This is a genomic window from Sphingomonas sp. Leaf343 (assembly GCF_001423765.1).
Classification (GTDB): Bacteria; Pseudomonadota; Alphaproteobacteria; order Sphingomonadales; family Sphingomonadaceae; genus Sphingomonas.
The window spans coordinates 57,672-227,852 of sequence record NZ_LMPG01000015.1 but is presented as its reverse complement, the minus strand read 5'-3'; the positions used below and the strand labels follow the sequence as shown (position 1 = coordinate 227,852).

The following is a 170,181-nucleotide window of genomic DNA, read 5'->3' as shown; positions in this document are numbered from 1 at the left end:
TGATCTGCTCCTCGCTGAACCTCGTCTTCTTCACTTCCGTCTCCTCGCGAAGGCGGACTCTAGCTCAAATTGGCAGAGTTTCTGGGGAGCACGTCAAAACATATACAATCCGTTGCTTGTGCGACGCGCCTCGGACGTCGTCTCAATGTCCGGGGACCATTTCGCTCGGGACACCGACGTTCTATGATCGCGCGGGATGACCCGCTTCACCGTCAACAACCAGGCCGTCGAATACCGCCTCGATCCGGCGACGCCGTTGCTCTGGGCGTTGCGCGACGCGTCCAATCTGACGGGGACGAAATATGGCTGCGGCAGCGGCCATTGCGGAGCCTGCACCGTCGATGTCGACGGCCGTGCGGTGCGCTCCTGCCGCATGACGATCGCCGAGGCGGAGGGCACCTACGTCACCACGATCGAGGGGCTGTCGCGAGAGCGTAGCCATCCGCTGCAACTCGCATTTCTGGCGGACAATGTTGTGCAATGCGGCTTTTGCGTACCCGGCATCGTCATGGCAGCATCGATATTGCTCCGGCGCAATCCCGATCCGGACGAGGCTGCGATCCGTGGCGCGATCACCAATCTCTGCCGCTGCGGTATCTATCCGCGCCTGATCGAGGCGATCGGCCGCGCGGCAAGGGCGGCTCGCGGCGAAGAAGTGATCTCGGCCGGCGCGCGGCCCGGCATCGATCCCGCCGATGCCGCGCGTGTGGTTCCAGCCCTGGTGCCGCCGAAGCTGTCGGATCGCTGACGATCGGGTTCAGCTTCCATTCGCCGTGCGAATGGCACATCCCGTCCATCATAGGGACCGGCTCGTGCGCCGGTGGTTCGGGACGAACGACATGAGGAACTGGATCTCGGCACTGCTGATGGCGACCACGCTGATCCCCGTCGCCGCTGCCGCGCAGGAAGGTCAGCTCGACGGCAATGTCGGTCGCCAGAGTCGCGGCGACGTCGCCCGGATACGCGCCGACATGGGTGCCCGGATGGTTCGGGACCAGACGGATCGGAGCCAGATGGATAGGGGGCGTCGCGAGGACGCACCCCGTGACGAAGCGCGCCCGCAGCCGCGCCCGGCACCGCAACTTCGGGAGGCGGGTCCCGACCAGCCCCGCCCCGAGCGGCGCGCTGATCGTGGCAACCGCGGGGGCAACCGCGACGGCATGGACCAGCGCTATCCGCGTCGCGATGACGACCGCAATGGGTGGCAGGGCCGGCAGGGGCAGGATCGGCAGGGGCCGGATCGGCCACGCCGCGACCGGCTGGAGGCCGCTCAGGCTCGCCCCGATCAGCCCCGGCGGGATTGGCGGGAGGACGAACGCCGCGATGATGCCCGTGACAATGATCGCCGCAATGACGATCGCCGCAACTGGGATCGCGACGACCGACGGCGCGATCAGCAGCGCCGGACCTATGGCTACGGCTATGGCGACAACAATGGCTGGCGCGGCCAGTCCTATGATCGCAGCCGGTTCGAGGACCGCCGGGCCTGGAATCGTGGTTGGCGGTCGGAGAACCGGTACGACTGGACCCGCTATCGCAGCGTGAACCGCAACGCGTACCGCCTGCCCCGTTATTACGCACCATATGGGTGGAACAGCTATCGCCGGCTGTCGATTGGCCTCAGCCTCGCTCCGCAGCTTTGGGGACAGAATTACTGGATCGCCGATCCGTGGAGCTATCGCCTGCCCGACGCCTATGGCCAGTATCGGTGGGTACGATATTATGACGATGCGCTCCTCGTCGATCTCGACTCCGGCCAGGTCGTCGATGCGGTGTACGGCATCTTCTGGTAATCGACACGACAGGCCCGGCGGGACGTCCGCCGGGTCTTGCCTTTGCCCGCCGGATCGGCGGAAAAGCGCGCATGAGTTTCTTCGCCCGCAAGACTGCTTCGAAGCCTTCTCCCGCCGCGCTCGGCCGTCGTCAGGTGGGCATCCAGGTCGGTCGCCGCCTCGATGCCGATCCCGCGCTGGTGCGCGCGCCGGTCGACGCCGCCCAGGTGTATTTCCATCATGACTTCCTGGATGCGGCTACCTGCGCGCGGATGGTCGCGATGATCGATGCCAATCGCCGGCCGTCCACCCTGTTGTCCGATCGCAACGATCAGGGTTTCCGCACCTCCGACAGTTGTGACATGGACCGCTGGTCACCGGACGTGCAGCCGATCGACGAGGCGATCGCCGCGTTACTCGGGATCGATCCAGACCATGGCGAGACGATGCAGGGGCAGCGTTACGCCCCCGGCCAGCAATTCCGTGCGCATCATGATTATTTCCACGAAAGCGAAAGCTATTGGGAGCGAATGCAGCGTGAGGGCGGGCAGCGAACCTGGACGGCGATGATCTATCTCAACGATGTCGAGGATGGCGGCGCGACGTGGTTTCCGCAGGCCGGGATAAAGGTCGCGCCGAAACGCGGCATGTTGTTGACGTGGAACAACATGAACGCGGAGGGCATGCCGAACGAGGCGACCATCCACGAAGGCATGCCGGTCGTCGCCGGCGTGAAGTACATCATCACCAAATGGTTCAGGGAACATCGCTGGGTGCGCTGATCGCGCCGGACGTCAGGCCGCCTTGGGCAGCGGACATTCGGGATGCAGCAGGCCGGCGGCGATCAGGTCCTGCCAGAACTCCGCCGGGATCGGCGCGGCGAGCAGCGTCATCGTCGCCGCGACCTCCCGGCAATCGCCCAGCCCGGGGATGACGCTCGCCACCTGCGGATGAGCCAGCGGCAACTGCAATGCCGCGGCGGCGAGCGGCACCCGATGGTCGCCGGCGATCGCCTCGATCCGCGCCACGCGCTCCACGATCGCGGTCGGGGCAGGCGCATAATCATAGGTCACCGGCGCGGTCGACAACGTCCCTTGCGCCAATATCCCGGAATTGTACGGGCCGCCGATCACGACGGGTGTGCCGGTCTTCCCACAAGCCGGGAAGAGCGCGTCGAGCGCGTCCTGTTCCAGCAGGGTATAGCGGCCCGCCAGCAGGATCACGTCGAGCTGTGTTTCCGCCAGCAATCGCAGGCAGGACGGGATTTCGTTGACGCCCAGGCCATAGCCCTTGATTTCGCCGGCGGCGCGCAATTCCTCCAGAGCGGTCAAGCCGCCGCCGCGGGTCAGTTGCCGCCAGATCCGCTCGTGATCGTCGCCATGCTGACGCTCGCCGATGTCGTGAATATAAAGGAGGTCGACCCGTGCGACGCCAAGCCGTTGCAGGCTCTGCTCCCACGATCGCAGCACGCCGTCGCGGCTGTAGTCATAGATACCCCGGAACGGCATCGGCGAATGGAAGCCATCGGTCACGCCGCCATTTTCGCGCGGGATCGCGATGTCGGACACCAATAGTCGACCGACCTTGGTCGACAGGACCACGTCCGGCCGGTCGCGAACGACATCCCCGATCCGTTTCTCGCTGAGACCGCGACCATAATGCGGTGCGGTGTCGATGTAACGGATACCGGCATCCAGCGCGGTCGTCAGCGTGCGGGTGGCGATTTCCTCGGGGATGCTGCGATACAGATTGCCCATGACGGCACCGCCCAGTCCGATGCTGCTGACCGATAGACCGGTGGCACCGAGGGCCCGTTTTACAATCATCCCCGCCCAACGATCATCGCCGTCCCGAACCCCGATATGGATCGGTATCGATTACCGTCCCGGACCAAGTTCGTGCAAACGATTTTGTCGGAATATGAGGCGCTTGCAGCGATACGGTTGAACAGGCCCGATCGTCACCCGCCAAGGGCGTAGAATCGCCGCGCACAGCCGGCGAGAAGCTGGTCCAGCGCAGCGCCGGATAGGCCCGACATTCGGATCGCGCTGTCCAGCCAGCCGCCCTGGTCCTCCCCCACCAGGGTCAGGACCGGCCAGTCACTGGCCCACATGAGGCGATCGGAAAACTGTTCGACCAGATGCAGGACGGTGGGCCGGAGCGCCGCATCCGGCTGTCCCGCCACCCGCAGCGCCGATAATTTGCAGTGTACCCCCTGCCGCGCCAGCACCGCGATATCGGCCTTCCATGCGCCCCATCGCTCGGGCGCGGTGAAGGGCTTGGCACCGTGGTCGATCACCACCCGCAAATCGGGCCAGCGGTCGACGAAGCGGGCGAGCATCGGCAGATGCCGTGGCCCCACCAGCACGTCGAGGCTGAGATCATGCGACACGATCGCCTGCAGTGCCGGCGTCAATGCCTCTTCCATCAGCCAGTCGACCTCGGGAATACATTCCAGCATAGCGCGCAGGCCCCGAAGCCGGGGCTGACCCGCCAGTGCGGCGATGCGATCCGGCGCCGAGGCCGATGCGAGATCGACCCAGCCGACGACGCCGAGCACCATCGGTTCGGCGTTCGCAATGCTCAGCAACCAGTCCGTATCGCCGTCGTTCGCCTGAGACTGCACCAGCACCGTCCCGGCTACGCGCGGATCGATGATCGCCCGGAATTCCTCCGGCAGAACGTCGCGATAGATCGGCGGCAGGTCGGGACCGGGCCAGTGATGATCGGGAAGGCCAAGCGACCAGAAATGCTGATGCGCGTCGATCACCGTCATCGAACCGTATCTCCACGCAGATCCGGCTGGCTGCTCCCCGTCATCGATCCTAGGGTTTCCGCATGACGCCCGGGGACGTGCCATACTGCGCCATGTTCGACTCGCCGGTCGGAACGCTGACGCTGGTGGCGGCCGGAGATTGGCTGCGGGCGATCACGTGGCCCGACGACCCCCCGGCCCGCGTCCGGCTGCCGCCCATGGTTGCGCGGGACGACCATCCCGTACTGAAGCAGGCGATGGCACAGTTGACCGAATATTTCGGCGGTCGACGTCGTGTCTTCGATTTGCCCGTGCGCCCGACGGGAACCACATTCCAGCAGCGCGTCTGGCAGGAATTGCTGGCCATCCCGTTCGGCGAGACGAGAAGCTATGTCGAGATCGCCGGGCGGATCGGCAGCCCCATGGCCGCGCGCGCCGTGGGCGCGGCGAACGGCCGCAATCCGATCTCGATCGTCATACCATGCCACCGGGTCGTTGGCGCAAATGGCGGACTGACCGGATTCGCTGGCGGGATAGAGGTCAAACGGCGCCTGCTCGCGCTGGAGTGGCCATCGCTGCTCTGACGTCGGCAAATTCCGTTCGTTGACCGCCGGGCGAGCGTCAGCAGACCAATGTCCGAGACGGCGTTTCACCCTGTCGGCAGGACCGGGCATGACCCGTCGCCGTCGCCGGACGGAATGGTGCGGACGGCGGGAATCGAACCCGCACTCCATCAGGAAACCGATTTTAAGTCGGCAGCGTCTACCGATTCCGCCACGCCCGCATGACCCGCCACGAAGCGCAGTCGTGGCAGCCAGTCAAGCGCAACGGGCGCGATCATCCAGCGAGCCACTGACACGTTCCTGTTTTACGCACGGCCGGACCGGCACGTCGCTTGGTCGGCAATATGTCTGAGCAGACATCGATTGCAATCCGGCCGAAAGAAAAATGCTGGCGCTCACACGTTGAGGCGTGCGCGCATTTCCTTGCCCGGTTTGAAATATGGAACGCGCTTTGCGTCGACATCCACCGATTCACCGGTTCTGGGATTACGCCCCGTCCGGGCATCACGCGAACGCGTTGAAAAAGCGCCGAAACCACGGATCTCCACGCGTCCGCCCGCGGCGAGACGATCGGTAATCTCGTTGAAGAACGTCGACACGATGAGTTCGACCTCACGGGGCGTCAAATCCCTGTGAGCGTCAGTAAGTCTTTGAACTAGTTCGGAACGAATCACGGTGCTTCCACCCCCCGGCGGCTGAGTTGAAGATGTTGATACAAGTCAACTTGCGCGGGGAAAAGAGCGTTTTACAAAAATTTACCACAAAAAAAGGCCGGGATCGCTCCCGGCCTAATTGTCTTACATATTGCGGAATGCTTACTTCTTTTCGTTCTGCGCCTTCAGGGCCGCACCCAGAATGTCGCCGAGCGAAGCGCCGGAATCCGAAGAGCCGTACTGTGCAACCGCCTGCTTTTCCTCGGCAATCTGCATCGCCTTGACGGAGAAGGTGGGCTTCTTCGAACGATCGAAGCCGGTGACCATCGCGTCGAACTTCTGACCGACCTGGAAGCGCTCCGGGCGCTGCTCGTCGCGGTCGCGTCCCAGATCGGTACGCTTGATGAAGCCGGTCGCCCCGTCGTCGCCCTGCTGCACTTCGAGACCCGCATCGCGAACCTCCAGCACGGTCACGGTGACAACCGCGTTCTTGTTCAGGCGATCGCCCGCTGCGGTGGTGCCGCCGGCGGCCGGGCCACCACGCTCCAGCTGCTTCATGCCGAGCGAGATACGCTCCTTCTCGGGATCGATGTCGAGCACGACCGCCTGAACGGTTTCGCCCTTGCGATGCAGCGCCAGTGCATCCTCACCCGACACGCCCCATGCGATATCCGACATGTGGACCATGCCGTCGACATCGTTGTCCAGACCGATGAACAGGCCGAACTCGGTGGCGTTCTTGACTTCGCCCTCGACGGTCGAACCGATCGGATGGGCCGACGCGAACGCCTCCCACGGATTGTTCTGCGCCTGCTTCAGGCCCAGCGAGATGCGGCGCTTGTCCTGATCGACCTCGAGCACGACGACTTCGACTTCCTGCGAGGTCGAGACAATCTTGCCCGGATGGACGTTCTTCTTGGTCCAGGACATTTCGGACACGTGGACCAGACCCTCGATGCCAGGCTCCAGCTCGACGAAGGCACCATATTCGGTGATGTTCGTGACGCGGCCGGACAGCTTGGCACCGATCGGATACTTCGCCGATGCGCCGTCCCACGGATCGCTCTCGAGCTGCTTCATCCCGAGCGAGATGCGTTGCGTGTCCTTGTTGATGCGGATGATCTGCACCTTCACCGTGTCGCCGATGTTGATCATCTCGGACGGGTGATTGACGCGCTTGTAGCTGAGATCGGTGACGTGCAGCAGGCCGTCGATGCCGCCCAGGTCGACGAACGCACCGTAATCGGTGATGTTCTTGACGACGCCGTCGATGATCTGACCCTCGGCCAGGCTCTGGATCAGGCCCGAACGCTGCTCGGCGCGGGTCTCTTCGAGCACGGCGCGACGCGACACGACGATGTTGCCGCGCTTGCGGTCCATCTTCAGGATCTGGAACGGCTGGGGGATGTCCATCAGCGGCGTGACGTCACGAACGGGGCGGATATCGACCTGCGAACCCGGCAAGAACGCGACGGCACCCGACAGGTCGACGGTGAAGCCGCCCTTGACGCGGCCGAATATCGTGCCCTCGACCCGCGCCGACTTGGCGAACTCGACTTCCAGCTTGTCCCAGGCGGCTTCGCGACGGGCGCGGTCGCGCGACAGCATCGCCTCGCCGTGCATGTTCTCGACGCGGTCGACGTAAACCTCGACTTCGTCACCGACCTTCAGCTCGGCCTTCTGGCCGGGGGCGGGCGCGAATTCGCGAAGCGGCACGCGGCCTTCCGACTTCAGACCGACGTCGATGACGGCCATGTCGTTTTCGATCGCGGTGACGGTGCCGTGGACGACGCGACCCTCGAAACTGTCGGCGCCGCCGAACATGTCATCGAGCATCGCCGCGAAATCGTCGCGTGTGGGCTGAACCTGGGTTGCCATGAAAAAGCGTATTCCTCGGTCTGTTTCCGGCCAAGCGGTTGGTTCCGCTGGTCTTGGCCTGAACGCCGCGACGACCCCATGCCGCCACGGCATCCGCGCGAACCGATGCAGGCGGAGGAGATTCGCGGCTATGCGAAAAGGGCGCAGGAGGACATGCCTCCGCGCCGACCTCCGCGAGCACAGCCCGCCGGACAGGGCCGGATAGCGCAAAAACGGCTTGCCGGCAAGGTCGCGCGGCCTTGCCCGCTACTCTGTTGCGCGCGCCTTCGCGGCGAACGCGGCATCGACCAGCACGGTCGCGCGACGGATCGACTCCTCGATCGACAGGAAGGTGGTGTCGAGCAGCGCGGCATCGCTCGCCATGATGAGCGGCGCGGCGTCGCGACCGCTGTCCCGCGCGTCGCGCACGCGGATGTCGGCGAGCACCCGGTCGAAACTGGTGGTATCCCCGCGCGACTGGAGTTCGGTGTGGCGGCGACGCGCGCGGATTTGCGGGGTCGCCTTCACGAACAGCTTGGCGTCCGCATCCGGCGCGATCACGGTGCCGATGTCGCGCCCGTCCAGCACCGCACCGCCGTCCTGATTGGCGAAGCGCCGCTGCCGCTGGAGCAACGATGCGCGAACCAGCGGATGCGCCGACACGATCGAGGCGAGTTGCCCGACATCGTCGTCGCGCAACGCCGGGTCGGCCAGCGTCAGGTCGTCGAAATCGCAGGCCGCGACCGCATCCGCCTCCCGCGTCGGGTCCAGTTCCAGCCGGCGGACGGTGAACGCCACCGCGCGATACAGCAGCCCGGTGTCGAGATGCGGCAGGCCGTAATGCCGGGCCAATGCCCTGGCGATGGTGCCCTTGCCCGAAGCGGCGGGGCCGTCGACCGCGATGATCATGTGTCGTGCCTTTGCATCCAGCCGCGCAACAACGCGACCGATTCGTCCGGGCGATCGGTGAAGATGCCGTGGGCGGCACCCGGTACCACCGCCCACTCCGCGCCCGGTACGCGCGCGGCGAACCCCGCCAGCGTGCCCGGCCGCGCCTCGTCATACTGGCCGCCGACGAACAGCGTTCGTGCGCCGTCCAGCTTCGCGAGCAACGGCTCGCCATCGTAGTTCTTCAGGCTGCCGGTCGAAACGAATTCGCTACGGCCCCACATCGCTTCGTACAGCTTCAGATTGAAGCCGCGGCCCGACTGCGAACGATACGCCTTGTGTCCCTCGCCGGCCGGCTCGCGGCCGTTATAAGCCGCGTAGAACGCCCCCGTTGCCGTTTCGCAACTCACCGGCTGCGGCGCGGGCAGCGCGTCGCACCGGATCAGTTCTTCCCGGACATCGGCAGGCAGTTCGCGCCGCAACATATCGGCATCCGCGATCCAGCTGCGCGTGGAAATCAGCGGGCTGGCGAGGATCAGGCTGGACAACACATCAGGACGGCGGGCCCCATATTCCAGCGCGACCGTCCCGCCCCAGCTATGTCCGACGACATGCCAGCGCCCAACACCCAGCGTCCGCGCCATCGTATCGAGTTCATCGACGAACCGCGACACCCGCCAGTTCCCTGGATCATCCGGTCGGTCCGACCGGCCCGAATCGAGCTGGTCGTACAGGATCACCGCGCGCTCGTCCGCCAGCGCCAGCGCATCCAGATACGCGCCGTGCGTCCCCCCCGGCCCGCCGTGCAGGAAGACGACCGGCGGCTTCGGCCCCCGAAGATCGCCGTTGACGCGGACGTAGATGCGGCCACCCTCGACCGCCACCATCGCCTCGCGATCCGGCTTGGGATAGCGCGCAGGCCCCCGCGCCCGGCCCGGTGCCGCGGCGAGCGCGGCAAGGCCGGCAACGAACTGGCGCCGATCCACTCTCAACCGATCACCTCGGCCCCTAGCGCAGTGGCGATGCCCACGAACCCGGGATAGCTGGTCGCGATCGGGCTGGCGTCGCCGATCGTCACCGCCTTGCGCGCATGCAGTCCCGCCACCGCCATGCTCATCGCGATGCGATGGTCGAGATGGGTCTCGATCGTCGCATCGCCGGCGATCGGTTCGCCACCGGAACCCTGCACCGCCAGCCCGTCCTCGAACTCGTCGCAGACCACGCCACACGCTTCCAGCGCCGCTTTCATCGCCGCGATCCGATCCGATTCCTTGACGCGCAACTCGTGCGCGCCTCGCGCCACCGTTCGCCCGGAAGCGAAGGCCGCCGCGACGAACAGCGCAGGATATTCGTCGATCATGCTGGGCGCGAGGTCGGGCGGCACCTCGATCGCCGAAAGGGCCGCGTGGCGCACGCGCAGGTCGGCGACCGGCTCGCCGCCGACGGTGCGCGCGTCCAGTTCCTCGATATCGGCGCCCATCAGCCGCAACGCCGCGATCAGGCCGGTGCGCGTCGGGTTCAGCCCGACATTGGCGACGGTGACGTCCGATCCCGGCACGATGCTCGCCGCGACCAGCCAGAACGCCGCCGACGAAGGATCGCCGGGGACGACGATCTGCTGCGGCGTCAATTCCGCCTCGCCGTGGAGGGAGATGACGCGCCCCGCCGGCGACGGCTCGACCGTCAGCCTCGCGCCGAACCCGGCCAGCATCCGCTCCGAATGGTCGCGCGTCGCGATCGGCTCGATCACGCGCGTTATGCCGGGCGTGTTGAGGCCGGCGAGCAGGATCGCGGACTTCACCTGCGCCGATGCAACCGGCAGCGTGTAGGTGATCGGCACCGCCGGGCAGATCCCGCGCAGCATGAGCGGCAACCGCCCGCCGGGCGACGCCGTCACCGCCGCACCCATGCTCATCAGCGGCTCGATCACGCGCCCCATCGGTCGCTTCGACAGCGATGCGTCGCCGACGAACGTAGCGGTGATCGGATGGCTCGCGACCAGTCCCATCAACAACCGCGTCGACGTGCCCGAGTTGCCCATGTCGAGCACGTTCGCCGGTTGCAGCAGCCCGCCGACGCCGACGCCGTGGATCGTCCAGACGCCGTCCTCGCCCCGCGCGATGTCCGCACCCATCGCCCGCATCGCAGCAGCGGTGGCGAGGACGTCCTCACCCTCCAGCAATCCCTCGACCCGGCTTTCGCCCACCGCCAGCGCCGACAGCATCAGAGACCGATGACTGATCGACTTGTCCCCCGGCACCGTCACGCGCCCGGTCAAGGGACCTGTGGCGACGAGTGTCAGCGGCTGGGATGGTGAGTGCGACATAGGCGCGGCGCTTTGACAGTCGGGCCACGCTATGGCAAGGCGCGCCCCACTTCGCGGGGGGAACCCTGTCGAACTCCCAATCCGAAAGGCACGGTACGGCATGATTAAGCCGGAATGGGGCACGAAGCGCACGTGCCCGAAATGCGCGACGCGTTTCTACGACCTCACCAAGGACGACCCCGTCACCTGCATCAACTGCGGGTATGGCTGGGAACCCGAACCCATCCTGAAATCCAAGCAGCCGCTCGCATTCGAAGTGGCCAAGCCCGACGCTGCCAAGCCCGATGCGGACCTGGAAGGCGACGAGGAGGATATCGAGGCGATCACCGGCGAGGACGAAGAGCCCTCCGCCGATGACGAAGTCGATCTGGGTGGCGACGACGATCTGGGCGTCGAAGCCCCGACGAACGACGACGAGCACTGATTTCGAGGTGATTTGGCAAGTGGCGGAAACGCCGCTTGCCAAGCCTTCGGCGGCCCGCTAGTGGGCTGCCTCCCGCACGGAAATGGGGCCGTAGCTCAGCTGGGAGAGCGCTGCAATGGCATTGCAGAGGTCAGGGGTTCGATCCCCCTCGGCTCCACCATTCCCGATGCGACGACATTCCGGAACGATCGGGTTCATTCCGGACAGTTTCAATCCGGACAGGGTAGTCAGGCTTGCGGGTCCGCAGGCGTATGCCCGCGGGCTGCCTCGATGCGTCCGCCGCGCACCGGGTTGAAGCCCGGGGCCGCCTGCCGTCGTGGTAGACGCGATAGCAGGGAGCACGGGTCGGATCGGCGGTGGCTTCAGGCCGATCGACCATCGAGGATTCCGGCATTCGCGCTGCCGTTTGGCACACGCGCCGCGGGCGTCGCCGGTCCCTTCGGCTCGGCATGGGCGGACGTGACCTGCACGCCGCTGCCCGAGAGCATTCCGTTCAGCGAACCACCGGACATGCCGAGTTCGGCCAACAACCCATCGATGAGCGGTCCTCCGACGCGGTAGCGCATCGCCGCGGCGACGGCAGCGTCGGCGAGGTTGCCCTGCCCCGCACCCGCCGCCGCATCCTGACCCCCGTCGCCGTGCAGACCCCGTGCGTCGAGGATACTGATCTTGTCGATATTCTCGATCGGCTTGGATGCCGCGGCGATAATCGCCGGCAGGGCCTCCAGCATCGCCTTGCGCACCAGCAACGCGGTCTGGGCGTCGTTGAGCAGGTTGGTGGCCTCATTGAGCGACGCCTGACCCGCCGCATCGACCTTGAACGCGGCTTCGCGCCCCTCGGCGCGCGCCTTCTCCGCGTCGGCTTCGGCCGTCGCTTCGGTCCTCAACGCGACTGCGCGCGCTTCCGCGGCTTCCTTCTCCGCAGAGGCGGCGACGGTGATGCCGACCGCTTCTTCCTGCGCGCGCTGCGTGGCGGCGATGACGGCGACGTTCTTGTTGCGATTGGCGATCTCCGTCGCCTTGGCGGTGGCGACGCTCTCTTCCGCACGAACGGCCAGCGCGCGGGCTTCGTTGGCGGCGGCCGTGGCAGTCGATTCCTCTTCAGACTTCTGCGCGGTCTGGACCGCCGTCGTGATGCGGGCGATCTCGATCGTCCGGTCACGCTCGATCGTCGCGGTCTGGATCGCGCCGTCACGGGCGATCGTCGCGGTCTTGATGACCTTGTCGGCCTCGGTCTGCGCGACCGTCTGCGCCTGCATCGCGGTGATCCGGGCGATCTCGGCGAGGCGGGTCTGTTCGGCCTCGGCCGTCGCGATCGCGGTCGCCTGTTCGGCGCGGCGGGCGGACAGCGTCTGCTCCTGCGTCAGCCGCGCCTGCTCGGCGGCCTGAGCGATCTCCAGCGACTGGTTGTTCGCCTCCAGATTGCGCTGTTCGATCTCCACCCGATTGGTGGCGACGATGTCGTTACGGATCTTCTTCCGCTCCTCGATCGTGCGGGTCAGCACCGTCAGCCCCTCGGCATCGAAGGCGTTGTTCTCGTTGAAATGCTCGAACGCGGTCTGGTCGAAATGGGTGATGCTGACCGATTCGAGCTGGAAGCCGTTCATGTCCAGATCGGTCATCAGCGCTTCCTGAACCTTCTGGATAAAGTCGGCGCGGTTGGCGTGCAGATGCTCCATCGTCATCGTCGCGGCGACCGATCGCAGCGCCGAGACGAGCTTGCCGTCCAGCAGCGACTTCACCGCGTCGGGGCTGTTCACCGAATCGCCCAGCGTCTGCGCCGCGGCGGCGATCGACCCGGCATCGGGTTTTACCTTGATATGGAACAGGCCGACGACGTCGACACGCAGCTTGTCGAGCGTGATGAGCGCATCCTTGTTGAGGCGCGACACTTCCAGCTTCACGGTCGTCAGGCGGACCTGCATCAACTCGTGCAGCACCGGGATCACCATGATGCCCCCGTTCAGCACCACCTTTTCGCCACCGAATCCGGTCCGGATCAGTGCGACGTCCTTGGTCGCGCGGCGGTAGAGGCGCGTCAGGATGATGCCGATCACGACCAGCGCGAACAGGATGATCCCGGCGTAGATCAGGATATTGAGCAACGATGCAGGCATGTTGAGGTCCCCCCGGGCCTATGGTTTGATGTCAGTCAGATCGATCGAAGAAGGCTTTTCGTATCCGGCACGCCGAAGAACAACGCCCGTTCGCGGCGAACCAGCAGGATGGATTCGCCCGCCGCGATCGCGTCGGCGTCGTCATGGGGTTCGACGAGAATGAAGTGCGCCTGCCCGTGCCCGTCGACCACTTTCGCCCGCGCCGGCATGCCTCGCCGCGCGACCCCTTCCGTCACCGTACCGCGGCGGCGCAGCAGGTCGTCGGTCGAGATCACCGTCGTCTCGAACCCCGGCATGATCCGCGCGAGTCCATTGGCGGCCAGCGTGTTCATCAGCACGCCCGCCACTGCCGCGCCACCGCAGGCCAGCGGCCATGCCAGCGGCGCGCCGGTCACGCCGCTCGCACCCTGCTGGATGACGAGGCCCGCCAGCGTGAAACAGCCGAGCAGTGAGGTCAGCCAGATCAGGATCGGCAATTCTCCGCCGAGCCCGAGCCAGTCGAGAACGCCCCCCTGCACATCCGCCCCGATATCGGCGTCAACGTGTCCCAGCCCCAGCCCGATCGCTTCGATCAGGCCGATACCGATCATCACGACGAAGGCGATCGCGAACGGCAGATAGGCCGGTGTGAGGAACTGCGCGAACATGCCCGGTGGCTATCACGCCGATGCGGCCCTGTCAGGTCGAACCGGAGGGGAGCCACGAGCCGCCGATCAGGGCAGACGGTCGCATTCCGGAACGGGCGAGATCGGGCGACCCGTGTCGAACCATGCGACGAGATTGTCGACGACGAGCGCCCCCATCGCGGCGCGCGTCCGTTCAGATGCGGAGCCGATATGCGGCAGCAGCACGACCCGGGGCATCACGCGAAGCTCGGACGGGACATGCGGCTCGTCGGCGAAGACATCGAGTCCCGCAGCCAGGATCGTCCCCTCCTTCAGCGCCGCGATCAGCGCCGGCTGATCGACCACGGACCCGCGCGCGACGTTGATGAGGACACCTTGTGGCCCCAGCGCGGCCAGCACGTCGCGGTCGATCAGATGCCGTGTCGCGTCGCCGCCCGGAACGATCGCGATCAGCACGTCGACCGCCGCCGCCAGCGCGACCGGGGTCGGGTGATAGGTATAGGGGATGTCGGGCTGCCGGCTGCGACCGTGATAGGCGACCGGCACGTCGAATCCCTCCAGCCGCCGCGCCACTGCCTTGCCGATCGCACCGAGACCGATGATGCCGACCGTGCGTCCGCGCAGCGTCGGCGACAGCGGGAACGGCCCCTCCGGCCAGCGTCCCTCCCGAACGAAGCGATCCGCTTGAGGGATGCCGCGAAGCGTCGCCAGCAAGAGTCCGATCGTCAGATCGGCGACCTCGTCGTCGAGCACGCCGGGCGTGTTGGTGACGACGATACCGCGCGCCGCCGCCGCCCTGGCATCGACATTGTCGTAGCCGACACCGAAACTGGCGACGATTTCCAGCGCGGGCAGACGGTCGAACCAATTCGTGTCGATCCGGCCGGCAAGCGTGTTCGCTGCAACGCCCCGGATGTGCGGGGCCGCTCCGGCGAGAAAGGCGTCGGGATCAGGCTGCTCCCACAGGCGATGGAGCGTGAAACGCGCCTCCAGCGCGTCGACGATACTGCCGGGCATCAGGGCCGGCATCAGGATTTCGGGCTGCGTCATCGGTGCTGGATAACGCGTATAGCCGGCGAAGGCACCGGTGCGCCTTGCGCTGGCCGCCGACTGCGGTACCGTGCCTGCATGTTTACACGGCGACAGGTCATCGGCTCCACCCTCTCCCTCGCCGCTACGGCCGCGGTCGCTCCGTCCGCGGGGTGCGCCGCCGCACCCCCTGCGGGTCGGCTGAAGCAATCGGTCAGCCGCTGGTGCTACGAGAAGATCCCGCTCGACGATCTCTGCGCTTTTGCCGCCAAGATCGGTCTGCAGGGTATCGATCTGCTACAACCCGCCGACTATGCCGTGCCGCGCAAGCACGGCCTGCGCTGTACGATGGGCTATGCGGCGGAAAACATGACGATCGCCGATGGCCTGAACCGGCGTGAGAATCACGCCGCGATCGAGGCGGCCTTCCGCATCGGCATCCCCCAGGCGGCGAAAGCCGACGTGCCCAACGTCATCGCTTTTTCCGGCAATCGCCGCGGCATGTCGGACGAAGAGGGTGCGGCCAATACCGTCGCCGGCCTGAACCGGGTGAAGCGCATCGCCGAAGACAACAACGTCACGATCTGCGTCGAACTGTTGAACAGCAAGGTCAACCACGCCGACTACATGGCCGATCACACCGAATGGGGCGCGCGCGTGATGGAGCAGGTGAACTCACCCCGCGTGAAGCTGCTCTACGATATCTACCATATGCAGATCATGGAGGGCGATCTGATCGACACGATCCGCAAGAACCTGAAGTGGATCGGGCATTTCCATACCGGCGGCGTTCCCGGCCGGCACGAGCTGAACGATACGCAGGAGGTCAACTGGCACGGGGTCGCGCGCGGTATCGCCGATCTGAGCTTCCAGGGCTATTTCGCACACGAGTTCGTACCCACAGGCGACCCGCTGCCCGCCCTCCGGGAGGCAGTGCGCATCTGCACGGTGTGATCGGAACATTGAAAAGCCGGACCATGTAAGGTCTGGTGCACCCGACTGGATTCGAACCAGTGGCCTCTGCCTTCGGAGGGCAGCGCTCTATCCAGCTGAGCTACGGGTGCCTGGAAGCGATGCGCCTAGCAAAGCGCGTTCGGCTCCGCCAGCCCCTTCGCGCATGTCACGGCGTCTTCGGCGGCGGCGTCTTGGGTTTGAAGGGGCACAGGTCGATCACCGGACAGCGCCAGCATTCGGGTTTGCGCGCCTTGCAGATGTAGCGACCGTGCAGGATCAGCCAGTGATGCGCGTGCAGGCGGAACGGCTGTGGCGTCGCCTTGTCCAGCTTCAGCTCGACCGCCAGGGGGGTTTTGCCGGGGGCCAGGCGGGTGCGGTTGCTGACCCGGAAGATATGGGTGTCGACGGCGAAGGTTTCCGCGCCAAAGGCGACGTTCATCACCACGTTGGCGGTCTTGCGCCCGACGCCGGGCAGCCGTTCCAGCGCGTCGCGATCCGCCGGCACCTCGCCCCCGAAATCGTCGATCAACATCCGCGACAGCGCGATGACGTTCTTCGCCTTGGTATTGAACAGCCCGATCGTGCGGATATGCCGCTTCAGCCCCTCCTCGCCGAGCGCGAGCATCTTCGCCGGCGTGTCGACCTCCGCAAACAGCGCGCGCGTCGCCCTGTTCACCGACGCATCGGTCGCCTGCGCCGACAGCGCCACCGCGACCACCAGCGTGAAGGGATTACGGAATTCGAGCTCCGTCTCGGGATGCGGATCGGCCTCCGCCAGCCGGCGGTAGAATTCGACGACGTCGGCGCGCTTCATCGCGGCTACAGCCCCAGCACGTCGCCCATCCGATACCGCCCGGCGGGCTGGCCGGCGAGCCACACGGCCGCCCGCACCGCGCCGCGCGCGAAGATCGAGCGATCCTGCGCGAAATGCGACAATTCGACCCGCTCGCCCTCGGTCGCCAGGATCACGCTGTGGTCGCCGACCACCGACCCGCCGCGCAGCGCCGCCAGCCCGATCGTTCCTTCGGATCGCGCCCCGGTCAGTCCGACGCGGTCGTCGACCCGCAGTTCGGACAGGCTGCTCCCCCGCCCCGCCGCCGCCGCCTCGCCCAGCAACAGCGCGGTGCCGGATGGGGCATCGACCTTGTGACGGTGGTGCATCTCGACGATCTCGATATCCCAGTCGGGACCCAGCCGCGCCGCCGCATCCCGCACCAGCATCGCCAGCAGCGTGACGCCGAGCGAGGTATTCCCCGTCTGGAGCACGGCGATGGTCTGCGCCGCCGCATCGATCGCCATGTGCTGCGCGCCCGACAGCCCGGTGGTGCCGATCACGATCGGCGTCCCCGCCGCCACCGCCGCGTCGAGATGCGCATCGAGCGCCGATGCGGTCGAAAAGTCGACCAGCACATCGGCCGTGCGCGCCAGCGGCGCCGGATCGTCCCGCGCATCCGCCCCGCCGGCCAGCACCGCGCCCGCCTCCGTCAGCGCATCCGCGATCGCCCGGCCCATTCGCCCCGAACTGCCATAGATGCCCACCCCGGTCATCGATGCGGGACGCGAAGCGGCGGAGTGAGCGGGGTCATGGCGCGGCCATGCCACGGATCGTGGCCGGCCGCCACGCCTCGATCGCGGCGCCTGTCACCCGTCGGCCAATCGAGAGCCGATGTATCGAGCCCCGGGAAAATCCGCCAATGGAATCAGGGGTTGCCTCTACGGCGACAGCGGTTACCCATCGTCGGTACACCACGCGGCCATCACGGCCGCCACGGTAGGAAGTGGACGACAAAGGGCCGATCCAACGGCCGGCAACAGGGGAAATGTCTTGGGGAAACTGGACGAGCTCGATCCGCCGCGCTGGAGCACGGATGCGATACTGGCCCGTGGCGACCTCATCGCCGTCGCACGCAGGATCATCGGCGCGCGTCGCGCCTTGCAACAGGCCCTGTCGGTCGATCTGACGCACGAACCCACGCTGGATATCCTGCTCGCGCTGTTCGTGGCGCACGACACGGGTCCGGTCGGCTTCCGCAGCCTGGCCGCATCGACCACCATCCCGCTTACGGGGGTCGAGCGGTGGCTGCGTGCGCTGGAGGCGGAGGGGCTGGTTACACGCGCCGGCACCGCCGCCGCCCTGACGCCGCCGGGTCACGAACGCGTCACCGCTGCCCTGAAGGGGGTGATCCGGTCGCAGATGAACGAACAGTGGGATTGACGCGGTGAAGGCGTTGGCATCGATCGTCCTCACGGCGGCCGCGGTGCTCGGCAGCACCGACGGGCCGGCGGCGCAGCCCGCCACACGGTCCGTGCGACCCGCCCCGGCTGTCAAAGCGCCGCTGCGCCTGCCGGCGATGCCGCTGCACGACCCATGGATCGTCGCCGACCGCGCCAGCGGCACCTATCATCTGTTCACCCGCAACGAACGGCGCATGACCGGTGACGCGCGGCTGGGCATCATGGCCTATACCAGCCGTGACCTGAAGCACTGGAGCCGGCCGCACATGGTCTTCGCGCTGCCGCCGGGCGGCTGGGCGAACGACGGCGCGTGGGCGCCGGAGGTGCACCGCTGGCAAGGTCGCTGGTATCTGTTCGCGACCTTCTACAACGATGCCATGCCGCTACCGGTGGCGGGCGCGCGAAAGCCGGTGCGGCGCAGCACGATCCTGGCGGTGGCCGATCGGCCGGGCGGCCCGTTCGCGCTGGTGCGAAACGGCGAGCCGATCGTCAACCGGTCGATCATGACGCTGGACGGCACGCTGTTCGTCGACGCGAAGGGCAAGCCGTGGCTCGTCTATGCGCACGAATGGGTGCAGGTCGGCGACGGCACGATCGAGGCGATGCCGCTGAAGGACGATCTGTCCGCGGCCGGCCCGCCGCGCCTGTTGTTCCGCGCCTCCGACGCGCCGTGGGCGAAGGGCGACAAACAGCCCGACGGCACGAGCAACTACGTCACCGATGGACCGGAGCTGTTCCGGACGCGGACCGGCACATTGCTGATGCTGTGGTCCAGCTACGACCAGAACGGCTATGTCCAGAGCCTCGCCCGGTCGAAATCCGGCGGGATCGAGGGACCGTGGGAGCAATTGCCGCCGCTGGTCCGCGCCGACAGCGGCCACGGGATGCTCTTCCGGCGGTTCGACGGAACGCTGATGATGGTCCTGCACCGCCCGTTCAACAACGCGCGCGGCAAACTGTACGAGATGCGCGACACCGGCGACTCGATCGAGGTCGTGCGGGAAGCGACCGAGCTGGACGGCGAGCGGACGACGGTGCGTTGAGGCGGGACAGCCGTCGGCGGCTGACCGGTCTGCTTTGCGGGGCACTGGTCGTCGCGACCACCGCCGTGACGGCATCGGCCGGTGGGGCGGCGACGCGCTCGCCGATCCTGCTGTCCGAGTTCATCGATACCGCGCCGCCCTATCCGCAGGCGCACGCCTCCACGATCGTGGAACTGCCGGATGGCGCGTTGGCCGCGGCGTGGTTCGGCGGGTCCGGGGAAAGCCGACCGGACGTCCGCATCTGGTTCGCGCGGCGGGGGGCGGGGACCTGGGACCGGCCCGTCGCGGTAGCGGACGGGATGATGCCGGATGGGCGGCGATATCCGACCTGGAACCCGGTGCTGTTCCAGCCGTCCGGCGGCGAACTGCACCTGTTCTACAAGGCCGGACCCGATCCGCGCGACTGGTGGGGCATGGTCATCACCTCCGTCGACGGCGGGCGGCACTGGAGCCGGCCACGCCGACTGGCCGACGGTGTGCTGGGGCCGATCAAGAACAAGCCGGTCGAATTGCCGGACGGCAGATGGCTGTCGCCGTCGAGCCGCGAAGAGGGCAGCGCCGCCGACAATCGCTGGTCGCTGCGCATCGAACGCAGCACCGATCGCGGGCGAAGCTGGCAGGTGGGCGACGCCATCGCATCGCCGATGCACATCGAGGCGATCCAGCCGAGCATCCTGTCGTATCCCGACGGTCGCCTGGAACTGGTCGCCCGCACGCGGCAGGGGGCGCTGGCGATGAGCTGGTCACGCGATGCGGGGCGTAGCTGGTCGCCACTGGCCGCAATCGATCTGCCCAATCCCAATGCCGGCACCGATGCGGTTACGCTGCGCGATGGCCGGCACCTGATCGTCTACAACCATGCCGCCCATGCACCCGACCGCCCCGGCGACGGGCCGCGATGGCCGCTCAATATCGGCCTGTCCAACGACGGTGTGCGCTGGCGCAACGTACTGACGCTGGAGGACAAACCCTTGCCGGACGGCTATGCCTATCCGGCGGTGATCCAGACGCGCGACGGGCTGGTCCATGTCACCTACACCCACAACCGGACCCGTATCCGCCACGTCGTGATCGACCCCCGCCGGCTGGAGAGAACCGCGCGGTAACGATGCCTACACCCGGACGCGACCCGCGTCCCGACCTACAAATAATTGGGGGTGGCTGCGTCGATCGCCCCGCCATACCGACGGCATGATATGGACATGAAGGTGAGAGACGGTGCCGCGGCGCTGACCGAAAAGGAAAAGCAGACGCTTCGTCTGATCGTCCGCGGCCACGACGCCAAGTCGGTCGCACGCAGCCTCGACCTGTCCGTACATACGATCAACGAACGCCTGCGGGAGGCACGGCGCAAGATGTCGGTATCGAGCAGCCGCGAAGCCGCGCGCCTGCTGCTGGACATCGAGGGGCAACCAACGCCCGATTTATCGACGGACACGGAAATCGGGGACGACGCGGACCGGCATCGGGCGGATCGGAGTACCGCGCCGATCGTCGGCGCGGGGCGGATACCTCTCCGATCCCGGATCATCATCGGAGTCCTTGTCATGACGCTCTTTCTCGGCCTGCTGGCCATGACCGCCCTGCCCCATGCCGCCGTCGTCGCGCCGCAGACACCCACCGCATCGAGCGACGCTGTCGATGCCGAGGTCGTGGACTCGGCACGGCGCTGGCTGGTGCTGGTCGACCAGGGGAAATGGGACGAGAGCTACAAGGCCACGGGCGCGGCGTTTCGCGATCTGAACACCGCCGACGTTTGGGCGACGGTATCGCGTAAGGTCCGCGTGCCGCTCGGCGCACTGGTGTCGCGCACCTTCGTCAGTCAAGAGAATCTGCCCGCGCCGCCCTCCGGCTACGAAGTGGTGAAGTTCCGCACCAGCTTCGCCAACAAGGCCGACGCGCTGGAAACCGTGTCCCTCGTCCACGAAGGCGGCATGTGGCGCGTCGTCGGTATCACCGTAGGCTGAACGACGGACGGCGCGGCGGCTTTCGCCCGCCGCGCCGCTGGCCTATTCGAAGGGAATGACCGCCACACCCGCCATCGTCGTCCTTACCGGCGCCGGCATCTCCGCCGAATCCGGGCTCGCCACCTTTCGCGGTCCCGGCGGGCTGTGGGAGGGGCACCGGGTCGAGGATGTCTGCACGCCACAGGCGCTGGCGCGGGACCCCGAACTCGTCCACCGCTTCTACGATGCGCGTCGGGCGGCGCTGGCGACGGTGGAGCCGAACGCCGCCCATCTCGCGCTCGCCCGGCTGGATGCGGCATGGCCGGGCGACCTGCTGATCGTCACGCAGAATGTCGACGATCTGCACGAACGCGCGGGAGCGCGGCGACTGTTGCACATCCACGGCGAATTGCGGTCGGCGCTCTGCGCCCGGTGCGAGGCCCGTAGCGAGCATGACGGCGACCTGCCGCCGGGCAGCGTCTGCGTCGCCTGCGGCGCGCCGGCGCTACGGCCCGACATCGTGTTCTTCGGGGAGATGCCCTATCATATGGAGGCGATCGAGGCGGCGCTGGCGGCGTGCGACCTGTTCGTGTCGATCGGCACGTCCGGTGCGGTCTATCCGGCGGCGGGGTTCGTCCAGCTGGCCGACCATTATGGCGCGGATACGCTGGAGTTGAACCTGGAACCGTCCGCCGGCTCCGCGTCCTTCGCGCAGAGCCGGCATGGTCCGGCGAGCCTCCTCGTGCCCGCCTGGATCGACAGCCTGCTGAACTAGAGGCGGGTGGTGCCCGGGTAGGCGAACAGGACATCCGCGCCGTCCGCCAGCGCGATCGTCTCCGCGCCCGTCACGGTCGCGCACTCGCCCGCCTTGAACGCGACGCCCGCAACCGATCCGGTGCCCGCAATCGGGACGATCCATGCGGTGTGGCCGCCCAGATCAACCGCATGCTCGCCGCCGCTCCAGCGTTCCAGCACGAACTTCGGCCCTTCGACGAGGAGCGTGCGGTCGCCCGCGACCTTCCCCGGCGAGGTGATCGCCCGGTACGGCGTCAGGTGCGCGACCGCGACGCCGTCGTCCAGATGCAGTTCCCGGTCGCTGCCGTAATCGTACAGGCGATAGGTCGTCTCCGAATTCTGCTGCACCTCGATCAGGGTCAGGCCGCCACCGATCGCGTGGATCGTACCCGACGGCGCATAATAAAAATCGCCTGCCTTCACCGGCACCCAGTCGAGATCGGCCTCGATCGATCCGTCCTGCGCGTCGGCGCGGAGCTGGTCCGCGGTCATCGCCTGCTTCGGCCCCAGCGCGATCGTCGAATCGGGTTCGGCCTTCAGGATCGTCCAGCATTCGTCCTTGCCACGCGGCAGGCCGCGCTTGTGCGCCTCCTCGTCGTCGGGATGCACCTGCACCGACAGCTTCTGGCTGGTGAACAGGTATTTGATGAGCAGGTCCGGGCTGGTGTCGCCCGGCTGCTGGAACCAGACCTCGCCGATCGGGTCGCCGCCGGGCGCGGCATCCTCGAAACCGGGGAACAGCGTGTGACGGCCCCAGGGCTTCTCGACGCGGTGGGTGTGGAGCAGGGTGGCGGGCATGAACTATCCTTTCGCGGGTCCGAACGTGTCGCGCGGGGACCGGATGCGCGGTAAAGCAAAAACACTGTTGCAGCGCCAGCGGCTGCGCTACAGCGCGCTTCGATGCGTACCCCCTCCTTTGTATCCGGGCCTCGCGCCCCGCTTACCCTCGCGCTGATCTGCGCCGCCGCGCTGCCGATCGGCGGTTGCGCCCGCACCACGGCCAAGGCGGACGTGCCCTATGTCGCGCGCGACGTGGGTACGCTGTACTCGACGGCGCGGAACCGGCTCGACCAGAGCCGCTACAAGGAGGCGGCGATCCTGTTCGACGAGGTCGAGCGGCAGCACCCCTATTCGATCTGGGCCCGCCGCGCGCAGTTGATGAGCGCGTTCAGCTATTATCTCGACAAGAACTACACGCAGTCGATCCAGTCGGCGCAGCGCTTCCTGTCGGTCCACCCCGGCAACCGCGACGCGCCCTACGCCTATTACCTGATCGCGCTCGGCTATTACGAGCAGATCCAGGACGTGACGCGCGACCAGAAGATCACGCGACAGGCGCTCGATGCGCTGGGCGAACTGGTCCGCCGCTATCCGAACACGCGCTATGCGTCGGATGCGCGGCTGAAGATCGACCTCGTCAACGACCATCTCGCGGGCAAGGAGATGGAGGTCGGCCGCTTCTACGAAGTGCGTGGCCAGTGGCTTGGCGCGTCGATGCGTTTCCGCACCGTCGTCGATCAGTATCAGCAGACGACCCACACGCCCGAGGCGCTGATGCGCCTGACCGAAGCCTATCTCGCGCTCGGCGTCCCGGAAGAGGCGCAAAAGGCCGCCGCCGTGCTCGGCCGCAACTATCCGGGCAGCGACTGGTACCAGCGCGCGTTCAAGCTGATGCAGGACAATCCGGTGAAGCAGGTCGCCGCGATCCCGGTCGGCCAGCCGATCGTCCCCGTCGGCACGCCCGGCGCGCAACCCGGCTCGCTGCCGGGCGACGCCGGCACAGGCACCGCTCCGAACGCCGCTCCGCCGGCGACGACGACGGGCGCGAACCCGACGCGGAGCACGCAGCCGACGAACTGAGGTCGACTCTGGACTGGTCCAGCTCTCGCCGCTGCAGATCGGCCGAGGCCGGCACGTTGAACGATTCAGACCGAAGCGGCATCGGTTCGATTCGGCAACGTCGCAGTTCGACAGGCGCGGGATCAGCCGGATAGCGCCGGGAATACTCACGGACAGTGTCAGGCAGGCGGCGGGATGTCGCGCCTGATCGAAATCCGGTTTGCCCGGCTCGTGCTATAGCTTACCGCGATGCGAAGCTGGTCCCGCGCGCCAAGCCAGAGCGTGATGACGTCCGCTACCTGCGTCACAGCCGACGGCGTATATTCCTCCAGTGACGCCTGTATCGTTCGACTGTTGCGGCACATCCCGGAACCCGTCGTATCCCGGCACGACAATTTCACCTTCACGCGCCTTGAGCGGACATCATTCAGGTAACCAAGAGCTGCAAATGCCCGGTCGATACCCAGGCCGCGGATGGCCACGTACCTGTCGCTGGGACAGGTGCCACCGTCGACAGGCGCGATCTCGGTTACGGCGAAAGCCCCATCAGCAAGCGGCGCTGTCTCACCGACCTGCCGGCGAAACTTGACGAGCCAGCGTTTGCGGGAGCAGCCGAGCGCCCCCGCGACGGGAACCTCCACCAACTCGCGTTCAGCGATATCGGGGATAGCCAGCCCCTGCAGCGGCGGCACTTCGACAGACGCTATGGGCGCGTGACCATGTCCCTTCAGCGCATCATTGCCCGCTACGACCGGCGGCAGGTGGTCGAAAGTCGCCATCACTGGGCCCTGCGGAACAATCGACAGGAACATCATCAGCAGGATTGCGGCCATGCTTTACCTTCCGTTACACACCTAGCTGATGTTCGATCTTCTGAATTTCGCTTGTCTCGAACTTTTTAAGCAGACCTGTCACCCTGTTATTCACTTCATTGCTTATTATCGGGTTTATCCAGAATGGCATACCGCCATGGTCTTGCTTTCTATAATAGACTGACCTTTTACTGGCATCAACCAAAGCACGAATCATGTAGCACGCCGAGACCAACGCCCCTATCGGATCATCGGCCGTTGCAATCGAGTAATGGGTGTTACTCTGCCACGATATTTGGATCAAACAGGACCAATAGCCCGCCTTCTCATGATAGGGCATCCATAGCCGTATTTCCCCGGTGTCCGGGCCAAGGGCGGAGTCCAGAAAAACATGCCTTATGTAGTCAGGCTTGCTGATCTGCCGACCAAGAAACTGCTCCATCGAATATTCCATTACCCATTCATATCCGTGCTTTGGCTGTGATGCACTTCCAGTAATGACATCGCAACGTGTAATCAGGAGGCATGATCGGCTTTTACCAATACAAATGCTACTGATCCACCGTAGATCGTTAAGCGATCAAGCGTAGGCCGACGCTTGAATAACATTTAACATCCGTCGTTCTGACCACATAGCTGCTCAGCCTACCATGGAATATAGATATCTTGTCTGCTGCGTCGCCGATACGCACGACTCACTCGTCGTAACAGTTGGATTTTGCGGGAACTTGCTGGATCAAGCCGTCAATATCACGTTGGTGCGCCGCGGACTGGGCCGCTCCCCTCATATCCCCCCTTCGTCCAGCGACAGCAGCGTCGCATTCCCCCCGGCGCTGGTCGTGTCGACCGACACCGCCCGCTCCGCGCAGAAGCGGTAGAGGTAGTGCGGACCGCCCGCCTTCGGCCCGGTGCCCGACAGCCCCTCGCCGCCGAACGGCTGCGAGCCGACGACCGCGCCGATCATCGAGCGGTTGACGTAGAGGTTGCCGACCGCAGCCTCCGCCTCCGCGACTTCGGCGGCGCGGGCGATGCGGCTGTGGAGGCCCATCGTCAGGCCGTAGCCCTTGGCGTTGACGCGGGCGATCGTCTCCGACAGCGTGCCCGCCTCCCACGTCGCGACGTGCAGGATCGGGCCGAACCATTCCTGCGTCAGGTCCTCGATCCGATCGAGGCGGATCAGCGTCGGCGGCACGAACAGACCGTCTGCGGGCGCATCCACCGTCTTCACCCAGCGATCGCGAACGCTGTCGCGGTAGCCCATCAGCCGGTCATAGGCCGACCGGTCGATCACCGGCCCGACATCGGTCGCCGGATCGCCCGGCGCGCCGAGCCGCAGCGTGTCCATCGCGCCCTTCAGCATTGCGATGACGGTATCGGCGACATCCGCCTGCACTAGCAGCAGCCGGAGCGCCGAACATCGCTGCCCGGCCGAGCGGAACGAGGACGCGACCACGTCGGCGACCACCTGCTCCGGCAAAGCGGTCGAATCGACGATCATCGCGTTGATGCCGCCCGTCTCGGCGATCAGCGGCACGATCGGGCGGTCGTCGTCCTGCACCAGCGCCCGCGCGATGCGCTTGGCGGTGGCGGTCGATCCGGTGAAGGCGACGCCCATCACCCGCGCATCCTCGGTCAGCGCCGCGCCGACCTCCGGCCCGCCCGGCGTCAGGATCAGCGCGTCGACGGGAATGCCGGCCCGGTGCGCCAGTTCGACCGCCTTCATCGCGATCAGCGGCGTCTGCGGTGCGGGCTTGGCGACCACGGTATTGCCAGCGACGAGCGCCGCCGCGGTCTGGCCGAGGAAGATCGCCAGCGGGAAATTCCACGGCGCGATCGTCGCCCACACGCCACGCCCCTCGATATGCAGCGTATTGCGCTCGCCGGTCGGCCCCGGCAACTCTACCGCCCGCAGCCGCGCGCGCGCCTCGCCGGCATAATAGCGGCAGAAGTCGGCGGCCTCGCGGACTTCGCCGATCGCGTCGGGGATGGTCTTGAACGCCTCCTGCACGCAAATCGCCATCAGCTCGTCGCGATGCTCCTCCAGCAGGTCGGCGAGCCGTTCGAGGCAGGCGGCGCGGTCGTCCACCGGCGTGGCCTGCCATGCGGGAAAGGCGGCGTGGGCGCGGGTGATCGCGGCATGGACCTGCCCCTTCCCCTCGCTCCGGGCACCTCCCCCGCCTTGACTGGATTGAACACCCGATACCAAGGGCTTGCCCACCGCCGCCACCGTGGCCTCCAGCGTCGGCCGGTCGCTGAGATCGATGCCCATGGAATTGCGATGTCCGGGCGCGAACAGGTCCTTCGGCAGCGGGATCGACGGATGCCGCGCGCCGCCCACCGCCGCGATCTTCGCGACCGGATCGGCGAGGATCTCCGCCTCGGTCAGCCGCGCGTCCGCCAACTGGTGCACGAACGACGAGTTCGCGCCATTCTCCAGCAATCGCCGGACCAGATACGCCAGCAGGTCGCGGTGCCCGCCGACCGGTGCGTAGATGCGGCAATGATAGCCGTTCTCGCGCACCAGCCGCTCGTACAGCCCGTCGCCCATCCCGTGCAGCCGCTGGAATTCGAAGTCGCGGCTGTTGCCCGCCCATTCCAGGATCGTCGCCACGGTCAGCGCATTATGGCTGGCGAAGGCCGGGCGGATATTCTCCGCCGCCAGCATGTCCTTCGCCACCGCCAGATACGACACGTCGGTCGCCGCCTTGCGCGTGAACAGCGGATAGTCGTTCAGCCCCTCGACCTGCGTGCGCTTGATCTCGCTATCCCAATACGCGCCCTTCACCAGCCGCACGTTCATGATGCGATCGAGCCCGTTCGCCCACGCCACCACCGGCCGCGCACGCTTCCCGTACGCCTGCACCGCCATGCCGAAGCCTTCCCAGCCCTTCAACGAGGGCAACGCCGCGACCGCGCCGATGATGTCGAGGCTCATCTCCAGCCGCTCGGACTCCTCGGCGTCGACGGTCAGTGCGATGCCCTTGCGCGCGGCCTGCACCGCCAGCGCCTCGACCATGTCGGTCAGCGCCGGTACGCACTCGTCCCAGCGCGCGACCTCGTAGCGGGGGTGAAGCGCCGACAGCTTCACCGACACCGAATGACCGGCCTTCGGGTCGTTGCCGACCGCGTCGATCGCGCCAACATAGGCCTGGAAATAGCGCTCGGCGTCGTCGAACGTCCGCGCCGCCTCTCCCAGCATGTCGAAGCTGGCGGTGAAGCCCTTGTTCTCGGGCTTGCGCATCCGCCGCATCGCCTCGTCGATGGTGCGGCCCATCACGAAGATCTCGCCCATCATCTTCATCGCGGCGCCGACCGCCTGCCGCACGAACGGCTCGCCCGCGCGGGCCATGAGACGCTTGAGCGGTCCCGCGGGCCCCTCGCCGACCAGCGCGCGGCCGACGACCAGCCCCCAGGTCGCCGAGTTGACCAGCTTGGACGACGATCGCCCGGCATGCGCGCGCCAGTCGGCGTCGCCCAGCTTGTCGGCGATCAGCAGGTCCGCCGTTTCCGGATCGGGCACGCGCAGGAACGCCTCCGCCAGCGACAGCAGCGCGACGCCCTCCGACGAATTGAGCCGGTACTCCTGCAGGAACTGGTTCACCCAGCCCCGGCTCTGCGCCGCGCGCAGGTCGGCGAGCAGCCCCGCGGCATGCCCCATGATCCGCTCACGCGACTCGGGGGTGGTCGCGGCGCGGTCCAGCAGCGGTTTTAGAACATCGGGTTCGGCGGCGCGGTAGAGCCGGACCATGGATTTGCGCGCTTCGGACGTTACGGCGGTCGTCATATTCGTGGTTCCGGTCTTGAAGGCTTGCAGTCGGCAGGCGCCCGCGACTACAGGATGCCAAGCGCTTAGCGTCAAAAGCATGTCGAGGGGAAATCGCGTGGCGACTGTCACCGTCGAGGAGATGAAGGCGCGGGTGGGCACGACCACCGTCAGCGACTGGATCACCGTCACGCAAGGAATGATCGACGCATTCGCGGAGGCCACCGGGGATCGTCAGTTCATCCATGTCGATCCCGTCGCGGCCGCCGCGACGCCGTTCGGCGGGACGATCGCGCACGGTTTCCTGACATTGTCGCTGATGCCCGCCCTCGCCGCCAGCGTGCCGGACGCGCCGATGCTGGCGGACGTGCGGATGGGCGTGAACTATGGCGGCGACCGCGCCCGCTTCCTGACCCCCGTCCGCTCCGGCAGCCGCGTCCGCGGCCACTTCAAGCTCCTGTCGTTCGCCGAGAAGCAGCCGGGACGTTTCCAGCAGACCACCGAATTCACCGTCGAGATCGAGGGGCAGGAGAAGCCCGCCCTGATCGCCGAATGGATCAGCCAGATCTTCGTTTAACATTGTGTCGAGGACCCTTCCTATGCGCTCCGCCGTCATCGTCTCCACTGCCCGCACTCCGATCGGCCGCGCCTATCGCGGCGCGTTCAACAACCTGCCCTCCCCCACGCTCGCCAGCCACGCGATCAAGGCGGCGGTCGAGCGGGCGAAGCTCGACGGTGGCGATGTCGACGACGTGGTGTGGGGCGCGGCGCTCCAGCAGGGGCATCAGGCGGGTAACATCGCCCGCAACGCGCTGCTCCGCGCCGGTCTGCCGACGACGGTCGCGGGCATGTCGCTCGATCGCCAGTGCGCGTCGGGCCTGATGGCGATCGCGACCGCTGCGAAGGAGATCGTGGTCGACCATGTCGCCGTCGCGATCGGTGGCGGCGTCGAGAGCATCAGCCTCGTCCAGACGCCCAAGATGAATATCGCGCCCGATCCGCAGCTCGTGGCGATGCACAAGGACATCTATATGCCGATGCTCCAGACCGCGGAGGTGGTCGCGAAGCGCTATGGCATCAGTCGCGAGGCGATGGACGAATACAGCCTCCAGTCGCAGCAGCGGACCGCCGCCGCGCAGGCCGCGGGCAGGTTCGACGACGAGATCGTGCCGGTGTCGGCGACGATGGCGATCGTCGACAAGGTGACGAAAGAGGTCAGCCACAAGGACGTGACCCTGTCCAGGGACGAGGGTAACCGCGCGGACACCACGCTGGAGGGGCTGTCGTCGCTGAAGCCCGTCCTCGGCCCGGATTACACGATCACCGCCGGCAATGCCTCGCAACTGTCGGACGGCGCATCGGCGTCGGTGCTGATGGAGGAGAAGGAGGCGGAGCGTCGCGGGTTGCAGCCGCTCGGCCGCTACGTCGGCATGGCGGTGGCGGGCACCGAACCGGACGAGATGGGTATCGGCCCGGTCTTCGCCATCCCCAAGCTGCTGGAACGCAACGGCCTGAAAATGGACGATATCGGCCTGTGGGAACTGAACGAGGCGTTCGCGGTGCAGGTGCTGTATTGCCGCGACACATTGGGCATCCCCAACGAACTGCTGAACGTCAACGGCGGCGCGATCTCGATCGGGCATCCTTACGGCATGTCGGGCGCGCGCATGACGGGCCATGCGCTGATCGAGGGCAAGCGTCGCGGCGCGAAATACGTCGTGGTGACGATGTGCATCGGCGGCGGCATGGGCGGCGCAGGGCTGTTCGAGGTGCTGTGAGGTTGAAACGGTAACGTCCGACGCGTATGTATGGCATCGGCGTTTTGCATACGCGCCTTTCGGTATGGGCTCCGGTTGTGTCAGCAGCCGGAGCCCAATTCATTTCGGCCCCATGCGTTCGGGGCTTGAGTGTCAGCCCAAGCCCCTCCCGGCGCCTTACCTGTTACGCGACACTTCGATGATCTTCACGACCAGGGTCGCAAAGGCGAAAAGCACGCCCAGGATCAGGCACAAATCGGAGAGTTGCATACTCGACCTTTCTGCGGTGGCGGCGGAACGGCCGCCGCTTGTCGTCATGGCCCCACGCCTGCCTCGCGCAACCAACCCCCGCGCCCCTCGTTCTCAGGCCTGACCCCATCAAGGAGAAAGCGTCATGGCCGATCACGACAACCCGCAGGAGATCGCGGAGAAGTTCATCGCGAAGGTGAAGGCGAGTCCGTACATCATGCTGGGTCTGGAAAACGGTCAGCATTCGGAGCCGATGTACGTCCGCCTCGACGACGATCAGCCCAACACGTTGTTCGTGTTCGCGGGCAAGGACAACCGCGCGGCCGGCGGTGGCAAGGGGATGGTGCAGTTCGTTGGTAAGGGCCACGACTTCTTCGCCTGCCTCGCGGGTACGGTTTCGCAGGACAACGACCGCGCGCAGATCGACAAGCTCTGGGATAACAACGTCGAAGCATGGTTCCCGGGCGGCAAGGAAGACTCCAATCTGGCGCTGTTGCGGTTCGATGTGGAATCAGCCGAACTGTGGGAAACCGACGTCGCGATCTCCGGAAGGCTGAAGATGCTGTTCGGCGGCACGATCGACCCCAGCGAGTCGTCCAGCCATGCGAAGGTCGGCTCGATCGCCTGATCGAACGGCCCGGACATAAAAAAGCCCCGATCCTCCACGGATCGGGGCTTTTTTATGTCTATCGAACCGAAGTTCAGGCGGCGTTGGCGGCCCAAAACTCCTCGACCACCGGCGCGATGCGGGTGCGCCATTTGGAGCCGTTGAAGATGCCGTAATGGCCGACGCTCTCGGCCATCAGATACCGCTTCTTCCCCTCCGGCAATGCCGTCGCCAGCGTCAGCGACGCCTTGGTCTGGCCGATTCCGGAAATATCGTCGCGCTCACCCTCGATCGCCAGCAGTCCGACATCGGTGATCGCCGCCGGATCGACGCGGCGACCGCGATGGATATATTCGCCCTTCGGCAAGGCGTGCGTCTGGAACACGACGTCGATCGTCTGGAGGTAGAACTCCGCCGTCATGTCGCAGACCGAGCGATATTCCTCGTAGAAGCCCTTGGTCGCGTCGGCACTTTCGCCGTCGCCGCGGACCAGATGCTTGAACAGCTCGAAATGGCTGGTCATGTGATTGCCGAGGTTCATCGACATGAAGCCCGCGAGCTGGAGGAAGCCGGGATAGACCCGCCGACCCGCGCCCGGATACGTCATCGGGACGCTGACGATCACGTTCTGCTGGAACCACGCATGCGGCCGCTCGGTGGCGAGCGTGTTGACCGAAGTCGGTGCCTCGCGCGTGTCGACCGGGCCACCCATCAGCGTCAGCGTCAGCGGACGCAGCGGGTGTTTGTCCGCGCTCATCAACGCGACCGCGGCGTAGGCGGGCACCGAGGGCTGGCACACCGCCAGCATATGCGCCCGGCCGGAGCCATCCTCGCCCATCGCCTCCAGAAACTCGATCAGGTAATCGACATAATCGTCCAGATCGAACTTGCCCGCCGAGGTCGGCACCAGCTTGGCGTCGCGCCAGTCGGTAATGTGGACGTCCGCGGACGGCAGCAGCCGCTCGACCGTGCCCCGCAGCAGCGTGGCGTAGTGACCGGACATCGGCGCGACGATCAGCAGCTTGGGGCCGCCCTCGAAGCCCTCGCGCCGGAAGCGCTTAAGCTGGCCGAACGGCTTCCGCAGCACGATCTCCTCGTGCACCTTGACCTCACGGCCGTCGACGGTCGTCGAGTCGAGGCCGAATTCGGGCTTCCCGCGCGGGGCAGAGGCGTGCGCGAACACTTCGAGCGCGGAGGCGACGATGGAGCCGCCGCCCATATAGGAGAAGGGGTTGGCGGGGTTCTGGAGCAGCCCGGCACCGAAATTCGCCATCGCACTGGCGCCGGCGAGCATCGAGCGCTGCATCTCATAGGCATCGTAGAGCATCGGATATCCTTTAACCCCACATAGGTTACGCGACTGGTAACGCAACCGTTCGCCACCGCAACGATCTTGTCGGCGGACGGTCTCGGCGCGGCACAGCTGCCACCCTTCGACCTCCACCGCGATTGAGCCGCCGCCGCCACGCTGCTAGGCGCGCGGCATGGCCAGAGACGAACGCGGATCGCAGCCCCCTACCCCGTCCGACGCGCCGGCTCGCGGGCAATTGAGCGACCTGTCGATGGTCTGGAGCCGCGCCGCGGCCTATCCGGGTCATATCGCCATCGCAGCAATGGCGCTGCTGACCACGTCGGCGGCGACGATCGCGATCCCGTACGGCTTCAAGCGCGTGGTCGACCGCGGCTTCGGCGGCGTCGCGACCGGGGCGGGGGGCGGCAACGTCTCGTCGTCGTTCCATTACCTGCTGATGATCGTCGTCGTGCTGGCGATCGGCACCGCGATCCGCTTCTATTTCGTGTCGTGGCTGGGCGAGCGGGTGATCGCCGACATCCGCACCGCGGTCCACGCCAACCTGCTCCGCCTCGCGCCCCGCTTCTACGAAGTGAACCGTCCATCCGAGATCGCGTCCCGGATGACGTCGGATACGACGATCATCGAGTTCATCGTGTCGAGCACCGTATCGATCGCGCTGCGCAACACGCTGACCGGGATCGGCGGGCTGATCTACCTGTTCGTCATCTCGCCCAAGCTGGCGGGGATGCTGATGATCGCGATCCCGCTGATGATCGGGCCGATGGTGGTGCTGGGCCGCCGTCTTCGCACGCTGTCGCGCACGTCGCAGGACCGGGTGGCGGAGGTCGGCGCGGTGGTGACCGAGACGCTGGGTGCGATGAAGGTCGTGCAGGCGTTCGGACAGGAGGCGCGCGAGCATGGCCGGTTCGGCACGGCGGTGTCGGAGACGTTCGAGACGGCGAAGCAGCGCATCCTGCTGCGCGCCGGCATGACGGCAGTGCTGATCGCGCTGGTCTTCGGATCGATCACGCTGGTGCTGTGGGAAGGCGCGATCGACGTTGCGGCCGGTCGGCTGAGCGGAGGATCGATCGCCGCGTTTGTGCTGACCGGCGGCATCGTCGCGGGCGCGGCCAGTGCCCTGACCGAAGTCTACGGCGACCTGCTCCGTGGTGCCGGCGCGGCGTCGCGGCTGGCGCAACTGCTGCGCGAGCCGGCGGAGATCGCGGCTCCCGCCCGACCGACGCCGCTGCCGCAGCCGGCGCTGGGCGCGCTGGCGTTCGAGCAGGTCGCGTTCCGCTATCCGACGCGGCTGGAGGTCGCGGCACTGGACGATTTCTCGCTGTCGATCGCGCCGGGCGAGACGGTCGCGGTGGTCGGCCCGTCCGGTGCGGGCAAGTCGACGCTGTTCCAGCTTGCCGAGCGCTTCTACGATCCGCAGGGCGGCCGCATCACGATCGACGGCGTCGCGCTGCCCGATGCCGATCCCGCCGCGGTGCGTGCGCGCATCGCCATGGTCCCGCAGGAGACGGTGATCTTCGGCGCATCGGCGCGCGACAACCTCCGCTACGGCCATTGGGAGGCGGGCGACGACGCGCTGTGGGCGGCGGCGGAGGCGGCGAACGCGGCTGATTTCCTGCGCCGGCTGCCCGAGGGGCTGGACACGTTTCTGGGCGAGGGCGGCGCGCGCCTGTCGGGCGGTCAGCGGCAGCGGATCGCGATCGCCCGCGCGCTGCTCCGCGATGCGCCGATCCTGCTGCTGGACGAGGCGACGAGCGCGCTCGATGCCGAAAGCGAGCGGCTGGTGCAGGAGGCGCTGGAACGGCTGATGGCGACGCGCACGACGCTGGTCATCGCGCACCGGCTGGCGACCGTGCGCGCCGCCGACCGGATCGTGGTGATGGATGAGGGCCGGATCGTCGAGCAGGGCAACCACGCCGCGCTGATCGCCCGTGGCGGCCTCTATGCCCGGCTGGCGAGCCTGCAGTTCAACGAGGCGGCGTAGGTCGGATCGTCAATCGGGCTGTTGGAGACGAGACATTCCAGTCTCCGTCATCCCGGACGTGTTCCGGGTTGCACAGTGCAGGAAGCGCAGTGCCTGAAGCCGCTTGCCGATGCGCGTGCCGCGAGGTGGACCCCGCAACACGTCCGTGACGACGTCGGGGTTAAAGGCAGCGGAGCGAGAGAGCGTCATCACATAGGTCTGAACCGTTCGTGCTGAGCCTGTCGAAGTACAGGTGGGACTCGTGCCCTTCGACACGCTCAGGGCGAACGGGTTGGGTGGAACGTCTTGTCCTCCTGCTCCAACTCGCATCGGTCCCCTATGAGAGGAGGGTCGGGTGGGGCTTCCTCACCCAGCCTTGCGTTTGCGCGGCTTGGGCAGCGGCAGTTCGGCGGCGGTGACGCGGATGAGGTCGGTCAGCCAGTCGCGATCGTCCCAGCGGTCCTGATCGATCGACAGGCACGGCTTCGCACCCGGATAGGGTGCGGCTTCCTCGACATCGCCGGCGACCGCGCGGCCACCTTCGGTCGGCTTGACGAACAGCCGGTCGTCGCAGACCAAAGCGACCATCCTGCCGTCGCAATAGAGGCCGTATTCGCCGAACATCGGTTTCGCCGCGACATCGCCCGCGGCAGCGATCTGGTCGACGATGAAGTCGACAATTCTGCGATCGGAGGCCATCGATACAGTCTGGCAGATCGCAGCCGGCATGACGATGCGTTTCGCTTGCCGCGCGTCGGCGAACGCGGCATTTTCGCAATCCTGAGGAGAGATGACGATGCGCGATTTCGACCTGATCGTGTACGGCGCGACCGGTTTCACAGGGCGACTGGTGGCGGAATATCTGGCCGCGACCTATCCGGGGCATGGCCGCTGGGCGATGGCCGGGCGCAGCCTGTCGAAGCTGGAGGAGGTACGCGACCTGATCGGCGTCCCCGCCGACGTGCCGCTGATCGTCGCCGATGCGGACGATCCCGCCAGCCTCACCGCTCTCGCGGCGCGAACCGAAGTCGTGGTGACGACGGTCGGCCCCTATCAACTCTACGGATCGGCGCTGGTCGCGGCGTGCGCGGCGGGCGGTACTGCCTATGTCGACCTGTGCGGCGAGCCGGCGTGGATGCGCCAGATGATCGACGCGCATCAGGACGCCGCCAAGGCATCCGGTGCGCGCATCCTCTTCTCGTGCGGGTTCGATTCGATCCCGTTCGATCTCGGCGTGCTGACCGCGCAGGAAGCGGCGGTCACGCGCTTCGGCCGGGTCGCGCCGCGCGTGAAGGGGCGCGTGCGGCGGATGCAGGGCGGCTTTTCCGGGGGCACGGCGGCCAGCCTGAAGGCGACGCTGGCGGCGGCGGCGCGCGATCCGTCGCTGGTCATGCTGCTGACCAATCCCTTCGCGCTGACGCCGGGCTTCACCGGGCCGCACCAGCCGACCGGCCTGCTCCCGGAATTCGACACCACGCTGAACGCGTGGGTCGCGCCGTTCGTGATGGCCCCGATCAACACCAAGAACGTGCACCGCACCAATTTCCTGCTCGGCCACCCGTACGGCACCGACTTCGTCTATGACGAGATGATGGTCGCCGGGCTGGGCGATCTGGGCAAGGCGGCGGCGGAGGCGCTGGGCAAGCTCAACCCGTTCGCAGGCGACAAGGGGCCAAAGCCGGGCGAGGGACCGTCGAAGGAAGAGCGCGACGCCGGGCATTACGACATCCTGTTCGCGGCGCTGACCCTCGATGGCGGCCGCGCCGACGCGGTCGTCACCGGCGACCGCGATCCGGGTTACGGGTCGACGTGCAAGATGCTGGCGGAAACGGCCCTGTGCCTGGTCGGCGGCGAGGCGAAGGGCGGCGTGTGGACGCCGGGGGCGTTGCTCGGCGCGACGTTGCGCGATCGGTTGCAGGAGAAGGCGGGGCTGACCTTTACCGCCTGTTGAGCAACTATTCGGCGATCGAGAAGGCAGCGGCGGCAGCAAGTGCGGTCGCGACGACACCCGTGGCGGCGACCAGCGCCGCGGCACGGCGGCGAACGGTCGTGCGGAAACGGGCCAGCCGCGATGAGTCGAGATAATAACGGCCGGGCGCAGCGGCGACGATCGCGCCGTGGCGTGCGAGTTGTGCGAACATGCGGGCAAGTGCCGGATCTTCGCCCGGATCGAACGCCATCGCCGTATCGGGCGTGGTCGCACGGGCCGCGGCGAAGCGGCTGACGATGGTCTTGCGGGCGGCGGATCGGCGAAGCATGCCGGCCTCTTTAGCGGACGGACATTGATGAAGGTTTAGACGGGATCGAAACGGGGGGACGATCGCCTCCCCCCTGCCCGACGATCAGGCGAGTTTCGGCGGCTCGATCCCCTCGTTACGATAGAATTGATCGATCTCCAGCTTGGCGGCGGCGATCTTCGGGTCCGCTTTCAGGAGGATGTTGAGATCGTTGAGGCTGGCGCGCCGCTGCTGGACATAGGTCACGGCGTTGCGGTGAGCGGTGTCCGGGCCGCCGCTGATCTTCGCGTTGAATTTCTCGCGAAGCTCCGCGGCTTCGTCGAGCTTCTTGATCGCGGTGGCGAGATCGCCCTTGCCGGCCGCGGTTCGGGATGCGTCCTCGGCGACGTGATAGGCACGGACGAGCGGGCTCGGGCTATCCGACGGCACGATCGGGGCATTGGTGTGTGCGCGTCCGGCCGACGACCGGTGCGTCGCGAACTTCGCGCCGCCCGAGGCCACCTCGCCATACACGCCGGTCTCCGCATTCGAGAGATATTCCAGCGGCGTAGCGTTGTACTTGACCTTGAACGCCGCATCTACCGTCGCACGCTTTTGCTGCGCGGCCTGCAAGCCGCCGAGACTCCAGGGGTTTGTCGCCATGATAGGTTCCCGTCTGTTCCGGCCCACGGGCCGTCTCGTCGAAGACAAACGCTTACCGAATAGCGGGTTTCGACTCGCCGCTATTGCTGAACAGAGAGCCTATCATCTGCAACTGTGCGGGGGCCAGTCCAACTTCTCCTACCGGCGCTTCTTGCCGTCGTGGCGGATATTGGCGGGGCGTCCACGCTTGACGATGCGGCGGGGGCCACCGTTCTTGCCGCCGCCACCACGATGCCCGCGCGGCGATGGAGCCGCGCCGAGGCCGCCCGGTGGTTCGAAGCGCAATGCGCCCGATACCGGGTTCGCCTCCGCCAGCCGCAGGCGCAATCGCTGGCCGAGTGCATATTGGTCGCCGCTGTCCTCGCCGGTCAGCGTCCGGCCCGCCTCGTCGAAGCGGAAATATTCGCCACCGAGATCGCGGACCGGCATCAGGCCGTCGCCACCGATCCCCTCCACCGTCGCGAAGAAGCCGTAATTCTGGACGCCGGTGATCCGCACCTCGACCTCGTCGCCGACGCGCTCGGACAGGAAGGCGGCGACATAGCGGTCGATCGTATCGCGCTCCGCCTCCATCGCGCGGCGTTCGAGCTGGCTGATATTCTCGCCGATCCGCTCCATCTCGTCGTCGGCGGGCGCTAAGCCGCCGGGGCCGAGCGCATAGGCGGCGACCAGCACGCGGTGCACGACGAGGTCGGCATACCGGCGGATCGGCGACGTGAAGTGCGCGTAGCTGCCCAGCGACAGGCCGAAATGGCCGTGATTGGCCGGCGCGTAATAGGCCTGGGTCTGCGTGCGCAGCACCTGCTCCATCACCTGCGGACGGAAATCGGCATCGCCGATCCGGTCGAGGATGCGATTGAACGTCGCCGGCTTCACGACCTGTCCGAGCGCGAAGGGCACGTCGAACGTGTCGAGATAATCCTTCAGCGCAACCAGCTTCTCGCGGCTGGGGGCCTGATGGACGCGGTACATGACGGGGGCCTTCTTTGCCTCCAGCGCCTTTGCCGCGGCGACGTTGGCGGCGATCATGTAATCCTCGATCAGGCGATGCGCGTCGAGCCGCTCGCGCGGGGCGACCGACAGGATTCGGCCCTTCTCGTCGAGCACGACGCGCCGTTCGGGCAGATCGAGATCGAGCGGCTCGCGCGCATCTCGCGCCTTGGCGAGCGCGCGCCAGCACGACCAGAGGTTCTGGAGGCCGTGCCCCAATCCGAGGTCCTGCTTCTGGTCGATCGCCGCCTGCGCGTCTTCGTACGCCAGATTGGCGGCGATCCGCACGACCGCGCGCGAGAACCGCCACGAGAGCAAGACGCCCGCCGGACTGATCCGCAGATGGCAGGCAAGCGCGGCGCGGTCCTCGCCTTCCTTCAGGGAGCAGACGTCGGCGGAGAGGATCTCCGGCAGCATCGGCACGACGCGGTCGGGGAAATACACCGAATTGCCCCGCCGTCGCGCCTCGCGATCGAGGTCCGAGCCGGGGCGGACATAGAAGCTGACATCGGCGATCGCGACCACCGCCTGCCATCCGCCCTCGTTCGCCGGATCGTCGTCCGGCGCGGCCCAGACCGCGTCGTCGTGATCGCGCGCATCGGCGGGATCGATCGCCACGATCGGCAGGTGGCGCAGATCCTCGCGGTCCTCGCCCAGCGCCTGCGCCGCCGAACGACGCGCCTCGTCCAGCGTATCCTCCGAAAATACGTCCGGAATGCCGAGCTTGTGGATCGCGATCAGCGAGAAGCTGCGCGGGGCGAACGGATCGCCCAGCCGCTGGACGACGCGGACCGTGATGCGCGGCGGTCGCCCCGCGATCTCGCACAGGACGAGGTCGCCCGCCTGCGCGTCGCCGGTGTCGGACACGGGAAACTCGCGCCGTTCCTTCTTCTCGACGCCGGTCAGCCAGTATCGCTTCAGCGGCCCGCTGCCCTCTTCGCGGAGGACGCCGAGGATCTGTTCGGAGGCCGGGGCCAGCACCTTCATCGAGTGCGCGGTCCAGCCGTTGCCGGTCTCCTCCGTGCGGGCGAGGACGCGCTGACCGATGCCGAGCGCGCCGCGCTTGCGCTCTCGCACGCGAATGCGCGGGATCGGCACGCCGTCCGCCTCCCACCGTTCCGGCTGCGCCCACACATTGCCGCCGTCGTCGACGTCGACGATCTTCAGCACGGTGACCTTGGGCAGACCGCCCATCTTGTGAAAGGCGCGGCCGGGAGCGCTGTCGATCAGCCCCTCGTCCGCCATGTCCTTCAGCAGCGCCTTGAGCGCGATCTTCTGCTGCGCGGTCAGACCGAAGGCGCGCGCGATCTCCCGCTTGCCGGCGGGGGTGTCGGACGCGGCGATGAAATCGAGGATCTGGTCGCGCGTGGGAAGGCCGGGAACGGGTTTTGCCATCGACGGGAGATAGGGGTTCCCGCGGCCGGCGTCATGCCCTGAAAACGCGAACGGCCGCCGAACCCCTGGGGTCCGGCGGCCGCGAACGCACTATCGTCTGGGTCGGATCAGCCGAAGCTGACCGTCGTCTTCACCGCACGGCGACGGCGCAGCGCACCACCGGCCATGCCGACGCCCAGGATCATCATCGCCCACGTCGCCGGCTCCGGCACGGGTGCGATGGCGAGACCGAACAAAGCCTCCTGCGTCATCCCGACCTGAGTCAGCGCGCCGGTGTTCAGATCGATCGTATAGAGGCGACGGCCGTTTGACACGAAGGCATCGGTGCCCAGGATATCGAAGCTGGTGCGCGAACCGAGCTCATCGCCCAGCGTGCCGACCGTCGTCAGCGTACCCATGCTGTTGGCCTGACGCGTGAGGACACCGGTCGTCGAGTCGATGCTGTACAATTGCGTCGTGGTCGTTGGGCCGCTCAACGACTGCGTGTAGGCCCCGGCGGTGACGCCCGGCGTCTTGCCCGCGTTGACGTCACCGGCGGCGTAGAACACCGACGTCGCCATCGTCAGCGAACCGTCATTCGGGTTGAAGACGTAGTTCTGGGTGGAATTGCTGACGATCCGCAGGCGATCGATCGTCGGGTTGAAGTCGAACGCGAACTCCGTGCCCGTCAGCGCCAGAACGCCGCTGGCCGCCGTGGCGACACCGGTGCTGCGATTGACGGTGTAGACGATATTGTCCGAACCCAGCGCGTAGAGCTGACCGGTGAGCGGGCGGAAATCGATCGCCTTGATGCTGTCGCCGATCCCGGTGATCTTTACCGATCCGGTCTGCACGCCGGGGGCCGCGGTGTTGTAGGAGATCAGTCGGTTGAGTTCGTTCACACCGTAGATCGTCGCCGCGTTGGCGGTGGTCGCCGTACCGGCCATCAGCAGACCGGCCAAAATCACCATCTTCATCGAAGCACTCCCCTTTACAGACATCCAGACCGATCTCCGGCGGCGTCGCGCGAGCGGACTGCCGATGAAATATCGTTCATCAACAGTTAACGCATTTCGCCCCGGATCGATACCGCTTCGGCCTAAATTTATTTTAATTTTCGACGCTGCGATGCTGCATCCGGGCCGGATCTTCCATCGTATCTGGCACCTGTCCAAAACGCGATTCAGCGATGTGTTCCGCTGCCGGCCTGGATCACCTCGATCACGGTGTCGCCGTTCTCCAGGCGGACACCCTCGGTTTCCCAGAATCCGATCACCCGATCACCGCGATAGATGCGCAGGATGCGGGTATCGCCGCTATCCCGCGGACCCTGGCCGATCTCGTCCGGTCGCACCGAGCGCTCGCGAAGCTCCGCCTTGCCGCCGCGGGTGACGAGATCGGCGACGTAATCGGCGACATGCGGTCCGTTGGTGCACTGCGCCAGCAACTGGCCGCCGAAGCTGACGGGATTGACGATGATCGTCGCGCCGGCATCCCGCGCCAGCAGTTCGTTCTCGATCGCCGCTATCGACACCGCCACGCCCGCCTGCGGGGCGAGGCGACGGACGGTCAGGACGATCAGCACCGCCGTATCGTCCCGTCCGGGCGCGACGATGACGGACGAGGCGACCTCGACCCGGGCGATCGACAGCACCGCGTTATGCGTCGCATCGCCCTCGACGGTCGCGACGCCCAGCTCCTCCGCCTCACGCAGGGCGTCCGCATCCTCGTCCACGACGACGATCGTGTCGGGCGGATGACCCCGTTCCAGCAGTTCCGCGACCGCCGCCGCTCCGGCCCGGCCATAGCCGCAGACGATGACGTGATCCTTCAGTTCGCGTCGTATCAGGCCCATGCGCCACCGCTCCCATCCCTGTCGCAGCATGAAGCTGTACGCGCTGCCGAGGAAGATTAGGAAGACGAAGATGCGGATCGGCGTGACGACGAACGTATCGAACATCCGCGCGGAGGTGGAGACGGGGACGATGTCGCCATACCCCACCGTCGTGACGGTGATGACGGTGAAGTAGACGACATCGAGGAAGGACACCGCCCCGTCGGTGTTGTCGCGCAGCCCGGTGCGATCGAACCAGTGCCCGCCCAGCGCGATGCCGACGAGGATCAGCACCGCCCCGGCCCGGATGCCGAGCGTCGTCAGCGGACTGAGCCGCCCCGCCCGGAAGAACCGGGGCCGCACGGCGGTGACGGCGGCACGCGCCGCCACCCGGCCCGGCGGCTGGGCACGGTGGCGAGGCTGGCGGCGCGGCGACGTCATGCGGGAGAGTGTATGAGCGCGCGGCGGCGGGGTCGACCTGCGATTAGGGCGTGCTCCTCTTTGCGCTCCCGACGTCTTCTACTCCCCTCCCCGACACCGAGGGGAGTGGACGATCAGTATGCGCGACCGATCAGCACTCGCTCCACCGCCGGTTCGCCCGTGAACACGCACGGTCCGCTGTCGCCGTGCGCCTGCCCCATCGGAGCATTACGGATCGTCAGCTTCAGGGACTTCAGCCGCTCCACGACCTTGTCCAGCGCCGCACCCGTGGGCTTCGACCAGCGGACGTCGACCCAGCCGGGGTTCTTCACCCCGTCCGCGAAATGCGCCTCGACGCCGGCCCAGTCGTCGACCGGTGTGACGCGGGCGCGCAACGCCTCGGTCGACCCGGTTAGCAGGCCCGCCTGCGCATCCTCCAGCGTCTGCGACAGCGTGTCGACCAGTTCGCCGCGCGGCATGACGGTCGACTTCAGCTTGCCGCCGTCCTGATACAGGTCCGTGCGCAGGATGACGGAGACGTTACCGCCCGCAACGTCGCGGCCGCCGACCTCGATCACGACCGGCGCACCCTTCTTCACCCAGCCCCAGCGCTTCGTCGCCGCCTTGGCAGGCTTCAGGTCGAGCAGCGCGCGCACCGGTTCGCCCAGCGCGGACAGGCCGGCGAGATCCTTCTGGAGCGACCGGCAATAGTCCACGATCGCCGCATCCTCCGGCTGGTCGCGCAGCATCGGCACGATCACCACCTGCCACGGCGCGATCGCGGGCGGCACGCGCAGGCCGTCGTCGTCGCCGTGGACCATGATGACCGCGCCGACCATCCGCGTCGACACACCCCAGCTCGTCGTATTGGCGAACTCCAGCTCGCCCGCCGCATTCTGGAACCGGATGTTCTGCGCGTGCGCGAAGTTGGTGCCCAGAAAATGCGACGTGCCCGCCTGCAGCGCCTTGCCGTCCTGCATCATCGCTTCGATCGAATAGGTCGCGACCGCGCCGGGAAACCGCTCGTTCTCGGGCTTCTCGCCGGTCAGAACGTGCACCGCGAGGCAGGTTTCGGAAAACTCGCGATACACCTCCAGCATGCGCAGCGTCTCCTCGCGCGCCTCGTCGGCGGTGGCGTGGGCGGTGTGGCCCTCCTGCCAGAGGAATTCGCTGGTGCGCAGGAACATGCGCGTCCGCATCTCCCACCGGACGACGTTGGCCCACTGGTTGATGAGCACCGGCAGGTCGCGCCACGACTGCACCCAGCGCGAGAAGGCGGTGCCGATCACCGTTTCCGACGTCGGCCGCACGACCAGCGGTTCTTCCAGCTTAGCGGTCGGATCGGGGGTCAGCCTGCCCTTCCCGTCAGACACCAGCCGATGGTGCGTGACGACCGCCATTTCCTTGGCGAACCCCTCGACATGCTCCGCTTCCTTTTCGAAATAGGAGAGCGGGATGAAGAGCGGGAAATAGCAATTCTCATGTCCAGTCGCCTTGATGCGATCGTCGAGCAGCCGCTGGATGCGCTCCCAGATCCCGTAACCCCACGGCCGGATGACCATGCAGCCCCGCACGCCGGACTCCTCGGCGAGATCGGCCTCCGTGATGACGGACTGGTACCAGGCGGCGAAGTCGGCTTCGCGCGTGACGGGGAGTGCATGCTTCATGGCGGGATCGCCTAGCGGTTCGCAGGGGTCAGCGGAAGTGGTGGTCCGCTCGCGGTCGTGCTGCCCCCAACGAAACGCGCAAGAAACCACGCCAAGCCGCTGAAAACCCGCTAACGCCGCTCGCGTGACCCAATCCGTCGACCGTCTCGCGCCTGCCATCCTGTTCCGGCTGCTGTCGGTCGTCCTGTTCGCCGGCATGAACGCTTGCATCAAGCTGGGCGAGGTGCACGGCGCTTCGCTGGGCGAGCTTTTGTTCTTTCGTCAGGCGGGCGCGGCGGTGCTGGTGACGGCGGTGATCGCCGCCGGGCCGGGGCTGGCGACGATCCGGACGCAGCGGATCGGGGCGCATATCCGGCGCGCCGTCGTCGGGCTGACGGGGATGATGTTCGTGTTCTCGGCGATCATCACCCTGCCGCTCGCGGAGGCGACGGCGCTCAGCTTCTCGACACCGATCTTCGCGACGATCCTGGGCGCGATCGTACTGGGGGAGCCGACCGGGTGGCGGCGGTGGGCGGCGGTGCTGACCGGGTTCGTCGGCGTCGTCATCGTCGCGCGGCCCGGCGGTCACGACCTGCCGCCGATCGGCATCGCCTATGGACTGGTGGCGGCGGTGACGACGGCGACGGTGTTCATCCTGTTGCGCCAGATCGGCCGGACGGAGCGGGCGCAGACGACCGTCTGGTGGTTCTCCGTCCTGTCGCTGATCCCGCTCAGCGTCGTCTATGCGGTGACGGCGCAGACGCATGACGCGACCGGCTGGGCGATCCTCGCGGCGACGGGGCTGTTCGGCGGCGCGGCGCAGCTCGCGATGACGGCGTCGCTGCGCTACGGATCGGTGTCGCTGGTCGTGCCGATGGATTATTCGTCGCTGTTGTGGGCGACGTTGCTCGGCTGGTGGCTGTTCGGGACGCTGCCGGGCGATACGACGTGGATCGGGGCGCCGATCATCGTCGCATCCGGGCTCTACATCGTCTGGCGCGAGCAGGTCCGCCGCCGCGAGACGACGGAGACGGCGATCAGCGTCGAATAGTCATCGCGGAATGACCGGCCCGCGCGCGGTCGTCAGCATCCGGCGCGCGCGCAGGAACATCTCCAGCCGCTGCGCCGCGAACAGGCCGAGCGCCAGCGACATCAGCATGTCGGTCATTGCCAGCGTATCGAGGTGCAGCCATCCCGCGCCGCCCGCCCGCGCGCCCTGTCGCACGGCGACGATCGCGAGGATGAACAGCATCGCGGCGGGCGACGAACTCTGGCTGAGCGCGTGCGTATCTGGATCGACGGTGATCCGCATCAGCTTCCCCCGCGTCCAGCCCAGCGCCCCGCCGAGCAGCAGCGCGGCGACGCAAAACGCCCAGCCCCAGCCGACCGGCGGCGCGTTGGCGAAGGTAACCCCTACGACGACCGCGAACAGCGCCGGCAAAATCCACAGCCGCTCGATCTTCAATGGGCGCAGGCGGCTCATCCGCCGCCATCGCACCGCGAATATGACAAGGATAACAATCGTTGTTACGACATAGGTCAGGAGACTCGACTGTCCGTCCGCGTGCATGCAAGTGTCCCCGGGCACCCGTGCCCGCGCCTTCATGCGCAAGCGGGGACGCGGCGTCCAGCGGTGGATGGCGGCGTTGGCCGAACAATGGAGACGTGGATTGCGACAGCCCGACACCCGTCCGTTCCTGACGGAGCGGACCGTGATGACGCTGGGGTGGATCGCGACCGCGGCACCGGTGACGATGTACGTGTCCTATGTCGACCAGATCCGGCTGAACCTGTCGGGCGAAAAGGGGTCGATGATCCAGCCGCTGGCGACCGTCGTGAACTGTTCGCTCTGGGCAGCCTATGGCTTCCTGCGGCATCCGAAGCGGGACTGGCCCATCGTGCTGGCGAACGCGCCGGGCATCGTACTGGGCGCGCTGTCGCTGGCGACCGCGTTCTGATCCCGGCTATCGTGCGCCCGCCGCAAGGCGCAGGGATGCCGGCGCGTCCGCCGCGACGACCATCTCCGCCCGGTCGGCGATCGCCGCCGTCCCCCGCTTGATCCGCTTGGCCCGGTACAGCGCCTGATCGGCCGCCTCCAGCAGGGCGGATCGGGTCACGTGCCGCGCATCCAGCCCGCAGACGCCGATCGTCGCCGACACCATGATCCGGTCCTCGCCGTGGCCGATACCGTAGCGCAGATCGAACAACAGCCGGCTCAGCAGCCCGACCATATTGGCACGGGCATCGTCACCGCGCAGCAGCAGCACGAACTCGTCGCCACCCAGCCGCGCGACGAAGCAATCCTCCAGATAGGTCGCCGACCGCAGTCGGCCAGCGACAACCCGCAGCACCTCGTCGCCACGCGCGTGGCCAAAGCGATCGTTGACGTCCTTGAACCGGTCGAGATCGAGCAGCGCCACGGCGAGTGGCGTATCGTCGCGTCGCGCCTGTTCGATCGCCGCATCGAGATGCCGGTTGAGGCCGCGCCGGCTGGCAACCTGCGTCAGTTCGTCGGTCTGCGCGGTTGCCAGCAGGCTCTGTTCGAGGCGATATCGCTCGGTGACGTCCTGGATCACGCCGACGACAGCGATACGCTCGCCGCCGGGGGCATGTTCCGCCTCGCCCATCGCGCGCACGCGGCGCTGTTCGCCCCGCGCGGTGACGAATTCCAGCTCCAGATCATAGGCTTCGCCGGTGGCGATACAATTCGCCAGCGCCGCCTCCAACAGCGCGCGATCGTGCGGCGGATAAAAGTCGAGCGCGGTCGCCAGCGCCTCTCCATCCGCCGGCGTCAGGCCGTGGATCGCGTAGGTCTGGTCCGACCATTCGACGGCGTCTCCGCGCAGGTCGAGCCGCCACGAGCCGATGTTCGCCATCCGCTCCGCCTGCTGCAACTGGCGCTGCATCCGGTCGATGCCGATCAGCGCCTCCTGCCGTTCCAGGGCCGCCGTCACCGCCTCCCGCGTGGCGACGCGCAGTTCGAACAGCGTCTCGACCAAGGTCGCCATCTGGCGCAGCATGGCGATCTGGTCGGGCGTCGGATTGCGCGGGCTGTCGTCGATGACGCACAGCGTCCCCAGCGGCAGCTTCGGTTCGCCCGGCCGCTTCGCGGCGCGGACCGGCATGCCCATATACGCCCGGACGAACGGCGGACCGAGTACCAGCGGGTTGGCCGCGAAGCGCGGATCGAGCATCGTATCGCAAACGATCAGGAGGTCGTTGGCGGCGACCGCGTGCGAACAGAAAGCGATATCGCGGTTCGTCTGCGTTTCGCACAGGCCCTGTCGCGCCATGAACCACTGGCGGTCGGCATCGACCAGCGACACCAGCACGATCTTCCACCCGAACATGCGCCGCGTCGCCTCGACGATGGCGTCGAACTCCGCCTCCGCGGGGCGGTCGAGAATGTCGAGGGTGCGCAGCACCTCGAGGCGCTGACGCTCGAAGCGATCGGGCATGCGCTTCCCTCGCACGGCGAACCTTGCTGCCACGCTAACGAAGCGCGCGGCTGACAAGGTTTGCGACGAGCGGTGGGGTCGTTACGCCGCATTCGCGACGACAGGACCGGTTAACGCCCCGGTATCATTCCGCGGCGGCCGCGACCGGCGTGGGATTCTTCCACGTCAGCACGGGCTTACGCGCGGCCAGCGTCTCGTCGAGGCGGGCGCGCGGCGCGAAGTGCGGCGCGGACTTCAGCGCCGTATCGCCCGCCTTGGCCCGTTCCGCCACCGACCGCAGCGCGCCGATGAACTGGTCGAGCGCCGCCTTCGATTCGGTTTCGGTCGGCTCGACCAGCATCGCACCGTGGACGACGAGCGGGAAATACACCGTCATCGGGTGGTACCCCTCGTCGATCAGGCCCTTCGCCACGTCCAGCGTCGAGAAACCGTCCGCCAGATTGGCGTCGCTGAACAACGCCTCGTGCATGCACGGCCCCGATCCGCCGAACGGCGCATCCAGCGTGTCCTCCAGCGAGCGCAGCACGTAGTTCGCGTTCAGCACTGCATCCTCAGCGACCTGACGCAGGCCGTCCGCGCCGTGGCTGAGGATATAGGTCAGCGCGCGGGTGAACATGCCCATCTGACCATGGAACGCAACCATGCGGCCGAACGAATCCGGATTCCGATCGTCGACGCTTTCCTCTTCGACCAACGTGATGTGACCGTCGCCATGGCGTTCGGTGAAGGGCAGCGGCCCGAATGGAGACAGCGCTTCCGACAGCACCACCGGCCCCGACCCCGGCCCGCCGCCACCGTGCGGCGTCGAGAAGGTCTTGTGCAGGTTGATGTGCATCGCGTCGACGCCCAGATCGCCCGGCCGCACGCGACCGACGATGGCGTTGAAGTTCGCGCCGTCGCAATAGACGTAGCCGCCGGCGGCGTGCACCGCGTCCGAAATCTCCTTCAGGTCGCGCTCGAACAGGCCGCAGGTGTTGGGGTTGGTAATCATCACCGCCGCCACGTCCGGCCCGAGCCGCGCCTTCAGCGCCGCGGTATCGACGCGGCCCTCGGCGGTCGCGGGAATGTCCTCGACCTGGAAACCCGCGAAGGCGGCGGTCGCGGGATTGGTGCCGTGCGCGCTTTCGGGGACGAGGACGACCTTGCGATGCCCCTCGCCGCGCTTCTCCAGCGCCGCCTTGATGCACAGGATGCCGCACAGCTCGCCATGCGCGCCCGCCTTCGGGCTCATCGCGACGCCGTGCATGCCCGTCAGCTTGATGAGCCACACCGCCAGTTCGTTGATGACGGCGAGCGCCCCCTGCACCGTGTCGACCGGCTGCAAGGGATGGACGTCGGCAAAGCCGGGCAGCCGCGCCATCTTCTCGTTCAGGCGGGGGTTGTGCTTCATCGTGCACGATCCTAGCGGGAACAGCCCGAGATCGATCGCGTAATTCTGCCGCGACAGGCGCGTATAGTGGCGCACCGTCTCCGGTTCCGACAGACCCGGCAAGCCGATCGGTGCGGTCCGCGCGAGCGAGCCCAGCTTCGACGCGGTCGTGACCGGGGCCGCGACCTCGACGCCGGTCGTCTCGGTGGAGCCGATCTCGAAGATCAGCGCCTCTTCCAGCATCAGCGCCTTATTGCCGGTGGAGGTCTGCGGCGCGCCGCCCGATCCGGCCACCATCCCAGGGCGCCAGCCGCTCTGGTTGATGCTCATGCCAGGATCTCCTGAAGCGCGGCGGCAAGGGTTTCGACATCCTCCGCCGTCGTGGTTTCGGTCACCGCGACGACGAGGCCGTTCGCCAGATCGCCTTCGGCCGGATACAGCCGCCCGAGCGATACGCCCGCAAGGATGCCGCGATCCGCCAGCGTGCGGACGACGGGCCGCGCCTCGACCGGCAGCTTCAGCGTGAATTCGTTGAAGAAGCTGTCGTTGACCAGTTCGACGCCGGGCACCTTGGCCAGCCGCTCCGCCGCCGCAACCGCGCCGGCATGGTTCGTCGCCGCGAGTGCGCGGAGGCCCGCCTCGCCCAGCAACGTCATGTGGATCGAGAACGCCAGCGCGCAAAGGCCGGAATTGGTGCAGATGTTCGAAGTCGCCTTCTCGCGCCGGATATGCTGCTCGCGCGTCGACAGCGTCAGCACGAAGCCGCGCTTGCCGTTCGCGTCCACCGTCTCGCCGCACAGGCGGCCGGGCATCTGGCGGACATATTTGTCCTTGCACCCGAACAGCCCGACATACGGCCCGCCGAACTGAAGTCCCACCCCCAGCGACTGCCCCTCGCCGACGACGATGTCGGCATCCATCTCGCCCGGCGACCGGATCGCGCCCAGCGCCACCGGCTCCGTCACGACCGCGATCAGCAGCGCCTTCTTCGCGTGGCAGGCATCCGCCAGTGGCGTTAGGTCGGCGATACGGCCGAGAATGTCGGGATACTGGACGACGACGCAGGACGTATCGTCGTCGATCGCGGCGATCAGGCGATCGATGTCCATCTCCGGCACCAGCCACGGCGATGTCGTGTCGAGCACGTCGCCGGTATACTTCGCCATCGTCTTCGCGACCGACACGTAATGCGGGTGCAGCCCGGACGACAGGATCGCCTTGCCCCGCTTGGTGATGCGTCGCGCCATGCCGATCGCTTCCCAGCACGCGGTCGAGCCGTCGTACATCGACGCATTCGCCACGTCGGTGCCGAGCAGCCGTGCGACCTGCGTCTGGAATTCGAACAGCATCTGGAGCGTGCCCTGCGCGATCTCCGGCTGATACGGCGTGTAGGCGGTCAGGAACTCGCCGCGCTGGATCAGATGATCGACCGACGCCGGCACATGATGCCGGTACGCGCCGCAGCCCAGAAAGAACGGCACTTCGCCCGCGACCGTGTTCTGGCGGGCGAGCGCGGTCATGTGGCGTTCTACCGACAGTTCCGACGCATGGTTCGGCAGGCCGTGGACCGGCCCGTCGAGCCGCGCCGCCTCCGGCACGTCGACGAACAGATCGTCGATCGACGACACGCCGATGACCGACAGCATGGCATCACGATCGGACTGGGTAAGGGGCAGGTAGCGCATGTTTTACTCCATCCCTCCCGAAAGAGGGTCCTCCTCCCCTCCCGGCACGGGAAGGGAGGTCGGAAAATCAAAGCTTGGCGACGAACGCTTCGTACGCGGCTTCGTCCATCAGCTCGTCCAGTTCCGCTTCGTCCGACAGGGTGATGCGGAAGAACCAGCCTTCGCCCTCGGCATCCGAGTTCACCAGATCGGGCGAGTCGGACACCGCGGGATTGCCCTCCAGCACGCTCCCCGACACGGGCGAATAGACGTCGGACGCGGCCTTGACCGACTCGACGACCGCCGCCTCGTCGCCCTTCGACAACTGCCGGCCATCGGCGGGGACGTCGACGAACACGATGTCGCCGAGCTGGCTCTGCGCATATTCGGAAATACCGACGGTGCCGATCGCGCCGTCGACTTCGATCCACTCATGATCCTCGGTGAAGTAACGCATCTCAGGCTCCCGTCGTCTTGGATTGGCGGACGTAATTGTGCGGCACGAACGGCATCGCCGCGACCGTGGCCTCGTGGAACTTGCCGCGCTGCGACAGGCGCACCGCCGTGCCGGGCGTCGCGAGCGCGGTGGGGACGAACGCCATGCCGATCGGCGCGCCCAGCGTCGGGGCGAAGCCGCCGCTGGTGACGCGACCGATCGTCGCGCCGTCCACATTGACCACCGTCGCGCCCTCGCGCACCGGCTGGCGACCGGCGATGATCAGGCCGACGCGCTTCGTCGCCGGCCCGGTTTCGCGCTCCGCCAGAATGCGTTCGGCGCCCGCGAAATCGGCGGCCTCGCGGCGGCGCTTCGACAGCGCGAAACCGAGATCGGCCATCACCGGCGTCGTCTCCGGATCGAGATCGTGGCCATAGAGCGGCAACCCGGCCTCCAGCCGCAGCGAGTCGCGTGCGCCCAGACCGATCGGCTTCACCTCCGGCTCCGCGCAGATCGCGTCGGCGAACGCCGCGGCGGCTTCTGCCGGGATCGAGATTTCGAAACCGTCCTCCCCGGTATAGCCCGACCGGCTGATCCACAGCGGCGTGCCATTCCAGTCGAACGCACCCGCGGTCATGAACACCAGCGCCTCCACGCCGGGCACCAGCCGCTGGAGGGCGTCGACCGCCTTCGGCCCCTGCACCGCGAGCAAAGCCTGCTCGTCCTGCAGATTGATCGTTACGTCGTCGGACAGGACTTCGAGCAGATAGCCGATATCGTCATATTTTGTCGCGCCGTTGACGACCATGTAGATCTCGTCGGTGCCGTCGACGGTGCGGCGCGTGACCATCAGGTCGTCGAGGATGCCGCCATCCTCCGCCAGCAACAGCGAATAGCGCATCCGCCCCCGCCCGAGCCCGGTCACGTCGCCGGGCAGCACCGCCTCCAGCGCCTTCGCGACCGAATCGGTGTTGCCGCCCTCGTCGTCGCCGTAGGTGAAGACGAGCTGGCCCATGTGGCTGACATCGAACAGCCCTGCGGACTGACGGGTCCACAGATGCTCGGCCATGATGCCTTCGTACTGGACGGGCATCTCATAGCCCGCGAACGGGACCATCCGGCCCCCGCGGGCACGGTGCCACGCGTCGAGCGGCAGCAACTGGATGACGTCCTCGCCCTCGGGCGCGTCCTCGATCGCGACAACCTGTTCGCCGATTTGCAGATCGCTCATCGCACCGTACTCCATCAAGGCCGATCGACGGCGGGACGCCCGCTGCCGATCCGAACCCCCTCTGTCACGGTACCTGAGAGCTTTCGCAGGCGCACCTGCTTACCCCTTCGGTGGCCCCTGTTACGGGACGCTTTCCAGAGTGTCGTATAGCCTCGCGCGGTCCCTGGTGCCTGAGAGATTCCGGGGCGGTTGCTCCTTCGGCGGCCCCTGAAAGAGGCACTCTCCCGCGCATGGCATCGACATCGCAGCTGTGGCTAGGCGGGTGCCCCGAGTCAATCGGGAATGGCCGGCCGTATCCGTGTTTCCACCGCGGGCCGTATGCTCCCCCGCCATGCCGCGCTCGTGCCGGCATCGCGAACGGCGTTCGCCGCTTATCGTGTCGCGTTGTATCGCAACTGCGCGTCGTTGAGCTGGAACCCGACCAGCGCCTCGAAACTGGCCGCCAGCACCGCCTGCCGCACCTCGGGCTGGGTTAGCGGATCGACCGCGGCATCCTCGTCGCCGGCCTTGCGACGGCGGGTCAGGCGCTCGCGGATCGCGGGCGGCAACGTCGCGGCGGCGCGGCTGACGCTGGCGCCCGCCGTGCCGCTGACCTGCGCGCGGTCCTGACCGGCGGCGAACTGGAGCGTGATCGTGCCGACGCGCTTGGCGACGACGTTGCTGCCGCCGCGCAGGACGGTGATGAAATACGGCAGTGCCACCGTGCGCGCGACATCCGTCTTCACGCGGCGCGCCTGCACGTCGAACGTCACGTTCGTCGCGATGTCCGCGCCCGAATCGTCGCAGGTGGAGCGGACGTTGGTGATCGCCGCGGTCAGGTCGATCGCACTCTGCGCCTGGCTGGTCGGCGGGTCGAACAGCGTCACGTCACCCGTTCCCGCCGGCACGCCGACGATCGGGCATGCCGAGCGCACCGCGCTGACGCCGCCGGTCGAATCGAGTTCGCCCTTGCCCGCACAACCTCCGATCAGGCCGGCCGCACCGAGGACGAGAATGGCTGCAATCTTCACGGGCACACCTTGCTGACGACCCCGACCGGGGCACCGAGCGCCTGCCATAGGAACCGGGTTGGAGCCGCGCAAGCAATCCGGTAGAGCGCCGGGCATGTCGAAGCTGCCGCTGGAACTCCTCATCGCCGCCCCGCGCGGTTTCTGCGCGGGCGTGGACCGCGCCATCCGTATCGTCGAACTGGCGATCGAGAAGCACGGTGCACCCGTCTATGTCCGGCACGAGATCGTCCACAACAAGTTCGTGGTCGACAGCCTGAAGGCGATGGGCGCGGTCTTCGTGGAGGAACTGGACGAGGTGCCGGACGGCGCGCCGGTCGTCTTCTCCGCGCATGGCGTGCCGAAATCGGTACCCGCCGCGGCGCAGGATCGCGGCCTCGCCTATCTCGACGCGACCTGCCCGCTGGTGTCGAAGGTCCACCGCGAGGCGGAGCGTCAGGTCGCCGCCGGCCGCCATATCGTCTTCATCGGCCATGCCGGCCATCCGGAGGTAATCGGTACCTTCGGTCAGGTGCCCGTCGGCGACATGACGCTGATCGAGACGGTGGCCGATGTCGACGCGTTCCGACCGGCCAATCCGGACAACCTCGCCTTCCTGACGCAGACGACCCTGTCGGTGGACGACACGTCGGCGGTCGTCGCGGCACTGAAGGCGCGCTTTCCCGACATCCAGGGGCCGAAGGGCGAGGATATCTGCTACGCCACATCGAACCGCCAGGCGGCGGTGAAGGCGATCGCCTCCGCCTGCGACGCGATGCTGGTGATCGGTGCGCCCAATTCCTCCAACTCGTTGCGGCTCGTCGAGGTCGCGGAACGCGAAGGCGTGCCGGCGATGCTGATCCAGCGCGCCGCCGATCTCGACTGGGACTTTCTGGAAGGGGTCGGCACGCTCGGCCTGACCGCAGGCGCGTCCGCCCCCGAATTGCTGGTCCGCGAACTGGTCGACCGGCTCTCCACCCGCTTCGACGTGACCGAGCGCGAGGAAGAAACCACGCGTGAGACGATCGCGTTCAAGCTGCCACGCGGACTGGAAGCGGCGGCCTGAGCCCGCCGCAGGAGAGACGCGCATGGCCGTTTACACGCAAGTCTCCGCCGAGGCGCTGACACGCTTTCTCGCGCGGTTCGACGCGGGCGAACTCGTCTCGGCGAAGGGCATCGCCGAGGGGGTGGAGAACTCCAACTATCTCGTCGACACGACCGAGGCGCGGTTCATCCTGACGCTCTATGAAAAGCGCGTCGCAGCGGGCGACCTTCCCTTCTTCCTCGACCTGCTGGAGCATCTGGCGCAGCGCGGCAGCCCCGTGCCGCCCGCCGTCCCCGACCGCGACGGCACGACAATCCACGAGCTGGAGGGTCGCCCCGCCTGCCTGATCCGCTTCCTGAACGGCGTTTCCGTCACCGCGCCGACACCGGAGCAGGCACGTGCGGCGGGTGCGGCGATGGGGCAGATGCACCGCGCGCTGGAGGATTTCACCGGCCGCCGCGCCAACACGCTGGGTGTCGACGCGTGGCAGCCCTTGCTGGCGAAGTGCGGCCGCGACCTCGATACGATCGCGCCGGGCCTGTACGACGATCTTGCCGCGGGCCTACGGGCCGTGACCGCCGCATGGCCGCAGGGCGGCGACGTTCGCGTCATCCACGCCGACCTGTTTCCGGACAATGTGCTGATGCTGGGCGACCGGGTGACGGGGCTGATCGACTTCTACTTCGCGTGCACGGACCTGCGCCTCTACGACCTCGCAATCATGCACACCGCGTGGAGCTTCGATGCGCGCGGCGAAGCCTATGACGGCGACGTGGGGCATGCCCTGTTGGAGGGCTATGCTGCCACGTTCGGCCTCGCCGATGCGGAGCGTGCGCAGTTGCCGGTGTTGTGCATGGGTGCCTGCATCCGCTTCGCGCTGACGAGGGGCTGGGACTGGCTGAACACGCCGGCCGATGCGCTGGTGACGCGCAAGGATCCGGTCGCCTATACGCGCCGGCTCGCCTTCTACCGGGCGAACGGAACAGAGGTTTTCGCGTGACAGAAGTCGAGATCGCCACGGACGGCGCGTGCAAGGGAAATCCCGGACCGGGCGGCTGGGGCGCGCTGATCCGCAGCGGCACCACCGAGAAGGAACTGTCCGGCGGCGAAAAGCTGACGACCAACAACCGCATGGAATTGATGGCCGCGATCGAGGCGCTGAACGCGCTGACGCGGCCCTGCGCGGTGACCCTGTCGACCGACAGCCGCTACGTCATGGACGGGCTGACCAAGTGGATCCACGGCTGGCAGAAGAACGGCTGGAAGACCGCCGATCGCAAGCCGGTGAAGAACGCCGAACTGTGGCAGGCGCTGCTTGCGGCGGCAAAACCGCACAAGATCGACTGGAAATGGGTCAAGGGCCATGCCGGCCATCCCGACAACGAACGCGCCGACAGGCTGGCGAGCGACGCGGCGGTGGTGGCGGGACGGACGTAGCCCGAACTTCTCCTTCTCAAGGGGAAGAGGGAGCGGACGATCAGGCCGCTTTGGCCAGCACGCCCGCCGCATCCAGCGTCAGCACCGCCTCCGCCCCGCGCCCTCGCCCGGCCGAGCGCAGGTCCAGCCGGCCGCCCATCGCGGTCATCGCGTTGGCGCACCAGTGCAGACCCAGCCCGCCCGACTTGCCCGCGCGCGTCGAAAAGCCGCGCTGGAACACCATCATGCCCTGCGCCATGTCGAACCCCTCGCCATCGTCGCGTAACGACAGGCGGACGCGGCCGTCGCTGCGCGTCACCGACACCGCGATCGTGCCGCTGCCCCGCCCCGTCGCGACGATCGCCTCCGCCGCATTGCCCAGCAGGTTGCCGATCACCTGGCTCAGGATCACGCGATTCGCCATCGCCGGTACGACGCCCGCCGGCACCTCCACCGCGATCGTCGCATCGGCGGCATAGCGGGCGATGGCCGCGTTTCGGGCGACCAGATCGACCACGTCGCACGGGTCCAGCGGCGGGCGTTCGTGTGCGCGGCGCTGCTGGTCGCCGATGATCTCCAGCACATGCGCCATCGCCTCGCGGCCCACCGTCAGTTCGCCGCGAACCTGATCGCGCGCCAGCGCCTCCGCCTCCAGCGCCGCCGCCACGAACGCCGCCAGCTTCGCCCGCCGATCGACCGTCACGTCGCCGCGCGCCAGTTCGGCCAGCGCCCGGTCGAGCATCGCGCGATCGACCGGCGCGGGTTGCACCAGTCCCTGCGTCAGGATCGTGCTGATCGGGTTCAGCGCGTTGCGGACGTTATGCATCACCGCGACCGCGCTTTCGGAGCGGCCGAGTGCGAAGCTCTGCGCCTCGATCTGCCCGCGCAGGTCCGCCAGTTGACTCAGCATCGCGTTGAAGCTGCGGCCGAGCGAGCCGATCTCGTCGGGCCGCCCCTCATCCTCCAGCGGCGACAGCGCGCCGGAGCCGCTGACCCGCTGCATATGCGCCTCGACCCGCGCGAGCGGGGCCAGCACCAGCCGCGCGATCATCCGCCGCAGAACCATCAGCACCAGCAGCAGCAGCAGCGTCGATCCGGCGATGGCGAGCAGCAGCATGCGCCGGCCGAGCGCCTCCACGTCCTCCGCTACCGCCGCCCGCGCCGCAGCGGCCGCCTGCCTGGCGCCGATTAGCGTGGGGGGCAGCGCCGGTGCCAGCGCGCGTTCCACATACGCCTCCGCCACCCGCGTCTCCAGATGCGCGAAGCTGGGCGTGATGACGATCGCGAGCAGCACGGTGATCGCCAGCGCCCCGCCCGCGCCGACCGCGGTCAGGATCAGCACGAGCTTGCCGCCGAGCGAGGTCCGGCGGAGCAGCAGGCGAGCCAGCGGTCTCATGCGAAGGTCCGGCTGACCTCGCTGCGAAGGCTGCCGCCGATGAAGCGTTCGGCGGCCAGATCGCGCGCCTGCGCCGCCGAGACCGGCCGCGACAGCCAGTGACCCTGCAGGTGGCTCGCCCCCGCCAGTCGCAGCGCCTGCGCCTGCGCTTCGGTTTCGACCCCCTCGGCGATGATGCCCAGCCCCAGCGCGCGGCCGAGATGGATGATCGACTGCACGATCGCCGCCGACTCGCGTTCGCGGCCCATGCCGTCGATGAAACTCCTGTCGATCTTCAGGCAATCGAGCGCGAAGGTGCGGATGTTGTAGAGCGACGAATAGCCGGTGCCGAAATCGTCCAGCGCGATGCGGAATCCCAATGCCCGAAGCTGCGTCAGCGTCTCCGCCGCGCGACCGGCATCGTCGAAGATCGCGGTTTCGGTGATCTCGATCTGGATGCGCGCTGGCTCGATGCCCGCCGCTGCGACCTTGCCCGCGATATGGCCGACGAAGTCGTCACGGCGGAACTGGCGCGGCGAGACGTTGATCGAGGCGTATTGGCCGGGCCAGCGCCGCGCCTCCGCCAGCGCCTGTTCCAGCACCCAGTCGCCGAGGTCGTGGATCAGGTTCGATTCCTCGGCGATCGGGACGAACGTCTCGGGGCTCATCGGTCCATATTGCTCGGTGTTCCAGCGCAGCAGCGCCTCGAATCCCACCACCTCGATCCGGTCCCGCGACACGATCGGCTGATATTCCAGCGCCAGTTCGCCGCGCGAGATGGCGCTGCCCAGCCCGGTTTCAACGCGTCGGCGGAAGCGGATCGATTCGTCCATGCTCTCGTCGAACAGCCGCACGGTGCCGCGACCGTCGCGCTTGGCTTCGTTGAGGGCGAGGTCGGCGTGGCGCAGGACGTTGCCGGGCTCGCGATCCGTTCCGCCGTCCGTGACGATCAGGCCGCCCGACGCCCCGCCGCGCACCGAATGACCGAAGACGCGGATGGTGACCGAACACGCCGCGATGATGCGGTCGCACGCCAGCAGCGCCGCGCCGTCGTCGGATGTGTCGAACAGGATGCCGAATTCGTCGCCGCCCAGCCGCGCGACGAGCGCACCTTCAGGTGCCGCCCCCGCCAGTATCGCGCAGATTTCCTGGATCAGCCGGTCGCCCGCCATATGACCGAGCGTGTCGTTGACCAGCTTGAACCGGTCGAGATCGATCATCGCCGTCGCGAACCGGCCCGGCCGGCGGACGCGATCGGTCAGCGCGCGCTGGAAGGCCAGCCGGTTGGGCGCATCGGTCAGCGAGTCGTGCGTGGCGGTATGGATCGCACGGCTTTCGTTCGCCGCGAGTTCCAGCTTCTGCTCTTCGAGCTGAGCGACCTGCGCCGTCAACAGGTCCCGCGCCGCCGCCAGCTCGCGGTCGACATGCCAGCGCGCGGTGAGCGCAGTCGCGGTCTGGACGACCTCCGCGACCTCGAAAGGCTTGGCGACGTAGAAGATCTTGTCCGGCGGCCCTGCGACGCGGCCGATCTCCAGCGGTGAAAAATCCGAAAAGCCGGTGACGATGACGAGGTTGATGGCGGGGTCCAGCGCGCGGATGCGTCGCGCCGTCTCGCGGCCGTCGATCCCTGGCGGCATCCGCACGTCGATGAACGCAACCGGATAGGACGTGCCGGCGGCGAGCGCGTGCTCGACCTCCGCCACGGCGTCGAAACCCTGGTGACAGTGCGTCAGCGTGAAGGCGGGCGCGGCGGCAGGCGCGGCCTGATCGGTGCCGAACAGTTCAGCCGCCATCGCGCCCAGCGCCGCGCCGTCGCTGGCGACGGCGAAGCTGCGGCGATAACAGTCGTGCATGGCCGGTTCGTCATCGACGACCAGCAGTCGCTTGCCGCCTCCGTCCGAACCTTCCATCCCCGCAAGCTCCTTGCATATCGGTTGCCGAGGGGTAAGCGGAGACGGTTAAGAGGACGTAAACGCCGTCGACAGTTCCGCGCCGAGCGCCTGTGCGCCCAGTACGATCGCCCCGAGCGGTCCGGCATTGCCGCCGAGCGCGGGCGGAACCACGAAGGTTTCCGCATCGCCGACCTCCGCCAGCGCGACATACCCCGCCAGGCTGCGCGTCATCGCCGCGCGAACCTTGGGGAACAGGTGGTCGGTGCCGACCATCACGCCGCCGCCCATCACGATCCGCCGCGGTACACCGGTCAGGACCAGCGTGTGCAGCAACTGGCCCAGCGCATCGGCGACCAGATCCCAGGCGGGATGATCGGCGGGCAGGTCCGGTCCCGGAATGCCCGTCCGCGCCTGGATCGCCGGCCCCGCCGCCAATCCTTCCAAACACGCACCGTGATAGGGGCAGACGCCGATCCAGTCGTCGCCGGACGCGCGCACCGGACGGATATGGCCGAATTCCGAATGGGTCAGCCCATCGACCGGCAGCCCGCCCGCGATCAGGCCGACGCCGATGCCGGTGCCGACCGTGGCATAGGCGATGTCGGCCAGCCCCTTCGCCGCGCCCCACCGCGCCTCCGCCAGCGCCGCGCCGACGACGTCGGTGTGGAATCCCGTCGGCACGCCGACATGGCGCGCCAGCCTCCGCGCGACATCCTGATTAGCCCAGCCCGGCTTGGGCGTGGAGGTGATATGGCCGTAATCGGCGGCATGCCGGTCGATCGACACCGGCCCAAAGCTGGCGATGCCGAGCGCGGAGAAGCCGCTCCATCTGTCGAGCACCGCCTCGACCGCGCCCAGCGTCTCCTCCGGGCGGGTCGTCGGGATCGTCACGCGGTCCTCGATCTCGTCCGGCCCGCGCGCCAAAATGGCGATGCACTTGGTGCCACCCAGTTCCAGGCCGGCGATCAGCGGACGTCCCTGCGACATTGTTCTTCCTCTTCCCACCAGTCGATGCGCGGCCCCTATGTGACAGGCGACCACGCTTGCCCAGCCTCCATGCTATCGATTGCCGGATGCCGCCATCGCTGCCGCGACCTCCTGCTGCAACTGCGCCATTCCGGCATCGGGCACGCTTTCGTGCGTGCGATCGGACACCGCGTCCCACCGCTCGATCAGCCGTTCGCCGGCATCCTCGCCGCCGCCGATATGGTCGCCCGCGGTCAGCGTGACATAGGCGCGCTCGAAGTGACCCGCGCCGGCGCACAGGATCGCCCGCGTCGGTGCATCGTCGCCGACCAGCTTCAACAGCGCGGGACTGACCATCTCGGGTTGCATCAGCGCCTTGACCGTTTCGGGCAGCAGATTCTCGGTCATCGCGGTGGCGGCGGTCGGGGCGAGGCAGTTGACGCGAATGTCGTTCTTCGCGCCCTCGATCGCCAGCGTCTGCATCAGGCCGACCAGCGCCATCTTCGCCGCACCATAATTCGCCTGACCGAAATTGCCGTACAGGCCGGACGAGGAGGTGGTCATCACGATGCGCCCGTGGTTCTGCGCCTTCATCACGTCCCACACCGCCTTCGAACAGATCACAGCGCCCATCAGGTGGACGTCAACGACCAGCCGGAAATCGGCGATGCTCATCTTGCCGAACGACACGTCGCGCAGGATGCCGGCATTGTTGACGAGGATGTCGATCCGGCCCCAGCGTTCCTGCGCCGCCGCGACCATCGCTGCCACCGCCGCCTCGTCGGTCACCGATCCGGTCGCCGCCAACGCCTCGCCGCCCGCCGCGACGATCTCCGCCGCGACCGCTGTGGCGCCGTCGCCCAGATCGTTGACCACGACCTTGGCCCCGTAGCGCGCGAGCAGCAGCGCATGCGAACGTCCGAGACCCGCCCCTGCCCCGGTCACGATCGCGACCCGATCCTTCAGCATCACGACGTGATCTCCTCCCCGGTTATGAGCAGCTTGGTTATTCCACGGTCACCGACTTCGCCAGATTGCGCGGCTGGTCGACGTCCGTGCCCTTGATGACGGCGACATGATACGCCAGCAACTGCACGGGCACGGCATAGACGATCGGCGCGATCAGCGGGTGCACCTTGGGCATCGTGATCGTCGCGACGCAGCCTTCGCCCGCCGCCTGGATACCGTCATAATCGCTGATGAGCACGACCTTGCCCCCACGCGCCATCACCTCCTGCATATTGCTGATTGTCTTGTCGAACAACGGACCGGAGGGGGCGATGACGATGACCGGCACGTTCTCGTCGATCAGCGCGATCGGGCCGTGCTTCATCTCGCCGGCGGCGTAACCCTCGGCGTGGATGTAGCTGATCTCCTTCAGCTTCAACGCACCTTCCAGCGCCAGCGGGTAATCGGTGCCGCGGCCCAGATACAGCACGTCGCGCGCGCTCGCGATCGTTCCCGCCATCGCCTCGATCGCCTCGTCATAGGCCAGCGCGGCGTTGATCGCGGCGGGGGCCTCCGCCAGATGCTTCACGATCGACCGCTCTTCCAGATGCGACAGCCGCCCCTTCGCCCGCGCCAGATTGGCGGCGAGCGCTGCCAGCACCGCGAGTTGACAGGTGAACGCCTTGGTCGACGCGACACCGATCTCCGGTCCGGCGTGCGTCGGCAGCAACAGGTCCGCCTCCCGCGCCATGCTGCTGGTCGGCACGTTGCAGACGACAGCGATCGTCTGCCCTTCCTTTTTGGCGTGGCGCAGCGCGGCGAGCGTATCCGCCGTCTCGCCCGACTGGCTGATGAACAGCGCCAGCCCGCCCGGCTCCATCACCGGTGCGCGGTAGCGGAACTCGGATGCGACATCGAGGTCGACGGGCACGCGCGCGAACTGCTCGAACCAGTAGCGCGCGACCATGCCCGCATAGAAGCTGGTGCCGCACGCGACGATCGTCACGCGCTTGATCGCCGACAGGTCGCCCTCCGGGATCGGCAGCGTCACCTTCTCGTCGAGGCGTTGCAGGTAGGAACGCAGCGTCTGCGCGACCACGATCGGCTGCTCGTAGATCTCCTTCAGCATGTAATGCCGGTGATTGCCCTTCGACACCAGTTCGCCCGTGACGCCCGATATCGTAACCGGCCGCTCCACCGGGTTGTTCTGCTGGTCGTAGACCTGAGCGCCGTCGCGGGTGCAGACGACCCAGTCGCCTTCCTCCAGATACGCGATCCGCTGCGTCAGCGGGGCGAGCGCCAGCGCATCCGAGCCGAGATACGTTTCGCCGTCACCGTGCCCGACGACCAGCGGCGACCCGAGGCGCGCGCCGATCAGCAGGTCGGGATGCCGCCGGAACAGGATCGCGAGCGCGAATGCACCGTGCAGGCGCGGCAGCACGGTACGCACCGCCCCGACCGGCTCCAGACCAGCTTCCACCTGCTCGCTGACCAGATGGGCGACGACCTCTGTGTCCGTCTCGCTGGTGAACACCCGGCCGCGCGCGATCAGTTCGTCGCGAAGGGATTTGAAGTTCTCGATGATGCCGTTGTGAACGACCGCGACCTCGTCGGTCGCGTGCGGGTGCGCGTTGTTCGTCGTCGGGCCGCCATGCGTCGCCCAGCGCGTATGCGCGATGCCGGTCCGCCCCGGCAGCGGATCGGCCGCGAGTTCCTTGGCAAGGTTCATGAGCTTGCCCGACGCCCGCCGCCGCTCGATCCGGCCGTCATGATCGGTTGCGATACCCGCCGAGTCGTAGCCGCGATATTCCAGCCGTCTCAGGCCGTCGAGCAGCCGCTCCGCGACGTCTTCGTTACTCAGGATGCCGACGATGCCGCACATGGAATGTCTCTTTGTCTAGAAGAAATAGGGAATGCGGATGCCGGGCATGTCCGCGGGAAAGTCCTTGGTGTTGCGGGTGACGAGCATCGCACCGTTCACGCGTGCTGTTGCCAGGATGTACGCGTCCAGCAACTTCATCCGCGTTTCGTGACGAATCGCTGCCGCTGCGGCGGCTACGTGGGCATCGATCTCGACCACCTCGAACGGAGACAGCAGGCGGGCGACGGTCGGTCGCTGCTGGGGCGGCTCCCCCGCCAGAATCTCCGTCCAGACGACACGACTGATGCGATGCCGGCCGTAGCGTTGCAATTCGGCTACTGCCGGCGGACGATCGACGAGCCAGTCGATCAGGATATTGGTATCGAAGAACGGCTCCACGTCGGATCAGAAACCGTCGCGGTCTTCGCGCATCGCGCGCTGATACTCGACCGCATCGCCAACGTCTTGGCGGTGCTTCCAGTATCCTGCTCCGCGCGAGATCCAGTCGTTATTGCTTCGATCACGCAGGTGCTGGGATACGGCAACGCGCAATTCCGCCGCGCGCGAGCGTCCGTTGCGCTGCGCAAGCTCATCCAGCGCAGCGATGTCTTCGTCGGGTATGGTGACCAAGGTCCTCATACCGGCAAGATATCACGCAGCGATATCACTTGCCAACCTTCCGCGCCGCCATCAGCGCCCGGAACTGCGCCGCCCAGCCCGTCTTCTCGACCTGCGCCGGCCGAACCAGCGCCAGCGCGTCGGCGGCGACATCCTTCGTCACCACCGATCCCGCCGCGACGATCGCGCCCGGACCGATCGAGACCGGCGCGACCAGCGCGGAGTTGGAGCCGATGAACGCCCCCGCGCCGATCGTCGTGCGATACTTGAAGAAGCCGTCGTAATTGCAGGTGATCGTGCCCGCGCCGATGTTGACGCCCGCGCCCACGTCCGCATCGCCCAGATAGGTCAGGTGGTTAGCCTTCGCCCCCTCGCCCAGCGTCGCCTTCTTCACCTCGACGAAATTGCCCACCCGGGACTTGGCGCCCAGCACCGCCCCTGGACGCAGGCGCGCATAGGGGCCGACATCGGCCTTCGGGCCGACCGTCGCGCCCTCCAGATGGCTGAACGCGTGGATGACCGCACCGTCCGCGATCGAGACGCCGGGACCAAACACGACGTTGGGCTCGATCGTCACGTCGCGGCCGATGACCGTGTCGTGCGAGAACCAGACGGTTTCCGGCGCGACCAGCGACGCCCCCTCCGCCATTGCGCGCTGGCGGCGCAGCGCCTGCCAGCCGGCCTCCACGACGGCCAGTTCGGCGCGGCTGTTGATCCCCGCCACTTCGTCCGCGCCCGTCTCGATCGCCACCGCCCGCGCACCCTCGGCGATCGCGAGCATGACGATGTCGGGCAGGTAATATTCGCCCGCCGCATTGTCGTTGCCGACCGACTCCAGCAGCCGCCACAGATCGGCGGTGCGGACCGCGGTGACGCCCGAATTGCACAGGTCGACCGCGCGCTCTTCGAAGGAGGCGTCCTTGTATTCGACCATCTTGCGGATCGTGCCGTCCGCATCGGCGATCACGCGCCCGTACGCCGCGGCATCGGCGGGACGGAAACCCAGCACCGCGACCATCGGCGTATCGTCCGCCTCCAGCCGCGCCGCGAGGCGTGCGACGGTGTCGGTCGACAGCAGCGGTGTATCGCCGAAGCAGACGATCGCGATGCCGTCGAAATCCGCCAGCGCCGCCTTCGCCTGCAACGCGGCATGCGCGGTGCCGAGCTGCTCGTGCTGCCACGCGATATCGACGCCGCTGCCCGCGACCGCCGCCTTCACCTGCTCGCCCGACGCACCGACGACCACGACGCGGCGGCTGGCCCCCGCCCCTTCGAGGCTGGCGAGCAGGTGCAGCAGCATCGGCCGGCCGGCGACCGGGTGCAGCACCTTGTGCAGGTCGGACTTCATCCGCGTGCCCTTGCCGGCGGCGAGGACGATGACGGCCAAAGGCTTGGGGAGCGGAGTCTTGTCGGGATGGCTCATGCCGCGTCCGGTGCCACGAACATCTTGCCAATTCCATAGCAGTGCCGTCTTGCGGCCGAACATGGACAACACTTCATCCTTCTTCGACCTCGTCGGCTTCGACATGGACGGCACGTTGCTCGACACGTCGGGCGATCTCGCCGCCGCCGTGAACCACGCGCTGGAGAGTGCCGGCCGACCGACGCTGACCGTCGATCGGGTGACGCCGATGATCGGCGGCGGCGCGCGGCACATGCTGGCGCAGGGCATGGCGGCGACCGGCGGCTGCACCGATGCGGAGCTCGACGTGCTGCACCGCCGCCTGCTCGACTATTACGAAGCGAACATGGTCGTGCTGACGCAACCCTACCCGGGTGCGCTCGATGCGCTGGACGCCCTCGCGGCGCGCGGCGTGACGCTGGCCGTCGTGACCAACAAGCTGGAACATTACGCCAGGCGCATCCTCGACGAACTCGGCCTGACCGCGCGCTTCGCCTGCCTGATCGGCGGCGACACGCTGGGGCCGGGACGCGGCAAGCCCAAGCCCGATCCGATCATCGAGATGATCGCGCGCTGCGGCGGCCAGCGTCCGGCGTTCGTCGGCGATTCGATCTATGACGTGAAGGCGGCGCAGGCGGCTCACGTGCCGGTCATCGCGTGCAGCTTCGGCTTCCTCGACCGTCCGGTCGGTGAACTCGGCGCAGATGCGACGATCGACGGCTATGGCGAACTCATGCCTGCGCTGGAGCGACTTTCCGCCATTTGATCCAGAGATGCCGCGCGAGCATCGCCGGCGGCATCCGCAGCCAGTGCGAGCGGACGTAGAAGCCCAGCCGCGTCGCCGGCCGGATCGCCCGCCCCCAGCCGTCGCGCGCGAGCAGGCGGCGGCGATAAAGGCGGTCGATCGCGGGGCCAATGCCGAACAGCGACTCCGCCAGCCGGATCGCTCTTGCGACGGGTACGGTCAGGCCATGATGCGCGGCGCGATCGGCCACCCCGTCCGTGCCGAACTCCCCGATCAGGCAGCGGATGTCCCAAAGGTTGCGGAGTCCCCCCGCCAGATCGCCATCCGCGAACAGATGCGCGGCGGCGTGGACGATCATGTCCGCCGGCGACAGCACCGACAGTCCGTTGCCGAGCGGCACGGCATCCGCGATCAGCGCCGCCGCGTCGGGCTTCGGTCGCGCGGTCAGTGGCAGGATCGTGTGGTGCACGTCGATCATCCGGTCGCGCTCCCGGTGGATCAACGGCGGCAGCTCATGCATCCAGCGGCGATAATAGGCATCGTCATAGGGATCGGGCTTCACCCATTCCCATCCCGCCGCGATCAGCGCCGCCTCCACCGCATCCAGCGTCGCGAAGGGCACGAGGATGTCGCAATCGCCGATCGATCGGCCCTGCCCCGCCGCCAATCCGGCCGCCGCATAGGCGGTGCCCTTCAACAGCACCACCGGCACGTCCAGCGGCGCGAGGACGCGTGCGACGACCGTCGCCTCCCACAACGCCGTGCGACGGGCATGATCCGCGATGTGGCGCGCATCGGCGAGGATCGCGGCGACCGACGGCGGCACCTCCAGCCCGTGCAGCCGGTGCGCCAGCGTTCCCGCCAGTTGCTCCGCCCGCGCCATCGTCAGCAGTGCGGTCCAGCCGGCGGCGTCCAGCACCAGCACCGACAAGGGTTCGCGCAGCGCCCGGACCAGCAGCATTGCGTCGGACACGCCTACGGCTCCCATGGCTACAGCCCCCCCGGCCAAAACTCCTCGACCATCGCCAGCGCCGTCGCGCTGTCAGGATAGTCGATCGCCAGCGCGGGCACCTCCGTCACAAGCCGGGTCAGCGCCGTGAACCCCGCCTCCCCCAGCAGCGTATAGTTGGTGGATGCTTGCGTCAGCCGCACGAACGCCTCGCTCGCCGGCACGTCCCGCACCGCCCGCGTCTCGCCGTAACGGGGAAACAGCAGCAGCGCCGGGCGCGCGGGTTCGTCCATCGCCGCCACCGCACGGGCGTCGGGAACGAGGTGGCGGATGTCACCCTTCGGCGTACCGGGCAGCAACGGCCCCCAGCGGTCGCCCGCCACGGCGTCGATCGCGCCGCCCTTCAGGCTGACGAGCCGCGGAAAGGCGTGCGCCATGCCCGTCGCGGGTTCGATCAGCGCGAACTCGTCGCCCATCAACCGCCAGCCGCGGCTCATCAGCAGCGCCGACAGCGTCGACTTGCCCGCGCCGGACTCGCCGCTCATCAACAACGCGCAGCCGTTTCGCTCGACCCCCGATGCGTGCAGCAGCAGATGCCGCCGCCAGCCGAGCGCGAGTTGCAGGTTCATGCCCATCTCGGCGGCGAGCAGCCCGTGCGCCAGCGGCAGCGGCGCGGCCTCCGGCAGCATATAGTCGCCGCCGATCCGCACCGACGGTCGCAGCCAGCGCCGCCACGGGCGTGTCGCCTCCAGCCGAACGGTGAAATCCGGCACTTCCGGGACCGGATAGTCACGGTACAAGTCGGCGAGCGCCGCGACCGGCGCAGCCCAGTCCGAGCCGATACGGAACCCAGCCGGGCCGATCCGGAGCCGGATCGAATGTCTCATGCCGGGACGACCAAGCCGATATCGACCAGCTCCGCCACGCGTGCATACAGTGCTTCCCGTGCGCGGCTGCCCAGATCAAAGCCGGCGGCCAGCCGCGCCAACAGGGCGTCCAGCGTCATCGCCTCGTCGCCCAGCGCCGCCAGGATCTGCGGCGCGGGCTCGGTCAGCAGGTGGGTCGCGCCGGACGGGCGGTGAAGGACCGCCACGAACGCGTCGAGCGGTACGGACACGGTGGCACGCTCGGCGCGCAGGCGCATGGAATCAACGCGGCATCTGCAACGAGGCGAAGCATGTGAACCCGCCCTGCCCGCGTTGCAGGCGGCGGATATAGTTCACATAGGCGCGGCTGCGGTCGTAATCGGTGCCGGGCAGCGTGTTGCCGTTCAGCGCACGCTTCACTTCTTCGCCCTTGTACGCGCGGCTAGCGGGCGGAAACGCGCCCTTGGTGCCGGCGGCGACGGTCTTGCCGTCCGCGGTGATCCAGTTGCCCGCGCGCGACCGTTCCGGCACCGCGATCTCGCAGTTCAGGACCGAGCCGGCGGTCTGCGCCAGAGCCGGACGGATCGACACCACCGCGCTCGCCCCCACCGCCCCGAGCATGAGCGCCCGACGACTCGTCGAGCCCTCTGTGGTCTTGCCGTCGTCGGAGGGTGGCTGATCGCTCATTCTCGTCCCATGCTAGACCGACCGGGTTTCATATCGGTTAAGTGCTGGCAAGCATCCTGTGCGTGCCGAAGCGGGACGCCCCCTCCCCGAAGGGAGGGGGTGGCGGTCACCGAACGCGCGGGCCGCCGAACGGGAGCGGCGGCGGAGGACGACGATCGCGGCGGGGAAGCTGCGCCTGATAGGCGTGGCCGCAATGATCGACGCAGTACGGGAAGCCGGGGTTCACCTTCTCGCCGCAGAAGTGGAAGTCCGGCTCGCCCGGATGGCCGAGCGGCCATTTGCAGATGCGATCGTTCAGATCGAGCAGGCTGGTCTTGCCCGCGATCTCCGCCGACGGCTTGGCCGGAACCAGTCGGCGCGGCGGCGCGGGGGCGATCGGGGGCTGCTGCTCGCCGGGGGCCTGCCGCAGGAAGCCGCCGGGGCCGACCGACCGCATGATCGGCTGCGGCGGTGCGGGCGGTACGGCGGCGACGGGTGCAGCCTCTTCGACCGCGTCCTCGACCGCATCCTCGTCATCGACATCAGGCGCGGGTGCCGCGACCACCGGAGCGGGCGGTGGCGGCGGGGCCGCGACCACGGCGGGTCGTGGTGGCGGCGGTGGCGGCGCAGCGGGGGCAGCTATCGGAACCGCCGGCGCAGCGGCCGCGGCCACCGTCGCCGAGTCGTTCGACTTGACCGGCGACGGGCGCGCCTGAAGCCCCAGCCGGTGCGCCTTGCCGATCACGGCATTGCGGCTGACGCCCTGCCCCAGCGCCTCGGCGATCTGGCTGGCGGTCTGGCCGGCCTCCCACATCGTCTTGAGCGTATCGATCCGCTCGTCGGTCCAGGACATGCGTATTCCTTATCGTCATCGTTGCGGGCGGCAGCCGCAGGGAGTACCCGACCCCGCCATGAGCAGCCAGCCCCCGATCGGTCAAACTCTGGTGAGGAACGCCCCCGGCGTGCCCGTCATCCGGAACATCAACTGGGGCGGCCTTCGCACCCTCTATATCAAGGAGGTGCGCCGTTTCTTCAAGGTGCAGCTCCAGACGATCTGGGCACCGGCGATCACGACGCTGTTGTTCCTCGTCGTCTTCACCGTCGCCACGGGCGCGAAACGCCCCGTGCTGGTCGGCGGATCGGAGGTCGCCTTCGCCGATTTCATCGCCCCCGGCCTCATCATCAGCCAGGGGATGATGGGTCCTGCCTTCGCCAATGCCAGCTTCTCGCTGCTGGTCGGCAAGATCCAGGGGACGATCGTCGATTATTTGCAACCGCCTTTGTCGACGATGGAATTGCTGTCGGCGCTGGTCGGCGGCGCGGTGACGCGGGCGATCATCGTCGGCATCGTCGTCTGGGCGGCGATGGCGCTCTACCCCGGCGTCCACGTCACCCCGCACGCGCCGCTGGCGATCCTGTGGTTCGGCCTGTTGGGATCGCTGTTCCTCGCGTTTCTGGGCGTGCTGACGTCGATCTGGGCGGAGAAGTTCGACCACGCCGCCGCGGTGACCAACTTCGTCGTCACCCCGCTCGCGCTGCTGTCGGGCACGTTCTACTCGGTCGACAAGCTCGCCCCCGCCTTCCGCGCGTTCAGCCACGCCAACCCGTTCTTCTACATCATCTCCGGCTTTCGCTACGGCTTTCTCGGCATCGCCGATTCGCCGGTGTTCGTCGGATCGCTGGTGGTGCTGGGCATCGACGTGGCGCTGGGCGTCGCCTGCTACGTGCTGCTGCGGCGCGGATGGCGGTTGAAGAACTAACGGGTTCGGAGTTTCGCAACGGCGGGAGTTGGGGCTTTCGGTGCTGGAAGCCCGCGGTTCCGGGCTCCTGAATATCCAGGATAATGCCGGCGAAGTGGAGGAAGTGGAGGCGCCGGACGGATGTCCTCCACTTCGGTGCAGGGGCGGGGCGGCGACACCGGGAATGACTGCTCACGCCCGGATTGCTGACATAGCCGGATGTGCTAGGTTTAGCCCCACAGGAGGCCTCATGACGATCTATCAGCGGTTTCGCATCTGGATCGACGAGGTTCAGTCCGGAAGCCTTTACGCCGGCAAGCTGCTGTACGCTGCTGGCGCGTTTCCGCTCTTCGCTACTCCGCTTTTCGGAAACTGGTGGCGCATACCGGGCGTCGCGATCGCGGTTGGATGGATGGCATTTCTGCTTTGGCGGCTTTGGCTGATGGCAAAAACTGGCCTGATCGCCAGTGACGTGCCGCAGGGCCGCTTGATCGAGAAGACGGTTTCTACCGACGACGCGATCTCGAACGACAGCTAACCACCAACTCTCGCCGTTCGCGACCCGCGTAGCGGACGCTGCCTGCCCGAAACCGGACCGGCGGCTTTGGGGCGGGAAAGCGGACGAGCCGTTTACGCCCAATTTATGACGGTCAGCAGAGTGTTCGTGTTTTCCTATAGCGGACGTTCACTGCTTCACGATTTTGCACCGCATAGAAGTCTGACTGTGGCCGACCTTGTGCGGCGGCGTATGAGAAATCGACCATCCGTCGTCGGTTTTTTCAAGATCGGCTAAGCAGGTAAGAGCTTCCGGGGCTGTCTCTCCCATCACCTCTTTCGGACCACCGTCCCGAAGGAGTGCAAATGAGCATCGCTGAACCAAACCAGCCTTAGAGCACATTAGCTCGCGGATGTGCAGATCGGACGCTGTGTCGCTTCCGGCATTATACCAGACTGAGGCGAGCCAATTGCCGTTCCCGATCATGGCGTTCAATTGAAGGTCTGCCCAGATCGCGGATTGTATCTGCCCCCTCAGCGGCTCGGCGGGCGGGGTCAGGGATGCTGCTGCCGCTGTTAGGAGGAGGGCGAACATAGCCTACCGTAACCGATCCCATGTCCGCTATCCACACGGCTTTACCAGAAGCTGCCGGACCCCTCACCACCAAAAGCGGCCATGCCGACTAACTGAAACGCGCGCAAGCCTCGGCCCAGCGAGGCACGCACTACCATCGATGTCAAAGAGCACGACCGCTCTACCCCTTCACCCCTCTGTAGGACAGCGCCACTCGCGCGCGAGAAGTCCCAGCAGCAGGGTGTCGCGGATGCCGATGTGGGTTTCCCATTCCTCGCGCAGCAGGCCCTCGCGGCGGAAGCCGAGGCGTTCGAGCAGGGCGATCGAGCCGGCATTGTCCGGATCGGTGTCGGCGAAGATGCGGCGCGCGCCCTCCTCCGCGATCAGCAGGTCGATCAGCCGCGCCACCGCCTCGCGCGCATAGCCCTGCCCCCAGTACCGGCGGACGAGCAGATAGCCGATTTCGTACACGCCCGGCCGACGCCGGTGCGCGGACACGGTGCCGATCGCGGCTCCGTCCAGCGTGATCGCCCAGCTGACCCACGCATCAGGGACCTTGCGCGGCATCAGATAGGCGCGGGTTTCGGCCAGATCGGCGTGCGGCGCGCTCGACCACCAGCGCATCAGGTCGACGTCGCGATACGCGTCGTGCAGCGCCTCCGCATCGTCGGTCGACAGCGGGCGCATCCACAGCCGCTCGCTGTCGAACGTCAGCTTCATTGCGCCAGCGCGTCGACCAGCGCGCGGACCTTCGCCTGCCGCCACTGCGGCAACGGCGCGACCAGCCAATAGCCGAGCCGCGACGGCACCGGCTCGCCCATCGCGATCACCCGGCCCGACGCGAGATCGGCGGCGGCCAGCAGTTGCGGCACGGTCGCGCGGCCCAGACCGGCGGCGGCGGCGTCGATCGCCAGTCCGGCATCGTCGACCCGCACCAGCGCGCCGGCATCGTCGGGCGATCCGGGCCACGCGATCAGCGGCGCGTCGATCGCCGTAGCGGGCGCGGCGACGGTGACCATGCCGTCCGATTCCAGCGCCTCGCCCTCATGCTCGCCGGGACCCTCGCCCCAGCGGATCGCCAAGTCGAGGTTCGCCTGCGTGAAGTCGACCGTCTCGTCCGCACCGATCAGCACGAAGCGCAGATCATGGTCGGCGGCGGCGATCGCGGCGAGGCGCGGCATCAACCACTTCTCGGTCAGGTCGCGCGGGGCGGCGATGGTCAGCGACTTGGACGATTGCCCGGCCTGCATCGCCCGCACCGCTTCCTCGAACTGGAGGAAACCGTCGCGCAGGGGCGCGAGGCCGGCCTCGCCCTCCGGCGTCAGCTCCAGCCCGCGCGTGGTGCGGCGGAACAGGACGACGCCCAGCGTATCCTCCAGCGCGCGGATCTGTTGCCCCACGGCGGCGGGGGTGACGGCGAGTTCGTCCGCCGCGCGCGTGAACGACAGGTGCCGAGCCGCGGCGTCGAGCACGCGCAGGCCGTTGAGCGGGAGGTGCGTGCGCTTCATGCCGTTGCGCTCCGGAAAGGAGTGCTGACCCGCGCTGTTCGCTCATGCGGTGCCGCGTGAAATCCCGTCACTGCGACACCGTCGGCGCATGCAGCGCAAAGCGCGGGATGTCCGCGTCGAACAGCGTGCCGTCCTCGGCGACCATCCGGTACGTGCCCTGCATCGCGCCGGAGGGCGTCGCGAGGGGACAGCCCGAGACATAGTCGAAGCTCGCGCCCGGTTCGATCAGCGGCTGTTCGCCGACCACCCCTTCTCCCTCCACCGAATGCCGCGCCCCGCGACCGTCGGTGATGATCCAGTGGCGGGTCAGCAACTGCACCGGTGCCGTGCCGTCATTCTCGATGCGGATGTGATAGGCCCAGAACCAGCGGCCCCGCCCCGGCTCCGACTGTTCGGGCAGGTAGCTGACCGCGACCCGCACTGTCACGTCGCGGGTCGTCGCCGCATAGCCGAACAGGCTCTTCATCGCGTCGACCGTCATAGGCCGGCACGCCTGAGCGCCTGATCGAGATCCTCGATCACGTCGTCCGCGTCCTCCAGCCCGACGTTCAGGCGCAACATGCCCTCGCCGATGCCCATTTCCAGCCGCTTCTCCTCGGCGACGCCGCTGTGCGTGGTCGAGGAGGGGTGGGTCATCAGCGAGCGCGAGTCGCCGATGTTGTTGCTGATGTCGACCAGCTCCAGCGCGTCGAGCAGGGCATGCGCCTGCGTCCGGCCACCGGGCACCTCCAGCGCGAAGATCGGGCCGGCGGCGCTCATCTGCGCCATCGCCAGCTCGTGCTGCGGATGGCTCGGCAAACCGGGATGCATCACGCGGGCGACGCGCCCTTCGAGGAAGCGGCCGACCTTGACCGAGTTGTCCGACTGGCGGCGGATGCGCAGGTCGAGCGTCTCCAGCCCCTTCAGCACGACCCACGCGTTGAACGCGGACAGCGTCGGACCGGTGTTGCGCGTGAAGGGCAGCAGCGTGTTGTCGATCCAGTCCTGCGTACCGCACACGGCACCGGCCAGCACGCGGCCCTGCCCGTCCATCATCTTGGTCGCGGAATAGGCCACCACGTCCGCGCCGAACTCCATCGGCCTCTGAAGAGCGGGCGTTGCGAAGGCGTTGTCGACGACGGTGGTGATCCCCCGCTCGCGCGCGATCGCGCAGACGGCGGCAAGGTCGACCACGTCCATCGTCGGGTTCGCGGGCGTTTCGAAGAAGAACACCTTGGTTTCGGGGCGGAGCGCGTCGATGAACGCCTGCGGATCGCGGGCGTCGACCACGGTCGTGGCGATGCCGAATTTCGGCAGCAGCGTATCGGTCAGCCAGCGGCAAGACCCGAACGCGGCGCGTCCGCCGACCAGATGGTCGCCCTGCTGCAACTGGCACAGCAGCGCCGCCGTCATCGCCGCCATGCCGGTCGCCATCGTCCGGCACGCTTCCGCGCCCTCCAGCAGGGCGATACGCTGTTCCAGCATCTCGACCGTCGGGTTCTGGAGGCGGGAATAGGTCATGCCGACCTGTTCGCCCGCGAACCGCGCCGCCGCGTCGCCCGCGCAGTCGTAGGCGTAGCCCGAGGTTAGGAACAGCGCCTCCGACGTCTCGCCATATTCGGAACGGGCGGTGCCGCCGCGGACAGCCTGCGTCGCGGGACGCCAGTTCTGGGTGATCGTGCGGTCCTGGCCGGTCTTGCGCTTCATGCCCGCCGCTTTGCCCCCGGTGCGCGGTCCCTTGCAAGGAAAAGCCGAACGACGGCATGACGGGCACGTGCCTGCTTTCCTCCGCCGTTTCGCCGATCAACCCCGGCCCGTCGCGCTGCTGATCGCAGTGGCCGCGCAACTGCTGTTCGGATGGCGACTGGCGACGCCGAGCATATTGGTGTTCGACGAAGTGCATTACGTGCCCGCCGCGAGGACGCTGCTCGCGCTCGCCCGGCCGCAGAATATCGAGCATCCCCTGCTCGCCAAGGAGCTGATCGGGCTGGGGATCTGGCTGTTCGGCGATACGTCGCTCGGCTGGCGGGCGCTGTCGAGCGTCGCCGCGACGGGCGTCGTGACGGGAATATTCGCGCTGCTGTGGCTGGGCACGCGGCGGATGCGGCCGGCGGTGACGGCGGCGATGCTGACCGCGCTCAACTTCACGGTGTTCGTGCAGGCGCGGATCGCGATGCTGGACGGGTTCATGGCGGCGTTCGTGGTCGGCGGCGCGGTGTGCCTGCTGTGGGCGATGCACGCGCCGGCGGGACGAGTCGGGCGACGCTGGGCGGCGGGCGCGGCGATGCTAGGGCTGGCGACCGCCTGCAAATGGACCGCCGCGCCCTATGTGGCGTTCGCCGGCGTCGCCTTCCTGCTGCTGCGGCGCGGACGACCCGACCGCTGGCGCGGGCTGGACGCGGAGATCGCGCTGGCGGTGCTGGGGCTGGGCAGCGTCGCGGTGTATTTCGCGACCTTCCTGCCCGCGTTCTTCTATGCGGAACAGCCGCTTGGCTGGCGAACGCTGATCCCGTTCCAGTGGACGATGTACCAGCAACAGACGCAGGTGCTGCCGCCGCATACCTATCAGTCGTCATGGTGGACGTGGCCGCTCGACATCCGCCCGATCTGGTATCTGTACGAGCGTGTCGACTGGGCTCAGCGCGGCATCCTGCTGGTCGGCAACCCGGCGGTGTGGTGGGGCGGGCTGGTCGCGGTCGCGGCGTGCGCCTGGGGCTGGATCAGGACGCGCGACGTGCGGCTGGGTGTCGCGGCGGGGCTGTGGATCGCATCGTTCGCGATCTGGCCTGCGATCCCCAAGTCGCTGGGGTTCTTCTATTACTATTATCTACCAGGCATCTGGCTGGCGATCCCGATCGCGGTGGCGTTCGACCGTTGGCGCGCTCGGGTGGATCATTGGGACGAAGCGTATCTGCTGCTCGTCGCCGGCCTGTTCGTATATTTCTACCCGATCCTGTCCGCCGCGCCGCTGGCGGGGGAACGGTCGTTCCTGCGCTGGATGTGGCTGAGGAGTTGGCCGTAAATCACTCACCCCTCGCCAGAACGATCAGTACCGCCCCCAAACGAAGCGCGACGACAGCGCATAGTTCCACACCGCCCCGACCAGCACGCCTGCCAGCGCGGACAGCGCCCAGGCGTCGTTGTGGACATCGTGCAGGAACGCCGCGACGCCGACATTCGCGACCGCGCCGACCGCGCAGACGACGCAGAACGACACCCAGCCATCCGCCAGTTGCCGCCACCCCTTCAATCGCCGATCCCGATAGGTCAGCGCGTTGTTCAGGAAGAAGTTTCCGGTCATCGCCGCCAGCGTCGCGACGATCGTCGCGGTCAGGAAGCTGACGCCCATCGCCAGATACAGCAGCGACAGCACGGCCATGTGCATCCCCACCCCGATCGCACCGATCGCGGAGAACATCGCGAACCGCACCGGCACGAACCGCCCGAACCGGCGATCGTACAGCGCGATCAAATACTCCATCGCCACGACGTGATCGAGCTTCGACTCGCCTTCGGTCCGGACCCGGAACACATAGGGCAGCTCGACGAAGCGCATCGGCACCGGCGCGGCGGTCATCAGGTCGAGCAGGATCTTGAAGCCGATCCCGGACAGCCGCGGCGACAACGCTCGCGCCACGCCGGTGCGGATCATGAAGAAGCCGCTCATCGGATCGGTCAGCCCGGTCTTCAGGATATAGCCCGACAGGCGCGTCGCCAGCGCCGACTTGGCGACGCGGTCGCGGTCCCATTCGCCCGTGCAGCCGCCCTCGCAGAAGCGTGATCCGATCACCACGTCGATCGTGCTGTCCGCCTGCAACTGGAGCAGCATCGCCGGCAGCAACGTCTCGTCATGCTGCATGTCGCCGTCGATCACCGCGACGACCGGCGCGGCAGACGCACACATGCCCTCGATACACGCCGATGACAGGCCACGCCGGCCGATGCGGTGGAGGACGCGGACACGGGCGTCGACGCGGCCGATCGAGCGCACCTCGTCGGCGGTCCCGTCCGGGCTGTCGTCATCGACGAAGATCACTTCCCAGCGGATGCCCGACAGCGCCCGATCGAGCCGCGCCACCAGCGTCGCCACGTTGGCGCGCTCGTTGAAGGTCGGCACGATCACCGCGAGCTCGAGCAACTCCGTCACCGGCTGCTGCCCTTCACAATCCCGCCAGCACCGCATCGGCCATCGCGGTGGTGGACAGCGTACCGCCCAGATCGCCGGTCCGCGCGCCAGCGGCGATCGCCGCCGCCACCGCCGCCTCGATCCGGTCGGCCGGCTCGGGCATCGCGAGCGAATGACGCAGCATCATCGCCGCCGACAGGATCGCGGCGCACGGGTTCGCCTTGCCCTGTCCGGCAATGTCGGGGGCGGAACCATGGATCGGCTCGAACAGCCCCTTGCCCGCGCTGTCGAGCGAGGCGGAGGGGAGCATGCCGATCGACCCGGCGCACATCGACGCCTGATCGGACAGGATGTCGCCGAACAGGTTGCCCGTGACGATGACATCGAACTGACCGGGATCGCGCACCATCTGCATCGCGGCATTGTCGACATACATGTGGCTGAGCGCGACGTCGGGATAGTCGGCGGATACCTCGACCACCACGTCGCGCCACAATTGCGAGGTTTCGAGGACGTTGGCCTTGTCGACCGACAACAGGATGCTGCGGCGGGTGCGCGCCGTCTCGAACCCCGCCCGCGCGATCCGCGCCACTTCGTTTTCGTCATAGCGCATCAGGTCATGGCCCTCGCGCAGGCCCTCCGCCGTCGTGCGGCGGCCCTTCTCGCCGAAATACACGTCGCCGGTCAGTTCGCGCACGATGACGAGGTCGATGCGCCGCGCGATCTCCGGCTTCAGCGCGGACGCATCCTCCAGCCCGGCGAACAGCTTCGCCGGGCGCAGATTGGCGAACAGGCCGAGTTCCTTGCGCAGGCCGAGGATCGCCTGTTCCGGCCGAAACGCGCGCTCCAGCGTGTCGAAGGCGGGATCGCCGACCGCGCCGAACAGGATCGCATCGGCACGGCGCGCGAGGTCCAGCGTCTCCGGCGGCAACGGATGCCCCGCCATGCGATACGCCGCGCCGCCGACCGGTGCCTCCTCGAACCTCAGGCCAAGATCGAGCGCCTCCAGCACGCGACGCGCCTGCGCGGTGACTTCCGGACCGATGCCGTCGCCGGCCAGCAATGCGATGAGCGCCATGTCGTCTCCTGTGTTCGCGCCCGCCCTTGGCGGCCCCGGCGCGGTCACGCAACCGCCCTCTTCAGCCGGTCGACCAGCCGCTCCCGCGCGGCGAGCGGCTCCGCCCGCCGGTCGATCAGGATATCGCGCGCCAGAAAATGCCCGGTGATGGCGAGGCCGGCGATCAGATCGGGGCCATCCGGCTGGCCCCCGTCGATCAGGAACCGGGGCAGCGAAAACAGCTGACGCTCATAGCCGGCCGCCCCTGCGCGGCTGACCGCACCGCCGCTCCTGGGGCTGACGAATGCGAGATCGTCGGTTGCGCCGGTCGCAACGCAGCCCGACAGGTCGAGGCCGAAGCCGAGTTCGGCGAGCAGCAGCAATTCGTACCGGACCAGCGCCCCCGCCCAGCCGCGCGCCGCCGGAGCCGCCTCGATCGCCGACAATACGCCGTCGAGCCCGTCGTGGAGGCGTGGATAGGGCTGCGCCTCCGGCAGGGCGGTGGCGGTCAAGGCAGTGACCCAGATGATGCCGGCGGCGGGCAACGGCTCGGCATGCAGGACGGAGCGGCTGTGCAGCGGCTCGACCGTCAGCGCGGGCAACTGCTCCGCGGTCCGCGCCCGCCACTCGCCGCGGATCGTATTGCCCGGTTGCAGCACCGGCCGCAGCCGCCGCGACCGGCCGCCACGGACATAGCCGGGCTGGACGCCGTCGTTCCGCGTCAGCGCGCGGGCGACGAGGCCATGCTCGCCATGCGCGCGCGTCGCGAGGACGATGGCATCGGTCAGGAGGTGCATCGCCGCCGGGTGTAGCGGGTTGCGCCGGGCGGCTGAAGCTAATCCTCCCGGTTCATGGGCAGGATTCAGCGCCGGACGTGGTCGGCCAGCCGCCTCAATGCCGGCACCGTCGCCATCCGCTTCGCCAGTCCGACCCCGGCCTCGAATCCCGTCAGCACCCCCAGCGCGCTCCGGTTCGCGAGGGTCGGCCGCAGCAGCAGCAGGTCGACGCACGCCACGCCGCCGGTCGCGAACAGCCGTTTGTGCTGGCCATCCCCCTCCGTGAAATCGAAGCGGGCGAACCGCTGTTCGGTAAACAGGTCGGCCATCGCCGCGGCATGCAGGATCGTGCCGGGCGACCAGCCTCCCCATGCCGGATCGTGCCCGACATGATCGTATCGCAAGGCCCTCCCCTGCGCCGTGCAGCACAGATAGGCGATCGGACGATCATCCAGCAGCATCAGCCACGCACGCACCGCATCGCGACCGGCGGCGGCGAGCAGCGTGGCCGGGTCCTCCGGCAGACCCGCATCGAGAAGCTTTTCCTGATAGGTCGCCGCCGACAATGGTCGGGCGAGCGCGTGGAAGGCGGCGATCCCCGCGCGATCGTCATAGCGGCGGATGTCGAGCCGACCCGCGCCGGCCAGCTTCCTGCCCTTGCGCTTCAACCCGGACCGAGCGTTGGCGGACAGGCCCGCCAGCCATGCGTCATGCCCGATCGTCAGGTCGGTCCAGCGGCGGACGTAACGCTGCTGGACGTGACGCAGCAGCCCATGCGGCAGCGCGCCGGGATCGTCGGCGTCCCCCGGCAACGATGTGATGCGATACCCATGGGCGTCGCCGAGCGGCGGCAACACGGGCACAGGCCCCGCCAGCGCCTCGTCGAGCGACAGCCCGATCCGCACCAGCCGGCGCGGGATCGTCGCGAGCGTGCGGGCACCCACCTGTAGCCGCAGCGCCGCCGGGCCGCTCATCGGCCGGTCACGCCGCGCGCTCCTCCACCAGATTCGACCAGAGCTGTTCGGCCTGCCGCCACCGCGTCCGCAGCGCATCGGGTGCGAGCGGCCGGTCGTCCCGCTCCAGCTTCAGCGGCGTGTCGTCGGCGAAATGCTGCGTCGGCAGCACGTCGCGCAGGTCCGCCAGCATCGCGCACATCGCCTCGAACCGGCGGACATGGACGGCATTGGCCCGGGTGCCCGCGCGGTTGGCGAGTTCGAAGCCATGGCTGACGATCGTCACCGCCGCATGGCCGGCGACGGCGGCATGTTCCAGCGCGTCATAGGTTTCGCCGGAGGACAGCGCGCAAAGCTGAAAGGTGCGCAGGCTGCCGGGAGCGTCCTCGATCACCGTCACCGGTATCTCGATCACCTCCCGCGCGACGGGGGCGATGTGGCGGCGCGGCAGCGAGATCAGGCTGTCCGGCTCCGCGCCGTTATGGCTGCTGTCGTACACGAATCCGAGTTCGCCGAGCGCCGCCAGCGTTTCGTCATTCGCGGCGTAGGACCCTGCACGGAACGCGATCGGTGCGGGTGCGCCGGCGGCCATCAACAGGTCGGTCGCGCCGGCGATCAGGTGGCGCTGCTCGGCCAGGCTGTATTCGTGCAGCGCGAACCGGGCATAGGCCGCACCCCGGTCGCCCGCCCGCGCCGCCGTCCAGTTGGGGTGCAGGTGCAACTGCACCTCCTGCCCCGCCGCCAGGATCGTGTCGACCATCCGGCGCACGGGCGCGAGACCGAACGTCATCGCGGGCATCGGATCGACGAAGAAACACGCCTTCAGCCCATGTTCGGCGAGCTTTTCGAGCTGGTAGGACAGGCCGACGCCCGCCGGCTCCAGCGAGCGGTCGTAGATGCCGTCGACATCAAGGCCGGCGCTGTGGTGACGCCAGGCGAACTCGGTGTCGACGGTGAGGAAGACGGGGGTCGTCATGGCCGCAGGCGTAGCGCCGGGTGGTGAATAAAGCGCAAAGGCGGAGAAGACGGGCGGCAGGAGTCACCGACCCGTCAGGCTCCCCTCCCCTAAGGAGGGGCTCCCCCGAGCCACCACCTCTCGCCCCATTCGGCCTAGGGCTTGATCCCGAACCGCTGGTAATCCTTGTCGATCAGGGGTGCGATCAGCCGGGCCGACGCCAGATCCGCCTTCGCCTCCGGCCCAGCCCCCTGTTTGCCGCGGATGATGCCGCGCATGTAGAGGCTGCCGGCCAGTTCCGGCGCGTCATCCAGTGCGGCGGTCAGGTCCGCCAGCGCGTCGTCGAACCGGTTCATCCGGTAATAGACCATCGCCCGGCTATCGAGCGCCGACACGCGATTTTCGCTGAGTTCGATCGAGCGGGTACAATCCTTCAGCGCGGTATCGAGCTGGACGTTCAGCGTGCCCTTGATCCAGCAGCGCGAGTTCAGGAATTGCGCGCTGCCCGGACTTTCCTTCACCGCCTCGTCGATCGCGACCAATGCCGCGTCCCTGTCGCCGGCGCGGGCGAGCAGGTCGGCCTTCGCCGCCATGTAATAGCCCGCGTCCTTGCCGCCAGCGTCGACGCGCTCCTGAATCATCGCGATCGCGGCATCCTTGTCGCCCGCATCGAGGCGATAGCGCGCCATCGCATTGATCGCGGCATAGGAGGACGGATCGAGCTGCAACGCCTCGTCCAGATCGGCGCGCTGCTTCGCGGTATCGCCGCCCTGCTCGTACAGCGAGGCGCGCCAGAGATAGGTGTCGATCGTCGGTTCGATCGACAGCGCCCTGGTCATGTCCACGATCGCGGCCGGGCGGTCATAGGTGCCCGCGAGGAAGGCGGCGCGATTGGTGTAGACCGCCACATCCTCCGGATCGTTGGCGATCGCTTTGGCATATGCCGCGAGCAGCGGCTTCAGCGCGCCCGATCGCCGCGCCTCCGCAACCACCGCAAACCGCGACGGCAGGTCGACGGGGGCCGCCGCCTGCAACGTCCGCGTCTTCGCCAGCGCGACCCGTGCTCGGGTGGCGGGGATGTCCGCGGGTGCGATCTCCGGCGCGACCGTGGTCAGCTCATCATCCACCGTCAGCAGGTCGCCCGCGAGGGTCGTCTTGCGGACGATGTGGCGGCCGGCGATCACATCATCCAGCGTCCGGTCGCCCTCCAGCGTGAAGCCTTTGCCACCCTGCGGCAACAGGAGGCGGGTGTGCATCACCATCCGCTTGGCCGGGCCGACCGCGACCGGGATCGTGCGCCACGCCGCCCGGCCACGATCGGGCGTGAAAGCGATGTCGGACATCGTGCCCTCGATCGCCGTGCGCCAGCGGCCGCGATCCTTGCCCCACTGGCTGCCGACGATGCCGCGGCCGGTGACCGTTGCGACGCCGGTCGCCTCGTCATAGGTCAGCGACTGGTCGGTCAGACGGGCGTCGGACACGACGTTGCCGACCATCTTCTGCACCATGTCGCGCTTCTGGTCCGGCGTCGCCTGCTGCGCGACGAGGTTCATCATCGACCCGCTCTGTCCCCGCACCTTCATCGTCACGGTGACCAGCGTCGGCAGCGATACGCCGGCCCGCTGGTCGTATTCCACCGCGGCCTCGACCTCCGGCCGGGCATCGGGATGGAACGGCACCGCGATCAGGTCCGATCCGGCGGCGCGGATCGGCAGGACGTGGCGGAAGGTCGGCACGTCGCGGATGTCGGCCAGCGTCACGCCCGTCATCGTACCGTCGAGCCACAGCGTCTCCGCACCGACGGTCGCCTTGACGATGACGTGGTCGAACGCGGCGGCGGAGGGCAGGCGACCGTCGAACACGTCGCCGGCCTGCGCCGGCGCGGTCGCCGGCTCCGCGTCGATCGTCAGTGCATGCAGGATCGCCAGCAGCAACAGCGTCTTGGCCTTGCAATCGCCATAGCGCAGCGACCAGGTGTCGGCGGGCTTTTGCGGCGTGTAGTTGCCACCCGCCATGCCGTTGAACAGATAGCGGATCTTGCCCTGCACCAGTTCCAGCGCAAGGGCGGCGCGCTTCAGCGGATCGGGCGTCGCGGCGGCGATCTTCGCCACCTCGGCGGCCAGCGGGCTGCCTGCCGGGATCAGGCCGGCGGTGGCGTAGAGCGGGGCCATCGTCTGAGACACGGACGCCCAGCCGGCGAAGCTGGTCGCCTCCACGATCGGCGGCCGGACGAACCGCACCGGCATGTCGTTCGGGAGTTCGGGTTGCTTGGGCAGGATGCCGTCGAACGTCAGCTCGCGATACCCGTCGGCCGTGGTGACGACCGGCTTGGCCCCGTCGGCGTAGGTCTTCCACTGGACCGGGTCCTTTTCCGGCCAGCTCATGCGGATGCGGGCGAAACCGGCGCGGACCGGCGTAACCGGAAGCTGCGCGATCGTCTGCACCTTGCCGGCCAGCGCCGCGTCCTTGTTGGTGGTCGAGATCGTCAGGCGCAGCACGTCACCCAGCCGCAACCCCTCCACCGCCAGCGTCGCGGTCAGGACGCCGTTCATCTCCAGCCGTTCCAGCCGCTCCTCACGACGCAGCACGGTGAAGCGCCTGCCACCCGCCAGCACGTCGATCGTCTCGCCACCGCGCAGGATCTGGACGCGGTGGACGATCAGGTCGCCCTGATCCGGCTGCCACGACGCGGTCAGCGTTCCCGCCTGCGTGAGCATTTCCGGCGAGGCGATGCGCGTGGCGGTGTCGACATAGGACCAGACCTGTCCGTCCTCCAGCCGCTGCTGATTGTCGAACAGGACGATCACCGGCGATGCCGCATCCAGCTTCGCCGCATCGATCGGTGCGGCGGCCTTTATCCAGGCCGGCGCGGCCCGATACAGAGGCGTCTCGCTCGCGAATGCGGGGGCCGCGACCATGCACGCCCCCAGCAGCAACCCATATCGAACCATATTCACCCCCGGAACCCGATTGCCAGCTTAGCCGCTCGGCAGCGCATCGCAATCGCTGATCCTGTGTCGTTCCGGTGCAGATGCCGCCGCGGATCGCGCATTCGCCCGAAGCCACCCGGCCGCAAGCGCGCGTCCGGTCAGCGCGCGTGATAGAAGTCGTACACCTGTTGCGCGACGCCGGCCGAAACGCCCGGCGCGCGTTTGAGATCGTCGAGGCTGGCGTTGCGGACCGCCCGACCGGTGCCGAAATGCATCAGCAGCGCCTTCTTGCGCGCCGGACCGATGCCGGGCACCTCGTCCAGCGGCGACGCACCGATCGCCTTCGCCCGCTTTTCCCGGTGCGCCCCGATCGCGAAGCGGTGGACCTCGTCGCGCAGCCGCTGGAGGTAGAACAGCACGGGCGCATTGACCGGCAGCTGGAACTCGCGCCCGTCCATCATATGGAACACCTCGCGTCCGTCGCGGCCGTGATGCGGACCCTTGGCGACGCCGACGAGGCACACGTCCTCGATACCCAGATCCTCCAGCACCGACTTCGCTGCGTTCAACTGACCCCGACCGCCGTCGATCAGCACCAGATCGGGCCACATCGCCCCGTCTTTCCCCACGGCGTCGCGATCGGGCGCCTCCTCCAGCTGGCGGGCGAAGCGGCGGCGGAAGACCTCCCGCATCATGCCGAAATCATCGTCGGTGCGCGCCTCGTTCCCCTTGATGTTGAACTTGCGATACTGGCCTTTGCGGAACCCCTCCGGCCCCGCGACGACCATCGCACCCAACGCGTTCGTGCCCTGAATATGGCTGTTGTCGTAGACCTCGATCCGGTCGGGCGGCTCGGGCAGGTCGAACAGCTCGGCGACCTCCCGCAACAGCTTCGCCTGCGTGGTCGATTCGGCCAGACGCCGTTCCAAAGCCTCGATCGCGTTGCGCTTTGCCTGCTCCATCAGGCGGCGGCGATCGCCCCGCTGCGGGACCGACAAGGTCACCTTGTAACCGGCGGCATCGCCCAGCGCCTGCGCCAGCAACTCGCCCTCGCCCAACTCGCGGTCGAGCAGGATCTGGCGGGCGGGCGGCACATCCTCGTAGAATTGGGTCAGGAAGCTGACCAGCACCTCCTCCTCCGGCACCTCGGCAGTGTGGGCCGGAAAGAAGCTGCGATGTCCCCAATTCTGCCCGCCACGGATGAAGAACGCCTGGATACCGGTCAGCCCGTCCTTGCACGCCAGCGCGAAAACGTCGGCATCGCCGACCCCCTCCGCGTTGATCGCCTGCGTCCCCTGCACGAAGGTCAGCGCCTTCAAACGGTCGCGCAGCAACGCGGCCAGTTCGAAGTCCATGTTCTCGGCCGCGGCCTGCATCTGCGCGCCGAGCTTCGCCTGCACCTGCGTCGACTTGCCCGCTAGGAAGTCCTTCGCATCGCCGACCAGTTCGGCATAGCCAGCCTTGTCGATGCGGCCCACGCACGGCGCGGAGCAGCGCTTGATCTGATACAACAGACAGGGCCGGTCGCGCGTCTTGAAGAAACCGTCGGTGCACGACCGGAGCAGGAACAGTTTCTGCAATGCGTTCAGCGTGTTGTTGACGCTACCGGCGCTGGCGAACGGCCCATAATAGTTGCCGACCGCCCGCCGCGCGCCACGATGCTTCTGCACACGCGGAAAATCGGTATCGGCGCGCAACAGGATGAACGGGAAGCTCTTGTCGTCGCGCAACAGCACGTTGTAGGCGGGGCGGTAGCGCTTGATGAGTTGCGCCTCCAGCAGCAGCGCCTCCGCCTCGTTGTTGGTCGTGACGATCGTCATCGACCGCGTCTGCGACACCATTCGCTGGAGCCGCTTCGGCAACGCCTTGATCTGCGTATAGTTGGCGACGCGCTGTTTCAGCGATCGCGCCTTGCCGATGTACAGCACGTCGCCGCGCGCGTCCTGCATCCGGTACACGCCGGATCGCTGCGGCAGCGTCTTCAGCACGTTGCGGATCGCCGCCACACCCGCATCGAGATCGGGCGTGTCAGAGCCGCGCAGAACGTAGGTGGATTTCTCTTCGTTGAAACGGTCGGTCGACATCGACGGTGATCTAGGGATTGCGGGAGTCACGCGCCACCGTTCCGCGATCGGTGACACTGACGATTATGGCGAATGGCGCTGACCGCTTTCGGCCGGAGTTCTGTCGCCCGCCCTATATATACCTCGTTGGCATGCGGAGCCGGAGAAACAGGCCACGCCCGTCGTCAGGCCTGCGCGAACAATTTCGTGCCCACGACGCCGATCACGGTCAGCGTCATAAAGCCGGCTTGCACCGCCGACACGCGATCGCCGAACAGGAATACGCCACCGATGATGACGCCGACTGCGCCAAGTCCCGTCCAGACCGCATAGGCGGTGCCGGCGGGCAGGCCCCGCATCGCGAGCGCGAGCAGGCCCATATTGACGAAGCTGAGCACGATCGGAACGCTGGACGCCTGCCACGTGGCGACGGTGGCGGCCCATTTCAGGCTGAGTGCCCAGATGATTTCGGTGACGACGGCGACGGCGAGTATGAGCCAGGACATGCGCGGGGTTCCTCCCACGGGCTCGATACACAAGCAGGACCGCCGGAAACCCGAAAGAGGCGGTCTGCCCTTCCTGCCGCTAGCCCTTGGCCAACGCTTACAGGAATCGATTACGTGCCACAGCCATGCTGGCACGAGCGAAGGGGGAAGGACGATCCTGCGCCCGCCCCTTCCGATCTGGGATCAGTTCGGGCGGCCGAGCCCGGCGATCGTGCGGTCGATCATGCGCCGGTCGGCATCCACGCCGTGATGCTCCGCGATCAGCAGACCCGCCGCCCTGGCGGCGGCGTCCGCCGCGCGGGCACGGACTTCGGCGATCGCGGCGCGCTCGGCGGCGGCGATCTTGTCCTCGGCCATTTTGGCCCGACGCTCCATCAGCGCCTCGGCATCGGCCTTCGCCTTGACGAGGATCTGGTGTGCTTCCTGATGCGCATGGGCGCGCATCGTCTCGGCATCGGCTTCGGCGGCCCTGGCCTTCGCCTCGTATTCGGCACGCAGCGCCTCCGCTTCGGCGCGCAGCTTCGACGCCTCGTCCAGCTGTGACCGGATCGCGGCGATGCGGGTGTCCAGCATCCCGCCGATCGCGGCGGGCACCTTCTTCACCAGCATGATGATGAGCACGACGATCGCGGCGATCGCCACCCAGCCCGTCGAATCGAACCCGAGCGCAGTCGGCGATGCGACATGCTCCTCACCACCCGCGACAGTGCCGGCGGTACCATGTTCCAGACCGTCCTCGTCCTTGATCGGGCGTTCGGTCAGGGAGGTGGAGTTCACCGCGTCGGCGCTGAAACCGGGATTAGCCATGTGCCCTTACCTCGCGAACCGCATGCGCCGCCTGATCGACGCTGACGTCGATGCCGGACAGCTTCGCCACCAGTTGCTGCGCCGCTTCGGCCGCCACGGTGTCCAGATTGGCGAGCGCCTCCGCCTTGGCGTTGGCGATCGCGAAATCATGATGGCCCAGACGCTCGGCCAGGCTGGCGTCCGCCGCCTTGACCTGAGCCTCGGCCGACTGGGTCGCCTGCGCCTTGGCAGCCGCCGTCTCAGCGGCCGCAGCGACGCGCGCCGCTTCCATCTGCGCCCGCCACGCGTCCTCGACCGTGTCCGCCTGACGACGGGCGGCTTCGGCAGCGGCGAGATCGCCCTCGATCTTCGCCTCGCGGGCGTCGACCGTGGCGACGATCTTCGTCACCATCCCCTTGCCCACCACGAAGTAGAGCAGGCCGAAGGTGATGAGCAGCCAGAAGATCTGCGACGCATAGGTGGCGGCGATCTGGGAAATCTGTGGCATCGGCTTCCTTCGATATCGGCCGGGCGGACGATCCGCCCGGCACGACATCCGGTGTTGTTAGGCGACGAACACCAGGATGATCATCGTCACGAATGCGAGCAGACCGAGAAGCTCGGCGCCCGCGAAGCCGATGAACAGACGGCCCTGCTGGCTGTCGGCGGCACCCGGATTGCGCAGCGCGCCTTCCAGGAACTTCGCGAACACGTTGCCCACGCCGAGCGAGGCGAGGCCCATGCCGATCGCCGCGAGGCCAGCGCCGATCATCTTTGCGGCATCAACGTCCATGATATTCACTCCAGTCAGATTAGGTCGGAAGTTAAGTCGGAAATTCAGCTCAACGCGGGCGATCAGTGCAGATTCACCGCATCGTTGAGGTACACGGAGGTCAAGAGCGCGAAGACATAGGCCTGAATGCCCGCGACCAACAGCTCGAGAAGCGTGATGCCGACCATCAGCGCGAAGCTGGGCAGCGACACCAGGGCGACATAGCCCGGCCCCATGTTGATGCCGTTGATGACGAACGCCGCCAGCACCTTGAGCAGGATGTGCCCCGCGGTCATCGCGACGAACAGTCGCAGACCCAGCGAAAAGGGGCGCACCAGAAAGCTCATAAGCTCGACGACGAAGATCAGCGGGATCATCACGACGGGCGTGCCGTGCGGCACGAACAGCGAGAAGAAGTGGAAGCCGTGCTTGCCGAAGCCGACGATCAGCACGATCGCGAAGCTGATGATCGCCAGCACGCCGGTTACCGTCAAATGGCTGGTCACGGTGAATGGATGCACGCCGGGCACCACGCCGAACGGCAGCAGGCCCAGGATGTTCGCGAACAGGATGAACATGAACAGAGAGAAGACGTAGGGGATGAAGCGCTTGCCCGCGGGGCCGACGTTCGACACCAGCATCGCCGAGACGAAGCCGGTGAAGCCCTCCACCGCCGCCTGCCAGCGACCGGGCACCAGCTCGCGCTTCATGCCGCCGATCATGAACGCGGCCAGCGACGCCAGCGTCACCACCATCCACAATGCGGAATTGGTGAACGACAGGTCGTAACCGCCCACCACCCAATGCGAGCCGGCCACCGGCTCGATCAGGAACTGGTGCATCGGATCGATCTTGCTGCCTTCTGCCGCCGCCACGTTCGCGCTCCACATACGACAAGCGCCCGGTTTATTCCGGGCGCTCGCCACCTATCCGAATAATTTGCCTGAACGCGACCGCTATCCCGAGGAACAGCATCACGATCAGACCCCAGGGCGCGGTGCCGAACCAGCGGTCTATCAACCAGCCGATCAGCGCGCTGCCGACGAGACTTCCGATCAGGGCGGAGATGACACGATTACCCTGGCTATAGCCCCGGTCCGTATCCTGCTTCTTCACCCCCGACCGCGCCGCTTCGGTATCACGCGCCTGACGCAGCCGCTCGTCGAGCGAAGTCAGTCGCGGATCCTCCGCCTTGCCGAAGTCCTGTCCGGAGTCGTCTTCCGCCACGCGCCATCCCCTGCCGGAAACCATTCTGGCCGAAACCAATGGCCTCAACAGGGGAGAAAACGCGCAAACGGCGAGCGACCCCGCCAAGGCGCGGCCCGTTTAGAAAGGGGGGGCGGGCAAGTCAACCGGGTTGGCGGCGGACCGGTACACGCCGGTACCGATCCGTCTCCTCAAACGCAGCGGGAATCACGGTCCGGCGCGGCGGCGGTGCGGGTCTTCCAGACCCCGTCCGGGCCCTTGTACTTTTCTCCCGCACTGGTCTGCGCGATCAGGTTGCAGCCGCTGGTGAAGGCGAGCTGCTCCACCGTCGCGCCGCTGGCGGTCGCCTTTTGCGTATAGGCGGACTTGCGCTGGATGTTGATGCTGTTGACCAGCGCGCGCAGGTCGCCCGATGCCGCCCCGACGATACCGATATAGCCATCGGGCTGCTCGCCGACCTGCCCGGCGGATCGCGCGGCGGCGTAGGCGGGGTCGCGCTGCGCCGACGCGGCGGTCGCGAGACCGAGCGCGAGGCCGGCGACGATTACGAACTTGGCGTTCATCCTAGAATATCCCCGGGTTCTGCTGGATCAGCGATTTCGCTTCGTTGTCGAGGCGATACACCACTTCCTGCGTCACGTTGATGTTGAGGTTGATCTCGATCGGCTTGTCGGGCGCGCTGACATTGACGCAGCCGCCCGTCGCACCGCTCGCGATCAGCAGGGTTACAGTCGTGATCGTTCGCATCGTCGTCAACCTCGAACGGTTCATCGCATCGTCTCGCTTTCGGGGGTCTGAACGGGTGGGGTCGCGGGGGCGGGCGTGCCGGGGGCCGTCGCCCGCTTGTTCTGTTCGTCCAGCAGCGTCGGCAGGTTGCGCTGGATCAGGCGGCGCGGGTCATAGAAGGACTGCGCCGAATCGAGCAGGCCGCGGAAAGGCGCCTTGATCCTGATATTGAAGACGAAGGGCAGCTTCTGGAGCCGACGGATCAGGAAGTTGGACTTCGCCCCCTCCCCCTGGCTGATCCCGGCGAAGCGCACGTCGGTAATCATCTCGCCGGTCAGCGGACCGTTCAGCACCAGCGACAGGCTGCGGTACTTCAGCGATTTCAGCGCCTGGAACGCCAGATTGCCCCAGGTGCCGAGCTGTTGCTGCGTCAGCGTGCCGACATAGGCGAGGCTGCCGCCGCCGGGGCGCGCGGACAGGCGGCCATTCTCGATCCGGCCGCCGGTTTCGTCGAAGACCATCGGCAGCACGCCGTCGAAGACGCCCGTTGCGTCGATATTCTCGAAATCGAACTGCTGGAGGAAGATGCCGGCACCCGCGCCATCGACGCGAAAGGTCATGCGGCGCTGGTGCGCGGCATCGAAGTCCAGCACGGTCGGATCGAGCGTCAGCGTACCGCCCGCGAACGGCCAGCGCGCGCCCTCCACCCCGATACGGACGCCGCCGAGCAACTGATAGCGGACGGTGCCGTCCGATACGGGGATGCCGGGGTTGACGGTCTTGACGGTCGCGACCTGACCGGGGGGCGTGTGCAGCCCCAGCAGGTCGTCGAACGCGATCGTCCCCGACAGGCCGGTGACGGGGCCGAACGCCGCCGCCAGATCGAGCGCGTCGGTGGCGAAGCGGCCGGTGCTGTTGACGCCCTGCCCGGTCCACGCGATATGCCCGCCGCCGCGAACCGTACCGCGCACCTCCGCGACGACGCCGAAGGTCAACGGTGTCAGCAACTCCGGCTGGAACCCTTCGCGAAAGGCGAGGTCGGACACCGTCAGATCGGCGCTGCCGACACCGGTGGACAGCGCGTGATCGATCCGCAGTCCGGCGACGCGGGTGCCGGTCGTGGGCTCGTGCAACGTGCCGGACGCGGCGATGCCGCTTCCCGCAAGCCGCAACGCGACGTCGCGCGCCTGCATCGGCCGGAACCGCGGATTGTCGGTCTGCGCGTCCGATACCGCCAGCGTACCCGCCAGATCGAGGACGCCGCCGATCAGGTTCCAGCGCCCCTCCGCCGCCGACAGGACCAGCGGCACCGCACCGATCCGCCCGCCGCCGCCCGTGAAGATGCCCGTGACACCGCCATTCGCGACCCTGCCCGACAGCGTCGCCGCCTCGATCAGCGTCTGGCGATCCGGCGCACCGATCCACGCGGCGACCTGCGTCAGCGCAAAGCCACGATCGGCCAGCGCCAGCGTCGCCCCGCCGGTCGTGACGCGCAGCGGCGTACTGCCCAGCCGACCGGTGAGGTCGCCCGCGGCCAGCCTTGCACCACCCGACAGGCGTCCACCGTTCAGCGTCACCAGCGCCGGGCCGGTCGGGCAGAGCATCAGCCGTGCCGAATCGAGACTCATGCCGGACACGCGCAGCGCCTGCCACGACAAAGGTGCACAGCCCGGCCCTACCACCAGCGTGCGGCCGTTCCAGCCGGCGATCAGCGGCAACGACAGTCGCTCCACCCGGCCATCGCCCAGCGGTCCGCTCAGCGTCGCCACCGTCGTGATCCGCGTCGCGCCGCCGGCGGTGACCGAGAAGGTGACCGGCGTCAGCGCCAGGCTGGCGTCGGCGACGGTGTAAGGATCGATGCGCGCGGTGCCGCCGATCGGCGCACCGGGGCGTCGCTGCGTCAGTGCGATGCGGGTGACGGGCAAGCCGCCGCCGTCGGTAGCGACAGCGCCGTTGACGCTCAGCCCGCGCTCGTCGGCCGTGACCACCCCGTCGAAGCGCGCGCGCGCGCCACTGGCGGCGGTCAGCGCAATGCGGCTGATGCGCGCGGCCCCGGTGGCGGCGGCCAGATCGACGGTCAGGTCCGTCCGCTTGCCGGCACGGTGGACGGCATCGGACAGCGCGCGGACCAGCGGCGCGACCGGCGTGCCCGCACCTGCGTCTCTGAAATCCGCCAGCAACGGCGTCGACAGCGCCGCGTCCGTTGCGGCGATCCGGCCCTGAAACGCCAGGCGGCGGCCGATGCCATAATCGCCCGTGATCGCGACCCTATCCGCGCCGCCCCGCGCTTGGCGGAGCGTCGTCGCGGCCACGTCCAGCCTGCCCTGCGTCAGCGCGGCGTCGCCCGCGAAGCTGATATCGCCCGCGACGGATGCGGTCCTGATGCCCTGTCCCCGTGCGGCGCCGGTGACGAGGCGGGCATCGCCGGACCATCGGTCGAGCGCGCTGGAAAGCGTCAGGTCGATCCTGGCATCCGGAGCGAGAACCCGCCCCTGCGGACATGTGATCGCAGCGGCACGGAGCGGGCCGATCAGGTGCGGACGACCGCGATCGAGCGCGACGCGCATCGTGGCGGTGACGCCGGTCGCCGCACAGCCTGAAGTCGCGAGCGACGGAGCCACGGCCGCAACGGTGCCGCGAAACCCGTCGTTCAGCCTGCCACGCCCCGCGATCTTCAGCCCGACCAGTCCGGCCGGCGTTTCGAGGCGCAGGCGTGCATCGTCCACCGTTACGTCGAGCGCGGGCAGCGTGAAGGGCTGTCCCTCGGGTCCTTTCGGCAGCAGGCGATCGATCGCGCCCAGCGACACCCGGCCATCGGCGATGCGGGCGCGCAGCCGGACGTGGCCGGCGCGCACCCCCTCCAGCCGCGGACCGGACAGACCGAACGCCGTTCGCGTCTCGACCCAGTCGGCGACCAGATCGGGATCGGCGGGGTCGCCGATGACGACGTCCGTCAACCGTTGCCGGCCCAGACCGAGGTCGGCGATCGTATAGGTGGCGGGAACGCGCGCGGTGGCGAGTTCACGGTCGACGAAGCGGCCCGCGATCGGTCGACGCTGCGTCCACAACAGGATCAGTGCGGCGATCAGGACCAGTGCGAGCGCCAGCGCCACCCGCCGGCGGGTGGAGACACGGCGCCCCGGATATCGGCGGGTGGAGGCGCGAGGAACGGCGTCGCTGTCGTCCTCCACCTGTTCGTCGCTCCGTTCCGCAATCAGGGCGCCGTCCTAAAGCGTGAAGCCGGACCGGACAACGACAATGCGGCCGTTTCCTGACACAGATTGGTCCCGCGCTTTCATCGATGATAGCGAGTGGCGCATGGCCGAACCCGATCCTTCCGACGCCAGCGGGCATCGTGCGCGGTTGCGCGGGCGGCTATTGGCGGATGCGGGCGGCCTGATGGATCATGAGATCGTCGAGTATCTGCTGGCACTGGCGCTGCCGCGGCGGGATACCAAACCGCTTGCCAAGGCCCTGCTGCGCGAGTTCGGTGGTCTGGGCGGGCTGTTCGCCGCCGACAGCGAGGCGCTGGTGCGCGTCGACGGAATGGGCGAGACGAGCGCGGCGGCGATCCGCATCGCGCAGGCGGCGGCGACGCGGTTGCTGGCCGCGAACGTCGCGGCGCGGCCGGTACTTGGCAATTGGCAGGCGCTGCTCGACTATCTGCGTGCCGACATGGCGCATCACGGGGTCGAGCGGTTCCGGGTGCTGCATCTGAACACGCGCAACATCCTGATCCGGGACGAAATCATGAGCAAAGGATCGGTCGACCAGACCGCCGTCTATGTCCGCGAGGTCATCCGGCGCGCGATCGATCTGGGGTCGGCATCGCTGATCCTTGTCCACAATCATCCGTCGGGCGATCCATCGCCCAGCCGTGCGGACATCGATGTGACCCGGGCGATCGCCGAGGTGGGCAAGCGGCTGAACATCACGGTGCACGACCACATCATCATCGGGACCAGCGGACATGCGTCGCTGCGAGCACAGGGCCTGATCTAGCCTCGGGAACAATCGACGGATGCGAACCCGTCAAACGCCAAACGCCGCCGGGAGGGGGAACCCGGCGGCGTCGGCTGCTAACCTGCGCCGTGGCGCAGGGCGGCTGGGGGATTACGACTGACCCTGGGCCAGAAACCCGGTGACCTCGGTCTTGTCGAGGCTGCTATTCTTGTCCGTGTCGGCCTGGGCGAACGCTGCACCAACCCACTTCTTGGTGGCCGGGCTGTCAGCCTTCGTCGCCGGATCGCTCGCCGTCTTCAGCGCGACCATCCAGGACGCAAATTCGGTCTTGTCGAGCTTGCCGTCAGCGTTTTTGTCATAGGTGGCGAACTGCGTGTCGACCGCCTGTGCGACCTGATCGCCCGACGCCGGCTGAGCGGCCGTGGTCGCGTCAGCAGTTGCTGTCGGCGCCGATGCGGTTGGCGTCGCCGGTGCGGGCTGCGTCTGTGCGGTCGTCGCCGGAGCGGTTTGCACCGGCACCGACTGACCGGCAGTCGCCTGATCCGTCACAGTCGTCGCCGGAGCCGACGGCGCTGCCGGGTTCGTCGTGGTGGTCTGCGCCGGCGGCGTCGCCGTCTGCGCCAGCACCGGTGCCGCAACAGTCATTGCGCTTGCGAGAAAGATCGTGCGGATCATTGGTATTCTCCTTCGAATTTACGTCGATATCGCTGGATGTACCAGTGTACCGACGTCGTGATCTCTGCCTGCTACAACCTTTATTTAAGAAGCGGGTTCCTGATCTGCAAGTTTGCTGGTCGGACACGCCGATGCTAACGCACGCGAATCCACGGGGTTAGCCCCCTTCCGCCACGACGAATCGTGGCCTTGTCAGGACGAACGCCCGCCATGATCCCACGCTATTCCCGCGCCGCCATGACCGCGATCTGGACGCCGGAGGCACGGTTCCGCATCTGGTTCGAGATCGAGGCGCATGCGACGGACGCGCTGGCGGAACTGGGCGTGGTGCCGAGGGACGCTGCGGCCCGCATCTGGGAGGCGGACGCCGCCGCCGGCCCGTTCGACGTCGAGCGGATCGACGCGATCGAGGCGGAGACGAAGCACGACGTCATCGCCTTCCTGACGCACGTGTCGGAGCGGACCGGTCCGGAAGCGCGCTTCCTGCATCAGGGGATGACCTCGTCCGACGTGCTCGATACCTGTCTGGCGGTGCAGCTGGCCCGGGCGGCGGACATCCTGATCAGCGATATCGATGCGCTGCTGCTGGTGCTGAAGCGCCGCGCGGTCGAACACAAGCTGACGCCGACGATCGGGCGCAGCCACGGCATCCATGCCGAACCGGTGACGTTCGGCCTGAAACTGGCGCAGGCCTATGCCGAGTTCGATCGCAACCGCGCTCGGCTGGTGGCGGCGCGCGAGGATGTCGCGACCTGCGCGATCTCGGGCGCGGTCGGCACCTTCGCGAATATCGATCCGTTCGTGGAAAGCTATGTCGCCGGGAAGATGGGCCTGACCGTCGAGCCGGTATCGACGCAGGTGATCCCGCGCGACCGCCACGCGATGTTCTTTGCCACGCTGGGCGTGATCGCCGGATCGATCGAGCGGCTGGCGACCGAGATCCGCCACTTGCAGCGGACCGAGGTGCTGGAGGCGGAGGAATATTTCTCCCCCGGCCAGAAGGGGTCGTCGGCGATGCCGCACAAGCGCAATCCGGTGCTGACCGAGAATCTGACCGGTCTGGCGCGCATGGTCCGCGGCTATGTCACGCCCGCGCTGGAGAACGTCGCGCTCTGGCATGAACGCGATATCAGCCATTCTTCGGTCGAGCGCTATATCGGCCCCGACGCCACGATCACGCTCGACTTCGCGCTGGTGAGGCTGACCGGGGTGATGGACAAGCTGGTCGTCTATCCGGAGCGGATGGCGAAGAACCTGCACAAGATGGGCGGCCTCGTCCATTCGCAGCGCGTATTGCTGGCGCTGACGCAGGCGGGCGTCAGCCGCGAGGATGCGTACCGGCTGGTGCAGCGCAACGCGATGAAAGTGTGGGAGTCGGATGGCGCATTGTCGCTGATGGAACTGCTGCAGGCCGATCCGGAGGTTGCCGCGGCGCTGTCGCGGGAGGAAATCGCGTCGCGTTTCGACCTCGACTACCACTACAAGCATGTCGACACGATTTTCGGGCGCGTGTTCGGATCGGCCGACTGACGACGCTCGCGCTAATATATCCAACCAGATCAGGTGAATATTTCCGCGCGCGGCACCATTCCTAACCGCGCATTAACTGGTCCGGTCGCATCGTACCGGCATGAGGAGAGCCGTTTTCCGTCCTTACCGCCTGGCCATCGCACAATGTGCTGCGGTCGCGGCATTGCTCGGCGGCAGCATCCTCGTCCCGCCGGCGGAGGGCGCGATGCTGCTCGTCCCGCTGCTGCCGGCGCGGACGGCGGCGACGATCGATCTGGCGCTCGATCACGGCGCGCGCATCGGCGGGCTGGGTCCGCTGCCCGGATCGCTGATCGTCCGTGGACAACGCGCGCACCTGTTCGCGCCGCTGATGGCGAAAGGCATCCTGACCCTTGCCGCCCCGACGATCTGGTGCGGCCGATGACCCGGATCGAGACGCCCGGGGAGGAACGCGACCTCGCGCCGCTGCGCTTGCACGGCATCCGTATGATCGTGCTGGCCGGGTGGGGCGCGACGCTGGTGCTGGCGCTGGTCGGCTGGGCGATCGGCAGCGGTCTGACGTGGGGAGCGACCGCCGCGGGCATCGCCATCAACGCCGCGCCGACCCTGATCCTCTATCGCCGACAGCATGATCTGGCGGCGCGCCTGACCGTCGCGACGCTGGCGGCGGCGCACCCCGCGCTGCTGGTGATGATCCTGTCCGGCCATCCGTGGCAGATGGACGGGCATATGTATTTCTTCGTCGCGCTCGCCGCCCTGACCCTGTTGTGCGACTGGCGGGCGCTGCTGCTCGCGTCCAGCCTGATCCTCGTCCATCATCTGATCGGTGAGTGGCTGATGCCCGACTGGGTCTTCGCCGATCAGGCGGGTCTCGGCCGCGTGCTGTTCCACGGGGTCGCGGTGCTGCTGCAATTCGCGGCGCTCAGCTACATCACCGCGCAGCTCCGGCGCCTGCTGAAGAACCGTCGCGAGGTGCAGGACGAAAGCCGGCGCCTTGCCGACGCGGCGATCGCCGGGCGCGCAGAGACGCAGCGCGCGCTCGACGCGGCGCACGCGGCTGACCAGCGTGCCCAGTCGGAAACGGCCCGGCGAGAGGCTGCGGAGCGTGCCGCCGGCGAGTCGCGGCGTGCCGAGCTCGTATCGCTCGCGGTTGGATTCAGGCGATCCATCGCGGACGTGGTGGAAACGGTAGGCACCGCCTGTGCCGAACTGGACGAATCGGCCAAGTCACTCCACCGGCTGGCCCAGCAGACCAGCCGCGATGCCGCCGGAACCGCGACATCCGTCCGTGAATCGTCTCGCAGCGCGGCGCGACTGGCGGAACGCGTTCACGATCTCAGCCGGTCGATCACGACGATCAGCGGCTCGGTCGAGCGTCAGGCGACGCTGAGCGGCGCGGCGCGGAGCCTGAGCAACACCGGTCACCATGCCGTCGATGCGCTGGTCGCGCGGACGGCGACCGTTGGTGGCTTCGCCGACACGATCAGCGCGATCGCCGGCCAGACCAACCTGCTGGCGCTGAACGCCACGATCGAGGCCGCGCGGGCGGGTGAGATCGGCCGCGGCTTCGCGGTCGTCGCGGGCGAGGTGAAGCTGCTCGCGGGGCAGACGACCGGCGCGACCGACCAGATCCGGTCGCTGGCGGGATCGATCGCCGGTGGCGCGGGCGAGGCACGCGACGCGCTGGGCGCGATCGCCCGCACGATCGACGACGTGGCGGAGGTTGCGGAGACGATCCGGGCCGAGGTCGCTCGCCAGCGCACCACCGCCGATCTGATCGAACGCGCCGCCGATACCGCCGCGGGCGGAGCCGGCGCGCTCAGCGACGAGTTCGCCGGCATCGTCCGGATGGCTGGCGACACCGAGACGCTGGCCGACCGCGTCGCGCAGGCGGCCGGCAGCCTGAGCAGCGTCGCCGCGCGGTTACAGGAAGAAGCGGAAGGCTTCGTAGGCCATCTGGCTGCGTAAACGGATCGCGATTGCGTCCGCTGCAATTGCGATAGCCTGTTACGATATTGCGACCAAACGCAATCATCGCCATCTGGCGCTTGCCGGATATGTCGCCGGCATCGGAGACCCAACCATGCGTATGTTCGAAACCGTGACCAGCTCCTTGCTGGTGATCGCGGTCCAGGCGCTGGTGGTCGGGGTGGTCGTTTCGACCTTCTGATCCATCGGCCACCGCCCTCTCGGGAGAGGGGGCGGACAGGCCCTGGCTCTATAGTATCGTCGACCACAGCGCCGCGCGCCGGGCGAGCCGAAGCGCATTTCGCACCGCAGCCGGGACATCATCCAGCCCCGCCGATCACTCTGCCGCGAACACGCCCTTCAGCTTTGCGAAGAAGCCCTGACTCTCCGGACATTCGTCGCCGGTTTCGGTTTCGCGGAACATCTCCAGCAATTCGCGCTGCCGGACCGACAGCCTCGTCGGCGTCTCCACCTCGATCTGGATGACGAGATCGCCCGAGCCGCGCCCCTGCAACACGGGCATGCCCGCGCCACGCTGGCGCAGCTGTTTGCCGGACTGGATGCCCGCCGGGATTTTCACTTCATGCGTGCGGCCGTCGAGGCCGGGGATGGCCAGCGATCCGCCGAGAGCCGCGGTGGTGAAGCTGATCGGTGCGCGGGCGAACAGCGTCGTCCCTTCGCGCTCGAACAGCGCGTGCCGCTTGACGTGCAGGAAGATGTAGAGATCGCCCGGCGGCACGCCACGCGCCCCGGCCTCGCCCTCGCCGGTCAGGCGGATGCGCGTGCCTTCATCCACACCTGCAGGCACGTTGACCGTCAGCGTCTTGGTCTTGTCGACGCGACCCTCGCCGCGACAGTCGCCGCATGGGTCGGCGATGACCTGCCCCGATCCCTGACAGACCGGGCAGGCGCGCTCGACGACGAAGAAACCCTGTTGCGCGCGCACCTTGCCATGGCCGTTGCACTGGCGGCATGTCGCCGCGTGCGTCCCCGGCTTCGCGCCCGATCCGTGGCAGGTGTCGCATGGCGCGGAAACGTCGACGGTGATCTCCGTCTCATATCCGTGGAACGCCTGTTCCAGCGTGACTTCCATGTCGTAGCGCAGATCGGCACCGCGCCGCGCCTGCTGGCGACCGCCGCGACCGCCGCCCATGAACTCGCCGAACACGCTTTCGAAGATGTCGGAGAAACCGCCGAAATCCTGCGCGCCGCCACCGCCGCCGCCCTGCTGGAACGCGGCATGACCGAAACGGTCATACGCCGCGCGCTTCTGCGGGTCCTTCAGCACCTCGTACGCTTCGGATACCGCCTTGAACCGAGCCTCCGAATCCTTGCAGCCCGCATTCTTGTCGGGATGATACTTCATCGCGAGCTTGCGATACGCGCTCTTCAGCATTCCCGCATCGGCGGTACGCTCGCATTCGAGCAGCTCGTAATAATCGACCTGGGTACTCATCACTGCCCCTCGACCAATCCGCCGTCACTCCGATGGTGGAGCGACGGCGGGAGGTGCTTCACGCTTTACGCCTTCTGGCTGTCGTCGACTTCCGAGAATTCGGCGTCGACCACGTCTTCCTTCGGCGCATCGGCGGTGTCGGGCGCGGGGGACGCCTCCGACTGCTGCTGCTTCTCGTAGATCGCCTGCCCCATCTTCATCGCGACCTGCGCCAGCGCCTGCGCCTTCTCGTTCATCGCGTCGGGCTCGCCACCCTCGACCGCCGCCTTGGCGGCGTCGATCGCGGTCTGGATCTCACCCTTCAACGACACGTCGATCTTGTCGCCATTGTCGGCGAGCTGGCGCTCCGTCGTATGGATCAGCGATTCGGCGTTGTTCTTCGCCTCGGCACCGGCACGACGCTTCTTGTCCTCCTCGGCGAACTGCTCCGCATCGCGGACCATCTGCTCGATGTCGTTGTCGGACAGACCACCGGACGCCTGGATGCGGATCTGCTGCTCCTTGCCGGTGCCCTTGTCCTTAGCCGACACGTTGACCAGACCGTTGGCGTCGATGTCGAACGTGACCTCGATCTGCGGCACGCCGCGCGGCGCCGGCGGAATACCGACCAGATCGAACTGGCCCAGCATCTTGTTGTCCGCCGCCATCTCGCGCTCGCCCTGGAACACGCGGATCGTCACCGCGCCCTGGTTGTCGTCGGCGGTCGAATAGGTCTGCGCCTTCTTGGTCGGGATCGTTGTGTTGCGATCGATCATCCGGGTGAACACGCCACCCAGCGTCTCGATGCCCAGCGACAGCGGCGTCACGTCGAGCAGCAGCACGTCCTTGACGTCGCCCTGCAACACGCCCGCCTGGATCGCGGCGCCCATCGCCACGACCTCGTCCGGGTTCACGCCCGTGTGCGGGTCCTTGCCGAAGAACGCCTTCACCGCCTCGCGCACCTTGGGCATGCGGGTCATGCCGCCGACCAGCACGACTTCGCTGATGTCGTCGGTCTTCAGGCCGGCATCGGCCAGCGCCTTCTTCATCGGATCGATCGTGCGCTTGATGAGATCGTCGACCAGACGCTCCAGATCGGCGCGGTTGATCGTCTTGACGAGATGCTTCGGACCGTTCTGATCGGCCGTGATGAACGGCAGGTTGACCTCGGTCGACGCCGCCGACGACAGCTCGATCTTCGCCTTTTCGGCGGCTTCCTTCAGACGCTGGAGCGCCAGCTTGTCCTTGGCGAGGTCGATGCCCTCGTCCTTCTTGAAGCCCTCGGCCAAGAACTCGACCAGCTTGTTGTCGAAATCCTCACCGCCCAGGAAGGTGTCGCCGTTGGTGGCCTTCACCTCGAACACGCCGTCGCCGATCTCGAGGATCGAGACGTCGAACGTGCCGCCGCCCAGATCGTAGACCGCGATCGTCTTGCCGTCCTGCTTCTCCAACCCGTAGGCGAGAGCAGCCGCGGTCGGCTCGTTGATGATGCGCAGCACTTCCAGACCGGCGATCTGGCCGGCGTCCTTGGTCGCCTGACGCTGGGCGTCGTTGAAATACGCCGGCACGGTGATAACCGCCTGCGTGACCGTCTCGCCCAGATAGGACTCGGCGGTTTCCTTCATCTTCTGGAGCGTGAAGGCGCTGATCTGCGACGGCGAATAATCCTTGCCGCCGGCCGACACCCACGCATCGCCGTTCGAACCGCGCGCGATCTTGTAGGGCACCAGTTCGGTGTCCTTCTTGGTGATCGGATCGTCGAAACGGCGGCCGATCAGGCGCTTCACCGCGAAGATCGTGTTGTCGCCGTTGGTGACGGCCTGACGCTTCGCCGGCTGGCCGACCAGCCGCTCGCCGTCCTTGGCGAAGGCGACGATCGACGGCGTCGTGCGCGCGCCCTCAGCGTTCTCGATGACCTTGGGCTTGCCGCCCTCCATCACAGCGACGCAGCTGTTGGTGGTGCCGAGATCGATGCCGATTACTTTAGCCATGAGTCGTAGATGCCCCTCAACAAACAAAATAGGCCTAGGGACCGCGCCCCGTTACGGCGGCGCAATCACCGGTTGATGGGCGCGATATAGGTGGCGTGCCGCTTGCCGCAAGAAGTCGTGGAACCTAGTGCGATGTTCGTATCGCGAAGGGACAGGCGGCAATGCGCGGGCTTTTGATGATGATGGCGCCGATGATGTGCAGCGCGGCGATGCTGTCCGGCTGCCTGAAGGCGGAGACGGTGGAGACGGAGGACCCGTGGATCCGCCTGCCCGCCGTCCCGGGGCGCCCGGCATCGGGCTATTTCAGGATGCACGGCGCGGCGAAGGACGCGGTCCTCATCAACGTCGCCGCCGACCTCGCCGTCCGCACCGAAATGCACGAGAGCATGAAGGGGCCGGGCGGCATGATGACAATGACGCCGCTGACCCGCGTCGCCGTGCCCGCGCGCGGCGATGTCGTGTTCGCGCCGGGCGGGCGTCACCTGATGCTGTTCGGCCTGAACCCGGCGTTGAAGCCGGGCGACGCGACGATCCTGACCTTCACCTTCTCGGACGGATCGCGGATGCAGCGCAAGGCGTGGGCGATCGCGGCGGGCGATCCGGCGCCGAAGTGACGCCGGCCCGCTCCGCACGTCCCCTGACCGCTGGAGAGATCGCGCTCGCCCGCGATGTGTTCGGCGACCGGATCGACTATGCCGGGGTCGAGATACGACGCTGGAAATGGGCGTTCTTCCAGCCGCGCGGTACGGTCATGGCACCGCGCGGACACATCCACCTCCACCCGGACAACCTCGACTGGCGGGAGGACTACGCGGCGGCGGGCCTCCAGCTGCAGGGGCTGTTCGTGCACGAGATGGTGCATGTGTGGCAGCATCAGTGCGGCCTGTGCCTGCCGCTGAAGCGCCATCCCTTCTGCCGCTACGACTATGCGCTGAAGCCGGGCCAACCCTTCCACCGCTACGGGATCGAGCAACAGGCGGAGATCGTCCGCCACGCCTTCCTCCTGCGCGCAGGGGCCAAGGTCGTCGGCGCGCCGGGGGTGGAGGTGTATGAGGGGCTGTTGCCGTTCTGAGCCTCGTCCACGCCGGGAATCACGGATCAGCGGATACGATCGGAAAGCCCGCTCCCACATGGGCTTCGCCCCGCGCGGCCGCGAGTTCCACCTGCCGGTGTCGCTCCGCATAGCCGGCGCGCTGCTCGTCGGTGCGATCGGCATGGCAGCGTGGACACGCCACGCCCTCCTCGTACAGGCGCGATGCGCGATCCGCCTCGCTCACCGGCATACGGCACGCGCGACACAGGCCGTGCGTACCGGGCGTCAGGCCATGGCCGACCGCCACCCGCTCGTCGAACACGAAGCACTCGCCAGTCCAGCGGCTCTCCTCCGCCGGAACCTCCTCCAGATAGCGGAGGATACCGCCGTCGAGGTGGAACACGTCCCCCACCCCTTCCCGCTTCAGATACGCCGTCGCCTTTTCGCAGCGGATGCCGCCCGTGCAGAACATCGCGACACGCTTGCCCGTCAGATCGTCGCGGTGCGCCTCGACCCAGGCCGGAAAGTCGCGGAAGCTGTCGGTGCCGGGATCGACCGCGCCCGCAAAGCTGCCGACCGCGACCTCGTACGCGTTGCGCGTGTCGATCACGACGGTATCCGGATCGTCGACCAGCGCGTTCCAGTCGGCGGGCGCGACATAGGTGCCGACATCGTCCAGCGGATCGATGTCGGGCACGCCCATCGTCACGATCTCCGCCTTCAGCCGCACCTTGAGCCGGTGGAACGGCACCGCGTCGGCCTCGGCGAACTTCGGCTTCAGATCGGCGCAGCCGGGAAGCGCGCGGATCGCCGCCAGCACCGCGTCGATCGCTTCGGGGTCCCCCGCAACCGTGCCGTTGACGCCCTCGGCGGCGACCAGCAGCGTGCCCCGGATACCGGCGTCGCGCGCGACCGCCTCCAGATGCGCGCGCACCGCCGCGGGATCGTCGAAGCGCGCGAAGCGATAGAGGGCGGCGATCCGGATCACGGGTGCGTCACAGGCGATCGAAGTCGATCGGCGCATGCCGGTCGAGCGTCTGCGGCGCTGGCGGCATCGGGTATTTCAGTCCGGTGGCGCAGTTGAACAGCACGACGCGCTCATCCTCGTCGACTTCGCCGATCTTCACCGCCTCACGGTACGCGGCCAGCGTCGCGCCGCCTTCGGGGCACAGCAGCAGGCCGTCCTTGCGCGCGCACTCGTCCACCGCCTTCAGGATCGCGGGGTCGCCCACCCCCAGCGCCTTGCCGCCCGACTCCCGCACCGCGCGCAGGATCAGGAAGTCGCCGACTGCCTTGGGCACGCGAATGCCGGCGGCGACGGTGTGGGCGTCCTCCCAGCGCTCGGCATGTTCCTCGCCGGCCTCGAACGCGCGGACGATCGGTGCGCAGCCCGACGCCTGCACCGCATACATGCGCGGCCGCTTCGATCCGATCCAGCCGAGCTTCTCCAATTCGTCGAACGCCTTCCACATGCCGATCAGGCCGGTACCGCCGCCCGTCGGATAGAAGATCGCATCGGGCAGCTCCCAGCCGAGTTGCGCCGCGAGTTCGAGGCCCATCGTCTTCTTGCCCTCGATCCGGTACGGCTCCTTCAGCGTCGAGAAGTCGAACCAGCGGCCCTCCGCCGCGCCCTTGCCGACGATCGCGCCGCAATCGTCGATCAGGCCATTGACCCGCCAGACGCGAGCGCCCTGCATCGCGATCTCGCGGACATTCACCTCGGGCGTGTCCTCCGGGCAGAACACGATCGTCTCGATCCCGACGCGCGTCGCATAGGCCGCCAGTGCAGCGCCGGCATTGCCGTTGGTCGGCATCGCGATCCGGGTCACGCCCAGTTCCTTCGCCATCGCCACCGCCATGACGAGGCCGCGCGCCTTGAAGCTGCCGGTCGGCAACCGCCCCTCGTCCTTCACCTGCACGTTGCCGCCGCCGGACGTCGGGATCGGGATCAGCGGCGTCTCGATCTCGCCGAGGCTGACGACGTTTTCCGTCCGCCGGACCGGCAGCAGTTCGCGCCAGCGCCACAGGTCGGTCGGGCGCGCCTCCAGCGCGTCCTTCGACAGTGCTGCGCCGACCGCGGCGAGGTCGTAGCGGACCAGTAGAGGCCGTCCCGCCCGCGACAGGCCATGCAGCCGGTCCGCCTCGTACCGCTCGCCAGTGATCGAGCATTCCAGATGCGTGACGAAGGTCGGTCGGTCCGCGGTCAGGTTCGGGTTCATGACCGCCGCCTCTATCGCGCGCCGGCGACAGCGTGAAGCCCGACCAAAGGAACCGCCCCGCTCCGAGCCGGTTAGCACCGGGAATCACGGGAGTTTCCAACATGACCGATACCGACCGCCGAACCTTCGTCACCGGCGCGGCCCTCGCCGCCGGTGTCGCCGCCGCCCCGGCCATCGCGCAGGGCGGGGCTAAGGCGCCCACCACGGCTCAGGCCGCCGCCTATCCGAAACCGCCCTTCCCGGTGCAGCGTCAGCCGTGGCCGGGCCTCGCATCGAAGATGACCCCGCGGCCCGATCACGGCGAAACGAGCTACAAGGGTTCGGGCAGGCTCGCGGGGAAGAAGGCGCTCATCACCGGCGGCGACAGCGGCATCGGCCGCGCCGCCGCGATCGCCTATGCGCGCGAGGGGGCGGACGTGGCGATCAACTATCTGCCCGCGGAAGAACCCGATGCGCGCGAGGTGATCGCGCTCATCAAGGCGGAGGGGCGCAACGCCGTCGCGATCCCCGGCGACCTGCGCGACGAGCGCTTCTGCCAGCGTCTGGTGGAGCAGGCGACGGCAAAGCTCGGCGGTCTCGACATCCTCGTCAACAACGCCGCGCGCCAGCAGACCCGACCGACGATCGCCGATATCTCGTCGGAGGATTTCGATGCGACGATGAAGACCAACGTCTACGCGCCGTTCTGGCTGACCAAGGCGGCGGTAGCGCGGATGGAACCGGGCAGCGTCATCGTCAACACGTCGTCCGAACAGGCCGGCGATCCGTCGAAGGACATCATCGACTATGCGATGACTCGCGCCGCGGTGCTGAACTTCACCAAGGGGATGGCCAAGCAGCTTGCGGACAAGGGCATCCGCGTGAACGCGGTCGCGCCGGGTCCATTCTGGACACCGCTTCAGGTCAGCGGCGGCGCGACCCCGGAAAAGCAGAAGTCGTTCGGCGAAAGCTCGCCGCTGGGCCGGCCGGGTCAGCCGGCGGAGATCGCCGGCCTCTATGTGGCGGCGGCGGACCCGTCGCTGTCGTTTTCAACCGGGCAAATCTTTGGAGCAACGGGCGGCGGCGGCCAGCCGGCTTAACGCGATACCCGTGTCCCCGCGAAGGCGGGGACACGGGTACTAATGGCAGGGATAGCCCGCGTCAGATCACCCCGCCTTGGCGACCCCGACCAGAGCCGGCCGCAGCAGCCGGTCCTTAATCATGTACCCAGCCTGCATTTCCTGCACGACGGTGCCCGGCGGCGCGTCGCTCGGCACTTCCAGCATCGCCTGATGCTTGTTGGGGTCGAGCGTCGCGCCCATCGCCTCGATCTTGCTAATGCCGTGGCGCTGGAACACGCTTTCCAGTTCGCGACCGGTCGCCTCCAGACCCGTCACCAGCCCCTTCGACTTCTCGTCGCCGCGCCAGTCGGCCGGGATCGCCGCCAGTCCGCGCGAGAGATTGTCCGCCACCGACAGGATGTCGCGCGCGAAGCTGGTCGTCGCATAGGCGCGGGCATCGACGGCTTCCTTCTCGGCGCGGCGGCGGACGTTCTGCACCTCCGCCTGCGCATACAGCACCTGCTGCTTCGCCTCCGCCAATTGCGCCTCCAGTTCGGCGATACGGCCCTGCGATGCGTCATGCTCCGCGACTTCCGGCGCCGCCTCGGCGGTCTCGGCGCGCAGGTCCTCTCCGGCGGTTTCGGTCTCGTTGTCGATCATCATAGTCCCTGTACTTATTGCATCAGGCGAGCGAGCGTCGCCGCAGTGAAATCCACCATGGGCACGACGCGCGCGTAGTTCAACCGCGTCGGGCCGATCACGCCGACCACGCCGACCACCTGCCCGCCCGGTCCCCGGAACGGCCGCGCGATGACGGACGATCCACTGAGCGCGAACAATTTGTTCTCCGCGCCGATGAAGATGCGGGTCGCATCGCCGGCGCGGGCCGAGTCGAGCAGGGACGCGATCTCCTGCTTGCCCTCCAGATCGTCGAGCAGGTCGCGGACGCGGTCGAGGTCCGCGGCGGCGGCGGCGTCGATCAGCCGCCCCTGCCCGCGCACGATCAGCACCGGCCGGCGGCGGTCGTCCTCGCTCCAGATCGCGATGCCGCGTTCGACCAGCGCGCGCGCCGACGCATCCAGCGCGGCGCGCCCGTCCGCCAGCTCGCGCTCCACCCGCGCCTTCGCCTCCGCCAGCGTCAGGCCGCCCAGCGTCGCCGACAGGAAATTGCCAGCCTCCACCAGTGCGGAGGGGTCCATGCCCTCGGGCAGGTCGATGACGCGGTTCTCGACCGCACCGTCCTCCCCGACCATCACCGCCAAAGCCTGCATCCTCGACAGCGGCACGAAGCCGATCGAGCGCAGCGTGACCTCGCGCTTGGGCACCAGCACCAGCCCGGCGCAGGCCGACAGCCCCGACAGCGCGGCGGTCGTCGCGGCCAGCGCATCCTCCACCGGTCCGGCGCGCAACGCACGCGCGGCCAATTGCGCCTCGATCGCGCCCCGCTCCTCGGCGGAGGGTTCGGCGGCCTGCATCATGCCGTCGACGAACAGCCGCAGGCCGCGCTCGGTCGGCACGCGTCCCGCCGAGGTGTGCGGCGAGGCGAGCAGGCCCAGCGATTCGAGTTCGCCCATGACGTTGCGGATCGACGCGGGCGAGAGGTTCAGGCCGGATGCGATCGCAATCGTCTTCGACCCCATCGGTGCGCCGTTCGCCAGATAGCCGTCCACCACCGCGCGAAAGATCTCGCGGGCACGGTCGGTCAGTTCGGTGACGGGCGGGGCCATGGGGGTGATCTAGGGTGTCGCGGGGCCGGGATAAAGCACCGCTTCAATCCTCCCCTGCAACGGGAGGTGGCGCAGAGCGACGGAGGGGTCCACGCCGATGGTGTCACCCCTCCGTCGGCCCTGCGGGCCACCTCCCCTTGCAGGGGAGGATTTCGTTATCGCTTGCCGATGAACGCACCGATCGGCAGCAGGTCCGGCGCGGCGCGCAAGGCCGTCCGCATGCGGTCGTCGCTGTCGGGCCGGCATCCGTAATAGAGCGACAGATGCTGCCCCGCCCCCTCCAGCCCGGTCCAGTGCACGTCGACGCCCGGCATGTCGGTCGGCGCGTTGCCGCAATCCGGACTGCCCGGCTGGATCAGCCGCTCGCCCGCCTCCGGACGATATGGCGCCAGCGCGGCGGCGAAGCGGCGATAGGCGTCGGGCGTCAAGGTGAACGTACGCACGCCGGTGACGGCGGTGTGCGCCTTACCCTCAAATACGCCGGTGCCGTCCGGGTGGACGGTGACGGTGTAGACCGGGCAGGTGCCGAAGCACGGCGCGGTCGCGTAGCTGATCTCCTCCCGCTCGATCGGCACCGGCGCACCACCCGGTGGAGGCGTGGTCGCACACCCCGCCAGCATCGTCGCGGCGAAAAAGGCAGTGGTCTTCGGGCGCATGACTCGGTTCCTCATTTGCGCGGCCACTGGCGTGGGCGGGCGTCGAACGCTAGGGCTTGGCCTACCCGACCTTGAGGAGAGTTGAATGCGCCCCAGCGGCCGCGCGCCAGATCAGATGCGCGCCATCACCATCGAGCCCCGCTTCACCCGCCATGCGGAAGGATCGGTGCTGATCGGCTTCGGCGATACGAAGGTTCTCGTCACCGCCTCCATCGAGGAACGCGTCCCCCCCTTCCTGCGCGGCAAGGGCGAAGGCTGGGTGACGGCCGAATATGGCATGCTGCCCCGCGCCACCCACACTCGCGGCAACCGCGAGGCGGCGAAGGGCAAGCAGTCGGGCCGTACCCAGGAAATCCAGCGGCTGATCGGCCGCTCGCTGCGCTCCGTCGTCGACATGAAGCTGCTCGGCGAGCGCCAGATCGTGCTCGATTGCGACGTGATTCAGGCGGACGGCGGCACGCGCACCGCCTCGATCTCCGGCGCGTGGGTCGCCCTGCGGCTGGCGGTGGACGGGCTGTTGAAGTCCGGCAAGCTGACGACCGACCCGATCACGCAGAAGGTCGCCGCGGTCAGCTGCGGCATCTACAAGGGAACGCCCGTCCTCGACCTCGATTACGACGAGGATTCGGCGGCCGACGCGGACGGCAATTTCGTCCTGCTGGAAAACGGCAACATCGCCGAGGCGCAGGCGACGGCCGAGCACGCAACCTATGACGAGGAAGCGCTGCTGAGGCTGCTGCGGCTCGCCCGCATGGGCTGCGCCGACATCTTCCGCGCGCAAGGCGAGGCCGTGAAATGAGCGGCGAGGGCAAGGAGCCGCAGGCGATCCGCAAGCTCGCGCCGGGCAAGCTCGTCATCGCCAGCCACAACCCCGGCAAGGTTCGCGAGATCGCGGCTCTGCTGGAGGGGCATGGCCTCGATGTCGTGTCCGCGGCGTCGCTCGACCTGCCCGAGCCGGAGGAGACCGGCACCACCTTCGTGATGAACGCCGAGCTGAAGGCGCGCGCGGCGGCCGATTTGTCGGGTCTGCCTGCGCTCGCCGACGACAGCGGCCTGTGCGTCGATGCGCTGGACGGCGATCCGGGCATCTTCTCCGCCCGCTGGGGCGGGCCGGACAAGGACTTCGGCATGGCGATGCGCCTGATCGAGGATCATCTCGGCCGGATCGAGGCGGAAACGGGCACCGCGCCCGCCCGCTCTGCGCACTTCGTCTGCGCGCTGGCGCTGGCATGGCCGGACGGGCACGTCGAGTGGTTCGAGGGCCGGGTCGACGGCACGCTCGTATCGCCGGTGCGCGGCGACAAGGGACACGGCTACGATCCGATGTTCGTGCCAGACGGCCACGACCGTAGCTTCGGCGAGATGGACGACGCGCTGAAGAACGAGATCAGCCACCGCGCGGACGCCTTCCGCCAGATGGTGGCGGCGGTGTTCTGATCGCCGTCTTCTCGCTCCCTTCCGGAAGAGGGAGCGAGAAGACGCTACGCCTCGATATCCCGCCGGAACGTCTCCGGCAGGAACAGCAACCCCAACACCAGCGTGATCGCGGCCAGCACGACCGGGTACCAGAGCCCGTAATAGATGTCCCCGGTCGCCGCGACCATCGCGAAGGCGGTCGTCGGCAGGAAGCCGCCGAACCAGCCATTGCCGATATGATAGGGCAAGGACATCGACGTATAGCGGATGTTGGTGGGAAACAGCTCCACCAGCAACGCCGCGATCGGGCCGTAGACGGCGGTCACCAGCAGCACCATGAAGAACAGGATCGCGATCACCAGCGGCGTGTTCATGCCCGCCGGATCGTATTTCGCCGGATAGCCGGCGGCGGCGACCGCCGTCTTCAGCGCGGCCTGATAGGCGGCGATCGCGGCCTTGCGCGCCTCTCCGGTCACGGCGGCGGGATCTGGCGCGACGAAGCTGCGGTCGCCGATGCGAACCTGGGCGATCGTGCCCGCCGGAGCCTCGACATTCGCGTAGCTGATGCCGTTCTTCGCCAGCCACGACTTGGCGATGTCGCAGCTTTTCGCGTCGAACCTGTTGTGACCGATCGGATCGAACTGGACCGAACACTCCGCATCGTGGCTGACGACCGTCACGGGCGACCGTGCCTGCGCCGCCGCCAGCGCGGGGTTCGCGGCCTGCGTCAACGCGCCGAACAGCGGGAAATACGTCAGCGCTGCGAGCGCACAGCCCGTCATGATGATCGGCTTGCGCCCGATCCTGTCCGACAGCCAGCCGAAGATCACGAAGAACGGCGTTCCCAGCGCCAGCGCCACCGCCATCAGCACATTGGTCGTCGCGCCGTCGACCTTCAGCATCTTTTCGAGGAAGAACAGTGCGTAGAACTGTCCGGTATACCACACCACCGCCTGCCCCATCGCCGCGCCGAACAGCGCGATCAGCACGATTTTCAGGTTGCCCCAGCGCGCGAACGCCTCCGTCAGCGGGGCTTTCGATGTCTTCCCCTCGTCCTTCATCCGCTGGAACGCCGGGCTCTCCGCCAGTTGCAGCCGGATCCACAAGGACACGCCGAGCAGCACGATCGAGATGATGAACGGCAACCGCCAACCCCACGCCGCGAACGCGACCTCTCCGACCAGCGTCCGCAACCCGATGACGACGAGCAAGGCCGCGAACAGCCCGAGCGTCGCCGTCGTCTGGATGAAACTGGTATACAAGCCGCGCCGGTGCGCCGGAGCATGTTCCGCGACATAGGTCGCCGCCCCGCCATATTCGCCACCCAGCGCCAGCCCCTGCAACAGTCGCAACAGCACCAGCAGCAACGGCGCGGCGACGCCGATCGTGGCGTAGGACGGCAACAGGCCGACCGCGAAGGTCGACAGGCCCATGATCCCCATCGTCACGAGGAACGTGTTCTTGCGCCCGACCAGATCGCCGATCCGCCCGAACACCAGCGCCCCGAACGGCCGCACCGCGAACCCCGCCGCGAACGCGCCGAGCGCGAGGATGAATCCGGTCGTCTCGTTGACGCCCGAGAAGAACTGCGCCGAGATGTACGTCGCCAGCAGACCGTACAGATAGAAATCATACCACTCGAACACGGTGCCCAGCGAGGAGGCGATGATGACCTTCTTGTCGCTCCGGAACGTCGCGCCCGCATCGGCGGAATCTGGATCGCGCGTCATCATGTCCTCCCCTGCCCGGAGACGATCTAAGCGCAGATCGCCGGCGAACGCCATCGCGCCGTGCGTGTCATGATGCGGAAGCAAGGCTGGCCTAATGCCGGCGACCTTGGTTATGAACCCCATCAACCCTCTGTCGCAGCAAGGAAAGACGACGTTGAACCGGTTTCTGCAACTTGCCCTGCCCCTCCTCGCCCTGACGCCGGCCGCCGCTCCGGGCCAGACGTTGAAGGTGATGACGTTCAACGTCCGCTATGCCTCCGACGACGGACCGCAGGCGTGGCCCGTCCGGCGACCCGTGATGATCGCGTTGCTGAAACAGGCCCAGCCCGACCTGATCGGCACGCAGGAATTGTTGCAGCGGCAGGGCGACGACCTGATCCGCGCGCTGCCCGGCTATCGCTGGTTCGGACGCGACCGGCGCGGCGAGCACAAGGACGAACATATGGGCGTATTCTATCGCCCCGACCGGCTGCGCGTGGTGCGGCAGGGGGATTTCTGGCTATCCGACACGCCCGACGTCGTCGGCAGCTCCAGCTGGGGCACCGACCTGCCGCGCATGGCGACCTGGGCGGTGTTCGAGACGCTGGACAAGCCGACCTCTGGCAAGCGCAAGCGCTTCGTGTTCGTCGACACGCACCTGGCGCACCGGGATCAGGACGACGACGCACGCGACCGCGCCGCCGCGACGATCCTCGCGCGCTTGCCGAAGCTGGCGGCGGGGCTGCCGGTGATTCTCGCGGGCGACATGAACGCACGGCCCGAGACGGCGGCGTACAAGCGGTTCGCGAAGGCGCTGACCGACGCACGGACGACGGCGGCGCAGGTGCGCGGCCCGGAGAACACGTTCCACGATTTCACCGGCAACCCCGATCGCCGGATCGACTACCTGTTCGTCCGCGGGTTCAAGGTCGGCACCGTGGAAACGGACACATTCCACGAGGGGACGACCTATCCGTCCGATCACTTCCCCGTCACCGCCACGGTCAGCTTTCGATAGCGCCCGCTTCTCTGTCGTCAGGCGAAGGGCTTACATCTTCTCTCCTCCGCTTCAGGGGAGGGGCCGGGGGTGGGGCGGTGCCGCGAGCAGGTCGCCTGTGGAGAGGCCCCACCCCAACCCCTCCCCTGAAGGGGAAGGGCTAAAGCGTGCCCCTCATTCAGGCACTCCGCCGCGCCCAGTCCTTGTTCCATCCCAGCGCCGCCAGCGTGCAGATCGCGCCCGACAGCAGATACGCGCCGACCGACCACAACCCGACCCGGCTGGCGAGGAACAGCGCGATCAGCGGCGCGAAGCCGGCCCCGATCAGCCATGCCGAATTGGCGACGATCGCCGCGCCGGTATAGCGGTGCTGCACCGGGAACCGGTCGTTGACCGCGCCCGAGGACTGGCCGAACGCCAGACCCAGCAGCACGAACCCGCCGAGCATATAGATCGTCTCGCCGAACCCGCCCGCACCCAGCAACTGCGGCGCGAAGCCCGAATACGCCCCGATCAGCACCGCCGACACACCCAGCACCGCGCGCCGCCCGACCCGGTCCGCGATCAGGCCGGACGCGAGGATCGACAGCACGCCGACCACCGCACCCGCCGCCTCGATCATCAGGAAGCGCACCGGCGTCTCGCCCGCGTAGAGCGTCACCCATGACAGCGGGAACACCGTGACGAGGTGGAACAGCGCGAAGCTGGCGAGCGGGGCGAACGCACCCAGCACGATCGTCCGCCACTCGCTGAACAGCGTCGCGAAGGCGGGCGACGGCTGCAACTCGCGGCTTTCGAACAAACGCGTGAACTCCGGCGTCGCGACCAGCCGCAGCCGCGCGAACAGCGCCACGACGTTGATCGCCAGCACCACGAAGAACGGGTAGCGCCAGCCCCATGCCAGGAAATCCTCCGGTGACAGGATCGCGAGCAGGTAGCCGAACAGCGCCACCGCCACGAGCAGACCGAGCGGCGCGCCGAGCTGCGGGATCATCGCGTACCAGCCGCGCTTCTCCTCCGGCGCGTTGAGCGATAGCAGCGACGGCAATCCGTCCCACGCCCCGCCCAGCGCCACGCCCTGACAGAAGCGGAACAGCCCGAGCAGGACCGCCGCGACCGGGCCGACCTGCCCGTAACTGGGCAAGAGCGAGATCGCCATCGTCGATCCGCCGAGCAGGAACAGCGCCAGCGTCAGCTTGACGCCGCGCCCGTGCATCCGGTCGATCCACATGAACAGCAGCGTCCCGAACGGCCGAGCGACGAACGCCAGCGCGAACAGCGCGAAAGAATAGAGCGTGCCGGTGACCGCATCGACATAGGGAAAGATCAGCTTCGGGAAGACCAGCACGGAGGCGAGCGCGTAGACGAAGAAGTCGAAGAACTCGCTGGTCCGCCCGACGATCACGCCGATCGCGATCTCACCCGGCGCGATGCGGTGATCCTGCGCATTGACGAGGCGCGCATCGCGTTCGAGCGGCGTCGAGGTCGCATTCGCGGTGGAGGCTGTCATCGTCCGTCATGCTCCTGCGGCACCGGGGCCACTCTTCTGCTTCGCGCAGCCCATGGGCTACCATAACCCCCCCTTGCCCGCGATCGAGCGCCGACGGGATTGGACAAAATGTCCAATGGGGCCGCGGCCGCCGGGGTCGTATCGGGCCATCATGCGCGAACACCCGTTGTCCCGCCGACACCTGATCGGTCCGGCCCTGATCCCCCTGCTGGCGTTGGCCGGCTGCCAGCATGCGGTGCTGAACCCCGCGGGCGACATGGCGCTGCAACAGCGCAACCTGATCTATGCGTCGACCGGGCTGATGCTCATCATCATCGTGCCGGTGATGATCCTGATCGTGCTGTTCGCGTGGCGCTATCGCAAGGGCAATCGCGACGCGACCTACGATCCGAAGTTCGACCATTCGACCTCGCTGGAACTGGTGATCTGGTCCGCGCCGCTGCTCATCATCATCGCGCTCGGGGCGCTGACATGGTCCAGCACGCACCTGCTCGACCCGTTCCGCCCGCTCGACCGCGTCGCGGCGGGCAAGCCGATCGACAAAAAGCAGGCGCCGATGCTGGTGCAGGTTGTCGCGATGGACTGGAAGTGGCTGTTCATCTATCCGGAACAGGGCATCGCCACCGTCAACGAACTGGTGCTGCCTGTCGATCGGCAGGTGCGGTTCGACATCACCTCGACCAACATGATGAACAGCTTCTACGCGCCGACGCTGGCAGGCATGGTCTATGCCATGCCCGGCATGCGCAGCACGTTGCACGCGGTCCTGAACAAGCGTGGCGAGTATGAGGGCTTCTCCGCCAATTACAGCGGGGCGGGCTTCAGCGACATGCGCTTCAAGCTGCGCGGCGTCGATGCGGCGGGCTTCGCCCGCTTCGTCAGCGATGCGAAGTCGAGCGGCCGATCGCTGTCGACGCCCGCCTATCTCCAGCTCGAACGCCCGAGCGAGAAGGTCCCGGCGACCCGCTTCGCCGCGTTCCAGCCGGGACTGTTCGACAAGGTCTACAATCGCTGCGTCCGACCCGGTACGCCGTGCATGAGCGACGTGATGATGCGCGACCAGCGGGCGGGCGGCGGCGATCCTCATGACATGCGCGTTGGTTCGGGCATGCCGCAGGGTCGCGACTCGGCGGAACCGCCGCGCGGCGAGAAGCCCAAAGGCGCGCTGTTCAAGGATACCGACGAGATCGCCCCTGCCGCCAACGTCACCAAGGAGCGCAAGCCCGGCGCACCGGGATCGACGCAGCCCGACAGTCCGCGCAACCGCGATATGTCCTTCCTCCTGCCGACCGTACCGGGCACCGCCCGGACGGCGCGCGGCTGAGCCGCCGGAGCCATCATGATCGATCCCGCCATCCTCAAGACGATCTTCGGACGTCTGAGCCCCGAATCCTTTCCGATCCACGAGCCGATCCTGCTCGTCACCTTCGCCGGTGTGGTCGTGATGGGCAGCGCGATGCTGTTCGCCGTCACGAAATACCGGCTCTGGGGCTGGCTGTGGCGCGAATGGTTCACGTCCGTCGACCACAAGAAGATCGGGATCATGTACATGATCCTCGGCATCATCATGCTACTGCGCGGATTCGCGGACGCGGTGATGATGCGCCTGCAACAGGCGATCGCGTTCGGCGGCAGCGACGGATATCTGAACGCGCACCATTACGATCAGGTCTTCACCGCGCACGGGACGATCATGATCTTCTTCGTCGCGATTCCGCTGGTCGTCGGCCTCATCAACTACGTCATGCCGCTCCAGATCGGCGCGCGCGACGTGGCGTTCCCGTTCCTCAACAATCTCAGCTTCTGGCTGACGGTGGCGGGCGCACTGCTGGTGATGGTGTCGCTGTTCGTCGGCGAGTTCAGCCGTGCCGGCTGGCTCAACTACGTCCCCGTGTCGAACCTTCAGAACAGCCCGGACACCGGGCCGGACTACTATCTCTGGGCGCTCCAGATCGCAGGCGTCGGCACCACGCTGTCGGCGATCAACATGGTCACCACGATCATCAAGATGCGTGCGCCCGGCATGACGATGATGAAGATGCCGGTGTTCTGCTGGACCGCGCTGTGCAGCAACGTGCTGGCGGTGACGATCTTCCCGATCCTGACCGCGGCGTTCGCGCTGTTGATGCTGGACCGGTATGTCGGCACCAACTTCTTCACCAACGATCTCGGCGGCAACCCGATGATGTACTGGAACCTCGTCTGGATCTGGGGTCATCCGGAGGTCTATGTGCTGGTCCTGCCGGTCTTCGGCATCTTCTCGGAGATCACGTCGACCTTCTCGGGCAAGCGGCTGTTCGGCTATTCGTCGATGGTCTACGCCACCGTCGTCATCACGATCCTGTCGTTCCTCGTCTGGCTCCACCATTTCTTCACGATGGGGTCGGGGGCCAGCGTCAACAGCTTCTTCGGCATCGCGACGATGGTCATCTCGATCCCGACGGGCGCGAAGATCTTCAACTGGCTGTTCACGATGTACCGCGGCCAGATCCGGTTCGAGCTGCCGATGATGTGGACCGTCGCGTTCCTGCTGACCTTCACGGTCGGCGGCATGACCGGCGTGCTGCTGGCAGTGCCACCCGCAGACTTCGTGCTGCACAACTCGCTGTTCCTCGTCGCGCACTTCCACAACGTCATCATCGGCGGCGTCGTGTTCGGGCTGTTCGCGGGCATGTACTACTGGTTCCCGAAGGCGTTCGGCTTCCGTCTCGACCCGTTCTGGGGGAAGGTCAGCTTCTGGGGCTGGGTGATCGGTTACTGGGTCGCGTGGACGCCGATCTACATCGTCGGTCTGATGGGCACGACGCGCCGCGTCCGCCATTTCGAGGACCCGACGCTGCAACCCTTCTTCATCGTCGCGGCAATCGGCGTGGGGATCATCGCCATCGGTATCCTGGCGTTCCTGATCCAGATCGCGGTCAGCATCAGGAACCGGGAGGCGCTGCGCGACACCACCGGCGATCCGTGGGATGGCCGCACGCTGGAATGGTCGACCAGTTCGCCGCCGCCAGCCTACAACTTCGCGTTCACGCCCGTCATCCACGATCTGGACGCGTGGTACGACATGAAGGCACGCGGTCACGAGCGGCCGGCGCGCGGCTATCGCCCTATCCACATGCCGCGCAACACCGGCACGGGCGTGATCCTGTCGGCGCTGGCGATGGCGCTGGGCTTCGCGATGGTCTGGTACATGTGGTGGCTGGCGATCGTCAGCTTCGTCGCGCTGATCGCGGTGACGATCGGCCACACCTTCAACTACAACCGCGACTACTACATCCCGGCCGACGAGGTCGCGGAGGCCGAGCGAGCCAGCCTCGCGGTGGCGGGAGCCTGATATGTCCACGCACAGCATGACCGCGGAGGGCGCAGCCCCCGGCTTCTACGTCATCGACGAGGAGGAGCATCACGGTCCGGGAGCGAGCACGTCGCTCGGCTTCTGGATCTACCTGATGAGCGACGCGCTGATCTTCGCGACGCTGTTCGCGACGTACGGCGTGCTCAGCACCAGCTATGCCGGCGGCCCGGCGCCACGTCAGATCTTCGAATTGCAGCTGGTGGCGGTCAACACCGCGATGCTGCTGCTGTCGTCGATCACCTTCGGGATGGCGGCGATCGCGGCGGACGAGGAACGACCGGGCGCGACGCGCCTGTGGCTGGGCATCACCGCGCTGTTCGGGGCGGCGTTCGTCAGCATCGAGCTGTACGAGTTCGCGAACCTGATCGCGGAGGGCGCGACACCGCAGCGCAGCGCGTTCCTGTCGGGCTTCTTCGCGCTGGTCGGCACGCACGGGCTGCACGTCCTGTGCGGCCTGATCTGGATCGGCGTCATGCTGGTGCAGATGAGCCTGCACGGACTGAACCCCGACAATCGCCGCCGGCTGATGTGCCTGGGGATGTTCTGGCATCTGCTCGACGTCGTCTGGATCGGCGTCTTCACCTTCGTCTACCTGCTCGGAGTGCTGCGATGAGCCACGACCATCATGCCGGGACCGAAAGCCACGCGTCGCGGCGCGGCTATCTGATCGGCTTCGCGCTGTCGGCGGCGCTGACCGCGGTTCCGTTCTGGCTGGTGATGACCGGCGTGCTGGTCGACGTTCAGGCGACCGCGCTGGCGATCATCGCGCTCGCCTTCGTCCAGATCGTCGTCCACACGACCTGCTTCCTGCACGTCAACTCCCGCTCCGAAGGGGGCTGGACGCTGATCGCGCTGATCTTCACGATCGTCATCGTGGCGATCGTCATCAGCGGGTCGATGTGGATCATGTACCATCTGAACGGCAACATGATGCCGATGACCGGCGGCGGCATGACCGAAATGCCATGAAGCGCCGCCTGCTGCTCGGCCTCTGCGTACTCCTTGCGCTCGCCTTCGCGGCGCTGGGGGTGTGGCAGGTCGAGCGGCGGACGTGGAAGCTGGACCTGATCGCACGGGTGACGGCGCGCTCCACCGCTACCCCCGCCCCACTGCCTCCGCGTGCTGCGTGGAAGGAGGATCAGAGCTATCGCCGGGTGCGGGTCACCGGCACGCTCCTCAACGATCGCGAAACCCTCGTGCAGGCGGTGACGGACTATGGCCCCGGCTGGTGGGTGATGACGCCGCTCGAAACCGGCACCACGACATTGCTCGTCAATCGCGGCTTCATTCCGAACGACCGGCGCGATCCGGCGAATCGCCCGGCAGGCCAGCCACGCGGCCCGGTGACGATCACCGGCCTGCTACGCACCACCGAACCCGGCGGCGCGTTCCTGCGCAGCAATGATCCCGCGGCCGGCCGCTGGTACTCGCGCGACGTCGCGGCGATCGCCCGCGCGCGCGGATTGCGCGACACCCCGCCCTTCTTCCTCGACGCCCCACCCTTCTTCCTCGACGCCGACGCCACCCCCAATTCCGGCGGCTATCCGATCGGCGGACTCACCGTCATCGCCTTCCGCAACAATCACCTGGTCTATGCGCTGACATGGTTCGCGCTGGCGGCCCTATCGATCGCGGGTGCGGTCCTCGCGTGGCGAAAGGAGGACGCGCGGTGATGGACAGGCCCCTGCTCGCGCTGACCCGTCCCCGCCTCGCGACGCGGGAGGGACTGTCGCCGGAAACGACGGCGGCGGAGAATATGCGCCAGCTCGTGCAGTTGCGCTGGATCGCCGGGGCGGGGCAGCTCGTGACGATCCTGTTCGTCGGCGTCGTCCTGCGCGTGCCTCTGCCGCTCGCACCGATGCTGGGCGCGGTGGCGCTGCTGGCGGTCGTCAATCTCGCGATCATCGGCCTGCTCGCGCGCACCCGCATCACCAATGGCCAGATCATGCTGGCCCTGCTGTTCGACATGGGTGTCCTGACCGTGCAGCTCTACTGGAGCGGCGGCGCGACCAATCCGTTCATCTCGCTCTATCTGCTTCAGGTCGTGCTCGGCGCGATCCTGCTGGAGACGTGGTCGGTCTGGGTCCTCGTCGCCGCGACCAGCCTTTGCTACGCCGGGCTGACGATGCGCAGCGTACCGCTGGTCTATCCCGTCGGGCTATTGCCGGAGGAGGGCGACCTCTACACGCTCGGCGCGTGGCTGGCGTTCGCGATGATCGCGACACTGCTGGTGCTGTTCATCACCCGCATCAGCCGCAATCTGCGCGCCCGCGACGACTATCTCGCCGATTTGCGCCAATATGCGGCGGAGGAGGACGGCATAGTCCGCATGGGCCTGTTCGCGAGCGGCGCGGCGCACGAACTCGGCACGCCGCTCGCGTCCCTGTCGGTGATCCTGAGCGACTGGCGCCGAATGCCGAAGCTGGCCGGCGACCCGGAACTGTCCAGCGAGCTGGAGGAGATGCAGGCGGAGGTCGAACGCTGCAAGGCGATCGTCAGCGACATCCTCCATTCCGCCGGCGAACCCCGTGGCGAAGCGATGGCGAGCATTCCCGCCCGCGCATTCCTCGACGATGTCGCCGCCGCGTGGCAGCCGACGCATGCCGGCGTCCCGCTATCCTATCGGCGCGACGAGCTGGACGGCGCGCAACTCGTCGCCGACGCATCGCTCCGGCAGGCGATCTGGAACCTGCTCGACAATGCGGCGGAGGCCGCGCCCGGCGGCATCGAACTGTCGGCCGCGATCGGCACCGATGGCCTGACGATCGCCGTATCCGATCGCGGCCCCGGCTTCACGGAGACGCAGCTCGCCGGCATCGGCAAGGCGTACCGTTCCAGCAAGGGCGCGGGTCACGGGCTGGGCCTGTTCCTCGCCAGCAACGTCGCACGCCGATCCGGCGGCCGACTGGAGGCCGGCAACCGACGCGACGGCGGCGCGCAGGTGTCGCTGATCCTGCCGCTAGTGACCAAGCCGGAGGGACGATGACCGACGATGTTCGTCGCCTGATGATCGTGGAGGACGACGCGACCTTTGCCCGCACGCTGCAACGCTCGTTCGAGCGGCGCGGCTATCTGGTGTGGGTGGCGCGCAGTCCGGAGGAACTCGACGCGCTGCTGGCCGACGCCGCGCCCGGTTACGCCGTGGTCGACCTGAAGCTGGGCACGGCGTCCGGCCTGACCTGCGTCGAGCGGCTGCACGCGCACGACCCGAAGATGCTGATCGTCGTCCTGACCGGTTTCGCCAGCATCGCCACCGCGGTCGAGGCGATCAAGCTCGGCGCCTGCCATTACCTCGCCAAGCCGTCGAACACCGACGATGTGGAGGCCGCGTTCAGCCGCGCGGCGGGCGACACCGACGTCGCGATCGGCGAACGCGCGACGTCGATCAAGACGCTGGAATGGGAGCATATCAACGAGACGCTGGCGGAAACGGGCTTCAACATCTCCGAAACCGCCCGGCGGCTGGGCATGCACCGCCGGACGCTGGCGCGCAAACTGGAGAAGCGACCGGTGAAGTGATCTTTCCCTCCCCTGGATGGGGAGGAGCGGAAGGGAGCCTACGCCCCCTCGCCCAGCATCTGTCGTATCCGCGTCGCCAGCGCCTCCATCGCGAAGGGCTTGGTAATCATCTCCATCCCCGGCTCCAGAAACCCGGACGCCATCGCCGCGTTTTCCGCATAGCCGGTCATGAACAGCACCTTCAGCGACGGCCGCAATTCGCGCGCGGCATCCGCAAGTTGCCGGCCGTTCAATCCCGGCAGGCCGATATCGGTAATCAGCAGGTCGATCCGCCGCCGCGATTGCAGCACCTCCAGCCCTTTCGGCCCATCGATCGCCTCGATCGCGCGATAGCCGAGTTCCTTCAGCTCCTCGACGATCAGGCCGCGCACCACCGCCTCGTCCTCGACGACCAGCACCACCTCGCCATCCTCGGCGATGTGCGCTTCGGTCAGTTGCGGCAGCGGCTCGTCCTCGTCGGCCGCCCCGCGGTGGCGCGGCAGGTAGAATTTGAACGTCGTCCCCTGTCCGACCTCCGAATAGATCTTGGCGTAACCCTCCGACTGCTGCGCGAAGCCGTAGATCATCGACAGGCCCAACCCCGTTCCCTGCCCGATCGGCTTGGTCGTGAAGAACGGCTCGAACGCCTTTGCGATCGTGCCCGCATCCATGCCCGACCCGCTGTCGGTGACGCAGATGCAGACATATTGACCCGGCTTCACCCCCCGCTCGCGCGCGGCATAGGCGCTGTCGAGATGCGCGTTGCACGTCTCGATCGTCAGCTTGCCGCCGTCCGGCATCGCGTCGCGCGCATTGATGACGAGGTTCAGGATCGCGCTTTCCAGCTGGTTGGGATCGCAAAGCGTCACCCACAGGCCACCGGCCAGCACCAGTTCCATATCGATCCGCTCGCCGATCGTCCGGCGCAGCATGTCCTCCATCGACGCGATCAGCGTATTGGCGCGCACCGCCTTGGGATCGAGCGGCTGGCGGCGGGAAAAGGCGAGCAGGCGGTGGGTCAGCGCCGCCGCCCGCTGCGCCGCGGTCGACGCGCCGGTGATGAACCGGTCGAGCTCGCCGACGCGGCCCTGCGCGACGCGGCGCTGCACGATCTCCAGACTGCCGGTGATGCCCTGAAGCAAATTATTGAAATCATGGGCGATACCACCGGTCAGCTGCCCCACCGCCTCCATCTTCTGCGACTGGCGAAGCGCCGCCTCCGCCTCCGCCAGCGCCGCCTCCGCCTCGACCTCCGCGGTCACGTCGCGACCGAAGCCATAGAAGGTGCCGTTCTCCGGCACGGTCGACCATTTCACCAGCCGCTGCTCGCCGTCCTTGCAGCGCAGCGTCGTCTGATATTCGAGGAGCGGCGTGCCGCCGCGCAGCGTCGCGACGCGTTCGGCCCATCGGCTCTCGTCATCGACCATGAAGTCGGTCGTCCGCCGGCCCAGCGTCTCGCTCCGCGTCCAGCCCAGCGCCTGCGTCCAGGACGGATTGACGTCCATCACGCGCCCCTCGGCGTCCGCCACCACCTTCAGCACCGGCGACAGGTTCCAGATCCGCTCCCGGTCGCGCGCCAGCCTTCGTTCGTCGGTGATGTCGCGTCCGACCGCATGGATGCGGTTCGCATCGGGCACCGCGGTCCACGCGAACAGACGGTAATCCCCGTCCTTGGCCCGGTACCGGTTCTCGAACGCCAGCGTGGTGATGCCGTCGCTCAGCTTCGCGACCTCGCCCGCCGTGCTGTCGATATCGTCGGGATGGACGAAATCGCCGAGCGCCCGCCCGACCATCTCGTCTTCCGTCCATCCCAGTAGCCGCGTCGCGGTCGGGTTGACGGCGGTGATCCGCCCCTCGAACGTGCAGACCAGCAGCATGTCGCGCGACAGCGACCATAACCGGTTGCGGTCATCCTCGAGATGACGGCGCGCCAGCACCTTCTCCGTCGTCTCGATCACCACCGCGACCACACCGATCGGCCGGCCCGCCTCGTCCAACGCGGGCGAATATTCCAGATCGGTCCACAACCGCCGCGGCGATCCGTCGCGGATCAGCGTCAGTTCCTGATCCTTGTACGACAGCGTCCCGCCCTCCCGGAATACCGCCTGCATGACATGGGCGTTGAAGTCGGCGACCTCGTGCCATCCCTCCAGCACGTTGGTGCCGAGCAGCCCCGGATGCCGCGCACCGGCAAAGCCGCGATACGCGTCGTTATAGATCATCACGCCATGCTCGCCCCACAGCGTCACGATCGGGACGGGAGAGCGCAGGACGAAGGCGATCATCGCCTTCATCGCCACCGGCCAGTCGCGGATCGCCCCGACGGGCGTCGTCGCCCAGTCGAACGCGGCGATCCTTGCCGCCAGTTCCCCGTCCCCTGCCAGAAAGGCCTCGTCTTCGGTCGTCGGCACCACTGTCCTCTTTCCCGCCGCCGTCTGCCGCGGCCCGCCCTGCCGCGCGCCATGATCGATCCATGTGCGCAACGGATGGCACCAAATGCCCCAGCCGCGCTTTAGGAGCAAATGTCTGGACGAGAACCCATTGTCGCCGTCGGCTTCTTCACGGCACGCGACCTCGAGATACTGGGGACCGGGTTCCACCGGCTGTTCCCGGTGCAACAGGACGATGCCTTTGCCGACCTGATCGGAAAGCTCGACGCGATCGAGGCGACGCCGCACACCGATGGCGTGCTGCTGCGGCCACGCAGCGATCGCGGATGATCGGGTGATGCCCGTCGCCTAGATCGTACCGGTGCCGCCGTTCGCGCCGAACACGCTGCCATCGGTGTAGCTCAATTCCCCCGACGCCAGCGTCACATAGAGCGGCGCGAGTTCGACGGGCTGACCCGAGCGGCCCAGTGGCGTGTCCTGCCCAAATTCGTGCATCTTTCCCGGCAATTGACCGCCCGCGACCTGCAGCGGCGTCCAGATCGGTCCGGGCGCGACGGCGTTGACGCGGATGCCCTGTCCGGCGACCTGCTTCGCCAGCGCCTTCGTGAAGATCGCGATCCCGCCCTTGGTCGTGGCGTAATCGAGCAGTTCCTTTTCCGGTACGAAGGAGTTGACCGAAGCCGTGTTGATGATCGCCGATCCCGGCTTCATCAGCGGGATCGCGGTTTTGGTGATCCAGAACATGGCGTACAGGTTGGTCTTCATCGTCCGGTCGAACTGTTCGAAGCTGACCTCCGCGATCGAGTCCTTCGACTGTTGATAGGCGGCATTGTTCACGAGGATATCGAGGCCGCCGAGCTTGCGGTGCGCCTTGCCGACGAGATCGACGCAGAAACGCTGGTCGGTCAGGTCGCCGGGGATCAGCGTGATCGTGCGCCCCTCCGCGCGGAGCAGTCTGGCGACGTCCTGCGCGTCCGGCTCCTCGGTCGGAAAATAGTTGATCGCGACATCCGCCCCCTCGCGGGCGAAGGCGATCACGGCAGCACGACCGATGCCCGAATCACCCCCGGTCACCAAAGCCTTGCGGCCCTGCAACTTGCCCGACCCGCGATAGCTGCGCTCGCCGCAATCGGGTACGGGCGTCATGTTCCGCTGGAGCGCGGGCCATGTCTGGCGCTGCTCCGGATAGGGCTGGTTGGTATATCGGGTCTGCGGATCGGCCAGGCCCGGCGGCGATCCCGGCCGCTCCCCCGCCTGCGCGAACACGGGAGCGGCGGCCGCCGCCGCGCCGGCGATGGCTGCGCCCTTCAGCAGGTCCCGGCGATTGGCTGGATCGGTCATGGCAACGCTCTCCGCGGATGATCCCGTACCAGCGTCGACCACGCGAAAAAGTTCATGCGTTCTGAGTAATTTAGCTGATTATCAGGCGCCCGCCCGGGTAACCGGCCGACCGACGTCGCGTACCGATAATCTATGTTGTTCGACCGGCTGAATCCGCGGACCGAACATTCGTCTGTCTCGTTGGCGGCCCGGGATTTCTCCCGCATGAAAGAGGATACGCCGCATGGCTGTCAAATTCGCCGGAACGATGAACGCAATCAACCGCGGGCTGGACGCGACGAAGCCCGACAAGGGCGCGCACATGGTCGAGGATTGGGAGGCCGCTCTCGCCGATCTCGACGTCTCCGGCGCCAAGGGCATTCTCCGCGACCTGGGATCGCTCCGCAAGCAGCTGGAAAAGGACACGCCCGACGCCGACCGCGTCCATGCGCTGCTCCACCGTCTCGGCACCGCGACGACGAAGATCGCCGACAAGGCCGGCTCTTCGCAGGAAAAGCTGAAGGCGCTCGGCGAGGCATTGACCGAAGCGGGTGAGGACCAGCCCGACGAGGACGAGGACACCGAAGCCGCCGCCGCCCCCAAGCGCGCGCGCAAGAAGGGCTGACGGGCATGGGGCGGACGATCCGGTCGTCCGCCCCTATGCTTCCTCCAGCCCTGCATACCAGTCGGCATAGTCCGTATTCGCGGCCATGTGCCGGTTGAGATCGTCGCCGACCCACCACACCGGCCCCCGCTCGCCCAGCGCGACCTTCGCCGCATCCACCGCCGCCCGTGCCGCCGCCAGCCCGGCCTGATCGTCGGTGGACAGTGCGGCCTTCACCGCCCGCCGCGCGGTCATCAACCGATCGACCAGCGCCTGCCGTTCGCCGTCCGGCAGCGATGGGTTCGCTCTCCGCCATAGCCGCCCGCGCACGACGATATAGCGGCCGTCCGGCGTGACCGGTGGCGATGCCATGGCGCGCGCCCCGTCCGCCGTTACACCCGGACCAGCATCTTGCCCGTATTGCCGCCGGTGAACAGGCCCAGGAACGCGTCGGGCATCCCGTCCAGACCGTCGAACACCGTCTCCTCGCCGCGCAGTTTCCCGTCCGCGACCAGCGCACCCATGTCCGCATAGAACTCGCCGGCGCGGTCCATGTAATCGCTGACGATGAACCCCTGCATCCGCACGCGATTGCCGATCAGCCGCGCCAGATACTTCAGCTGCGTCGGCTTGGCGTCGTTATAGACGTCGATCATCCCACAGATCGCGAAGCGGGCACGCGGCCGGGCATGCGCCAACGCCGCGTCGAGGTGATCGCCACCGACATTGTCGAAATACACGTCGATCCCCCTGGGCGCGGCCTCGCCCAGCGCGTGGACGACCGATTCCGCCTTGTAGTCGATCACTGCATCCGCCCCCAGCGATCGGACCCATTCGCCCTTTTGCGCGCCGCCGGCCGAGCCGATCACCGTCATTCCCTTGGCCTTGGCGATCTGCACCACCGTCGAACCGACCGCGCCCGCCGCCGCGGACACGAACACCGTGTCGCCCGCCTTCGCCTCCGCCACGGCGAGCAGCCCGAACCAGGCGGTCATGCCGGGCATCCCGAGCCGCCCCAGAAACGCCTGCGGCGGCGCGTCCAGCGCCGGCAGCTTCGTGAAGCCGCTCGCCGGCCCGGTCGCCTCGTCGCGCCAGCCCTGCATGTGAAGTACCATGTCGCCGACCTTCAGCGCGTCGGTGCGGCTCTCCACGATCTCGCCGATCGCGCCGCCGTCCATCGGCGCGCCGATCGCGAAGGGCGGGACATAGCTTTTCACGTCGTTCATCCGGCCGCGCATATACGGATCGACCGACAGCCAGCGATTGGCCACGCGGACCTCTCCCTCGTTCAGCGGCGCGCTGTCAATATTCGTCAGGGCGAAGTCGTCATGCGTCGGCGTGCCGTTCGGGCGCGACGCCAGGGTCCAGGCGCGGGGCATCATCTCTCTCCTTGAAATCGTTGGATACGGTCTGGCGAACGCGTGGCGCTCGCACAAACGAAAAGGGTCCGGGCGTCGCCGCCCGGACCCTTCCTGTCGGCTTCCGGATCAGTAGGTGCCCGAGAAGCTCTTGTTCAGATTGCCATCCGACTTGAAGTCGTTGCCATCCGTGTCCGACTGACCGACGGTCGAACTGGCGCTGCTCGACGCGCTCGACGCGCCCTGCTGCCGGCCCTGTTGCTGCTGGCCCTGTTGCTGACGGGCATTGTCGCCATAGCCGAACATCGCCTGATTACGGTCCTCGTCACGCCAGGCGGCCTTTGCATCGTCGGCGGACTTGGCCAGCGTTACCTTGTCGTCGACCGACTGCACCCAGCTCGACGGGATCGAATGGTGCTGGCCGCCCGCGTCCGCGTCGGTCTTGGTCAGCAGGATACGATCGCCCCGCACCTTGTCGACCGTACCGACATGGGCACCGTCCGATCCGACGACCTCCTGATGCTCCTTGACCCTGTTCAACTGGTCGCGCTGGCCCTGACGCGTCGTCCGCCAGCTGGAGAACTCGTTCTCGAACTTCGACCGGTTCTCGCGGCGATACTCGTCGTAATCGCGATCGAGCGCGGCGATCTGCCCGGTGCGCCAGCTGTGATAATCGTCGTCATGATGCCGCGACCGATTGCCATATTGCGACTGGCCGCCGCTGCCCTGCGACTGGTCGTAGCGTTCGTCGTATCGCGAATCCATTTCGCGACGGCGCTCCGCATCGTCATCGCCGAACCACGAGCGCACCTCATCGCCGGCCCGCGCGAGGAACCCGCGATCCTCATAGTCGTACCCCTGCGGCTGCCGACCATAACCGCCACGATCCGCTTCGCGACCCTGCTGCTGCCCGCGGTAATTGTCGTCATCGGCGTGGCGATAGCGGCCGACATCCTCGAACCGCCGGCCATCGCTGGCATAGGAGCCGTGATATTCGCCCGAGCCGCCTCGCTCCCCGTGGCTATCGCGTCCGCGTCCGTAGAAGCCCTGCGATCCGCCATAGCTACCCCGCGACTGGTCCCGGCTTCCATAGTCCCGGTCGCTGCCATATCCGCTACCGAAACTGCCGCTGCCAGACTGCCGGTTCTGCCCATAGCCGCTTCTGCCATAATCGGCCCGGTCGTGATCGGAGCGCCCATAATCGGAGCGGCCAGAGTCGGAGCGGCCGGAGTCGGCTCGCCCGTAATCCTGCCTGCCATAGCTCTGGCGTCCGTAATCGCGGGCGCCGTACCAATCGCGCGAATGATCGTCGTCATCGTCGCGTCCCGGACGGCCTGCCGCGGCATAGTCGCGCGCACTGGAGTAGGTATATTCCCGACCCGTGCCGAAATCGCGGCGCGAAGCCTGCGGATCGGATTGGTCGTCACCTCGCGGATAGCGTTCGTAGCCCATGATGGTCTCCATTCTCCTGCGGTGGTTGCCGGCCGCGTCACGTCGCGCGGTGTTCGGTTTCCACAAGCAAAACGGGCAGTTGGGATCGATGTTCCTGATCTGGAGCACATCCGGTCGCGCTGCGGGATCGTCCCGGCCCCGCCGATGGCATGGTGCCCGGTGCAAGGCATGTTGCATTGCTCTCGACGGCTCGCTAAGGGCGTCGCTCCCGGCTATTGCCGGGCTGCTGCCGGCTATGCCGGAGGGCGCGGGGCTGTAGCTCAGATGGGAGAGCGCTGCAATCGCACTGCAGAGGTCAGGGGTTCGATTCCCCTCAGCTCCACCACCCCGCCCGCAGCACTGGCCCGGCATCGTCCCGAACGACGGGATCATCCCGCCGCCCGCGCGTTTCCCCCACGATGTTCGATGATCTGAGTCCCGCCATACCCGCCGCGACGCTGGTGATCCTGCGCGATTCCGCCGGCGCGCCGCCCGAGCTCCTGATGGTCGAGCGGGCGAAGGCGATGGCTTTCGCGGCCGGAGCGCTGGTCTTTCCCGGCGGCCGCGTCGATCCGGGCGATGTCGCGCTCGCCGGGACGATGCAAGCCGACGACACGGACGACACCGCCGCGCGCATCGCCGCGATCCGCGAGACGATCGAGGAGGTCGGGCTGGCGATCGGCGTATGCGGCCTGACGGATATCGCCGCGACGCGGGCCGATCTTCATCGCGGCGTATCGTTTGCGACGGCGCTGGGCGATGCCACGCTCGACCTCGACGCGCTGGTCCCGTTCGCCCGCTGGCGACCAAGCCACGCGACGACGCGCATCTTCGACACACGCTTCTATCTCGCGCGGCTACCCGTCGATGCGCCTGCACCGGTGGCGGACCAGACCGAAAACGTGCGGCTGCTCTGGACCGGCGCCGCCGCGATCCTGGCGGAGGCGGACGCGGGCCGCGTCACCCTGATCTATCCCACCCGCCGCAATCTCGAACGCCTTGCCCTGTTCGGCGATCATGCGGAGGCGGTTGCACAGGCGCGCGCCTATCCCGTTCGGCTGATCTCCCCGCATGTCGAGCGGCGCGACGGGGTCGATCACCTCTGCATCCCCGACGATCTGGGCTATCCGACGACGGCCGAACCGCTCGGCAACGTGATGCGCGGCTGATGCGCGCGCTGCGTCACACCGCCGGGCTGCTGGTGTTCGGCGGCATCGCCGTCGCGTTGGCGTTCATCGCATGGGCGGCGTTGCGCGGCCGGCCGCAGGATCTGCCGTGGACGCCGCTCGATCTCGGTCAGCCGGTTGGGCTATTCACGGGCCGCAAGATCACCGCCCTGGCAGAGGATTTCCCCGCCTGCCGCGCCGCGCTCGATCGCGCGGGCGTCCGCTATACCGCGCTGCCGCCGCGTTCCGGCGAGGGTCAGTGCGGATATCGCGACGGTGTCCGCTTCGCCGCCGGCGGCGCGCGCCAGATCGCCTATAGTCCGGCCGCACTCGGCGTCGCCTGCCCCGTCGCGGCGGGTCTGGCGATGTGGGAGTGGAATGTCGTCCAGCCGGCGGCGGAAGCCGAGTTCGGCCAGCGGGTCGCGACGATCGATCATTTCGGCAGCTATAGCTGTCGCCGCATCTACGGCCGCGATGCCGGTACGTGGAGCGAGCATTCCACCGCCGACGCGGTCGATATCGCCGGGTTCCGGCTGGCGGACGGTACGCGCATCACCGTCGCGCGCGACTGGACCGGGGATGACGACAAGGCGCGCTTCCTGCGGCGCGTGCGCGACGGTGCGTGCAAGCTGTTCGCGACGACCCTGTCACCCGACTACAACGCCGCCCATCACGACCATTTCCACCTCGATCAGGCGAACCGCGGCGCGATGGGATGGCGCGCGTGCCGCTGAGGGGGCCGGCGCGCGTGCCGCTGGGGCGTCAGTTGGCGATCGGCTGCGCGCCTTCGACCTTCTCCACCCAATAGGGGAAGAATGCCGGCTGGCGGTTGGACCAGCCCGCCGCGGTCGCCGCCGCCTCGCTGATCGACTGGAGCAGCGTCCGCCGCAGTTCGGGATGCAGATGCGGCAGCGCCGCCGCCGCGCAGAACGCCGCCGGCAGCCATGGCCGGACTTCCGCCCCGATCAGCCGTTCGTACAGGAAGCGCACCGCGGAAAAGCTCGGCAGCCGCCCCTGGCCCAGATCGAATGCGACGATCGTGACCAGCGGCGCGAGGAACGGCTCGATCGCATCCAGACCGCTGTCGTCGGGAACGATCTCGCGGATCGCCGGCAATGCGCGGTACAGTCGTGCCTGGGCGCGGATGCTCGCGGCCTCGACGATGTCGCGCGACCAGCGGGCCATCGCGTCGTCGCGGTCCAGACCGATGTCGAGCGAGCGGCGGATATAGCGCTGCGTCGAGCTGGAAAAGCTCGCGAATTCCTTCATCTCGGCCAGCGTCATCGCACCTTCGGCCGGCTTCATCCTCGAACCCATCGTCGTCACCCCGCCCAGAGCTTCTACCGGGCTTGGTCTACGCCAGGAGTGGTTACACCGCCCTTAACGAAGCCGTCTCCGGATCGTCATGAACATCGCCGAAAATCGCTGCGCCGCAACAAGAGATGCGACGAACCGAGGTCCGCCGCATCCCGATGCTGGATTCATGATGCTTTCGCGCAACAAACCAACGGTGCGCCGCGCTTCGCGGGATCAGCCGCCGTCGCGCAATTGCTTCTCCTTGTCGGCATCGTATCCCGACGACACCGCCGGTTCGCTGCCGCGGTGTACCGGCTGGGTCGAGGATGCCGGGTCGCTGCCATCCATCGACTCATCCAGCGCATTGTCCAGCCGCGCGTCGACGCTTTCGGGATTTTTCTCCAGCCGCTTTGCGATGGACTTGTCGCGGCCGGCGTCCTGCCCCGGCTTCCGGCTGCCGCCGTCTTCGTCGGGGTCGCCGGGGGCGACGGACAGGCTGTCGAGCGCACGGTTATCGATGTCGGCCATCCTGGCTCTCCTATGATCGTTCTATGGGCAAAACGATCATGCGCCGTCGCCGTTCCTGTCCTCGGATCGGGATTGTCGGCGAGCCTCCTATAGCCGCCTCACCCGCACCGACTGCCGCTGCAACCGCGTCAGGCCGAAGACCGTCATGAACGCGATATCCGTTGCGTCGCGCCCGGCGGTCACCACCGCCAGTTCGCCTGCCGACCCCATTCCGGTCGCATCGACCAGCCGCCACGCACCGTCCAGCCACAGTTCCGCCACCGCATGGAAATCGGGCGGATCGACGCCGGGCGCATAGGCCGCGACGCATCGTGCCGGAATTTCCGCCGCCCGCGCCAGCGCCACGACGAGGTGCGCGTAATCGCGACACACGCCCATCCGCGACGCGAAGGTATCGAGCGCCGTCGTCGTCCCCTCGCTCGCGCCGATCCGGTAGCGCAACGCGCCCGCAGTCCAGTCGACCAGCGCCTGCGCCAGCGCCCCGCCCGCCAACCCGGCGAACTCGCTCTCGACGAACCCCTCCAGCCGGTCCGACTGGCAATAGCGGCTGGGCAGCAGATACGGCACCAGCGCACCTGGCAAAAGGCGCGGCGGCGTCGCGCCCAGCGTGGTCAGGTCGATGTCGGACCGCTGGATATCGACCTCCGCTTCGTACTGCGCGCGGAACTGGCCCTCGCCTCGTCCCCAGCAGCGTTGGCCGATGCCATCCTCGCCGATCACCGCGGCGATCGGATGATCGGACCAGACCGTCAGGTCCGCCTTTTGCAGCACCTGCTCCGCCGTTTTGGCGACTTCGACCTGCAACAGCACGTCGGCCGCTGCGTCGAACCAGTAATCCAGCTCCACCGAAATCCCGAGCCGCATCTCATCCCCCTGAACCCGCGCACAAAAAAGAGGCCCGGCGATCCATACCGCCGGGCCTCCGTCATTCGATGTATTGATCGATCAGTCGCGGCCGGAACCGAACAGACGCAGGATGAACAGGAACATGTTGATGAAGTCGAGATACAGGCTCAGCGCCGACAGGATCACGACCTTGCCCACCATGTCGGTGCCCTGCACCTGATAGTAGAGGCTCTTGGTGCGCTGCGTGTCATATGCCGTCAGGCCCGCGAACAGCAGAACGCCGACGAAGCTGATGACCAGACCCAGCGGACCGGACTGCACGAACATGTTGATGACGCTGGCAACGATCAGTCCGACGACACCGATGATGAGGAACGTGCCGAGCGCCGACAGGTCCTTCTTCGTCGTGTAGCCGTACAGGCTGAGCGCGGCGAAGCCCGCAGAGGTCGCGAAGAACGCCTGTGCGATCGCAACCGGGCTGTACTGCAGGAAGATCGTCGACAGCGACAGGCCCATCAGGACCGCAAAGCCCCAGAACATCGCCTGAAGCGTGCCCGTGCTCATCCGGTTCTGACCGAAGCTCATGCCGAACACGATCGCGAGCGGCGCGAACATGATGACGTATTTCATCGGTCCGGGCTGCGTGAACACCGCCTCCGCATAGCCGCTCATCGCGAACAGCAGCGCGACGATGCCCGTCAGCAGGACGCCGGACGTCATGTAGTTGTAGACCGACAGCATATACGACCGAAGACCCGCGTCGTAGGACGCGTCGCGCGGACGTGCCGCGCCTGCGCCGAACGAGGTCGCAGTCGGTCTGGGATCGGACCAGTTGGCCATGTGAAATTCGCTCCTTCGCACCGGCAAGGGGCCGGTTACCCGCATTATATCGGCCCTGAACGGCCCGACTTCAAGCATGAAGAAAATGTCATAATCAATCGTCTACGCCACAACGCATGTGGCGACGCTAACGGTCCATCACGCTACAGGGCCTGCCATGATTCGCCTGTTCGTCGCCCTGCGCCCGCCTCTCGTGATTCGGGAGGCATTGTTCGATCTGATGGACGGCGTTCAGGCTGCGCGCTGGCAGGACGACGAGCAGCTCCACGTGACCTTGCGCTTCGTCGGGGAGGTCGAACGGCCGCAGGCGGAGGACATCGCCGCCGCGCTCGGCCACATCGCCGCACCGGTGCCGCAGGTGGCGCTGTCGGGCGTCGGCAGCTTCGGCAGGGGCAATCGCCCGGATGCCCTCTGGGCCGGGATCGCCCCCGCCGCGCCTCTGGCTGCGCTGCATGCCAAGGTCGAACGGGCGTGCGTGATGGCCGGCCTGTCCCCTGATCGCCGCGCCTATCGCCCGCACGTCACCGTCGCGCGGCTGCCCCGCTCCGCCAGCGGCGGGCCGGACGTCGCGGCGTGGCTGGCGCGGCATGCCGGGTTGACGAGCGAGCCGTTCGCGATGCCGCATCTGGGGCTTTATCGCAGCTATCTGGGTCGCGATCGCGCCAGCTACGAACTCGTCGCGCGCTGGCCGCTCGGAACCGGCGACGCGGCTGCTGGTTGGCCTGTCGAGAACCGAAAGGGAGAATGACGATGCGGACGATGCTGGTGACGATGACGGCGGGTGCGGCGATGCTGGCCGGCCTGTCCGGTTGTGCGACCGACAAGGCGGAGACGGGAACGATGACCCCCGGTGGCGCCACCGCCACCGCGATGTTGCGGACCGCCGCCAATGCCGATGCCGGCCGGGCGACCGCGACGGAGGTCGAAGGCGGCCTGCGCGTCTCGCTCGATGCCAGCGCGCTGCCGCCCGGCACGCACGGCGCACACATCCACATGGTCGGGCGCTGCGACGCACCGGACTTCACGACGGCGGGCGGACACTGGAACCCGACGTCGAAACAGCACGGCACGATGAATCCGGCCGGCCCGCACGAAGGTGACTTGCCCAACCTGATCGTCGGGACCGACGGTCGCGGCACGCTGGCGATCACAATTCCGGGCGCGACCGTGGCGGGCCTGCTCGACACCGACGGCAGCGCGATGGTCGTCCACGCCAGCGCCGACGATCTGCGGACCGACCCGTCCGGCAACAGCGGCGGCCGCATCGCCTGCGGCGTGTTCCAGGCCGGCTAGTCCCGGCAGGCGATCTGGGAAGATGCCGGGCGGGGGGCGTAATGGGATGACGCCCCCCGCCCGTCCCGCTATCCGCGGCGCATGACACAGCGCCTTGCCGTTTTCGATTGCGACGGAACCCTTGTCGACAGTCAGGCCAATATCGGACGCGCGATGGATGCGGCGTTCCGTGCATCCGGCCTGGTCCCGCCTCCCCTCGCCGCCACGCGACAGATCGTCGGACTGAGCCTGTACGAGGCGATGCAGGTATTGCTGCCAACCGCCGACGAACCTGCGCACCGAAAGCTGGCGCAGGACTATAAATCGGCCTTCGACGATCTGCGCCAGACCGACCGCCTCGATCCCGAACCCCTGTTCGAGGGGATTGCCGATGTCCTCGCGACCCTGATCGACCGGGGCTGGCGGCTCGGGGTGGCGACCGGCAAGTCGGACCGCGGACTGGCGCGCGTCCTCGCCTCGCACGGCATCGCCGACCGCTTCGTCACGCTCCAGACCGCCGACCGGCACCCGTCGAAGCCCGATCCGTCGATGCTGATCGCCGCGATGGACGAAGCCGGCGTCCCGGCGCAGGATAGCGCGATGATCGGCGACACCAGTTTCGACATGGCGATGGCGCGCGCGGCGGGATGCCGGGCTATCGGCGTCGCCTGGGGCTATCACGGCGTGGCGGATCTCGCCGCCGCGGGCGCGGACGTCGTCGCCACTCACGCCAGCGAGCTGCCGGGGATGCTGGCATGACCGACCCCGACCATCTGGCGCGCCGCCGCTACTACATCATCCGCGCCGTCGAGATCTGCGGCGTGGCGGGCGCGATCTTCGGCCTGATCCTGATGGGCCGGTCCGATGCGCTGCCGCCCCGCATCCTCGGCTTCGCGATCGTCCTGTCGGCGATGGCGATGATCGCCACCGTCCCGCGCGGGCTCGCGCACAAGTGGCGGAGCGACCGGTGAAGCGGTTCTGGAAGAATGTGACCGTCGCCGACCATGGCATCGTGCTCGATGGCCGCCCGGTGCGGACGCCGGGCCGCGTGCCGTTGCTGCTGCCGACCGATGCACTGGCGGAGGCTGTCGCGGCGGAGTGGCGCGACGTGGGCGACACGCTCGATCCCCGCCGCATGCCGCTGACCGGGTTGGCCAATGCCGCGATCGACCGGATCGCACCCGATCCGCTCCCCTTCGCCGCCGGTCTTGCTCGCTATGCCGAAAGCGACCTGCTCTGTTACCGGGCGGAGGACCCGCCGGAACTGGTCGCGCGACAGGCGGCGGCGTGGAACCCGCCGCTCGAATGGGCGACGATGCGCTACGATGTGCATTTCACCGTCACCGCCGGCATCGTGCCGGTGGAGCAGCCCGCCGCAACCGTCGCCCGGCTGGCGGACGCTATCGCGACGCGCGATGCCTGGATGCTGGCGGCGCTGTCGCCCGTCGTGACGATCGCCGGATCGCTGATACTCGCCCTCGTGCTGGCAGAGGAGGCGATGACGCCCGACGCGATCTGGGCTGCGGCGCAGATCGACGAGGACTGGCAGACGGAACGCTGGGGAGAGGACACGCTGGCCACTGCGGCCACGGCGGCCCGGCGCGCGGAATATGATGCCGCCGTCCGGTTCCTGTCGGCGTTGCGGGAGTAAAACCGTTTTGGCTTAACCATTGTTTAGCAAGCCGGGATTTACCGGTAAACGATGATTTCAGACTCTCTCCCCGGCTGCTGAGTCATGCCGCGCCGCATCCGATCGCTTCTGGCGATGCTCCGGGAAGAGGTGACGCTCTATGCCAGCGGGAACGAAGCGATCGCCGAGCGCACCAACCTGCTCGCGCTGAACGCCACGATCGAGGCGGCGCGGGCCGGGCAGAGCGGACGCGGTTTCTCCGTCGTGGCGCAGGAGGTGAAATCGCTGGCGATGCAGGCCGCGGCCGCCGCCGCCGCCTTTCGCGAGGATTTCCTCGTTCGACTGTCGCAGGGTGGATCGATCGCCGACGAACTGGTCGCCGAAGTGGAGGGCGCCAGACTGGCGGAACTCGCGCAATCGATCATGCAGGGAGTAACGCGGTCGATCTACGACCGTTCGATCGATATCCGGATGCTGGCGACGGACCCGGCGATCGTCGCTGGCGCGGTCGACGCCCGCACCGATGCGGCGGTCGAGGCGGCGGCCTCCGAACGGCTCCACGGCCTGTTGCGCCTCTCGCCCTATTTCATAAACGCTTTCGTGGTGGACGATGCCGGCAACGTCGTGGTGTGCGCGCACGCCAATGCCGCCGTGCGATCCGTCAACCTGCGCGGCATGGCGCAATATGAGCATGCGATGGCCGCGGCTCCGCACCAGGACTGGTTCACCGATGCGGTCTGGGAAAATCCCTATGCCGGCAATCGCAAGATCCTCGTCCTCGTCGCGCCGGTCCGTCGCGCCGGTCGCGTCCGCGGTGCCGTCTATCTGGAATACGACTTCGAGGCGCAGAGTGCAGAGGTCATGGCGGCGGCCGGACACGCCAGCAGCGGCATCACCGTCTCGATCGTCGATCGGGACATGGCCGTCATGTCGACCACCGGCGCCTACCGCTTCGGACAGCGCCTGACCGGGACGACCGGGCCGACAAACGTATCGAGCGAACGGCTGGCCGTCATCGCTCCGGCTCGACCGGTCAACGGCTTCGACGGGCTGGGACTACAATGCGTGATCGAACAGCGCATTCCGGATCAACAGGCGATCATCACGGCGTTGCGCGGCGAACCCCGCCAGACCCGCATGGACCGTGCCGGCCGGGCGAGCCGCGAACGGTTCAGCGCGTCAGCTTTCGGATGAAGCCGATCAGCCCGGTCTGACGGGACCGCTTCAGCCGCTCCGCCGCCAGGATCGTCTTCACGCCTGCGAAGCACGCCTCGACATCGTCGTTGACCAGCACATAGTCATACCCGTCCCAATGGCTGACCTCGTTCGCCGCGCGGGCCATACGGGCGTCGATCACCGGCGCGGCATCGGTCGCGCGCCGTTCCAGCCGCTGCCGCAGTTCCGCCATCGACGGCGGGAAGATGAACACGCGCACCACGTCGCCGCCGGCGATCTGGAACAGCTGCTGCGCGCCCTGCCAGTCGATGTCGAACAGCACGTCCTTGCCCGCCGTCAACATCGCCTCGACCTGCGCGCGCGGCGTGCCGTAGCGGTTGTCGAAGACGTGCGCCCATTCCAGAAATTCGTCGTCCGCCGCCATCCGGCGAAACTCTTCCAGATCGACGAAATGATAATCCTTGCCGTCGACCTCGCCGACGCGCGGCTTGCGGGTCGTGACCGATACCGACATCTCGAGTTCCGGCTCCGCGGCCAGCAACTTGCGGGCGATCGTCGACTTGCCCGCGCCCGATGGCGATGACAGCACGAACAACACGCCACGACGCTTCAGGTGATGCGGGTCGGGCATCAGCCCGAGGTTGGCGGCGTGATCCATGCCCGCTAGTGCCGTGCCCGTGGCGCAGGCGTCAAGCATTGGTCGCTGCATCGCGGCAAAATCCGGAATCGCGGTCATCGCGATGCTGATCGGCGTCGCTGCGACATTGCTGGCGATGGGGCGAACGGCGATCTGCCGATGCGGCCATGTCGCTTTGTGGCATGGCGAGGTCCGGTCGGACCAGAACAGCCAGCAACTGACCGACTGGTACAGCTTCACGCATGTCGTGCATGGCCTGATCTTCTACGCCGTATCGCGGCTGGCGCTAAAACGATGGCCCGTGAAGGCGTGCCTCGTCGTGGTGGTCGCGCTCGAGGCCGCGTGGGAAATTGCCGAGAACACGCCGATGGTCATCGATCGTTACCGCGCAACGACGCTGGCCTTGGGCTATACCGGGGACAGCGTTCTGAACTCGCTATTCGATATCGGCTGCATGATCGCAGGGTTCTGGCTGGCATCCCGCCTCCCGGCGGCGGTATCCGTCATGCTCGTACTTGCGCTGGAGGTCGGACTGGCGCTCGCGATCCGCGACAATCTCACCTTGAACCTGATCGCACTGATCGCCCCGGTCGGGGCGATCAGTGCGTGGCAGGCGGGCGGCTAGACCCGGCCGGCGCGCCGGCGATCATACGCCTTCTTCGCGACGTAACCGCCGCCCAGCAGCATGCCGAGCGGCCCCATCCGCCGCAGCCCGCCGACCGCGAGCGCACCGAGTGCCGCGCCCTTGACGCCGCCGCTGCCCTGCCGCTGACCCAGTTCGCGGCCCACGAGTGCGCCGATAATCCGTCCGATCATTCCGTCTCTCCGAATGCGAGGTCCTTGAGTTCGCCGATGCCGCGCAATACCGCCCAGCCGACCGCATAGGTTATGGCCAGCGGCACCACGACCTTCAGCACGTTGGCCGTGATCGCGCCCTTGATCGCGCCGTCGCCGACGCCGTCGTCACCGCTCATCGAATCGATCGCGCCGCCGACCAAAGCGCCGATTGTCGTTGCACTCACGTAAGCATCTCCTTCTCGCCGATGAAGCGCGATGAACGACGGAAGGTTCCGTCAGCGCCCGAGCATATCCTCCGCGCGCACGACGCGGTCGAACGTGTCACCATCGACCAGCCCGAGTTCCAGCCCAGCCTCCCGCAACGTCTGGCCATGCTCATGCGCGTGCTTGGCGATTTTGGCGGCATTGTCATACCCGATCTCCGGGGCGAGCGCGGTGACGAGCATCAGCGAACGCCCGACCAGTTCGGCGATCCGGTCCCGGTTCGGCTCCAGCCCCTCGACGCAGCGTTCGGCAAAGCTGTTCATGCCGACGCTGAGCAGATGGATCGATCGCAGCACCGCCGCGCCGATCAACGGCTTGAAGACGTTGAGTTCCAGATGTCCCTGCATCCCGCCCATCGTCACCGCGACGTGATTGCCCATCACCTGCGCCGCGACCATCGTCAGCATCTCGCACTGGGTCGGGTTGACCTTGCCGGGCATGATCGAGCTGCCCGGCTCGTTCGCCGGCAGGTCCAGTTCGCCGAGACCCGAGCGCGGCCCCGATCCCAGCAGGCGGATGTCGTTCGCGATCTTCGTCAGCGCGACCGCCAGCGTGTTGAGCGTGCCCGAAACATGGACCAGCGGATCGTTCGACGCCAGCGCCTCGAAACTGTTGTCCGCGGCGCGGAACGGCAGGCCGGTCAGGTCCGCCATTTCGCACGCAAAATCCTCTGCGAAGCCCTTGGGCGCGTTCAGGCCGGTGCCGACCGCCGTGCCGCCCTGCGCCAGCGCCGTCATGCCGTGCATCACGCCCGGCTCGATCCGCGCCTTCGACCGGTACAATTGATGCGCGTAGCCGGAGAATTCCTGGCCGAGCGTCAGCGGCGTCGCGTCCTGAAGATGCGTCCGCCCGATCTTGACGATATCGTCCCAGGCCGCCGCCCTGGCGGACAGCGCCGACTCCAGCCGGTCGAGCGCCGGCAACAGCCGCTGCGTCGCCGCCAGCGCCACCGCGACGTGCAGCGCTGTGGGGAAGCTGTCGTTCGATGATTGCGCGCGGTTCACGTCGTCGTTCGGATGCACCGGCGACTTGCCGCCGCGCGTCCCGGTCAGCATCTCGTTCGCGCGACCGGCGATCACCTCGTTCACGTTCATGTTCGACTGCGTGCCGCTGCCCGTCTGCCAGATGACGAGCGGGAACTGGTCGTCCAGCTTGCCCGTGGCGATCTCCGCCGCCGCCGCCTCGATCGCGTCCGCCTTCTCCGCCGCAAGTCCGTGCCGCCGGTTCACCCGTGCCGCCGCCTGCTTCACCAGCGCGAGCGCATGGACGATGCCGATCGGCATCCGCTCGGTCGCGCCGAACGGAAAATTCTCCAGCGATCGCTCGGTCTGCGCGCCCCAATAGGCGTCGGCGGGAACCTCGATCGGGCCGATCGAGTCGGTTTCGGTGCGGGTGTCGGTCATGCAGGAGGGAACCCGCGGAGGCGAGATCGGGTCCGCGACGGTGGTCTTCAGGTAAGGGTGGACTGACCTGTGGGCGGGAACACCGCCGCGGCGAAGCCGCGTCGTCGGACGGCGCCTGGCGCCGCCGGCCGGGCTTGGCGTGGCGCTTTGCGCCAGCGCCGCCGCCTTACTTCTTCCGCTTGAAGTCCACGCTGACCACGTTCGACCCGTCCTCGACCGGCGTCGCGATCGGGCCGTCATTCTCCGCCGCGTCATGCGCTTCGGGGCCGTCGTCCGGCCCCTCCAGCGCCTGAAAGCGCAGCTCGAAGTTCACCGCCGGATCGTGGAATCCGGTGATCGCCGAATAGGGGATCACCAGCTTCGACGGCACCTGGTTGAAGCTCAGCCCGACCGAGAACCGCTCGTCGTCGACGATCAGGTCCCAGTAGCGATTCTGGATGACGATCGTCATCTCGTCGGGAAACCGCTCGATCAGCCGCTTCGGGATGTCGACACCCGGCCCCTGCGTCTTGAAGGTGATGTAGAAATGATGCTCGCCGGGCAGCGCGCCGGCTTCCTGCACCGATCCGAGCACGCGGCCGACCACGGCGCGCAACGCCTCCTGGACGATCTCGTCATAAGGGATCAGGCTGTCTGGAAGGCCATCGGTCATGGCGCTTGGGTAGGCGTCCACCTTCCCTGCCGTCAAGATTGCATCGCCTCGCGCGCTCGTTAAGGGATGCGCCATGCGCACCGCCACGATCACCCGCGACACCAGCGAGACGAAGATCGCCGTCACCGTCGATCTCGACGGCACCGGCCTCTACGACATCGAAACCGGCGTCGGCTTCTTCGACCACATGCTCGAACAATTGTCGCGCCATTCGCTGATCGACCTGCACGTCCGCACCAAGGGCGACCTTCATATCGACCAGCACCACACGGTCGAGGATACCGGCATCGCGATCGGCGAGGCGGTGGCGAAGGCGCTCGGCGACAAGCGCGGGATCGTCCGCTACGGTGACGCGCTCAGCCCGATGGACGAGACGCTGACCCGCGTCGCGCTCGATATCTCCGGGCGGCCATGGCTCGTCTGGAAGACCGAGTTCAGCCAGAAGCGCCTCGGCGAGATGGACACGGAGATGTTCCAGCACTGGTTCCACAGCTTCGCGCAGGCGGCCGGCATCACGCTCCACGTCGAGACGCTGCACGGCGAGAACAACCACCACATCGCCGAAAGCGCGTTCAAGGGCCTCGCCCGTGCGCTGCGCAAGGCGATCGAGATCGACCCGCGCAAGAGCGACGCCATTCCCTCGACGAAAGGTACGCTATGATCCTCGTCCTGCTCCATTACGTCGTCCCGACCGAAGCGATCGACGCGCACCGCGCCGCGCACCTCGACTGGCTCCACGCCGGCGTGGAGGCGGGGATGCTGCTCGCGGCCGGGCGTCAGGTGCCATTGACCGGCGGCATGTTCCTCTGCCGCGGCGAGCGGAACGCGGTCGAGGCATGGGCGAAGACCGACCCCTTCGCGATCCACGGCCTCGCCGAATACAGCTTCACCGAAGTCGCGACGTCCGTGGTCGCGCCGGGACTCGAAGCGCTGAAGGGATGACGCTCGCGCTGATCGATTACGGCGCGGGCAATCTCCACTCCGTCGCCAACGCCCTGCGCGCGGCGGGGTGCGAGGACCTGACGATCACCGCCGACCCGGACGTGGTCGCGCGCGCCGACCGTATCGTCCTGCCCGGAGTCGGCGCGTTCGGCGCGTGTTCGGCGGCACTGCGCGGCATCGACGGCATGGTCGAGGCGATGGACCGCCGCGCCCGCACCGAAGCCACGCCCTTCCTCGGCGTCTGCGTCGGCATGCAGTTGATGGCGGATGCCGGCGAGGAGATGGGCACGCATCCCGGCCTCGGCTGGATTCCCGGTCGCGTCCGCCGGCTGGAACCCGCGACGATGGACGCCAAGGTCCCGCACATGGGCTGGAACGACGTCGTCCCCCTCTTGGAGCATCCGCTGGTCCAGCCGGGCGAGGCGTATTTCCTCCACAGCTTCGCGTTCGAGGGCGACGACGTGATCGCCACCACCGACCACGCCGGCCCCGTCACCGCCGCGATCGGTCGCGACACGTTGCTCGGCGTGCAGTTCCATCCGGAGAAGAGCCAGTCCTACGGCCTCTCCCTCCTCACGAGATTTCTCGCATGGCGTCCCTGACACCCGACGGCCTGATCGTCTTCCCCGCCATCGACCTGAAGAACGGTCAGGTCGTCCGCCTCGCGGAGGGCGATATGAACCGCGCCACCGTCTACGGTGACGATCCTGCCGCGCAGGCGATGATCTTCGCCGATCAGGGCGCGCAGTATCTGCACGTCGTCGACCTCGACGGCGCGTTCGCGGGGGCATCCGTCAACGGCGAGGCGGTCCGCACGATCGTCCAGCGCTTTCCCGGCCACGTCCAGCTCGGCGGCGGCATCCGCAACCGCGACAGCGTGGAGCGCTGGTTCGACCTCGGCGTGTCGCGCGTCGTGATCGGCACCGCCGCACTGGAGGACCCGGATTTCGTCCGCGGCGTGGCGTGCGACTTTCCCGGCGGCATCGTCGTGGCGGTCGACGCGCGCGACGGCATGGTCGCGACCAAGGGCTGGGCCGACGTCTCGACGACCAGCACCGTCGACCTCGCCCGCCGGTTCGAGGATGCGGGCGTCGCCGCGCTGCTGTTCACCGACGTAGGCCGCGACGGTCTGCTCAAGGGCTGCAACATCGAGGCGACGGTAGATCTCGCCCGCGCCGTCGCGATCCCGGTGATCGCCAGCGGCGGCGTCGCCGGCATCGCCGACATTCACGTCCTGTCGCTGCATGCGAAGGACGGGATCGAGGGCGTGATTACCGGTCGCGCGCTGTACGACGGGCGGCTCGATCTGACGGCGGCGCTCGCGGTGGCGGCCGCCGCGGCATGACCGTCCGCGCGCGCGTCATCCCCTGCCTCGATGTCGCCGAGGGTCGCGTCGTCAAGGGCGTGAACTTCGTCGAGTTGCGCGACGCCGGCGATCCGGTGGAGCAGGCGCGCGCCTATGACGCCGCCGGGGCGGACGAACTCTGCTTCCTCGACATCACCGCCAGTCACGAGGCGCGCGGCACGATCCTCGACGTGGTCAGCCGCACCGCCGCCGTCTGCTTCATGCCGCTGACCGTCGGCGGCGGCGTCCGGACGGCGGAGGACGCGCGCGCGCTGCTGCTGGCCGGCGCGGACAAGGTCGCGGTCAATTCCGCCGCCGTCGCCCGCCCGGAAGTCGTCGCCGACATCGCCGAACGCTTCGGCAGCCAATGCTGCGTCGCCAGCATCGACGCCCGCCGCGTCGAGGGCAGGTGGGAGGTGTTCACGCACGGTGGCCGCCGTCCGACCGGCATCGACGCGATCGAACACGCGCTGCGGCTGGCGGACCTCGGCGCGGGCGAGTTGCTCGTGACGTCGATGGACCGGGACGGCACCCGCTCCGGCTATGACCTCGATCTGATCCGCGCGATCGCCGACCGGACGAGCGTCCCGGTGGTCGCATCGGGCGGCGTCGGCGGGCTGGACGATCTCGTCGCCGGGATCGTCGACGGCCATGCCTCCGCCGTGCTGGCCGCATCGATCTTCCATTTCGGCGAGGCGAGCGTCGCGGACGCCCACGCCGCGCTGGCGAAGGCTGGGGTGCCGGTCCGGTCGCACTGACGCGCGTCGATGGAGCGCCGTTTCACGCGAGTGAGGGGAGCACATGCCCGATCGGCACCTCGCCTTCTCCTGGTAAGGGATCGTCGCAAACCTCTTCTGCCACCCCGGCGGAGGCCGGGGCCCAGTTAGGATGTCGACGGTAATCGACGGAAAACGCTATCCAACTGGACCCCGGCCTTCGCCGGGGTGGTGGCTTGCCCACGAGCGCCTGAGCTCGTTATACGATCTCCTTCAAGGAAGCGTCGGGACGGGGCCTCTCCGCAAGCGAACCGCTAACCCGATCGCAACGCCCGTCCCTTACCCTACAGCGATGCCCTCGACCCAGGTCCCCTCCGGCCACACCGGCATCGTGCATCCGCGCACCGGCCCTGCGCTGTCCGATATCGCGCTGTTCGCCTGCGCGTTTCTGGGCGTGTGGCTCGTCCGCCGCGCGCTGCGTCGCCGCTTCGGACCGACCACCTCGCGGGATTGACCCGACACCCGTCCTCCGCCACGGCGCGGACATGGACGCGTTCGCCCGCCTCGAAGCCACTATCGCCGCGCGTCGCGGGGCCGATGCCGGCAGTTCCTACACCGCCAGCCTGTTCGCCCGCGGCCGCTCCAAGATCGCGCAGAAACTCGGCGAGGAGGCGATCGAAACGGTCATCGCCGCGATGGGCGACGATCCCCGCGCGATCGTGCCCGAAGCGGCCGACCTGATGTTCCACCTCTGCGTCCTGCTCGCCGATGCCGGCCTGTCGCTGGACGATGTCCGCACCGAACTCGCCCGGCGCGAGGGCGTGTCCGGTCATGACGAGAAGGCGAGCCGCTGACATGCCGATCGACGCCACCCTGCCCTATGACGACCAGAATATCTTCGCGAAGATCCTGCGCGGCGAGATCCCCGCGACCCGCGTCTATGAGGACGAATGGGCGATCGCCTTCCGCGACATCGCGCCGCAGGCTCCGACGCATATCCTCGTAATCCCGCGCGGCGCCTATGTGTCGTGGGACGATTTCAGCACGCGCGGATCGGAGGCGGAAATCGCCGGCTTCGTCCGCGCGATCGGCGCGGTCGCGCGTGCGGAGGGGCTGGTCGAGCCGGGCTACCGCCTGCTCGCCAATATCGGCGCACGTGGCGGACAGGAAGTGCCGCACCTGCACGTCCACCTGTTCGGCGGCGGGCCGCTCGGCCCGATGCTGGCACGCTGAACCGGCGCACCCCACGCCATAGCCACGCTTCGCCGCACTAAAGGATTGCGCGTCCCCGATTTGGCTTTAGGCTCTCCCCTTTCGCACATGATGGGGCGCGATCGACGCCCCGCCTTTATCCCTGGGGGGACGTAAGTACATGATTTTCGGGCGCGTTAAGCCACTGGACGCCATCCTGGCGGCGGCGGAGAGAAAGTCTCTCCATCGCACGCTCGGCGCGTTCCAGCTCACCCTGTTCGGTATCGGCTCGGTGATCGGCACCGGCATCTTCGTCCTGACCGCGGCCGGTGCGCAAAAGGCGGGTCCGGGCCTGATGCTCGCCTTTGCCATCGCCGGCGCGATCTGCATCGTTGCGGCGCTCTGCTACGCCGAGATCGCGGCGATGATTCCGGTCGCCGGCTCTGCCTACACCTACACCTATTCGACGATGGGCGAGCTGCTGGCCTGGACGGTCGGCTGGGCGCTGGTCCTCGAATATGCCGTCGCCGCCTCCGCGGTGTCGGTCGGCTGGTCGGGCTATTTCACCGGCACGATCCTGAACCAGTTCCTCGGCATCCAGCTTCCGGTCTGGCTCAGCGCCGGGCCGCTGGCGCTGGGCGGCGTCGCGGGCGGGTTCATCAACCTGCCGGCCGTCGTGATCGCGCTGCTCGTGACGTGGCTGCTCATCATCGGCACGTCGGAAAGCGCCAAGGTCAACGCCGTCCTCGTCGGGATCAAGGTCGTCGCGCTGACCGCCTTCATCTTCCTGACCTTCGGCAAGATCGACACCGCGCAATTCAGCCCGTTCCTGCCCGCGGGCGTATTCGGCGGCTTCGGCACTGGCGTCGGCGCGGTCGGTGCGGCGGCGACGATCTTCTTCGCCTATGTCGGCTTCGACGCGGTCTCGACCGCCGCCGAAGAGACCAAGAACCCGCAGCGCAACGTCCCGATCGGCCTGATCGGATCGCTGCTGTTCTGCACCGTCTTCTACATCCTCGTCGCGGCGGGCGCGATCGGCACGATCGGCGGCCAGCCGATCATGGGTCCGGGCGGCGTCCCCTTCCCCGCCGGTTCGGAAGAACTCGCGCGCCAGTGCGCGATGCCTCAGCATGCGCAGGCGCTGGTCTGCTCGAACGAGGCGCTGGCCCATGTCCTGCGCACGATCGGCTTCGGCAAGATCGGCAACATGCTCGGCATCGCGGCGTTCGTCGCGCTGCCGTCGGTCATCCTCGTGCTGCTGTTCGGCCAGACGCGCATCTTCTTCGTGATGAGCCGTGACGGCCTGCTCCCCAACGCGCTGAGCAAGGTCCATCCGAAGTGGAAGACGCCGCACGTCGTCACCGCCATCACCGGGGCGGCGGTCGCGTTCGCGGCGGCGTTCCTGCCGGTCGGCGCACTGGCGGACATCGCCAATGCCGGCACGCTCTATGCGTTCATGATGGTCGCCATCGCGGTCCTGATCCTGCGCAGGAAGGAGGGGCATCGCCCCCGCTCGTTCCGGACGCCGGCGGTGTGGTTCGTCGCCCCGGCGACGGTCGTCGGCTGTATCTTCCTGTTCTTCAACCTGCCGTCCGCGGCGATGCTGGTCCTGGTGATCTGGGGCGCGATCGGCCTCGTGATCTACTATCTGTACGGGTACCGGACGAGCCATGTCGGGCAAGGCCGGGTCGAGGTGCTCACCGACGACGCCATCGACGGCATCACCCACTGATCGGCTGAACGCAGGACACGAAAAAGGCCGGGGTCGCCCCCGGCCTTTTTTGTTTGCCCGATCCTCCGCAGCAGGGGGAGGTGGCAGCCCGCAGGGCTGACGGAGGGGTGAAACCAGCAGCGTGGGCACCCTCCGCCGCTCCGCGCCCCCCCTTTTGTGAGAGAGGAGCGACGGAACCCGCGGTCAGCCCAGCTTTTCCGCCGCCAGCGCCTTCAGGTCCACCTGCGGCCGCGCGCCGAAATGGCTGATGATCTCCGCCGCACACAGCGCGCCCAGCTTCAGCGAGCGCTCCAGATCATCGCCACGTGCCTGCGCATGCAGGAATCCCGCCGCGAACAGGTCGCCCGCGCCCGTCGTGTCGACCACCGCCGCGATCGGCACCGCCGGCACCGTGGTGCGCTCGCCGCCCCGGATCGCGCACGCGCCCTTTTCGGCCAGGGTCACGACCACCGTCGGCACCTTGTCCTGCACCGCCGCGATGGCGGCATCGACATCGGTCGTCTCGGTCAGCGCCATGATCTCCGCCTCGTTGGCGAACAGCACGTCGATCAGGCCGGCGTCGATCAGCGCGTGGAAATCGGCGCGATAGCGGTCGATCACGAACTCTGCCGACAGCGTAAAGGCGATCTTCCGCCCCGCACCGCGCGCCACGTCGATCGCCGCCCGCATCGCCGCGCGCGGCTCCTCCGGGTCCCAGAGATAGCCCTCGATGTACAGATACGCGGCATCCGCGATCAGCGCCCGGTCGATCGCCGCTTCCGGGAGGAAGTGCGACGCGCCGAGAAACGTGTTCATCGTCCGCTGCCCGTCGGGCGTCACGAAGATCAGGCAGCGTCCCGTCGTCGGCGCGCCGGCGCGCTCTGCCGTGTCGAAGCGGATGCCGGCGGCGCGGATGTCGTGCGCGAAGACCTGACCCAGCTGATCGTCGGCGACCTGCCCGATGAAGGCGCACTTGCCGCCCAGCGCCGCGATCCCCGCCAGCGTGTTCGCCGCCGACCCGCCCGACACTTCGCGCCCCGGACCCATCTTCGCATACAGCGCGTCGGCATCTTCGGGGGAGAAGATCAGCTGCATCGCGCCCTTGGTCATGCCCTGCTCGGTCAGGAAGGCGTCATCGGACTGCGACAGGATGTCGACGATCGCATTGCCGATCGCAACGACATCGTAGGTGGGCTGGCTCAAGACGGAAAACTCCCAGGAAAATCTGCCGCCGCCCTATCGGCGAAACGCCCTCACGACAACGACCGCCCTACGCGGAGACGAGGCAGGGATCGCGCGATCCGCGACCTGCCGGTTGACCCCATCGCTCTGCGCCGCCATCCCGCAACCATGTTCACCGCATTCTTCCTGTCGCTCGGCCAGCTCGGCGACGCCCGGATCATGCGGGTGCTGGTCAAATCGATGGCCGTGACGCTGGCCGTGTTCGCAGTGCTCGGCGTCGCGACATGGTGGGGTGTCCGCGCGCTGATCGCCCGCTGGTCCGCCGAAAGCGCCGGCGGGCTCGCCGCCGCCGCGACCGTCGTGATCCTCGGGCTGGCTTTGTGGCTGCTGTTCCGCGCCATCGCGGTCGCCGTCATCGGCGTGTTCGCGGACGAGGTGGTCGAGGCGGTCGAGGCGCGGCACTACCCCGCCGCCCTCGCCACCGCCCGGCCGGTGCCGTTCGCCCGGTCGGCGGCGATGGGCCTGCGTTCGGCCGGTCGCGTCATCGCCGTCAATGTCGTGCTGTCGCCACTCTACCTCGTGCTGCTCGCCACCGGCATCGGCACCGCGGCGGCGTTCCTGCTGGTCAATGGCTGGCTGCTCGGCCGCGACCTCGGCGACATGGTCGCGGTCCGGCATCTGGATCGCACCGGCCTCGCGGCGTGGCGGCGGCGGACGCGTGGACGGCGGTTCCTGCTCGGGCTGGCGGACGCCGCGCTGTTCCTCGTGCCGCTGGTGGCGTTCGTCGCGCCGGTGTTGGGCGCGGCGATGGCGACGCATATGTATCACCGGGACAAGACATGACGCGCTTCGCCATCCTCGCTCTCGGCCTCGCGCTCGGCGCCTGCGCCACCTCGCCGACCCCCGTCGCCCGCACGGGGGCCGGCCGCGCGCCCGTTCCGTACACCAGCGTCGGGCTGGAGCGCGTCCTCGGCCAGAACGCCGCCGGCCTGACGCAATTGTTCGGCGACCCCGACGCGGACGTGCGCGAAGGCTCCGCGCGCAAGCTGCAGTTCGGCAGCAGCATCTGCATCCTCGACGCGTATCTCTATCCAAAGGGCAGCGCCGAGCCGAAGGTCACCTATCTCGACGCGCGCGAACCCGACGGCAGCGCGATCGACCGCGCCAGTTGCGTCGCTGCGCTGACCCGCCGCAAAGAGGCGCGGTAGCGCGAGCAGGGCTCAGGCAGGCAACCGCCGCAACGCCCACTCCGCCGCCTCGACCACGACCGGCGACGCATCCTCCAGCAATCGCTCCAGCACCGGCCGCAGCACCCCGGCCCCGCTGTTCCCCGCCGCGATCGCCGCGTTGCGAACCATCCGGTCGCGCCCGATCCGCTTGATCGGCGATCCCGAAAACACCTGCCGGAATCCCGCATCGTCCAGCGTCAGCAGGTCCGCCAGATCCGGCGCGGCCAGTTCGGCACGGCCGATGAACGCCATGTTCGCCGCCGCCGCATCCGCGAACTTGTTCCACGGGCACACCGCCAGGCAATCGTCGCAGCCATAGATACGGTTGCCGATGCCCGGCCGGAACTCCTCCGGGATCGGCCCGGCATGCTCGATCGTCAGGTACGAGATGCAGCGTCGCGCATCCAGTTGATACGGCGCGGGAAACGCATCGGTCGGGCACGCCCGCTGGCACGCGTCGCACGATCCGCAGCGATCCCGCCCCGCCACGTCCGGCGTCAGGTCCAGCGTCGTGTAGATCGCGCCGAGGAACAGCCAGCTGCCATGCTCGCGGCTGACGAGGTTGGTGTGCTTCCCCTGCCACCCGATCCCCGCCGCCTCCGCCAGCGGCTTTTCCATGACGGGCGCGGTGTCGACGAACACCTTCAGGTCGCACCCTTCTCCTGATATGGCCGCCGCCTGCGCCAGCCATCGACCGAGCGCTTTCAGCGCCTTCTTTACGACGTCGTGGTAATCGCCGCCCTGCGCATAGACCGACACGCGACCCCGGTCCCCCGCGTCGGCCAGCGCCAGCGGATCGCGGCCGGGCGCGTAGCTCATGCCCAGCGACACCACGCTGCGCACCTCCGGCCACAGACCGGCGGGGGAGGCGCGGTGGTGCGCGCGCTCCTCCATCCAGATCATGTCGCCGTGCCGCCCCTGTTCCAGCCACGCGCGCAGCCGCTCGCCCGCACGGGGCGCGGCGTCGGCGCGCGCGATCCCGCATGCGGCAAAGCCGAGTTCGGCCGCTTTCGCCTTGATCCGGTCTTCCAGCTTGTCTTGCGCCACCCCTCCCCGCTACCACGACCGCCCCGGCGGGAGGAAGCATGGCGGACGAACGGGCGGTCACCGCCGAGCATCTGGTGAAGCGGTACGAGCAACGGCGCGTGGTCGACGGTGTCGACCTGTCGGTGCCGGCCGGATCGATCTACGGCGTTCTCGGCCCGAACGGCGCGGGCAAGACCACGACGCTGCGGATGCTGCTCGGCATCATCGAGCCGGACGAGGGCCATCGCACGCTGCTCGGCCACATCAACCCGCGCGAGGCGAGCGACCGCGTCGGCTATCTGCCCGAGGAACGCGGGCTGTACCCGGCGATGAAGGCGAAGGAGGCGATCGCCTTCATGGGCGCGCTGCGTGGCCTCGACTGGGCGGAGGGTCGCCGCCGCGCGGTGACGATGCTGGAGGAGGCGGGCCTCGGCCATGCCGCCGACGAAAAGATCCGCAAATTGTCCAAGGGCATGGCGCAACTGGTGCAGTTGCTCGGCTCGGTCGTCCACCGCCCCGACCTGATCGTGCTGGACGAGCCGTTTTCCGGCCTCGACCCGGTCAACCAGGAGAAGCTGGAAGCGCTGATCCTCGCGGAGCGGGACCGCGGCGCGACGATCCTGTTCTCTACCCACATCATGGCGCATGCCGAGCGCCTGTGCGACCGGCTTGCGATCATCGCCGGCGGGCGTCGCCGGTTCGAGGGCACCGTCGACGACGCCCGCGCCACCCTGCCCAGCCGCGTCCGCTACGTACCGCATCACCCCGCCCCGGCGATCGTCGGATTGCTGCCCGCCGATGCCGTCGCGGACGGTTCCGCATGGCGGTTCCAGTTGCCCGATGGCGGCATCGAACCGCTGCTCGTGCCCCTGATCGAGGCGGGCTACGGTATCGCCGGCCTGACGATCGAACGCCCCGGCCTGCACGACGCGTTCGTCAGGATCGTCGGCCAGCAGCCGGAGGATGCGGCATGAACGGGTTCCGCCACGCCGTGCGTCAGGCGCTGACCATCGCCCGCCGCGATTTCGTCGCCACGGTCTACACGCCCGTCTTTCTCCTGTTCCTGTTCGCCCCCGTCCTGATCGGATCGATCAGCGCGATCGGCGGCATCGGCGCGGCGAGCATGGGCGACGGCGTGGCCGACAAGGCGCGGATCGTCGCGATCGTCCCCGCGGAGATCGCGCCGGCGATGATCGCGCAGGACAAGCGCCTGCGCGCGATGTTCCCCCGCGACTTTCGGCCCTCCACGCTCAGCATCGCCGCACCCTCCGCCGATCCGGCGAGGCAGGCGCGCGCAGCGATCGACGACCGCCGCTACGATGTCGACGGCGTCCTCTATGGCGACCTCGCCCGCCCGCAGGTGCTGATCCCCGCCACCGATCGCTACACCGCCGGATATCTGGAGGCGCTGGCGCAGGCGACGCTGTCCGCCGACGCCCCCCGCATCGTCGCCACCCGCCACGAAGCGACCCGCGCCCGCGCCTCGATCGGCGGCCAGCATCAGTCGGGTTTCATCGCCGTCTTCGGCATCTTCTTCCTGACGCTGTTCCTGGCGGGGCAGGTCGTCGGCACGATGGCCGAGGAACGCAATACCAAGGTGATCGAGGTCCTCGCCGCCGCCGTCCCGCTGGAGGCGGTGTTCGCGGGCAAACTGGTCGGCATGTTCGGCGTCGCGGTGCTGTTCGTCGGCTTCTGGGGCGCGGTGCTGCTGTCGCTCGGCCAGTGGCTGCCACCGACGACCGCGCAGGCGATCGGCGACCTCGCGCCCGCGATCGGCGCGCCGACCTTCGCGCTGCTGTTCGCCGCCTATTTCTCGCTCGCCTACCTCCTGCTCGGCTCGGTGTTCCTCGGCATCGGCGCGCAGGCATCGTCGCAGCGGGAGATCCAGATGCTGTCGTTGCCGATCACGATCGTGCAGGTCGCGATGTTCGCGCTCGCCTCCGCCGCCGCGCGCCAGCCCGAAAGCTGGGTCGCGCGCGTGGCGGAGGTCTTCCCGTTATCGTCGCCCTTCGCGATGGCCGGACGCGCGGCGAACTCCGCGACGCTGTGGCCGCATGCGCTGGCGTTGGTCTGGCAGTTGTTGTGGGTCGCGCTGTTCATCTGGACGGGCGCGCGGCTGTTCCGGCGTGGCGTGCTGCAATCGGGCAGCACCCCGTTCTGGCGGCGTTCACGGCCAGCACCTATATCGGGGTGATGCAAACTCCTTCCGATCGCCGTACTTTTCTCGGGCTCGCCGGTCTCGGCACCGCCGCCGTCGCGCTGTTCGGCTGTAAGCAGCAGGCGCAGGCGGCCGAACGCTATCCGGTGACGATGACCGATGCGCAGTGGCAGGCGAAGCTGGGCGCCGCCGCGTACCGCGTGTTGCGCAAGGAGGGCACGGAAGTGCCGTTCACCAGCCCCCTCAACGACGAACATCGCGCCGGCACCTTTGCCTGCAAGGGCTGCGCGCAACCGCTGTTCGCATCGAAGACGAAGTTCGACAGCGGCACCGGCTGGCCCAGCTTCTGGGCACCGCTCCCGAAAGCGGTCGGCACGCGCGTCGACGGATCGATGATGATGCAGCGGACGGAGGTGCATTGCTCGCGCTGCGGCGGTCACCTAGGCCACGTCTTCGACGACGGGCCAAAGCCGACCGGCAAGCGCTATTGCATGAACGGCGTGGCGATGACCTTCCGGGCGGCCTGACCCTCTTCTCCCCTCCCGTCCACGGGTGGGGCAGTCTTCGAAAACTCAGTCCATCTTCCCCACGAACGCCAGCACCCGCGTCTCGCGATCGGCACCGTGGGGGTATTCGACCGCCGGCTCCGCATCGGTCGTCGGCGCATGGCCCGAATAGATGAACCCCTTCACCGGGTAGCTCGACGTGCCCAGCCCGCCCTGCGGACCATACCATACGCGAACCTCGCTCCAGTCGCCTGCGGACGACACGTCGACCGCGCGCACGTCCGTCTCGATCGCGCCGCGGCGCGACCAGTTGGCGTGGGTCAGCAGCACCTCGCGCTCGCTGACTACGCGCGACACCATCGCGACATGGCCGACGCGCATGCGGCGGGTGGATTCGAACGCCAGCACCGCCCCCGGCTGCGGCACATGCCCGCGCTCGTACTTGCCCTGCGCCTGATTCCACCACGTATTCGCGTTGCCGTGAATATCGATGCCGGAGATCTCGCGAGCATAGGGCGCGCACTGCCAGAATTGTGCGGCAGCAGGAGTGGCCATCATCAGGCCGCACGAAACCACCAGCGCAAACCGCGCTGCCAAAGCCTTCATCATGGTCGTTAGACCCCCCGGTCTCAATCGGTGTGAGTCTCGGCTACGGGCAAAGGTTTATTTTTGGAATATCGCCGGGAACCTTATCCGACGAAGCGTTTCATCGCGAAGGTCAGCCCCCGATTGGGGGAGTCATACTGTCGTGGAATCCGCCGTCGCGTGCAGGATCGGCACGATCACAGGGTGTCGCCGACGCGGTGAACCGGCTCCGGACCGTGCGTTCGCGCCAGCGTTTCGAAGCTCGTGCCATCGATCCGGATCTCGTTGAAGCCCGGCGGGCTGTTGCGCGTGCGGACCGACAGCGTCCCCGCGCCGATCATCCGGACGATGCGGCCGTTCCGCTCCACCGGGATATCGAAGGGGTCATGGACATGACCCGTCAGCACCGCATTCGCGCCCGCCGCCGCCAGTTCGGTCAATGCCTCGTCGCCGCGCGCGGTCTTCGCAGTGCCCTTGGTCGGCCCCTCGATCAGCGGATGATGCGCCGCGATGAAGATCAGGTTCTCCTTCGGCGCATCCTCGATCAACGCCAGCGCGCGGCGCAGCGAGCTTTGGCTGACGCGCCCCTTCGACCAGTTCCACCGCCACTGCGCACGTGCCGTCGTCTTCAGCGGCACGATCGTCACGCCGTGCAACTCCAGCGGCTTCTCGATCATCCGCTCGACCGCCGCATAGCGGGTATAGGGCGCGATGAACCGCCGGATCGGGTCCCAGTAATAGGGGATGTCGTGATTGCCGACCTCCAGCGTCACCGGCGCAGCCAGCCCTTTCAGCCACGCACCGCCCTCCACGAACTCCTTCGTGCGCGCCCGCATCGTCAGGTCGCCGGTCATGATGACCGCGTCCGGCTTCTCGGTTGCGACCAGTTCGGTGAACCAGGCGACGGCTGCCTTGTCCTCCTTGCCGAAATGGACATCGCTGACGTGGAAGAGCCTAATCATCCCCGGCATTTCCCCGGCCCCGGGGCCTGCGTCAAGGCCGCCCGCGTCAAGGCAGGTCGGCCAGTTCGCGCGGCTGGTGGATCGGACATCCGTTGAAGCGCCCGCGATACTCGGCGGAGAAGGCGTAGGTGTCCTTGCGCGCGCGATTGACGTTGCCGAGCGGCCGGTGCGCCGCGATCCCGTGCCAGATGCTGTACGACAGCGCATCGTCGACCGCGTCCGATCCGCCATGCTCCCAGCTATGCTGCGGCGGCACCTCCAGCGTGGCGACGGTGACGAACGGGCTCGCCTTCGTGTCCCACTCCTGCGTCGGGTCCTCGACCGGCATCGCCGCGAGATCGGTGTTGAGCTGCACGCGGAACTCCCACGTGCCGCCCTGCGACACCAGCACCTCGTTCACCACCTCGCGCAGCGCATCGGGCCGGCCGTGCGTCGACACCGTGTCACCCGTCAATTGCGTCAGCGCCGGGCTGACCGGCGCGATCTGGAACTTGGCAATATGATCGCCGTAGCGGAACGGCGTCTGCGACCAGTATGTCTCGCCCAGCGGATGCACCTTCGGTGCGCCGCCCAGTTGCTGCAACGTCGCAGACGGCAGGCCGATCGCCTCCAGCGGAGCCTCGATCGCGCGCAGGATACCGGACAGCAGTGTCTTGCCGCCCTCCGCCTTGTCGGTCGTCGCGGCCAGCAGCTTCAGGTTCCTGGCAAAGGAGGCCGCGTCGGGCGCGGTGAACACCGGTCCGTTGACCATGATGAAGTCCTGCGTCGTGTCACCCTCCGACCCCGGCAACCGTTTCCCCGCGACGTTCAGGACCTTCAGCGCCAGCCCGCGTGGCAACCCGATCGAATCGTTCAGCAGGTCGCCCGGATTGGTGGAGATGCGCAGGATCGCCTCATGCTCCCCCGGCGTCGCGAACAGCCCCTGCGCCAGTTCCGGCGGCAGGCCGTCGTGGATGCGGAACACGCCCTTGGCGATGCCATGCGCCTTGGCATGCACCGCGCGGACGGCGTGGCCGTAATCCTTCGACGTGGTGTCGAGGATGTGACGGAACGATTCGTTGAGCTGCCCGATCGTCTCCGCCTCGTCCGGCTTCAAGGTTTCGACGGACGGGTCGTAGCGGATCGGTGCGGGCATGACGGTGTCTCCTGTGATCTCCGCCTGTTAACCCGCCGGTATAACGCCGCGTTCCCACCCATTCCGCGCCTGCAAGGGGAGGAATGGGCGGGAACGGGTCGCTCGAAAACGTCTCCCCTCCCCAAGGGGAGTGGAGCAGAAGATTCAGATATGGATCGCCCGGCCGTACGCGCCCAGCACGCTCTCGTGCATCATCTCGCTCAGCGTCGGATGCGCGAAGACGGTTTCCATCAGCTCCGCCTCGGTCGTCTCGAGCTGGCGCGCGACGACATAGCCCTGAATCAGCTCGGTCACTTCCGCGCCGACCATGTGCGCGCCGAGCAGCTCACCCGTCTTGGCGTCGAATACCGTCTTCACGAACCCCTCGGCCTCGCCCAGCGCGATCGCCTTGCCGTTGCCGATGAAGGGGAACTTGCCGACCTTCAGCTCGTATCCGGCCTCCTTCGCCTTCGCCTCGGTCATGCCGACGCTGGCGACCTGCGGACGCGAATAGGTGCAGCCGGGGATGTTGCCCTTGTCCATCTGGTGCGGCGAACCGCCCGCGATCTTCTCCGCCGCGATCACGCCCTCGTGGCTCGCCTTGTGCGCCAGCCACGGTGCGCCGGTCACGTCGCCGATCGCCCAGATGCCCGGCACGTTGGTCTGGCCGTAGCCGTTGGTCTTGATATGCCCCCGGTCGGTTGCGACGCCCAGCGCCTCCAGCCCGATATTCTCCGTGTTCGGCACGATGCCGATCGCGACGATGACATGGCTGAACTCGGTCGTCTCGACCTTGCCGTCCTTACCCTTGATCGACGCCTTCACGTTCGCCGCGCCCGGCTCGATCTTCTCGACGCCGGCACCCGTCAGGATCTTGATCCCCTGCTTGGTCAGCGCCTTGTCCATGAACGCGGACACCTCCTCGTCCTCGACCGGCAGGATGCGGGGCAGCATCTCCACGATCGTCACGTCCGCACCCATGTCGTTGTAGAAGCTGGCGAACTCCACGCCGATCGCCCCCGATCCGATGACCAGCAGCTTGGTCGGCATTTCGGTCGGCACCATCGCGTGGCGATAGGTCCAGACGCGCTTCCCGTCCGCCTTCGCGAACGGCAGGTCGCGCGCCCGCGCGCCGGTCGCGACGATGATGTTCTTCGCCTCCAGCTCGACCGTCTTGTCGCCCTGCTTCACCGACAGCTTGCCCGGCGCGATCAAGGTGCCGACCCCCTCGTGCACCGCGACCTTGTTCTTCTTCATCAGGCCCTTGACGCCCGCGTTCAGCTGGCCCGCCACCTTGCGCGACCGGTCGACGATCTTGCCCAGATCGAACCCGACATTGCTGGCGCTGAGACCGTAGGCATCGGCATGCTGCATATAGTGGTAGATTTCCGACGTGCGCAGCAGCGCCTTGGTCGGAATGCAGCCCCAGTTCAGGCAGATACCGCCCAGCCGCTCGCGCTCCACGATCGCGGTCGTCAGCCCGAGCTGCGACGCCCGGATCGCCGCGACATAGCCGCCCGGCCCCGAGCCGAGAATGATGAGGTCGTAGGTTTCAGCCACGGATAGCTCCTGGGGAATAGCAGAACAGAATATGCGGTGCGGGCCGGCCTACGCCAAGCCCGGCACCTTGCGCGGGCGACGTTCCTCGTCGGTGGCGACGAACACGAAGCGGGCCTGCGTGACCTTGCACGCCTCCTCGACGTGGCGGGCGCGGCGCCAGGCCTCGACCTCGATCGTCATCGACGTGTTCCCGACCGCAACGAGCGTGGCGTAGACCGACACCTCGTCGCCGACGAGGACGGGCGCATGGAACTTCATCGCGTCGACCGCGATCGTGACGGCGCGGCCGCCCGAATGGCGCGATGCGATCGAGCCGGCGGCCAGATCCATCTGCCCCATCAGCCAGCCGCCGAAGATATCGCCATACGGGTTGGCGTCGCCCGGCATCGCCGCGACCCGGATCGTCGGCGTCTGTTCCGGCAAGACCGTCATCGCGTCGCTCCCTGCCGTCCCACATCCGCCCGCCGCGCGCGGCGCAGCGGCCGGATGCTGTCGATGAGCAGCGCCAGCGTCGCGCCGCCGCCGCACCACCAGATCTCCTCGCGCCCCAACGGATAGGCCCAGGCGGCCAGCCCCGTCAGCGCCATGACGGTGACGAGGCCGATCGCAAGGTGCAACAGCTCCACCGCCACGCGCATCGCGTCAGGCCAGCATGCCCAGCGGCGTCTCGATCAGGTCCTTGAACGCCTTCATCAGCTCCGCACCGTCCGCACCGTCGATCGCGCGGTGGTCGAAACTGCCGGTCGCCGACATCACCGTCGCGATGCCGAGTGCGCCGTCGATGACATAGGGACGCTGCTCGCCCGCGCCGATCGCCATGATCATGCCCTGCGGCGGGTTGATGACCGCCTCGAACTGCTTGATCCCGAACATGCCCATGTTGCTGATCGACGCGGTGCCGCCCTGGAATTCCTCCGGCTTTAGCTTGTTATCTCTGGCGCGGCCGGCCAGATCCTTGACCTCGGTGGAGATCGCCGACAGCGTCTTGCCCGCCGCGTCCTTGACGATCGGCGTGATGAGGCCGGACGGGGTCGACACCGCGACCGAGATGTCGGCGCGCGAGAAGCTGATGAGCTGGTCCGGCGTGAACATCACGTTGCACTTCGGCACCGCGATCAGCGCGACGCCCAGCGCCTTCACCAGCATGTCGTTGACCGACAGCTTGACCCCGCGCGATCCCAGCGACGCGTTCAGCTCGCCACGCAGCTTCAGCAGCGCGTCGAGGCGGATATCCACCGTCAGGTAGATATGCGGCACCGTCTGCTTCGATTCGGTCAGGCGGCGCGCGATCGTCTTGCGCATGTTCGACAGCTTGGTCGCCTCGTGCGGGATATCCGGCACGGCGGCGGGCTTCGGCGCAGCGGCGGCAGGTGCGGCGGCTTCGGCAGCCGGCGCGGCGGCAGATGCAGGTGCGGCGGCACCCGGCTTCGCGCCCTCCACATCCGCCTTCACGACGCGGCCGTTCGGGCCGGATCCGCTCAGCGCGGCGAGGTCGATGCCCTTCTCCGCCGCGATCCGGCGCGCGAGCGGGCTCGCCCTGGTGCGGCCGCCCTCTCCCGACGACGCGGAGCCGGTCTGCGCCGTGCCCGCATCGGCGGGGCGACCATGATCCTCGGCCTGCGTGATCGTACGATCGGCGGGCTTCGCCTCGCTGCCGGTCTTGTTCGGGTCTTCCGGGCTGGGCGCGCCCTTGAACTGGGCGTCCGCAGGCTCCGGCGTCTCGCTCTTCGCGGGTGCCGACACCGATGCGGCGTCCTCGCCCTCTTCGGCGAGGATCGCGATCACCGCGCCGACCTTCACGTTGTCCGTGCCCTCGGCGACGACGATCTTCGCGATCACGCCCTCGTCCACGGCCTCGAATTCCATCGTCGCCTTGTCCGTCTCGATCTCGGCCATGATGTCGCCGGACTTGACGGTGTCGCCTTCCTTGACGAGCCATTTGGCCAACGTGCCCTCCTCCATCGTCGGCGACAGGGCGGGCATCTTGATCTCGATCGACATGAAGGTCCTCGGGCTCTCCGTAACGGCACCGTCTCTCGCGCCCGAACGCGGCCGGGTCAAGGGCGGCTGCTTGCGCTTCGGTCGCCGCCGCGCCACACCTGCGCGACAAAAGGGGCAGTTTCATGCGGATTTATCTCGTGGTGATCGACGACACGCCCGAAGCGGCGATCGCCCTGCGCTTCGCCGCGCGTCGCGCGGTCAAGACCGGCGGCGGCGTCGAGATCCTGACTTTGCTGCCGCCGCAGGAGTTTATCGCGTTCGGCGGGGTGCAGGCCACGATCGAGGAGGAGGCGCTGCACCACGCGGAGGGTCTGGTCGAGCAGGCCGCCGGCGCACTGGTGGAGGAATCGGGCCTCAAACCTGCCATCACCGTTCGCGGCGGCGAAGGCCCCAGGATCATTCGCGACATGATCGCCGCCAATCCGGACATCGCCGCACTCGTGCTGGGTGCCGCCGCCAGCGGTGCGCCCGGCGCCCTCGTCACGCACTTTACCGGCGCGGATGCCGGCGCGCTCAGCGTCCCCGTGATGATCGTGCCGGGATCGCTGACCAGCGAACAGATCGACCGGTTGAGCTGAACGCACGGCCGAAGGAACGCCGCTTGAACCCCGTGGCGGCCCACGCCTAGGATCGCGCCATGATCCTGTTATCCTTCGCGATCGCCGCCGCGACCCCGGCCCCGGGCGACCCCCGGACCCGCCTCCGCGCCGATGTCGAGGCGCTGGTCGCCTTCGGCACGCGCCACACCGCCAGCACCACCACCGACCCGCGTCGCGGCATCGGCGCGGCCCGCGACTGGACGGCGAAGCGATTCGCCACGATCGCCCGCGACTGCGGCGGCTGCATCACCATCGACCGGATATCCCGCCGCGTCTCCGGTCCTCGCGCGCCGGCCGGCGTCGTGGTGGAGGATGTGCTCGGCATCCAGCCCGGCCGGGACCCGAACCGCGTCATCATCGTCGGCGCGCATATCGACAGCCGCGTCACCGACGTCATGGATACGACCAGCGACGCCCCCGGCGCGAACGACGATGCGTCCGGCGTGGCGCTGGTGCTCGAGGCCGCGCGCCAGCTTTCGAAGCGCAAGTTCGATGCGACGATCGTCTACGCCGTCTTCTCCGGCGAAGAGCAGGGCCTGTGGGGCGCATCCCTGCTCGCCGACACCGCAAAGGCGCGCGGCTGGGACGTGACCGCGATGCTCAACAACGACATCGTCGGCAACACCGTGGGTCAGGGCGGCAAGCGCGAGGACCGCTACGTCCGCGTCTTCTCCGAAGGCATCCGCTCGTCCGAGGACCTCGCCCAGCAACAGGCCCGCCGCGCGATCGGTGGCGAGGACGACGGCCCCAGCCGCGCGCTGGCCAAGGCGATCGCCGGCATCGCCGCGGATGATCGCGGCGGCATCGGCGTCATGCTCGACCGCCGCCCCGACCGGTTCGGCAGGGGCGGCGATCACGAGCCGTTCCTGAAGCTCGGCTACCCCGCCGTTCGCTTGTCCGTCGCCAACGAGAATTGGGACGCGCAGCATCAGGACCTGCGCATGGAGGGCGGCACGGTGTACGGCGACACCGTCGACCGCATGGACTTCGCCTATCTGGCGAAGGTCACCGACCTCAACATCGCCACCCTCGCCCGCCTTGCCGCCGCCCCGCCGGCACCCGCCACCGCCGGCCTGAAGGGCGACCTGTCGCGCGACACGATCGTCCGCTGGGCCGCATCGCCGGGCGCGGTCCGCTACCGCGTCCGCTGGCGCCGCAACGACGCCGCCGACTGGACGCAGAGCCGCGACGTCACCGGCACGGAGACGATCCTGATGCAGGTCCCCGTCGACGACCATTTCGTCGGCGTCTCCGCAGTGGCGGCGGACGGGGCCGGGAGCCTCGTCACCTTCGCAGGGAGGGATACGGCGCGGTGAGAGAGTACTTCGCCGGGATGTTGGAAGCGTAGAGCAGCGGATGATTGGTTTGGACTCTATCCGGCATATGCGATCCAAGTGTTTCTTCGGGGCGAGGCGGCTCTCCTTGGTCGTCTCACGTCAACTGACCGGATCAGATATCGGTTTTTCTGATCGCCACCTCATCAGCCATGTCTGCGTGGCCGTCAGCGCGTAAACCGCACTCGACCCCGATCCGGTTTGCCGACGGCTGGTTCTGGCTCACCTTCCACTTCCCTTCGACACGCTCGATCGGGATTTCGATGCCAGTGATGCCCTTCATCAGAGCCGCGCCGAAATCTTCGGGAGCATCGTCCAGGCTCCACGGCTCGGCACGCCCGCGCTCATGGATCGACGTCAGTTCGTCGATCTGCTCGCGCAGCCACTGCCGGTCCTCGATGATGATCGGCGTGCCGTGCACTTGCACGACGACGTAATTCCACGTCGGAACAACTTTCCCATGCTCTCGCTTGGTCGCGTACCACGAGGGGCTGACATAAGCCTGCGGCCCCTGGAATATCACCAGAACCGGCGATCCCTGTCGAAGGTGGACGAGCTGATCGTTCGCGTTGGCAAGATGTGCCCGCAGTACGGAGTACGCTGGATCGACCCGGAGGGTAAACGGCACGGCATTGGCTATCAAACCCGACACCCCATAGGTGACGAGCGTGCCGAGCGGATGTGCCCGTATCGCTTCGTAAAGCATATCCGGACGATCTTCGCGAAAGGCAGTCGGACGGTACATGGCCACACACCTACACGGCAGACTTCATCCGTTGAGCAATTCTTTGCGGAACATCGGCCGCCCACAACCGGAACGCCCCACCGAAAACATCGATGCCGCCCCGCGCCGGTTCAGGTCGCGGGACGGCATCGGCAGCGCCGCGTCGTGCGAAGGGGATCGCATCTGGCAGGAGGATCAGCGGCGGCAGCAGAGCGCCTTGCCCTTGACGCGACGCTTCGCGTGCCACGTGCGCCTCGGCGAGTAACGCACCGTATCCTCGTAATATTCGGTGGTTGTCGTGGTCGTCACGACGGGGGCGCTCTGCACCGTCACCGTCGTGGTGGTGCCGCCATGATAACCGCCCCCGCCCGACGTCGTCACCGTCGTATGGCCGTCCTGCGACACCCAATGCTCGCCGCCATCGGGGACATAGGGGGGCGGCGGCGCATAGCCCGTGCCATAGCCGCGATCGTCGAAACCGGGATCGTCGCGATAGCCGTCACGGCCGCGATCACGATAGCGCCCCGGCCCGCGCCGGTCGCGTCCGCGATCCTCGGTCTTGTCGATCGCATAGCCCGCCGCCGCGCCGACACCCGCACCGATCAGCGTCCCGCCCAGCCGGTTGCCACGGCCGGCGATCACATTGCCAGCAACGCCACCGGCGACCGCGCCGATCGCCGCGCCGCCCAGCCCGGAATCACGCCGCTCCGGCACGTGGCCCCGCAGCGGCGGCGGGGGGGGCGGCGGCGGGCCGCGATCGGCCATCCGACCGGAATCGCCGCGCTCGTCATGATCCCAGTCGATGCCGCCGACCGTGTCGTACACGGAGCCACGCTCGTCGATCAGCACGGCATCGTCGTAATAGCGCGACCACCGGCGTCCCGGCTGCGGCTGCGCCAGCCCGTAAGCGGGCCAGTCGCGCACGGCGAACCCCGGCTGTACCCAGTATCGCGGCAGGGCCCAGCCGGCATAGGGCTGGCGATAGGCGGTCCAGCCACCCGGCGCGTTGGTGCCGCCCGCCCAGCGACCGTCGCGCGTCATTCCTTGCGGCTGCCCACGGACCGCCTCCGCGCGGGCGGCGGGAGACGACGCCATCGGCCGGGTGGCCGATGCGGGGGCCGGAACCGTCGTCGGTCGTATCGATGGAGCGGGCACCGCCGCCCGGCCCGGCACCGGATAGGACGCGCCCGCGCGCTGCCCCCCGCCCCCCTGAGCGTCCGCCGCGCCCGCAGCGACCAGCATCGCCGCGATCATTCCTGCACCAGCGATCGCGCGCATGGATCGTCTCCCCGATCAAATCGTGGAGCCCCGCGGACTCCGTTCGTCCACGCATTACCATCCGCCCGTCGCACCGGCCAGCATCGGCCCGGCCGCGACCCTGTCCCGATCTGGATCAGCCCGCCGGCGCGGGAAGCCGTTCCGCCAGCAACGCCGCCAGCGCCTCGCAGCCCCTTGCATCCTCCGCGTCGAAGCGCGCCGGCTCCGGACTGTCGAGATCGAGCACGCCCAGCACGACGCCGTCCTTCACCAGCGGCACGACCAGTTCCGACCGGCTGGCGGCATCGCAGGCGATGTGCCCGGGAAACGCGTGCACGTCCTTAACCAGTTGCGTCTCGCGCGTCGCGGCGGCGGTGCCGCACACGCCCTTGCCCAGCGGGATGCGGATGCACGCCGCCTTGCCCTGGAACGGTCCCAGCACCAGTTCGCCCCCGTCGCCCGCGGGCACCATGCGATAGAATCCGGCCCAGTTCAGGTCCGGCAGATACTGCCACATCACCGCCGCCGCGTTCGCCATATTCGCGATCGCGTCAGGCTCTCCGGAGGTCAGCGCGTCCACCGCCGCGAGCAGGTCGTGGTACAATTCCGCCTTGGAACCGCCGGAAACATCGAACGAATACATCAGTCCACCTTCACCCGCCCGCGGCCCGCCTTGACGCCCGCGCGCTTCACCTTGCCCTCGACGCGCCGCGCCTTGGCGGCCCTGGACGGCTTGGTCGGCCGCCGCTTCTTGGGTACGAAGGTGGCCTCGCGGATCAGCGCGATCAAGCGCTCGCGCACCTCCTGCCGGTTCAGAAGCTGCGACCGCGACCCCTCGCCGCGCAGCACCAGCACGCCCTCGCGCGTCATCCGCGATCCCGCCAGCTCCACCAGCCGCATCTTCACCACGTCGGGCAGGTTCGGCGAGTTCGCCACGTCGAACTTCAGGATCACCGCGCTGTCGGTGGTGTTGACGTGCTGGCCGCCGGGTCCGCCCGCCCGCGTCGCCGTCTCCTGCAATTCGCCATCGTCGATGGCGATGCTGCGGGTGACGGGGATCGCGGTCACGACGCCCGCCCCGCGCAGCGGGTCACGGCTCCCAACCCGCGAACCGCTCCGGCAGGGGCGCGACCGCGTGGATCGGGTCCTTGCCCGGCCGCTGCACGGTCAGCTCGGCGGCGTGCAGCATCATGCCCAGCCGGTCGCTGCGGCCATAGACCGGGTCGCCGACCACCGCCGCGCCCAGCCCGGTCGCGGCATGCACGCGGATCTGGTGCGTGCGCCCCGTCTCCGGCCGGAATTCGACCAGGCTGCGGCCGTCGCGCGTCGCCAGCACGCGCCACTTCGTCCGCGACGCCTTACCGCCCGGATCGCCGACCATCCGCCAGCCGGCCTCCGCGCTCGACACCTTCGCCAGCGGCAGGTCGATCAGGCCGTCTCCCTCGACCACCCCCTCCAGCACCGCGATATAGCGCTTCTCCACCGTCCCCGCCTCGAACGCCTGCTGGAACCGCGCGCCCGCCTTGGGGTTGCGCGCCAGCAACAGGCAGCCGCTGGTATCCCGGTCCAGCCGGTGCACCGCGGTCGGCCAGCGCCGGAACCCGAACTTCAGCGACTCGAGATGGTTTTCGAGGCTGAGGGAGCCATCGCGCGGCTTGTCGACCGGCAGTCCGGCGGGCTTGTCGATGACGAGGGCTTCGCCGTCGATGAACAGGACGTGGTCACCATGCATGCCGCGCTCCTTGCCACCGCCGCGCCCCGCATGCCAGAGGCACCGCGCGATGCTGCTGATGCTCCTGCTTCAGGCCGCCGCCCCCGCTCCGACTCCGGACGGCCGCGTGCTGGGCCACTTCCCCTACGGCGACGTCGCGCCCGGCGAGCTGGTCGACGCGCCCGCCGGGTTCGGCCTCCACGCCTGCCGCATCCGCCGCGACGTGCTGCCCGACCTGCAACGCCTGCTTATGGCCGCCGCCGGCGATCCGGGCGTCGGCGGCACCCTGCGCGGCCTGTCCTGCCACCGCTCGATCCAGCGGCAGGGCGGCGTGTTCCGGACCGGTGGCGAGGGCGACGCCGAAAGCCGCTCGATCTCGGTCGCGCCGCCGGGGCATAGCGAGCACACCACGGGTTACGCGATCGACTTCGCGATCCGCCCGTCGCCCAACTGCCCGGATATCGAGGCGTGCATGGCCGCGCTGCCCGCCGCGAAGTGGCTGGTCGCCAACGGCCCGCGCTTCGGGTTCGAGATGAGCTTCCCCGCCGGCAATGCGCAGCGCGTGAAGTGGGAACCGTGGCACTGGCGCTGGGTCGGCGCGACCCGCGCCACGCCCGGCGCGGCGCAGGCCCGCTTCCTGTTCGCCAAGGCGCGCGCCGCATTCCCGGCCGATCCCGGCATCGCCGAGCCGCTGAAGATCGTGCTGACCGGCCAGCCGGATGCGCCGATCCGGCCGGCGGTGAAAACCGACAAAAAGAAGAATCGCAAACGCTGAATCCTCCCCGGCACCGGGGGCATCACGACGCGGTGAGCGGCAGTCACAAGCGACAATGCCTGCGTCTGCCCCTCCGTCACCCCTGCGACGCGCCACCTCCCCGTACCGGAGAGGATTGCAGCATCACCCGAACAGCTTCGCCGCCGTCTCCGCGATGCGCTTGCCCTGATACCGTGCGCCGTCCAGTTCCACCGCGCTCGGCTGGCGCGATCCGTCGCCGTCCGCCAGCGTCGATGCGCCGTACGGTGTGCCGCCCTTGACCTCGTCGACACCCATCTGGCCCTGAAATCCGTAATCCAGCCCGACGATCGTCATGCCGTGGTGGAGCAGGTTGGTGATGATCGAGAACAAGGTCGTCTCCTGCCCGCCATGCTGGCTGGCGGTGGAGGTGAATCCGCCGCCGACCTTGCCGACCAGCGCGCCCTTCATCCACAAACCACCCGTCGTGTCCCAGAACGCCGCCATCTGGCTCGGCATCCGGCCGTACCGGGTCGGCGCGCCGACGATGATCGCGTCGTACGCGGCCAGCGCGTCCGGCCCCTCGATCTCGGGATGAGCGGTGTCGGTCTTGAAGTGCGCGGCCTCGACGACCTCCCTCGGCGCGGTTTCGGCGACGCGGCGGATGTCCACCTCCGCCCCGCCCGCACGCGCGCCCTCGGCGACGGCGTCGGCCATCTGCTCGATATGGCCATAGGACGAGTAATAGAGGACGAGGACCTTGGTCATGCGGGTAAACTCCGTAAGCGTCGGGAAAGAAAGCGCCGCCCGGCCTAACGACCGGGCGGCGCGAAAGGGGTCAGGCGGCGTCGACCAGAACGATCTCGGCATCTTCGGTCGCGGTGATCGTCACCGTTCCCGCCGACAGCGCCACGCCGTCGCGTGCGTTCACCGTCTCGCCGTCGATCGTCAGCGCCCCCGTCGCGGGAACCAGATAGGCATGGCGCCCCGCCCCCACCGTGTGCGTCACGCTCTCGCCCGCCGCCAGCGTCGCCGCCAGCACGCGCGCTTCGGCGCGGATCTTCAGCGCATCGGTGTCCTCGGCGAAACCGCTCGCCAGCACGGTCAGCTTGCCCGAGCGTTCGCCCTTCGGGAACGGCTTGGCGCCCCAGCTCGGCTCGCCGCCGCGCGTCGTCGGCTCGACCCAGATCTGGAACAGCGTCGTCGCCTCCGCCTCGACATTGTATTCGGCGTGGCGAACGCCCGATCCGGCGCTCATCACCTGCACGTCGCCCGCGCCGGTGCGGCCCTTGTTGCCCAGCGAGTCCTCGTGCGTGATCGCCCCGGTGCGGACATAGGTGATGATCTCCATGTCGCGGTGCGGGTGCGGCGGGAAACCGCTGTTCGGCGCGATCACGTCGTCGTTCCACACCCGGATCGCACCCCAGCCCATCCGGTCGGGATCGTGATAGCTGGCGAACGAGAAATGATGCCGCGCGTCCAGCCAGCCGTGATCGGCATGGCCCAGCGTCTCGAAAGCGCGACGATCGATGCGGGTCCTGGTATCGAGCATGGGAAACTCCCTTCCTGTGCGTCTCTGTTGTCGCCAAGATAGGGATCGCGAAGGTCGCGTAAATGGAAACGATAGAAAACGATCGTTTCGTGTGGTAGACGGTACGCGGAAGCAACTCTCCCCTTGAAAGAGGGCGGAGGCACGGGGAGCAGGACCGATGAGACTACCCGACCTCGAAGCCTGGGCGATCTTCGCCGCCGTCGCGGAGCATCGCTCGTTCAGCGGCGCGGCCGAGGCGATCGGCCTCAGCAAGGCGACCGTATCGAAGGCGGTCGCCCGGCTGGAGGCGCATCTCGACCAGTCGCTGTTCCACCGCACCTCGCGCCGGCTGGCCTTGACCGAGTCGGGCCGCCCCCTCGCCGACCATGCCCGCCGCATCGTCGCGGAGGCCACCGCCGCGGAGGAAGCCGCGCGCAGCGCTGCCGCCGCGCCCGCAGGTCGCATCCGACTCGCGGCACCGATGAGCTTCGGCATCACCAACATCGCGCCGATCGTCGCCGATTTCCTCGCCGAGCACCCCGCAATCGAAATCGAATTGCATCTATCCGACTCGCGCGTCGACATCGTCGCGGAGGGATTCGACGTGGCGCTCCGGATCGGCGACCTCGCCGACAGTTCGCTCCGCGCCCGCCGCCTCTGCGCGATCCAGGCGCACATCGTCGCCGCCCCCGCCTATCTGGCGCACTATGGCGAACCGATGACCCCCGCCGATCTCGGCCGCCACCGCGTGCTGGGATATGCCAACGTCCCCGGCCCGTGGCGTTTCCGCGGCCCCGACGGTGCCGACCTCAGCATCCGCACCGCCGGCCCGCTGATGGCGAACAGCGGCGACGCTCTCGTCCCGTCGCTGCTCGCCGGCCTCGGCATCTCGCGCCTGCCAGAATTCATCATCGGTCCGCATCTCGCCAGCGGCGCGCTCGTCCCGATCCTCAAGGACTGGTCGCCCAGCGCCACCGCCCTCCACCTCCTCACGCCGCCCAGCGCGCTGCGCCCCGCCCGCGTCGAGGCACTGATCGCCTTCCTCACCGACCGCCTGCGCAGCCTGCCTGTCCCGCACGCCGACGATCTGCGAGAGTCGGCGGGATGATCCCCCCGCTGCCCGCGCCTTCCCAGTCCCCCCGCGAATGCAGGACGGCCGCCGACCTTCCCCCGTCATGCCTGCTCCACCCCGGCGAAGGCCGGGGTCCGGTGGCGACGCCCTGGTTGTCGCGCCACACCCTCTACGATCCAGCGCACGGCACCTGCGTCCCGTCCTCGGCCGGCAAGCAGGGGACCACCGCATGACCCCCGAACACCGCGACGTGGAGGACACCGCGTCGGCGCCTCCGCTTCGACCCACCCCGCGCCTCGCCCCCGACGCCGACGATGCCCGGTTCATCCGCCGCACCCTCATCCTCGTGGTCATCGCCGCCGTCCTGCTCGCGCTGTGGCGCGCCAGCGACCTGCTGATCCTCGCCTTCGGCTCGGTCCTCGGCGCGACCGTCATCCATGCGCTCGCCCGCATGTATCGCCGCCGCACCGGCGCATCGGCCAAACTCTCGCTCGGCCTCGGCATGGCCAGCGTCCTCGCCGCCATCGCGTTCCTCGTCTGGCTGTTCGGCGTCGCCTTCCGTCAACAGGTCAACGCGCTCGTCACCGCCCTGCCCGGCCTGATCGACCAGCTCGCCGCCTGGGCCAGCCGGTCGGCGGTGGGGGAGAAGATCGTCGACGCCGTCCGCGCCGCCTATGCCGGCAGCCGCGTCGCGCAGGACATCGGCGGGCTGGCGCAGGGCGCGGGCGAGCTGCTCCTCAACGCGCTGCTGCTGCTCATCGGCTCGCTGTTCCTCGCCGCCGATCCGAAGGTCTATGAGCGCGGCCTGCTGCTGCTGGTCCCGCCGCGCCACCGTCCCGCATTCGAGGATGCGCTGTTCGACGTCGGGGAAACGCTGCGCCTCTGGCTGCGCTCGTCGCTGATCCTGATGACGTCGATGGGCGTCCTCGTCGGCACCGGGCTCGCGATTTCCGGCGTCCCCTCCGCCGCCGCGCTGGGGCTGCTCGCGGGGCTGTCGGAATTCATCCCCTATGTCGGCCCGACCGCGGCGATGATCCCCGCGCTGGGCCTCGCCGCGACGGTCGGCACCGGCCCGCTGATCGGCACGCTCGCCACCTATGCGATCGTGCGCCTGATCCAGACCAACTTCATCACCCCCTATGTCCAGCAACGCGTCATCGCGATCCCGCCCGCCATCACCGTGTTCGCGATCATCGGCATCGGCGTGATCTTCGGCATCTTCGGCCTGTTCTTCTCGGCGGCGCTGCTGGTGGTGTTCTTCACCCTGATTCGCAGCCTCTATCTGCGCGAGGTACTGGGCGAAGACATCCCGCGCACCGCACACATTACACTCATAACGAGGGACGACTCGCCGGAATCACTCGATTAAGCTCGAATTAACCTTTTGCCTTCAGATGTTGTTTGGTTAATGGAATCCGGGTCGGTCGCTTCGGGAAAAAAGCGGCCACGCCAAGTGGGGAACTGCCTGATGCGCGTGCTGCTGATCGAGGACGAGCCGACGACCGCCAAGGCGATCGAGCTCATGCTGACGACCGAGGGCTTCAACGTCTACACCACCGATCTCGGTGAGGAAGGCTTGGATCTCGGCAAACTCTACGACTACGATATCATCCTGCTCGACCTTAATCTGCCGGACATGCACGGTTACGACGTGCTGAAGAAGCTGCGCGTGGCGCGCGTGACGACGCCGGTGCTGATCCTGTCGGGCGTCAACGAGATGGATTCGAAAGTCCGCAGCTTCGGCTTCGGCGCGGACGACTACGTGACCAAGCCGTTCCACCGCGAGGAACTGGTGGCGCGCATCCACGCCGTCGTCCGCCGGTCGAAGGGCCATTCGCAGTCGGTCATCCGCACCGGCAAGCTGGCGGTCAACCTCGACGCCAAGACGGTCGAGGTCGACGGTGCCCGCGTGCACCTGACCGGCAAGGAATATGCGATGCTGGAGCTGTTGTCGCTCCGCAAGGGCACCACGCTGACCAAGGAGATGTTCCTGAACCATCTCTATGGCGGCATGGACGAACCCGAACTCAAGATCATCGACGTCTTCATCTGCAAGCTGCGCAAGAAGCTCAGCCTCGCATGCGACGGCGAGAATTATATCGAGACGGTCTGGGGCCGCGGCTACGTGCTGCGCGAACCCGACGAACTCGGCGAAACCGCCCAGGTGGCGTAACCCTTCCTCTCTCGGGGAAAAACGAAGGCCGTGGCACCGGGGGGCGCCACGGCCTTTTGTCGTCGTCGTCGTCGGCTCGATCCCCGTCATCCCGGGACAAGGCCGGCATGACCGCGTCGGTGGAGTTCCGTTCTACCCCCGCGCCGGCTCGAACACCGACCACCCGGTCCGCTGCACCAGCCGCTCCAGCGCCAGCGTCCCGAGCTGCGAATTGCCCCGCTCGTTCAGCCCGGGCGACCACACCGCGATGCTCGCCCGCCCCGGCACCACCGCCAGGATGCCGCCGCCGACCCCGGACTTGCCCGGCAACCCGACCCGGAACGCGAACTCGCCCGATCCGTCGTAATGCCCGCACGTCAGCATCAGCGCGTTGATCCGCCGCGCCCGCTGCGCCGACACGATCCGCCGCCCCGTCGACGGCAGCATCCCGTCCGCCATCAGATACCGGCCCGCCAGCGCCAGTTGCCGGCAACTCATCGCCAGCGCGCAGGCATGGAAGTAAACGCCCAGCGTGCGCCCGACATCGTGATGGATGTTGCCGAACGACCGCATATAGCTGGCCAGCGCCACGTTCCGGTATCCGCTCGCCGCCTCCGCATCCGCCACCTCGCGGTCGATGACGATCTCGTCCTCCCCCGCCAGCGTCCGGACGAAGCGCAGCATCTCCCCGATCGCCTCGCGCGGCTCGTTCCGGCCCAGCAGGATATCGGCGACCACGATCGCGCCGGCGTTGATGAACGGGTTGCGCGGGATGCCGTGTTCGAACTCCAGCTGCACGATGGAATTGAACGCGCTCCCCGACGGCTCCCGCCCGACGCGCGTCCACAACTGGTCGCCGACATGCCCCAGCGCCAGCGTCAATGCGAAGACCTTGCTGATCGACTGGATCGAGAACGTCTCCTCCGCGTCGCCCGTCAGATGGCAGGTTCCGTCCGCCTCGATCACCGCCATCCCGAACTTCGCCGGATCGACCTTCGCCAGCGGCGGGATATAGGCGGCGGGCGTGCCCCGGTCGGGCGCCGCCTTCATCTCCTCGGCGATGTCGGCGACGATGCGAGAGAGATCTATTTCCGCTCCCACACCTTTTCGCCTCCGACCCACGTCTCCTCGACCTTGGTCTGGCGCAGTTCGGTCGCGCCCGCCTGGATGGGATCGCGGTCGACGATGATGAAGTCGGCGCGCTGGCCCGGTTGCAAACTGCCGAACTGCTTCTCGGCGAAGCCCGCCCTCGACGCGCCGATCGTGAACGCCGCCCATGCCTGTTCGCGCGTCACCGCCTCCTGCGGCTGCCATCCTCCGAACGGCTGCCCGTCCGCCCCGGTCCGCGTGAACGCCGCCGCCCAGCCCGCGAACGGATCGGGGCTTTCGACCGGATAGTCCGATCCGAACGCCAGCGTCGCGCCGTTCCTCAGCATCGTCGCCCACGCATAGGCCCCCGTCAGCCGCGCCGGCCCCAGCCGCGCCTCCGCCATCGTCCGGTCGCCGGTCTGGTGGACCGGCTGCATCGATGCGACGATGCTGTTCCGGCCGAAGCGCGGCAGGTCGGCCGGGTCGACCACCTGCGCATGTTCGATCCGCCAGCGCCGGTCGCCCTTGTACGTCTCCGCCAGCTCCTCGATCGCGCCCAGCGCCTGCGCGTTCGCGGCGTCGCCGATCGCGTGCACCGCGATCTGGTACCCGTCCATCGCCGCCCGGCTCATCAGGTTGCGCAGCGAGGTGTCCGTGTTGAACGCCAGCCCCCGCTCCTTCGGCGCATCCGCATAGGGCGCCTTCAGCCACGCGCCCCGCGATCCCAGCGCGCCGTCGCTATACAGCTTCACCCCCGCCAGCTTCAGCCGGTCGCCGTACAGCCACGGCGTCGGCCCGGTGCCGCCGATCCGGATCGTATCGTCGATCCCCGCCCCATAGCTGACGATCCGCACCCGCAAGCCGCCGCGATCGCCCATCCGCCGATACGTCAGCCAGTCGTCGACGCTGGTCCCCATGTCGGCGGTCGCCGTGACGCCGAGCGACAGCAGCGCCACCTGCGCCTTCA

At 67.8% G+C, this 170,181-nt stretch carries 180 protein-coding genes, 4 tRNA genes and 1 riboswitch (1 of these 185 cut by a window edge); of the genes, 76 read left to right on the top strand and 108 right to left on the bottom strand.

All coding sequences use genetic code 11. The annotated features are described in order from the left end of the window. Positions 1–196: 196 nt before the first annotated feature. The 3 genes from ASG07_RS15400 (at position 197) to ASG07_RS15390 (ending at position 2,554) form a co-directional block, all read left to right on the top strand. Positions 197–748: a (2Fe-2S)-binding protein gene (locus tag ASG07_RS15400; RefSeq protein WP_055848794.1), complete on the top strand. Its 552-nt coding sequence runs from the start codon at positions 197–199 to the stop codon at positions 746–748. Between the two features lie 91 nt (positions 749–839). Next, complete coding sequence (locus ASG07_RS15395; protein WP_082474862.1) at positions 840–1,793, top strand: RcnB family protein; 954 nt, start codon at positions 840–842, stop codon at positions 1,791–1,793. Between the two features lie 71 nt (positions 1,794–1,864). Then, positions 1,865–2,554: a prolyl hydroxylase family protein gene (locus ASG07_RS15390; RefSeq protein WP_055848787.1), complete on the top strand. Its 690-nt coding sequence runs from the start codon at positions 1,865–1,867 to the stop codon at positions 2,552–2,554. 12 nt (positions 2,555–2,566) lie between these two features. Here the strand turns inward: ASG07_RS15390 and ASG07_RS15385 are convergent, their stop codons facing one another. Both ASG07_RS15385 and ASG07_RS15380 read right to left on the bottom strand, forming a co-directional pair. Continuing rightward, a complete protein-coding gene (locus ASG07_RS15385; RefSeq protein WP_055848784.1) occupies positions 2,567–3,598 on the bottom strand; it encodes an aldo/keto reductase in 1,032 nt (343 codons plus the stop codon). A 134-nt stretch (positions 3,599–3,732) separates the two neighbouring features. Further along, on the bottom strand, positions 3,733–4,548 hold the full coding sequence (locus tag ASG07_RS15380) for an amidohydrolase family protein (protein WP_055848781.1): 816 nt from the start codon (positions 4,546–4,548) through the stop codon (positions 3,733–3,735). Positions 4,549–4,640: 92 nt separating this feature from the next. Between ASG07_RS15380 and ASG07_RS15375 the strand changes: the two genes are divergently transcribed. Then, positions 4,641–5,111, top strand: coding sequence for a methylated-DNA--[protein]-cysteine S-methyltransferase (locus ASG07_RS15375; RefSeq protein ID WP_055848778.1), 471 nt, complete (start codon positions 4,641–4,643; stop codon positions 5,109–5,111). Between the two features lie 115 nt (positions 5,112–5,226). Here the strand turns inward: ASG07_RS15375 and ASG07_RS15370 are convergent. The 6 genes from ASG07_RS15370 to aroA all read right to left on the bottom strand — a co-directional run bounded on the left by ASG07_RS15370 (position 5,227) and on the right by aroA (position 10,814). Then, a tRNA-Leu gene (locus ASG07_RS15370) sits at positions 5,227–5,311 on the bottom strand. 174 nt (positions 5,312–5,485) lie between these two features. Continuing rightward, positions 5,486–5,764 (bottom strand): integration host factor subunit beta, encoded by a 279-nt coding sequence (ihfB, locus tag ASG07_RS15365; protein ID WP_055848775.1) that lies wholly within the window; start codon positions 5,762–5,764, stop codon positions 5,486–5,488. A 141-nt stretch (positions 5,765–5,905) separates the two neighbouring features. After that, positions 5,906–7,621: a 30S ribosomal protein S1 gene (rpsA, locus tag ASG07_RS15360; protein ID WP_055848772.1), complete on the bottom strand. Its 1,716-nt coding sequence runs from the start codon at positions 7,619–7,621 to the stop codon at positions 5,906–5,908. Positions 7,622–7,867: 246 nt separating this feature from the next. Next, positions 7,868–8,509, bottom strand: coding sequence for a (d)CMP kinase (gene cmk, locus ASG07_RS15355; RefSeq protein ID WP_055848770.1), 642 nt, complete (start codon positions 8,507–8,509; stop codon positions 7,868–7,870). Then, positions 8,506–9,474: a proline iminopeptidase-family hydrolase gene (locus tag ASG07_RS15350; RefSeq protein WP_236694740.1), complete on the bottom strand. Its 969-nt coding sequence runs from the start codon at positions 9,472–9,474 to the stop codon at positions 8,506–8,508. Before ASG07_RS15350 ends, cmk begins: the two co-directional genes overlap by 4 nt. 2 nt (positions 9,475–9,476) lie before the next feature. After that, positions 9,477–10,814: a 3-phosphoshikimate 1-carboxyvinyltransferase gene (aroA, locus tag ASG07_RS15345; protein WP_055848761.1), complete on the bottom strand. Its 1,338-nt coding sequence runs from the start codon at positions 10,812–10,814 to the stop codon at positions 9,477–9,479. A gap of 100 nt (positions 10,815–10,914) precedes the next feature. Here aroA and ASG07_RS15340 point away from each other — a divergent pair, with 100 nt between their 5' ends. Together ASG07_RS15340 and ASG07_RS15335 are read left to right on the top strand one after the other, a co-directional pair. Beyond that, entirely contained in the window at positions 10,915–11,238 is a 324-nt protein-coding gene (locus ASG07_RS15340; protein ID WP_055848758.1) for a TIGR02300 family protein, read from the top strand. A gap of 84 nt (positions 11,239–11,322) precedes the next feature. Beyond that, a tRNA-Ala gene (locus ASG07_RS15335) sits at positions 11,323–11,398 on the top strand. 202 nt (positions 11,399–11,600) lie between these two features. Here the strand turns inward: ASG07_RS15335 and ASG07_RS15330 are convergent. The 3 genes from ASG07_RS15330 to ASG07_RS15320 all read right to left on the bottom strand — a co-directional run bounded on the left by ASG07_RS15330 (position 11,601) and on the right by ASG07_RS15320 (position 15,031). Beyond that, complete coding sequence (locus tag ASG07_RS15330) at positions 11,601–13,355, bottom strand: flotillin family protein (protein WP_236694736.1); 1,755 nt, start codon at positions 13,353–13,355, stop codon at positions 11,601–11,603. A gap of 35 nt (positions 13,356–13,390) precedes the next feature. Beyond that, positions 13,391–14,002 (bottom strand): OB-fold-containig protein, encoded by a 612-nt coding sequence (locus ASG07_RS15325; RefSeq protein ID WP_055848755.1) that lies wholly within the window; start codon positions 14,000–14,002, stop codon positions 13,391–13,393. A 66-nt stretch (positions 14,003–14,068) separates the two neighbouring features. Next, a complete protein-coding gene (locus tag ASG07_RS15320) occupies positions 14,069–15,031 on the bottom strand; it encodes a 2-hydroxyacid dehydrogenase (RefSeq protein WP_055848752.1) in 963 nt (320 codons plus the stop codon). A 78-nt stretch (positions 15,032–15,109) separates the two neighbouring features. On the opposite strand from ASG07_RS15320, the gene ASG07_RS15315 reads away from it, so the two are divergent. Continuing rightward, positions 15,110–15,964 (top strand): hydroxypyruvate isomerase family protein, encoded by an 855-nt coding sequence (locus ASG07_RS15315; RefSeq protein WP_055848749.1) that lies wholly within the window; start codon positions 15,110–15,112, stop codon positions 15,962–15,964. 33 nt (positions 15,965–15,997) lie between these two features. On the opposite strand, the gene ASG07_RS15310 is transcribed toward ASG07_RS15315, so the two are convergent. The 3 genes from ASG07_RS15310 to dapB all read right to left on the bottom strand — a co-directional run bounded on the left by ASG07_RS15310 (position 15,998) and on the right by dapB (position 17,512). Next, positions 15,998–16,074: transfer RNA gene (locus tag ASG07_RS15310), tRNA-Arg, on the bottom strand. A gap of 56 nt (positions 16,075–16,130) precedes the next feature. After that, positions 16,131–16,778 carry an endonuclease III gene (gene nth / locus ASG07_RS15305; RefSeq protein WP_055848746.1) on the bottom strand — a complete coding sequence of 216 codons (648 nt, stop codon included), beginning with the start codon at positions 16,776–16,778 and terminating at the stop codon, positions 16,131–16,133. 5 nt (positions 16,779–16,783) lie between these two features. After that, positions 16,784–17,512, bottom strand: coding sequence for a 4-hydroxy-tetrahydrodipicolinate reductase (dapB, locus tag ASG07_RS15300; protein WP_055848744.1), 729 nt, complete (start codon positions 17,510–17,512; stop codon positions 16,784–16,786). Between the two features lie 277 nt (positions 17,513–17,789). Here dapB and ASG07_RS15295 point away from each other — a divergent pair, with 277 nt between their 5' ends. The 5 genes from ASG07_RS15295 to ASG07_RS15275 all read left to right on the top strand — a co-directional run bounded on the left by ASG07_RS15295 (position 17,790) and on the right by ASG07_RS15275 (position 21,963). After that, on the top strand, positions 17,790–18,179 hold the full coding sequence (locus tag ASG07_RS15295) for a hypothetical protein (RefSeq protein WP_055848741.1): 390 nt from the start codon (positions 17,790–17,792) through the stop codon (positions 18,177–18,179). A 4-nt stretch (positions 18,180–18,183) separates the two neighbouring features. Next, positions 18,184–19,242, top strand: coding sequence for a glycoside hydrolase family 43 protein (locus ASG07_RS15290; protein WP_236694735.1), 1,059 nt, complete (start codon positions 18,184–18,186; stop codon positions 19,240–19,242). Next, complete coding sequence (locus ASG07_RS15285) at positions 19,239–20,348, top strand: sialidase family protein (RefSeq protein ID WP_236694734.1); 1,110 nt, start codon at positions 19,239–19,241, stop codon at positions 20,346–20,348. The genes ASG07_RS15290 and ASG07_RS15285 overlap by 4 nt, the downstream gene beginning before the upstream one ends. Positions 20,349–20,438: 90 nt before the next feature. After that, the gene (locus tag ASG07_RS15280; protein ID WP_055848736.1) at positions 20,439–21,209 is read left to right on the top strand and encodes a helix-turn-helix domain-containing protein; all 771 of its coding nucleotides are present in this window, start codon (positions 20,439–20,441) and stop codon (positions 21,207–21,209) included. A gap of 55 nt (positions 21,210–21,264) precedes the next feature. After that, on the top strand, positions 21,265–21,963 hold the full coding sequence (locus ASG07_RS15275) for an NAD-dependent deacylase (protein WP_055848733.1): 699 nt from the start codon (positions 21,265–21,267) through the stop codon (positions 21,961–21,963). Here the strand turns inward: ASG07_RS15275 and ASG07_RS15270 are convergent. After that, the gene (locus ASG07_RS15270) at positions 21,960–22,781 is read right to left on the bottom strand and encodes a class I mannose-6-phosphate isomerase (protein ID WP_055848730.1); all 822 of its coding nucleotides are present in this window, start codon (positions 22,779–22,781) and stop codon (positions 21,960–21,962) included. The two genes, ASG07_RS15275 and ASG07_RS15270, sit on opposite strands and share 4 nt — an antisense overlap. A gap of 102 nt (positions 22,782–22,883) precedes the next feature. On the opposite strand from ASG07_RS15270, the gene ASG07_RS15265 reads away from it, so the two are divergent. Then, a complete protein-coding gene (locus ASG07_RS15265; protein WP_055848727.1) occupies positions 22,884–23,843 on the top strand; it encodes an outer membrane protein assembly factor BamD in 960 nt (319 codons plus the stop codon). A gap of 158 nt (positions 23,844–24,001) precedes the next feature. Here the strand turns inward: ASG07_RS15265 and ASG07_RS15260 are convergent, their stop codons facing one another. The 3 genes from ASG07_RS15260 to putA form a co-directional block, all read right to left on the bottom strand. Beyond that, on the bottom strand, positions 24,002–24,655 hold the full coding sequence (locus ASG07_RS15260; RefSeq protein ID WP_055848724.1) for a hypothetical protein: 654 nt from the start codon (positions 24,653–24,655) through the stop codon (positions 24,002–24,004). 13 nt (positions 24,656–24,668) lie between these two features. Further along, the gene (locus ASG07_RS15255) at positions 24,669–25,076 is read right to left on the bottom strand and encodes a DUF6968 family protein (protein ID WP_156361899.1); all 408 of its coding nucleotides are present in this window, start codon (positions 25,074–25,076) and stop codon (positions 24,669–24,671) included. A gap of 342 nt (positions 25,077–25,418) precedes the next feature. Beyond that, a complete protein-coding gene (gene putA / locus ASG07_RS15250) occupies positions 25,419–28,418 on the bottom strand; it encodes a bifunctional proline dehydrogenase/L-glutamate gamma-semialdehyde dehydrogenase PutA (RefSeq protein ID WP_055848719.1) in 3,000 nt (999 codons plus the stop codon). Between the two features lie 121 nt (positions 28,419–28,539). Here putA and ASG07_RS15245 point away from each other — a divergent pair, with 121 nt between their 5' ends. From ASG07_RS15245 to ASG07_RS15235, 3 genes are all read left to right on the top strand, one after another. Further along, a complete protein-coding gene (locus ASG07_RS15245; RefSeq protein WP_201781048.1) occupies positions 28,540–28,974 on the top strand; it encodes a MaoC family dehydratase in 435 nt (144 codons plus the stop codon). Positions 28,975–28,996: 22 nt separating this feature from the next. Beyond that, complete coding sequence (locus ASG07_RS15240; protein WP_055848711.1) at positions 28,997–30,175, top strand: acetyl-CoA C-acyltransferase; 1,179 nt, start codon at positions 28,997–28,999, stop codon at positions 30,173–30,175. 373 nt (positions 30,176–30,548) lie between these two features. Beyond that, a complete protein-coding gene (locus tag ASG07_RS15235; RefSeq protein ID WP_055848708.1) occupies positions 30,549–31,031 on the top strand; it encodes a pyridoxamine 5'-phosphate oxidase family protein in 483 nt (160 codons plus the stop codon). 73 nt (positions 31,032–31,104) lie between these two features. On the opposite strand, the gene ASG07_RS15230 is transcribed toward ASG07_RS15235, so the two are convergent. After that, complete coding sequence (locus tag ASG07_RS15230; RefSeq protein ID WP_055848707.1) at positions 31,105–32,337, bottom strand: polyhydroxyalkanoate depolymerase; 1,233 nt, start codon at positions 32,335–32,337, stop codon at positions 31,105–31,107. 235 nt (positions 32,338–32,572) lie between these two features. On the opposite strand from ASG07_RS15230, the gene ASG07_RS15225 reads away from it, so the two are divergent. Further along, on the top strand, positions 32,573–34,306 hold the full coding sequence (locus ASG07_RS15225; RefSeq protein WP_156361903.1) for an ABC transporter transmembrane domain-containing protein: 1,734 nt from the start codon (positions 32,573–32,575) through the stop codon (positions 34,304–34,306). Positions 34,307–34,651: 345 nt separating this feature from the next. Here the strand turns inward: ASG07_RS15225 and ASG07_RS15220 are convergent, their stop codons facing one another. Then, positions 34,652–34,984: a TfoX/Sxy family protein gene (locus tag ASG07_RS15220; protein ID WP_055848905.1), complete on the bottom strand. Its 333-nt coding sequence runs from the start codon at positions 34,982–34,984 to the stop codon at positions 34,652–34,654. A gap of 97 nt (positions 34,985–35,081) precedes the next feature. Between ASG07_RS15220 and ASG07_RS15215 the strand changes: the two genes are divergently transcribed. After that, positions 35,082–36,236 (top strand): saccharopine dehydrogenase family protein, encoded by a 1,155-nt coding sequence (locus ASG07_RS15215; protein WP_055848702.1) that lies wholly within the window; start codon positions 35,082–35,084, stop codon positions 36,234–36,236. 4 nt (positions 36,237–36,240) lie between these two features. Here the strand turns inward: ASG07_RS15215 and ASG07_RS15210 are convergent, their stop codons facing one another. The 6 genes from ASG07_RS15210 to ASG07_RS15185 form a co-directional block, all read right to left on the bottom strand. Further along, positions 36,241–36,543, bottom strand: coding sequence for a hypothetical protein (locus tag ASG07_RS15210; RefSeq protein ID WP_055848699.1), 303 nt, complete (start codon positions 36,541–36,543; stop codon positions 36,241–36,243). Between the two features lie 84 nt (positions 36,544–36,627). Beyond that, positions 36,628–37,164 carry a hypothetical protein gene (locus tag ASG07_RS15205; protein ID WP_156361898.1) on the bottom strand — a complete coding sequence of 179 codons (537 nt, stop codon included), beginning with the start codon at positions 37,162–37,164 and terminating at the stop codon, positions 36,628–36,630. Positions 37,165–37,302: 138 nt separating this feature from the next. Further along, positions 37,303–39,549 carry a ribonuclease R family protein gene (locus ASG07_RS15200; RefSeq protein ID WP_055848693.1) on the bottom strand — a complete coding sequence of 749 codons (2,247 nt, stop codon included), beginning with the start codon at positions 39,547–39,549 and terminating at the stop codon, positions 37,303–37,305. 107 nt (positions 39,550–39,656) lie between these two features. Beyond that, positions 39,657–40,505: a DUF4394 domain-containing protein gene (locus ASG07_RS15195; RefSeq protein WP_055848690.1), complete on the bottom strand. Its 849-nt coding sequence runs from the start codon at positions 40,503–40,505 to the stop codon at positions 39,657–39,659. Positions 40,506–40,711: 206 nt separating this feature from the next. Continuing rightward, positions 40,712–41,803: a potassium channel family protein gene (locus tag ASG07_RS15190; protein WP_082474846.1), complete on the bottom strand. Its 1,092-nt coding sequence runs from the start codon at positions 41,801–41,803 to the stop codon at positions 40,712–40,714. A gap of 113 nt (positions 41,804–41,916) precedes the next feature. Next, entirely contained in the window at positions 41,917–43,449 is a 1,533-nt protein-coding gene (locus tag ASG07_RS15185) for an aminoacyl--tRNA ligase-related protein (RefSeq protein WP_055848687.1), read from the bottom strand. A 124-nt stretch (positions 43,450–43,573) separates the two neighbouring features. On the opposite strand from ASG07_RS15185, the gene ASG07_RS15180 reads away from it, so the two are divergent. Continuing rightward, a complete protein-coding gene (locus ASG07_RS15180) occupies positions 43,574–44,479 on the top strand; it encodes a DMT family transporter (protein ID WP_055848683.1) in 906 nt (301 codons plus the stop codon). On the opposite strand, the gene ASG07_RS15175 is transcribed toward ASG07_RS15180, so the two are convergent. Next, complete coding sequence (locus ASG07_RS15175; RefSeq protein WP_055848680.1) at positions 44,480–44,998, bottom strand: CcdC protein domain-containing protein; 519 nt, start codon at positions 44,996–44,998, stop codon at positions 44,480–44,482. Between ASG07_RS15175 and ASG07_RS15170 the strand changes: the two genes are divergently transcribed. Beyond that, positions 44,997–45,386: a SemiSWEET family transporter gene (locus tag ASG07_RS15170; RefSeq protein WP_269082636.1), complete on the top strand. Its 390-nt coding sequence runs from the start codon at positions 44,997–44,999 to the stop codon at positions 45,384–45,386. The genes ASG07_RS15175 and ASG07_RS15170 overlap by 2 nt on opposite strands. Positions 45,387–45,392: 6 nt before the next feature. Here ASG07_RS15170 and ASG07_RS15165 read toward each other — a convergent pair whose 3' ends face one another. From ASG07_RS15165 to ASG07_RS15140, 6 genes are all read right to left on the bottom strand, one after another. Beyond that, positions 45,393–46,886, bottom strand: coding sequence for a sensor domain-containing diguanylate cyclase (locus ASG07_RS15165; RefSeq protein WP_055848676.1), 1,494 nt, complete (start codon positions 46,884–46,886; stop codon positions 45,393–45,395). Positions 46,887–47,010: 124 nt separating this feature from the next. Continuing rightward, positions 47,011–48,585, bottom strand: a complete 1,575-nt coding sequence (gene gcvPB / locus ASG07_RS15160) for an aminomethyl-transferring glycine dehydrogenase subunit GcvPB (RefSeq protein ID WP_055848672.1) — start codon at positions 48,583–48,585, stop codon at positions 47,011–47,013. Then, positions 48,582–49,940 (bottom strand): aminomethyl-transferring glycine dehydrogenase subunit GcvPA, encoded by a 1,359-nt coding sequence (gene gcvPA, locus ASG07_RS15155; RefSeq protein ID WP_055848669.1) that lies wholly within the window; start codon positions 49,938–49,940, stop codon positions 48,582–48,584. Before gcvPA ends, gcvPB begins: the two co-directional genes overlap by 4 nt. A gap of 67 nt (positions 49,941–50,007) precedes the next feature. Then, positions 50,008–50,376, bottom strand: coding sequence for a glycine cleavage system protein GcvH (gene gcvH, locus ASG07_RS15150; RefSeq protein ID WP_055848666.1), 369 nt, complete (start codon positions 50,374–50,376; stop codon positions 50,008–50,010). A 1-nt stretch (position 50,377) separates the two neighbouring features. Continuing rightward, complete coding sequence (gene gcvT / locus ASG07_RS15145; protein WP_082474858.1) at positions 50,378–51,586, bottom strand: glycine cleavage system aminomethyltransferase GcvT; 1,209 nt, start codon at positions 51,584–51,586, stop codon at positions 50,378–50,380. Between the two features lie 147 nt (positions 51,587–51,733). After that, positions 51,734–51,823: riboswitch (glycine riboswitch) on the bottom strand. A 134-nt stretch (positions 51,824–51,957) separates the two neighbouring features. Continuing rightward, complete coding sequence (locus ASG07_RS15140; protein ID WP_443024613.1) at positions 51,958–52,602, bottom strand: hypothetical protein; 645 nt, start codon at positions 52,600–52,602, stop codon at positions 51,958–51,960. A gap of 88 nt (positions 52,603–52,690) precedes the next feature. On the opposite strand from ASG07_RS15140, the gene ispH reads away from it, so the two are divergent. From ispH to rnhA, 3 genes are read left to right on the top strand one after another with little or no spacing between them, the layout of a single operon-like run. Then, positions 52,691–53,638, top strand: coding sequence for a 4-hydroxy-3-methylbut-2-enyl diphosphate reductase (ispH, locus tag ASG07_RS15135; RefSeq protein WP_055848664.1), 948 nt, complete (start codon positions 52,691–52,693; stop codon positions 53,636–53,638). A gap of 22 nt (positions 53,639–53,660) precedes the next feature. Further along, positions 53,661–54,617 carry a homoserine kinase gene (gene thrB, locus ASG07_RS15130; RefSeq protein ID WP_055848661.1) on the top strand — a complete coding sequence of 319 codons (957 nt, stop codon included), beginning with the start codon at positions 53,661–53,663 and terminating at the stop codon, positions 54,615–54,617. Further along, entirely contained in the window at positions 54,614–55,054 is a 441-nt protein-coding gene (rnhA, locus tag ASG07_RS15125) for a ribonuclease HI (protein WP_055848658.1), read from the top strand. The genes thrB and rnhA overlap by 4 nt, the downstream gene beginning before the upstream one ends. A gap of 40 nt (positions 55,055–55,094) precedes the next feature. Here the strand turns inward: rnhA and ASG07_RS15120 are convergent, their stop codons facing one another. The 8 genes from ASG07_RS15120 to glmU all read right to left on the bottom strand — a co-directional run bounded on the left by ASG07_RS15120 (position 55,095) and on the right by glmU (position 64,116). Then, positions 55,095–56,429, bottom strand: coding sequence for a sensor histidine kinase (locus ASG07_RS15120; RefSeq protein WP_055848655.1), 1,335 nt, complete (start codon positions 56,427–56,429; stop codon positions 55,095–55,097). After that, on the bottom strand, positions 56,426–58,318 hold the full coding sequence (locus ASG07_RS15115; protein ID WP_236694713.1) for a putative bifunctional diguanylate cyclase/phosphodiesterase: 1,893 nt from the start codon (positions 58,316–58,318) through the stop codon (positions 56,426–56,428). The genes ASG07_RS15120 and ASG07_RS15115 overlap by 4 nt, the downstream gene beginning before the upstream one ends. Before the next feature lie 48 nt (positions 58,319–58,366). Next, positions 58,367–59,287, bottom strand: a complete 921-nt coding sequence (locus ASG07_RS15110) for an ROK family protein (RefSeq protein ID WP_055848652.1) — start codon at positions 59,285–59,287, stop codon at positions 58,367–58,369. Positions 59,288–59,359: 72 nt separating this feature from the next. Further along, on the bottom strand, positions 59,360–60,235 hold the full coding sequence (locus ASG07_RS15105) for an SDR family NAD(P)-dependent oxidoreductase (RefSeq protein ID WP_082474845.1): 876 nt from the start codon (positions 60,233–60,235) through the stop codon (positions 59,360–59,362). Positions 60,236–60,272: 37 nt separating this feature from the next. Continuing rightward, on the bottom strand, positions 60,273–62,096 hold the full coding sequence (glmS, locus tag ASG07_RS15100; protein ID WP_055848646.1) for a glutamine--fructose-6-phosphate transaminase (isomerizing): 1,824 nt from the start codon (positions 62,094–62,096) through the stop codon (positions 60,273–60,275). Between the two features lie 15 nt (positions 62,097–62,111). Beyond that, complete coding sequence (locus ASG07_RS15095; RefSeq protein ID WP_055848644.1) at positions 62,112–62,474, bottom strand: type II toxin-antitoxin system VapC family toxin; 363 nt, start codon at positions 62,472–62,474, stop codon at positions 62,112–62,114. Between the two features lie 6 nt (positions 62,475–62,480). Continuing rightward, positions 62,481–62,714, bottom strand: a complete 234-nt coding sequence (locus ASG07_RS15090; RefSeq protein WP_055848641.1) for a CopG family transcriptional regulator — start codon at positions 62,712–62,714, stop codon at positions 62,481–62,483. Between the two features lie 25 nt (positions 62,715–62,739). Beyond that, a complete protein-coding gene (glmU, locus tag ASG07_RS15085; protein ID WP_055848887.1) occupies positions 62,740–64,116 on the bottom strand; it encodes a bifunctional UDP-N-acetylglucosamine diphosphorylase/glucosamine-1-phosphate N-acetyltransferase GlmU in 1,377 nt (458 codons plus the stop codon). A gap of 61 nt (positions 64,117–64,177) precedes the next feature. On the opposite strand from glmU, the gene ASG07_RS15080 reads away from it, so the two are divergent. Beyond that, positions 64,178–64,861 carry an HAD-IA family hydrolase gene (locus ASG07_RS15080; protein ID WP_055848637.1) on the top strand — a complete coding sequence of 228 codons (684 nt, stop codon included), beginning with the start codon at positions 64,178–64,180 and terminating at the stop codon, positions 64,859–64,861. On the opposite strand, the gene ASG07_RS15075 is transcribed toward ASG07_RS15080, so the two are convergent. The 5 genes from ASG07_RS15075 to ASG07_RS15055 form a co-directional block, all read right to left on the bottom strand. Further along, positions 64,827–65,828 carry a nucleotidyltransferase domain-containing protein gene (locus tag ASG07_RS15075; RefSeq protein WP_055848633.1) on the bottom strand — a complete coding sequence of 334 codons (1,002 nt, stop codon included), beginning with the start codon at positions 65,826–65,828 and terminating at the stop codon, positions 64,827–64,829. The two genes, ASG07_RS15080 and ASG07_RS15075, sit on opposite strands and share 35 nt — an antisense overlap. Before the next feature lie 2 nt (positions 65,829–65,830). After that, on the bottom strand, positions 65,831–66,676 hold the full coding sequence (locus tag ASG07_RS15070; RefSeq protein WP_055848630.1) for an HprK-related kinase A: 846 nt from the start codon (positions 66,674–66,676) through the stop codon (positions 65,831–65,833). Beyond that, positions 66,673–66,933: an HPr-rel-A system PqqD family peptide chaperone gene (locus ASG07_RS15065; protein WP_055848627.1), complete on the bottom strand. Its 261-nt coding sequence runs from the start codon at positions 66,931–66,933 to the stop codon at positions 66,673–66,675. The genes ASG07_RS15070 and ASG07_RS15065 overlap by 4 nt, the downstream gene beginning before the upstream one ends. Before the next feature lie 4 nt (positions 66,934–66,937). Beyond that, positions 66,938–67,342: a hypothetical protein gene (locus ASG07_RS15060; protein WP_055848624.1), complete on the bottom strand. Its 405-nt coding sequence runs from the start codon at positions 67,340–67,342 to the stop codon at positions 66,938–66,940. A 106-nt stretch (positions 67,343–67,448) separates the two neighbouring features. Further along, a complete protein-coding gene (locus ASG07_RS15055; RefSeq protein ID WP_055848621.1) occupies positions 67,449–68,174 on the bottom strand; it encodes a GcrA family cell cycle regulator in 726 nt (241 codons plus the stop codon). Between the two features lie 58 nt (positions 68,175–68,232). Between ASG07_RS15055 and ASG07_RS15050 the strand changes: the two genes are divergently transcribed. After that, positions 68,233–69,081 (top strand): ABC transporter permease, encoded by an 849-nt coding sequence (locus ASG07_RS15050; protein ID WP_055848618.1) that lies wholly within the window; start codon positions 68,233–68,235, stop codon positions 69,079–69,081. 229 nt (positions 69,082–69,310) lie between these two features. Further along, positions 69,311–69,598, top strand: coding sequence for a hypothetical protein (locus ASG07_RS15045; RefSeq protein ID WP_055848615.1), 288 nt, complete (start codon positions 69,311–69,313; stop codon positions 69,596–69,598). 720 nt (positions 69,599–70,318) lie between these two features. Here ASG07_RS15045 and ASG07_RS15040 read toward each other — a convergent pair. The 4 genes from ASG07_RS15040 to ASG07_RS15025 all read right to left on the bottom strand — a co-directional run bounded on the left by ASG07_RS15040 (position 70,319) and on the right by ASG07_RS15025 (position 73,323). Next, positions 70,319–70,849, bottom strand: a complete 531-nt coding sequence (locus tag ASG07_RS15040; RefSeq protein ID WP_055848612.1) for a GNAT family N-acetyltransferase — start codon at positions 70,847–70,849, stop codon at positions 70,319–70,321. Next, positions 70,846–71,637: a LysR family transcriptional regulator gene (locus ASG07_RS15035; RefSeq protein ID WP_055848607.1), complete on the bottom strand. Its 792-nt coding sequence runs from the start codon at positions 71,635–71,637 to the stop codon at positions 70,846–70,848. Before ASG07_RS15035 ends, ASG07_RS15040 begins: the two co-directional genes overlap by 4 nt. Positions 71,638–71,704: 67 nt before the next feature. Beyond that, positions 71,705–72,103: a Co2+/Mg2+ efflux protein ApaG gene (gene apaG / locus ASG07_RS15030; protein WP_055848884.1), complete on the bottom strand. Its 399-nt coding sequence runs from the start codon at positions 72,101–72,103 to the stop codon at positions 71,705–71,707. Positions 72,104–72,114: 11 nt separating this feature from the next. Continuing rightward, a complete protein-coding gene (locus tag ASG07_RS15025) occupies positions 72,115–73,323 on the bottom strand; it encodes a trans-sulfuration enzyme family protein (RefSeq protein WP_055848604.1) in 1,209 nt (402 codons plus the stop codon). A gap of 67 nt (positions 73,324–73,390) precedes the next feature. Here ASG07_RS15025 and ASG07_RS15020 point away from each other — a divergent pair, with 67 nt between their 5' ends. After that, the gene (locus ASG07_RS15020) at positions 73,391–74,638 is read left to right on the top strand and encodes a phospholipid carrier-dependent glycosyltransferase (RefSeq protein WP_055848601.1); all 1,248 of its coding nucleotides are present in this window, start codon (positions 73,391–73,393) and stop codon (positions 74,636–74,638) included. A gap of 24 nt (positions 74,639–74,662) precedes the next feature. On the opposite strand, the gene ASG07_RS15015 is transcribed toward ASG07_RS15020, so the two are convergent. From ASG07_RS15015 to ASG07_RS14940, 16 genes are all read right to left on the bottom strand, one after another. Beyond that, on the bottom strand, positions 74,663–75,763 hold the full coding sequence (locus ASG07_RS15015; protein WP_055848597.1) for a glycosyltransferase family 2 protein: 1,101 nt from the start codon (positions 75,761–75,763) through the stop codon (positions 74,663–74,665). Between the two features lie 13 nt (positions 75,764–75,776). Next, positions 75,777–76,820, bottom strand: coding sequence for a 3-isopropylmalate dehydrogenase (leuB, locus tag ASG07_RS15010; RefSeq protein ID WP_055848593.1), 1,044 nt, complete (start codon positions 76,818–76,820; stop codon positions 75,777–75,779). Positions 76,821–76,864: 44 nt separating this feature from the next. Next, positions 76,865–77,596: a DNA repair protein RecO gene (recO, locus tag ASG07_RS15005; protein WP_055848590.1), complete on the bottom strand. Its 732-nt coding sequence runs from the start codon at positions 77,594–77,596 to the stop codon at positions 76,865–76,867. A gap of 65 nt (positions 77,597–77,661) precedes the next feature. Then, positions 77,662–78,549 (bottom strand): GNAT family N-acetyltransferase, encoded by an 888-nt coding sequence (locus ASG07_RS15000; protein ID WP_156361897.1) that lies wholly within the window; start codon positions 78,547–78,549, stop codon positions 77,662–77,664. A gap of 7 nt (positions 78,550–78,556) precedes the next feature. Further along, positions 78,557–79,504, bottom strand: a complete 948-nt coding sequence (locus ASG07_RS14995; RefSeq protein ID WP_055848587.1) for a polysaccharide deacetylase family protein — start codon at positions 79,502–79,504, stop codon at positions 78,557–78,559. A gap of 134 nt (positions 79,505–79,638) precedes the next feature. After that, positions 79,639–82,434, bottom strand: coding sequence for a DUF3857 domain-containing protein (locus tag ASG07_RS14990; protein WP_055848582.1), 2,796 nt, complete (start codon positions 82,432–82,434; stop codon positions 79,639–79,641). A gap of 137 nt (positions 82,435–82,571) precedes the next feature. Beyond that, positions 82,572–84,497, bottom strand: a complete 1,926-nt coding sequence (gene uvrC, locus ASG07_RS14985) for an excinuclease ABC subunit UvrC (RefSeq protein ID WP_055848579.1) — start codon at positions 84,495–84,497, stop codon at positions 82,572–82,574. A gap of 164 nt (positions 84,498–84,661) precedes the next feature. Continuing rightward, positions 84,662–84,982 carry a DMT family transporter gene (locus ASG07_RS14980; RefSeq protein WP_055848574.1) on the bottom strand — a complete coding sequence of 107 codons (321 nt, stop codon included), beginning with the start codon at positions 84,980–84,982 and terminating at the stop codon, positions 84,662–84,664. A gap of 183 nt (positions 84,983–85,165) precedes the next feature. After that, positions 85,166–85,789, bottom strand: coding sequence for a F0F1 ATP synthase subunit B family protein (locus tag ASG07_RS14975; protein WP_055848569.1), 624 nt, complete (start codon positions 85,787–85,789; stop codon positions 85,166–85,168). After that, the gene (locus ASG07_RS14970) at positions 85,782–86,276 is read right to left on the bottom strand and encodes a F0F1 ATP synthase subunit B family protein (RefSeq protein WP_055848566.1); all 495 of its coding nucleotides are present in this window, start codon (positions 86,274–86,276) and stop codon (positions 85,782–85,784) included. Before ASG07_RS14970 ends, ASG07_RS14975 begins: the two co-directional genes overlap by 8 nt. A gap of 57 nt (positions 86,277–86,333) precedes the next feature. Further along, positions 86,334–86,561, bottom strand: coding sequence for a F0F1 ATP synthase subunit C (locus ASG07_RS14965; RefSeq protein ID WP_055848881.1), 228 nt, complete (start codon positions 86,559–86,561; stop codon positions 86,334–86,336). Positions 86,562–86,623: 62 nt separating this feature from the next. Next, positions 86,624–87,430, bottom strand: coding sequence for a F0F1 ATP synthase subunit A (locus ASG07_RS14960; RefSeq protein WP_055848563.1), 807 nt, complete (start codon positions 87,428–87,430; stop codon positions 86,624–86,626). A gap of 16 nt (positions 87,431–87,446) precedes the next feature. Then, positions 87,447–87,854, bottom strand: coding sequence for an AtpZ/AtpI family protein (locus ASG07_RS14955; protein WP_443024612.1), 408 nt, complete (start codon positions 87,852–87,854; stop codon positions 87,447–87,449). An 83-nt stretch (positions 87,855–87,937) separates the two neighbouring features. Next, positions 87,938–88,309 (bottom strand): YdbL family protein, encoded by a 372-nt coding sequence (locus tag ASG07_RS14950; protein ID WP_055848556.1) that lies wholly within the window; start codon positions 88,307–88,309, stop codon positions 87,938–87,940. Position 88,310: 1 nt separating this feature from the next. Further along, positions 88,311–88,493: a YnbE family lipoprotein gene (locus ASG07_RS14945; protein ID WP_082474857.1), complete on the bottom strand. Its 183-nt coding sequence runs from the start codon at positions 88,491–88,493 to the stop codon at positions 88,311–88,313. Positions 88,494–88,513: 20 nt separating this feature from the next. Further along, positions 88,514–91,663 carry a YdbH domain-containing protein gene (locus tag ASG07_RS14940; RefSeq protein ID WP_082474843.1) on the bottom strand — a complete coding sequence of 1,050 codons (3,150 nt, stop codon included), beginning with the start codon at positions 91,661–91,663 and terminating at the stop codon, positions 88,514–88,516. Positions 91,664–91,790: 127 nt separating this feature from the next. Here ASG07_RS14940 and radC point away from each other — a divergent pair, with 127 nt between their 5' ends. After that, positions 91,791–92,474 carry a RadC family protein gene (radC, locus tag ASG07_RS14935; protein ID WP_055848546.1) on the top strand — a complete coding sequence of 228 codons (684 nt, stop codon included), beginning with the start codon at positions 91,791–91,793 and terminating at the stop codon, positions 92,472–92,474. Between the two features lie 111 nt (positions 92,475–92,585). On the opposite strand, the gene ASG07_RS14930 is transcribed toward radC, so the two are convergent. Next, positions 92,586–93,110: a calcium-binding protein gene (locus ASG07_RS14930; protein WP_055848543.1), complete on the bottom strand. Its 525-nt coding sequence runs from the start codon at positions 93,108–93,110 to the stop codon at positions 92,586–92,588. A gap of 210 nt (positions 93,111–93,320) precedes the next feature. On the opposite strand from ASG07_RS14930, the gene purB reads away from it, so the two are divergent. From purB to ASG07_RS14915, 3 genes are all read left to right on the top strand, one after another. Beyond that, positions 93,321–94,640, top strand: coding sequence for an adenylosuccinate lyase (gene purB / locus ASG07_RS14925; protein ID WP_055848540.1), 1,320 nt, complete (start codon positions 93,321–93,323; stop codon positions 94,638–94,640). Between the two features lie 100 nt (positions 94,641–94,740). Further along, positions 94,741–95,043 (top strand): hypothetical protein, encoded by a 303-nt coding sequence (locus ASG07_RS17545; protein WP_168377361.1) that lies wholly within the window; start codon positions 94,741–94,743, stop codon positions 95,041–95,043. Beyond that, entirely contained in the window at positions 95,040–96,587 is a 1,548-nt protein-coding gene (locus tag ASG07_RS14915) for a methyl-accepting chemotaxis protein (RefSeq protein ID WP_168377360.1), read from the top strand. The genes ASG07_RS17545 and ASG07_RS14915 overlap by 4 nt, the downstream gene beginning before the upstream one ends. 337 nt (positions 96,588–96,924) lie before the next feature. On the opposite strand, the gene dnaJ is transcribed toward ASG07_RS14915, so the two are convergent. Continuing rightward, positions 96,925–98,043 (bottom strand): molecular chaperone DnaJ, encoded by a 1,119-nt coding sequence (gene dnaJ / locus ASG07_RS14910; RefSeq protein WP_055848530.1) that lies wholly within the window; start codon positions 98,041–98,043, stop codon positions 96,925–96,927. A 65-nt stretch (positions 98,044–98,108) separates the two neighbouring features. Further along, the gene (dnaK, locus tag ASG07_RS14905) at positions 98,109–100,013 is read right to left on the bottom strand and encodes a molecular chaperone DnaK (RefSeq protein WP_055848527.1); all 1,905 of its coding nucleotides are present in this window, start codon (positions 100,011–100,013) and stop codon (positions 98,109–98,111) included. Positions 100,014–100,174: 161 nt separating this feature from the next. Here dnaK and ASG07_RS14900 point away from each other — a divergent pair, with 161 nt between their 5' ends. Both ASG07_RS14900 and ASG07_RS14895 read left to right on the top strand, forming a co-directional pair. Continuing rightward, a complete protein-coding gene (locus ASG07_RS14900; protein ID WP_055848524.1) occupies positions 100,175–100,627 on the top strand; it encodes a copper chaperone PCu(A)C in 453 nt (150 codons plus the stop codon). Beyond that, complete coding sequence (locus ASG07_RS14895; protein ID WP_055848878.1) at positions 100,624–101,085, top strand: hypothetical protein; 462 nt, start codon at positions 100,624–100,626, stop codon at positions 101,083–101,085. Before ASG07_RS14900 ends, ASG07_RS14895 begins: the two co-directional genes overlap by 4 nt. 19 nt (positions 101,086–101,104) lie before the next feature. Here the strand turns inward: ASG07_RS14895 and trhO are convergent, their stop codons facing one another. After that, positions 101,105–102,070 carry an oxygen-dependent tRNA uridine(34) hydroxylase TrhO gene (trhO, locus tag ASG07_RS14890; RefSeq protein WP_201781039.1) on the bottom strand — a complete coding sequence of 322 codons (966 nt, stop codon included), beginning with the start codon at positions 102,068–102,070 and terminating at the stop codon, positions 101,105–101,107. After that, positions 102,042–103,265, bottom strand: a complete 1,224-nt coding sequence (locus tag ASG07_RS14885; RefSeq protein ID WP_055848518.1) for a threonine synthase — start codon at positions 103,263–103,265, stop codon at positions 102,042–102,044. The genes trhO and ASG07_RS14885 overlap by 29 nt, the downstream gene beginning before the upstream one ends. A 101-nt stretch (positions 103,266–103,366) precedes the next feature. On the opposite strand from ASG07_RS14885, the gene ASG07_RS14880 reads away from it, so the two are divergent. Continuing rightward, positions 103,367–104,344: an SDR family oxidoreductase gene (locus tag ASG07_RS14880; protein ID WP_055848515.1), complete on the top strand. Its 978-nt coding sequence runs from the start codon at positions 103,367–103,369 to the stop codon at positions 104,342–104,344. Between the two features lie 66 nt (positions 104,345–104,410). Here the strand turns inward: ASG07_RS14880 and grpE are convergent, their stop codons facing one another. From grpE to ASG07_RS14865, 3 genes are all read right to left on the bottom strand, one after another. After that, the gene (gene grpE / locus ASG07_RS14875) at positions 104,411–104,965 is read right to left on the bottom strand and encodes a nucleotide exchange factor GrpE (protein ID WP_055848876.1); all 555 of its coding nucleotides are present in this window, start codon (positions 104,963–104,965) and stop codon (positions 104,411–104,413) included. A 14-nt stretch (positions 104,966–104,979) separates the two neighbouring features. Continuing rightward, complete coding sequence (gene hrcA / locus ASG07_RS14870; RefSeq protein ID WP_055848512.1) at positions 104,980–106,032, bottom strand: heat-inducible transcriptional repressor HrcA; 1,053 nt, start codon at positions 106,030–106,032, stop codon at positions 104,980–104,982. Positions 106,033–106,187: 155 nt separating this feature from the next. Further along, positions 106,188–106,688 carry a DUF6438 domain-containing protein gene (locus ASG07_RS14865; protein ID WP_156361896.1) on the bottom strand — a complete coding sequence of 167 codons (501 nt, stop codon included), beginning with the start codon at positions 106,686–106,688 and terminating at the stop codon, positions 106,188–106,190. A gap of 85 nt (positions 106,689–106,773) precedes the next feature. On the opposite strand from ASG07_RS14865, the gene rph reads away from it, so the two are divergent. After that, a complete protein-coding gene (gene rph, locus ASG07_RS14860; protein WP_055848507.1) occupies positions 106,774–107,487 on the top strand; it encodes a ribonuclease PH in 714 nt (237 codons plus the stop codon). After that, positions 107,484–108,125, top strand: coding sequence for an RdgB/HAM1 family non-canonical purine NTP pyrophosphatase (gene rdgB / locus ASG07_RS14855; protein WP_055848503.1), 642 nt, complete (start codon positions 107,484–107,486; stop codon positions 108,123–108,125). The genes rph and rdgB overlap by 4 nt, the downstream gene beginning before the upstream one ends. A 44-nt stretch (positions 108,126–108,169) precedes the next feature. Here rdgB and ASG07_RS14850 read toward each other — a convergent pair whose 3' ends face one another. Continuing rightward, positions 108,170–109,834 carry an MFS transporter gene (locus tag ASG07_RS14850; RefSeq protein ID WP_236694707.1) on the bottom strand — a complete coding sequence of 555 codons (1,665 nt, stop codon included), beginning with the start codon at positions 109,832–109,834 and terminating at the stop codon, positions 108,170–108,172. Between the two features lie 154 nt (positions 109,835–109,988). On the opposite strand from ASG07_RS14850, the gene ASG07_RS14845 reads away from it, so the two are divergent. Continuing rightward, positions 109,989–110,831 carry an endonuclease/exonuclease/phosphatase family protein gene (locus ASG07_RS14845; RefSeq protein ID WP_236694705.1) on the top strand — a complete coding sequence of 281 codons (843 nt, stop codon included), beginning with the start codon at positions 109,989–109,991 and terminating at the stop codon, positions 110,829–110,831. A gap of 157 nt (positions 110,832–110,988) precedes the next feature. On the opposite strand, the gene ASG07_RS14840 is transcribed toward ASG07_RS14845, so the two are convergent. Then, positions 110,989–112,320 carry an MFS transporter gene (locus ASG07_RS14840; RefSeq protein ID WP_055848500.1) on the bottom strand — a complete coding sequence of 444 codons (1,332 nt, stop codon included), beginning with the start codon at positions 112,318–112,320 and terminating at the stop codon, positions 110,989–110,991. Positions 112,321–112,471: 151 nt separating this feature from the next. Here ASG07_RS14840 and cyoA point away from each other — a divergent pair, with 151 nt between their 5' ends. Genes cyoA through ASG07_RS14805 form a run of 7 tightly spaced genes read left to right on the top strand, consistent with a single transcriptional unit; the run spans position 112,472 to position 119,194 of the window. Then, positions 112,472–113,644: a ubiquinol oxidase subunit II gene (gene cyoA, locus ASG07_RS14835; protein WP_055848864.1), complete on the top strand. Its 1,173-nt coding sequence runs from the start codon at positions 112,472–112,474 to the stop codon at positions 113,642–113,644. A gap of 15 nt (positions 113,645–113,659) precedes the next feature. Next, on the top strand, positions 113,660–115,654 hold the full coding sequence (gene cyoB, locus ASG07_RS14830) for a cytochrome o ubiquinol oxidase subunit I (protein ID WP_055848497.1): 1,995 nt from the start codon (positions 113,660–113,662) through the stop codon (positions 115,652–115,654). A 1-nt stretch (position 115,655) separates the two neighbouring features. Beyond that, complete coding sequence (gene cyoC, locus ASG07_RS14825) at positions 115,656–116,288, top strand: cytochrome o ubiquinol oxidase subunit III (protein WP_055848494.1); 633 nt, start codon at positions 115,656–115,658, stop codon at positions 116,286–116,288. After that, entirely contained in the window at positions 116,285–116,644 is a 360-nt protein-coding gene (gene cyoD, locus ASG07_RS14820) for a cytochrome o ubiquinol oxidase subunit IV (RefSeq protein WP_055848491.1), read from the top strand. The genes cyoC and cyoD overlap by 4 nt, the downstream gene beginning before the upstream one ends. Continuing rightward, a complete protein-coding gene (locus tag ASG07_RS14815) occupies positions 116,641–117,348 on the top strand; it encodes an SURF1 family protein (RefSeq protein WP_055848488.1) in 708 nt (235 codons plus the stop codon). The genes cyoD and ASG07_RS14815 overlap by 4 nt, the downstream gene beginning before the upstream one ends. Continuing rightward, positions 117,348–118,661 (top strand): ATP-binding protein, encoded by a 1,314-nt coding sequence (locus ASG07_RS14810; protein WP_055848861.1) that lies wholly within the window; start codon positions 117,348–117,350, stop codon positions 118,659–118,661. Before ASG07_RS14815 ends, ASG07_RS14810 begins: the two co-directional genes overlap by 1 nt. After that, entirely contained in the window at positions 118,658–119,194 is a 537-nt protein-coding gene (locus tag ASG07_RS14805; protein ID WP_055848485.1) for a response regulator transcription factor, read from the top strand. Before ASG07_RS14810 ends, ASG07_RS14805 begins: the two co-directional genes overlap by 4 nt. 38 nt (positions 119,195–119,232) lie before the next feature. On the opposite strand, the gene ASG07_RS14800 is transcribed toward ASG07_RS14805, so the two are convergent. Next, positions 119,233–121,584 carry a PAS domain S-box protein gene (locus ASG07_RS14800; RefSeq protein ID WP_236694704.1) on the bottom strand — a complete coding sequence of 784 codons (2,352 nt, stop codon included), beginning with the start codon at positions 121,582–121,584 and terminating at the stop codon, positions 119,233–119,235. A gap of 111 nt (positions 121,585–121,695) precedes the next feature. On the opposite strand from ASG07_RS14800, the gene ASG07_RS14795 reads away from it, so the two are divergent. After that, complete coding sequence (locus ASG07_RS14795) at positions 121,696–121,893, top strand: hypothetical protein (RefSeq protein ID WP_055848484.1); 198 nt, start codon at positions 121,696–121,698, stop codon at positions 121,891–121,893. Positions 121,894–121,911: 18 nt separating this feature from the next. Here the strand turns inward: ASG07_RS14795 and ASG07_RS14790 are convergent, their stop codons facing one another. Then, positions 121,912–122,904 (bottom strand): SDR family oxidoreductase, encoded by a 993-nt coding sequence (locus ASG07_RS14790; protein ID WP_055848478.1) that lies wholly within the window; start codon positions 122,902–122,904, stop codon positions 121,912–121,914. 223 nt (positions 122,905–123,127) lie between these two features. Between ASG07_RS14790 and ASG07_RS14785 the strand changes: the two genes are divergently transcribed. Further along, positions 123,128–123,508 carry a hypothetical protein gene (locus ASG07_RS14785; protein WP_236694703.1) on the top strand — a complete coding sequence of 127 codons (381 nt, stop codon included), beginning with the start codon at positions 123,128–123,130 and terminating at the stop codon, positions 123,506–123,508. Positions 123,509–123,541: 33 nt separating this feature from the next. Here ASG07_RS14785 and ASG07_RS14780 read toward each other — a convergent pair whose 3' ends face one another. From ASG07_RS14780 to ASG07_RS14770, 3 genes are all read right to left on the bottom strand, one after another. Next, positions 123,542–123,859 carry a hypothetical protein gene (locus ASG07_RS14780; RefSeq protein WP_055848474.1) on the bottom strand — a complete coding sequence of 106 codons (318 nt, stop codon included), beginning with the start codon at positions 123,857–123,859 and terminating at the stop codon, positions 123,542–123,544. Positions 123,860–123,879: 20 nt separating this feature from the next. After that, entirely contained in the window at positions 123,880–124,866 is a 987-nt protein-coding gene (locus ASG07_RS14775; RefSeq protein WP_201781038.1) for an NADP-dependent oxidoreductase, read from the bottom strand. Between the two features lie 108 nt (positions 124,867–124,974). Next, on the bottom strand, positions 124,975–126,309 hold the full coding sequence (locus ASG07_RS14770) for a DUF2171 domain-containing protein (protein WP_055848851.1): 1,335 nt from the start codon (positions 126,307–126,309) through the stop codon (positions 124,975–124,977). Positions 126,310–126,546: 237 nt separating this feature from the next. Here ASG07_RS14770 and ASG07_RS14765 point away from each other — a divergent pair. The 3 genes from ASG07_RS14765 (at position 126,547) to ASG07_RS14755 (ending at position 128,176) form a co-directional block, all read left to right on the top strand. Further along, positions 126,547–126,622, top strand: a tRNA-Ala gene (locus ASG07_RS14765). A 73-nt stretch (positions 126,623–126,695) separates the two neighbouring features. Further along, positions 126,696–127,445, top strand: a complete 750-nt coding sequence (locus ASG07_RS14760) for an NUDIX domain-containing protein (protein WP_055848468.1) — start codon at positions 126,696–126,698, stop codon at positions 127,443–127,445. Continuing rightward, positions 127,445–128,176 (top strand): extensin-like domain-containing protein, encoded by a 732-nt coding sequence (locus tag ASG07_RS14755; RefSeq protein ID WP_055848463.1) that lies wholly within the window; start codon positions 127,445–127,447, stop codon positions 128,174–128,176. Before ASG07_RS14760 ends, ASG07_RS14755 begins: the two co-directional genes overlap by 1 nt. Before the next feature lie 28 nt (positions 128,177–128,204). Here ASG07_RS14755 and ASG07_RS14750 read toward each other — a convergent pair whose 3' ends face one another. From ASG07_RS14750 to ASG07_RS14735, 4 genes are all read right to left on the bottom strand, one after another. Next, entirely contained in the window at positions 128,205–128,747 is a 543-nt protein-coding gene (locus ASG07_RS14750; RefSeq protein WP_443024611.1) for a hypothetical protein, read from the bottom strand. 225 nt (positions 128,748–128,972) lie between these two features. Next, positions 128,973–129,266 carry a hypothetical protein gene (locus ASG07_RS14745; RefSeq protein WP_055848460.1) on the bottom strand — a complete coding sequence of 98 codons (294 nt, stop codon included), beginning with the start codon at positions 129,264–129,266 and terminating at the stop codon, positions 128,973–128,975. Positions 129,267–129,353: 87 nt separating this feature from the next. After that, the gene (locus ASG07_RS14740; RefSeq protein WP_055848455.1) at positions 129,354–130,130 is read right to left on the bottom strand and encodes a transglutaminase-like domain-containing protein; all 777 of its coding nucleotides are present in this window, start codon (positions 130,128–130,130) and stop codon (positions 129,354–129,356) included. A gap of 81 nt (positions 130,131–130,211) precedes the next feature. Then, entirely contained in the window at positions 130,212–130,952 is a 741-nt protein-coding gene (locus tag ASG07_RS14735; protein WP_055848452.1) for a Bax inhibitor-1/YccA family protein, read from the bottom strand. A 157-nt stretch (positions 130,953–131,109) separates the two neighbouring features. Between ASG07_RS14735 and thpR the strand changes: the two genes are divergently transcribed. From thpR to ASG07_RS18095, 6 genes are all read left to right on the top strand, one after another. Then, positions 131,110–131,700: an RNA 2',3'-cyclic phosphodiesterase gene (thpR, locus tag ASG07_RS14730; protein WP_055848446.1), complete on the top strand. Its 591-nt coding sequence runs from the start codon at positions 131,110–131,112 to the stop codon at positions 131,698–131,700. A gap of 2 nt (positions 131,701–131,702) precedes the next feature. Beyond that, positions 131,703–132,245, top strand: coding sequence for a superoxide dismutase family protein (locus tag ASG07_RS14725; RefSeq protein WP_055848845.1), 543 nt, complete (start codon positions 131,703–131,705; stop codon positions 132,243–132,245). 81 nt (positions 132,246–132,326) lie between these two features. Beyond that, positions 132,327–132,983 carry an HAD-IA family hydrolase gene (locus tag ASG07_RS14720; RefSeq protein WP_055848444.1) on the top strand — a complete coding sequence of 219 codons (657 nt, stop codon included), beginning with the start codon at positions 132,327–132,329 and terminating at the stop codon, positions 132,981–132,983. Continuing rightward, positions 132,980–133,195 (top strand): hypothetical protein, encoded by a 216-nt coding sequence (locus ASG07_RS14715; protein ID WP_055848441.1) that lies wholly within the window; start codon positions 132,980–132,982, stop codon positions 133,193–133,195. The genes ASG07_RS14720 and ASG07_RS14715 overlap by 4 nt, the downstream gene beginning before the upstream one ends. Then, positions 133,192–133,875, top strand: coding sequence for an ATP12 family chaperone protein (locus ASG07_RS14710; protein ID WP_055848841.1), 684 nt, complete (start codon positions 133,192–133,194; stop codon positions 133,873–133,875). The genes ASG07_RS14715 and ASG07_RS14710 overlap by 4 nt, the downstream gene beginning before the upstream one ends. 114 nt (positions 133,876–133,989) lie before the next feature. Then, entirely contained in the window at positions 133,990–135,048 is a 1,059-nt protein-coding gene (locus ASG07_RS18095) for a cache domain-containing protein (RefSeq protein ID WP_330219024.1), read from the top strand. On the opposite strand, the gene gmk is transcribed toward ASG07_RS18095, so the two are convergent. Continuing rightward, a complete protein-coding gene (gene gmk, locus ASG07_RS14700) occupies positions 135,026–135,661 on the bottom strand; it encodes a guanylate kinase (RefSeq protein ID WP_055848837.1) in 636 nt (211 codons plus the stop codon). The two genes, ASG07_RS18095 and gmk, sit on opposite strands and share 23 nt — an antisense overlap. A 109-nt stretch (positions 135,662–135,770) precedes the next feature. Between gmk and ASG07_RS14695 the strand changes: the two genes are divergently transcribed. Then, entirely contained in the window at positions 135,771–136,292 is a 522-nt protein-coding gene (locus ASG07_RS14695) for a DUF2585 family protein (RefSeq protein WP_055848438.1), read from the top strand. Here ASG07_RS14695 and ASG07_RS14690 read toward each other — a convergent pair. The 4 genes from ASG07_RS14690 to ASG07_RS14675 form a co-directional block, all read right to left on the bottom strand. Continuing rightward, positions 136,289–136,483, bottom strand: coding sequence for a hypothetical protein (locus ASG07_RS14690; RefSeq protein WP_055848433.1), 195 nt, complete (start codon positions 136,481–136,483; stop codon positions 136,289–136,291). The genes ASG07_RS14695 and ASG07_RS14690 overlap by 4 nt on opposite strands. After that, positions 136,480–136,689 (bottom strand): hypothetical protein, encoded by a 210-nt coding sequence (locus ASG07_RS14685; protein WP_055848431.1) that lies wholly within the window; start codon positions 136,687–136,689, stop codon positions 136,480–136,482. Before ASG07_RS14685 ends, ASG07_RS14690 begins: the two co-directional genes overlap by 4 nt. Positions 136,690–136,740: 51 nt before the next feature. Continuing rightward, the gene (fumC, locus tag ASG07_RS14680; protein WP_055848427.1) at positions 136,741–138,132 is read right to left on the bottom strand and encodes a class II fumarate hydratase; all 1,392 of its coding nucleotides are present in this window, start codon (positions 138,130–138,132) and stop codon (positions 136,741–136,743) included. Positions 138,133–138,298: 166 nt separating this feature from the next. Continuing rightward, positions 138,299–138,784 (bottom strand): SspB family protein, encoded by a 486-nt coding sequence (locus tag ASG07_RS14675; RefSeq protein ID WP_055848423.1) that lies wholly within the window; start codon positions 138,782–138,784, stop codon positions 138,299–138,301. Positions 138,785–138,857: 73 nt separating this feature from the next. Here ASG07_RS14675 and hisB point away from each other — a divergent pair, with 73 nt between their 5' ends. The 9 genes from hisB to ASG07_RS14635 all read left to right on the top strand — a co-directional run bounded on the left by hisB (position 138,858) and on the right by ASG07_RS14635 (position 144,710). Then, positions 138,858–139,445, top strand: a complete 588-nt coding sequence (gene hisB / locus ASG07_RS14670) for an imidazoleglycerol-phosphate dehydratase HisB (protein ID WP_055848421.1) — start codon at positions 138,858–138,860, stop codon at positions 139,443–139,445. After that, entirely contained in the window at positions 139,442–139,726 is a 285-nt protein-coding gene (locus tag ASG07_RS14665; RefSeq protein ID WP_055848418.1) for a YciI family protein, read from the top strand. The genes hisB and ASG07_RS14665 overlap by 4 nt, the downstream gene beginning before the upstream one ends. Continuing rightward, positions 139,723–140,328, top strand: coding sequence for an imidazole glycerol phosphate synthase subunit HisH (gene hisH, locus ASG07_RS14660; RefSeq protein WP_055848414.1), 606 nt, complete (start codon positions 139,723–139,725; stop codon positions 140,326–140,328). The genes ASG07_RS14665 and hisH overlap by 4 nt, the downstream gene beginning before the upstream one ends. Beyond that, a complete protein-coding gene (gene hisA, locus ASG07_RS14655) occupies positions 140,316–141,071 on the top strand; it encodes a 1-(5-phosphoribosyl)-5-[(5-phosphoribosylamino)methylideneamino]imidazole-4-carboxamide isomerase (RefSeq protein WP_055848411.1) in 756 nt (251 codons plus the stop codon). The genes hisH and hisA overlap by 13 nt, the downstream gene beginning before the upstream one ends. Beyond that, positions 141,068–141,829 (top strand): imidazole glycerol phosphate synthase subunit HisF, encoded by a 762-nt coding sequence (hisF, locus tag ASG07_RS14650; RefSeq protein WP_055848406.1) that lies wholly within the window; start codon positions 141,068–141,070, stop codon positions 141,827–141,829. The genes hisA and hisF overlap by 4 nt, the downstream gene beginning before the upstream one ends. A 310-nt stretch (positions 141,830–142,139) precedes the next feature. Continuing rightward, positions 142,140–142,301, top strand: a complete 162-nt coding sequence (locus ASG07_RS17540) for a hypothetical protein (RefSeq protein ID WP_168377359.1) — start codon at positions 142,140–142,142, stop codon at positions 142,299–142,301. Between the two features lie 31 nt (positions 142,302–142,332). Beyond that, entirely contained in the window at positions 142,333–142,641 is a 309-nt protein-coding gene (locus ASG07_RS14645) for a phosphoribosyl-ATP diphosphatase (RefSeq protein ID WP_055848403.1), read from the top strand. Position 142,642: 1 nt separating this feature from the next. Continuing rightward, positions 142,643–143,020 (top strand): histidine triad nucleotide-binding protein, encoded by a 378-nt coding sequence (locus tag ASG07_RS14640; protein ID WP_055848400.1) that lies wholly within the window; start codon positions 142,643–142,645, stop codon positions 143,018–143,020. 139 nt (positions 143,021–143,159) lie between these two features. Further along, entirely contained in the window at positions 143,160–144,710 is a 1,551-nt protein-coding gene (locus ASG07_RS14635; protein ID WP_055848398.1) for an amino acid permease, read from the top strand. 183 nt (positions 144,711–144,893) lie between these two features. On the opposite strand, the gene ASG07_RS14630 is transcribed toward ASG07_RS14635, so the two are convergent. Next, positions 144,894–145,892, bottom strand: coding sequence for an adenosine kinase (locus ASG07_RS14630; protein WP_055848395.1), 999 nt, complete (start codon positions 145,890–145,892; stop codon positions 144,894–144,896). A 147-nt stretch (positions 145,893–146,039) separates the two neighbouring features. Here ASG07_RS14630 and ASG07_RS14625 point away from each other — a divergent pair, with 147 nt between their 5' ends. Together ASG07_RS14625 and ASG07_RS14620 are read left to right on the top strand one after the other, a co-directional pair. Next, positions 146,040–146,714 (top strand): EI24 domain-containing protein, encoded by a 675-nt coding sequence (locus ASG07_RS14625; RefSeq protein ID WP_055848391.1) that lies wholly within the window; start codon positions 146,040–146,042, stop codon positions 146,712–146,714. Continuing rightward, a complete protein-coding gene (locus tag ASG07_RS14620) occupies positions 146,711–147,079 on the top strand; it encodes a hypothetical protein (RefSeq protein WP_055848388.1) in 369 nt (122 codons plus the stop codon). Before ASG07_RS14625 ends, ASG07_RS14620 begins: the two co-directional genes overlap by 4 nt. Positions 147,080–147,091: 12 nt before the next feature. Here ASG07_RS14620 and queG read toward each other — a convergent pair whose 3' ends face one another. Further along, entirely contained in the window at positions 147,092–148,132 is a 1,041-nt protein-coding gene (gene queG, locus ASG07_RS14615; RefSeq protein WP_201781043.1) for a tRNA epoxyqueuosine(34) reductase QueG, read from the bottom strand. Positions 148,133–148,185: 53 nt separating this feature from the next. Here queG and ASG07_RS14610 point away from each other — a divergent pair, with 53 nt between their 5' ends. The 3 genes from ASG07_RS14610 to msrB are packed head-to-tail and all read left to right on the top strand — an operon-like array spanning position 148,186 to position 150,811. Next, a complete protein-coding gene (locus ASG07_RS14610; protein WP_055848381.1) occupies positions 148,186–149,100 on the top strand; it encodes an ABC transporter ATP-binding protein in 915 nt (304 codons plus the stop codon). Further along, positions 149,097–150,320, top strand: coding sequence for an ABC transporter permease (locus tag ASG07_RS14605; protein WP_055848377.1), 1,224 nt, complete (start codon positions 149,097–149,099; stop codon positions 150,318–150,320). Before ASG07_RS14610 ends, ASG07_RS14605 begins: the two co-directional genes overlap by 4 nt. After that, positions 150,320–150,811 (top strand): peptide-methionine (R)-S-oxide reductase MsrB, encoded by a 492-nt coding sequence (msrB, locus tag ASG07_RS14600; protein WP_055848374.1) that lies wholly within the window; start codon positions 150,320–150,322, stop codon positions 150,809–150,811. The genes ASG07_RS14605 and msrB overlap by 1 nt, the downstream gene beginning before the upstream one ends. A 45-nt stretch (positions 150,812–150,856) precedes the next feature. Here msrB and ASG07_RS14595 read toward each other — a convergent pair whose 3' ends face one another. From ASG07_RS14595 to ASG07_RS14565, 7 genes are all read right to left on the bottom strand, one after another. Then, positions 150,857–151,396 carry a CHAP domain-containing protein gene (locus ASG07_RS14595; protein WP_082474856.1) on the bottom strand — a complete coding sequence of 180 codons (540 nt, stop codon included), beginning with the start codon at positions 151,394–151,396 and terminating at the stop codon, positions 150,857–150,859. A gap of 176 nt (positions 151,397–151,572) precedes the next feature. Continuing rightward, positions 151,573–152,337 (bottom strand): metallophosphoesterase family protein, encoded by a 765-nt coding sequence (locus ASG07_RS14590; RefSeq protein WP_055848365.1) that lies wholly within the window; start codon positions 152,335–152,337, stop codon positions 151,573–151,575. 46 nt (positions 152,338–152,383) lie between these two features. Beyond that, positions 152,384–153,472, bottom strand: a complete 1,089-nt coding sequence (locus tag ASG07_RS14585) for a catalase family protein (RefSeq protein WP_055848362.1) — start codon at positions 153,470–153,472, stop codon at positions 152,384–152,386. 144 nt (positions 153,473–153,616) lie between these two features. After that, positions 153,617–155,011 carry a dihydrolipoyl dehydrogenase gene (lpdA, locus tag ASG07_RS14580; RefSeq protein WP_055848359.1) on the bottom strand — a complete coding sequence of 465 codons (1,395 nt, stop codon included), beginning with the start codon at positions 155,009–155,011 and terminating at the stop codon, positions 153,617–153,619. Between the two features lie 48 nt (positions 155,012–155,059). Beyond that, on the bottom strand, positions 155,060–155,443 hold the full coding sequence (locus ASG07_RS14575; protein ID WP_055848356.1) for an acyl-CoA thioesterase: 384 nt from the start codon (positions 155,441–155,443) through the stop codon (positions 155,060–155,062). Beyond that, the gene (locus tag ASG07_RS14570; protein WP_236694699.1) at positions 155,440–155,637 is read right to left on the bottom strand and encodes a hypothetical protein; all 198 of its coding nucleotides are present in this window, start codon (positions 155,635–155,637) and stop codon (positions 155,440–155,442) included. Before ASG07_RS14570 ends, ASG07_RS14575 begins: the two co-directional genes overlap by 4 nt. A 16-nt stretch (positions 155,638–155,653) precedes the next feature. Next, positions 155,654–157,012: a pyruvate dehydrogenase complex dihydrolipoamide acetyltransferase gene (locus ASG07_RS14565; protein ID WP_055848350.1), complete on the bottom strand. Its 1,359-nt coding sequence runs from the start codon at positions 157,010–157,012 to the stop codon at positions 155,654–155,656. A gap of 122 nt (positions 157,013–157,134) precedes the next feature. Between ASG07_RS14565 and ASG07_RS14560 the strand changes: the two genes are divergently transcribed. Further along, positions 157,135–157,590 (top strand): universal stress protein, encoded by a 456-nt coding sequence (locus tag ASG07_RS14560; protein ID WP_055848347.1) that lies wholly within the window; start codon positions 157,135–157,137, stop codon positions 157,588–157,590. A 59-nt stretch (positions 157,591–157,649) separates the two neighbouring features. After that, positions 157,650–158,927 carry a M20/M25/M40 family metallo-hydrolase gene (locus tag ASG07_RS14555; protein ID WP_055848342.1) on the top strand — a complete coding sequence of 426 codons (1,278 nt, stop codon included), beginning with the start codon at positions 157,650–157,652 and terminating at the stop codon, positions 158,925–158,927. 133 nt (positions 158,928–159,060) lie between these two features. On the opposite strand, the gene ASG07_RS14550 is transcribed toward ASG07_RS14555, so the two are convergent. The 5 genes from ASG07_RS14550 to ASG07_RS14530 all read right to left on the bottom strand — a co-directional run bounded on the left by ASG07_RS14550 (position 159,061) and on the right by ASG07_RS14530 (position 162,658). After that, complete coding sequence (locus tag ASG07_RS14550) at positions 159,061–159,690, bottom strand: FMN-binding negative transcriptional regulator (protein WP_055848339.1); 630 nt, start codon at positions 159,688–159,690, stop codon at positions 159,061–159,063. A 174-nt stretch (positions 159,691–159,864) separates the two neighbouring features. After that, positions 159,865–160,947 (bottom strand): RcnB family protein, encoded by a 1,083-nt coding sequence (locus tag ASG07_RS14545; protein ID WP_156361895.1) that lies wholly within the window; start codon positions 160,945–160,947, stop codon positions 159,865–159,867. 115 nt (positions 160,948–161,062) lie between these two features. Beyond that, positions 161,063–161,569 carry a GAF domain-containing protein gene (locus ASG07_RS14540; RefSeq protein WP_055848332.1) on the bottom strand — a complete coding sequence of 169 codons (507 nt, stop codon included), beginning with the start codon at positions 161,567–161,569 and terminating at the stop codon, positions 161,063–161,065. After that, positions 161,569–161,994: an alternative ribosome rescue aminoacyl-tRNA hydrolase ArfB gene (gene arfB, locus ASG07_RS14535; RefSeq protein WP_055848329.1), complete on the bottom strand. Its 426-nt coding sequence runs from the start codon at positions 161,992–161,994 to the stop codon at positions 161,569–161,571. Before arfB ends, ASG07_RS14540 begins: the two co-directional genes overlap by 1 nt. A 22-nt stretch (positions 161,995–162,016) precedes the next feature. Continuing rightward, positions 162,017–162,658 (bottom strand): RluA family pseudouridine synthase, encoded by a 642-nt coding sequence (locus ASG07_RS14530; RefSeq protein ID WP_055848326.1) that lies wholly within the window; start codon positions 162,656–162,658, stop codon positions 162,017–162,019. Positions 162,659–162,707: 49 nt separating this feature from the next. Between ASG07_RS14530 and ASG07_RS14525 the strand changes: the two genes are divergently transcribed. Next, complete coding sequence (locus ASG07_RS14525; RefSeq protein WP_055848322.1) at positions 162,708–163,412, top strand: M15 family metallopeptidase; 705 nt, start codon at positions 162,708–162,710, stop codon at positions 163,410–163,412. Positions 163,413–163,535: 123 nt separating this feature from the next. Here ASG07_RS14525 and wrbA read toward each other — a convergent pair whose 3' ends face one another. Continuing rightward, positions 163,536–164,138, bottom strand: a complete 603-nt coding sequence (gene wrbA / locus ASG07_RS14520) for an NAD(P)H:quinone oxidoreductase (protein ID WP_055848319.1) — start codon at positions 164,136–164,138, stop codon at positions 163,536–163,538. Between the two features lie 70 nt (positions 164,139–164,208). Beyond that, on the bottom strand, positions 164,209–164,922 hold the full coding sequence (locus tag ASG07_RS14515) for a pirin family protein (protein ID WP_055848315.1): 714 nt from the start codon (positions 164,920–164,922) through the stop codon (positions 164,209–164,211). Positions 164,923–165,079: 157 nt separating this feature from the next. Here ASG07_RS14515 and ASG07_RS14510 point away from each other — a divergent pair, with 157 nt between their 5' ends. The 3 genes from ASG07_RS14510 (at position 165,080) to ctrA (ending at position 168,146) form a co-directional block, all read left to right on the top strand. Then, complete coding sequence (locus ASG07_RS14510) at positions 165,080–166,009, top strand: LysR family transcriptional regulator (protein ID WP_055848312.1); 930 nt, start codon at positions 165,080–165,082, stop codon at positions 166,007–166,009. Positions 166,010–166,202: 193 nt separating this feature from the next. Beyond that, entirely contained in the window at positions 166,203–167,342 is a 1,140-nt protein-coding gene (locus tag ASG07_RS14505; RefSeq protein ID WP_082474835.1) for an AI-2E family transporter, read from the top strand. Positions 167,343–167,441: 99 nt separating this feature from the next. After that, positions 167,442–168,146: a response regulator transcription factor CtrA gene (ctrA, locus tag ASG07_RS14500; RefSeq protein WP_055848830.1), complete on the top strand. Its 705-nt coding sequence runs from the start codon at positions 167,442–167,444 to the stop codon at positions 168,144–168,146. Positions 168,147–168,278: 132 nt separating this feature from the next. On the opposite strand, the gene ASG07_RS14495 is transcribed toward ctrA, so the two are convergent. Next, positions 168,279–169,214 (bottom strand): glutaminase, encoded by a 936-nt coding sequence (locus ASG07_RS14495; RefSeq protein WP_055848826.1) that lies wholly within the window; start codon positions 169,212–169,214, stop codon positions 168,279–168,281. Further along, positions 169,211–170,181, bottom strand: the 3' portion of a protein-coding gene (locus tag ASG07_RS14490) for an amidohydrolase (RefSeq protein ID WP_082474854.1). The gene runs 637 nt beyond the window's last position; the window shows 971 of its 1,608 coding nt (coding positions 638–1,608); its start codon lies off the right edge, out of view; the stop codon is at positions 169,211–169,213. Before ASG07_RS14490 ends, ASG07_RS14495 begins: the two co-directional genes overlap by 4 nt.

Coding starts and splice junctions, on each gene's coding strand:
- ASG07_RS14995 (WP_055848587.1), bottom strand. CDS start 79,504: ATGACGACCCCCGTCTTCCTCACCGTCGACACCGAGTTCGCCTGGCGT.
- ASG07_RS14740 (WP_055848455.1), bottom strand. CDS start 130,130: ATGCGGCTCGGGATTTCGGTGGAGCTGGATTACTGGTTCGACGCAGCG.
- ASG07_RS15110 (WP_055848652.1), bottom strand. CDS start 59,287: ATGTCGCAGGGACGTCCGCTGATCGCCGGCCTGGAACTGGGTGGCACC.
- thpR (WP_055848446.1), top strand. CDS start 131,110: ATGATTCGCCTGTTCGTCGCCCTGCGCCCGCCTCTCGTGATTCGGGAG.
- ASG07_RS14950 (WP_055848556.1), bottom strand. CDS start 88,309: ATGAACGCCAAGTTCGTAATCGTCGCCGGCCTCGCGCTCGGTCTCGCG.
- uvrC (WP_055848579.1), bottom strand. CDS start 84,497: ATGTCGACCGACCGTTTCAACGAAGAGAAATCCACCTACGTTCTGCGC.
- ASG07_RS15375 (WP_055848778.1), top strand. CDS start 4,641: ATGTTCGACTCGCCGGTCGGAACGCTGACGCTGGTGGCGGCCGGAGAT.
- ASG07_RS14790 (WP_055848478.1), bottom strand. CDS start 122,904: ATGACCGATCCAGCCAATCGCCGGGACCTGCTGAAGGGCGCAGCCATC.
- rph (WP_055848507.1), top strand. CDS start 106,774: ATGCGCCCCAGCGGCCGCGCGCCAGATCAGATGCGCGCCATCACCATC.
- ASG07_RS15060 (WP_055848624.1), bottom strand. CDS start 67,342: ATGAGCGATCAGCCACCCTCCGACGACGGCAAGACCACAGAGGGCTCG.
- wrbA (WP_055848319.1), bottom strand. CDS start 164,138: ATGACCAAGGTCCTCGTCCTCTATTACTCGTCCTATGGCCATATCGAG.
- ASG07_RS15390 (WP_055848787.1), top strand. CDS start 1,865: ATGAGTTTCTTCGCCCGCAAGACTGCTTCGAAGCCTTCTCCCGCCGCG.
- ASG07_RS14605 (WP_055848377.1), top strand. CDS start 149,097: ATGAACGGGTTCCGCCACGCCGTGCGTCAGGCGCTGACCATCGCCCGC.
- glmS (WP_055848646.1), bottom strand. CDS start 62,096: ATGTGCGGCATCGTCGGCATCCTGAGTAACGAAGACGTCGCGGAGCGG.
- gmk (WP_055848837.1), bottom strand. CDS start 135,661: ATGCCCGACCCGCATCACCTGAAGCGTCGTGGCGTGTTGTTCGTGCTG.
- ASG07_RS15260 (WP_055848724.1), bottom strand. CDS start 24,655: ATGGCCGCAATCCTGCTGATGATGTTCCTGTCGATTGTTCCGCAGGGC.
- ASG07_RS15070 (WP_055848630.1), bottom strand. CDS start 66,676: ATGAGACATTCGATCCGGCTCCGGATCGGCCCGGCTGGGTTCCGTATC.
- cyoD (WP_055848491.1), top strand. CDS start 116,285: ATGAGCCACGACCATCATGCCGGGACCGAAAGCCACGCGTCGCGGCGC.
- ASG07_RS15265 (WP_055848727.1), top strand. CDS start 22,884: ATGCGTACCCCCTCCTTTGTATCCGGGCCTCGCGCCCCGCTTACCCTC.
- ASG07_RS15105 (WP_082474845.1), bottom strand. CDS start 60,235: ATGCTGAAGGATCGGGTCGCGATCGTGACCGGGGCAGGGGCGGGTCTC.
- ASG07_RS15395 (WP_082474862.1), top strand. CDS start 840: ATGAGGAACTGGATCTCGGCACTGCTGATGGCGACCACGCTGATCCCC.
- ASG07_RS14980 (WP_055848574.1), bottom strand. CDS start 84,982: ATGTCCTGGCTCATACTCGCCGTCGCCGTCGTCACCGAAATCATCTGG.
- apaG (WP_055848884.1), bottom strand. CDS start 72,103: ATGAAGAGCCTGTTCGGCTATGCGGCGACGACCCGCGACGTGACAGTG.
- ASG07_RS15045 (WP_055848615.1), top strand. CDS start 69,311: ATGACGATCTATCAGCGGTTTCGCATCTGGATCGACGAGGTTCAGTCC.
- ASG07_RS14850 (WP_236694707.1), bottom strand. CDS start 109,834: ATGACGCGCGATCCAGATTCCGCCGATGCGGGCGCGACGTTCCGGAGC.
- ASG07_RS14840 (WP_055848500.1), bottom strand. CDS start 112,320: ATGACAGCCTCCACCGCGAATGCGACCTCGACGCCGCTCGAACGCGAT.
- ASG07_RS15340 (WP_055848758.1), top strand. CDS start 10,915: ATGATTAAGCCGGAATGGGGCACGAAGCGCACGTGCCCGAAATGCGCG.
- ASG07_RS15025 (WP_055848604.1), bottom strand. CDS start 73,323: ATGAAGCGCAAGACCGGCCAGGACCGCACGATCACCCAGAACTGGCGT.
- ASG07_RS15280 (WP_055848736.1), top strand. CDS start 20,439: ATGGACATGAAGGTGAGAGACGGTGCCGCGGCGCTGACCGAAAAGGAA.
- ASG07_RS15065 (WP_055848627.1), bottom strand. CDS start 66,933: ATGCGCCTGCGCGCCGAGCGTGCCACCGTGTCCGTACCGCTCGACGCG.
- ASG07_RS15190 (WP_082474846.1), bottom strand. CDS start 41,803: ATGACGTCGCCGCGCCGCCAGCCTCGCCACCGTGCCCAGCCGCCGGGC.
- ASG07_RS14610 (WP_055848381.1), top strand. CDS start 148,186: ATGGCGGACGAACGGGCGGTCACCGCCGAGCATCTGGTGAAGCGGTAC.
- recO (WP_055848590.1), bottom strand. CDS start 77,596: ATGCACCTCCTGACCGATGCCATCGTCCTCGCGACGCGCGCGCATGGC.
- rdgB (WP_055848503.1), top strand. CDS start 107,484: ATGAGCGGCGAGGGCAAGGAGCCGCAGGCGATCCGCAAGCTCGCGCCG.
- putA (WP_055848719.1), bottom strand. CDS start 28,418: ATGACGACCGCCGTAACGTCCGAAGCGCGCAAATCCATGGTCCGGCTC.
- ASG07_RS15315 (WP_055848749.1), top strand. CDS start 15,110: ATGTTTACACGGCGACAGGTCATCGGCTCCACCCTCTCCCTCGCCGCT.
- leuB (WP_055848593.1), bottom strand. CDS start 76,820: ATGGCGCTCATCGCATTGCTGGCCGGCGACGGCATCGGTCCGGAAGTC.
- ASG07_RS14900 (WP_055848524.1), top strand. CDS start 100,175: ATGCGCGGGCTTTTGATGATGATGGCGCCGATGATGTGCAGCGCGGCG.
- ASG07_RS15075 (WP_055848633.1), bottom strand. CDS start 65,828: ATGGGAGCCGTAGGCGTGTCCGACGCAATGCTGCTGGTCCGGGCGCTG.
- ASG07_RS14930 (WP_055848543.1), bottom strand. CDS start 93,110: ATGATCCGCACGATCTTTCTCGCAAGCGCAATGACTGTTGCGGCACCG.
- cyoB (WP_055848497.1), top strand. CDS start 113,660: ATGATCGATCCCGCCATCCTCAAGACGATCTTCGGACGTCTGAGCCCC.
- hisF (WP_055848406.1), top strand. CDS start 141,068: ATGACCGTCCGCGCGCGCGTCATCCCCTGCCTCGATGTCGCCGAGGGT.
- cmk (WP_055848770.1), bottom strand. CDS start 8,509: ATGATCATCGCGGTCGACGGCCCCGCCGCTTCGGGCAAGGGCACCATC.
- ASG07_RS15235 (WP_055848708.1), top strand. CDS start 30,549: ATGGCCGATCACGACAACCCGCAGGAGATCGCGGAGAAGTTCATCGCG.
- ASG07_RS14625 (WP_055848391.1), top strand. CDS start 146,040: ATGTTCACCGCATTCTTCCTGTCGCTCGGCCAGCTCGGCGACGCCCGG.
- ASG07_RS14585 (WP_055848362.1), bottom strand. CDS start 153,472: ATGCCCGCACCGATCCGCTACGACCCGTCCGTCGAAACCTTGAAGCCG.
- ASG07_RS14785 (WP_236694703.1), top strand. CDS start 123,128: ATGGCTGTCAAATTCGCCGGAACGATGAACGCAATCAACCGCGGGCTG.
- ASG07_RS14640 (WP_055848400.1), top strand. CDS start 142,643: ATGCCGATCGACGCCACCCTGCCCTATGACGACCAGAATATCTTCGCG.
- dnaK (WP_055848527.1), bottom strand. CDS start 100,013: ATGGCTAAAGTAATCGGCATCGATCTCGGCACCACCAACAGCTGCGTC.
- hisB (WP_055848421.1), top strand. CDS start 138,858: ATGCGCACCGCCACGATCACCCGCGACACCAGCGAGACGAAGATCGCC.
- ASG07_RS15035 (WP_055848607.1), bottom strand. CDS start 71,637: ATGAAGCGCACGCACCTCCCGCTCAACGGCCTGCGCGTGCTCGACGCC.
- ASG07_RS15205 (WP_156361898.1), bottom strand. CDS start 37,164: ATGGCGACAAACCCCTGGAGTCTCGGCGGCTTGCAGGCCGCGCAGCAA.
- ASG07_RS15215 (WP_055848702.1), top strand. CDS start 35,082: ATGCGCGATTTCGACCTGATCGTGTACGGCGCGACCGGTTTCACAGGG.
- ASG07_RS14775 (WP_201781038.1), bottom strand. CDS start 124,866: ATGCCCCGCGCCTGGACCCTGGCGTCGCGCCCGAACGGCACGCCGACG.
- ASG07_RS14665 (WP_055848418.1), top strand. CDS start 139,442: ATGATCCTCGTCCTGCTCCATTACGTCGTCCCGACCGAAGCGATCGAC.
- ASG07_RS14560 (WP_055848347.1), top strand. CDS start 157,135: ATGCGGATTTATCTCGTGGTGATCGACGACACGCCCGAAGCGGCGATC.
- ASG07_RS15090 (WP_055848641.1), bottom strand. CDS start 62,714: ATGAGGACCTTGGTCACCATACCCGACGAAGACATCGCTGCGCTGGAT.
- ASG07_RS14555 (WP_055848342.1), top strand. CDS start 157,650: ATGATCCTGTTATCCTTCGCGATCGCCGCCGCGACCCCGGCCCCGGGC.
- rpsA (WP_055848772.1), bottom strand. CDS start 7,621: ATGGCAACCCAGGTTCAGCCCACACGCGACGATTTCGCGGCGATGCTC.
- ASG07_RS15380 (WP_055848781.1), bottom strand. CDS start 4,548: ATGACGGTGATCGACGCGCATCAGCATTTCTGGTCGCTTGGCCTTCCC.
- ispH (WP_055848664.1), top strand. CDS start 52,691: ATGTCGAAGCTGCCGCTGGAACTCCTCATCGCCGCCCCGCGCGGTTTC.
- ASG07_RS15120 (WP_055848655.1), bottom strand. CDS start 56,429: ATGAGACCGCTGGCTCGCCTGCTGCTCCGCCGGACCTCGCTCGGCGGC.
- ASG07_RS14695 (WP_055848438.1), top strand. CDS start 135,771: ATGCTGATCGGCGTCGCTGCGACATTGCTGGCGATGGGGCGAACGGCG.
- ASG07_RS14540 (WP_055848332.1), bottom strand. CDS start 161,569: ATGTATTCGTTCGATGTTTCCGGCGGTTCCAAGGCGGAATTGTACCAC.
- thrB (WP_055848661.1), top strand. CDS start 53,661: ATGGCCGTTTACACGCAAGTCTCCGCCGAGGCGCTGACACGCTTTCTC.
- ASG07_RS14510 (WP_055848312.1), top strand. CDS start 165,080: ATGAGACTACCCGACCTCGAAGCCTGGGCGATCTTCGCCGCCGTCGCG.
- ASG07_RS15115 (WP_236694713.1), bottom strand. CDS start 58,318: ATGGAAGGTTCGGACGGAGGCGGCAAGCGACTGCTGGTCGTCGATGAC.
- ASG07_RS14795 (WP_055848484.1), top strand. CDS start 121,696: ATGTCTGGACGAGAACCCATTGTCGCCGTCGGCTTCTTCACGGCACGC.
- ASG07_RS15165 (WP_055848676.1), bottom strand. CDS start 46,886: ATGCCCGATCGCTTCGAGCGTCAGCGCCTCGAGGTGCTGCGCACCCTC.
- ASG07_RS14620 (WP_055848388.1), top strand. CDS start 146,711: ATGACGCGCTTCGCCATCCTCGCTCTCGGCCTCGCGCTCGGCGCCTGC.
- ctrA (WP_055848830.1), top strand. CDS start 167,442: ATGCGCGTGCTGCTGATCGAGGACGAGCCGACGACCGCCAAGGCGATC.
- ASG07_RS18095 (WP_330219024.1), top strand. CDS start 133,990: ATGCTCCGGGAAGAGGTGACGCTCTATGCCAGCGGGAACGAAGCGATC.
- gcvPA (WP_055848669.1), bottom strand. CDS start 49,940: ATGCGCTACCTGCCCCTTACCCAGTCCGATCGTGATGCCATGCTGTCG.
- ASG07_RS14590 (WP_055848365.1), bottom strand. CDS start 152,337: ATGATTAGGCTCTTCCACGTCAGCGATGTCCATTTCGGCAAGGAGGAC.
- hisH (WP_055848414.1), top strand. CDS start 139,723: ATGACGCTCGCGCTGATCGATTACGGCGCGGGCAATCTCCACTCCGTC.
- ASG07_RS15245 (WP_201781048.1), top strand. CDS start 28,540: ATGAAGGCGCGGGTGGGCACGACCACCGTCAGCGACTGGATCACCGTC.
- ASG07_RS15185 (WP_055848687.1), bottom strand. CDS start 43,449: ATGAAGCATGCACTCCCCGTCACGCGCGAAGCCGACTTCGCCGCCTGG.
- purB (WP_055848540.1), top strand. CDS start 93,321: ATGATCCCACGCTATTCCCGCGCCGCCATGACCGCGATCTGGACGCCG.
- hrcA (WP_055848512.1), bottom strand. CDS start 106,032: ATGGCCCCGCCCGTCACCGAACTGACCGACCGTGCCCGCGAGATCTTT.
- ASG07_RS14780 (WP_055848474.1), bottom strand. CDS start 123,859: ATGGCATCGCCACCGGTCACGCCGGACGGCCGCTATATCGTCGTGCGC.
- ASG07_RS14945 (WP_082474857.1), bottom strand. CDS start 88,493: ATGCGAACGATCACGACTGTAACCCTGCTGATCGCGAGCGGTGCGACG.
- gcvT (WP_082474858.1), bottom strand. CDS start 51,586: ATGAGCGATCTGCAAATCGGCGAACAGGTTGTCGCGATCGAGGACGCG.
- ASG07_RS15270 (WP_055848730.1), bottom strand. CDS start 22,781: ATGCCCGCCACCCTGCTCCACACCCACCGCGTCGAGAAGCCCTGGGGC.
- ASG07_RS14595 (WP_082474856.1), bottom strand. CDS start 151,396: ATGAAGGCTTTGGCAGCGCGGTTTGCGCTGGTGGTTTCGTGCGGCCTG.
- ASG07_RS14960 (WP_055848563.1), bottom strand. CDS start 87,430: ATGTGGAGCGCGAACGTGGCGGCGGCAGAAGGCAGCAAGATCGATCCG.
- hisA (WP_055848411.1), top strand. CDS start 140,316: ATGGCGTCCCTGACACCCGACGGCCTGATCGTCTTCCCCGCCATCGAC.
- ASG07_RS14970 (WP_055848566.1), bottom strand. CDS start 86,276: ATGCCACAGATTTCCCAGATCGCCGCCACCTATGCGTCGCAGATCTTC.
- ASG07_RS14760 (WP_055848468.1), top strand. CDS start 126,696: ATGTTCGATGATCTGAGTCCCGCCATACCCGCCGCGACGCTGGTGATC.
- ASG07_RS14675 (WP_055848423.1), bottom strand. CDS start 138,784: ATGACCGATGGCCTTCCAGACAGCCTGATCCCTTATGACGAGATCGTC.
- msrB (WP_055848374.1), top strand. CDS start 150,320: ATGCAAACTCCTTCCGATCGCCGTACTTTTCTCGGGCTCGCCGGTCTC.
- ASG07_RS14770 (WP_055848851.1), bottom strand. CDS start 126,309: ATGGAGACCATCATGGGCTACGAACGCTATCCGCGAGGTGACGACCAA.
- ASG07_RS15275 (WP_055848733.1), top strand. CDS start 21,265: ATGACCGCCACACCCGCCATCGTCGTCCTTACCGGCGCCGGCATCTCC.
- ASG07_RS15400 (WP_055848794.1), top strand. CDS start 197: ATGACCCGCTTCACCGTCAACAACCAGGCCGTCGAATACCGCCTCGAT.
- grpE (WP_055848876.1), bottom strand. CDS start 104,965: ATGATCGACAACGAGACCGAAACCGCCGGAGAGGACCTGCGCGCCGAG.
- ASG07_RS15200 (WP_055848693.1), bottom strand. CDS start 39,549: ATGGCAAAACCCGTTCCCGGCCTTCCCACGCGCGACCAGATCCTCGAT.
- nth (WP_055848746.1), bottom strand. CDS start 16,778: ATGAAGCGCGCCGACGTCGTCGAATTCTACCGCCGGCTGGCGGAGGCC.
- aroA (WP_055848761.1), bottom strand. CDS start 10,814: ATGTCGCACTCACCATCCCAGCCGCTGACACTCGTCGCCACAGGTCCC.
- ASG07_RS14735 (WP_055848452.1), bottom strand. CDS start 130,952: ATGGCCAACTGGTCCGATCCCAGACCGACTGCGACCTCGTTCGGCGCA.
- ASG07_RS15255 (WP_156361899.1), bottom strand. CDS start 25,076: ATGGAGCAGTTTCTTGGTCGGCAGATCAGCAAGCCTGACTACATAAGG.
- ASG07_RS15000 (WP_156361897.1), bottom strand. CDS start 78,549: ATGAGCGGCCCGGCGGCGCTGCGGCTACAGGTGGGTGCCCGCACGCTC.
- ASG07_RS15170 (WP_269082636.1), top strand. CDS start 44,997: ATGCAAGTGTCCCCGGGCACCCGTGCCCGCGCCTTCATGCGCAAGCGG.
- ASG07_RS15385 (WP_055848784.1), bottom strand. CDS start 3,598: ATGATTGTAAAACGGGCCCTCGGTGCCACCGGTCTATCGGTCAGCAGC.
- gcvH (WP_055848666.1), bottom strand. CDS start 50,376: ATGCGTTACTTCACCGAGGATCATGAGTGGATCGAAGTCGACGGCGCG.
- cyoC (WP_055848494.1), top strand. CDS start 115,656: ATGTCCACGCACAGCATGACCGCGGAGGGCGCAGCCCCCGGCTTCTAC.
- ASG07_RS15080 (WP_055848637.1), top strand. CDS start 64,178: ATGGACAACACTTCATCCTTCTTCGACCTCGTCGGCTTCGACATGGAC.
- dnaJ (WP_055848530.1), bottom strand. CDS start 98,043: ATGAGTACCCAGGTCGATTATTACGAGCTGCTCGAATGCGAGCGTACC.
- ASG07_RS14575 (WP_055848356.1), bottom strand. CDS start 155,443: ATGACGGTCTTGCCGGAACAGACGCCGACGATCCGGGTCGCGGCGATG.
- ASG07_RS14755 (WP_055848463.1), top strand. CDS start 127,445: ATGCGCGCGCTGCGTCACACCGCCGGGCTGCTGGTGTTCGGCGGCATC.
- gcvPB (WP_055848672.1), bottom strand. CDS start 48,585: ATGAGCATCAACCAGAGCGGCTGGCGCCCTGGGATGGTGGCCGGATCG.
- ASG07_RS15330 (WP_236694736.1), bottom strand. CDS start 13,355: ATGCCTGCATCGTTGCTCAATATCCTGATCTACGCCGGGATCATCCTG.
- ASG07_RS15230 (WP_055848707.1), bottom strand. CDS start 32,337: ATGCTCTACGATGCCTATGAGATGCAGCGCTCGATGCTCGCCGGCGCC.
- ASG07_RS14965 (WP_055848881.1), bottom strand. CDS start 86,561: ATGGACGTTGATGCCGCAAAGATGATCGGCGCTGGCCTCGCGGCGATC.
- fumC (WP_055848427.1), bottom strand. CDS start 138,132: ATGACCGACACCCGCACCGAAACCGACTCGATCGGCCCGATCGAGGTT.
- ASG07_RS15040 (WP_055848612.1), bottom strand. CDS start 70,849: ATGAAGCTGACGTTCGACAGCGAGCGGCTGTGGATGCGCCCGCTGTCG.
- ASG07_RS14565 (WP_055848350.1), bottom strand. CDS start 157,012: ATGTCGATCGAGATCAAGATGCCCGCCCTGTCGCCGACGATGGAGGAG.
- dapB (WP_055848744.1), bottom strand. CDS start 17,512: ATGACCGGGGTGGGCATCTATGGCAGTTCGGGGCGAATGGGCCGGGCG.
- trhO (WP_201781039.1), bottom strand. CDS start 102,070: ATGCGCCGATCGACTTCGATCGCCTGTGACGCACCCGTGATCCGGATC.
- ASG07_RS15225 (WP_156361903.1), top strand. CDS start 32,573: ATGGTCTGGAGCCGCGCCGCGGCCTATCCGGGTCATATCGCCATCGCA.
- ASG07_RS14715 (WP_055848441.1), top strand. CDS start 132,980: ATGACCGACCCCGACCATCTGGCGCGCCGCCGCTACTACATCATCCGC.
- ASG07_RS14725 (WP_055848845.1), top strand. CDS start 131,703: ATGCGGACGATGCTGGTGACGATGACGGCGGGTGCGGCGATGCTGGCC.
- ASG07_RS17540 (WP_168377359.1), top strand. CDS start 142,140: ATGCCCTCGACCCAGGTCCCCTCCGGCCACACCGGCATCGTGCATCCG.
- ASG07_RS14810 (WP_055848861.1), top strand. CDS start 117,348: ATGGACAGGCCCCTGCTCGCGCTGACCCGTCCCCGCCTCGCGACGCGG.
- ASG07_RS14525 (WP_055848322.1), top strand. CDS start 162,708: ATGCTGCTGATGCTCCTGCTTCAGGCCGCCGCCCCCGCTCCGACTCCG.
- ASG07_RS14645 (WP_055848403.1), top strand. CDS start 142,333: ATGGACGCGTTCGCCCGCCTCGAAGCCACTATCGCCGCGCGTCGCGGG.
- ASG07_RS15210 (WP_055848699.1), bottom strand. CDS start 36,543: ATGCTTCGCCGATCCGCCGCCCGCAAGACCATCGTCAGCCGCTTCGCC.
- ASG07_RS15240 (WP_055848711.1), top strand. CDS start 28,997: ATGCGCTCCGCCGTCATCGTCTCCACTGCCCGCACTCCGATCGGCCGC.
- ASG07_RS14515 (WP_055848315.1), bottom strand. CDS start 164,922: ATGCTCGATACCAGGACCCGCATCGATCGTCGCGCTTTCGAGACGCTG.
- ASG07_RS14750 (WP_443024611.1), bottom strand. CDS start 128,747: ATGAAGCCGGCCGAAGGTGCGATGACGCTGGCCGAGATGAAGGAATTC.
- ASG07_RS14745 (WP_055848460.1), bottom strand. CDS start 129,266: ATGGCCGACATCGATAACCGTGCGCTCGACAGCCTGTCCGTCGCCCCC.
- ASG07_RS14545 (WP_156361895.1), bottom strand. CDS start 160,947: ATGCGCGCGATCGCTGGTGCAGGAATGATCGCGGCGATGCTGGTCGCT.
- cyoA (WP_055848864.1), top strand. CDS start 112,472: ATGCGCGAACACCCGTTGTCCCGCCGACACCTGATCGGTCCGGCCCTG.
- ASG07_RS14885 (WP_055848518.1), bottom strand. CDS start 103,265: ATGAACCCGAACCTGACCGCGGACCGACCGACCTTCGTCACGCATCTG.
- ASG07_RS14720 (WP_055848444.1), top strand. CDS start 132,327: ATGACACAGCGCCTTGCCGTTTTCGATTGCGACGGAACCCTTGTCGAC.
- ASG07_RS15325 (WP_055848755.1), bottom strand. CDS start 14,002: ATGTTCGCGCAGTTCCTCACACCGGCCTATCTGCCGTTCGCGATCGCC.
- ASG07_RS15050 (WP_055848618.1), top strand. CDS start 68,233: ATGAGCAGCCAGCCCCCGATCGGTCAAACTCTGGTGAGGAACGCCCCC.
- ASG07_RS14805 (WP_055848485.1), top strand. CDS start 118,658: ATGACCGACGATGTTCGTCGCCTGATGATCGTGGAGGACGACGCGACC.
- radC (WP_055848546.1), top strand. CDS start 91,791: ATGGCCGAACCCGATCCTTCCGACGCCAGCGGGCATCGTGCGCGGTTG.
- ASG07_RS14690 (WP_055848433.1), bottom strand. CDS start 136,483: ATGATCGGACGGATTATCGGCGCACTCGTGGGCCGCGAACTGGGTCAG.
- ASG07_RS15220 (WP_055848905.1), bottom strand. CDS start 34,984: ATGGCCTCCGATCGCAGAATTGTCGACTTCATCGTCGACCAGATCGCT.
- ASG07_RS15195 (WP_055848690.1), bottom strand. CDS start 40,505: ATGAAGATGGTGATTTTGGCCGGTCTGCTGATGGCCGGTACGGCGACC.
- ASG07_RS14975 (WP_055848569.1), bottom strand. CDS start 85,789: ATGGCTAATCCCGGTTTCAGCGCCGACGCGGTGAACTCCACCTCCCTG.
- glmU (WP_055848887.1), bottom strand. CDS start 64,116: ATGAGCCATCCCGACAAGACTCCGCTCCCCAAGCCTTTGGCCGTCATC.
- ASG07_RS14880 (WP_055848515.1), top strand. CDS start 103,367: ATGACCGATACCGACCGCCGAACCTTCGTCACCGGCGCGGCCCTCGCC.
- ASG07_RS14865 (WP_156361896.1), bottom strand. CDS start 106,688: ATGCGCCCGAAGACCACTGCCTTTTTCGCCGCGACGATGCTGGCGGGG.
- ASG07_RS15055 (WP_055848621.1), bottom strand. CDS start 68,174: ATGTCCTGGACCGACGAGCGGATCGATACGCTCAAGACGATGTGGGAG.
- ASG07_RS15320 (WP_055848752.1), bottom strand. CDS start 15,031: ATGACGCAGCCCGAAATCCTGATGCCGGCCCTGATGCCCGGCAGTATC.
- ASG07_RS15175 (WP_055848680.1), bottom strand. CDS start 44,998: ATGCACGCGGACGGACAGTCGAGTCTCCTGACCTATGTCGTAACAACG.
- ASG07_RS14990 (WP_055848582.1), bottom strand. CDS start 82,434: ATGGTTCGATATGGGTTGCTGCTGGGGGCGTGCATGGTCGCGGCCCCC.
- ASG07_RS14530 (WP_055848326.1), bottom strand. CDS start 162,658: ATGCATGGTGACCACGTCCTGTTCATCGACGGCGAAGCCCTCGTCATC.
- ASG07_RS14505 (WP_082474835.1), top strand. CDS start 166,203: ATGACCCCCGAACACCGCGACGTGGAGGACACCGCGTCGGCGCCTCCG.
- ASG07_RS14915 (WP_168377360.1), top strand. CDS start 95,040: ATGACCCGGATCGAGACGCCCGGGGAGGAACGCGACCTCGCGCCGCTG.
- ASG07_RS17545 (WP_168377361.1), top strand. CDS start 94,741: ATGAGGAGAGCCGTTTTCCGTCCTTACCGCCTGGCCATCGCACAATGT.
- ASG07_RS14815 (WP_055848488.1), top strand. CDS start 116,641: ATGAAGCGCCGCCTGCTGCTCGGCCTCTGCGTACTCCTTGCGCTCGCC.
- ASG07_RS14635 (WP_055848398.1), top strand. CDS start 143,160: ATGATTTTCGGGCGCGTTAAGCCACTGGACGCCATCCTGGCGGCGGCG.
- ASG07_RS14550 (WP_055848339.1), bottom strand. CDS start 159,690: ATGTACCGTCCGACTGCCTTTCGCGAAGATCGTCCGGATATGCTTTAC.